This is a genomic window from Algoriphagus sp. (assembly GCF_030694375.1).
GTDB lineage: Bacteria > Bacteroidota > Bacteroidia > Cytophagales > Cyclobacteriaceae > Algoriphagus.
Genome location: NZ_JAUXYL010000007.1, coordinates 1 through 230,686 on the forward strand (window position 1 = coordinate 1; position 230,686 = coordinate 230,686).

The 230,686-nt window shown below is 43.4% G+C and carries 193 protein-coding genes and 3 tRNA genes (1 of these 196 cut by a window edge); 95 read left to right on the forward strand and 101 right to left on the reverse strand.

Annotated elements, in window-relative coordinates:
- A partial coding sequence (locus Q8M62_RS01255) for a MarR family winged helix-turn-helix transcriptional regulator (protein WP_305668001.1) occupies positions 1-790 on the forward strand: 790 nt, incomplete at its 5' end.
- Between the two features lie 43 nt (positions 791-833).
- Here the strand turns inward: Q8M62_RS01255 and Q8M62_RS01260 are convergent.
- Entirely contained in the window at positions 834-2,207 is a 1,374-nt protein-coding gene (locus Q8M62_RS01260; RefSeq protein WP_304899730.1) for a sulfatase, read from the reverse strand.
- 143 nt (positions 2,208-2,350) lie between these two features.
- On the opposite strand from Q8M62_RS01260, the gene Q8M62_RS01265 reads away from it, so the two are divergent.
- Both Q8M62_RS01265 and Q8M62_RS01270 read left to right on the forward strand, forming a co-directional pair.
- On the forward strand, positions 2,351-3,523 hold the full coding sequence (locus Q8M62_RS01265; RefSeq protein WP_304899731.1) for a sugar MFS transporter: 1,173 nt from the start codon (positions 2,351-2,353) through the stop codon (positions 3,521-3,523).
- A 23-nt stretch (positions 3,524-3,546) separates the two neighbouring features.
- Positions 3,547-3,993, forward strand: a complete 447-nt coding sequence (locus Q8M62_RS01270) for a nuclear transport factor 2 family protein (protein WP_304899732.1) — start codon at positions 3,547-3,549, stop codon at positions 3,991-3,993.
- Between the two features lie 223 nt (positions 3,994-4,216).
- Here Q8M62_RS01270 and Q8M62_RS01275 read toward each other — a convergent pair whose 3' ends face one another.
- From Q8M62_RS01275 to Q8M62_RS01300, 6 genes are all read right to left on the reverse strand, one after another.
- Complete coding sequence (locus tag Q8M62_RS01275) at positions 4,217-5,068, reverse strand: sugar phosphate isomerase/epimerase (protein WP_304899733.1); 852 nt, start codon at positions 5,066-5,068, stop codon at positions 4,217-4,219.
- 292 nt (positions 5,069-5,360) lie between these two features.
- Positions 5,361-6,377, reverse strand: a complete 1,017-nt coding sequence (locus Q8M62_RS01280) for a ThuA domain-containing protein (protein WP_304899734.1) — start codon at positions 6,375-6,377, stop codon at positions 5,361-5,363.
- Positions 6,378-6,478: 101 nt separating this feature from the next.
- On the reverse strand, positions 6,479-7,348 hold the full coding sequence (locus tag Q8M62_RS01285) for a DUF808 domain-containing protein (RefSeq protein WP_304899735.1): 870 nt from the start codon (positions 7,346-7,348) through the stop codon (positions 6,479-6,481).
- A gap of 165 nt (positions 7,349-7,513) precedes the next feature.
- Complete coding sequence (locus Q8M62_RS01290) at positions 7,514-8,395, reverse strand: phytanoyl-CoA dioxygenase family protein (protein WP_304899736.1); 882 nt, start codon at positions 8,393-8,395, stop codon at positions 7,514-7,516.
- A gap of 102 nt (positions 8,396-8,497) precedes the next feature.
- On the reverse strand, positions 8,498-9,019 hold the full coding sequence (locus Q8M62_RS01295) for a hypothetical protein (protein WP_304899737.1): 522 nt from the start codon (positions 9,017-9,019) through the stop codon (positions 8,498-8,500).
- Positions 9,009-10,160: a 6-bladed beta-propeller gene (locus tag Q8M62_RS01300; protein WP_304899738.1), complete on the reverse strand. Its 1,152-nt coding sequence runs from the start codon at positions 10,158-10,160 to the stop codon at positions 9,009-9,011. Before Q8M62_RS01300 ends, Q8M62_RS01295 begins: the two co-directional genes overlap by 11 nt.
- 734 nt (positions 10,161-10,894) lie before the next feature.
- Between Q8M62_RS01300 and Q8M62_RS01305 the strand changes: the two genes are divergently transcribed.
- Positions 10,895-12,319 carry a Gfo/Idh/MocA family oxidoreductase gene (locus Q8M62_RS01305; RefSeq protein WP_304899739.1) on the forward strand — a complete coding sequence of 475 codons (1,425 nt, stop codon included), beginning with the start codon at positions 10,895-10,897 and terminating at the stop codon, positions 12,317-12,319.
- A 169-nt stretch (positions 12,320-12,488) separates the two neighbouring features.
- On the opposite strand, the gene Q8M62_RS01310 is transcribed toward Q8M62_RS01305, so the two are convergent.
- Both Q8M62_RS01310 and Q8M62_RS01315 read right to left on the reverse strand, forming a co-directional pair.
- Positions 12,489-13,721 carry a M48 family metallopeptidase gene (locus Q8M62_RS01310; RefSeq protein WP_304899740.1) on the reverse strand — a complete coding sequence of 411 codons (1,233 nt, stop codon included), beginning with the start codon at positions 13,719-13,721 and terminating at the stop codon, positions 12,489-12,491.
- A 5-nt stretch (positions 13,722-13,726) separates the two neighbouring features.
- Positions 13,727-14,773: a type IX secretion system membrane protein PorP/SprF gene (locus Q8M62_RS01315; RefSeq protein ID WP_370690534.1), complete on the reverse strand. Its 1,047-nt coding sequence runs from the start codon at positions 14,771-14,773 to the stop codon at positions 13,727-13,729.
- An 82-nt stretch (positions 14,774-14,855) separates the two neighbouring features.
- On the opposite strand from Q8M62_RS01315, the gene Q8M62_RS01320 reads away from it, so the two are divergent.
- The 5 genes from Q8M62_RS01320 to Q8M62_RS01340 all read left to right on the forward strand — a co-directional run bounded on the left by Q8M62_RS01320 (position 14,856) and on the right by Q8M62_RS01340 (position 27,662).
- The gene (locus tag Q8M62_RS01320) at positions 14,856-20,369 is read left to right on the forward strand and encodes a gliding motility-associated C-terminal domain-containing protein (protein WP_304899741.1); all 5,514 of its coding nucleotides are present in this window, start codon (positions 14,856-14,858) and stop codon (positions 20,367-20,369) included.
- Between the two features lie 2 nt (positions 20,370-20,371).
- Entirely contained in the window at positions 20,372-21,124 is a 753-nt protein-coding gene (yaaA, locus tag Q8M62_RS01325) for a peroxide stress protein YaaA (RefSeq protein WP_304899742.1), read from the forward strand.
- 172 nt (positions 21,125-21,296) lie between these two features.
- Positions 21,297-24,719, forward strand: coding sequence for a gliding motility-associated C-terminal domain-containing protein (locus Q8M62_RS01330; RefSeq protein ID WP_304899743.1), 3,423 nt, complete (start codon positions 21,297-21,299; stop codon positions 24,717-24,719).
- Between the two features lie 300 nt (positions 24,720-25,019).
- Positions 25,020-26,246 carry a sugar MFS transporter gene (locus Q8M62_RS01335; RefSeq protein WP_304899744.1) on the forward strand — a complete coding sequence of 409 codons (1,227 nt, stop codon included), beginning with the start codon at positions 25,020-25,022 and terminating at the stop codon, positions 26,244-26,246.
- Between the two features lie 45 nt (positions 26,247-26,291).
- Complete coding sequence (locus tag Q8M62_RS01340; RefSeq protein ID WP_304899745.1) at positions 26,292-27,662, forward strand: glycoside hydrolase family 140 protein; 1,371 nt, start codon at positions 26,292-26,294, stop codon at positions 27,660-27,662.
- Here the strand turns inward: Q8M62_RS01340 and Q8M62_RS01345 are convergent.
- Positions 27,659-27,895, reverse strand: a complete 237-nt coding sequence (locus Q8M62_RS01345) for a DUF903 domain-containing protein (RefSeq protein ID WP_092731081.1) — start codon at positions 27,893-27,895, stop codon at positions 27,659-27,661. The genes Q8M62_RS01340 and Q8M62_RS01345 overlap by 4 nt on opposite strands.
- Positions 27,896-28,111: 216 nt before the next feature.
- Positions 28,112-28,185, reverse strand: a tRNA-Arg gene (locus Q8M62_RS01350).
- A 177-nt stretch (positions 28,186-28,362) separates the two neighbouring features.
- On the opposite strand from Q8M62_RS01350, the gene Q8M62_RS01355 reads away from it, so the two are divergent.
- A complete protein-coding gene (locus Q8M62_RS01355) occupies positions 28,363-29,109 on the forward strand; it encodes an outer membrane beta-barrel protein (RefSeq protein WP_304899746.1) in 747 nt (248 codons plus the stop codon).
- A 44-nt stretch (positions 29,110-29,153) separates the two neighbouring features.
- On the opposite strand, the gene Q8M62_RS01360 is transcribed toward Q8M62_RS01355, so the two are convergent.
- Positions 29,154-29,723 (reverse strand): phosphatase PAP2 family protein, encoded by a 570-nt coding sequence (locus Q8M62_RS01360; protein ID WP_304899747.1) that lies wholly within the window; start codon positions 29,721-29,723, stop codon positions 29,154-29,156.
- Between the two features lie 44 nt (positions 29,724-29,767).
- On the reverse strand, positions 29,768-31,228 hold the full coding sequence (rpoN, locus tag Q8M62_RS01365; protein ID WP_092731075.1) for an RNA polymerase factor sigma-54: 1,461 nt from the start codon (positions 31,226-31,228) through the stop codon (positions 29,768-29,770).
- Between the two features lie 177 nt (positions 31,229-31,405).
- Here rpoN and asnS point away from each other — a divergent pair, with 177 nt between their 5' ends.
- Positions 31,406-32,857, forward strand: a complete 1,452-nt coding sequence (gene asnS, locus Q8M62_RS01370; protein ID WP_305668002.1) for an asparagine--tRNA ligase — start codon at positions 31,406-31,408, stop codon at positions 32,855-32,857.
- Between the two features lie 37 nt (positions 32,858-32,894).
- On the opposite strand, the gene Q8M62_RS01375 is transcribed toward asnS, so the two are convergent.
- The 15 genes from Q8M62_RS01375 to Q8M62_RS01445 all read right to left on the reverse strand — a co-directional run bounded on the left by Q8M62_RS01375 (position 32,895) and on the right by Q8M62_RS01445 (position 46,130).
- Positions 32,895-34,082: an MFS transporter gene (locus tag Q8M62_RS01375; protein WP_304899749.1), complete on the reverse strand. Its 1,188-nt coding sequence runs from the start codon at positions 34,080-34,082 to the stop codon at positions 32,895-32,897.
- A 64-nt stretch (positions 34,083-34,146) separates the two neighbouring features.
- Entirely contained in the window at positions 34,147-35,616 is a 1,470-nt protein-coding gene (locus tag Q8M62_RS01380; RefSeq protein ID WP_304899750.1) for an NAD(P)H-hydrate dehydratase, read from the reverse strand.
- On the reverse strand, positions 35,616-36,932 hold the full coding sequence (locus Q8M62_RS01385; protein ID WP_304899751.1) for an MFS transporter: 1,317 nt from the start codon (positions 36,930-36,932) through the stop codon (positions 35,616-35,618). The genes Q8M62_RS01380 and Q8M62_RS01385 overlap by 1 nt, the downstream gene beginning before the upstream one ends.
- 60 nt (positions 36,933-36,992) lie before the next feature.
- Positions 36,993-37,454 carry a biopolymer transporter ExbD gene (locus Q8M62_RS01390; RefSeq protein ID WP_304899752.1) on the reverse strand — a complete coding sequence of 154 codons (462 nt, stop codon included), beginning with the start codon at positions 37,452-37,454 and terminating at the stop codon, positions 36,993-36,995.
- 1 nt (position 37,455) lies between these two features.
- Positions 37,456-38,091 carry a biopolymer transporter ExbD gene (locus tag Q8M62_RS01395; protein ID WP_304899753.1) on the reverse strand — a complete coding sequence of 212 codons (636 nt, stop codon included), beginning with the start codon at positions 38,089-38,091 and terminating at the stop codon, positions 37,456-37,458.
- A gap of 4 nt (positions 38,092-38,095) precedes the next feature.
- Positions 38,096-38,425, reverse strand: a complete 330-nt coding sequence (locus tag Q8M62_RS01400) for a hypothetical protein (RefSeq protein WP_304899754.1) — start codon at positions 38,423-38,425, stop codon at positions 38,096-38,098.
- Between the two features lie 57 nt (positions 38,426-38,482).
- Positions 38,483-39,280 (reverse strand): MotA/TolQ/ExbB proton channel family protein, encoded by a 798-nt coding sequence (locus Q8M62_RS01405; protein ID WP_304899755.1) that lies wholly within the window; start codon positions 39,278-39,280, stop codon positions 38,483-38,485.
- 502 nt (positions 39,281-39,782) lie between these two features.
- Positions 39,783-39,870, reverse strand: a tRNA-Ser gene (locus Q8M62_RS01410).
- A 90-nt stretch (positions 39,871-39,960) separates the two neighbouring features.
- Positions 39,961-41,028, reverse strand: a complete 1,068-nt coding sequence (locus Q8M62_RS01415; protein ID WP_092731059.1) for an asparaginase — start codon at positions 41,026-41,028, stop codon at positions 39,961-39,963.
- A complete protein-coding gene (locus tag Q8M62_RS01420) occupies positions 41,018-41,800 on the reverse strand; it encodes a TatD family hydrolase (RefSeq protein ID WP_304899756.1) in 783 nt (260 codons plus the stop codon). The genes Q8M62_RS01415 and Q8M62_RS01420 overlap by 11 nt, the downstream gene beginning before the upstream one ends.
- Positions 41,797-42,900 (reverse strand): glycosyltransferase, encoded by a 1,104-nt coding sequence (locus Q8M62_RS01425; protein ID WP_304899757.1) that lies wholly within the window; start codon positions 42,898-42,900, stop codon positions 41,797-41,799. Before Q8M62_RS01425 ends, Q8M62_RS01420 begins: the two co-directional genes overlap by 4 nt.
- Positions 42,900-43,526: a polysaccharide deacetylase family protein gene (locus Q8M62_RS01430; RefSeq protein WP_304899758.1), complete on the reverse strand. Its 627-nt coding sequence runs from the start codon at positions 43,524-43,526 to the stop codon at positions 42,900-42,902. The genes Q8M62_RS01425 and Q8M62_RS01430 overlap by 1 nt, the downstream gene beginning before the upstream one ends.
- Before the next feature lie 3 nt (positions 43,527-43,529).
- Positions 43,530-44,741, reverse strand: a complete 1,212-nt coding sequence (locus Q8M62_RS01435; RefSeq protein WP_304899759.1) for a PP2C family protein-serine/threonine phosphatase — start codon at positions 44,739-44,741, stop codon at positions 43,530-43,532.
- Between the two features lie 3 nt (positions 44,742-44,744).
- Complete coding sequence (locus tag Q8M62_RS01440) at positions 44,745-44,996, reverse strand: hypothetical protein (protein WP_092731051.1); 252 nt, start codon at positions 44,994-44,996, stop codon at positions 44,745-44,747.
- 33 nt (positions 44,997-45,029) lie between these two features.
- Positions 45,030-46,130: a glycosyltransferase gene (locus Q8M62_RS01445; protein ID WP_370690535.1), complete on the reverse strand. Its 1,101-nt coding sequence runs from the start codon at positions 46,128-46,130 to the stop codon at positions 45,030-45,032.
- Positions 46,131-46,151: 21 nt separating this feature from the next.
- Between Q8M62_RS01445 and ruvC the strand changes: the two genes are divergently transcribed.
- Positions 46,152-46,727 carry a crossover junction endodeoxyribonuclease RuvC gene (gene ruvC / locus Q8M62_RS01450; RefSeq protein ID WP_304899760.1) on the forward strand — a complete coding sequence of 192 codons (576 nt, stop codon included), beginning with the start codon at positions 46,152-46,154 and terminating at the stop codon, positions 46,725-46,727.
- Between the two features lie 134 nt (positions 46,728-46,861).
- Here the strand turns inward: ruvC and Q8M62_RS01455 are convergent, their stop codons facing one another.
- On the reverse strand, positions 46,862-47,425 hold the full coding sequence (locus tag Q8M62_RS01455; protein WP_304899761.1) for a porin family protein: 564 nt from the start codon (positions 47,423-47,425) through the stop codon (positions 46,862-46,864).
- An 81-nt stretch (positions 47,426-47,506) separates the two neighbouring features.
- Here Q8M62_RS01455 and Q8M62_RS01460 point away from each other — a divergent pair, with 81 nt between their 5' ends.
- The 3 genes from Q8M62_RS01460 to Q8M62_RS01470 all read left to right on the forward strand — a co-directional run bounded on the left by Q8M62_RS01460 (position 47,507) and on the right by Q8M62_RS01470 (position 50,578).
- Complete coding sequence (locus Q8M62_RS01460) at positions 47,507-48,070, forward strand: Crp/Fnr family transcriptional regulator (protein ID WP_092731043.1); 564 nt, start codon at positions 47,507-47,509, stop codon at positions 48,068-48,070.
- Positions 48,071-48,150: 80 nt separating this feature from the next.
- Positions 48,151-49,449, forward strand: a complete 1,299-nt coding sequence (locus Q8M62_RS01465) for a parallel beta-helix domain-containing protein (protein WP_304899762.1) — start codon at positions 48,151-48,153, stop codon at positions 49,447-49,449.
- 10 nt (positions 49,450-49,459) lie between these two features.
- Positions 49,460-50,578, forward strand: coding sequence for an SO2930 family diheme c-type cytochrome (locus tag Q8M62_RS01470; RefSeq protein WP_304899763.1), 1,119 nt, complete (start codon positions 49,460-49,462; stop codon positions 50,576-50,578).
- 41 nt (positions 50,579-50,619) lie between these two features.
- On the opposite strand, the gene Q8M62_RS01475 is transcribed toward Q8M62_RS01470, so the two are convergent.
- From Q8M62_RS01475 to Q8M62_RS01505, 7 genes are all read right to left on the reverse strand, one after another.
- Positions 50,620-51,198, reverse strand: a complete 579-nt coding sequence (locus tag Q8M62_RS01475) for a porin family protein (protein WP_304899764.1) — start codon at positions 51,196-51,198, stop codon at positions 50,620-50,622.
- A gap of 78 nt (positions 51,199-51,276) precedes the next feature.
- Positions 51,277-52,347 carry an alanine/ornithine racemase family PLP-dependent enzyme gene (locus Q8M62_RS01480; protein ID WP_304899765.1) on the reverse strand — a complete coding sequence of 357 codons (1,071 nt, stop codon included), beginning with the start codon at positions 52,345-52,347 and terminating at the stop codon, positions 51,277-51,279.
- A 1-nt stretch (position 52,348) separates the two neighbouring features.
- On the reverse strand, positions 52,349-52,792 hold the full coding sequence (locus tag Q8M62_RS01485) for a GNAT family N-acetyltransferase (protein WP_304899766.1): 444 nt from the start codon (positions 52,790-52,792) through the stop codon (positions 52,349-52,351).
- Between the two features lie 14 nt (positions 52,793-52,806).
- Positions 52,807-54,222 (reverse strand): sodium:solute symporter, encoded by a 1,416-nt coding sequence (locus tag Q8M62_RS01490; protein WP_304899767.1) that lies wholly within the window; start codon positions 54,220-54,222, stop codon positions 52,807-52,809.
- A gap of 186 nt (positions 54,223-54,408) precedes the next feature.
- On the reverse strand, positions 54,409-55,158 hold the full coding sequence (locus Q8M62_RS01495) for a succinate dehydrogenase/fumarate reductase iron-sulfur subunit (protein ID WP_304899768.1): 750 nt from the start codon (positions 55,156-55,158) through the stop codon (positions 54,409-54,411).
- 25 nt (positions 55,159-55,183) lie between these two features.
- Entirely contained in the window at positions 55,184-57,118 is a 1,935-nt protein-coding gene (locus Q8M62_RS01500) for a fumarate reductase/succinate dehydrogenase flavoprotein subunit (protein ID WP_304899769.1), read from the reverse strand.
- 13 nt (positions 57,119-57,131) lie between these two features.
- Entirely contained in the window at positions 57,132-57,812 is a 681-nt protein-coding gene (locus Q8M62_RS01505) for a succinate dehydrogenase cytochrome b subunit (protein ID WP_304899770.1), read from the reverse strand.
- A 320-nt stretch (positions 57,813-58,132) separates the two neighbouring features.
- On the opposite strand from Q8M62_RS01505, the gene Q8M62_RS01510 reads away from it, so the two are divergent.
- Positions 58,133-60,913 (forward strand): gliding motility-associated C-terminal domain-containing protein, encoded by a 2,781-nt coding sequence (locus Q8M62_RS01510; RefSeq protein WP_304899771.1) that lies wholly within the window; start codon positions 58,133-58,135, stop codon positions 60,911-60,913.
- Complete coding sequence (locus tag Q8M62_RS01515; RefSeq protein WP_304899772.1) at positions 60,910-61,314, forward strand: thiol-disulfide oxidoreductase DCC family protein; 405 nt, start codon at positions 60,910-60,912, stop codon at positions 61,312-61,314. The genes Q8M62_RS01510 and Q8M62_RS01515 overlap by 4 nt, the downstream gene beginning before the upstream one ends.
- Positions 61,315-61,327: 13 nt before the next feature.
- Here the strand turns inward: Q8M62_RS01515 and Q8M62_RS01520 are convergent, their stop codons facing one another.
- On the reverse strand, positions 61,328-62,287 hold the full coding sequence (locus tag Q8M62_RS01520) for a sodium-dependent bicarbonate transport family permease (RefSeq protein ID WP_304899773.1): 960 nt from the start codon (positions 62,285-62,287) through the stop codon (positions 61,328-61,330).
- A gap of 186 nt (positions 62,288-62,473) precedes the next feature.
- On the opposite strand from Q8M62_RS01520, the gene fabD reads away from it, so the two are divergent.
- Positions 62,474-63,349: an ACP S-malonyltransferase gene (gene fabD, locus Q8M62_RS01525; RefSeq protein WP_304899774.1), complete on the forward strand. Its 876-nt coding sequence runs from the start codon at positions 62,474-62,476 to the stop codon at positions 63,347-63,349.
- 54 nt (positions 63,350-63,403) lie between these two features.
- On the opposite strand, the gene folK is transcribed toward fabD, so the two are convergent.
- Positions 63,404-63,889, reverse strand: a complete 486-nt coding sequence (folK, locus tag Q8M62_RS01530) for a 2-amino-4-hydroxy-6-hydroxymethyldihydropteridine diphosphokinase (protein ID WP_304899775.1) — start codon at positions 63,887-63,889, stop codon at positions 63,404-63,406.
- Positions 63,890-63,957: 68 nt separating this feature from the next.
- On the opposite strand from folK, the gene sppA reads away from it, so the two are divergent.
- Positions 63,958-65,724 carry a signal peptide peptidase SppA gene (sppA, locus tag Q8M62_RS01535; RefSeq protein ID WP_304899776.1) on the forward strand — a complete coding sequence of 589 codons (1,767 nt, stop codon included), beginning with the start codon at positions 63,958-63,960 and terminating at the stop codon, positions 65,722-65,724.
- An 83-nt stretch (positions 65,725-65,807) separates the two neighbouring features.
- Here sppA and Q8M62_RS01540 read toward each other — a convergent pair whose 3' ends face one another.
- On the reverse strand, positions 65,808-66,701 hold the full coding sequence (locus Q8M62_RS01540; protein WP_304899777.1) for a flavin reductase family protein: 894 nt from the start codon (positions 66,699-66,701) through the stop codon (positions 65,808-65,810).
- Positions 66,702-66,764: 63 nt separating this feature from the next.
- On the opposite strand from Q8M62_RS01540, the gene Q8M62_RS01545 reads away from it, so the two are divergent.
- Positions 66,765-67,613, forward strand: coding sequence for an endonuclease/exonuclease/phosphatase family protein (locus tag Q8M62_RS01545; RefSeq protein WP_304899778.1), 849 nt, complete (start codon positions 66,765-66,767; stop codon positions 67,611-67,613).
- A 130-nt stretch (positions 67,614-67,743) separates the two neighbouring features.
- On the opposite strand, the gene pgk is transcribed toward Q8M62_RS01545, so the two are convergent.
- From pgk to Q8M62_RS01605, 12 genes are all read right to left on the reverse strand, one after another.
- Positions 67,744-68,943 carry a phosphoglycerate kinase gene (gene pgk, locus Q8M62_RS01550; RefSeq protein WP_304899779.1) on the reverse strand — a complete coding sequence of 400 codons (1,200 nt, stop codon included), beginning with the start codon at positions 68,941-68,943 and terminating at the stop codon, positions 67,744-67,746.
- 258 nt (positions 68,944-69,201) lie between these two features.
- Complete coding sequence (locus Q8M62_RS01555; RefSeq protein WP_304899780.1) at positions 69,202-70,164, reverse strand: L-threonylcarbamoyladenylate synthase; 963 nt, start codon at positions 70,162-70,164, stop codon at positions 69,202-69,204.
- Positions 70,165-70,872 (reverse strand): tetratricopeptide repeat protein, encoded by a 708-nt coding sequence (locus Q8M62_RS01560; RefSeq protein ID WP_304899781.1) that lies wholly within the window; start codon positions 70,870-70,872, stop codon positions 70,165-70,167.
- A 221-nt stretch (positions 70,873-71,093) separates the two neighbouring features.
- Positions 71,094-71,537, reverse strand: coding sequence for a thioesterase family protein (locus tag Q8M62_RS01565; RefSeq protein WP_304899782.1), 444 nt, complete (start codon positions 71,535-71,537; stop codon positions 71,094-71,096).
- Positions 71,537-72,088 (reverse strand): NUDIX hydrolase, encoded by a 552-nt coding sequence (locus Q8M62_RS01570; RefSeq protein ID WP_304899783.1) that lies wholly within the window; start codon positions 72,086-72,088, stop codon positions 71,537-71,539. The genes Q8M62_RS01565 and Q8M62_RS01570 overlap by 1 nt, the downstream gene beginning before the upstream one ends.
- Position 72,089: 1 nt before the next feature.
- Complete coding sequence (locus tag Q8M62_RS01575) at positions 72,090-72,683, reverse strand: hypothetical protein (protein ID WP_304899784.1); 594 nt, start codon at positions 72,681-72,683, stop codon at positions 72,090-72,092.
- A complete protein-coding gene (locus tag Q8M62_RS01580; RefSeq protein ID WP_304899785.1) occupies positions 72,676-74,598 on the reverse strand; it encodes an ATP-dependent DNA helicase RecQ in 1,923 nt (640 codons plus the stop codon). Before Q8M62_RS01580 ends, Q8M62_RS01575 begins: the two co-directional genes overlap by 8 nt.
- Positions 74,599-75,375 (reverse strand): enoyl-CoA hydratase/isomerase family protein, encoded by a 777-nt coding sequence (locus Q8M62_RS01585; RefSeq protein ID WP_304899786.1) that lies wholly within the window; start codon positions 75,373-75,375, stop codon positions 74,599-74,601.
- 62 nt (positions 75,376-75,437) lie between these two features.
- Positions 75,438-77,375 (reverse strand): ComEC/Rec2 family competence protein, encoded by a 1,938-nt coding sequence (locus Q8M62_RS01590; protein ID WP_304899787.1) that lies wholly within the window; start codon positions 77,373-77,375, stop codon positions 75,438-75,440.
- 86 nt (positions 77,376-77,461) lie between these two features.
- On the reverse strand, positions 77,462-78,034 hold the full coding sequence (locus tag Q8M62_RS01595) for a DUF3575 domain-containing protein (RefSeq protein WP_304899788.1): 573 nt from the start codon (positions 78,032-78,034) through the stop codon (positions 77,462-77,464).
- A gap of 35 nt (positions 78,035-78,069) precedes the next feature.
- Positions 78,070-78,504, reverse strand: coding sequence for a GNAT family N-acetyltransferase (locus tag Q8M62_RS01600; protein ID WP_304899789.1), 435 nt, complete (start codon positions 78,502-78,504; stop codon positions 78,070-78,072).
- Positions 78,473-79,462 (reverse strand): PhoH family protein, encoded by a 990-nt coding sequence (locus Q8M62_RS01605; RefSeq protein ID WP_304899790.1) that lies wholly within the window; start codon positions 79,460-79,462, stop codon positions 78,473-78,475. The genes Q8M62_RS01600 and Q8M62_RS01605 overlap by 32 nt, the downstream gene beginning before the upstream one ends.
- A gap of 102 nt (positions 79,463-79,564) precedes the next feature.
- On the opposite strand from Q8M62_RS01605, the gene Q8M62_RS01610 reads away from it, so the two are divergent.
- From Q8M62_RS01610 to Q8M62_RS01625, 4 genes are all read left to right on the forward strand, one after another.
- Positions 79,565-80,335 carry an S-adenosyl-l-methionine hydroxide adenosyltransferase family protein gene (locus Q8M62_RS01610; protein WP_304899791.1) on the forward strand — a complete coding sequence of 257 codons (771 nt, stop codon included), beginning with the start codon at positions 79,565-79,567 and terminating at the stop codon, positions 80,333-80,335.
- The gene (locus Q8M62_RS01615) at positions 80,335-80,634 is read left to right on the forward strand and encodes a putative quinol monooxygenase (RefSeq protein WP_304899792.1); all 300 of its coding nucleotides are present in this window, start codon (positions 80,335-80,337) and stop codon (positions 80,632-80,634) included. Before Q8M62_RS01610 ends, Q8M62_RS01615 begins: the two co-directional genes overlap by 1 nt.
- A gap of 68 nt (positions 80,635-80,702) precedes the next feature.
- Positions 80,703-80,786: transfer RNA gene (locus tag Q8M62_RS01620), tRNA-Leu, on the forward strand.
- A 351-nt stretch (positions 80,787-81,137) separates the two neighbouring features.
- Positions 81,138-82,328 carry an ATP-binding protein gene (locus Q8M62_RS01625; protein ID WP_304899793.1) on the forward strand — a complete coding sequence of 397 codons (1,191 nt, stop codon included), beginning with the start codon at positions 81,138-81,140 and terminating at the stop codon, positions 82,326-82,328.
- A 488-nt stretch (positions 82,329-82,816) separates the two neighbouring features.
- Here the strand turns inward: Q8M62_RS01625 and Q8M62_RS01630 are convergent, their stop codons facing one another.
- On the reverse strand, positions 82,817-84,433 hold the full coding sequence (locus Q8M62_RS01630) for a solute:sodium symporter family transporter (RefSeq protein ID WP_370690536.1): 1,617 nt from the start codon (positions 84,431-84,433) through the stop codon (positions 82,817-82,819).
- Between the two features lie 22 nt (positions 84,434-84,455).
- Positions 84,456-85,337 carry an inositol oxygenase family protein gene (locus Q8M62_RS01635; protein ID WP_304899794.1) on the reverse strand — a complete coding sequence of 294 codons (882 nt, stop codon included), beginning with the start codon at positions 85,335-85,337 and terminating at the stop codon, positions 84,456-84,458.
- A 146-nt stretch (positions 85,338-85,483) separates the two neighbouring features.
- On the opposite strand from Q8M62_RS01635, the gene Q8M62_RS01640 reads away from it, so the two are divergent.
- Complete coding sequence (locus tag Q8M62_RS01640; RefSeq protein ID WP_304899795.1) at positions 85,484-85,738, forward strand: type II toxin-antitoxin system Phd/YefM family antitoxin; 255 nt, start codon at positions 85,484-85,486, stop codon at positions 85,736-85,738.
- An 11-nt stretch (positions 85,739-85,749) separates the two neighbouring features.
- Positions 85,750-86,004, forward strand: a complete 255-nt coding sequence (locus Q8M62_RS01645; protein ID WP_304899796.1) for a Txe/YoeB family addiction module toxin — start codon at positions 85,750-85,752, stop codon at positions 86,002-86,004.
- A gap of 103 nt (positions 86,005-86,107) precedes the next feature.
- Here the strand turns inward: Q8M62_RS01645 and Q8M62_RS01650 are convergent, their stop codons facing one another.
- The 4 genes from Q8M62_RS01650 to Q8M62_RS01665 all read right to left on the reverse strand — a co-directional run bounded on the left by Q8M62_RS01650 (position 86,108) and on the right by Q8M62_RS01665 (position 89,967).
- Positions 86,108-86,425, reverse strand: coding sequence for a type II toxin-antitoxin system RelE/ParE family toxin (locus tag Q8M62_RS01650; RefSeq protein WP_304899797.1), 318 nt, complete (start codon positions 86,423-86,425; stop codon positions 86,108-86,110).
- Positions 86,415-86,651: a hypothetical protein gene (locus Q8M62_RS01655; protein ID WP_304899798.1), complete on the reverse strand. Its 237-nt coding sequence runs from the start codon at positions 86,649-86,651 to the stop codon at positions 86,415-86,417. The genes Q8M62_RS01650 and Q8M62_RS01655 overlap by 11 nt, the downstream gene beginning before the upstream one ends.
- 123 nt (positions 86,652-86,774) lie before the next feature.
- A complete protein-coding gene (locus Q8M62_RS01660; protein WP_304899799.1) occupies positions 86,775-89,297 on the reverse strand; it encodes an ABC transporter permease in 2,523 nt (840 codons plus the stop codon).
- Positions 89,290-89,967: an ABC transporter ATP-binding protein gene (locus tag Q8M62_RS01665; protein ID WP_304899800.1), complete on the reverse strand. Its 678-nt coding sequence runs from the start codon at positions 89,965-89,967 to the stop codon at positions 89,290-89,292. The genes Q8M62_RS01660 and Q8M62_RS01665 overlap by 8 nt, the downstream gene beginning before the upstream one ends.
- Before the next feature lie 247 nt (positions 89,968-90,214).
- Between Q8M62_RS01665 and Q8M62_RS01670 the strand changes: the two genes are divergently transcribed.
- The 13 genes from Q8M62_RS01670 to Q8M62_RS01730 all read left to right on the forward strand — a co-directional run bounded on the left by Q8M62_RS01670 (position 90,215) and on the right by Q8M62_RS01730 (position 104,050).
- The gene (locus Q8M62_RS01670) at positions 90,215-90,904 is read left to right on the forward strand and encodes an arylesterase (protein WP_304899801.1); all 690 of its coding nucleotides are present in this window, start codon (positions 90,215-90,217) and stop codon (positions 90,902-90,904) included.
- Positions 90,905-90,911: 7 nt separating this feature from the next.
- Complete coding sequence (locus tag Q8M62_RS01675; protein ID WP_304899802.1) at positions 90,912-91,079, forward strand: hypothetical protein; 168 nt, start codon at positions 90,912-90,914, stop codon at positions 91,077-91,079.
- Between the two features lie 136 nt (positions 91,080-91,215).
- Positions 91,216-91,440, forward strand: a complete 225-nt coding sequence (locus tag Q8M62_RS01680; RefSeq protein ID WP_304899854.1) for a PIN domain-containing protein — start codon at positions 91,216-91,218, stop codon at positions 91,438-91,440.
- Between the two features lie 109 nt (positions 91,441-91,549).
- Positions 91,550-93,292 (forward strand): GMC family oxidoreductase, encoded by a 1,743-nt coding sequence (locus Q8M62_RS01685; RefSeq protein WP_304899803.1) that lies wholly within the window; start codon positions 91,550-91,552, stop codon positions 93,290-93,292.
- Between the two features lie 3 nt (positions 93,293-93,295).
- The gene (locus Q8M62_RS01690; protein ID WP_304899804.1) at positions 93,296-94,000 is read left to right on the forward strand and encodes a gluconate 2-dehydrogenase subunit 3 family protein; all 705 of its coding nucleotides are present in this window, start codon (positions 93,296-93,298) and stop codon (positions 93,998-94,000) included.
- A 176-nt stretch (positions 94,001-94,176) separates the two neighbouring features.
- Positions 94,177-95,166, forward strand: a complete 990-nt coding sequence (locus Q8M62_RS01695; RefSeq protein ID WP_304899805.1) for a DUF6340 family protein — start codon at positions 94,177-94,179, stop codon at positions 95,164-95,166.
- Positions 95,167-95,227: 61 nt separating this feature from the next.
- The gene (locus tag Q8M62_RS01700) at positions 95,228-96,379 is read left to right on the forward strand and encodes a hypothetical protein (protein WP_304899806.1); all 1,152 of its coding nucleotides are present in this window, start codon (positions 95,228-95,230) and stop codon (positions 96,377-96,379) included.
- Positions 96,376-97,503 (forward strand): hypothetical protein, encoded by a 1,128-nt coding sequence (locus Q8M62_RS01705; protein ID WP_304899807.1) that lies wholly within the window; start codon positions 96,376-96,378, stop codon positions 97,501-97,503. Before Q8M62_RS01700 ends, Q8M62_RS01705 begins: the two co-directional genes overlap by 4 nt.
- Positions 97,500-98,666, forward strand: coding sequence for a hypothetical protein (locus tag Q8M62_RS01710; protein ID WP_304899808.1), 1,167 nt, complete (start codon positions 97,500-97,502; stop codon positions 98,664-98,666). The genes Q8M62_RS01705 and Q8M62_RS01710 overlap by 4 nt, the downstream gene beginning before the upstream one ends.
- A gap of 93 nt (positions 98,667-98,759) precedes the next feature.
- Entirely contained in the window at positions 98,760-101,270 is a 2,511-nt protein-coding gene (locus tag Q8M62_RS01715; RefSeq protein WP_304899809.1) for a glycosyl hydrolase, read from the forward strand.
- 220 nt (positions 101,271-101,490) lie between these two features.
- Complete coding sequence (locus tag Q8M62_RS01720) at positions 101,491-102,051, forward strand: pentapeptide repeat-containing protein (protein WP_304899810.1); 561 nt, start codon at positions 101,491-101,493, stop codon at positions 102,049-102,051.
- A 192-nt stretch (positions 102,052-102,243) separates the two neighbouring features.
- Positions 102,244-103,347, forward strand: coding sequence for an acyltransferase family protein (locus Q8M62_RS01725; RefSeq protein WP_304899811.1), 1,104 nt, complete (start codon positions 102,244-102,246; stop codon positions 103,345-103,347).
- A gap of 70 nt (positions 103,348-103,417) precedes the next feature.
- A complete protein-coding gene (locus tag Q8M62_RS01730; protein ID WP_304899812.1) occupies positions 103,418-104,050 on the forward strand; it encodes a hemolysin III family protein in 633 nt (210 codons plus the stop codon).
- A gap of 238 nt (positions 104,051-104,288) precedes the next feature.
- Here Q8M62_RS01730 and Q8M62_RS01735 read toward each other — a convergent pair whose 3' ends face one another.
- From Q8M62_RS01735 to Q8M62_RS01795, 13 genes are all read right to left on the reverse strand, one after another.
- Entirely contained in the window at positions 104,289-104,825 is a 537-nt protein-coding gene (locus tag Q8M62_RS01735; RefSeq protein WP_304899813.1) for a pyridoxamine 5'-phosphate oxidase family protein, read from the reverse strand.
- Positions 104,826-105,263: 438 nt separating this feature from the next.
- Positions 105,264-106,289 carry a proline iminopeptidase-family hydrolase gene (locus Q8M62_RS01740; RefSeq protein WP_304899814.1) on the reverse strand — a complete coding sequence of 342 codons (1,026 nt, stop codon included), beginning with the start codon at positions 106,287-106,289 and terminating at the stop codon, positions 105,264-105,266.
- A 147-nt stretch (positions 106,290-106,436) separates the two neighbouring features.
- On the reverse strand, positions 106,437-106,787 hold the full coding sequence (locus tag Q8M62_RS01745; RefSeq protein WP_304899815.1) for a hypothetical protein: 351 nt from the start codon (positions 106,785-106,787) through the stop codon (positions 106,437-106,439).
- Positions 106,775-108,019 (reverse strand): hypothetical protein, encoded by a 1,245-nt coding sequence (locus tag Q8M62_RS01750; protein ID WP_304899816.1) that lies wholly within the window; start codon positions 108,017-108,019, stop codon positions 106,775-106,777. Before Q8M62_RS01750 ends, Q8M62_RS01745 begins: the two co-directional genes overlap by 13 nt.
- A gap of 360 nt (positions 108,020-108,379) precedes the next feature.
- Positions 108,380-109,546: a Gfo/Idh/MocA family protein gene (locus Q8M62_RS01755; protein ID WP_304899817.1), complete on the reverse strand. Its 1,167-nt coding sequence runs from the start codon at positions 109,544-109,546 to the stop codon at positions 108,380-108,382.
- 146 nt (positions 109,547-109,692) lie between these two features.
- On the reverse strand, positions 109,693-110,715 hold the full coding sequence (locus Q8M62_RS01760; RefSeq protein WP_304899818.1) for a sugar phosphate isomerase/epimerase: 1,023 nt from the start codon (positions 110,713-110,715) through the stop codon (positions 109,693-109,695).
- 221 nt (positions 110,716-110,936) lie between these two features.
- On the reverse strand, positions 110,937-112,148 hold the full coding sequence (locus tag Q8M62_RS01765) for a hypothetical protein (RefSeq protein WP_304899819.1): 1,212 nt from the start codon (positions 112,146-112,148) through the stop codon (positions 110,937-110,939).
- 290 nt (positions 112,149-112,438) lie between these two features.
- On the reverse strand, positions 112,439-113,497 hold the full coding sequence (locus Q8M62_RS01770; protein WP_304899820.1) for an aldose 1-epimerase family protein: 1,059 nt from the start codon (positions 113,495-113,497) through the stop codon (positions 112,439-112,441).
- A 291-nt stretch (positions 113,498-113,788) separates the two neighbouring features.
- On the reverse strand, positions 113,789-115,192 hold the full coding sequence (locus tag Q8M62_RS01775) for a S8 family peptidase (RefSeq protein WP_304899821.1): 1,404 nt from the start codon (positions 115,190-115,192) through the stop codon (positions 113,789-113,791).
- 340 nt (positions 115,193-115,532) lie between these two features.
- On the reverse strand, positions 115,533-116,297 hold the full coding sequence (locus tag Q8M62_RS01780; protein ID WP_304899822.1) for a DUF1080 domain-containing protein: 765 nt from the start codon (positions 116,295-116,297) through the stop codon (positions 115,533-115,535).
- On the reverse strand, positions 116,294-118,978 hold the full coding sequence (locus tag Q8M62_RS01785; RefSeq protein ID WP_304899823.1) for a c-type cytochrome: 2,685 nt from the start codon (positions 118,976-118,978) through the stop codon (positions 116,294-116,296). The genes Q8M62_RS01780 and Q8M62_RS01785 overlap by 4 nt, the downstream gene beginning before the upstream one ends.
- A 303-nt stretch (positions 118,979-119,281) precedes the next feature.
- A complete protein-coding gene (locus Q8M62_RS01790; RefSeq protein WP_370690537.1) occupies positions 119,282-120,793 on the reverse strand; it encodes a RagB/SusD family nutrient uptake outer membrane protein in 1,512 nt (503 codons plus the stop codon).
- Between the two features lie 45 nt (positions 120,794-120,838).
- Positions 120,839-123,934 carry a TonB-dependent receptor gene (locus Q8M62_RS01795; protein ID WP_304899825.1) on the reverse strand — a complete coding sequence of 1,032 codons (3,096 nt, stop codon included), beginning with the start codon at positions 123,932-123,934 and terminating at the stop codon, positions 120,839-120,841.
- A 363-nt stretch (positions 123,935-124,297) separates the two neighbouring features.
- On the opposite strand from Q8M62_RS01795, the gene Q8M62_RS01800 reads away from it, so the two are divergent.
- The 5 genes from Q8M62_RS01800 to Q8M62_RS01820 all read left to right on the forward strand — a co-directional run bounded on the left by Q8M62_RS01800 (position 124,298) and on the right by Q8M62_RS01820 (position 131,308).
- Positions 124,298-127,453 (forward strand): PVC-type heme-binding CxxCH protein, encoded by a 3,156-nt coding sequence (locus tag Q8M62_RS01800; protein ID WP_304899826.1) that lies wholly within the window; start codon positions 124,298-124,300, stop codon positions 127,451-127,453.
- Positions 127,454-127,832: 379 nt separating this feature from the next.
- Positions 127,833-128,942: a VCBS repeat-containing protein gene (locus tag Q8M62_RS01805; RefSeq protein WP_304899827.1), complete on the forward strand. Its 1,110-nt coding sequence runs from the start codon at positions 127,833-127,835 to the stop codon at positions 128,940-128,942.
- Between the two features lie 118 nt (positions 128,943-129,060).
- Positions 129,061-129,312 carry a DUF6364 family protein gene (locus Q8M62_RS01810; RefSeq protein ID WP_304899828.1) on the forward strand — a complete coding sequence of 84 codons (252 nt, stop codon included), beginning with the start codon at positions 129,061-129,063 and terminating at the stop codon, positions 129,310-129,312.
- Complete coding sequence (locus tag Q8M62_RS01815) at positions 129,309-129,725, forward strand: PIN domain-containing protein (RefSeq protein WP_304899829.1); 417 nt, start codon at positions 129,309-129,311, stop codon at positions 129,723-129,725. Before Q8M62_RS01810 ends, Q8M62_RS01815 begins: the two co-directional genes overlap by 4 nt.
- A gap of 158 nt (positions 129,726-129,883) precedes the next feature.
- Complete coding sequence (locus Q8M62_RS01820) at positions 129,884-131,308, forward strand: PQQ-dependent sugar dehydrogenase (RefSeq protein WP_304899830.1); 1,425 nt, start codon at positions 129,884-129,886, stop codon at positions 131,306-131,308.
- Positions 131,309-131,428: 120 nt separating this feature from the next.
- Here Q8M62_RS01820 and Q8M62_RS01825 read toward each other — a convergent pair whose 3' ends face one another.
- Entirely contained in the window at positions 131,429-131,650 is a 222-nt protein-coding gene (locus Q8M62_RS01825; RefSeq protein WP_304899831.1) for a hypothetical protein, read from the reverse strand.
- A gap of 205 nt (positions 131,651-131,855) precedes the next feature.
- Between Q8M62_RS01825 and Q8M62_RS01830 the strand changes: the two genes are divergently transcribed.
- The 6 genes from Q8M62_RS01830 to Q8M62_RS01855 all read left to right on the forward strand — a co-directional run bounded on the left by Q8M62_RS01830 (position 131,856) and on the right by Q8M62_RS01855 (position 135,227).
- Positions 131,856-132,392, forward strand: a complete 537-nt coding sequence (locus Q8M62_RS01830; protein WP_304899832.1) for a DUF2975 domain-containing protein — start codon at positions 131,856-131,858, stop codon at positions 132,390-132,392.
- 12 nt (positions 132,393-132,404) lie between these two features.
- On the forward strand, positions 132,405-132,941 hold the full coding sequence (locus tag Q8M62_RS01835; RefSeq protein WP_304899833.1) for a DUF2975 domain-containing protein: 537 nt from the start codon (positions 132,405-132,407) through the stop codon (positions 132,939-132,941).
- Between the two features lie 3 nt (positions 132,942-132,944).
- The gene (locus Q8M62_RS01840; RefSeq protein ID WP_304899834.1) at positions 132,945-133,163 is read left to right on the forward strand and encodes a helix-turn-helix transcriptional regulator; all 219 of its coding nucleotides are present in this window, start codon (positions 132,945-132,947) and stop codon (positions 133,161-133,163) included.
- 81 nt (positions 133,164-133,244) lie between these two features.
- Complete coding sequence (locus Q8M62_RS01845; protein ID WP_304899835.1) at positions 133,245-133,886, forward strand: YdeI family protein; 642 nt, start codon at positions 133,245-133,247, stop codon at positions 133,884-133,886.
- Between the two features lie 154 nt (positions 133,887-134,040).
- Positions 134,041-134,379, forward strand: coding sequence for a HopJ type III effector protein (locus Q8M62_RS01850; RefSeq protein ID WP_304899836.1), 339 nt, complete (start codon positions 134,041-134,043; stop codon positions 134,377-134,379).
- An 11-nt stretch (positions 134,380-134,390) separates the two neighbouring features.
- Positions 134,391-135,227 (forward strand): maleylpyruvate isomerase family mycothiol-dependent enzyme, encoded by an 837-nt coding sequence (locus Q8M62_RS01855; protein ID WP_304899837.1) that lies wholly within the window; start codon positions 134,391-134,393, stop codon positions 135,225-135,227.
- 10 nt (positions 135,228-135,237) lie between these two features.
- Here Q8M62_RS01855 and Q8M62_RS01860 read toward each other — a convergent pair whose 3' ends face one another.
- On the reverse strand, positions 135,238-137,529 hold the full coding sequence (locus Q8M62_RS01860; RefSeq protein ID WP_304899838.1) for a BamA/TamA family outer membrane protein: 2,292 nt from the start codon (positions 137,527-137,529) through the stop codon (positions 135,238-135,240).
- Positions 137,519-142,525, reverse strand: a complete 5,007-nt coding sequence (locus Q8M62_RS01865) for a translocation/assembly module TamB domain-containing protein (protein WP_304899839.1) — start codon at positions 142,523-142,525, stop codon at positions 137,519-137,521. Before Q8M62_RS01865 ends, Q8M62_RS01860 begins: the two co-directional genes overlap by 11 nt.
- Positions 142,526-143,002: 477 nt before the next feature.
- Here Q8M62_RS01865 and Q8M62_RS01870 point away from each other — a divergent pair, with 477 nt between their 5' ends.
- From Q8M62_RS01870 to Q8M62_RS02040, 35 genes are all read left to right on the forward strand, one after another.
- On the forward strand, positions 143,003-144,031 hold the full coding sequence (locus Q8M62_RS01870) for a glycosyltransferase family 4 protein (RefSeq protein ID WP_304899840.1): 1,029 nt from the start codon (positions 143,003-143,005) through the stop codon (positions 144,029-144,031).
- Positions 144,032-144,198: 167 nt separating this feature from the next.
- Positions 144,199-144,852, forward strand: coding sequence for a peroxiredoxin (locus Q8M62_RS01875; protein WP_304899841.1), 654 nt, complete (start codon positions 144,199-144,201; stop codon positions 144,850-144,852).
- Positions 144,853-145,327: 475 nt separating this feature from the next.
- Positions 145,328-146,491 (forward strand): dipeptidase, encoded by a 1,164-nt coding sequence (locus Q8M62_RS01880; protein WP_304899842.1) that lies wholly within the window; start codon positions 145,328-145,330, stop codon positions 146,489-146,491.
- A 3-nt stretch (positions 146,492-146,494) separates the two neighbouring features.
- Complete coding sequence (locus Q8M62_RS01885) at positions 146,495-147,214, forward strand: VIT1/CCC1 transporter family protein (protein WP_304899843.1); 720 nt, start codon at positions 146,495-146,497, stop codon at positions 147,212-147,214.
- Positions 147,215-147,352: 138 nt separating this feature from the next.
- Positions 147,353-148,105: a DUF5995 family protein gene (locus tag Q8M62_RS01890; protein WP_304899844.1), complete on the forward strand. Its 753-nt coding sequence runs from the start codon at positions 147,353-147,355 to the stop codon at positions 148,103-148,105.
- Between the two features lie 110 nt (positions 148,106-148,215).
- Positions 148,216-148,740 (forward strand): GNAT family N-acetyltransferase, encoded by a 525-nt coding sequence (locus Q8M62_RS01895; RefSeq protein WP_304899845.1) that lies wholly within the window; start codon positions 148,216-148,218, stop codon positions 148,738-148,740.
- Positions 148,741-148,823: 83 nt separating this feature from the next.
- Positions 148,824-149,630, forward strand: a complete 807-nt coding sequence (locus Q8M62_RS01900) for a metallophosphoesterase (RefSeq protein ID WP_304899846.1) — start codon at positions 148,824-148,826, stop codon at positions 149,628-149,630.
- A gap of 273 nt (positions 149,631-149,903) precedes the next feature.
- Positions 149,904-150,836: an aldo/keto reductase gene (locus Q8M62_RS01905; protein WP_304899847.1), complete on the forward strand. Its 933-nt coding sequence runs from the start codon at positions 149,904-149,906 to the stop codon at positions 150,834-150,836.
- Between the two features lie 157 nt (positions 150,837-150,993).
- Positions 150,994-152,019 (forward strand): zinc-binding alcohol dehydrogenase family protein, encoded by a 1,026-nt coding sequence (locus tag Q8M62_RS01910; protein WP_304899848.1) that lies wholly within the window; start codon positions 150,994-150,996, stop codon positions 152,017-152,019.
- Entirely contained in the window at positions 152,020-152,838 is an 819-nt protein-coding gene (locus Q8M62_RS01915; protein ID WP_371134617.1) for a TIM barrel protein, read from the forward strand.
- A 241-nt stretch (positions 152,839-153,079) separates the two neighbouring features.
- On the forward strand, positions 153,080-153,421 hold the full coding sequence (locus Q8M62_RS01920; protein ID WP_304899850.1) for an L-rhamnose mutarotase: 342 nt from the start codon (positions 153,080-153,082) through the stop codon (positions 153,419-153,421).
- A 1,247-nt stretch (positions 153,422-154,668) separates the two neighbouring features.
- Complete coding sequence (locus Q8M62_RS01925) at positions 154,669-163,365, forward strand: GH36-type glycosyl hydrolase domain-containing protein (protein WP_304901380.1); 8,697 nt, start codon at positions 154,669-154,671, stop codon at positions 163,363-163,365.
- A 232-nt stretch (positions 163,366-163,597) separates the two neighbouring features.
- On the forward strand, positions 163,598-163,816 hold the full coding sequence (locus tag Q8M62_RS01930; protein ID WP_304901379.1) for a hypothetical protein: 219 nt from the start codon (positions 163,598-163,600) through the stop codon (positions 163,814-163,816).
- A gap of 590 nt (positions 163,817-164,406) precedes the next feature.
- Positions 164,407-165,960, forward strand: coding sequence for a class I SAM-dependent DNA methyltransferase (locus Q8M62_RS01935; RefSeq protein ID WP_304901378.1), 1,554 nt, complete (start codon positions 164,407-164,409; stop codon positions 165,958-165,960).
- Positions 165,953-166,825, forward strand: a complete 873-nt coding sequence (locus tag Q8M62_RS01940; RefSeq protein ID WP_304901377.1) for a virulence RhuM family protein — start codon at positions 165,953-165,955, stop codon at positions 166,823-166,825. Before Q8M62_RS01935 ends, Q8M62_RS01940 begins: the two co-directional genes overlap by 8 nt.
- On the forward strand, positions 166,818-167,366 hold the full coding sequence (locus tag Q8M62_RS01945) for a hypothetical protein (protein WP_304901376.1): 549 nt from the start codon (positions 166,818-166,820) through the stop codon (positions 167,364-167,366). The genes Q8M62_RS01940 and Q8M62_RS01945 overlap by 8 nt, the downstream gene beginning before the upstream one ends.
- The gene (locus Q8M62_RS01950; RefSeq protein WP_304901375.1) at positions 167,359-168,573 is read left to right on the forward strand and encodes a restriction endonuclease subunit S; all 1,215 of its coding nucleotides are present in this window, start codon (positions 167,359-167,361) and stop codon (positions 168,571-168,573) included. Before Q8M62_RS01945 ends, Q8M62_RS01950 begins: the two co-directional genes overlap by 8 nt.
- A 14-nt stretch (positions 168,574-168,587) precedes the next feature.
- Entirely contained in the window at positions 168,588-169,814 is a 1,227-nt protein-coding gene (locus Q8M62_RS01955; protein WP_304901374.1) for a DUF6361 family protein, read from the forward strand.
- A complete protein-coding gene (locus Q8M62_RS01960) occupies positions 169,807-171,627 on the forward strand; it encodes a phospholipase D family protein (RefSeq protein ID WP_304901373.1) in 1,821 nt (606 codons plus the stop codon). The genes Q8M62_RS01955 and Q8M62_RS01960 overlap by 8 nt, the downstream gene beginning before the upstream one ends.
- On the forward strand, positions 171,624-175,013 hold the full coding sequence (locus Q8M62_RS01965; protein WP_304901372.1) for a helicase-related protein: 3,390 nt from the start codon (positions 171,624-171,626) through the stop codon (positions 175,011-175,013). The genes Q8M62_RS01960 and Q8M62_RS01965 overlap by 4 nt, the downstream gene beginning before the upstream one ends.
- Positions 175,006-175,155, forward strand: a complete 150-nt coding sequence (locus Q8M62_RS01970; RefSeq protein ID WP_304901371.1) for a hypothetical protein — start codon at positions 175,006-175,008, stop codon at positions 175,153-175,155. Before Q8M62_RS01965 ends, Q8M62_RS01970 begins: the two co-directional genes overlap by 8 nt.
- A 131-nt stretch (positions 175,156-175,286) precedes the next feature.
- Positions 175,287-176,228, forward strand: a complete 942-nt coding sequence (locus Q8M62_RS01975) for a hypothetical protein (protein WP_304901370.1) — start codon at positions 175,287-175,289, stop codon at positions 176,226-176,228.
- A complete protein-coding gene (locus Q8M62_RS01980) occupies positions 176,225-176,683 on the forward strand; it encodes a type II toxin-antitoxin system VapC family toxin (protein WP_304901369.1) in 459 nt (152 codons plus the stop codon). Before Q8M62_RS01975 ends, Q8M62_RS01980 begins: the two co-directional genes overlap by 4 nt.
- A gap of 10 nt (positions 176,684-176,693) precedes the next feature.
- Complete coding sequence (locus Q8M62_RS01985) at positions 176,694-179,951, forward strand: type I restriction endonuclease subunit R (RefSeq protein ID WP_304901368.1); 3,258 nt, start codon at positions 176,694-176,696, stop codon at positions 179,949-179,951.
- Between the two features lie 423 nt (positions 179,952-180,374).
- On the forward strand, positions 180,375-180,716 hold the full coding sequence (locus tag Q8M62_RS01990; protein WP_304901367.1) for a type II toxin-antitoxin system RelE/ParE family toxin: 342 nt from the start codon (positions 180,375-180,377) through the stop codon (positions 180,714-180,716).
- 4 nt (positions 180,717-180,720) lie between these two features.
- Positions 180,721-181,047, forward strand: coding sequence for a helix-turn-helix domain-containing protein (locus Q8M62_RS01995; protein ID WP_304901366.1), 327 nt, complete (start codon positions 180,721-180,723; stop codon positions 181,045-181,047).
- Positions 181,048-181,253: 206 nt separating this feature from the next.
- Positions 181,254-181,667, forward strand: coding sequence for a hypothetical protein (locus tag Q8M62_RS02000; RefSeq protein ID WP_304901365.1), 414 nt, complete (start codon positions 181,254-181,256; stop codon positions 181,665-181,667).
- A 146-nt stretch (positions 181,668-181,813) separates the two neighbouring features.
- Complete coding sequence (locus Q8M62_RS02005; protein WP_305668003.1) at positions 181,814-183,253, forward strand: L-lactate permease; 1,440 nt, start codon at positions 181,814-181,816, stop codon at positions 183,251-183,253.
- A gap of 68 nt (positions 183,254-183,321) precedes the next feature.
- Positions 183,322-185,034, forward strand: coding sequence for a Na/Pi cotransporter family protein (locus Q8M62_RS02010; RefSeq protein WP_304901363.1), 1,713 nt, complete (start codon positions 183,322-183,324; stop codon positions 185,032-185,034).
- Between the two features lie 115 nt (positions 185,035-185,149).
- Complete coding sequence (locus Q8M62_RS02015) at positions 185,150-185,746, forward strand: sigma-70 family RNA polymerase sigma factor (RefSeq protein WP_304901362.1); 597 nt, start codon at positions 185,150-185,152, stop codon at positions 185,744-185,746.
- A gap of 59 nt (positions 185,747-185,805) precedes the next feature.
- Complete coding sequence (locus Q8M62_RS02020) at positions 185,806-186,315, forward strand: ArsI/CadI family heavy metal resistance metalloenzyme (protein ID WP_304901361.1); 510 nt, start codon at positions 185,806-185,808, stop codon at positions 186,313-186,315.
- Positions 186,316-186,578: 263 nt separating this feature from the next.
- The gene (locus tag Q8M62_RS02025; RefSeq protein ID WP_304901360.1) at positions 186,579-187,259 is read left to right on the forward strand and encodes a hypothetical protein; all 681 of its coding nucleotides are present in this window, start codon (positions 186,579-186,581) and stop codon (positions 187,257-187,259) included.
- A 122-nt stretch (positions 187,260-187,381) separates the two neighbouring features.
- Positions 187,382-188,317, forward strand: a complete 936-nt coding sequence (locus Q8M62_RS02030) for a class I SAM-dependent methyltransferase (RefSeq protein ID WP_304901359.1) — start codon at positions 187,382-187,384, stop codon at positions 188,315-188,317.
- 270 nt (positions 188,318-188,587) lie between these two features.
- On the forward strand, positions 188,588-189,217 hold the full coding sequence (locus tag Q8M62_RS02035; protein ID WP_304901358.1) for a spheroidene monooxygenase: 630 nt from the start codon (positions 188,588-188,590) through the stop codon (positions 189,215-189,217).
- 161 nt (positions 189,218-189,378) lie between these two features.
- The gene (locus Q8M62_RS02040; protein ID WP_304901357.1) at positions 189,379-190,281 is read left to right on the forward strand and encodes an NAD(P)-dependent oxidoreductase; all 903 of its coding nucleotides are present in this window, start codon (positions 189,379-189,381) and stop codon (positions 190,279-190,281) included.
- 58 nt (positions 190,282-190,339) lie between these two features.
- Here Q8M62_RS02040 and Q8M62_RS02045 read toward each other — a convergent pair whose 3' ends face one another.
- Positions 190,340-190,888: a C40 family peptidase gene (locus Q8M62_RS02045; RefSeq protein ID WP_304901356.1), complete on the reverse strand. Its 549-nt coding sequence runs from the start codon at positions 190,886-190,888 to the stop codon at positions 190,340-190,342.
- Positions 190,889-191,193: 305 nt separating this feature from the next.
- On the opposite strand from Q8M62_RS02045, the gene Q8M62_RS02050 reads away from it, so the two are divergent.
- Positions 191,194-192,711 carry a M20/M25/M40 family metallo-hydrolase gene (locus Q8M62_RS02050; RefSeq protein ID WP_304901355.1) on the forward strand — a complete coding sequence of 506 codons (1,518 nt, stop codon included), beginning with the start codon at positions 191,194-191,196 and terminating at the stop codon, positions 192,709-192,711.
- An 84-nt stretch (positions 192,712-192,795) separates the two neighbouring features.
- Here Q8M62_RS02050 and Q8M62_RS02055 read toward each other — a convergent pair whose 3' ends face one another.
- Positions 192,796-193,518, reverse strand: coding sequence for a DUF502 domain-containing protein (locus Q8M62_RS02055; protein WP_304901354.1), 723 nt, complete (start codon positions 193,516-193,518; stop codon positions 192,796-192,798).
- 129 nt (positions 193,519-193,647) lie between these two features.
- Entirely contained in the window at positions 193,648-195,918 is a 2,271-nt protein-coding gene (locus Q8M62_RS02060) for a helix-turn-helix domain-containing protein (protein ID WP_304901353.1), read from the reverse strand.
- Between the two features lie 110 nt (positions 195,919-196,028).
- On the opposite strand from Q8M62_RS02060, the gene Q8M62_RS02065 reads away from it, so the two are divergent.
- On the forward strand, positions 196,029-196,649 hold the full coding sequence (locus Q8M62_RS02065; protein WP_304901352.1) for an FMN-binding negative transcriptional regulator: 621 nt from the start codon (positions 196,029-196,031) through the stop codon (positions 196,647-196,649).
- Positions 196,650-196,772: 123 nt separating this feature from the next.
- Here Q8M62_RS02065 and Q8M62_RS02070 read toward each other — a convergent pair whose 3' ends face one another.
- Complete coding sequence (locus tag Q8M62_RS02070) at positions 196,773-198,377, reverse strand: DUF748 domain-containing protein (protein ID WP_304901351.1); 1,605 nt, start codon at positions 198,375-198,377, stop codon at positions 196,773-196,775.
- Between the two features lie 222 nt (positions 198,378-198,599).
- On the opposite strand from Q8M62_RS02070, the gene Q8M62_RS02075 reads away from it, so the two are divergent.
- On the forward strand, positions 198,600-199,397 hold the full coding sequence (locus tag Q8M62_RS02075) for an endonuclease/exonuclease/phosphatase family protein (RefSeq protein ID WP_304901350.1): 798 nt from the start codon (positions 198,600-198,602) through the stop codon (positions 199,395-199,397).
- Positions 199,394-200,239 carry a DUF1080 domain-containing protein gene (locus Q8M62_RS02080; RefSeq protein WP_304901349.1) on the forward strand — a complete coding sequence of 282 codons (846 nt, stop codon included), beginning with the start codon at positions 199,394-199,396 and terminating at the stop codon, positions 200,237-200,239. Before Q8M62_RS02075 ends, Q8M62_RS02080 begins: the two co-directional genes overlap by 4 nt.
- Before the next feature lie 243 nt (positions 200,240-200,482).
- Here the strand turns inward: Q8M62_RS02080 and Q8M62_RS02085 are convergent, their stop codons facing one another.
- The 17 genes from Q8M62_RS02085 to Q8M62_RS02165 all read right to left on the reverse strand — a co-directional run bounded on the left by Q8M62_RS02085 (position 200,483) and on the right by Q8M62_RS02165 (position 217,014).
- Positions 200,483-201,889: a Gfo/Idh/MocA family protein gene (locus tag Q8M62_RS02085; RefSeq protein ID WP_304901348.1), complete on the reverse strand. Its 1,407-nt coding sequence runs from the start codon at positions 201,887-201,889 to the stop codon at positions 200,483-200,485.
- Positions 201,890-202,111: 222 nt separating this feature from the next.
- Positions 202,112-202,321, reverse strand: coding sequence for a DUF2892 domain-containing protein (locus tag Q8M62_RS02090; protein ID WP_304901347.1), 210 nt, complete (start codon positions 202,319-202,321; stop codon positions 202,112-202,114).
- Positions 202,322-202,477: 156 nt separating this feature from the next.
- Positions 202,478-203,515, reverse strand: a complete 1,038-nt coding sequence (locus Q8M62_RS02095; RefSeq protein WP_304901346.1) for a hypothetical protein — start codon at positions 203,513-203,515, stop codon at positions 202,478-202,480.
- Between the two features lie 22 nt (positions 203,516-203,537).
- Positions 203,538-204,290 (reverse strand): DUF6503 family protein, encoded by a 753-nt coding sequence (locus Q8M62_RS02100; RefSeq protein WP_304901345.1) that lies wholly within the window; start codon positions 204,288-204,290, stop codon positions 203,538-203,540.
- A 159-nt stretch (positions 204,291-204,449) separates the two neighbouring features.
- The gene (locus Q8M62_RS02105; RefSeq protein ID WP_304901344.1) at positions 204,450-205,178 is read right to left on the reverse strand and encodes a hypothetical protein; all 729 of its coding nucleotides are present in this window, start codon (positions 205,176-205,178) and stop codon (positions 204,450-204,452) included.
- Positions 205,179-205,182: 4 nt separating this feature from the next.
- Positions 205,183-206,508 (reverse strand): glycosyltransferase family 87 protein, encoded by a 1,326-nt coding sequence (locus Q8M62_RS02110; protein WP_305668004.1) that lies wholly within the window; start codon positions 206,506-206,508, stop codon positions 205,183-205,185.
- Positions 206,505-207,389 carry a hypothetical protein gene (locus Q8M62_RS02115; protein WP_304901342.1) on the reverse strand — a complete coding sequence of 295 codons (885 nt, stop codon included), beginning with the start codon at positions 207,387-207,389 and terminating at the stop codon, positions 206,505-206,507. The genes Q8M62_RS02110 and Q8M62_RS02115 overlap by 4 nt, the downstream gene beginning before the upstream one ends.
- Positions 207,390-207,427: 38 nt before the next feature.
- Positions 207,428-208,258 (reverse strand): KilA-N domain-containing protein, encoded by an 831-nt coding sequence (locus tag Q8M62_RS02120; RefSeq protein WP_370690567.1) that lies wholly within the window; start codon positions 208,256-208,258, stop codon positions 207,428-207,430.
- Between the two features lie 154 nt (positions 208,259-208,412).
- The gene (locus Q8M62_RS02125) at positions 208,413-209,105 is read right to left on the reverse strand and encodes a glycosyltransferase family 2 protein (protein ID WP_304901340.1); all 693 of its coding nucleotides are present in this window, start codon (positions 209,103-209,105) and stop codon (positions 208,413-208,415) included.
- A 9-nt stretch (positions 209,106-209,114) separates the two neighbouring features.
- The gene (locus Q8M62_RS02130; RefSeq protein WP_304901339.1) at positions 209,115-210,584 is read right to left on the reverse strand and encodes a cellulose synthase family protein; all 1,470 of its coding nucleotides are present in this window, start codon (positions 210,582-210,584) and stop codon (positions 209,115-209,117) included.
- Positions 210,585-212,129 (reverse strand): 4Fe-4S binding protein, encoded by a 1,545-nt coding sequence (locus Q8M62_RS02135; RefSeq protein ID WP_304901338.1) that lies wholly within the window; start codon positions 212,127-212,129, stop codon positions 210,585-210,587.
- Positions 212,126-213,481, reverse strand: coding sequence for an NAD(P)/FAD-dependent oxidoreductase (locus Q8M62_RS02140; protein WP_304901337.1), 1,356 nt, complete (start codon positions 213,479-213,481; stop codon positions 212,126-212,128). Before Q8M62_RS02140 ends, Q8M62_RS02135 begins: the two co-directional genes overlap by 4 nt.
- 42 nt (positions 213,482-213,523) lie before the next feature.
- Entirely contained in the window at positions 213,524-214,288 is a 765-nt protein-coding gene (locus tag Q8M62_RS02145) for a DUF547 domain-containing protein (RefSeq protein ID WP_304901336.1), read from the reverse strand.
- A gap of 203 nt (positions 214,289-214,491) precedes the next feature.
- The gene (locus Q8M62_RS02150; RefSeq protein WP_304901335.1) at positions 214,492-215,010 is read right to left on the reverse strand and encodes a rhodanese-like domain-containing protein; all 519 of its coding nucleotides are present in this window, start codon (positions 215,008-215,010) and stop codon (positions 214,492-214,494) included.
- Positions 215,011-215,046: 36 nt separating this feature from the next.
- Positions 215,047-215,760, reverse strand: coding sequence for a Crp/Fnr family transcriptional regulator (locus Q8M62_RS02155; RefSeq protein WP_092729192.1), 714 nt, complete (start codon positions 215,758-215,760; stop codon positions 215,047-215,049).
- Between the two features lie 72 nt (positions 215,761-215,832).
- Positions 215,833-216,309, reverse strand: coding sequence for a type I restriction enzyme HsdR N-terminal domain-containing protein (locus Q8M62_RS02160; protein ID WP_304901334.1), 477 nt, complete (start codon positions 216,307-216,309; stop codon positions 215,833-215,835).
- 21 nt (positions 216,310-216,330) lie between these two features.
- On the reverse strand, positions 216,331-217,014 hold the full coding sequence (locus Q8M62_RS02165; protein WP_304901333.1) for a helix-hairpin-helix domain-containing protein: 684 nt from the start codon (positions 217,012-217,014) through the stop codon (positions 216,331-216,333).
- Positions 217,015-217,312: 298 nt separating this feature from the next.
- Here Q8M62_RS02165 and hemA point away from each other — a divergent pair, with 298 nt between their 5' ends.
- The gene (gene hemA, locus Q8M62_RS02170) at positions 217,313-218,581 is read left to right on the forward strand and encodes a glutamyl-tRNA reductase (RefSeq protein WP_304901332.1); all 1,269 of its coding nucleotides are present in this window, start codon (positions 217,313-217,315) and stop codon (positions 218,579-218,581) included.
- Positions 218,582-218,672: 91 nt separating this feature from the next.
- Positions 218,673-220,241, forward strand: a complete 1,569-nt coding sequence (locus tag Q8M62_RS02175; protein WP_304901331.1) for a WG repeat-containing protein — start codon at positions 218,673-218,675, stop codon at positions 220,239-220,241.
- Between the two features lie 15 nt (positions 220,242-220,256).
- On the opposite strand, the gene floA is transcribed toward Q8M62_RS02175, so the two are convergent.
- From floA to proS, 3 genes are all read right to left on the reverse strand, one after another.
- Entirely contained in the window at positions 220,257-221,261 is a 1,005-nt protein-coding gene (gene floA, locus Q8M62_RS02180; protein WP_304901330.1) for a flotillin-like protein FloA, read from the reverse strand.
- 6 nt (positions 221,262-221,267) lie between these two features.
- A complete protein-coding gene (locus tag Q8M62_RS02185) occupies positions 221,268-221,726 on the reverse strand; it encodes an NfeD family protein (RefSeq protein WP_304901329.1) in 459 nt (152 codons plus the stop codon).
- A 107-nt stretch (positions 221,727-221,833) separates the two neighbouring features.
- A complete protein-coding gene (gene proS, locus Q8M62_RS02190; protein WP_304901328.1) occupies positions 221,834-223,315 on the reverse strand; it encodes a proline--tRNA ligase in 1,482 nt (493 codons plus the stop codon).
- A 121-nt stretch (positions 223,316-223,436) separates the two neighbouring features.
- On the opposite strand from proS, the gene Q8M62_RS02195 reads away from it, so the two are divergent.
- Positions 223,437-224,828, forward strand: a complete 1,392-nt coding sequence (locus Q8M62_RS02195; protein ID WP_304901327.1) for a hypothetical protein — start codon at positions 223,437-223,439, stop codon at positions 224,826-224,828.
- A gap of 78 nt (positions 224,829-224,906) precedes the next feature.
- Positions 224,907-226,421 carry an OmpP1/FadL family transporter gene (locus tag Q8M62_RS02200; RefSeq protein WP_304901326.1) on the forward strand — a complete coding sequence of 505 codons (1,515 nt, stop codon included), beginning with the start codon at positions 224,907-224,909 and terminating at the stop codon, positions 226,419-226,421.
- On the opposite strand, the gene Q8M62_RS02205 is transcribed toward Q8M62_RS02200, so the two are convergent.
- The 3 genes from Q8M62_RS02205 to Q8M62_RS02215 all read right to left on the reverse strand — a co-directional run bounded on the left by Q8M62_RS02205 (position 226,411) and on the right by Q8M62_RS02215 (position 228,718).
- On the reverse strand, positions 226,411-226,941 hold the full coding sequence (locus tag Q8M62_RS02205; RefSeq protein ID WP_304901325.1) for a shikimate kinase: 531 nt from the start codon (positions 226,939-226,941) through the stop codon (positions 226,411-226,413). The two genes, Q8M62_RS02200 and Q8M62_RS02205, sit on opposite strands and share 11 nt — an antisense overlap.
- A complete protein-coding gene (locus tag Q8M62_RS02210) occupies positions 226,938-228,035 on the reverse strand; it encodes a BT_3928 family protein (protein ID WP_304901324.1) in 1,098 nt (365 codons plus the stop codon). Before Q8M62_RS02210 ends, Q8M62_RS02205 begins: the two co-directional genes overlap by 4 nt.
- Before the next feature lie 125 nt (positions 228,036-228,160).
- A complete protein-coding gene (locus Q8M62_RS02215; protein WP_304901323.1) occupies positions 228,161-228,718 on the reverse strand; it encodes a DUF1599 domain-containing protein in 558 nt (185 codons plus the stop codon).
- Between the two features lie 14 nt (positions 228,719-228,732).
- Here Q8M62_RS02215 and folP point away from each other — a divergent pair, with 14 nt between their 5' ends.
- Positions 228,733-229,617: a dihydropteroate synthase gene (gene folP / locus Q8M62_RS02220; protein WP_304901322.1), complete on the forward strand. Its 885-nt coding sequence runs from the start codon at positions 228,733-228,735 to the stop codon at positions 229,615-229,617.
- Positions 229,614-230,489 carry a diadenylate cyclase CdaA gene (cdaA, locus tag Q8M62_RS02225; protein WP_304901321.1) on the forward strand — a complete coding sequence of 292 codons (876 nt, stop codon included), beginning with the start codon at positions 229,614-229,616 and terminating at the stop codon, positions 230,487-230,489. Before folP ends, cdaA begins: the two co-directional genes overlap by 4 nt.
- Positions 230,490-230,582: 93 nt before the next feature.
- Here cdaA and kbl read toward each other — a convergent pair whose 3' ends face one another.
- Positions 230,583-230,686, reverse strand: partial view of a glycine C-acetyltransferase gene (gene kbl / locus Q8M62_RS02230; protein ID WP_304901320.1) — the end only. 1,093 nt of this gene lie beyond the right edge of the window; 104 of the gene's 1,197 nt are visible here — the last part of the coding sequence; its start codon lies beyond the right edge, outside the window; it ends in the stop codon at positions 230,583-230,585.

Sequence of the window (230,686 nt, forward strand, 5' to 3'; positions counted from 1 at the left end):
CTTCGAAACACCACTATTCCATTCCCAAAAAATATTCCTCCAAGGGGGTCAATTTACTCCGGCTAGCGGGGGTCAATTTGCTCCGGCCAGAAGGGGTCAGTTTCCTTCGGCTAGCGGGGGTCAATTTGACCGGATTTTGCAATATAGGGCATTCCATCTGACAATTGAAAAAAATTATAAACAGATGAAATCGCCATTTTCCCTAGACAGGCAAAACCAAAAAGTTGAAAGCAAAATTGTCGTGGCTTTGGAACGTATCGCAGAAGCTTTTCGTGTTTTGCTTTGGCTCGAAAGCAAAGAGAATGCTTTAAGTCCAATACAAATTCAGATTTTGATTTTCCTGCTTTTCCATTCGGACGAAAAGTGCAAAGTGAGCTATTTGTCTCAGGAGTTCAATATGACCAAATCCACTATCAGCGATAGCGTTAAGCTGTTACTTCAAAAAGGACTTATTCAAAAATTTAATGACCTAACAGATACACGTAGCTACATTATTGGTTTGACCCCTACAGGTAAACAGACAGCCGAGAAATCGGCAAACTTTGCCTTTGCGATTGAAAAACCTTTGTTTATGCTTTCAAATGAACAAAAAGAAATCATCCTTTCGAGCTTGCTCAACCTTATACACGAACTACACAAGGCAAATATCATAACCATTCAACGAATGTGCTTTACCTGTGTCAACTATCAACACGATGAAGGACAGCATTATTGTAAGCTCTTGCAATCTCAACTACAAAACACCGAATTAAGAATTGATTGTGCGGAACACGAGTTGATTCCTGCTTGAAAAAGCCGGTTTATGGTGTATTCATCTATTGAGAAAAGCAGATTTAGCGAACCACTACCCTACTACTCTCATATTCCCCGATTTTTTTACTTAGTTTTTTCTGTAGTTGGATGATAAGTTCTCGGTGCTTTGGGTCAGCGATGAGGTTATTTATTTCCATGGGATCCACGCTCAAATCATACAGTTCCTCATGCCCGGGATCATTGATATAGCGAAGGTATTTCCAACGCTCAGTTCGGATGGCTTCACTTGGAGGAATGATCGGAGTCTGCCATAGATGCTCAAAAAGCATTTCCTTGCGCTTGCTGAGTAGCTTAGAATTCAAGGAAAGTCCCTGCCAAATCTGCGGTTGAGAAATTCCTGCCAAATCCAAAATCGTGGCCGGCACATCGATATTCAGTGCGAAAGACTGATCTCGTTTTCCTCCTTTTTCCCTCGGATCAAATACAATCAAGGGTACTCTCAGCGAATTGTCATACATCAACCACTTGCCCGCCAACTGTCTTTCGCCTAGGAAATAGCCATTGTCTCCCATCAGAATAATCACTGTGTTTTCTGCTAAGCCTTTCGCTTCAAGTGTTTTCCGGATTTTACCGATTTCCGCATCCACTTCAGAGATCATGCGGTAGTAGCCTTTGACACTATGCTGGTACTTTTCGGGGGTATCGTATCGCCAATGCCAGCGAGTGCGGTTTTCTCCGGTTCGTACGTATTCGGGTTGGGCTTGGAAATAGGAATCCTCCTTCAACAATGGATCGGGAATCGTGATGTTTTGATACATCGTGTCATACTCCGGTGACCAAAAATATTGGAGTTTGGCCGGATCATGGGCATGAGGTGCGCTGAAACTCAGGGAAAGCATAAAGGGCTTTTCACTGGGGGCATCCTGAATAAAATCAATCGCCTGCTGTCCGGTATAGCGGGTCAGGTGGACGGTATCTTCTCCCAAAGACTTGAAGAAATACCCCCTCCGATCGTCAAACTTTCCATTCCGATCGTAATTATCTCCTTGATCAAAAAGCCCATCAAACCCTGCGTAATTCACCCCAAATTTTCCAAAAAACCCGGTTACATACCCTGCCTTTCGCAGTTCGACAGGGTACGATTGGTTGATGTAGGGTGCTTTAATATCCCCCTGCCCAAAAGTATAGCCATGCGTTCGCTCATACATTCCCGTCAAAATACTGGCCCGGCTCGCTGCGCAAATTGGAGTAGTAACAAAGGCATTTTCGTAGTAAGTCCCTTCTGCAGCCAACAGATCCATCTCGGGAGTCTGGATTATCGGATTCCCCGCAAAACCCAAGGCATCCCAGCGTTGGTCATCGGTGAGGATGAAGATGATGTTGGGACGGTTTTGTTGCGCGAAAGCCTGAAAACTTAGGCTCAAAAGCAAGGCAAGGAATAGGAGGTTTCGCATGAATGATAGTTTCGGACTATCCAAGAGACAAAGTCTTTTCCAGGTAACTATCCTGCTCAAAGAAAAAATTGAAGAACTGTCCAACTTTTTTAATTTTAGCTAAAACCATTTCTAATATTCTCAGCAGCCAATCCCCTTCACTTTTGAAAAAACTCCTTCTCCTGCTCATCATCTACCTGGCCTTTATCAGCTTGGGACTTCCGGATTCGCTGTTGGGATCGGCATGGCCGGCGATGTTTGAAGGTTTGGGTGTCCCCCTGGATTATGCCGGAATCATCGCTATGATCGTAGCGTCTGGCACGGTGATTTCCAGCCTTTTTAGCGGAAAACTGATCGATAGATTTGGCGTTACGGCGGTGACCACTTGCAGCGTGGGAATGACAGCTTTGGCCTTGATGGGTTTTGCCTATTCAGATCACTTTCTCTTCCTGTGCCTCTTGGCGATTCCCCTCGGACTTGACGCAGGAAGTGTAGATTCCGCGCTAAATAACTACGTCGCACTGCACTTCCAGGCCAAACACATGAATTGGCTACATTCCTTTTGGGGTGTAGGAGCAGCGATCGGACCGCTGATCATGGCAGGTTATTTGGCCAAAGGTGATTCCTGGAACAGCGGCTATCAAACTGTCGCTTGGATTCAAATTGGCCTGGTGGTGATTTTGCTCCTTTCATTTCCCCTTTGGGTAAAAAACCAAAAGACATCGGCATCAACTCCAGAATCAAGGCCATCAAACTTCTTAAAACTTTTAACAAGGGTTCCCGGATTGAAACAAGCCCTTGCGGTGTTTTTCTGCTATTGCACGATTGAGGCGACTTTTGGGCTGTGGGGTGCGAGTTTCCTGGTTTTCGAAAGGGGATTTGAAGTCGATCAGGCGGCAAGGCTTACTTCCTTGTATTATTTGGGAATCACAATCGGACGATTTTTTTCCGGTTTTTTGACCCTTCACTTGACCAATCGCCAATTGGTTAAACTTGGACTTGGAGTGATTGCCTTGGGTCTGGTGTTACTTTTCCTTCCATTTTCGGGAACGATTTTACCCGGGTTTCTACTGATTGGCTTGGGTTGCGCACCGATATTCCCGAGTCTGCTGCATGAGACTCCTGTTAATTTCGGAGAAAAGCACTCTCAAACCATCATGGGTATGCAGATGGCGAGTGCCTATATGGGAATTACGCTGATGCCTTTTCTCTTTGGAAAAATTGCAAGCTTAACCGGATATTCCTTCCTTTTGGGCTTTTTAGGGATTTTCTTGGTGTTGATTTTCGCAATGACCAACTTGATGAATAGAAAAGTTAAACCCGAAAAAATCTTGTAATTTCTTTTAAAATCACCTAAAAAATGAAAACACTTCTTACCACCTCGTTCCTTATCCTTTCGATCCATTGGTTTGCTGTGGGTCAAACCCAAAATGAACAACTTCTCCAAGTCGATCTGGGTTGGGAAAAAGCACTTTTGGAATCTGATGTTGCTTTTTTGGAAAATCTGCTTGCGGATAAATTTGTTTGGGTGCACAATCATGCCGGCCAAATTGACGGAAAAGAGGCTGCTGTTGGCAGAGCAAAACGAATCAAAGCAGGACAGGCAGACGATACAAAAAATCGTACTTCTCGGGATCAGCAGGTGGTGATTGTAGGAACCACCGGAGTGGTCAGCGGCTACACCGTGGTGGACCGAGGTCCAAGTCCGACGACTTATCATTTTATGCGGACCTATGCGCTCGTTGATGGGCAGTGGAAACTTTTAGCGAATCATACGATGGCCATTCCGGAGGAAGAGATTAAATGATCAGTGGTCAATTCTCAATGACCAATTCTCAATGGTCAATTCTCAATGATCAGGGATTTTTCAACCGGAGAATTGAATAATGAATTTGACAATTATTATTTCCTCCCTTTATGGGAGCAGTTAGTAGGTCTTACTTGAAAATTGAATTTGATAATTGGTAATTGATTATTGCCAATAAGTATTAACTATTTTATTCTAATAATCTAGCTTCTTGCTTCTCCACTCACATCCCATACCTCTCCCCCATTTCCCGGATCAACTTGTAGCCATTTTCGGCCATATCCCAAGGTTCGGAAAAGTTTCGCCAAACTCCAATGGCATTGGCAAAAGCCGGATCGTTGCGGGTGAAGCCCTCGATGGTCAGCCAACCGGAATAACCGACTTTCTTCAATGCTTCAAAAGTTTCGTCAAAGTTGACATGCCCCGAACCCGGAGTGCCTCGGTCGTTTTCTGAAATGTGGAAATGTCCCAGTCGTGGAGCGATGAATTCTATGGCTGCCCCAAGTTTTTTCTCCTCCATATTCGCATGGTGGGTGTCAAACATGGCCTGAACGTTTGGATGATTGACCTTAGCCAGTAAGTAGTCCAGTTGCTCCATAGTATTCGCCAAGTAGCATTCGAAGCGATTGAGGGCTTCGGGAGTCATCAAAATTCCCAGCTTTTTTCCGTAATCTCCAACTTCATGCAGGACCTCAGCGGACCAGTTGTACTCGTCCTCGATCGGGGCGCGGGATGCAAAAGTCGCAAAAGCAGAATGGAAAGGCCCGCAAAGGACTTGGGAATTCAGATCAGCAGCACGGTCAAGAACCCACTTGAGTTTTTCGACGGACTTTTCGCGGACTTTAGCGTCAGGTGAAATCGGGTTTTCCTCCGGACTCAATACCGTCACCGTAGTGACTTCGAGTCCGATGTTTTTGCAATGGTCTCCGACTAGGCGGCATGCTTTTTCATCAGTACCGCCTACAAAAAACTCTGCTCCATCGTAGCCGATAGCTTTCAATCGGTCCAAAATCGGTAATAAGCTTTCCGAAATCTCCGCTGACCAAGCCAGCACGTTGAATCCTATTTTGTTCATGGTTTATTGGTTTCAATCATCTGATATTTTCAAAAATCTTCATCATTCGATGTTCAACATTCGATGTTCGATATTTAAAATTTTGTAAAATAATGAATGTCGAATGATGAATTATGAATGTCGAAGTTCTTCACACTTAGCTGTTAGTGAAGACACTAACAGCGGCTTAAATCGTCTTTATTCGATGTTCAACATTCGATGTTCGATATTTAAAATTTTGTAAAATAATGAACATCAAACACTGAATATCGAATGTCGAAGTTCTTGATACTTAATTCTAGCTACTTGCTGCCTACCTAAAATCCTCCACTTTCATCCCTTTCCGAAAGGTATCAAAGCCAAAGTTGGTCGGATTGTACTCCCCCACGTACTCCACGTTCAAATCGGGAGTGATCGTATCCGACATACCCAAGAGCCAAAAGGAAGCATTCACCACCAACCTTCTAAGGTCCGCACTTTGGAAACCGAGTGATGAACCCATCGTAGAGGCAAAGGCCATACCCGGCTTTCCTCCCTCGATTTGATAGGGTTTGGTCCAGGCAATGGGCATGACCGATTTCTCCCACATCAGCGGTGCCTGATCATCCATTCCGGCAGTGGATTGTCCATAGATCAGGACTTCCGCTTCTTTGGGAAGGCCTTGTATTCCATACACATCTTCGGGCACCCAGATGTCTTTAACACCCCGAAGCACCGGATGATCATTCATTTGTTGAACTCCGTCGATCAGCGATCGGGAACCTTCCTTTGCATGGACCCCGTGGTGATTGACCCAGGTTTCTCCGAAAATCCGTTTTCCAAATCCCTTTTCCCAACCTGCTTCTTTCCCGTTCCAAGTCCACTTGGCAAACTTTGATTCCTTGTTTTTCTGATAGGCAAACCCATGTGTCGAGGTGCGCAAACCGATGATGGGTTTACCCGCTTTGAGGAAATTTTCAATGTATAGACTTTGCTCGTCGGGAAGTTCGCGGAATCGGATCAGCATGATCATCAGATCTGCTGATTCGAGATGCTCCAATCCGGGGATATTGTTTTGGTAGTTGGGTACCACATTCCCAGTACCGGGTTCGATCGGGAACAGTACAGTGGTTTTAAATCCGTATCGGGTGGAAAGGATTTTTGCCAGCATGGGCATGGATTCTTCCGAGCGATATTCGTCATCTCCTGCCACCAGGACGATGTGTTTATCCTTCCCAGGACCGGTTTTTCCTTCAAACTGAAGAAATGTTTGTCCATTTTGAGCACAAGCAAAACTTGCGAAAAATGTAAACAGGATAGTAAAGAGAAGGCTTTTTCGAGGGAAGAGCATGGTATTTTGGGTTTAGGGAAAATGCAAAAGCACACAATCCTGAATCTTGCTCTCAAAATAGAATTTTTTGAATGAATACAAGTCCTGCCCGATCAGGTTGTTCAGGATTTTTTTCGGATTTTTTTGAAAGCCAAAACCGGAATCAACACCAATACACCCACGGCCAAGCCTATCAGAAACTCTTTGATTATCGGCGGCCAAGATTCCAGTAAATGGTGAAAGAAATCGATATTATGTGCAAAAATACCTCCTGCAACCAATAACAATGCAATTGTACCTACAAAGGCGAGCATCCTGATTACTATTGGCAAGGCGCCGACCAATAGCTTTCCCACTTTATCGGAAAAGCTATCCGTCCTTTCGTTCATTGCAATCAGTTTTAATCCAAATTCATCCATGCGCACGATGAGGCCGACGATTCCATAAACGCCCACCGTCGCAATTAAGGCTATCACCGAAACGACTGCAATTTGAGTAATTAGGGGTTTGTCCATTACTGTACTCAATGCAATTATTACTATTTCTACAGAAAGAATAAAGTCCGTAGTGATAGCCGATTTGATCTTACCTTTTTCCAAAGCTAAAATCTGTACTTCGGTTAAATCTAAGTCCAATCGGGATTGGGCTTCTTCCCGATGAGGCACGAGGTATTCATGGATTTTTTCGGCACCCTCGTAGGCTAAGTACAGGCCCCCGATCACCAAAATCACGGTAACAGCTATCGGTAAAAAGGCACTTAGGAGGAAGACTACAGGAAGAATAATTACTTTGTTGAGCAGGGATCCTTTCATAATCGCCCAAAGAACAGGAAGCTCCCTGTCTGTGACGAAACCCGATGCTTTTTCAGCATTTACAGCCAGATCATCCCCTAAAATTCCGGCAGTTTTCTTTGCTGCCACTTTACTCATGACTGCCACATCGTCCATCAAGGCGGCGATATCGTCTAATAATGCAAATAAGCCTGAAGCCATATAGAAGTACGATTTTCGAAATACGAATTACGAGGATCTGAGAAGATTTTAAGCTCAAGGAGGAAATAAAAGTCTAAATTTTCTATTCCAGCTCCATTTCCAATTCAGAAAATAAAGCGCTGACCTAAAAGACCTAGATTCTTAATTTTCCAATCTTCAAATTTTTCAGTTTTTCAATTCTCTATCAAATATCAATGGAAAGAACTTCCCTTCCATCTTTTCGCCTTTTGGAATCACCGGTACACCCTCGAGAAGTGGTTCGTTGGTATCAGAGACCGTGCCATCCGCAAAAACATTCAGAACAAAAGCTTTTCGGGACCGGTCGGAATAATTGGCAAAGCTCCCATGCACGAGTAGCGGATGATGAAATGCCGCGTGACCGGCTTTCAGCGGAATGGCCACAGGCTTGAATTCGGCTTTTTGCACCTCCGTCATCATTGCCATCAAGCCATCCATTTCTCCTGCAAGAGCAGGCTTTTCGAGCAGTCCCCATCGGTGAGAACCAGGCACATATTGCAGGCAGCCGTTTTCGGCTGTCGCATCGTCTAATCCGCACCAGCAGGTCAGGTGCTGCATCTCGATTGTGCGCGTCCAATAACTGTAATCTTGGTGCCAAGCGACATTTCCTCCATGATGTGCAGGTTTGCAGAAGAGCTGATCGTGCCAAAATCTTACCGCTCGATCTCCTAAAAGCTGGCTAGCGACCATTCGAAAAGCCGGATTCCAGATCACATCGTGAAAAGCTTCGGCAATGCGCCAATGACCTAGGGAATGAAACAGCACTTTGTTGGGATCACCGGATTCATTGCTGTGAAACTCATGGAAAAGATGATGCATTGGGTGCTGCGGATCCATCACCTCGTCCAATGCTTTTTTTAAGGCCTCGATTTGGGTTTCATCCAAAAGCTTGATACCCGCCAAATAGCCATTTTCATGAAAAAACTCAAGCTGCTCCCTGCTAAGTCGGTATTGGTCCCAATCCGAGGCAGATTTGGGTTGGGGAAAAAGATCAGTGATCGGTTGGTGAAAGTCGGCTAGGTCGCGCATGGGTGTGAGGTAAATTAAGCAAGGAAAAGATAGAGAAAAATGGTAAGAAACTATAACTGAAGATATTCCTTCCCATACAACAAAGTAAAACTTAAAAAAGATCTAATCCCTAAACCTCAGATAATTAAAATAATTACTAAGCTTCTCTTGATTTCCTTGCTCAAATACTTCCAAACAGCAAACTTTCCCGTTATTGAAATATCCAAGCTTAGGAAAAAACTCATGTTGAGTTAGAATAGACAATTGTCCTATTTCATAAATATAAACCTCATCAAGTGAAATAACCTTTTGCAAGGAAAACCTTATTTCCCTCTCTTTAATCTTATTGTTTCTAACAACCAATAATTTTATTTCAGGATTTTCTGAAAAATATCCTTTTAAAAACAAATTCAAATCTTCGAAACAATTAAAACAAGAGCTTCCAGGTAATATCAGGACCAAGCCCTCTCCTTTTTCTTTTATTTCAGGAAGATCTTTTATGTAGTAAAATCGATCAGTACTCAATCCTTCATTTACAAGTTCTCTCAAAGACCTGATTTCAGTCATCTCAAAGTTTTGATTTTTTTCTTGAGGTGAAGAACATCCTAAAGCTAAACTAAAAAGCACAAAGAGTTTATTTTTCATCAAAAAATAAAATTATAGGATTGTCTCCGTCTTTCACCTGAAAAAGCACTTGGTATTCTCGTAAAATACTGGCTTCAGAAGGTATTACCAAATAGGCCCTATTATTACCTAAAGTTCCAAAAGAAATTTCTTCATCCAATTCAAGTACTACATCTTGTCCCAAATAATCAAATGAAATCTTCCTTCCTGATTTAAGAATTTTTTCACTTTTATCATAAACAGAAACAAATGGAAGACCTTGATTAAAAAATTTATATAACAGGTATCTTTCAAATTCTACCACATTCCCAACGTTGTAGGATTTATCAGAAGAATTGATATATTGGAATACATCAACTATAGAAGAATAATCCCTACCAATCAATTCATTCTCGTTCACCTTGTTTGAACCAAAATCAACATAATATTTTGGAAGTACTTCCATATTTTCACTCACATAATAAATAGTATCATTAAAAGAATTTACAAAATTGTACCCAACTGGTCCTTTGGAAAAAAAGTCGTGTCTGTACACATGAAGATACCTAGCTTTTTCAGGGTTAAATTTCAAATGGTTTTTGCTTAGCGCAAATCCAGTTGCTAAATTTTCCCCTACAAACGAGTATAATGAAGAAAATTTATCTAATACTTCTAAATACCCCGAAGTACCAATTAATCCCTTTTCTAATTTTTCAACCCCAAACAAAGGATAATTTAAGGAATAATCAACTTCCATTTCAAGATCATAGTTAATTTGAAATATGGATCTTTGATTCGAGTCATATAACCAAAGCCTATCCTGCTCTGGCAAAATAAGCACATCTGTAAGGTTAACATATTCATCCGGCCCGCCAATTCCTTTGGAGAGTTTTTTTTGAAAATCTCCATTTAATTTAAATTTAAAAAGGGAACTACCTCCTTTTATAAACACCAAATCATCATCAACCAATACCTTATTGATATAATCAATGATCGAGGAATCGTTAGATTGAAGTTTTATCAACCTATCAAATGTATAGAATTCAGACAAATTCAAGATTGATGCTTGACTTGGCAAGTCTTGACTAATAATATTTAGACTGACATTTTCAGCGTGATTAGAAGGACTTGAGCACGATAAAAACAAGAAAAATAATGCTAATACCTGTAACTTAATTTTCATAGTTTGAAATTAAATAAAATCCTAAAAAAAAGTGCTATTCATCTTCGAGAGAAAAATAGCACCTATACCAAAACCATAATTTAAGAATGTGAACCTCCACATCCAGCTGCATAACAACAAGAAGAATCAGTGTTTGCGCAACAATATCTACTTCCTGAAGAATTTCCCATTAATGGTCCACAGCTTGGAGCTGGTGGATCGCACATTGTTTGTGAGTATCCATTTGGAATTACACTCGAAAGAAGGAGGCTTTTCTCTCCACCTGGACTTGAAAGATCTAGGGAAAACAACCCTAAAAAACACAGGGCAAAAATGCCCGTCAACTGAATTAATCGTTTTTTCATGATAATATGATTTTAAAAGTGGAACATAAACTAATTGAAACCAGTAAAATTAAATATCAAACTTTTCTTAATTCCGCATATCCATTTAACTAAACCCAAAATATTGAATTTTTATTTATTTCAGAATAAAATTTTACCCCCCCCCCAATTTCACTTTTAATTATTCAAAAGAAAATTTCTTTCGAAATCGATTCCGTAAATTATAATTTTAATTTCAAAATTCAGGAAAAATTCCTTTTACAACATTCTATCGCAATCCTTTCCGTTGATTTTCAAATCAATAACCCCAAGTCATCATTCTGATTCTTAAATTTAGGAAATCCTAACTACTAAAATTTAAACATTTTTTATATTCATATTCAATAGTTTCAACCCAAAAATACCCCCATCATGTCAACCAATAGACGAACCTTTCTCAAATCCGGAGCGACAGCTGCACTTGGGCTTTCGGGATTGACCATCCTATCCCCCAATGTCTTCGGAAAGTCCATGGGCTACGTGGCACCCAGTGATAAAGTCAACCTTGCCTGCATCGGCATCGGAAATCGTGGCAATGAAATTATCAAGGCCTTGGATAAAACCGGACTCTGCAATATCGTCGCCCTCTGCGATGTGGACATGGGTGCCAAACAGACTTTGGAGGTGATGGGGATGTTTCCCAAAGCCAAAAAATATCAGGACTTCCGCAAGATGTTTAAAGAGATCGGAAAGGAGTTTGACGCAGTCAGTATTGCCACACCTGATTTTTCACACTTCCCGGTGACGATGATGGCATTGGCAGAAGGAAAGCATGTCTATGTGGAGAAGCCCATGGCGCGTACTTTTCAAGAGGTGGACTTGATGATGGCTGCCGCCAAAAAATATCCAAAACTGGCCACCCAAATGGGAAACCAAGGGCACTCAGAAGGCAACTATTTCCAGTTCAAGGCATGGAAAGAGGCCGGCATCATCAAAGATGTCACCGCGATGACCGCGCACATGAACAGCCGTAGAAGATGGCACGATTGGGATCCCAAAATCACGAGATTTCCGGCCGCTGAGCCTGTTCCATCTACTTTAGATTGGGATACATGGACAAGTCAAGCTCGAACGCATCCTTACAATAAGGACTATCACAACGGACAGTGGAGATGCTGGTACGACTTCGGCATGGGAGCCTTGGGAGATTGGGGAGCGCACATTATGGATACAGCGCACGAGTTTTTGGATTTGGGACTGCCTTACGAGATCAACCCCACCAAACTGAGTGGACACAACATGTTCTTTTTCCCGATGTCCACCACGCTTGAATTCAAGTTTCCCGCACGGGGAGCCATGCCTCCCATGACGATCACTTGGCAGGATGGATTGGACAATATCCCTTCTGTCCCTGATGGCTATGGCGTATCCGAACTCGATCCAAACATCCCGCCACCAAGCAACGGACAGATCCAGCCGGCAAAGTTGAATCCCGGAAAGATCATCTACAGTAAGGAGCTGACTTTCAAGGGAGGCTCGCACGGAAGTACGCTTTCGATCATTCCTGAGCAAAAGGCCAAAGAATGGGAATCCAAACTTCCTGTAGTACCCGAAAGCCCTTCCAACCATTTTGCCAATTTCCTGAAAGCCTGCAAAGGGGAGGAAAAGACCCGATCACCGTTTGAAATCGCAGGGCCACTCAGTCAGGTATTCTGCCTCGGCGTGATGGCGCAGCAAATGGGTGTAAAACTGGAATTTGATCGGGAGACTAGGCAGATCACCAATAATCCGCTTGCCAATCAGGTCTTGGCTGGCATGCCGCCAAGAAAGGGATGGGAGGAGTTTTATAGAGTTTAGACTTAAGACGCTAGATAAAAGACTAAAGACCGTCAGATTTGATCTGGCGGTCTTTTGATTTATAAAAAAAAACGAAAGGAGCCTCAGCACAAGACTTTGAAAGCAAAAACTAGAAACTTTTCCTAAATCGAATGGAATCTAAAATTTTTCAATTTTCCAATTCTTCAATTCATTTTTCCAATTTTTCCAATCGCTCCAAAAGCGGAGGATGTGAATAATTGACAAACACATACCAGGGATGCGGATTGATATTGCTGAGCGTCTTGACAGACAGTGTTTTTAATGCTTCGGCTAAAGGTTCCCCGGCAAACGTCTGCTTTGCAAATTCATCAGCCTCAAATTCATTTTTCCGACTCAGCCAATTCATCCCAATTCCCAAAATCAGTGAAATAGGTGTGAAGAGCATCGTAAACCCAATAATATTCAATTCCGCTGACCATGCCTGACCTCCAAGCGCAATACTCATGTTTTCTGAAAAAATGAATTGGGCAAGCAAAAAAAGCATCAGTCCGACCTGAAGTATCGCAGTGACCATACTCCAAATGATGTGCTTTTTTTTGTAATGCCCTACCTCATGCGCCAGTACAGCCACTAGTTCATCCGGTGGATGTTGATCCAGAAGCGTATCATAAAGCACTACTTTTTTCCGCTTCCCAAACCCTGAAAAAAAAGCATTGGCCTTGGAGGATCGCTTGCTTCCGTCGATTACAAAAATATTGTCCAATGGAAAATCTACCGATTTGGCATACTGAAGGATTTTGTCCTTCAGCTCTCCGTCTTCAAGGGGAGTAAGTTTATTGAAAAGTGGGAGGATCCATGCGATATAAAACAAATTGACCAAAACCATGAAAACTGCCGCGATAATCCAGAACTGCCACCAGAAATTTTTACCCATCTGATGAATCAGCCAAAAGAAAACCAGCAACAATCCTCCACCCACAAGAATCGAAAGCACATAGGCTTTTAATTTATCAGAAAAGAAGGTGCTGACAGTGGTTTTGTTGAAGCCGAATTTCTCTTCGATTACGAATGTATTATAGTAATCAAAAGGCAGGCTAAGAATATCCGATCCTATAAAAATCACTCCAAAGAACACCAGGGACTTAACCAATGGAGCGAATCCAAATCCTGCTACCCAAGTATCAATTGTTCCGAACCAACCTAGAGCGATAAATAAAAAAGTCACGACAAATGAAAAAACGCCCGTTAAGAATTGAAAGCTAAAATTTTCTAGTTGATAAGCTTTTGATTCTTGGAGTTTTGCGGGATTGAGGTATTCCGAAAGCGTACCCGGAATTTTGGGGATTGGATTCTTTACATTTAAATAGGCAAGTATTTTTTTTGCCAAAAATCCAAACACTAAAACCCCGACTAGCAGGTACTTCAAATTTTCGGGATTCATGAGGATTAGAATTTAGGACAAGGTAAAATAGTGTCCCGTCGCAGGGGCTTACCTTGATAGCTGTTGGGTAAGGTCCAGGACAAACTCAATTCATGAGCTCCACCAGACTGAATTCCCAACTGAGAAACGGTGTAATCAAAGCTGTAGCCGATATTCAGCCCGCTGAGTAAGTTGACACCAACCATCATCACGATGGCATCTCGATTACTTTGATTTTCTACAGGCTTGTATGGCAAACCTCTATACCAAAGCCCAAAAACAAGCGGTTCTACATAAAAATATGCACCTATATCCAATTGCTCAAATGGTCCTTGCCGCTTGTAATTGATTGTTGGAGTAAAGTAACGTTGTCTCCTCATGTGTGTGAAATCACTCCGCATACTTCCTTCACCCAGCGGTATCCGATAACCTGCATGAAAGGAAAACTTTGCCGGTAAAGGACTAATGCCATCGATAAAGGATTGGTTAGGCTCATTAACATGGTGAGCTGTAGCCCCGATCCAAAGATTTTCCGTAAATAGAAGTCCTCCAAAAGAAAGCGAGAGCATCCCCACCGGATCCCCAAGACCAGGAATATCCGTCCCGGGAAATGTGGGCCCAAATGGATCAGCTGGATTAATCTGATTGGCAAAAACTAAATTTTCATAAAAGCCGATTTCTCTACGAATGTAACTCGCTTGAAATCCCGGACGGAAATAAACATTATCGGCGATTTTCAATTCATAAGAATAAATAGCTGAAATCGTAGTCGATCGAAGCTTAGCCGCTCCTTCTGTATCCTGCATCAGATGAATGCCGATTCCACTGTTATAGTCAGGAAGATAGGTGTCGTAGTAGGCAGAAAATGTGGTGAATTGCGCATCGATGGAAGGCCATTGATTTCGGTAGTTGAAACCGACCCGACCTGTTAACTCACCGCCGGCCATTGCAGGATTCAAATAAAGCGGTGCCGCATAATACTGGCTATATTGCGGATCCTGAGCAAATGATTTCACGGACAGGCCCAGCCCACATCCGATGAAAAAAACAATACTTAGCAGAGACCGTAACAAGGATTTGTTCGTTTATTTGAATATTCAGTTAGCTTCTAAACGGAACAACCCTTTGGTTGTTTTAGTAAGCAGTTCGAAAAATATGAAAAGAAGCCCTATTTCCATAAGGTTCATTTTAATTTTTACAAGCATCATTTCCCTGAGCATTTTCGGAAATAGTAGTTTCGGCTATTCCCAAGGCTTCAATGATAATGAGTGGATTTTTGGAAATTGTGGCAGCGGTACTCCCAACAGCTATTTATCCTTTGGAAAAGGAGGAACAGCAAATGTTCAAACTTTGCCGGGCTCGGTAATTATCGGTGAAAAAAATAATGCCATCGCCATTGATCCGATCACGGGTCAGCCGCTTTTCTACACAAATGGCGAGTTGGTCTATGATTTCAGTGCAAGACCAATTCAGGGAGTTGGCTCAGGCCTTAACGGTAATATTGACGGCAGACAAAAAGTAGCCACGGGAATTTTAGAATATGATCCCGAGGGAAATAAACTTTTTTATATTTTCTACATTTCTCCCGGAGGTCAGCTGCAATATTCAGTAGTAGATATGAATGCCCCAGGTCAGGCCACCGGAAATGAACGACCCTTAGGAGAAGTCACAGTGAAGGATCAGGTTATCGGCCCTGCATCCGGAGCACTTTTGGTAGTGAAAACGCCATCTTCTCCCTCCTATCTGATCAGTTTTTCGGGTGGAAATTTGATTTCCAGAAGAATAGGGAATACACAGGGGAGTTTTACCCAAACAGACACGGAAGGCATCCCATTTACTCCAAAGGCTATCATTTTTGATGAAGAAAACAGTAGACTCATTGTCATTCCTGAAAATCCTGGAGATGATATTTTGGTTATCCCATTTAACACCGGCAACGGGAATTTCGGTACTCCTGTGCCTATTACAGGATCAGGTGGCACAGGTGATATCGGAGGTGCGGACTTTTCACCGGATGGTTCATTTATTTATTTTTCCCGGGGAAATCAGCTATTCAGGGTTCCCGCTAATAACCTCTCAGCAACGCCTGAAGAAATTCCTCTTACAGCTGGGCTGAATCAGGTCTATGATGTCAAAACGGGACCGGATGGTCAGTTATATTACATTTATGAAGAGGTGCCCGGAGGACCTCAATTGATCGGGAGAGTCACCAATCCGGATGAGGCCGATCAGGCATCTCTCGTAATCGAAGAAGATCCATTTGCCGGAACCGACTTCTGCGGGACGATTTTCCCAATATTTGCTCCGAATGCGGATATAGTTCCCACACTTGATTTCACCTGGAGTCCCGAAGCCCCCTGCTCCAATAACCCAGTCCAACTGACCAGTGTAATTACCCCTGAAAATTATCAGCCGATCTCTTTTAATTGGGAATTCACTCCCCCATTGACTGATTCGGATGGAAATCCTCTTCCGGCAGATTTCAACCAGGAGCATTTTCTAATTCCTCAGGATGCAGCGCAGGGCACCAGTATCTCGGTGACACTTACTGTAGAATTTGCTGATGGGACAAGACTAAGTGTCCCCAAGACAATCCCACTTACTGAAAACAACCTTGAGGCGGACTTCACGCCGGCAGACACCACCATTTGTTTAAGCTGCATTGATCTTGAGCCTTTACTTCAGGCACAGGCAGCAAATGCAGGAGGAGAAGCCCCACCCCCGGGAGGAACTAATTATGAATACTTCTGGTCCAACAAAAGAGACCGCGGGTGGATAGGAAAAGAGCCAAATGAAGTTTGTCTGCCGGGGTTGTACTGGGCACTGGTCAGAGAGCCTGGTTCCGAATGCTATGCTTTTGCTGAGATCCGCGTGAAAATCTGGGACCTCCCTGACCAATCAAACAATATATGGTACTTTGGAGATGGGGCAGGTTTGGACTTCAATCCTGATCCTAATGATCCGAATGCGCCTACCCCCAGACCAATAGCACAACGGCATCCGCAGAATATTCCCGCAGGGACCACAACCATTTCAGACCAAGCTGGTCAGGTTCTATTCTTTACTGACGGCAATTCCGTATGGGATCTGAATGGGAATCTAATGGAAAATGGAGCTGACATTGGCGGAGACAATTCGTCCAGCCAATCTGTCATCGCTGTTGCAGTACCGCAACAACAGACGCTTTATTACCTATTTACTACCCAAGCCACCGCTGGTGGTACTAATACGGTAAGTTTTTCACTGGTCGACATTAAAGCTGAAAATCAAACCGGTGTTGGGAATGTAGTCACCAAAAACAATTTTCTCTTCAGTCCATCTACCGAACATTCAGCCGCATTTTCGGGAGGGGATACCACTTGGGTGATGTTTCATGAATTGGGAAACAACACATTTAGGGCATACCCGGTATCCAGCCAAGGCATCGGACAGCCGGTACTCAGTTCCGTAGGAAGTAATCATGGATTCAACTCCGGAGTGGGCGCGATGAAATTCAGCCCTGATGGGACAAAACTTGCCGTGACTATTTCTGAGGGAGGCTGTAACAAAGTCGAAATTTTTGAATTTGACCAGCAAACCGGAGAACTGTCCGAATATGCCCGGATTGACTTAGGTTGTAGTGGTGATGTATATGGACTGGAATTTTCACAAGACTCGGATCGGGTGCTGGTTTCCTACAGAAACGGTGGCCCGGGAATCGAAGAGTTCATCATTAAACCAGTCGAAAACAATACTCCCGGCGCTGCTACCTGCCCATCTTGCTTTGACTCTGCCACCACCCGAGCCCAACGGGAAGCCTGCATTCTTTCCACAAGAAAACAAGTTGGAGGTACAGCGGGCTTAAATCTGGGAGCCTTGCAAATTGCCTCTGACGGTCAAATCTATGTCGCCGTAGTTGGAGACAATCGTATCGGACAGGTGCAGGTCGGTACAGGCTGTACCGCTTCCAGTACATTTAATCAAAATGCTGTTCAACCGATGCCCGGCACAGCAAATCTTGGACTTCCTTCGTTTGTGCAAAACAGCGGAAGTTCGATTCCTGAACCTGCTTTGGCTTTTCCACCAAGACTTTGTCTGGATCCTGTGGATGGTGCAAGTGCCTTACTCGAAGGCGGTGGAGAACCTGATATTGATTCTTATTTCTGGACCATTACGCATGAAGACGGAACTGTAATCCGAAATAATTTCGGGGGACCAGGAGAAGAATTCCAGACACTTGATCAAATCTTTACCACTCCGGGAATCTATACTATTGCGCTAAGAGTGGATCGTTGTGGGGATCCTACTTATTTTGAGGCTGAAGGTGAAATCGAAGTAGTAGCACCTCCTACACTGACTTTAGTTGATGACATCACCCTTTGTGCTGGCGATCCTGTCACCCTTACAGCTATTGATGGTTATGATCCTACGGATGGTATATATGATTTTCAATGGACCAATGCTGCAGGAGTAGTTTTCGGAGATGAGAATTCAAATTCAATTACAGTTAATGAAGAAAGTATTTACACAGTACGGGTAAGCTATAGATTACCTGATGATCTTTCACCTGATGAAGCAGCACTATTCGAAACCTGTCCTTCAATTGCGGAAGTTTTTGTTGGGCCCGCTTTTCAATTTGAATTGACACAAACTGCGACTGAGGTTTGTTTTGAAGAGACCACCGTGGTATTTGCTCCCGATACTCCTATTACCGGAGATTGGTTCTATGAGTTGAATCAAGATGGAAATCGAGTGAGTTTGGGTGAATTTTTCGAACTCGAGCTTTTCATCAATACACTGCCCGGCCCCGGTCAATATGAGATTTTCTTCGTAACCGAGGATCCGATCTTGGCCGGGTGTACGATTGAAAAGAAATTGGATCTGTTGGTAAACGAGTTACCACTCTTTGTCGCCGTTCAAACCACACCTGCTACTGATTGCGCTACCGCAGATGGATCTTTTGAAATTACCATGCAATCCAATGCTTCTGAGCTGAGGATACCTGACCTCAATCTGACCTTCTCCAATGTATCGGCAGGAGATCTAATACCCGTCACTAGCCTTCTGCCTGGATTATATGCTATCGAGGCCGAAAATAGCACAGGTTGCTTTTATTCTGCCACAGTGACGGTCGAAAACCTAAATCCTCCATCTTTAATGGAATTTACGGTGACAACCACAGATGAAACTTGTAACGCAACCGGTGTTGAGCCAGGACTAATTAACATTTCATTCAATAGTGGCGTAGCGCAGGTAGGTCTTTACCGCATTGTAAGGCAGGGGGACGGGCAAGAATTCACCGGACCTCTTCCGGGTCAGATTGATTTTGATGTTCAAGTGCCCTATGGAGATTACCAGGTTGAGGTTCAGGATCAATTTGGATGTTCCATTACCGATCCCATGGTCTACACCATTGCTCAAAAATTTGAAGTTGTATTCTCAGTTCCTACCAATGTAACCGCTTGCGAAAGCTTTATTTTCGCTCCGGTCGGACCAAATCCATTAAACTATACCGCAAGGAATTCCGGCGGGACTGCTATTCTTCCTGATAATCAAGGGAATTTCACCTTTACTCAATCAGGCCTTTACACCATTCGCGGTGAAGATCCAGCCGGATTTGATTGTCCGCGTGAAATTGAAATGAATGTCACTGTCACTACACCCATTGATTTTCAACTCGGAGGACCTGTTATAGACTGCCAAACAGGCATCCGATATGAGGCAATTTTGAACAATGCAATTCCAGCCGATGTGATTTTCATCTGGAGAGATGACCTAGGTGTTATCGTGGGAAGAAGACAGACTTTTACTCCATCCAGAGCTGGTGATTACACCTTGGAAGTCCAACCCTTATCTGGCGGATTATGTCCCGTCAATAAGATTCCCTTTACGGCGGTAATTTTGGATCCAAGGATAGATGTCAGCTTGGACATCGTTCCATTCTGCATAGATCAAACGAGGACAACAATCACTGTTGATGCAGATTTGACCAATGTCACAGCCATTGAATGGTTTTTTGTGGTAGGCGGTACAAAAACAAGAATTCCCGCATTTGATGGCAGTCCAATTATTGATGTGGATCAAGAGGGTATATATGAGGTATTGTTGAGAAATGCTGCCGGCTGTGAATTGGGCAGAGCCAGTGATGCTGTGATCAAATCAACCATTATCGCGCCTGTAGTGCCACAAGGAGAAATCATCATCTGTGCTATTGAAGGAGTGACCACAAGCATTGCCCCCGGCATCTATGACAATTACAGTTGGATTTTGAATGGTGAGGAAGTTTCACAGGATGCCATATTCACCCCTACGCTGCCTGGCAATTACGAGCTTCGGGTTTCAGACAACCTAGGCTGCGAATATGTAGCGACTTTCGTTGTGACGGAAGATTGTCGACTTAGAATCTCCTATCCAAATGGCGTAGTGTTAAATGATCCCAATCGGGGATTTATTCTATATGCCAATGAATTCATTGATGAGGTTGAGGTTTTTATTTTCAACCGATGGGGCGAATTGATTTTCTATTGTGATCATCAAAACGTGGAACCTCGTCAACCTTTCTGTCCTTGGGACGGAATTGTCAATGGAAAATTTGTCCCCAATGGAACATATGCGGTAGTGGTGCGGTTTACCTCAAACGCGCAAAACATTACCCAATCCGAAACTAAAGCCATTACGATTATTCAATAACCATGTTGATTCTGATTTCCCCTGCCAAAACATTAGATTATTCCACTCCGAATTTCAAAGAATACAGCCACCCGGATTTCGCCTCAGATATAAAATCCTTGGTCAGCGTAATGAAAAAAAAGTCCGCAGCTGAAATCGCGCAACTCATGCACGTGAGTGAGAACCTGGCGGAATTAAACGAGGAACGTTATAAGACCTTTCAAAGCGAATTTAATCCTGAAAATTCGAAGCAGGCACTTTTGGCGTTCAAAGGTGATGTTTACACCAAAATCGATGTGGATAGCTATACTAATGCAGATTTTGATTTTGCACAGCAGCATCTACGGATTTTATCTGGGTTATATGGACTTTTAAAACCCTTAGACTTGATTCAGCCCTATCGCCTGGAGATGGGTACACGACTGGAAACAAAAAAAGGAAAAAACCTTTACGAATATTGGGGAACAAAAATTGCAAAAAAAATCGCTGAAGCATCAGCGGGTAAACCCATCGTCAACCTTGCTTCTCAGGAATATTTCAAAGCGGTAGATCTTAAAGTTTTAAAATCCTCTGTTATCACTATCCATTTCAAGGAATTTAAAAATGAAGACTATCAGACCATTGGTTTTTTTGCAAAACAAGCAAGAGGAATGATGACTAACTTTGCGATAAAAAATAAGATCACTGACCCGGAAGCTCTGAAAGTTTTCAATGAAGAAAGGTATGAGTTTTCAGAGGTATTGAGTGATAACTTGAATTGGATTTTCATTAGATAAACTACAAAAAACTTATTATAAGCCGTAAAATCACAATTCGGCTATTTTTTGCAGGATGTAAATAGTGTACCTTAGAGAATTAAATCAAAGCGCATTCCCCTACTAAAAAGTATCCTTGATCTCTAATATTTTAAAATTCACTTTAATCACCAGCTGTTTAATATTGGTGTTTTTGTTTGCCGACGGAGCCAAAGGGTTTCTTGGGGAGGGAATGTTGATGTCTTCGAAATCGCCTTTAGAATTATACAGTACGGGAATAATTGGGCCAGACAGACTTTGTATCCAGTTCGGGAGTGTTATTGGTGAGTTTTCGGGAGGCGCAAACGCTTTGACTGATGTATATGATTGGAAAATTTTTGACACATCGGGAAAAGAAATTTTTAACAAACAGCCTGGAGGATTTCAAACTATATCTTTCACATTTAAAGACCCGGGGATTTACCGAGTCGAATTGATTGTAAGTAGAGCAGCTATTCCTTTTCCAAAACAGATCAAGGAAATAACTGTACAACCCTCACCGGAAGTAATTCTTAACTCAAGCTACCAGCAATGCGGCACTGATCCACTGGCAATCAGAGCAATAAATCCCTCCGACCCTTCGGAATCACTTTTTAAGTTTGAGTGGAAAAACGGATCCGGTACGGTCGTGGGAAATAATAACCTATTAAACGTAACTGCACCCGGGACATACACTGTTAGTTTTTTTATCCCCTCAGGAGGTGGGCTTCAGGATTGTTTGCGATCGGTAAGTACCACCATAACAGGCTCTCCTGTATTTGAAATAAAAGCCCCCAGCGATATCATCTGCCCCAATCAGTCGTTGACTTTCTTGACCGAACCAACCATTTCCGGAAATTGGTATGTCCAAAAACAGGGAGAGTCCACCCGGAACTTCCTCAGCACCGGGAGTTCGGTGATTGTATCACCTTCAGTACTTCCCTCCTTGGGAAATTATGAGGTCATTTTTGAAATGATTAATCCGGATGTCTCGGGCTGTACTATTGAAAAGTCAAAGTCCCTGACCTATTTCCCCTTACCGGATTTTGAAATCCTCGACCCTATTGAATCCAGTGGATGCAACATTGCAGATGGTGGGATCAGAATCCGGGCACTGACACCAATCGATAATATTTTTGTAGAAGAGACCAAATATTCTTCGGGACCTATTGCTTCAGGTCAAACTTTCGTGATTCCAAACATGGAATCCGGAGCCTATAATCTAAATTCCTCATTAGGCAATTGCACAAATTCTTATGCTGCCGCAGTTCCCATAGGCACGGTTCCTCCAGAGTTAAAATATGAGCTTATTGATATCATCGGAGAATCCTGTTCAGATGTAGGAAAAAATTTAGGCGGGTTTACCATTCAGCTTCCGGGACCTGTTGACGGACATTACCGCGTCCTCAATGAAAAAGGAGGAGTTGCCACTTCAGGAAGTTTTTTAGGCCAAAGCAAAATTCCAGTTTCCATCGCAGGGGGTATTTTTGTTTTTGAACTGCTTGATTTAGACAGCTGTACTGTTCCCAAAAAAGAATTAATTGAAATTCCGGGCAAAGGCCAGGTTCAATTTACCGTTGCTGAGGATTTGGCGATATGTCAATCCTTCGGTTTAATTCCTGAAACCAAGGAAAATTTAGAATTCACGCTTTTCTCACCGGACGGTAGAGAAGAGACAAAAAAGGCAGGCGAATCTCTTCTGGTGGATCAGGCAGGTCTGCACAAGATTGTTGGAAGACTTTCAACACCGAATGATCTATGTCCGACATTGATTGAGTTTAATGTCACCCTAGTAGATCCGGTTGAATTTGAACCTGTACTTATTCAGGAGGATTGTTTTGGAAATCGAACTTTTGAAGCAGAATTATTCGGGCGAAATCCAAATGATCTTATATTCAAATGGTTCAATGAAAAAGATGAACTTGTCAGTGAAGGAGTTCAATTGGTTCCCGTTTCCACCGGATTATTTAAGTTGGATGTCCAGCCAAAAAACAGTGAGGCATGTCCAATCCCACCAAAGGAGTTCCTGATCAAAGCACCAGTCCTGGAAGTGGATGTAAGCCTTCTTTCAACCAAACTTTGCGAATTGCGCCCCTCATCGATTATCACACTTACAACTACATTTCAGGATGAAGTAACTGATATCATTTGGAGGAAATTTGATGATGCCGGTAACATCATCCCATTACCACAGTTTACAAACAAAACTGAAATAACTGTAGACATAGAAGGTATTTATGAAGCTACTGTCTACAGTATAATTCCATCAATCGGGAAGGATTGTGAATTGGGCAGAAATTCCATTGAAGTAGACGTGACCCCGGAGCGGGTGACTTTTGAAATTCCTGATGCTATTTCTATCTGTGAAAGCTTTAATTTTTCTCCGGTAACTAATCAAAGTCTCAATTTCACTGTGACTTACCCCAGTGGAGAAATGGTAACGAAAGCCTCAACTCAAACTTTCCTGTTAAACCAACAAGGTACCTATACTTTCTTTGGCTTTGATCCAAATGCAAACTCTATCCTCTGTCCTGACGAACAAACAATGGTGGTCACGGTAAATCGGAAAATTGAATTTGAGGCTGTTTTGATCAGCGAATCGTGTGAAGGGGTAAAAACTTATCAGGCAGTTCTTACAGGGGCAAATCCTGCAGATGCTGAATTTTCTTGGATGGATGATCAAGGCAATGAAATTGGTAACGAAGAATTTTTGATTCTCAACAATTTTGGAAATTTCTCCCTCGACGTTCAACCTTTAGGAAGTATTCCATGTGATCAGGATATATTTAAATTTGAAGTAGCCCAACCTATATTAAATGTTGACATTGACCTGAAAGCAGAGACTTTGTGCCCGGATTCAAGTTCAGCGGCACTTACTGCTATAGCTGATTTCGACAGAATCAACAGACTGGAATGGTGGTTTACAAATGCATCTGGTGTAGAATTTCAACTGACAAATCAGACTGACAAGCCGGAAATACTTGCAATTGAGGAGGGAACTTACGAAGCAAGAGCCTTCAACGCATTTGATTGCCTGATAGGCCTCGACAGAGTGTTGATTCTGAGAAGTACGGATGAAATCAGACCCGAAGTAGAAGAAATGTATACGGTTTGTCCCCGTTATGAAATAGCCGAAACAATTAATCCCGGCCGATTTGCAAGCTATGAATGGTACCATGAAGGGCAATTGGTTTCGACAGCTCCAACCTATAAACCATTGCTGATCGGAAATTTTGAGCTTATCGTAATGAGCTCAGAAGGTTGTGCTTATCAGACTACATTTATTACAGAAGAAGAATGTGAATTACGGGTGATGCATCCCACTGCGATCCAAATTGGAAATCCTGATAAACAGTTTCTCATTTACACCAATTACCTAATCGACGAGTTGGAGGTTTATATTTTTAATAAATGGGGAGAAATTATCTTTCAATGCGCCAATACGAATCTCATTTCCGAAGTTTCTACCTGCGATTGGGACGGAACTTTTAATGGAAAGGCTATTCCAAATGGTTCTTACACCATCCGGGTAAATTTCCGGAATAATGAAAAAAACATACAAAAACACTATCTGGGATCAATCTTGGTCATAGAATAATAGTTATAAACTGCTCATTTGACCAAAGTGAATTTCCTGCCTAATAAAAGATAGGCGATATAACCAATTTCTTAGAGCATCACTCTAGATTTTCAGTGTGAGCTCAAGCCCTTTGCTCCAAGATTTCCAAAAAGAGGAGTTTCACTTTTTGAAGAAAACAATTTTCCCTTCTCCATTACCAAAGATGACTTCCATTCAAGGAATAATTTTTGCCACGGGAAAGCTAAATCCCTTTTTTTTTCTATTTTGAACCGTTTTAAGTGAATGTTTTACTCAACCCAAAAACCAAAGCACTCTTCCATGACTCAAACCATCAATCGTGGCGCCCTATTCAACGCAAGCTGTCTGGCGCTCATCACCACCGCCTTTTCATTTTCCATTCGTGCGGGAATCCTTCCACAATTGGGGGATTCATTCGGCCTAACTGCTGAGCAGCTAGGCTTTATCAACTCCATGTGGTTTCTCGGATTCCCTATTTCCATGATTCTTGGAGGGCTATTCTACCATATTGTAGGGCCTGCCAATATTATGAGAATCGCATTTGTGACTCATACCCTTGGTATTTTGATGACCATTTTTGCGGATGGTTATACGACGCTTCTGATTTCAACACTATTTATCGGATTTGGTAATGGTTGTACCGAAGCTGCATGTAACCCGCTTATCGCCGATATGTACTCCGGCACCACGCTTAATAAGATGTTGAATAGGTTTCACATGTGGTTCCCGGGCGGAATTGTATTGGGCAGCTTGGTCTCCAAGTTTATGACAGACGGAGGATTTGCATGGCAATCCCAAGTTTGGGTGATGATGATTCCTACAGTGGCCTATGCCGTCCTTTTCTTTGGAAAAGCATTCCCAAAGCCAAAGGTCGAAGGAGTTACGTCTGTAAGTTCCAACTTCAAAGCAATGCTCAGTCCAGTATTTATATTCCTATTCATTTGCATGGCGCTGACGGCGATTTCTGAATTCGGACCACAACAGTGGGTAGGATTAATTATGGGATCCAGCGGTGCCAGCCCAATGTTGATTTTAGCACTTACTACCGGAGTGATGGCAGTAGGCAGATTCTTTGCAGGTCCGGTTGTAAAAGCGCTTGGTCAAACTGGTGTATTGCTTGGCGGGGCTATCTTTGCCTCTATTGGCATCTTCTTATTTAGCACTGTCACAGGACCTATGGCCTATGTTGCTGCGGTGATTTTTGCAATAGGTGTGTGTTACTTCTGGCCCGTAATGGTAGGAGCAGTTGCCCAGCGAGTACCACTTTCCGGAGCATTGGGAATGTCTATCATAGGGGGCATAGGAATGTTCTCTACCGCGATCTTCCAGCCAATTATTGGAGGTTGGATTGATGCATCAAGAGCATCTCAAAGTGCCGCTGGATTGGCAGGAGACGCCCTTGAATTAGCTGCCGGACAGGAAACCTTGCAGAAAATGCTCTTATTCCCGGGAATCCTGATCGTATTATTTATCATCTTCTTCATTTGGCAAAAGGGCTCCAAACCAGCCGTAGCGGCCGCACATTAATTTGACTCAAAAGCAGCCTACGGGCTGCTTTTTTTTGCTACTTCCATGAAAAAAACTATTCTCTTTTTTATCGCACTCTTGACAACTTGGGTAATCCAAGCTCAAGAAATTAAGGGACCTATTCAGGTTCATTCAGCAAATCGATATCTCATGACTTCAGATGGACACCCATTTTTTTGGATGGCTGATACGGCTTGGGAATTGTTTCATCGACTTGACGAGACAGAAGCAGTCTATTATCTGGATACCCGAAAAGAACAAGGCTTTAATGTCGTGCAGGCCGTAGTACTCGCCGAACTCGATGGTATTCATACTCCAAATGCTAATGGTGACACCCCATTTTTGAATTTGGAAAATTGGGAATACAACGAGGCCTACTTCCGCCACGTCGACAAGATTTTAGATTTAGCTTTAGAGCGGGATATTCATATCGCTTTACTCCCAACTTGGGGTGACAAGCTATTCAAAAATACTTGGGGAACCGGTCCGGAAATTTTTACACCAGCAGCAGCATATTCTTATGGAAAGTGGATTGGTAAAAGATATCGAGATCGCAAAAATCTAGTCTGGGTACTGGGTGGAGATCGAAATCCGCGCGAAGACTCCCATGACATCGAGGTCTGGAATCAAATGGCAAAAGGAATTAAAGAAACTCAAAACCCTAAAAACCCGATTCTTATCACTTTTCACCCACAGCCCACCGATCCGGGAGGCAGCTCCAATTGGTTTCATCAAGCGGATTGGCTAGACTTCAACATGCATCAAACGGGGCATTGCCCCAATCAGCCCACCTACCAGAAAATCGCATACGATCTAAATCTTTCTCCCCAAAAACCAACCATCGATGGGGAACCTATGTATGAGGAGCATCCCAAATGCTTCAATGCGAAAGAACTGGGATACAGTGAAGCTACCGACATCCGACGAATCATGTATTGGAACGTTTTTGCGGGAGCAGCAGGTCAGACATACGGTTGTCATGCCGTCTGGCAGATGTATGATTTGGATAAAAGCCCAATCAATGCACCACTAAAGCCATGGAAATTATCACTGGATTTGGAGGTCGCCAATCAGGTAAAGCACATAAAAAAATTAATGCTTAGCCGACCCTATTTTGATCGACTTCCGGACCAGAGTTTAATTGCTTCAGCGCAATTGGATGATGAATTTTACATTACGGCTACCAGAGGGAATGATGGCAGCTTTGCCTTTATTTATTTCCCAAATGGGAAAAGCATCCAACTTAATCTCACACTAATGACCGGAGAGTCTTTTAAAACCACATGGTTTGATCCACGAACTGGAGCCGAAATCAAATCGACAAATAATCTGGTGAAAGGAAATAAGGTTTCAGTTTCCCCTCCCAGTTCGGGAAGAGGAAACGACTGGGTACTTATCCTTGACGCGATAGATTAATTCCCGCAGGAATAGGTCAGGTATTCATCCGCAGGAATAGACCAAAGCTTGCCATCCTCGTCCCGATAAGTGATTGTGCCAGTAGCCTTGAGAATCTCTATAGCTTCCTGAGTAGTAATCGTCCCCCCCTTAACAAGTTGGATGGTGCAGGGCCCTTCAATCCGCTTCACATCGACCAATTCCTCACAAGCTGCAAAAAGAATAAAAGCAAAAAAGAAATAGAGTTTTCGCATGATCAGTAAACTAGCTTCAAAAATAGCCTAAAAAAGGGTTAGGAAAAATTCAATTCAACCAATAAAAAAGCCCAGCTTTTAGCAAGCTGAGCTCTTGTGACCTCGTCAGGAATAAAACCTGAAACCTTCCCGACTGTGGTCGGGATGCCTTAATCAATTGAGCTTCTTAGTTTTTAACAATAAAAAAAGCCCAGCTTTTAGCAAGCTGAGCTCTTGTGACCTCGTCAGGATTCAAACCTGAAACCTCCTGAGCCGTAATCAGGTGCTCTATTCAATTGAGCTACGAAGCCGTTACGATCTGCAAAGGTACCTTTATTTATTTTTTATGCAAATTCCCTACTCGAAGAAAATATACTCAAGCGAGAATATATCTCACTTTACCTTAAGAATAATTAAGACCGTCAAGAGGGTAAATCCTTTGGGATTTTATATTTTTGCCCACATTCACTGATAAGAAACCTCTTTTGATGAAAAAATTATTTACACTGTCGCTCGCTTTCTTTTTATTTCAATTTGTGCAGGCACAGGAATCCGAGACAAAAGCAAAATCCCCAATTGGGGGTCGTCCAAATATCCCGAATGACTTGAATATAGAGTTTGGCTTTAACCTATTGACTAATAGACCGGCAGATATCGAAACAAATTTTATTGGATCCAGGACTTTCAACGTTTCTTACCAATTCCCTATCAATATCTTAGGTGATAAATCAGGCTTCACACTCAATCCGGGTTTCGGTATTGGCACAGATAAGTACCAATTTGGCAAAGATCAAAACCTGTTCATCAATCCTACCCTGGGAGCTGAGTCTTCCAGACTTTTGGGTGTCACTGAGGTCTATGGTAATACTATCAGCATCAACAAGAATAATTTGGCTGTAAATTATTTGGAAATACCTTTGGACTTGAGGTACCATGTCAATAAAAACAACTACAGCAAAAGCTTCAGATTTAGTATTGGAGGAAAAGTAGGTTATCTCTACAATGCCCACACTAAAATCAGCTATGAATCCGATGCCATGGGTACGCGAAAGATCAAAGATTCGCAAAATTTTGGATTGGAGAAACTACGCTATGCAGTGTCTATCAAGGCAGGATCACCGGGTTTTTATGTTTGGGGCAACTTTTACCTCAACGACGTTTGGCAAGCTGGAAGAGGACCTTTTGCTACGGAAGCCAGTCAAATTAACTTCGGATTGGCCGTCTCAGTTTTCTAAACTAGCCGCAACAGAAATTAAACCCGGATTGTATTCGGGTTTTTTTATGTCCAAATCCAATTAAACCCTAGCCAACAGACAATAAAACCTGTGGCCAGTCCAACATAAACTTCCAGAGGTCGGTGGGCCTGCAACAACAGACGAGAAGTGGCCACTACTCCACAAAGGACTAATGCCCCCAAAAGCGGGTAAAGAACCTCAAAATTTGGAAATTTATTTCCTAAAACTAAAACCACCGCAAGAAGCCCACCGGTACCTGTCATGTGGGCTGACATTTTCCAAAAAAAACTAATCCCCGTCAAAATCACGACCGAAGTGCAGATCACCGCCATTCCAAGCCACAGCACCGGATCTAAGTCTGTCTTTTGGTATAAAAACCAGGTGGTCAGCAGAAAATATGCTGTGGTAATCAAAAATGGAATCCTACGATCTTTGACCTCCGGCATGTGAAGACTTTTGACTGTCCCACTTAGCCTCAAGCCGATGATGCTGATCATCGGAATAACTAGGGTTGAGAGTATGATTAAAAAGAAAATTCTTTCCTTAAATTCCTCGGGAATACTGGTGGCCTCCGGTACTGCAAAAAGAATCATCCCATAAACTAATGTTGGCATCAACAGCGGTTGAAAAACCACTGAAATTACTAATGCAATCAATCTCACAATAGCTCTTTTCTTAGCCTTGCCACAGGAATCTGAAGCTGTTCACGGTATTTTGCAACCGTACGTCTAGCGATATTATATCCTAATTTATTTAGCATTTTTACAAGTTTATCATCAGAAAGCGGTCTCTTTTTATCCTCGGCATCGACCATGGTCTGTAGTACTGACTTCACCTCACGGTTGCTGACATCCTCACCGCTGTCGGTAGCGATACCTTCAGAGAAAAAGTACTTCAGCGGATATACTCCAAACTCAGTCTGAATTGCCTTGCTGTTTGCCACCCTAGAAACGGTTGAAATATCCATCCCAATTCGTTCGGCAATATCCTTTAAGATCATTGGACGGAGATTTGTTTCGTCTCCATCGATAAAAAATTCTTTTTGATAGTTCAGTATAGCTTCCATAGTTCTCAGAAGCGTATTTTGCCGTTGCTTGATCGCATCAATAAACCATTTGGCGGAATCCAGCTTTTGCTTCACAAACGTGACCGTTTCTTTCAGCTTTTTATCCTTTTTGTCACTTTTATCATAGGCATCAAACATCTCAGAATAGGATCTCGAGATACGAAGCTCAGGTGCGTTCCGGGAATTTAGACTGATTTCCATTTTTCCACCGATGTTGGACAGGATAAAATCGGGGATAATATACTGTGTGCGAATTAGTCCATCCGATGTACCACCCGGTTTCGGATTAAGTTTGGTGATTAGATTGATCGAATCTTTGATTTGATCCTCATCAAGATCGAGGCGCTTCTGAATCTTGGAATAATGTTTTTTGGTAAACTCCTCAAAACAATCCTGAAGTATAAGCAAAGCATTCATAACAATGGGATCATCGGGATGCTCTTTTCGCTCCAACTGAATGATCAAACATTCCTGAAGATTTCTGGCGGCAATACCGGCCGGATCAAAGTTTTGAATTTTCCGGAGGATCTCCTCCATTTCATCGATATCGGTTTCAATATTCTGACTGAAAGCCAGGTCGTTGATGATCGCTTCGAGATCGCGTCTGATATAGCCGTCATTCTCAATACTTCCAATTAATTGCTGACCAATGATCTTCTGCCGCTCATCAAGTTTTAGAAAATTGAGCTGTGTGATCAACTGCTCATGCAAAGAAGCTTGAGATGAAATGGGTATTTCCCGGTCATCGTCGTCAGCATTATAGTTGCCATCTCCCTGCATTTTGTACCCACTATATTCATCGTCGAGGTAATCGTCAAGATTTAATTCATGATCATCCCGTCCGGTGTCATCGTCAAAGGAGTCTTCAAAGTCATCCTCCTGCGTTTGCTCTGGCTCTTCATCCTTTCCCTCTTCGAGCGCAGGATTGATTTCCAATTCCTCTTCTATTCTCGTATCCAGCTCAGCTGTAGGTACTTGAAGCAGCTTAATAAACTGAATTTGCTGGGGTGATAGCTTCTGAGAAAGAGATTGATTAAGATTAAGCTTTTGCATTTAGTTCAATTGAAACCTTCTAGTTGGGTTTAAAAAAAGCTTTTCCATCTGAAAAAGCTTCACAATCAAATTTAGGAAAAAGAGCCAAATTTTTGATAAAAAGGTGATTTAATCGTTTTTTTGCATTCCACTAAAAAATGGCCGGAAAAGAACTTTTTCCGATAAAAAAAATCTCCAATGGCATTTAACAAACGGGTCAAAATCAAGACCATCCTCGATCAAAATCCAATCGGGAAAGAAGTCACGCTCATGGGTTGGGTTCGCACCAAAAGAAGCAATAAAAATGTTTCTTTCATCGCGCTCAATGATGGTTCCATCATTACCAACTATCAGGTAGTGGCCGATCCTAATCTGATTTCTGAGGAAGTCCTTAAAAAATGCACCACAGGTTCCTGTCTTAAAATCACAGGAACGGTGGTAGAATCTCAGGGATCCGGTCAGGCCTCCGAACTGAATGCCAAAACCATTGAAGTCCTCGGTGAAGCAGACCCTGAAAAGTATCCACTGCAGCCCAAAAAGCACTCACTAGAGTTTCTAAGAGAAATCGCTCACTTAAGAATGAGGACCAATACCTTTGGGGCGGTATTTAGAGTGAGGCATGCACTTGCGTTTGCTGTTCACAAGTACTTCAATGATAAGGGATTCTTTTATATCCACACCCCAATCATCACGGCATCAGATGCTGAGGGAGCTGGTGAGCCTTTCAAGGTCACCACTTTTGACATCGGTAATCCTCCAAAAAAGGAGGATGGATCCATCGATTTTAAGAAGGATTTCTTCGAAAGAGAAGCAAATCTCACCGTCTCCGGTCAATTAGAAGGCGAATTGGCAGCCATGGCCCTTTCCGAGATTTATACCTTCGGCCCTACTTTCCGGGCCGAAAACTCCAACACTACCCGTCACTTGGCGGAATTCTGGATGATCGAGCCTGAAATGGCTTTCTATGACGCAGAAGACAATGCGGATCTGGCAGAGGATTTCCTGAAGTATCTCATCCAATATGCTCTGGAAAACTGTCAGGAAGATCTTAAGTTTTTGGAATCCAGACTTTTGGAAGAAGAAAGCTCCAAACCAACCGATCAGCGAAGCGAACTGAATTTATTGGATAAACTCAAATTTGTGGTGGATAATGAATTCGTAAGAATCACCTATACGGAGGCCATAGATATCCTGCGAAATTCTAATCCAAACAAGAAAAAGAAATTTCAATACCTCATTGAAAGTTGGGGGGCAGATCTTCAGTCTGAGCACGAGCGGTATCTGGTAGAAAAACACTTCAAAAAACCGGTCATCCTCACTGACTATCCCAAGGAAATCAAGTCTTTCTACATGCGTCAAAATGAAGACGGAAAGACAGTGGCGGCCATGGATATCCTTTTCCCTGGCATCGGAGAAATTATAGGTGGATCCCAGCGAGAGGAAAGACTGGATGTGCTTACCGCCAGAATGGATGAAATGAATATTCCAAAGGAAGAAATGTGGTGGTTCCTTGACACCCGCAGATTTGGATCTACACCGCATGCAGGCTTTGGATTGGGCTTTGAGCGAATGGTGCAGTTTGTCACCGGCATGGGAAATATCCGGGATGTAATTGCCTTTCCAAGGACACCAGGAAACGCAGAATTTTAAAAAAAAGTGAAATCCCGATGAGAGTCGGGATTTTTTTTTAACTCACCACCTTCACCCTTCTCGCCAATGGAATGCATAGTACACTGAAGAAGATGGCCAGATAGCCGACGATATGGAAGTTGGTCAATTGGCCCGATTCATTTTCCCCGATAATCAGACCTGCCGCCAATGTCGCCAGTCCTGCTGCAATTTGCTGGACGGCTGAATTGAAGCTCAGGAAACTTCCCCGATTTTCAGGCTTGGCAGTACCAGTAATAATTGCCGCAGCAGGCACGTAGCGCCCATTGGAAGTCACAAAAAACATCGTCGTGATCATCAACACAAACGGGATCGGAGTGACGCCTAAATGGGTAATGATTCCAATTGGGATCAAATTGAGTAACATGAAAATGGTGAAGATTTTTAGTTTCCCGTGCTTATCTGACAACTTCCCGACCCATGGAGAGGTAAAAATAGTGAAAGCTCCCCCTGCCATATAGATATAGGTCAGCTCCAATTCTGAAAATCCCACATTAGCGACATTGTATGGACTCAGAAACGGAATGATCATAAACTGTCCGAACATCATCATGATTGAGAGCGAGATTGCTCGCATCTGATTGCCGTTACTGGTCACCCGGGAGATCACCTGCAAAGGATGCGGACGCTTGATTTCTTTACCCAAATGCTCCCGTATTGGCGGAATGAATTTGTAAATCATTCCAAAACTCATCACCGACAGGCCTGTAAGAATAAAAAATGGTGTGTGCCAGCTTGAGAGACTTGCAAGAAACAAACCCATAGGAACTCCCATGACCGAGGCCACGGAAAATGCTGCCATTACCAAACCCATCGCCCGCCCCCTTCTTTCGTCAGGTATCACATCACCTATTATCGCCAAAATCAAGGCAGAAGTAAGCCCTCCAAATACACCTGAAAGCACTCTTGCTACTAAAAGCACCGCATAAGTCGGGGAAAGTGCACATCCCAATGTGGCGATAGTAAATCCCACATAGACCCAAATCAATATCTTTTTCCGATCAAATCGATCCAGAAAAAAAGCTCCAAAAAAGCTGGAAATTCCGGCACTGAAGGTATAGGAGGAAACCAGGAGACTAAACTCACTGGGTCCGATATCGAAGATTCTCATCAGCTGCGGCCCCAGCGGCATGAGAATCATAAAATCTACAATATGAATGAAATTGATGGCGGCGAGCGTCCAAAGAATCGCTTTTTCTTTTTGCATGACAAAAATCTATGGTTTGAAAACCTTGAAGTGAAAAATTAAGTTTGCTGCATTCTGAATTATTTCAGGAAATATCCAATCGAACAAAGGTCTCGGGAATTGCATCGATTATATCAGAAGCAATCGTCCCTCTCCGCTTCCCCTTTCCGGCGATTTCTCCTGCCAACCCATGCTGATACACCCCGCAAATCATAGCAGCCTCCGGACTGTATCCCTGCCCGAGAAAGGAAGTAATCATCCCGGTCAGTACATCACCCGAACCTCCAGTTGCCATATAGGATGTACCCGAACTATTGAAAATCTGTCTTCCATCAGCCAAACAGATTACTGAGTTGGCACCTTTGATCAGAAGATTAAGATTCCATTTTTTACAAAAATCAGCCGCTTTCTGAAGCCGTACTTTATGGTTAACCGTTTTCCCCAAAATCCGGTCAAATTCCTTCAGATGTGGAGTCAGAATACTTCCTTTGGGGATGAGCGAAAGCAATTCAGGATGCTCTCCCAGCAAGGTGATCGCATCAGCATCCAGGATCATGGGCTTCCTATACCCTTCAAAAAGGGACTTTAGCAATTCAGCTTTTTTTTCAAACCCTATTCCGGGACCGATACCAATTGCATCAAAACCTGTTAAATCCTTGGGGAGACCAAAAAGGCACATGACTTCTGGTACCGAAATTTGAATAATATGTCGCTCGGATTCAGGAATTAAAGCATTCACCAACCCGGAGCCTGTTCGGAGGGCGGACTTGGCAGAAAGGATTGCCGCACCCATTTTGCCAACGCTCCCCGCGGCTATCAAAACTTTCCCAAAATCTCCTTTGTGTGAGAACCGACTATATTTTCGGTGAAACCCAGAAATATCCTTGTTACGAAGAAAGAAATATGGGCTTTCAAATGGCAAATACTCCTCTTCCCCTATCCCAATATCTACTAAAACCAAGTCGCCTGTATAGTGTCCATGCTCAGGGAATAGCAGGGAAAGTTTGGGAAAAGCAAAAGTAACGGTGTAATCTGCCTTGACAGAGACTCCTTTCAACATATCGTCTGAGGGTAATCCACTGGGAGTGTCAACAGAAATTACCTTTCCCTGAAATGAATTAATGCTGCTGATGATCTCCTGAGCCTCCGTTCGCAACGCTCCCTGAAACCCCACTCCTATAAAGCAATCAATCAAAATCCCCTCGTTCGGAAAATCAAACTCCTGCCAAGACTTTAGCCTGATTTCCTCGGGAAGAAGTTTGAAATTGATGGATGCATCCGGACTCAGTCGTGTAGCATCCCCAAAACATTTATAAACTTGAATATGGAACCCGGATTGATACAATAATCTCGCAATAGCAAATCCGTCGCCACCATTGTTTCCGGCACCACAAAACACATAGATCGGACTGTTTTTATCAAAATTTTTACTTTTCCACCAATCTATAAAACCGACGGCAGCGCACTCCATAAGGTTTAAGCTGGAAATCCTTTTCAATTTCACATGAGCGGCATCGAGTGCCTTGACCTGATTACCTGAAAGGATTTTTAGCATCATTGGATAGCTTGGGGCGTAAATGACTTTTTAGGAATACTTACAAGTAAAAGAAAGCCCAATCCTACCAAAAAGAAGAATCCCAAAGAAACAGCGCTATTTCTCATACTACCAGTCAACTGCTCAATAGCGCCGTAAGTGAAGGTGCCGATGACAATGGCGAGCTTTTCAGTCACATCATAAAAACTGAAAAAAGAGGCATGCTCGGTGGTTTCCTCAGGAATTAACTTAGAGAAAGTAGATCGCGATAGCGATTGAATTCCACCCATCACCATTCCCACCACAAAGGCCAAAGCATAAAATTCATATACTGAATACACGTAATAGGCTGCCCCACAGATCCCGATCCAAATAAAGACCATGATCATCAAACTAATTTTATTGCCGAAGATTTTGGAAATGAATGCAAAGAGATAACTTCCTCCAATCGCCACAAACTGAATAATGAGAACAGTAAGGATCAATTGATCTCCCGGCAATCCCAATTCCTTATCCCCAAAAGAAGCGGCCAGATACATAACGGTCTGTACCCCCATGGAATAAAAAAAGAAGGACGCCAGAAATCGCTTCATGACAGGTATTTTTCTGACCTGAGCAAACACCTTACTTATTTCTTCATATCCCTTAAGGAGGAATTTACTTTCAATTTTCTTTTTGTAGGGATTTTTAGGGAGTATCCGAAAAGGAATCTGGGAAAATCCTGCCCACCAAATACCGGTAATCAAAAACGAAAAACGAGCTGCAAAACTTCCTTCAGGCACCCCAAACCATTCTGGAAATTGAATCATCAAGAGGTTAAAAACCAACAAAATCACGCTCCCAATATATCCCAAGGCAAAGCCTCGGGCGCTTAGAAAATCGTATTCGTGCTCTTCCGCTATTTCAGGAAGGTACGCATTGTAAAACACTATACTTCCGGCATAGCCTATACTTGCCAAAACACTGCACATAATTCCAAACTCCAAATTATTTCCATCAAAGAAGAATAATCCAATACAAGAAATTGAACCCAAATAGGCAAAGAATTTCATGAAGGACAGCTTTTTCCCCGAAGCATCAGCTATCCCTGAAAGTAAGGGAGATAAAATGGCGATGATCAAAAAGGAAAATGAAATAGAATAAGAGTACAAAACAGTGTTGACCACTTCCCAACCAAAAAATTTGACCCGATCGGAGCCATCAATTCCCTTGGTTACACTGTTGTAATAAACTGGGAAAATCGTTGAGGTAATAACCAAACTATAAACAGAATTGGCCCAATCGTACATAGCCCATGCACCTTGAACCTTATTTTTGTTGGAGAGCGTTAGTTTCATTTTTTTTAAACAAAAAAGCCATTCGCTAAGCGAATGGCTTTAAATATAAAGGTTGAAAACTTAATTCGGAACTTTGCCTGTGGAGGCATAAAGTACCCTTCGAGCGTCTGCATTTCTTAATTCGGTCTGAACATCAGAAATAGGACCCATTTTCACCTCTTTATCAATTTTCATGGAAATGGTAATCAATCCACGATCTGATTCAGGAAGCATATCCCGCTCTTGGTTGACCCATTGAACAATTTCAGGCGCACTTATTAAGACATCATTGGCCTGAATTCTAGGCTCAGATCCGTATAATCCCGTATTTTTCGGCTTTCCTATGAATAGGTAAGAAATTAACGTTTTCTTTTGAAGCTTCTGTAGCTGAGTGGCCTGTGGAATCTTTTGTTCAACCAAAAGATCCTGCTCTCTAAGTACAGTAGTCACCATGAAGAAGAACAGAAGCATGAAGATAATATCCGGCAACGCTGAGGTTGGAATATTGGTAGATGTATTAGTCTTTTTCTTAAACTTTGACATATCAATTCCCTCCTATTTTATTTGGTTCTGCAATTGAAATAGCCATAGGAATTCCCTCTTTGCCGCGATCTTGGAGAAGTTTTGAAGCTTCATCATTACCGGTCAAGGTTCTATATTCATCTGCACCAAGACCAACGCGCTCACCATAAATTTCGAAATAAGCCTTTTTTGCAAGGTCAAATACCTCCAAATAAAGTTCGTAACTGGTACCACGGTCTGTTTTAATAGAAACAACCGCTTCTTTCGGGTGATCGGAGGACTCAGGTCTACGTTGTGCCTGAGCCTGAAGAGACGCAGGTAACGAATTAAATAACACTAAAGCCTCTTCGTCAGGTGCTCCAAAGTTTAGGATAAAGTCTTTGATTTCACTATCCAATCCCTCTGGGGTCCTCCTGTATTCACCTTCCACAAGAAGATCATCATTCGCGTTAATCAGGATATTGAAGATGTTACGCTCATTCTTCTTGATATCTGGTGGCGGAATATTCGGATCAAGCTTTGGAGGCAGAATATTTAAAATTCCTTTATCCGAAGCGATCGTGGTGGTGACGAGGAAAAAGATCAACAGCAGAAATGCGATGTCAGCCATCGAGCCTGCGTTAACCTCAGTAACCTCTCTGCTTTTCTTTCTTGCCATTTTATTAGTTGATAGCTTTGTTGAATTCTGTGACAACGATGCCAACGAGGGCAACAATGGTCAACACATAAGTAGTGATCATAAGACCACCGACCATTTGAGACATGGCTGGCGTCAAATTGAAGGGATCACTTTCAAATTTTGGTAATACTTCGTTGCCGGATATGCTATAGCAGACAAAGAAAAGAACCAAGATGGCTACAACACCAAGGCCTGTTTTCAGGAGGCTTTTCGGATCATCTAGCGATTTGAAAAGAGGCATCAGAATGGAAACTACAGCTCCAATTCCAACTAGTGCATAGCTCACATAGAGCATGATATCATAAGTATCCATAGTATCGATTCTTAGTTAATTGGATTGATTTGATTTAGTCAAAATTGACTGATCGGATTATTTACCGGTCAATTTGTGCTTTACCAACACGTCTACCAAGGAGATGGAAGCATCTTCCATATCGTTAACCAGAGAATCAATTTTCGATACAAGGTAATTGTAGAACAATTGAAGGATAATCGCAACGATCAAACCAGCAACTGTAGTCAAAAGGGCGATTTTAATACCACCTGCTACCAATGAAGGAGAGATATCACCGGCTGCTTCAATTGCATCAAATGCTCCGATCATACCGATTACCGTACCCATGAAACCCAACATCGGTGCAAGGGAAATAAATAGGGAAATCCATACCAAACCTTTTTCCAAACGACCCATTTCAACAGAGCCATAAGCAATGATGGACTTTTCTACCATTTCAATTCCTTCAGAGTATCTCATCAGGCCTTGGGTGAAAATTGATGCTACAGGACCTTTGGTGTTTCTAGTCACATCTTTAGCAGCTTCGATTCCACCAGTTGAAAGTGCGTCCTCTACTTTCAAGATTAATTTTTTGGTGTTAGTAGTTGCCAAGTTAAGAGAGATGATTCTCTCAAGAGCAATAGCAAGACCCAAGATCAAACAGATCAATACAGGAGTCATGTAAAGTGGATCTCCTTCGATAAACTTTTCTTTGATCACCTGATGGAAGCTTTGTTCCTCGGCGACAATTTCGTCGTCAACGATAGTTGGAGATGCAGCTGGAGCTGCTTGGGTTACTGCTGCAGCAGTATCTGCTGATGCATCTTGTGCGTTAGCAAAGACAGGAACGAACATGATACCTGCAAGCATGAACAAAGCGATTAACTTTCTCATAATGTGTTTTGAATTAGACTTTTGATAAAGGTTAAATGGTTTCTAGATTAAAATCGAACTTTAAAGTTATGATTTTTTAAATTCAAAAAACAATGGGCTCTTTTAACTTTTTTGAAAGAATCCCCTGTTTAAATCGAAATTAAGGCAATTTTTACATGAATGGATTAATGAAAACCTCTTTTTGATTTTCATAAAACCAATTCTCATTGTATACCAAAGGAATTTTCAAGCAATTACATTTAAATAACTTTATTAAGATTCAAGCTTATCCATTTTTTATCAAATTACCCAACTCTTTTCTGCTTTTAATTAAAAAGAAAAATCTCATGCAGATTCATTGGCGGAATTTTTACCAAAAAAGATCTTAATTAGGCATTCCAGAATAGAAATATTAATCGAACGCTCTTTCCTTATTTTTTCAGGTCGATTTGCTTGAAGCAATCGGGTGTCACTTTTTTAAAAATTAAAAAAAAAGCCAGCCTTTTTGGGGGCTGACTTTCCGCAGAGAGAGAGGGATTCGAACCCTCGATACCCTTGAGGGGTATACACACTTTCCAGGCGTGCTCCTTCAGCCACTCGGACACCTCTCTGTGCTGATTCGTCGCTGATTTGCGAATCGGAGTGCAAAGAAAATTATTATTCCCGCCGATTCCAAACCCATTTCCAAAATTCCGGTAAAATCACGCAGTAATCTCTCCTGCTATAGACTGGGTTAATTTTTTACATATTTCTTCCCGAGTGTAATTCTGCCCCAATAAATACATCATTTTGGTCACAGCGGCTTCAGTAGTCATATCGGCACCACTGACTACACCTACAGCCAATAACTCCTTGCTAGTCTCATATCTTCCATGGATCACTCGACCACCATTACACTGGGACACATTCAGGATGATCACTCCTTTTTTGATCGCTCGATCAAGAGATCTCATAAACCAAGCTTCCGAAGGACTGTTTCCTGACCCATAAGTCTCCAATACCACCCCTCGAAGCCCATCAATATTGAAGCAAGCATCCATAATTTTGTCTGTGATTCCCGGGAAAAGCTTCAAAATCATCACGCGATTATCCAGGTGATTCATTTTAATCAGCTTCCTTTTGGGTTCAAAGGGACGAATGGCATTCATATTATAATCTATCACTATACCTGCCTCCGCGAGTGAGGGATAGTTTTCTGACTCGAAGGCATCGAAATGAATACTTTGCACTTTTTTGGATCGATTGCCACGGAGCAACATATGATTGAAAAAAATACAGACTTCCGGTACGATAGGGCGATCACTGATTTTTGCCGTAGCGATCTCCAGTGCTGTCATCAAATTCTCTCGGGCATCCGACCGCATAGCTGAAATAGGCAACTGAGCGCCAGTAAAGATTACAGGCTTATTTAAGCCCTGAAGCATGTAGCTCAACATTGAAGCCGAGTAAGCCATCGTATCCGTTCCATGCAATACGACAAAGCCATCATAGCTGTCATAGTTCTCATAAATGATATAGGACATATCAATCCAATGTCTCATCGTCACATTGGAAGAGTCGATAGGTTCGGGAAATGAAATTACAGTAATCGCAATATCCATATTGGAAAGGATCGGGATCTTTTCCAGAATCTGTCCAAAATTGAAAGGAACTAGCGCACCTGAGTCGTCATAGGCCATTCCAAGCGTGCCTCCGGTATAAATAATTAAAACAGAAGCTGTTTTTGCAGTTTTTAGACCAGTGTTAAGGCGAACAATTTTATAATTCATGATTTATTTCCTTAAATAATTTCAACGCATTGGATTTGGTAACTTTAGCAACTTCGTCCGAAGAAACCATTAGAAAATCCCCTACGCGCTGTGCAATAGCCGGTAAATAGGCCGGCGTATTTCTTCTCCCTCTATATGGAACCGGTGCCAAATAGGGCGCATCGGTTTCCAATACCAAATTTTGAATCCCAATAAAAGGAATAACCTGATCAAGACCTCCATTTTTATAAGTTGCCACTCCGCCAATCCCCAGCAAAAATCCGAGTTTTATAATCTTTTTGGCTTGGTCCAAATTCCCGGTAAAACAATGGAAAATTCCTTTTAACGTACCATCCTGCGCTTTTTCGATGATCTCAATAGTCTCATCGATAGACTCCCGACAATGCAACACGACGGGTAGATTCCGATCCTTAGCCCAAGCAATCTGAATATTAAGCGCTTCCTTTTGTCGCTCAAAGGCACTCTTATCCCAATACAAATCTGTTCCAATCTCTCCTACTGCTGCAAAAGACCGCTTGTTGAGCCAATCTTCCATGATGTAAAGCTGCTGTTCAAAATCCTCCTTGACATCACAGGGATGAAGCCCCATCATCGGAATACACAGGTCACCGTATTTAGACTCGCATTCGAGCATGCTGTCGATCGTTTCCACATCCACATTGGGCATATAGATCCGTTCTATGCCAGCCTGCCTGATTTCCGCAATGACCTCATCCCGGTCCGAGTCAAACTTGGAAGAATATATATGTGCGTGGGTATCGATTAAGTTCATGCGTATTTGCGGGATTTCCATTCTACTTGACCGGGCCAAAAGTAATAAAGAATCGTCAGGCTAAGGTTCCATATCTGGTAAAAATCAAACAAGAGTAATGGTATTGTTCCGATTTTTTGACCGCCCTTTTTAGAAAAAAAAGCAAGAAACAGACTTTGAATAATGATTTTGGATCCAAATAAAATTAGCCCGAGTGACCAATGCAGTGCTACTAATACCAATACTGCCGGGAAGAACAAAAATTGAAGTCCCAGTAAAGTTTTCCAAGCCCAGGAAAGTGTCATGGCACCTGCCATCCATCGTTTTCGTTGTTGAAGTAGCGCGTTCAAGCCCTTTTCGGCTTTGGTTTTGACAAGGAAATTTTCGCTGACTTGATGTCTGATGCTATACCCAACCTTTCTGATCGCTTTGGAAATTTCCAGATCTTCCGTAAGCGAAAATGGAATTTTTTCAAATCCTCCACTAGCCAAATAAGCAGGACGGCTGATCACCATATTGTTTCCCAAACCCGTGGTGGGAAGTTTTAAATCAGTTACAATTTTGACAATACCCAAGGTATTCCACCAATCGATTTCCTGCATTTTTTCAAACCAACCCTTGCTTTTGACTTGGGTAATGCCCAACACCAGGCCTACTTCTTGACCAAAACAATTGATGCCTTCCAGAATCCAATTTTGAGGAACTTCGCAGTCGGCATCTGTGAAAAAGAAAAAATCTCCGGAAGCCTTTTCGCATAAAACGGCAAGCGCGTTTGCTTTTCCGTTTCTTTGAATTTCATCTTTTGGTTCAGCTTGGATGGATATCAGGTTTCGATTCGCTCCTTTTTTGGCCCATGCCGCAATTAACAGTGCCGTCTGATCAAGGCTCTGATCGTCTGCAATCAAGATCTCAAGTTTTTCAATGGGGTAATTCAATCCCTCCAAACTCCTCAATAGATTTGGAAGGTCTTTTTCTTCATTTCTCGCGGCAATCAAAACAGAGACTTTGGGAAGCTCATCGGTTTTTATAAAGTGATCCTTCCAACCCGTTTTTAAAAAAAACAGAAGCAGCAAGTATTGGATGATCAGTAGTCCAACAATCCCCACAAGCCAGATCATCATCACAAAAGACTGGTTTTAAATCCATTGCTACCTAAGAAATCTAGAAAATCGGGCAGCAATTTTCGCAAAACCTCTTTGGTTTTTTGTTGATCATGGAATAGAATTATACTTCCTGAACGGGTATTCTGAATGCTTTTGGTTAAAACCCGAGAAGGTTCAATAGACAAATCATAGTCTCCTGACAGCACATTCCACATCACTACATCTTTCGATTGCAACACTGCTTTCGCTTGCGAATTCCTCATGAGCCCATAGGGTGGACGAAACAGCTGAGTCTTAACTCCCAAGGTAGTGTCTAACACCTGATCAAATGCCTGAATGTTTTTGAGGTAATCAGCATCATTGGTTTTCCATCCATTGAGGTGATTGTGGGTATGATTGCCGATCCGATGCCCTTGTTCCAAAACTTCATTCCCCAATTTTGGGAATTTTTGGAGATTGTCCCCTACCATGAAAAATGTTGCCTTTTGATCCCGAATGGCCAATTCATTCAATACAAAATCTGTGACACCGGGTACAGGGCCATCGTCAAAGGTCAGATAAACACGCTTATCCGAGGAATCACCTTTCCAAACCCGTTTTGGAAAAAGCAACTGAACAGCCCGTGGAAGAGTGTGCCAAACCATAGTCTAACTGAATCTCAAACTCAGCAAAGTCAAATCATCCCGTAATGCGACCTTCTTGGTGAAGGATTGCATTTGGCCAAAAAACTCCTGGTGAAAATCTTCGGGATTCATGCCCAGATGCAAGTCCACAAAGCTTTGAAAGCGCTCCTCTCCAAATTCTTCTTCTTCAGGGTTCATCGCCTCTGTGAGTCCATCGGTATACAAATGGATAGTGAAATTGGTCAGGTTTTCTCGCTCCCCTATTTCAAGAAATGGAAGTTCTTCAAAAGCTCCCAAAATTGTTGTTCCAGCCTCTAAAATTTCACTTTTCAATAATTTTTCCCAACAGAGAATCGGCGGATTATGACCGGCATTCACATACCTGAGTTTTTTTGTTTTGCGATTATATTCTCCAAGAAAAAAAGTGATAAATCGTTCACCCTTGGTGTTTTCAATCAGTGTGTAATTCAACTGCTGGATTATCACCCTGAAGTCTGCATCACTGCGAAGCAACGTCCGTAATGCGGCTTGGAAATTAGACATCAGGAGTGCGGCGGAAATTCCTTTTCCGGAAACATCCGCAATGCAGAAATAGACGATATCTTCCGACTTCTCAATCAAGTCATAATAATCCCCGCCCACCATACTGTGTGGATAGTAGGTGACCTTGGCTTTGAGTGCTTTAGTGTTGGGAAGGGAAGCCGGAAAAAGCATCTGTTGAACCTGGGAGGCGATGGCAACCTCACGGTTGAGAACTTCTTGTTCAAGCTGTTTTCTGGCGAAGCGTTTATTTTCCAAAGCAACCACAAGAATATTGGCCAGGGCTTGCGTGAAATTCAGATCCAACTCTTGTTCCGCCGACTTTCTTTTCAGAAAAAGAATTGCCAGCATGTGATCTTTATGATAGACAGGCAGATAGGTCTCAAGCTCCTCAAAAGTGTATTCTTCGCTCAGTTGAATTTGAAGTTGTCCACTTTCCTTTTTGTCTATAACATCTGAAGAATGAAGAGTCTGGGGAATTTTTCTTTTGACGCCATGCGAAATTTTTCTTTCAAAAACCTCACTTTTTGCCACGTATAAGATCAGCGACTTGATATCGAGATGGACAAGGCAGGTAAATTTAAAAATATTGATAAGCGTCGCCTCAGACTGATTCTCATTGATCGCCTGCGTGATCTCCAGCAGCGCCTTCAGCTCCAGCTCTTTTCTTTGGTATTTATAGGTCTCGTCGATCAAGGATTATAGCGTGTTGTGGGCCATGAGACCCTTTTTGGTTGCGAGATAGAAGAGATTTTTTCCTTCTTTAAAGAGATCCACCTGATCAAACCGCTCCGTATCCGGTGCACTCAGACATTTTATCATTCCCGATTGATATAGGGAATTCAGTGTCTCCAGCAGTAGTTCATCTTCCCATTTCAGGGATTCTTTAATAAAGTCGTAGGTCTGTACAAAATAAAGCTCATCGAGCAAGTCAAATTCCGTGTCGCTCATAATTTTCAATTCAAAAGCTAAATTAAGGATTCTTCAATTGGCACGGCCTTTCCACGTAAATTTTCCCCAAATCGCACCAAAAGCGACAAGAATAACATAGAACGGATGGGCTATTGCGGTTTTGACAAAGTCAACAAATGAAAATCTGAGTGATAAAGTATTCAAAACCATTCCCAATGCCATCCTTTCTGAGAGAATCTTTCCTATCCAAACCAGTAGAAAAACCATGAATCCTACTTTGCCTAGTCCAAGTAAAAGCAGACTTAAAAGCCAAGTAAGTTGGGTTAAAAAGGAAAGCAACGCTGAAAAAGCATGAACAAAACTCCGATGCGCCTTCCATTTTCCAGCCCATCTTATGCGTTGGTTTAGCAAGTTGGATAAACTTTTCTGAGGCTGGGTACAAACCAGGCTCCCAATAAAGGGGAGGTACATGCAGCTCTCTTTACCATATCGTGCTGCTATTTTCTTCAGCAGAAACTCATCATCTCCAGACAAATACTGCAAGTTTTGACCATAGGCATTGACGGATTGAAAAGCTTGTCTCCGATAGGCAAGGTTTGCTCCGCTACACATCAATGGCCGCTTGTGACTGAAAAAGAACTGCGTTAGCAGCAAAATACTCGACCACTCAATCTGTTGAAACCTCTGAAAAAAATTGTGCTGACCAGCACTGATGACCGGTCCGGCTACCAACTGAATTTCCGGATCCATAAAAGGCCCCACCATTCGCTCTACCCAATTATTTGGATAGCGACAATCTGCATCCGAACAAAGAATCAAATCTCCTTCGGCGGCTTGAACACCAATTTCAAGTGCTCTTTTTTTACCGATTCCGGTACTTTGAATGACATGGATCCGGCTGTCTGTCTCAAACTTCTCCTTAAAAAGCAAAAAGGAACCGTCTTCGCTTTGATCATCCACCAAGAGAATGCGTAAATCAGGATAGGTCAATTTGGATAGCTCCTCTGCCAGATTCCCGAGATTTTCCAGTTCATTTCTGAAAGGAATCAATAAAGTTACTTTGGGAAAAAAATTATCAGAATCGTCACTGGATTGTTTTTTGGGCCATCTCATTCCAAGCAAGCAAAGCAAAACAAAATAGCACCCTGTCCAAAGGAGGTAAAAACTGATCATCTTTTCGGCTAACTTGCGGCAGTGAGTAAAGAAGAGAAAAAAGAGCCAAACGAAAAAATAATCCTAGGTATCGATCCGGGTACCAATGTGATGGGTTACGCACTGGTCACGACTGAGGGTAAAAAGTATAAAATACTTCAATATGGCGTCATTCACCTTAAGAAGTACGAGACCCATGAGCTGAAACTGAAGAAGATTTTTGAGCGGGTCACAGGAATTATTGATGAATTTTTGCCCGACACAATGGCTTTGGAAGCTCCATTTTATGGGGCGAATGTGCAGTCCATGCTGAAGTTGGGAAGAGCTCAAGGAGTAGCTATGGCGGCCGCTTTGGCGCGTGAGATTCCTATTACCGAATATTCTCCAAAAAAAGTAAAGCAATCCGTCACAGGGAACGGAAACGCGTCAAAAGAACAGGTGGCTGCAATGCTACAAACTTTGTTCAATCTGACTGAATTGCCAAAAATGCTAGATGCTACCGATGCATTGGCTGTGGCACTTTGCCATCATTTCCACGAGGGAAGAGTCCAAACCCGAGGCAGAAATGAAGGGTGGAAATCATTTATTGAAGACAACCCAAACCGAATTAAAAAATGAAGAGGCTGTCTCAAAAGGACTGAAGGTGTCAGCCTGAGCGGAGTCGAAGGCCATTTACAGCGAATGCAACAACATTTCGACTTCGCTCAATGTGACAAACAGCAGTTTTGAGCTAGGCTCTTAAGATTTAGTAGTTATTCATTATTACTTCCAAAAGAATACCCTAAGGAGATTTTGAATACCTGATTTTTGACATCTGTATTGTAGTAATTGAGAGAACTGAGCCCAAAATCGTAGCTTGCCTGTGCATTAAGACCCATTGGCAACTTTACCTGGGCACCGACTACTCCACCGAGGTCATATCCTCTTATGGCTGCCGAACTGTCAAAAGTATCATCACCCAATTTGTAAACGCTTGATGCTAACAAAGAAGCCTGAGGACCAGCGAAAATATTGACGGACGGAATCAAATTCAACCGCACAAGCACCGGTATATCAATATAACCTAACTTCTCGTCGACTGATCTACCGGTACCAGCCTCTGTTCCTTGATACCCTTTTTGGGAATATTGGATTCCAGGCTCAAACGAAATAAAATCTGTCCCAATCGAATAATATGCTCCTAAATGAAATCCGGCTTTTGCTTCAAAATTGGTATTTGAGAAGTTAGCTGAATTAAAACCTGCCCTTACTCCAAATTGTGCCTGTGCTGTGGCCGCTATTCCGACCAGAAAGAATGCCATCAAAACTTTTCTCATGATTCAAATATTTATAATTTCCGTAAAACTAACGTTTGATAACCCAATTAGTAATTATCCTTGACTTTTTTAAAAAAACAGATGAAGAATAACATTAACATGTTTGACCAGTTTCCGGGCCTTGGCGAGGAAGCTAAAATTGCCTTTGAAAAGGAACTGGATTCACTTTTGGTGGATAAAGGGGGATTGCTTGAGCAAGAAGGGAAAGTTTGTGACCACTTGTATTTTATTATAGAAGGCTCGGCTAGAAGTTTTTACAGAAAAGAAAACAAGGATATAACCGTCTCATTTTCGCTGGAGGGAGAGTTTTTGACAGCGATGCATTCCTTTATTTCCAGAAAACCTTCCTATGAGAATATCGAGGCAATGGAAAAGACAAAGGTGGCACGGATAAAATATGAATCACTTTTAAAACTATTCGAGAAACATCATGACCTCGAACGAACCTACAGGCTGATTCTCGAGCGGTATTATGTTTCACTTGAGGAGCAGTTGATATTTTCAAAATTCAAATCTGCCCGAGATCGGTACCTGGATCTGATGGATTACCGCCCAAAAATTATCCAACGAGCATCCGTCGGACAGATTGCCACCTATTTGGACATGAGCATTGAAACGCTAAGCCGGATCCGGGGAAAAATCTGATTATTTGACTTTTCTCAAAAGATTATTTTATGGCTATGCGGTAGATTTAATTATTATTAACCCAAAGCCTAGAAATCACGATGAGAAACTTTCTGAATTCAATCCTCCTTTTGATCGCGGGACTGGTCTATTTTTCCTGTGGTAGCAGTACTACCGAGCAGACCTTTGACTCATCTAAGTTGACACGAGTGTCCCGAGAAGATATTGATAAAATCGTTGAAGCCTTCATCATGGCCGAAGATTCCTCCACCATTGAAATCCCTGCGGGATTCTATGAAATGAATACCCAATTGATCCTGGACAACAAAACTGCTGTGAAAATAAAGGGAGCAGGGATGGACCAAACAGTCCTCTCATTCCGTAATCTGAAATCCGGGGGAGAAGGCGTAAAAATTGTCGGAAACAATATCAGCATAGCCGATTTAAGCATTGCAGATGCACCGGGCGATGGCATCAAAGCACAGCATACCGACGGAATGATTTTCCGAAGGATCAACGTCACTTGGACGAACGGTGATAAATCCAAAAATGGAACTTACGCCATCTATCCTGTACAGTGTAAAAATGTGGTGATCGATGAATGTATCGCCTCTCACTCCAAAGATGCCGGAATCTATGTCGGCCAATCCGAAAATATAGTGGTCAAAAACTCCCTTGCTTTTGGAAATGTGGCAGGTATTGAAATCGAAAACTGCGATAACGCAGAGGTTTTCGGCAATACGGCGAGGAATAATTCGGGAGGAATCTTGGTGTTTAACCTTCCCGGACTTCCAAAATCTGACGGTAAGGGCACTAAAATCTACGATAACGACATCATTGACAACAACCATGAAAATTTTGCGACTCCCATGGGCGAAGATCCAAATGGAAATACCGTAACGATGGTTCCTCCAGGATCCGGAGTAATACTCCTGGCAGCTAAAGAAGTAGAGATCTATGGGAACAGAATATTGAGAAATAAGACTTCAGGAGTATCCATTGCGAGTTATCAAATCACCGGATTTCCGGCTGAAGCTCCAAATTGGTCTCCTTATACAACCGATATCTTCCTTCATGACAATAAATACGAGCGCAATTGGTATCGATTCCCGGATTTTTCCAGAGAGCTCGGCAAATTGGTTTTAGTGTATAACGCCTATGGATTTGGCAAAACTCAGGACATTATATACGATGGAATTTGGGATGAAAATATCAGCGCTACTATTAACTCCAATCCCATGAGAATCTGTATCCAGGAACCCGACATCGAAAACCTTCGATTTACAAGGTTCTTTTTATTGGATGGCGAAAAAAATATTGATGCCTTCAAAGACTATCAATTATTCCAGAATTGTAAAGTGGCGGTAAAAACAGATATCACCGGTCTTGCAGGACTATAATTTGGCAGCCATGAAGATTAGTCAAAAAGTTACGCAAAACGGAGTTTTCACGATCAGTGTCATCTTATTATTCTTTATTTATTTGATTTCCTGTCAAAAGTCACCCGATAAAATAAATCCCCAACCTTTAGCACCGGAAGAAGTGCTGGCTAAGGAAGTGGCAGATGGCAATTATCCCTACCGCAGACTTTCGACTTATGGATTTTTTACCGGAGAAATAAAACAATTGATACCTGCTTCAACAGTAATATTTTACCAACCAGCTTCATCCCTTTTTACAGACTATGCACTGAAAAGCAGATTCTTATTTATTCCTACCGGAGAAAAAGCAAAAATTGACGGTGAAGATCTCTACCTTCCACATGGATCGGTTTTAATAAAAAACTTCTATTATCCCGCAGACTTTAGAAAACCTGAGGAAGAGCGAAGAATAATCGAAACCCGCCTGATGATTCATGAGAAAAAAGGCTGGCAGGCTTATCCTTACATCTGGAACGAAAGCCAAACCGAGGCAGTGCTTAAAGTAGTCGGTGGTGAAATCAATGTCCGCTTTATCGACAACCAAGGAAAGGAGCAACTGATCAATTACTTGGTCCCCAACAAAAATCAGTGCAAAAGCTGCCATAACAAAGATGAAATACTGTCACCGATAGGGATGCAAGTCAAGCATTTGAACAATGAAATAGCATACGGAACCACCAAGGCCAACCAGTTGGCACATTGGACAGAATTGGGCGTTTTGGAGGGCTTTAATGAACCTGCTGCCCATCCAGCTATGGTAAATTACCAAGATACAAGTCAAGCCTTGGATGATCGGGCAATGGCTTACCTAGACATCAATTGTGCACACTGCCACCGAGCCGAGGGCCCGGCAAGTACATCAGGCTTGTTTCTCACCTATGATCAAAGAGATCGGATGAAATTGGGAATTAACAAAACTCCAATCGCTGCAGGTAGTGGCGCAGGAAGTTTCAAGTTTGATATTGTTCCCGGCAAACCGGATGAATCGATAGTGATTCACCGCATGAGTTCAACAAAAGTAGGTGTAGCCATGCCGGAAATAGGGCGAACTACTGTAGATCAGGAAGGAGTGGAACTTATCCGAAATTGGATTGCAGAGATAAAATAAGAAAGGGCTGCTTTCGCAACCCTTTCAAACCAACGCTCATATTAAAAAGTATAGCCTAAAGAGACTTTAAAGCCCCTGTTATATACATCTGCATTACTGTTTTTGAATATTGGAGTCAATCCGTAATCATACGAACCTTGGACATTTACTCCCTTGGGAAGGTTATATCCGATACCAAAGACAAATCCGACATCGGTATCTTTAATGTTATTTGTGTTTATAGAAACCGTAGAATTTCCAAAATCACCTTCAAACTTGGACTTGACAAGGAAGGAAACCTGAGGTCCTCCGAAGAAATTAAAGCCTTCTCCAACTTTCAATCTTAAAAGAAGTGGAACGTCAACATAGTCCAAAACCGATCGGGTATTGGCAGCATCTTTATTTTGGGTTCCTTTGATCGAATAGTAAACTCCAGGCTCCAGAGAGATGGCACTGCCGCCCAGGATGCTTGCGTAAATTCCTGCATGGAATCCGGTTCGATTGGTATAATCATTATCCGCAACATCATCTCCTCCAAAATTAAAGAAATTGGCTCCTCCTCTTATTCCAATCCCCGATTGTGCACTTGCACTCGTAGCGATTAAAATTGTCAGGGAAAATATTAAAAGAACTTTTTTCATGGGTTTCTGGATTTATTCTGAGACATAAAAACCCAAAACAATGCCAATACCCAATTCCCGAATGTCAGGAGGTTTAGTTTAAACGACTGCCTTCTCGATATAATTGGAGTTCATCAAAGCCAGCGCACCCATATATTTTAGGCTAAAAATCACTGTATCACCTACTTTAAGGCCTTTTTGATTCGCTCCAAGGTTAATGATCAACATATCCGAACTGGCTCCCAAAATTTCAATTTCCGGGTCATTAATGATCAAATATTTCGGATCTACGTCAAGCAATCCGATGTCTAAAATTCCCCGAATTGAGGTCTTCCCGTAGAGAGACTCATCAATATCGGCAAATTCCCCCTGTGGGTTGGCGCCCAAAACGCCCGATGGCAAAAGCGGCTTTTCCTGAAGCTCAATAATCTCAGCCTCCAGTTCAAAAACATCCCCCTGCATTCCTTCTATTACTTTTTCGCCTACCAAATCAACTCCAAAATATAAGGTCTCCCCTACCCGGAAATGGTTGATCCCCTTTGGTAATTGGTGGGAAAATATCAGCGGGATCGTCACTGAGGTACCAGCCGAAACCCATGGGATTTTTCGTCCAAATTTCAGCTCGATAATCTGCTTGTAGAGCGAAAGTTGAATCAGCTTGTCTGTACTTGGCATGACTCCATTCAGACAATTAAGGTTGGTTCCCAGTCCAATCACGTCGATTTTCGGTAATTCAAAAATCTCCTCGTAAAAATCTACCAAATTTTCCCCCATCACTCCTTCCCGAAGGTCGCCAGTTTCCACCATAATGATGATTTTGTGGAGTTTGTCCTGTCTTACAGCCTCTTCGCTGATCATTCGGATCGTCTCCAATTCACTGTTCAGACTCACATCGGCAAATTCCACCATCTGAGAGACATTCTTCTTGGAAACAGGCTTGATGTAGACTGTCTGAATGGATCGATTCAGGCGCTTGACCATAGCTAGATTTGAAATCCGGCTATCGTGAATTTCCCGGATCCCCAGATTAATCAATTCCTGTAGAAAAAGTTTATTCCCGCAAAGCAACTTGGATACTACACCCCATGTCACCTCTTTTTCTTCAAAGAGGTTTTTCAAAAACTCATAGTTAATCTTAAGCTTTTCTAGATTTAATGTCAGACTTGCCATTTTATTTCCGGTTTAGTCTCATTTCCAAATATTTATTGGTAAAGCCCAATCGCTCATAAAGTTTACGCGCAGGATTGTCCGCTTCGACATGAAGTGCGACAGCACCATTGGCCATTTTGATCGCAATGTCCATTATTTTCCCACCGATTCCCTTACCTCGCTGACTTGCATCCACAGCGATATAGACTAGGATATTTTCCGGAATGTAACCGGACATTCCTGTTTTGTTCATGACGAGCGCTCCGACGATTTTTGCATTTTCTTTGGCCAAGACTACGAATCCTCCTGCCTGAAGGCCGGAATCCAAGGCGTAATCCAAGCATTTCATAATGTCTGCTTTTGGATCTCCAAATTTCCCCAAATGCTCAACAAGAAAATCAGCGATTTCATTTTTTTGGAGAAAAGTCGCATTATCGATAGCTGAAAGTGTTTCTAAAGTATTCATATCAGTAGAGTTTATCATTTTTTGTTTGAAATTTTATTTACTGCCAAAAAGGCCACAAGTGAACTTAATATCCCGAAGAAATTCGGATCCAGCCCGAAAGGCAATTGAGCTTCCAAAATGGTAAGTCCTGCAGTCACCGTTCCTCCGCAAATCATAGAAGTTACGGCAGCCTTGGGATTTCGTTGATTGAAAAAGAGTCCGGCAACCACCGGTACCAGCAGCCCCGAAACCATAAAAGCATAGGAATATAACATGAGACTGAGTACTTCTGTCATTTGCCAAGCAAGAAAAACCGCCAAAATCCCTATTCCCAAAGTCAAAACCTGACTGATCCGGACTTCCTGTTTGTGCGATTTATTTTTTAAATATTTTCCTAACAAATCTGTAGAAAGATTGCCTGAGGCAGCCATCAGGCAGGAATCTGCAGTCGAAAGCACCGCTGAAAAATAGGAGGACATCATCAAACCCAAAATCCCAGCCGGCAAAATCTGACTGAGTAACACAGGTAGGCCCATTTCAGGATCCATCTGTGCGGTGAAGCCTTCCAGCACCCCTTGATCTACGGCCACACGGGAAAGCAAGCCTAATGAAACACCCAGAAACGCCATGATTGGCCATTCAAAAAGTCCGGCGATAAACCATGCTTTTTTGGCGGATTTTTCATCTTTCGCCGCAAAGATTCGCTGATAAAGCGTCATTCCCACAAACCAAATCGGGATGATCGTTATTCCCCAATTGACAAGATCCTGCCATCTGAGATTATTGAAAGCAAAGAATTCCGGAGGTAAAGTCTGCGTGATCCCTTCCCATCCTCCCACAAATGAAAAAGCCATTGGGATACCAATAAACATCAATCCAAGCATCAAAATAATCCACTGAATAGTGTCTGTGTAAATCACAGCTTTGAGTCCACCCATTACGGTGTAGACCACAGCGATTATACCCATGATGAGCAGTGCCGAATGAAGTTCAATTCCCTGAAAAGTCCCTGAAGCAAGTTTGGCACCGGCAAGGAGTTGAGAGGATGTGAAACCGAGGTATCCCAAAAAGCAAATTACCGCAGCGACTTTGGCCGCTCGTGAATCAAAAAGGTGCCCGATGATCTGTGGAAAAGTGAAAAAATGAGAAAAAGCAGGGTCTGATTTTACCCTGGGAATCAAAATAACTGCCGCCAGCCAAGCACCGATTAATCCGGTAAAAAGCATCCATGAACCTGAAAGCCCCATCACAAAACCCAATCCTCCAAGTCCAATGGAAAATCCCCCTCCTACATCCGTAGCTACCACAGACAGGCCTATATGCCAACTACCTATCGAACGCCCTCCTACATAATAATCTTCCTGATTGGAGTTCTTTTTCATGAAATAATATCCTACTCCAAGCATGGCGAGCATGTAGGCTATGAAGATCCCCAGATCTATGAGATGCATTACTAGTTTGGTTTTGACTCAAATTGATTTTAGAATATAATTTTTCAAAGGTAGCTAAATTGAGCCATTTACCCAATTTTATTGGGTTTTTAAGTAAAAAATGATATAATAATTCAATTTAGTCTTGAAATAGTGAAACAAAAAAAGCCAGACCCGAGGCCTGGCTTTCTTCTTAATTTTTTAAAATTAAAGGTTTTCGCTACTTACTACTGCTGAGAAATATTCTCTGTTCATCCGCGCAATATTGGTGATAGAAATACCTTTTGGGCATTCTGCTTCGCATGCACCTGTATTGGTACAAGCACCGAAACCTTCTGCATCCATTTGAGCCACCATTTTTTCTGCTCTTGTTTTTCGTTCCACTTGACCCTGCGGAAGCAAAGCCAGTTGGGAAACTTTGGCAGAGGTGAAGAGCATTGCAGAGGCATTTTTGCAGGCTGCTACGCAAGCACCACATCCGATACACTGGGCCGCATCCATTGCGAGGTCAGCGATAGTTTTTGGAACAGGAATTTCGTTGGCATCAGGTACTCCTCCCGTTCCGACAGAAACATAACCGCCGGCTTGAATGATTCGGTCAAATGCAGATCTATCTACCACCAAATCTTTCAGAACAGGAAAAGCTTTTGCCCTCCAAGGCTCAATAGTAACTGTTTCTCCATCATTGAAAGACCTCATATGAAGCTGACAAGTGGTAGTTTGAAGTGGTCCGTGAGGCTTGCCATTGATGTACAGTGAACAACTTCCGCAGATACCCTCCCGGCAATCGTGATCAAAATGTACAGGATCTTGCCCTTTTTCAGTTAGTTCTTCATTCAACACGTCCAACATTTCTAAGAAAGACATGTCTTTGGAGACATGATCCACCGGATAAGTGGCAAATCCACCTTTGTCCGATGCGTTTTTTTGTCTCCAGATTTTTAAAGTCAATTGCATATTACTATGAATTTTGGTCTTGAAGTTATTTGTAAGAGCGCTGGGTAAGCTTCACATTTTCGAAAACCAAAGGCTCTTTGTGAAGCTCTTCTTCTTGATTTTCACCCATATACTTCCATGCTGCGACATAAGCAAAGTTTTCGTCATCGCGTAGTGCTTCACCTTCCGGAGTTTGATATTCTTCACGGAAGTGTCCTCCGCAGGACTCCTCTCTGCTGAGTGCGTCATCAATCATCAATTCACCGAGTTCAATGAAATCAGCCACACGATGAGCCTTCTCCAAGGTGAGATTTAATTCTTCATTGGTTCCCAGCACTTTTACATCAGCCCAAAAATCTCTTTTCAATTCTTTGATCTCGGCTTTTGCTTTCTTTAATCCTTCAGCTGATCGAGCCATTCCACATTCATTCCACATAATTTTACCAAGTTTCTTGTGGAAGTAGTCGACAGATTTTTTACCATTTATTTTCAGCAATTGGCTGATTCTGTTTTTTACTTCTTCAGCTGCCTTGATGAATTCAGGATGATTTGCATCGATTGACTTAGGAAGGGTCTGAGCCAAATAATCTCCTATAGTATATGGAATCACAAAATATCCATCCGCCAATCCCTGCATCAAAGCAGATGCACCAAGTCGGTTTGCTCCGTGATCGGAGAAATTCGCCTCACCCAAAGCATATAATCCCGGGATTGTTGTCATCAAATTGTAATCTACCCAAAGACCACCCATCGTGTAGTGAACCGCAGGATAGATCATCATTGGTACTTGATAAGGATCCTCTCCGGTAATCTGCTTGTACATGTCAAAGAGGTTACCATATTTAGAGGCGATGATGGCCTTGGTGTCACGCTTGATTGCGTCACGGAAATCAAGGAATACAGCTTCGCCAGTTTCATTTACACCTCGACCTTCGTCGCAGACATATTTTGCATTTCGGGAAGCAACATCTCGAGGGACAAGGTTACCAAAGGAAGGGTACTTTCTTTCCAAGAAGTAATCCCGATCTTCTTCCTTGATGTCGTTCACCTTAATTTCTCCTTTTCTGAGTTTTTCAGCGGTCTCTTTTGTAGCCGGAACCCATACTCGTCCGTCGTTTCTCAAGGATTCGGACATCAAGGTCAACTTGGACTGATGATCACCGGATACAGGTATACAGGTCGGGTGAATTTGAGTAAAGCAAGGGTTCGCAAAGTAAGCACCGCGCTTATGAGCTCTCCAAGCCGCCGTTACATTGGAACCCATTGCATTTGTTGAGAGATAAAATACGTTACCGTATCCACCGGTACACAGCAAAACCGCATGGGCGGTGTGAGTCTCTACTGCGCCTGTAATCAAATTTCTTGTGACAATACCTCTGGCTTGGCCATCAATCATGACCACATCCATCATCTCAGAGCGAGGATAGAGTTTCACTTTACCATTGGCTACTTGTCTGCTCAGTGCTGAATATGCGCCTAAAAGCAACTGCTGTCCTGTTTGTCCACGGGCGTAAAAAGTTCGGGAAACCTGAGCTCCTCCGAAAGAGCGATTAGACAACAATCCACCGTATTCGCGCGCAAAAGGAACACCCTGGGCTACACATTGATCAATGATTTTAACCGAAACTTCTGCAAGGCGGTAGACATTGGCTTCACGAGCACGGTAGTCACCTCCCTTTACAGTATCGTAGAAAAGTCTGAATACAGAGTCACCGTCATTCTGATAGTTTTTGGCAGCGTTTATTCCACCCTGAGCGGCAATTGAGTGCGCTCTTCGTGGACTGTCATGGAAAGTAAAGGCTTTGACATTATACCCCAACTCCGCCAGGGAAGCAGCCGCCGAAGCACCTGCCAGGCCTGTCCCCACAACAATGACTTCGTACTTTCTTTTATTTGCCGGATTGACCAGCTTGCTGTTAAACTTGTGCTTAGTCCATTTTTCTGCCAAAGGACCAGCAGGTATTTTGGAATCTAGTATCATACGGGACTGTTAATTAGCTCGTGAAATAAATATAAAGCGGCATACTGGCGAAAAGAACTGGCACCAGAACGCAATAAATGCTGCCCAATGTTTTGATAGCAGGAGAATATTTTTTGTGATTTAAGCCTAAAGTCTGAAAGGCAGAAGCAAATCCATGAGATAAGTGAAAACCCAGAAATATCATCGCAACGACATAGAGTGCTACCATCCAAACTTGCTGGAAAGCTACCTGAACCACACTGAATAGGTCTTTGTACTCTTCTCCGGAATAAGTCACAGTAGGCACATCTCCCCAATGCATTTGAAACCAAAAACTATACATGTGGCCTGCTAAAAAGACCAATATGATCGTGCCTAGAATCCCCATGTTGCGTGATGACCAAGTACTGTTGGTGGATGCCCCAGACTCCGCATAGCCAATAGGCCTTGCCGATTTGTTAAGTCTATTTAGTGTAATGGAATAAATGACATGTCCGATTACTGAAATGTAAGTCAAGTAAGAAAGTAGCTTTACCGCAGGATTGGTGGTCATAAATTTGGCATACATATTAAATGCCTCTCCTCCATCTCCTTTAAATAACAGTAAGTTTCCTGATACGTGGCCAGTCAAAAACAGAATCAGAAAAAGACCAGTCAAGGCCATGATCAACTTTCTACCGAGGGTGCTTTTCAAGGTTTTTGTAACCCAACTCATACAAATTTGTGATTAGTTTAGAACGAAAGTCTTTAATTATTTGTGCTGCCAAATTTACATGCGGAACAGGTAGCAAACAATGTAATCAAATCCCATTCTCTTATTTTAAAAGGTTCTAAATAGCCTTTAAAACGGATTAACTTTTATTACTTAATCGAGCTTTTAACACCCTGATTAATTTTATTGTTTGAATTTCCGGTGAAATTCTCCTTACTTCCTGTTATTTCGTATAGGATAAAAATCTAAACTGAAGAAAAAGGGATTAACATTTAGAATTCCTTAGACGTTTTCAGTTAAAGTATTAGCAAAGTCGACCAAATATGAAATTTAAATTTTCCATAGGACTCTTTTTTATTTACCTGATCACAGGTGTTTCTGCAGCTTTTGCCACACACATCCGAGCAGGTGAAATTATCGCCGAGCGAATTTCCGTTCAAACACTCACTTATCGAATCACAGTGGTAGGATATACTGACACCCGCTCAAGTGTCATATTTGGCCCGGGAACTATAAACTTTGGAGATGGGAGAGTTGTAGAAGGGCTAAATACCCAGAGTGATTTTTCTTTGGTTGAAAATCTTGGAGATCAAATCGAAAAAAACACATTCGTGATCACCCATACCTTCCAGGGTCCGGGGAAATATAAAATTCGCTTTCAGGAATTTAATCGAAATGACCTGACATTGAATATGGATAATTCGGTGGACACTCCTTTCTACGTGGAAACTGAAATCAATATTGATCCTTTTTTTGGTGTAAATAATTCACCGGTTTTGACTATTCCTCCGGTGGACAATGGAGCAGTAAACGTAAGATACATTCACAATCCGGGGGCATACGATCCGGATGGTGACAGTCTTTCCTATGCGATGGACATACCTAAGCAGCAATTTGAAAGACCGGTAAATAATTACAGAAGTCCTGCCAGCCCTGAATTCAGCAGAAATCAAGAGGATGGATCGACTCCTGCCTTTTTGAGAATTGATCCGATTTTCGGTGATTTGATTTGGGACGCTCCCGGCACCGCCGGCCAGTTCAATGTTGCCTTTCGAATCATCGAATGGAGAAAGATCGATGGTAAATTCATTGAAATCGGGTATGTGGTCCGGGACATGCAGATCATCATCGAAAACTCCAATAATCGACGTCCTGTTCTAATTTTACCTCCCGATCTCTGCGTGGAAGCCGGTACACTCATCCAAGACATCATCCAAGGATCTGACCCGGACGGCGATCCCATAAAAATTGAAGTTTTTGGAGAACCAATTGAGATCACTACCTCTCCGGCAACTTATGATCCAAAGAGTAAATTTCAACCTCAGCCTGGTATAGTAAATTTCAAATGGCAAACAGTCTGTAACCACGTCAGAGCCCGGGAATATGAGGTTCGAGTACGAATCACAGATCAACCTCGGTCGGGACCAAAATTAGTAGATATTAAAACTTGGCGAATCAAAATCGTCGGCCCCCCGCCTGTCTGGAACGAAATCGAACAAATGCCGGGAAGAAATGCGAAATTAAAGTGGGATCCCTATGTCTGTGCCAACTCAGCCAGCGAAATGCAAATTTGGAGAAGAATCAATTCCGATCCCTACCAACCTGACAGTTGTGAGACAGGCATTCGTGCAGGATATGAATTGATCGGAATCACCGATATGGCCACCTTCTCTTTCAATGATTTGAACGGCGGAGAAGGACTTGCTCCGGGCAATACCTATTGTTACCGATTAGTGGCTGGATTCCCTCAGCCTAGATCAGGAGAAAGTATCGTGTCGCAAGAAATCTGTATTACCATTGATGTGGACGTACCGATCATCACCAATGTCAGCATTGAAGAAACTGATCCTGCCACTGGAGAAATCTTCATCAAGTGGACTCCGCCATATGACATTAACAAAATACAATTTCCCGGGCCTTACACTTATGAGCTATTAAGAAGTGAAGGGTTCACTGGAAACACCAACAGGACCTCCTTGGGAGTCACCTCAGATACGCTTTTCACCGATAGAGGATTGAATACTGAAAACTTGGTTTACAATTATCGGGTAGTCTTACTTGATAATACTGTCAAAATCGACACCTCCTCATCCGCTTCATCAGTGCGACTGGAGCCAACCATCATCAATGAAGCAATTGAACTCAAATGGACGTTCAATGTACCTTGGAACAACCAAATTACAGAATTCAAGCATGAGGTATATCGAAATAGGACTGATCCTGATGCCGCAGATGCCGATACATTTGTGAAAATTGCAGAAGTAGACGTAACCAAAGATGGTTTTAAGTACCTCGATAACGGAAGTTTTAACGGCAAACCTTTAATCAAGGAATTGGAGTATTGCTACTATGTGATTACCAAAGGAGCATACAACGTCGCAGGGCTGGTTTATCCATTGGAAAACAAATCTCAAATCACCTGTGCTTTGCCGGATGATAACAGACTGCCTTGTCCTCCTGTCCTGACATTTGAAGGTCCCGAGTGCTCTGCCTATGTAGCCGAACAGCCCTGCAACAGTAACTCCTTTGTTCATAATCTGAGTTGGAAACCAAATTTCACTGGAGATTGCGACGACGAATTGAGCGGATACAAACTTTATTTCACCCCAGACGGGGAAGAAGGAACCTTTAATTTGGTAGGGCAATATTCTTCGTTGAGTTTGAGTGCAAGGCTGAATAATCTTCCTAATTATCGTGGGTGCTATTACATCACTGCTGTGGACCGTTCGGGCAATGAAAGTGCAGCCAGTAACGTGGTCTGCGTGGATAATTGTCCTGTGTATAATCTTCCAAATGCATTTACGCCAAATGGTGACGGGAACAACGATACCTTTATAGCTTTCGACAATCCTTTTTCACAATGCCCACGATTCGTATTGGGGGTTGAAATATTTATTGTCAATCGATGGGGGGTGGAAGTATTCAGCTACAACAGTCTAACCTCCAATGAAAATGACGTACTCATTCGATGGGATGGCCGAGACAAAAACGGAAATGAATTGCCTGCAAGCACCTACTTCTATTCCGGAAAAGTCACCTTTGATGTTCTTGATCCGACACAGCGAGAACGCAGCTTGAAAGGCACTATCCAAATCCTGAGATGACCTCAGAAAAATCTGTCATCCTTTTTGACGGAGTCTGTAACCTCTGCAATGCTTCCATTGATTTTATCCTAAAACGGGATACTAAGAATCAGTTTTTAGTGGGAGCATTGCAAGAGGATTCGGGCAAAAAACTACTTTCCCGATATGAGGTCAATCCAGAATATCTGGATTCGTTGGTTCTAATCGAAGATGAAAAAATCTATTTCCGAAGCACTGCTGCATTAAGGATAGCCAAAAAACTTCCGGGATTGTGGCCTCTTTTCTACGCACTTATCATTTTGCCCTCACCGATAAGAGATGGGGCTTACAACTGGATAGGCAGAAATCGCTACCGATGGTTTGGAAAGAAGAACACTTGCAGACTTCCATCACCTGAAGAAAAGATGAAGTTTCTTTCCTAAACAACTTCTCAGCTCAAAATAACTGGATAATCATCCAATAGATCGGCATGCCGAAAGTCAGATTGAAAGGGAAAGTGATGGCCAAAGCCATAGGCACATAGAGCCCTTCGTCCGCTTTGGGATTGGCCAATTTCATCGCTGCAGGCACTGCGATATAAGATGCGGAAGCTGCTAAAATCGCAAAAATTAGCCGGTCTCCCGCTTCAGGCGCTATCCAATGAGTAAGGAAGGCAACCATACTGCCATTGACTAGGGGCATCAAAATGGCGAAAACCGTAGAAAAATAACCGTATTTGAAAAAAGCCTTAAGCTTTCTGCCACTGTTAATCCCCATATCAAGGAGGAAAACCGCCAAAAATCCTTTAAATATATCTGTCACAAAGGGTTTGATTCCTTCAGCTTGCTTTTCATCTGCTATTAATCCTATCACTAAACTCCCCAAGATCAGAAGCACGGAACCATTGGTAAACGCATGAAAAACTATTTTTCGGATTCCGCCTTTTTCTTTCTTTTCAGAATATTTCTGAAGCAAAATTACCGCAGAAATAATTGCCGGAGCTTCCATCAAAGCCATCACTGCCACCATATGCCCTCCAAAAGTCACACCTTGCATATCCAAAAATGCTACGGCAGCGACAAAGGTCACAGCAGAAATTGAACCATAAGCGGCTGAAATAGCCGAGGCATTGGCCACTCCCAATCGCTTCTTGAGGAGAAAAAAGGTATAAAAGGGGACTGTTGCAGACAGAATTACACCAAAGATCAATGCGTAAACTATCTCAGAACTAAAGTCACTATGGGAAAGCTCCTGCCCTCCTTTAAACCCAATCGAAAGCATCAAATAAAGTGCAATAAACTTTGCACTGGTACCTGGTATTTCTAGATCACTCTTCAGTTTGACCGCAAGAATCCCAAGGATGAAAAACAGCAAACTGGGATTGGTTAAATTGTTAATCAGAATTTGAAAATCCATGCCGCAAAAGTCCGATGCAGATTTTTATAATTTTTATTTATAATTTATCTGTTAATCATTAATTATTTTTATGAAATAAATTGAAATCAACTTGAAATAATTTCTTGGTTTGAAGCTCCCTGAATAACTCAAGAAAAAGTGAAAAGTAGAAAAGACTTATATTTGCCACGAACCAAAAATTAACGAATGAAAGCATTTGTTTTTCCGGGCCAAGGCGCCCAATTCCCAGGCATGGGGAAGTCACTTTATGAAGAAAACCCTGATGCAAAAGCCCTTTTTGAAAAAGCCAATGAGATTCTGGGGTTTAGGATCACAGACATCATGTTTGAAGGAACAGATGAAGCGCTCAAGCAAACCAAAGTAACGCAACCGGCTATTTTTCTTCATTCGGTAATCCTCGCTAAAACCACCCCGGGTTTTGCACCGGATATGGTGGCAGGACATTCATTGGGTGAATTTTCAGCACTGGTGGCCAATGGTACCCTTGCATTTGAAGACGGACTTAGACTTGTCTACCAGCGTGCCCTGGCGATGCAGGAAGCCTGTGAAATCAACCCCTCAACTATGGCTGCTATCCTCGGACTGCCTGATGAAAAAGTGGAAGAAATCTGTTCGGAATTCAAGGATGAAATTGTCGTTCCCGCCAATTACAATTGTCCGGGACAGTTGGTGATTTCAGGCTCAATAAAAGGAATTGAAATCGCCTGCGAAAAAATGAAAGCTGCAGGAGCTAAGCGTGCCTTACCACTACCGGTGGGAGGGGCATTTCACTCCCCACTGATGGAACCTGCCCGAGAAAAACTTCAGAAAGCAATCGAGGAAACCCAGTTTTCCACCCCAATCTGTCCCGTCTATCAAAATGTCAGCACTACAGCGGTGTCTGATGTGAATGAAATTAAGAAAAATCTAATCATGCAATTGACCGCCCCAGTCAAATGGACGCAGTCGGTTCAAAATATGGTCAATGACGGCGCAACACAGTTTGTCGAATGTGGTCCGGGTAAAGTTCTTCAGGGTTTGGTGAAAAAAATCCATTCCGAAGCAGAGGTTTCAAGTATCTAAGAACAGTGAATCCCGCCTAAGTGGCGGGATTTTTTTTGAATAAAAAAAAGGATGCTATTTTTTCCAGATTTTCACCTTGCTCAAATCATTACATTCTTCGAGCATCCTCAAGGTATTTTTTCCTGAAATCGGATGTTCTTTCTTAGGTAACACCTCAGCCAAAGGAACCAATACAAATCTGCGATCTTCAATAAATGGATGTGGGATTACCAGCTTTCCGGTATTAATAACTTTCTCACCAAAATATAAAATATCAATATCCATCGTCCGATCACCCCAAGGCTCCTCTCGGGTTCGACCAAGATCAGTTTCAATTTCCTGAATAATTTCAAGCACTTCTTCAGGCTGCAATTCAGTGGAAATTACTGCGATTTGATTTAAAAAATCTCCTTTGGCAACTCCACCCCAAGCTGAGGTTTCAAAGATTTTGGAAACTTTCAGCAATTGAAAATGATCATTTAATCCCTCAATGGCACGAAAAAGCAACTTTTCCCGATCACCTTTGTTTCCTCCTAAACTTAACACAACCTCAGTTTGCATCGCTTGTCACTTTTACAATTGTAAAGGTGAATTAAAATGGGCAATTTTCGAGTTCAAATAATACATGTATGAAATTTCTAGGCAATGTACTGGCCGTGATCGTCGGCCTTTTCATTTTTACCATCCTAAGTACACTCATTTTCTTTGGAATCATCGGAATGATTGCAGCCTCTTCGGATCAAAAAGTGACTGTAAAAGAAAATTCCATTCTTCATTTGAATTTGAATGGGAGGACCCTCGTAGAAAGAACCGCTGAAGATAAGCTCGATTTGGGCGCATTTGGAAATCCTTTTGGCCGCGATATGAGCGCCGGTTTGATCAATTTAAAAAGGGCTATTTCTGAAGCTAAAACCAACGAAAGTATCAAAGGAATATACTTGAATGTTGGTCTTATTATGGCAGGTCAGGCAAATTTATTGGAACTCAGAGAAGCATTTCTTGACTTCAAAGAATCCGGAAAATTCATCGTCGCCTATGACGAAGCCTACAGCGAAGGGGGTTATTTTTTGGCTTCCGTTGCAGACGAAATTTACCTGAATCCGCTGGGAGCCATTGATTTCAACGGTTTTTCATCCGAAGGAATATTTCTCAAAGGGCTTTTCGAAAAAGTCGGAATCAAGCCGGAAGTTTTCCGTGTCGGTGAATTTAAAAGTGCCGTTGAGCCTTTTATTCTGACTAAAATGAGCGAAGAAAACAGACTCCAAACGCAATATTTCCTCGACGATATGAACAATTTGGCAGTTGCACAAATTGCTGAATCCCGTGGAATTGCCTTGGACAGTCTGCAAAAGATCAACAAGGAAATGCTTATTCGTAAGCCTCAGGATGCGGTGACTTATAAGCTGGCCACTGCCTTGGCGTATGAAGATCAAGTACATGCCAAGTTGCGTGAAAGATTAGGACTGGAAGAAGACGATGACATTTCTACAATAAACGCCACAGATCTCGGGTCTGTAGTGAAATCCAAAAATATCACTTCCAAAAACCGCATTGCAGTAATCATAGCCGAAGGCGACATCGTCGGCGGAAATGCGGAAGGAGTCATCAGTTCTGAAAAGTTTGCAAAGGAAATCCGAAAGGCCAGAAAAGATGATGATATCAAAGCCATTGTCCTTCGGGTGAATTCCCCAGGAGGCTCCATTGTAGCTTCAGATGTGATCTGGAGAGAGATGACTGAGGCGAAAAAAGCCAAACCCCTGATCGTCTCTATGGGAGAAGTGGCAGCTTCGGGAGGATATTACATCTCCGCTCCTGCCGACACCATTGTGGCACAGCCTAATACTATTACAGGTTCAATCGGGATTTTCGGCTTGTGGTTCAATGTCAAAGGATTACTGAACGAAAAACTGGGTGTGACCACGGATGTAGTTAAAACAGGTCAGTTGTCTGATTTCATGAATCCTACGCGTGAACTTATGGAAGTCGAAAAGACCATCATTCAGTCAAGCATCGAAGATGGCTATGAGACCTTCATTTCAAGAGTGGCTGAAGGTCGCGGAATGCATCCTGATTCAGTGAAGAAAGTGGCTTCAGGGCGTGTTTGGACCGGCACTCAGGCGAAAGAAAGAGGTTTGGTTGATGTACTCGGTGGATTGAATACCGCCATTGAGATTGCCGCCGGAAAAATTGATGCAGGAGACGACTATCGCGTAGTGTACTACCCTGCAAAAAAAACATGGTTTGAGGAATTGTTTAGCTCCTTTGGCGATAAAGTCCAGACCAGAATTTTACAGGCTCAATTGGGAGAAAATTACCAACTGATCGAGAAAGTTAAGCAGCTTCAAAACTACCAGGGTGTTCAAGTGAGAATGACTCAGGATATTGTAATTAAGTAAACGAGAACTCTCCAAGGGTCTAGACCCTTGGAGAGTTCTCTATCTATCGCCCTCGAAAGGACTCAATTCTCCTGAAGGTTTTTTTATTGCTTTTGAAGTAAAATCTTCCAGGCCAAATTCACATTGCCGGCCTCCAACTCTTCTTTTGCACGGAGGTGAAGGTGGTCAATCCAAGACTCCGGATCATTTTTAAACCGAATTCGCATTTCCCGGATTTCTTCTGAACTCGAAAACTCACTGACTTCATCTTCGGTCGGTAATTCCATCACATTGCCCAGTCTGCCCAAGTTGTTCCCGGTCAAAATAGGACTGTTTCGGATCTCTCCCGGAATCTGATCTACCCCAATCCCGAGATTTGTAAGCGGTTTGGGGATCTGAAAAAGCGAATCCGGAGTGATTCTTGAATACCAACTTCCGCCCAACCTTGCCACAGGACTTAACTTGAACGGGTCGATGGCTCCTTTTTCATCCAAAATAGATTCATTGATGTGAATGGCAATGACCTCACAGATGACAAGATTTCCTGCACCGCCACAAGAACCTAAGGACTTCACTTCATTCACTTTGCATTCCAAGGCAACCGCCGCTTCTTTTACTCGTGGGGGAGCAATTAAATTCGACTTGACTGGAGTAAGTCCTGCTTTTTCAAATTCATTCACCCCTTTTGGATATTCGGTACTGGCCAATGACATCTGCTCTACCCGATCGAAACCGACGATATGAATCACCACTTCGGGAACTTCCAGGACATTTTCGAGCGTGTGCTTGGTCGAATTATCCCGCACTCTTCGGGAGGGCGAAAAAATCAGAATCGGAGGATTGGCACTGAACATGTTGAAAAAACTAAACGGGCTCAGATTCACGTTTCCAGCTTTGTCCACTGTACTTGCGAAAGCTATTGGTCGGGGTGTCACTGCACCCTGAAGTAAATTCTGGACTTCGGCAGTACTCAGGTCTTTTGGATAAAAGGTTTTCATATATTCAATTTACCATGCAACTTTAAACAGTTAAGTCATTTTCCACGAAATAGTTCCTGATTTATGTTTCAAAAGTCATTTTCCACCCTGTTGTTGACAATCACCCTGATTTTTGGTTTTTCAGAAAATATGCTGGCACAAAGTCACCGGATCGCCACATTCAACATTCGCTGGGATAATCCCGGAGATGAGGGAAATCTCTGGAAAGACCGATTGCCTCATGTGGTAGGCCTGATCCAATTCCACCAAATCAGCCTGTTTGGGACGCAGGAAACGCTTGTCAATCAATTAAAACAAATCAATGAGGGATTGGGCTACTTATCAATCGGAGTCGGACGGGATGATGGGAAGGAAAAAGGAGAATTCTCCCCCATTCACTATGATCCCAAACAGTATCAGCTGGAAGATTCGGGTACTTTTTGGCTTTCTCCCACCCCTGACAGTCCGAGCAAAGGATGGGATGCCGCCCTCAACAGAATCTGTACCTGGGGCAGATTCAAAGATAAGAAGGGTAAAAAATTCTACGTCTTCAATGTCCACTACGATCATATCGGTCAGCAGGCTCGGGAAGAAAGCAGCAAACTTCTTGTCGCCAAAGTCAAAGAAATCAACACCAAAAATCTTCCTGTCATCCTGATGGGGGATTTTAATGTCACACCGGAGAATCCGGCTTATGCTACTATCACCTCAGATCCAAGCTGGGAAGATGCCCGATTGGTTTCGAAACTTCCCTCCTACGGTCCAAAAGGGACTTTCAATAGCTTTGATTGGAACAAAATGCCTGATGGGATCATCGATCATATCTTTATTCAGGGAAAAATACAGGTCATCAGGCATGGGATTCTGACAGACAATTATGGAAAAAAATACCCTTCGGATCACTTTCCGGTGATGGCCGAAGTGGTTTTTTAAACTATCCCGGAATTATAAACTTTTCCAAAGTTCAAAACTTTGGAAAAGTTTTATAAGCTAAAAACAAAAAAGTCCCGCCCGAAAGCGAGACTTTTTTTATTCCAGACCTGACAGGTCTATTGGTGACAAATCACTCCGCCAAAGCCGCAACACCAGGAAGCACTTTGCCTTCCATATGTTCAAGCAATGCGCCACCGCCTGTAGAGACATAGGAAACCTGATCGGTGTAACCGAATTTATTCACTGCAGCAGCCGAATCACCACCACCGATCAACGAGAAAGCTCCATTTCGGGTAGCTTCAGCCACATACTCTGCGATTGCTTTGGTTCCCTTGTCAAAAGACTCCATTTCAAAAACACCCATCGGACCGTTCCAAAGTACAGTTTTGGACTCCAAAATTGTTTTTCCGAAGAGTTCACGGGTTTTTGGCCCGATATCCAAACCCATCCATCCATCAGGAATTTCACCGCTGTTGGCCATACCCTGATTGGCTGTATTTGAAAAGTCATCGGCAATCACCGTATCCAAAGGAAGAATCAGATTCACTCCTTTAGCCTTTGCTTTTTCCATCAACTCCAATACAAAATCCATCTTATCAGCTTCCAAAAGGGAATTACCGATTGATCCGCCTTGCGCTTTTGCAAACGTATAAGACATGCCGCCTCCGATGATCAAATTATCCACCACGTCCAACAGACGCTCAATGATCAGAATCTTATCGGCGATTTTGGCCCCGCCCATAATAGCAGTGTAAGGTCGCTCCGGATTGCCCAAAACTTTATCAGCATTCGTCAATTCCGATTCCATCAGGTATCCAGCCACTTTGTCTTTGAAAAACTCCGCAATCACCGCTGTGGAAGCATGCGCTCTATGAGCAGTTCCGAAGGCGTCATTCACATAGACATCGCCCAGTTTCGCCAACTTCCCAGCAAAATCTTTATCACCCTTTTCTTCCTCTTTGTAGAATCGAAGATTTTCCAGCAACAATACTTCTCCTGCCTTCAAAGCTGCGGCTTTACTTTCCGCCTCTGCTCCGATACAATCAGACGAAAACTGAACCGGAGTTCCCAATGCCGCTTCAACAGCTGAAATGATGTGTTTTAAGGAATATTTTTCCTCAGGACCTCCTTTGGGGCGACCCAAGTGAGACATCAGAATGGCTGAGCCTCCATCGTTCAGGATTTTTTTGATACTGGGCACTGCTGCCTGAATTCTGGTATCATCAGAAACGGTGAAATCTTCATTCAAAGGGACATTGAAGTCCACTCGGACAAGGGCTTTTTTACCTGCAAAACTCAGGCTATCGACATTTTTTACGGTAGAACTCATAGGATTTGTTTAATGGGTTTTGAAAGATTCCTCTTAAAAAGAGCCTGAATTTAAGCCAATTTCGGGCAAAATCCGGCCATTTCTAATGATCAATTTGGGAATTCTTTGAATTTGGATTTCGTAATCGATTGTTTTGATTGAAATATTGAAAAATTCAAAAATTGAAAAATTGCAAATTGAAAACTGAGACAGCAAACTTCACTAGGCTTCGACTTTTTTCACACTGAGCGAAGTCGAAGTGTCAGCCTGACAAACTGATCACTTAACAGCCGCTCTTCTCAGCCGGTCATTGATCGCCCTACCAAGCCCAACCTCAGGCAGCAATTCAGCCAAAATCACAGCTGAATTTCCTTCATCCAGCTTTCGCATGGCTGCAAAAAGGTTTTGCGCAGCTTCGTGAAGGTTTTTATTTGGGCTTAAGGCAATCTGATTTCCTGGTAAGATCCCGGGGAAATAATCAGAATAGCTCAGGACGGCGAAATTGCTTTTTGCCTCTATATTTTCAGCTATCAATTGCCTCAGATCCCCTAAAATAAAAGGTTTTCTAGGCGCGTAATGACTTTCCAGAAGTCCGGGAGCCTGAGGGTTGCTTGAACTATGATCCTTTATTTTGACCGGGCCGACGAGCTTTTCGATTGCTGCTATTTCCAAACCACCCAATCGATAGACTGCAATTTCATCTTCCTCCAAGCCCACAATCGTGCTTTCCAAACCCACTTCACAAACACCCCCGTCGAGAATATAAGGAATCTTTTCACCCAACTGAGCGGCCACATGTGAGGGAGAAGTGGGACTGATGTATCCAAATGGATTGGCGCTCGGAGCAGCCAGAGGGAAATCAAGTGATTCCAGCAGAGCCAATGTCAGCGGATGCTTCGGTACCCGAACAGCCACCCGATCCAAACCCGATGTCACCAAATCGGGCACAATCGGCTTCCGGGGCAAAAGCAAAGTCAATGGCCCGGGCCAAAAATTTTCTGCCAGCATTTTAAGCTTTTCAGGAAAGGATGCCACAAAATCCTCTACACGCTCAATCGAGGAAGTATGCAGGATCAATGGGTCAAATGAGGGGCGGTTTTTGGTTTCAAAAATCAAGGCCACAGCTTCCGAATCCAGTGCATTTCCGGCCAGTCCATAGACCGTTTCCGTTGGAATTGCCACCAGCTTTCCTTTCTGAAGCAGAAGTTTTGCCTTTACGATATCTTTCCCGATTTCAGCCATTTAATCACAAAAATCTGTAATCCAAGTCTGTGCCTCGGCATAGCCCAGCGAAAGCGCCATTTTCAAATCTGCACAGCCTTCATTTTTTTGACCCAAAGCACTCATTCGGGTCACCCCAAGCAGGTAGTAGGCTTCTGCATTTTTAGGGTCGAGATTTACGGTATTGGTAAGGGATTCCAAACCATGTATCGGATCGTTCATTCCCAATTCGGCTTTCGCTTTTCTGAATTGAGCCTCTGCTTGGTTTGGATTGTTTTGAAGTACGGTCTGAAAATCCAATAGCGCATCTTCGTACTCTTCCATATTCAGGAGTGCTGTCCCCCGATTGAAATAAATATCTGTTTGCGTTGCATCCAATGCCGTGGCAATATTGAAATCTGCGAGCGCGGCTTTGTAGTTTTCCTGCTCCATTTTGGCATTTCCGCGATTAAACCAAGCCTTGTAACTGGTGGAATCGGCCCGAATCGCCAAATCAAAAACAGGAATTGCTTCCTGAATTTTCCCTTGCTGAAAAAGTGCGACGCCTTTTGCATTTAAGGCGGTAGCATTGGTTGGATTTTTCTCCAAAAGCTGATCAAAATAAGTCACCGCCTCTGGCCAAGCTTGCGTATCCATTTTTTCCAGTCCCACTTTCAGCAATTCTTCCTCAGTAGGGCTACAGGCGAAAAGGCTCACACAAAGTAAACCCAAAATCCAAAGTCGTTTCACAGTATAAATTTTCGGCAAAGATAGGGGAAATGGATTTAGGAGAAGATTTACTTAAGGTACTATTCCTTTTATGATGAACTTTCCTGTGAGTGGAGACACTCACAGGGGCAAAAAAGATAGGGGAAATGGATTTAGGAGAAAGGTAACTTCAAGCGCTTTTCCTTTTGGACACCGGTATATTTCCAGTGATTGAACCTAACTTTACCAGTGAGTGAAAACACTCACTGAGGCGAAGAGACAGCTAACTTCAATCGGTATTCTTCCGGGACAGAAACCGGCTTCATCGTTTTCATATCCACGGAAACCATGACGCATTTGCATTTCGCAAAAACCCGGGATTCGCCTTTGCTGTCTGTCCCTATCAGGTATTGCTCCAGATCAAAAGATGAATTTCCGATTCGGGTGCACTTGACCAGGGCTTCGACCTTATCCTCCAAGTGGATCGGGCGGATGTAATCGATCTCGATTCTACCCACGACCGTCCCGATGGCCATCACATTCCAGTCACACACTGTGTACAAAAAAACTGCTCTGGCATGCTCAAAATAGCTGAAATAAATACTATTGTTTACATGAAGATAGCCATCGATATCCGAAAACCGGATCTGAATCGGGGTTGAAAAAGAAAATTGAGATTTGAGTTTGGCCGGATCTAGCACTTCCATCAAAGCAGAATTTCTGATTTACTGGTTTTTTCAAGCATCCGAAGTATGGACGGATTGTACCCGATCATGTCCACCACTGAGTCAAATGTAATCCAAGCCAGGGAGACGCTTTCATCGCTGATGACTAGGGGTTCATTGATATCCGCTTCGAAGAGATAGCGCACATCAAAATGAAAATGCTCCTTCACATGAGGTCTTTCGGGGATAATGTGCTTGTCTAAGTCAAAAATTGTAGAATCTACAAGTTCCAACGAAGTCAGACCACTCTCCTCCTCAGCCTCCTTCAGGGCAACCTCGATGAGGTTTTCATTTCCATCGGCATGTCCGCCAAGCTGAAGCCACCTGCCCAATTTACGGTGCAGGGTCAGCAGGGTGTGGGTTCTGCTTTTGTTCACAATCCAAGCAGAGGCGGTGAAGTGACCATCTAATTGCTCCCGCTTGTAGCCTAATGGATCATGGGTCAATAAAGTAAAATCTGCAATAAAGGCAGATTCTTCCTCAAAGGGGGTTCTGTAAAATTCAAGTTGTTTTCTTAATGCTATTCTATCCATTTCAATATTTTTCAAATATGCCATCCATCAATTGATCAAATGATTTGGCATCCTGATAAAGACGATCGGAATATACCGTCGCCAGTAATTTGATATAACTGGGTTCATTATCAATAGTAACTTTCTCCAAGGAGACATTTCCGTATAACTGAGAGATCAATTCTCCTTCAGCCGGAAGCTGAATCGGAGGCTTGAAATAGAACTTCTCAGTCACCTTCACCTGATCGTTGATTTCTTCAAACTTTCGATCGAGGCTGACTTGCTCATAACCCAAAGCTAGAAGCCTTTGGCTAAAAGCCAAGAAAAGCCTGGAAAATGATTTCGCATTAAAAGGATTTTCATAGGTCACAGCAAACCCATTGGCATAGGGTGAATCGAATATATGGACTTGAGGCCGGCCATTGATCCCTGTTCGCTTAAAATGGTAATTTTTGTAAACCAATGTAAAAAGCTGCGCTGATTCCTCAGATTCTATCCATAAATCGAGGTCTGTTTGTTCTATTTCCTTTATCACAAAGTTTTCCTTCAGCCTCATCGGGGATTTATCCGAGGGCTTAAATACTTTTTTGAAAAGATCATCAAGGAAACTACTCATGGGATTTTAAAGAAAGAATGTCATCGGCAGATCTGCTCACTTGATCCTGATCAATCAATTGTCGGATCAGACGTAAGTTGGCGTCCGAAGCGGGTTTTTTTAATTTTTCAAACAAAACCCGTTCAGATAACTCGCCCGATTCCGCTAAAGTTTCAAGTATTTTCAGCTTCATTCGGTCTTCTTGGGTCTCCGAAGATTGACTTTTCTTCAATTCTATGCATACATCACAGATCCCACATACGGAATCCGTCTTTTCTCCAAAATATTCCTGAATGAATTGTGTCCGGCAAATCCGAACCTGATTTACGTATTCTACCATGCTTTTGGCTTTTTCCATGGTCAGTTCTTTTCTCGCCTGAATCCTGGAATGGTTGAAGGGAAGTTTGCCTGCATCATAGCGATGAGTCAGAAAAGTAAGCTGCGGCTTATCTTTACGCTGATCATAATCCATCACCTCGAGTTTTTGGATATCCAAAAGGGCCTTGATTAACTCAGACTCCCGCATCTCGAGGGATTTGGCAAGTTTGCTTTCCTGTATCTTGATGTATTCCGAGAAAAGATTTCCTCCATACGTTCTGAGCATCATTTTGATGATCGGGTCAAGCTTTGCATAGGCGATCTGCACTTCATATAAGCGACTAGGGTCCACACGAAAGTGTACCCGGGAGGGAGCAAAGAAACTCTCATTGATCGCCAAGAAACCTTCCTCTCCCAATACTTTGAGCGCGTAGAATGTCTCCAAAACAGGCAGCTCATAGGTATGGCAAAAGTCTGAAAGATCAAAGTCAAAACTGCTGAGCATGTTACTGCCTACGGCGAGTTGAAAGTAATTAGCCAAACATTGGTACACTCGTTTCAAAAAATCAATGGGCGGATATACCAAGGCCGATCGATTCAACACCTGCTCAAAATCCTGTTCATTCGCCAGTAAAACAGCAAAGGCCTTTTCCCCATCCCTTCCGGCACGACCGGCTTCCTGATAATAATTTTCAAGATTTTCCGGTAGGTCATGGTGAATGACAACCCGCACATCAGGTTTGTCAATTCCCATTCCGAAGGCATTGGTACTGACCATCACCCGAACTTTATTGGCTTTCCAAGCTTCCTGCCGATCACCCCGATCTGCATTGGAAAGTCCGGCATGATATGCCGCCGCCGAGATTCCCAATTGGGTGAGCGCTTTGGCAATCTGATGGGTCGCCTGTCGGTTTCGCACATACCAAATGGCAGTTCCGGGGATTCGCTTAAGTATTTCGATTCCTTTTTCAAGCTTATTTTCAACCAGCCTTACACTGTAGCTGAGATTTTTCCGCGAAAAGCTCTGATGAAACTCCCGATAAGATTTCATTTCCAGCTTTTCTATAATATCCACACAAACCTGAGGCGTTGCAGAGGCGGTCAAAGCAAGGATATTTACTTTGGGGTGAAAAACCCGGATGGCGGCAATCTCAAGATAAGGCGGACGAAAATCGTAGCCCCACTGAGAAATGCAATGTGCTTCATCCACCGCGATCAGATTGATATTCATCTGCCGAAAGCGCTCGATGAACAACTCCTGCTTGAGTCGCTCCGGGGAAACGTAAAGAAACTTGAAATCCCCATAAATACAATTGTCCAAAGTCGTGTCGATTTCACGATAACTCATCCCAGAGTAGATCGCCGAAGCCTTGATTCCCTTGGCTCTCAGATTATCAACCTGATCTTTCATCAATGCGATCAAGGGTGAAATCACCAGACAGATCCCCTCCTTGGCTAATCCGGGAATTTGATAACAAAGACTCTTTCCTCCTCCCGTCGGCAAAAGGGCTAGCGTGTCTTTCCCCTCCATCACCGAGTCGATGACCTGCTTTTGTACAGGGCGGAAATCTTCCAGCCCAAATACATTCCTCAGTATAAGATGGAGGTTCGTTTCCAATTACCAGCTCGGTTTGGTTTTGCTTAAAAATGCGGCAACTCCCTTGATACAATCGGAATGGCCACGGGCTTTTGCATTGGCCTCTGCCGCGAGGTCCAATGCCTGATGCCGGACACTTTCATTCAAGCTTCGGAGCAATCTTTTGGTTTCCTTCATGGAAAAAGCAGAATTTTCAGCAACCAGTTTTGCAGCGAATTCACGCGTTCTTTTTTCCAAAAACTCACCCTCTACTACTTCTGTAATCAATCCCAAAGCCACAGATTTGGAGGAAGGGATCAATTCACCGGAAAGCAAGAGTTCGGTTGTTTTAGCCTGACCAATCTGCTCAGTGAGAAAGACCGAAACCAAGGCGGGAATAAAGCCGATTTTCACTTCAGTATATCCGAAAAGTGCTTCCGGCGCTGCAAATGCAAAGTCACACACGCTCACCAAGCCACAGCCTCCGGCCAAGGCATGACCCTGGACTTGAGCGATGACGACTTTTGGGAACTCGTAAATTTTTGAAAAAAGGGCTTTCAGCCGATTGCTGTCTGCCAAATTTTCTTCATGGGAAAAATACTGCATTTGCTGAATATAATCCAGGTCAGCACCGGCACAAAAGGCCTTTCCGGCAGCCTGCAAAATGACCACTTTTACCTCATCATCCTGCTCGAAGGCTGAGAATGCTTTATCCAATTCAATGATTAGATCGGGACTTAGTGCATTTCGCTTTTCTGGCCGATTGAGTGTGATAAATCCGATGCCTTGATTGATTTTGGTAAGTACAGAATTCTCCATGCGTTGATTTGGGCTTTGGGAGTATAAATTACAGGCATAATCTGCCACTGCCAAGTAGCCGGTCAGAAAACTATCTGAAATGCGCCACTTTTTGCATACAGCGAATCCGAAATAGGCAATTCTTTGAATTTAGAAAATGAGAATTCTCTCACAGATTTCGGCTTTACGCTGCCCCAGTGAATTTTTTGGGAGGTGGGATTATAGCTGAAATCCCAAATGGGAAAATTAAGCACTGAAACGGTTTTGTAGGCCACTGTGGACTCCGGGCGCTGCGGACGCTGAAATGCGATCCGATTTGGGTCAATAGAAAAGCTAATCTGTTCTGTTGGGAAATTTTCGTTCCAAGAAAAATTCTTGCTCCCAATTTTGAGATCCATCAGCGTTCCTTTTCCATCGGAAAATAGCAACATTTCTTGAGCAGATTTATTCCATTCCCTGACCAATCGATCCCCAGACCAAATCAAAAAGAGGCAAATTGAGCTATAGACAAGCTTTCTCCTGTTGCCCAACTCCCAATTAGCCCAGATGATCAAAATGCCCCAAACCAGAAGCATCCCGGCAAATGTAATGGTCAGACGCTCCAAATTGCCGCCAGGAAAAAGCTGAATTGCACGGGTAATCCAGTTTTGAACCCCGATCAGGCCGCTCACAACCCAACCTAAAAAGGCCCCAAGAAACGGAACCCAACTGAACACCAAAAAAGGAATCCCAAACTGCATCACCAGAAATGAAAGTGGAATAATGACCAGATTAGCTATCAAAAAGTAGCTGGGGAAAATATGGAAATAGTAAACCGAAAGCGGAAAAGTCGCCAACTGAGCAGCAATACTTACTGCTGTTAGTTGCCAAAAATATTCCAAAACCATATTGGGAGGAATCCAGAACCGCGCGATCAGTGGCTGAATCAGCAAAATTCCCGCAACTGCTACATAGGATAGCTGAAAGCCAACCTCAAAAATCACATCGGGATTGATTACGATCATGATCATAGCCGAAAATGCCAAAATATTGAATGAGGAGGGTTTCCGCTCCCGCATTTGCCCGGCAGTAAATAGTGAAAACATCGTGGCTGCCCGCACTACAGAAGGAGAAAAACCCGTGAGAACTGCATAAGTCCAAATCAGAACTATGACTGCAAACAGATAGCCTTTCTTTTGTTTTAATCTAAGCCGAAGTCCTCTGAGCGGGAAAAGCAAAATCGCATAAATTATCCCTACATGAAGCCCTGAAACAGCCAGAATATGCATGGTTCCGGTCTCGGCATAGGCGTTTTTGATTTCCTTGTCCAAGTTCTCCTTCTGACCCAAAAGCAAGGCAGCTGCAATCTGCTGTGATTCAGGATCAGGAACTTTAGTCTGGACTATACCAACCAATTCCTTTCGGAAATTACTGAGCCAATATTTGGGATGATCCACTTCTGAGGAATCAATAAGGACGAATTTCTCACCGATAAACTGGCGAAAATGAATTCCCTTTCTGGCTAAGAAACCACTGTAATCAAACTCGTTGGGGAAAATCGGAGGAGGGATTTTCTCGGGAGATTTTTCAACCAGAATTACCTGACCGGGTACAAAAGGCAGCTTGCCTTTGTGATAAATCAAAACCTTACCCTTGGATTTTTTCCAACCCAAGCTGTCACTTACCGCGATGACCTCTAGCAGATTTTCGAAGGAATTCGGCTTTTCCAGATCGTATTTTTCCACGCGGGCGAGATAGGATTGAGCATTCTCAAGATTATGATTTACTACATTATAGGGGCCTTTTTTTTGAATTTCCGAAAACAATAAACCTGCCGTGAATAGCATCAAATAGCCTAAAAAGGCGGGAATCAATTGTCCGGAACTTTCCTTTTGCGAAGCCAAAATCAAATAAGCAATCCACAATACCGTGATTAAAGTAGATGGAATCCAAAGTGGGATATCCGTTTTCGCTTGCGAAAAAAGAACTCCGGCGATCAAAAATGGCAGATACCTCAAAAATGGAAAGTCAGCGAATCTCATTTTTTGAAAAAATTATACTTAAGGTAAAAAAATATAGGCAAAAAAAAGAGCCTCGAAAGGCTCTGAATAATTAATTTTTTTAGGAATTAGAATCGATAACCAAGGCTAAATCCACCATTCAGCTCAACTCCTGTAAACTTGCTAGACACAGCATCACTAAAATTCCGCGCGACACTGAGATAAGGGCCAAATGCGAAATGTTGAGAAACTTCCCACTTATAACCCGCGCCTGCACCCAAAATAAATGCTGCCATATCAGTGGTAGAAATTCCTCCGGGTGCTGATTCTTCATAATCCCCAAACCTGAATTTCACAAAAGGGTACACATGAAATCTCCCATTGGGGTTGTTGCCAAAATAGAAATTCATCCCCGATTGGATGGAATTGGTTTTGAATGTTTTGCCATTACCTTCCGCGTTATAGCCAAAGCGATCATTAATATGAAGCTGAATATCAAGGGAGTGACTTTCGCTAAGAAATCGCTCATAGCCCACCTCAAATGCCCCAAGGACAATCAGGTTAAGGAAATTGAATTTTACTTCATTTTCAAAATTTCCCAGATTGGGATTTGAAATGCCTGATGATGAAATGACTTGTTGGGAAAACGCTGAAACAGCGAGTACCATGACAAAAAAAGCGGATAGCGTAATTTTTTTCATAATAAACTAGTTGGTTTATGATTTCTAGACAAGGATTAGGCCAATTCCATTTTGTAATGTTGAATGTTACATTCCTCAAATAAGTCGCCTTTTTTTTCAAAACCAAATTTGGAGTACAAGGGCATCGCGGTCAGCTGGGCATGAAGGTATTTGGTTTTACCCTCAGCTTCCGGCGTAGATTTCAAATCCTCCAAGACAGCAGCAACCAGCGCCTGTCCCACTCCTTTTCCACGAGCTTCTTTCAAAACAGCAAAACGCTCCAATTTCACGCCATTCTTGGTAAATCTCCAACGGGCAGTTCCGACAGGTTTTCCATCTATTTTGGCCAGAAAATGCCGGGACACCTTTTCAAATTCATCATACTCCTCTGAAGCCGGCACTTTTTGCTCAACAACAAAAACTTGTCTGCGGATTTGAAAGGCCTGCTGAAGCGAACTTTCATCCGTTATTTTTTCTGCTATTAGCTTCATGTCGTCTTTGTTCCTCCAATTCCTGATTCACCTCGTAGGCCTCGATGATTGCCTTCACAAGTTTGTGTCGGATTACATCTTTTCCACTCAGGCTTACCACGCCGATGCCTTTTACATCTTTCAGGATTCGGAGAGCTTCAGACAGTCCTGATTTTTGTCTGACTGGCAAATCCACCTGAGTCTGATCACCGGTGATGATCACTTTGGAATTAGGACCCATTCGGGTTAAAAACATCTTGATTTGCTCACTTGTGGTATTCTGAGCCTCATCCAAAAGCACAAAAGCATCGTGAAGGGTACGCCCTCTCATGTAGGCTAGCGGAGCGATTTCAATTACGCGAGTTTCCTGGTAATATTTCAGCTTCTCCGGCGGCACCATGTCCTGAAGGGCATCGTAGATTGGGCGCAGATAGGGATCAAGCTTTTCCTGAAGGTCACCGGGAAGGAATCCAAGATTCTCTCCGGCTTCTACGGCAGGGCGCGTGATGATGATCCGCTTAACCTCCCGGTTTTTCAAAGCCCGAACTGCCAAAGCCACAGCGATGTAGGTTTTACCCGTTCCCGCAGGCCCAAGGGCAAAAACCAAATCATTTTTCATGGCAGCATCTACCAGTTTGCGCTGATTCGGTGACTTTGGTTTGATCACCAGCCCTTTGTTACCAAAGACTATGACTTGATCCCGGTTGGCCTCCTCAAAGGGAACCCCTTCGATATCGAGGTAATCCTTGACATTTTCGGGAGTGAGATGTCCAAACCTGTCAAAATGCTCCAACAGGAGATTGATCAGGTCATTGATCCGCAAAATCTCCGGTGCACCACCTTGGATTCGGATTTCATTGCCACGGGACACAATTTTGCTTTGGGGAAAAGCTTGGGAAATTTGCCGTATATTTTCATTGGCAGTGCCCAAAAACTCAGCCAACGGGACATTCTCTAAAGTGATTACTTTTTCGACCAATCTTTTTTATGATTTAGGTTTACCTTAAGGCAAAAGAATAAAATTTCTATTTTTGTTCGCTCCCCTCAAACAAAATTACACAATTTTAATAGACTTGCTTGTATGGCTTTAGTGACATTCCTCTCTGACTTTGGGGATAAAGATTACTACGTTCCGGCCGTGAAGGCCAAAATGCTCTCGATCAATCCTCAGTTGAATATTATAGACATTTCTCACAGTATCGCACCTTACGATATCGAGCATGCTGCGTTTGTGCTTCGGTCGACCTTTCGGGAATTCCCCAAAGGAACTGTGCATCTGGTAGGGATCAATACTATCGGCACCATGACTCAGGGGTATATCGGCGTCAAACTGGAGGAACATATTTTTGTTGGTCCAAACAATGGGATATTAAGCCTTTTGGCAGATCAGGATCCCGGTATTCTGGTGCAGTTTGCTGATATCCACCTGAAAGATTCCACCTTTCCGACCCGGGATATTTTAGCACCGATTGCGGCAAAAGTCGCCAGCGGAGCAGCCATCCACGATTTTGGAGGTCCTTTGACTGGTTTTCGCAAATTGATGTCCAGGCAGGCCAAAGCCACCAGGGAGCATATCATCGGTCATGTGATCCGAATCGATCGCTACGGAAATCTGCTGACCAACATCCGAAAAGAAGTTTTTGAAAAGCTGAATCCGGGTAAGTTCACTATTCAGTTTGGAAGGGAATCTGTGGACCGCCTTCAAAACGGATACGATCAGGTGGAAGCCGGTGATCCTTTTGCTTTTTTCAACAGCTTGGATGTATTGGAAATCGGGATCAATCACGGTCATGGCGGAAATTTGCTAGGCTTAAAGCAAGACAGTGTGGTTTACATCAACTTTGGGTCCTGATGCTGATACGAATTGTTCGCATGAAATTTACACCCGAAGCGGTTCCTACTTTTCTGGAAAACTTTGAGGCAAATAAGCAGTCCATTCGAAATTTTCCGGGTTGCATGCATTTGGAATTATGGCAGGATCATGCTTCGGAAAATATTTTCATGACTTACAGTCACTGGGAAAGCGAAGAGGCCCTCAATCAGTATCGTGATTCTGAGCTATTTAAATCAGTCTGGAGCTTTACCAAGGCGCTTTTTTCGGAAAAACCGCAGGCCTTCAGTTCAAAAAAAATGCAGGAAGTCGGGAAATGAGTTTGTAGGAAATCAATTTTGTTTTCATATTTGCAGCCCGTTCAGCAAGGATCGGGAATAATTGAAATGCCCAGATGGCGGAATTGGTAGACGCGTTGGTCTCAAACACCAATGAGGTTACACTCGTGCCGGTTCGACTCCGGCTCTGGGTACATAGGCTCACAGAAATGTGGGCCTTTTTTTTTTGGAATGGGCTAAAGCCACATTCCTATTCATGGCAATGAATTCCAATGGATTGACAAGATCAATCAATATCTTATCTGCAAGGAACGTTGCATTCCTAATCCTATAAAATGACATTTTGAAGTTTCATCTATGAATACACTCCAAATCAGTTGGAGGTCTAAAAAATCACAAAATGGTTTATCGACTTTAGCCGAATCCATTTAAACTTTCAGATTACATTAAAACGATCCAAAAACCATGTAATTTGAAAGTTAAACTTTCAAATTACATGGTTTTTATTTATTTTTCATGCAAATTGAAAGTCATTTAAGATTTATATGATTCATCGTACACTAGAAGACAAGCTAATTCAAGGACTAAAATCCATGCCTGTGGTGGTTATTTTAGGACCTCGGCAGGTGGGAAAAACTACCTTGGCACTGGAATTTGCCAAACCACTTTTGGATAAGCCAGTTCATTATCTCGATTTGGAGCTGGATTCTGATCTTGCAAAGCTGGACGATGCGGAAAGTTACCTTCGGAGATTTGAAAACCAACTTTTGGTCATCGACGAGGTGCAGCGAAAGCCCGATTTATTTCGGATTATTCGGGGATTGGTCGATATCCGAAAGCGTGCTGGAGAACGGGCAGGCCATTTCCTTCTTTTAGGTTCTGCTTCCAAAGAATTGCTTCAACAATCCTCAGAAACACTAGCAGGAAGGATACGCTATTTGGAATTGACTCCATTCACCGTTTCAGAATTACATCAAAATGACCCGCTAGGTTTCGGTATCGAAAAACATTGGTTTAGAGGAGGCTTTCCAGACAGTTATTTGGCTGATTCGGAAGAAGAAAGCTGGAATTGGAGGCAGGATTTTATCTCCACTTACGTGGAAAAGGACATTCCGCTCTTTGGACTCCAAGTCTCTGCCACGCGCATGAAGCGTTTTTGGACGATGCTGGCACACTACCATGGGCAGCAGGCAAACCTAAGTACCATAGCAAAAAGTCTGGATGTGAGCCATACCACGATCAAAACGTACTTGGATATTCTTCAGGATTTCTTTATGGTTAGGCAGGTGCAACCTTGGTCTGGAAACACTAAAAAACGGCTTGTCAAAGCTCCAAAAATCTATTTGAGAGATTCCGGCTTGCTTCATAATCTGTTGAATATCAACACCTTTGATCATTTGCTTGGTCATCCGGTAGTAGGAGCGAGTTGGGAAGGTTTTGTGGTTGAGAATATCTTAAACAATCTTTCTTCTTCCTGGACGGCCAGTTACTACCGCTCCAGCAATCAAGCAGAGATTGATTTGGTATTAGAAAGAAACAATCAGGAAGTTTGGGCAATTGAGATAAAACGATCAATCGCTCCTTCGCTCTCAGCAGGATTTCACAATGCCTGTGAAGACATTGGAGCGACGAAAAAAATTGTAGTTTACTCAGGAAAGGATCGTTTTCCGATAAAAGGGGAAGTTGAGGTGATAGGATTGATTGAGTTTTTGCAACTACTCAAAAATGAAAATTAGAAGTGACATTATACCCCCTCCCAATGTTTTAAGCATGGACAATACGCTTGAAATTCACATCCCTTGGGATTTCCTGTACAAAAGTCCATTCCAAAAAACCCATGCTTCATGATTGGCATGGATCTTTTCAAAAGTCCAACTGCCAATCTATAACCAAATTCAGCTGGAAGGTTTTCAGGTAAGTCAACCATTATATTCCAAGATTCATACATTTTTACTAAGGATTTCGTGAGCGATCGGAGATCATCTTCAACCAATTTTTCACTGGGAGGAAAATCTTCAAGCTTTAGCCCACAATAATTACCAAAGGCGGGGGCTTCAAAATAATTTAAGAAATTATCCGCCTCCTCTAGTTTGTCTTCAATTATATCGCGAGGTTGATTCTTCTTTTTCCTTAGGAAAAAATCCTTTGGCCTAAATGCCTTTTGAATATCATCTAAAAGATGCTTGGTGTAGGGGTGCATCGTTTTGAGGTTTTGGTGAAAAAATCAATTTAAAAAATAATAAATCATCACCGTCACCACACAAAGCACAATTGACAGCGGCTTTGCAAACTTCCATTCCTGAAGATTAAGTGGTCCTAGGGGGATAACTGATACCGTTTTGGGTGGGAATTTCAGACTAACGAGATACATCACGCCAAGATTCAGCAGAAACTCAATCCCCCAAATATGAATGAAATGGAGGTTGACTTCCATCACAAAAGTGGTCAAGATGTAAAATGAAAAACCGACCAACAGCCCTGCTTTTGCTCCTGCTGCGGAGATTTTAGGCATAAAAAATCCTGCAATCAAGACCGAGGCGATTGGTATGAAAAATATCCCGTTGAGTTGCTGCATCAGTTGGTAGAGTCCATCAGGAGCATTGGCGACCATTGGGGCAATCAGGATGGAAATTACCGCAAGGATTAGCGAACTCAGCTTCCCTACTCTGACGAGTTTGGAGTCCAAAGCACCAGGCTGAATGATCTTTTTGTAAATGTCCAGGCTGAAAATCGTCGCTGCAGAGTTTAAGACCGAGTTGAACGTGCTCAAAACAGCTCCCAAAACCACTGCGGCAAAAAAGCCGATCAGACTCAGCGGGAGGACTTTTTTAACCAAAACGGGGTAAATCACATCCTGATCACCAAAATACTGTTCTCCATAATAATAGAAAGCAATGACTCCGGGGAGCACAATGATCAGAGGAATCAAAATCTTGAAAATCCCGGTGAACAGCAATCCTTTTTGAGCTTCAGCCATATTTTTAGCTCCTAAAGCCCGCTGAATGATCGTCTGATTCATTCCCCAGAAGTAAAGCTGATTGATCATCAATCCCGTAAACAGTGTGCTAAATGGAAGCACTGAGTCCTTTGCCCCGATTACATTGAATTTTTCAGGAACTGTCTCATAGACCAAAGACATTCCCTCGACAACGTTACCACCTCCGATATCCCAAAGTGCAAAAACCGGAACCATCAAGCCGCCGATTACTAATCCAACTGCATTGATCGAATCTGAGTAAGCTACCGCTTTTAGTCCACCCAAAATCGCATAGATTGATCCAATGACTCCAATTGTGACTACTGATATCCATATTCCTTCTGATTTGCTGATCTGAAAGACTTCGGAAACATTGAAGATGCTTTCCAGATTTATAGCTCCTGTGTAAAGCACAATGGGTAAAAGCGTAAACACAAAAGACAGCATCAACAGCAGGGAAACAATAGTTTTGGTTGTGTCATCGTAGCGGACAGCCAGATATTGGGGAATGGTGGCCAATCCCATTCTGAGGTAAATCGGCAAGAAATAAAGGGCAGCAATGACTAAGGCAATGGCAGAAGTTACTTCCCAAGCGATGATGATCATGCCATTTTTGTAGGCCGATCCGTTCATCCCAATTAGATGCTCAGTAGAGATATTGGTCAAAATCATCGACCCTGCAATCACTCCGCCGGTGAGACTTCTGCCTCCCAAAAAGTACCCATCCTTCGATCGGAGATTCTCTTTTCTCAACTTATACCAAGAAAAAAAAGCAACAAACAGTGTGAATCCCACAAAGGAAATGACAGTCAGCATGATTTTATTTTGGGTGAATTGAATCAAAAAAGAAGGGGACTTATTCATCCCCTCTCGAGTAATCTTGAGTTTAAAATTTTAGCGTGGCAGGCAGATATTTGGCTACCAAGTCCTCATAATAAGGCCTCAAAGCCTTGGAATTCGGCGGAACCGGAACTTTTGAATACAGATCGTAGGGGTTGAATTTATCCACCCATTTGAACATCTCGCGATCGTGATCATTGAGCAGGTGATCGTAGGCATTTTCCCGGTGCTGCGCATAAAAAGAATGGTAACGGATCATGTAAAGTGCTGGCTCGGGCATGTAATCTTTGACCATTTGATAGAGATATTCATCATGTCCCCAAGACATTTTGACTTGATCCAACCCACACTGATGGGAATAAACACCATATTTTGTATTGAATCGCCCGTCTTTTGAGTCCGGGTTTCGGTCAAAATACTCGGGATAAACAATTCGATCGGAGTGCTTGCAACCTACGGGAAAAGTATCCCCAACCACAGCCCATTGAGGTTCGCCGAAAAGACACAGCACTTTTCCCAAGTCATGAATAAACCCGGTCAGCACAAACCAATCCGGATGTCCGTCAGCACGGATAGCTTCCGAAGTCTGAAGTAAATGCTGCAATTGATCCAAGTTCGTATCGGGATCTGAGTCATCAATCAACGTATTGAGGTAATTCACTGCATCCCAAAAAGGCATTTCCTTTTTTTCAAACTTCAAAAATTCCTTTTCCTTTTCTAGTACAAAATCATAGGTCTGATAGGTATGATTGAGCTTGTAAAACTCACGCACAGTATCCACACGCTCAGAATCATGGTAATTCCGATAGTCATCCTTGGCCTTAGCTTGCTTGTCCTTAGGTTCAGGATAGCGAGTCAGGAGATCATCCTCCCAATCTTCGATGGATTGAAGGGGAGCTATTTCCGATGCAGAGAGCTTGGTTGTCATGGGTTTGGAGTTTAGAAATGAAATATAAAGACAATATCCAAAACTTCATCTCCTGATTAGCTACGTTTTAAATCTCTTGGAACAAAAACGTACAAATAATTGTACAATAGGAATTGAAATCTCATCTTTAACAAAAAACAGAAATCATGGAAGTCACTAGCTACTCTAAGTTTCGCGAGAACATGAAGTCTTATTTGGATAATGTAGTCAATGATTCAAGACCATTGTATGTCACCAGAACAAATGGTGAAGATGTCGTCGTTTTATCCAAATCCGACTATGAAAGCATGCAAGAAACCTACTACTTGATGAGCAGCCCAAAAAATGCTGAGCGTTTGTTGGAGGCTATAAAAGATTTGGATGAAGGAAAAGGCGTTAAAAGAGACTTGATCGAAGAATAAAATTTTCCAACATGAATATCATTTTTTCAAATCAAGCTTGGGATGATTATCTCTATTGGAATGCTACCGATAAGAAGATTTTCAAAAAAATAAACACACTTATCAAGGAATGCCAGCGAACGCCTTTTTCTGGAACTGGAAAGCCCGAACCTCTAAAACATGAATTAGCCGGTTTCTGGTCTCGAAGAATCGACAAGGAGCATCGGCTTGTGTATCGAGTCAAAAATGGCGCTTTGGAAATCGCACAATTCAGGCATCATTATTAATGAAAAATGGGCCCACAAGGAGCCCATTTTTTTATTTCTATTTTAATAAACACCAAGTTCGGATCAAATTTGGGGTACTTTAGGTCAACTTTTACTTGGACTATTAAAGTGAACGCTTTAATCTTTTAGGACTTTGTCTTGTATCAAACACATCGGAAATAATTACCATCCCATCTCTAAGAAAATAAAGGATTTTAAAATTCCCTTCGACCAAATACCTTACTTGTTCTTTTCGATTCAACAATGCCTGCTCAATTTGACCAACCTCTGGTTGGAGCTCAAGTACTTTTGTTGCAATAATTAATTTTTGCACTAATTTTTGGGCTGGATCAAATCCCGAAACAGCTAAAAAATATTCAAAAATATCGTCCAATTGGTTTTCAGCAAATTCAGTCCAAACAACAGGAAAGCTACCCTCCATATTTTTTCAACAGTTCTTCTGATCTTTTATATCTTCCAGAATCTACATCGCTAACAGCCTTATCCAACCTACCTTCTAGTTCTTCGACAGAAATTGGAGCAAAATAGTCCTTATGGGAAACAAATCTTCTCTGCTTGAGCAATTGTTCCAATTCGGTCAACAAATCCTCATCCTCAAGTTTAAGTATATCCTGTACGAGCTTTATTTTTTTTGCTTCTATTTCCATAATCTAAACTATCTGAAGTTCAATTTACAAATTATCTAAATCTAATGAAGCTAGGTTTATGATTAATTAAAAAGTTCCACAGAAGAAGCCCATTTTAGATTTTTCAATCACACTTCAGCCTTCTCAAGTTCCTCTCAAAATCTCCATAGGAGGTTGATTGATGATTTTTCGGCCATTCAGCCATCCAAGCACAATCGTTAGTCCGGTGATGGCCAAATACAAAACCAACCCTTCTTTCCAAGCCACACTGAAGTTCATTTGAAAGACAAATTTCCCCAAAAGAAATGTTGCCATAAATGATAATAGTATCCCTGAAAGCGAAGCCAAACTACCCAAAAAGAAATATTCCAGCGTGTTGATTTTAGTCACAATTGCTGAACTGGCACCAAGAGTCCTCAAGAGAATACTCTCTCGCATCCGCTGATATTTGCTGATGATCAGCGAACTGATCAGCACCAAAATCCCCGTTGCAATGGAGAAAAAAGCCATGAACTGAATCACAAAGCTGATTTTACCCAGAATCTCTTCCAGCGTTTCAACGATCGTCCCGAGATTGATAATCGAAATATTTGGAAAGGTTCTGACGATCTCCGATTGAACATCGGCTGCTTCCCGGTCGTTTTTGGTTTTGGTGATCAGCACGTGGAATTTTGGAGCTTGCTCCAATACCCCTTCCGGAAAAAGCACCAGAAAATTGGTCGAAACCTGATTGAATTTCACATCTCTAAAACTTCCAACATAGGTCTTAATGGGCCTACCCTGCACATTAAACTCCACTTCGTCGCCGATTTTGAATCCGTTTCCTTCTCCAAATCCTTTTTCCAGCGAGACAAAAATACTATCCCCCCTAGCTCCAAGCGGTACCAATTCGCCAGCTTTCAAAGTCTCCGAGGCAATCAGCGTATCACGATAGGTTACTCTGAATTCCCGATTGTAAAGCCAGCGGGAGTAATTCTCCTCCTTGGATAGCTCTTCGTTTTTCTTTTTGTCTATCCCGTTTATGGAGTTCAGCTGCATCGTCACAATCGCCACATCCTGCAGAATTTTCAGTCCTCTTCCGGTTACTTTTGAGCGAACCGAATCCAGTTGAGCCGGTTGAATGTCAAACATCAACATATTAGGCTGATCTTCCTTGTCTGCAAACTTGGCTTCCTCAAGCAGCTGATTTTGGAGGAAAAACAGGGTGGCTATCATCGCAGTGCCCAATCCAATCGTGGCAATCAGCGAGATCGTCTGATTATTGGGTCGATAAAGGTTTGCCAAGGCCTGTCTCATGGTGTACTCCAGCGAAATCGGCAGAAATTTTCTAACCGACCACATGATCAGTTGTCCCACACCCCAAAGTATTCCAAATGCGCCCAACACGAATCCGGTGAAGCCAAGCGACAGTTTCCAGTCTTTTAATAGATAAAAGCTAAATCCCCAAATAAACAGCAGAATTCCCCCGATCACCAACCAACGAAGTGGATCTTTCATCAAAGTTGAATCTGCTGTCTCCGGTCTCAGCGTGGCCATCGGCGATACGTTTCGCACCTTAAGCAAAGGAAGTAGCGCAAAAAGAATTGACACAAAAAGACCGGTAATAATTCCAAAACCTACTGAGAGCCAAGACACGCCCACATTCACTTCCACCGGTAAGAAGTCGGAGAAAACAGCCGGCAATACATATTGAAGCACTGTGCCCAGTCCGGCTCCGATCAAGGCTCCGACCAAGCCCATGACCATAATTTCGACCAAGTAGATCAGTAATACATCCAGCGATGCGACTCCAAGACAGCGTAAAACAGCCACCGAAGCCAATTTTTCTTTCACAAAAACATTAACCGCTGAGGCCACACCAACGCAGCCCAATAGCAAAGCAATAAAAGCCACCAAGCTTAGAAAATTGGAAAGATTGGCAAAAGACCTACCTGTAGAGCGCTTTCTGTCTTCGACTGTATCGGCATCCAAGCGGTCGATTTCCCATTGCTCCTCGTAGGGCTTAATCAAAGCCTCCACATCTGTACCCGGCTCAAACTGCAAATACCGATTGTATTCCACTCGGCTTCCCAATTGCACCAGACCGGTTTCCTGCAAATAAGCCATCGGGATATACACCGCCGGCGCGACTGTAGCCGTAATTCCGGTTTGGCCTGGGACTTTTTGAAGTTCACCTACGATTAGAAAAGTTACAATTCCGACTTTGATCGAATCTCCAACTTCGGCATTAAACTGAGCCATCAGCGTTTTTTCAACCAATGCTTTTTTTCCTCCACTTCTAAAATCAGACTCTGCGTCCGCAGGAATGGTTTCTAATTTGCCATAGAATGGAAAATCCCCCTCTAAGGCTCTGACCTGTGTCAATCTGCTATCGCCGGAACTTGGAAATGCTACCATCGACGCAAAATTGATCTCAGCAGCAGTTTTTATAGCCATTGAATCCACTTCCTGTGCTCCGATAGGCTTATTATTTTCCAATACTAAGTCTGCCCCCAAAAGCTCCTGTGCTTGGTTATCGATATCCTTGGTGAGGTTTTCACCAAAGCTGCTGATTGCTACCAAGGCCGCTATCCCCACTACGATGGAGGAGACAAAGAGCAGCAAACGGGAGAGGTTCTTCCGGACATCCCGTAGCGCCATTTTTATAATCCAACCAAAATCAGGCATGAACGTCCTCCTGTATTTTACCGCCCTTGATATGTATGATGCGTTGAGTTTTGGCAGCCAATTCCAAGTCGTGTGTCACCAGTACAAGCGTAGTTCCCTTTTCTTTATTCAGGTCAAAAATAAGTTTCTCGATCATCTCACCGGTTTCGGTATCGAGATTTCCCGTCGGCTCATCTGCAAAAAGAATTTTCGGCTCGTTGGCAAATGCTCTGGCTATAGAAACCCGCTGCTGTTCTCCGCCCGAAAGCTGAGTTGGGTAGTGGGTAGCACGGTCACCTAATCCGACTTTTTCAAGTAATTCCTGTGCTTTTTGACGTGCATCTTTTCGCTTCTTCAACTCCAAAGGCACCATCACATTTTCCAATGCTGTAAGGGTTGGAAGGAGTTGGAAATTCTGAAAAATGAAACCCACATCTTTGTTCCGGACGAAGGCGCGCTGGTCTTCGCTCATTTTCTCCAAAGACTGGCCATTGAGGACTACACTGCCCGTGGATCCGGAGTCAAGTCCTGCACAGAGCCCAAGCAGGGTAGTTTTCCCACTTCCGGATGGGCCGACGATTGCCAAGGTTTCCCCTGCCTGAATGTCAAAATTCACCTCATCCAAGACGGTAAGCTTTCGGCTTCCGCTCTGATAGGTTTTGCTCAAGTTCTTAATTGATAATATGCTCATGAAAAAGCTGTGGGTTAATTTTAAAGGTCAAACGACAGGGCTTGCGCTTTGTTAGCAATCCCGTTTTGACACAGGACAGTAAGGTAAATAAAAGAAAAAACGTTCGACTAATTCCAAGACTCTCGACCAACGGGCAGAATTGCTCGACCAACGCAGAAAAAGCTATTTTTGTGTCTTAGACCGAGGAGCTCACGGATCAATCTGAACCTTTTATCCGTAAATCCTTTTTAGATTAAAACGAAAAAAAATGTTCACCTCCCGAAATTCATCTACACTATTAATCAGCCTTTTTCTTGGTGCAGTCTTGCTGAGTTCCTGTGGATCTTCCACTGAACAAAAACAAACTGAAGCAATCGCGGCTGATTCCTCCGAAATCAAGACTGAGCAAAAGACTATTTTATTCTTTGGCAACAGCCTCACTGCCGCTTATGGAATCGATCAGGAGGATGGATTTGCCGGATTGACTCAAGCAAGAATGGATAGCCTGGGACTCAACTACCGGGTAATTAACGGTGGATTGAGTGGGGAAACTACAGCAGGCGGTTTGAGCCGATTGGATTGGTTTTTGGAAGATGAGCCGACCATTTTCGTATTGGAACTTGGAGGCAATGACGGCCTGAGAGGAATCCTTCCTGCCGAAAGCAAGCGGAATCTGAACGGAATCATCGATAAGGTACGGGCAAAATACCCTGAGACCAAAATCATCCTAGCGGGGATGCAAATCCCACCAAACATGGGTCAGGAATACACGGAAGAGTTCAAATCCATTTATCCGGAGGTAGCTGCCGAAAAAAACGTGACCTTGATTCCATTCCTGCTGGAAAATGTAGGCGGCATTCCCAAACTCAACCTGCCTGACGGAATTCACCCAACTGAGGAAGGTCACAAGATTGTCTTTGAGACGATTTGGCCTTATATTGAATCCTTAATCAACTGATTTGCATATGACAACTATCTTGAAAAAAGGAATGACTAAGTTGGAGATGAATAAGGAAATCCAACAGATTACCAAACGCAAAAAAGTCAAGAGCATTGAACACCTTGCTGGTAAATTACAGGCAGATATAGATCCTCTAGAGGTGCAAAAACGCTTAAGGAATGAATGGGAATAGGGTTTTTGTAGACACAAATATCCTGCTTTACTTCTTGAAAGGAGAAAAGCCTATAGTGGACTTTTTATTAGAGAAGCAACTCTTGATTTCTTTTATAGTTGAATAAGAATTACTAAGCTTTTCGAAATTAGAACCAATTGATTTAAAATTGATCAAAGAATTATTAAGTCATTGCCAAATCATTGATATTGATCCCACTATTAAGGAAAAAACTATTTCGATCAAGCAAAAATCCTCTTTAAAATTACCTGATGCAATTGTCTTGGCAACCTCTATTCGATTTTCTATTCCCTTAATCACAGCAGACAAAGATTTTTTAAGATCCAATGAAAAATTAGTGGTTTGGATGGATCTTTCATGATCAGTTTTTCACAAATTTTTTATTTTCTAAATTCTCAAAAAACCAATTAAAGCTGTTCCCTTCCAGAAATTTTTAAGCTATATTTTCAACTTCATTAAAATTTTTGAAAATGAGTTTTCAAATCAAACAATCCGGTGAACCCTACGACGTCATCATTGTAGGTTCCGGAGCTGGTGGAGGCATGGCTTCCAAGATTCTTTCCGAAGCTGGACTTTCGGTAGCAGTAGTGGAAGCAGGCGGAGATTTCGATCCTGCCAAAGAAGAGGACAGAACCCAACTCCGTCCACCCTGGGAATCCCCCAGAAGAGGAGCAGGGACTAAAATCCGTCCCTTTGGAGACTTCGATCAGGCGATCGGCGGATGGGATATCGAGGGTGAACCCTATACCCGAAAAAACGGGACTCAGTTTGACTGGTTCCGGTCCAGAATGGTCGGTGGCCGTACCAACCACTGGGGAAGAATTTCGCTCCGTTTTGGCCCGAATGATTTCAAACGGGCCAGTATCGATGGTCTCGGTCACGATTGGCCCATCGGATATGAAGATGTAAAACCCTACTACGATAAAGTCGACAAACTCATCGGCGTGTTTGGGTCTAAAGAAGGCATTTACAACGAGCCGGACGGATTTTTCCTCCCTCCTCCCAAGCCAAGACTCCACGAGCTTTTCATCAAAAAAGGAGCTGATAAAGCATCCATCCCGATGATTCCCTCGCGATTGTCCATGCTGACCCGACCGATCAACAACGAGCGGGGCGTTTGCTTTTTCTGTGCGCAGTGTAACCGTGCCTGTCAGGTGTATGCGGATTTTTCAGCAGGAACTTGTCTCGTACATCCGGCGATGAAAAAGGGGAAAGTTGACCTCTACACCCACTCCATGGTACGAAAAGTGACCACGGATGAAAGCGGAAAAGCCACGGGTGTCTCCTTCATTAGCAAAGTGGACATGAAAGAATACAAGCTCAAGTCCAGAGTCGTGGTACTTGGGGCATCATCTTGCGAGACCACCCGAATCATGATGAACTCCAAGTCCAAATCCCATCCAAACGGAATCGGGGCGGACTCGGGCGTTTTGGGAAGATACCTGCATGATTCTACCGGGGCCAGCCGATCAGCCATCATGCCTGACATGATGGATCGGGAACGCTACAACGAAGACGGGGTAGGCGGCATGCACATGTACACGCCATGGTGGCTGGACAATAAAAAACTTGACTTTGCCCGCGGCTACCACATCGAATATTGGGGTGGCATGGGTCAGCCTTCCTACGGTGCCGGAGGAGGTATGGACGCCATGCGGAAATACATCAAAGATGAATTTGGAAATCCAAGTCCGAATGGAGGTTATGGAGAGGGCTTGAAAAAAGACATCCGGAAAATCTACGGCTCCACGTTTGGGATGTCCGGCAGAGGCGAAAGTGTGCCGATGTATGACAACTACTGTGAGATCGATCCCAATGTGGTGGACAAATACGGCATTCCGGTACTTCGATTCCATTACAACTGGACCGATCAGGAAATCAAACAGGCCAAGCACATGCAGGACACCTTTGAGGAGATCCTGACCGGGGCAGGCGCTACCCTTTTGGGCGAAAAGCCGGGAGCTGACACACTATACGGACTTGCGGCACCGGGTAGAATCATCCATGAAGTAGGGACAGCGAGAATGGGCAATGACCCGAAATCTTCCGTGGTCAATTCCAACTGCCAAGTGCATGATTGCAAAAACCTTTTTGTGGTGGATGCAGCTCCTTTTGTCTCTCAGGCGGATAAAAACCCGACTTGGACGATCCTTGCGCTCTCCTGGAGAACTTCTGACTACATCGTCTCCGAACTAACCAAGAAAAATATCTAAGCCATGAACAGACGGGACAATCTCAAACTCCTCTTCACAGGCTCTCTTGGAGCCGGAATACTCATGACCGGTTGCGATCCGGTGGACAAAAGCGTGCAAAGTCAGGTTTTCACCGGAGGCACTCCCGGTGGACGAACCGAGGAAGAAAACCTTCGCGATCAAAAACTGATGGAGGGAACCTTCTTCACCGATGAGGAACGAAAAAAGCTGGATACACTGGTAGATATAATCATACCTGCAGATGCTGAATCTCCGGCTGCGACCGAACTTAAAGTAACAGACTTCATTGACTTCATGATGCGGGATCAGCCCAACTCCCAAACCCCGATGCGTGGTGGTTTGATGTGGCTGGACTTTGAGGCAGATGAAAAATTCGGGAAGACCTTCAATGAACTTTCCAAAGATCAAGTCTTGGCTATCGTGGACGAAGTGGCTTGGCCGGACAAAGCCAAGTCTGAATACATCGGCGGGGTTCGCTGGTTTAATATGCTGCGGAACCTCACTTGCTCGGGCTATTTCTCCACCGAAGCGGGCTGGAAATACATGGGCTACAAAGGGAATCAGCCGAACGTTTGGGACGGTGTTCCACAAAACGTTTTGGACAAACATGGGCTTTCCAATCCTGAGAAATATCTAAGTCTTTTTCTGAAACCTGAAGACCGGGGCACCGTGGCTGTCTGGGATGATGAAGGAAATCTGATCGGATAGTTCGATAACCCAATTTAAAATCCACGGTTCGGCAACCGTGGATTTTTTGATTCGTAGTAAAATGGATTTTATACCTAATCCACACAATGAAATTTATAGCTTTTCAAAGAATCCAGCCTTTATTGTTAGTGACAGTTTTCTGCTTTCTGGGTAGCTCCTGCTCTAAAAATGTCACCATGACCCGGCTTGTCCCTGCTCCTGTGACTGTTCCTACTCATGTTCAAAAAATTGTTTTGGTGGACCGCACCAAGCCCCAAAGTGAAGGGCTTGCCTTTATTGAAGGTTTGATCACAGGCGAACTTCCATTTGAAGTACGCAATGCAGTGCAGGCCACACTTTCTTCCCTCCAACTATCACTCAACAGCTCTCCCCGATACCAAATCGTCCGGGCTACGGAACGGCTAACCGGTGGGATTTTTGGACAGATGTTCCCAAATCCCTTGGACTGGAACACTGTGGAGCAACTCGCCAATCGCTATCAGGCAGATGCGGTACTGACTTTAGAAAATTTCAGTTCGGACTTCATCATCACGGATCAGCAGCGATTGATCAAAAAGACGGTGACCGAAGGTAATACAAGCAGGCAAGTCGAGGTGCAAGGAATCTATGTAGAAGGAGTAGCAACAGTCAGTGCGGGTTTTAGATTATATGATCCAAAAGGAAAGAATATCATCGATCAGCAGCGATTCGAAAAGCGAAATCTATGGTCTGCCGAAGGAGAGACAAGAACTCTGGCAATGGCGCTTTTGATCTCCAAAGCTGACGCCGCCCGGGTGGTCGGCGAAATGGCAGGCGCTGGATACGCTACCAAAATAGCTCCCATGTACGCGGAGATCAACCGGGGCTTTTTCCCAAAATCCAAAACCGACCCTGCTGTAGCTCAAGGCGCAAGACTTGCCGAAGTGGACCAATGGGAGCAGGCAATTGAAACATGGCAGGCTGCACTCTATGATGCTGATGAGGAAAACAGCGGAATGCTGGCCTATAACATTGCCGTCGGCTATGAAGTATTGGGATCTTTGGAACTTGCAAAACAATGGGCAGGAAAGGCTTACACAGATTTTGGATTAAAAAAGGGGCGCACTTATGTCAAAACCCTGAATGGATTAATCAACCAACAAGCCCTGCTCAATCAACAGATGAATTCAGCTCCGAAATATGAATAATTATTAGTCAATTTCTTGAATCTTAAAATCTGATTTAGTTTCTTAAGGAAAAAATCAGGCTATGCAAAAACTTTTGTCAGGTGCGGTTTTGATGACCGCATTTTTTGTTTGGGGTTGTGGTGCTAGCGAAGAAAAAAGAATTGGAGATTCTCTGGATTATGAATTGGTAATCGTGGATTCGGTGCAGATTCAAACTTTGGAAGATCTTGAATTGATGGCTATCCATTTCGAGAAGGATATTTTTCTGTACAGTGTATCCGGGCAAAATACGCCTTTGATTTTAGCAAGCAGCAATGGAGAAATCCTCCATCGATTGGACGTTCCCAAAGATGCCCCGACAGGTTTTGGAGGAATTACTTCCGGAGGAATTTTTATGGGCGATACGATTGTGATCCAAGGGCCACGTGGAGTCTATTTCTATGACTTGGAATTCAATTTTTTAAAAGGACTAAAGCGAACCTATCCGCCCAAGGGGATGATCTATTCAGGCTTTGACCATGTGCGGTTTGTGGAGTCTTTCGCAGGTCCTTCCTTGATTTCTTTCTCGGGAAATCCCCAAACTGATTTTCCTCCCAACCGAAAGGAATACTATGAAGAATACAATGCTTTTGACCTTATCCCTTTGTCCACTGAAGAATTCAAGCCTATTGCACCCTTGCATCCCGATAGTCGATATCGCAACTCAGGCGAGGCATTCAATTTTATTTCTGTGACCTTCTCCACCAAGGGACCAAAACTAACCTTTGCCCATCAATATGACACCTTGCTATATGACGTGGACCTTTTTGATCCTGAATTAACCCAAAAGCCCGTGGGGATTCCTTTTGATAATTTTGTGATGAAAAAAGGTTTCCCTTATGGCAGTCAGGAAGACTACTCCGGACCATCAGACTATGCAGGTCAAATCTCAAATTTATATAAGGTTGAGAATCTTGATATCATCACTTATTCTTCCGGTATCAAAAAAGAGGATCTTCCTCCCACTACCTTGAGTCGTGCGGAGTTCCGAAAAGAAACCAACCGGATGAATCCTCAAAAATGGATCATCAGAAATGAGAAAAACCAATTCAGCAAACCCAAACTTTTACCCACCAGCTATCGAATCGCCCGAGTAGATTCCCAAAATCGAATTTGGGCCATGCAAAACGTCAATGAACTAGACGAAGAACCCGAGGTAGTCACAGTCTACCAACTTAAACTAGTCCAAAAATGAAAATCCAACTAGTACCCTTTCTCGCGTTTTGCCTTCTTGGTTTCTCCTGTTCTGAAAAAACCGACTCAAGTTCTAACTCCAACGAATGGGAACTGGTGATCGAAGATTCGATTCAGGTGGATTTTATGGGAGAGATTTGGATGGGTACTTTCGAAAATGGAAAAGGGATAGTCAAGGATATTACCACTCAGGCGGTTTTACAATTTGATTCAACTGGGAAATTATTGGTCAACAAAGTTTTTCCCAAAGATGGGCCAGGAAAAGTAGATTGGTTTGAATCCATTGTCATTGATGAAAAAGGGGAAGTTTATGCCTCAACTTCATTCAACAACATTTACCACTTTGATCCAAATCTCAATCTGTTAGAAACTTTAAAAATGCCATTTGCCGGAGAGGCTAGAGGAGGTCTTAGAAATGCCCGGAATCTGGCCAAATGGAATAATAAGCTTTTACTTTGGTATCCGGGCCGGGAAGGGATTAGTCCATACATTGATAATTTTTACCGGGACTATCCCCTGCTGGAACTTTTTGATATCAACACTCAAACTTCCATACCACTGATCAATACCCCGCCTACTTCCAAGTTTAGTACAGCTGAATTTTTCAACCGTCCTTACATGCAGTTTACCATCGAATCAGATTCGCTCTATCTGACATTCACGAATGAAGAACAAGTTCATGTCTATACACTTCCTGAAGGAAAATGGATCAGAAGTATGGGTTTTGCTCCTACTGACTTTAAGCTTTATCCAGGGCAGAAAGCACCTGTCACTTATGAGCAAATGATGACCATGTCTGAGGCAATGATCATGGGAATCTATTCAGATCCCAAGCACCTCATATTGACTTACAAGGGTGGAATTGACAGCGAAACCTTTATACAAAACGAATTAAAAAACCGGGAAAACTTTCACCGTTATCCGGAATTCAATAGGAGCTATCTAAAAGTCTATTCCTTAAACCATGCAAAATGGTCAACTGAAATAGAAATCCCTGCCAAAATTGATTTTATCCTAAATATCGAATCCACCGATCAATCCTTCTACGCCCTTCGAAACGATGACTTTATCGGCGAAGAGCAGGAGTATTTGACGTTCTATAAACTTAGACTTAGACAGAAATGAAAAACAATTTTATCTTACCCATTTTGAGCATTCTCTTCATTTTTGCCTGTTCATCTAAGCAAGAAGAAGTTCAAAAACCCCTCGCCGAGCAGCAGTTTGAATTTGAAATCTACGATTCCTTGGTGGTGGATTATTTGGGGAATCTATACCTAGCAGACATTAGCAAGGACGGAGAGACTTTTCTTTTAATTGATCATCAGAAAGATTCAATTTTTGTTACTGATCAGAAAGGGAAAATAGTATCACGCTTCTGTAAAAAAGGGGATGGTCCAGGCAATTACCGTGACACGAGATATAATCTTCCTCAATTCCTCAATTCTGATGAAATCTTAATTCCTGCATGGAAGGGATTTTACATTTATTCTAAGAATGGGGAATTTATAAGATCCTATGAATTAGGATACTTTCCCACTTCCTCGCTGATAAACATCTACACTGATAATTTGGCAATTCTGGAAAATCAGGTTCTTTTTCCTTGGGAAGGTCGAATCGCAGAAGAATTTGGTGTAGATGGTAAAAAATTTCAGATAGAAACTAAAAGAATAGAAGTTTTAAATTTAGAATCAGGCCAATTTTCACCGAGCCTACCATTTCCCAAGGAGTCAAAGTTTAAAACAGGAGAAAAATCCTTTTTAAACGTCAATTATAAAACTGGCTTATCCCAATTCTCGGATACTATTTATGTGTTTTTTCGGAATGAACCGCGAATTTATGCCTACCATTGGTCCATGTTGGATGCACCATCCAAAATCTATCAAGTTCCTTTTGACGAATTTGTTGAGAAAGCTCCAATAGATGCAGATAATTTCGGCTCTTACGAAATGAAAGACATCTATGTGGGTTCATTGAATCAAATCCAACCACTAGGCGACAATCAATTTTTGATAAACTATGCTCGCGGAGTAACAGACTCGGAGTATGATCAAATTAAAACACAAGCAGGTGGTGATAATTCTAAATTCTTTCCTGAATTAAGTAAGATCAATAGTTATGGTTGGTTACTATTTGATGGCAAGTCGGTATCCAAATTGATCGAAAATTCTCCTGAAATTGGAAACTTAGGCAAATTCATTTCTGAGGACGAAATCTGGTTTACACCAAATTATTCTGAGTTTGAAAAAGATTACGTTGTCCTCTACAAAACCCGCCTCGTCTCCAAATAATCACCACTCAAAAAGACCTTTTCCCGTCCAAAAGCTGAATAAGCTGAGTTTGGGTACGATTGCTTATATTCCGTTCGGAACAAAGAAAACCACATGCAAAAATCTACATCGCTCATCTTGCTGGCAGCGGGACTGATTTCATTCGGCTCGCTACAAGCACAGGATATCAAACCCACTACCGAGAAAGCCCTTCAGGAATCTGTCGACAAGCACAAAGCCATGCTTGCCTCCACCCCACTCCATGACTTCAAAGCACGAAACGTCGGCCCCACCAATATGTCAGGCCGAATTGTGGACATCGAAGTGGCCAATGACCGCAACACGTTTTATGTCGCAGCGGCTTCTGGAGGAGTCTGGAAAACGGAAGACAATGGACAGTCGTTCAACCCGATTTTTGACCATCAGGGTGCTTTGGGCATCGGTGCCATGGCACTTGCTCCTTCAGACAACAATATACTTTGGGTTGGAACCGGCGAAGACAACTCCAGCCGATCTACCTACGCCGGCAACGGTATCCACAAATCCACCGACGGCGGTAAAACCTGGGAACACATCGGACTTGTCCACTCCCAGCACATCGGACAGATCCTCATTCACCCCACCAATCCAGATATTGTTTGGGTTGGATCCATGGGTGGACTCTATTCCAAAAACAAGGAAAGAGGCCTCTACAAAACCACAGACGGAGGCAAGACTTGGAAAAAAACACTTTACATCGACGACAACACGGGTATCATCGACATTCAGATTCACCCGACTAACCCGGACTTACTGCTTGCTGCGAGTTGGGAGCGATTCCGTCAGGCGCATGACTTTGTAGGCAATGGAAAAGGTTCTGCGATCTGGAGATCTGAGGATGGAGGAAATACTTGGAAAAAAGCGGTAGATGGCTTTCCACAGGATGAATTTGTCGGACGAATAGGTTTCGACTTCAGCCTTTCCAATCCAAACGTAGCTTATGCGTTACTGGACAATCAGGGCAAATCTGAAAAACCGGCCGACCCACCTCGTCAGCGGGGAAATCAGCAGCAGGAAGAAAATCCTTTGAAACTGGATGACTTCAAGGATATGACTTTGGATCAAGCCTTGGCTTTGGATGACAAAAAACTGGAGTCCCTGACCCGAAGAAGTCAATTTTCCTCCAAATACACCCCGGCAGAAATCAAGCGTCTGCTAAAAACCGGAAAAATCACCCCCGCCCAAATCGCCAATTACAATGGTGGTGCTGTAGATGCAAATGCCGCGATGTTTGGCCAGCCGATCAAAGGTGCAGAAGTCTATCGATCAGAGGATACCGGAAAATCCTGGAAGAAAGTATCTGAATCTGACATCAGCCAATTGTATAATTCTTACGGGTACTATTTCGGGGAAATTAGGGTAAGTACATCAGATGAAAATGAAGTTTTTGTCTTGGGTGTACCGCTTTTGGTTTCCAGAGATGGGGGAAAGAATTTCTCCAGAACAGATTCTATAGGTAGACCTCACTCCGACCATCAGGCGATGTGGATCAATCCCCAAGACAGCAAGCATATTCTACTTGGAAATGACGGCGGATTGTATCGAAGTTATGGTGGAGGAGCACGTTGGGATCACATGAATACCCAAATGCCGATATCACAGTTTTACTCCGTAATGGTAGATCAGGCCACGCCTTACCATATCTATGGAGGAATGCAGGACAATGGCGTATGGTTTGGCAAGTCCACCAATAAGCCGGAAGATCTCTGGGAACCACTTTTCGGTGGAGACGGAATGGTCGTGGCAGTGGATACCCGAAATAACGACATCGTCTACACCGGATCACAGTTTGGAAACTACGCCAGAATCAACAAAAAGACTGGCGAGAGAAAGCGAATCACTCCGGGTCATGACATCGGAAACGCACCCAACCGCTGGAATTGGAGAACTCCTGCCGAGCTCAGCTACCACAATCAGGACATCGTGTACATGGGTTCGCAGTATGTATATCAATCCCTTGACCAGGGAAATACCTGGACAACCATCTCGCCGGACTTGACCAAAAATAAAAAGAGCGGAAATGTACCTTTTGCCTCATTGACGGTTGTGGAGGAATCTCCATTGGAATTTGGAACCTTGTATGCAGGATCGGATGATGGCAATGTCTGGGTCACCCGAAACAACGGCGGCAACTGGACCAGTCTAAATGCAGGCCTTCCTCAGGATCGTTGGGTAAGCAGTATTTCTCCTTCCCGATACAAAGAAGGAAGAGTCTACATCACACTCAATGGCTACCGCTACGATGAATTCAACACCTACGTGTACAAAAGCGAAGACTACGGCAAAACCTGGAAGTCCATTAAAGCAAATCTGCCTGAGGAGTCGACGAATATCATCATCGAAGATCCCAAAATGCCAAACATCCTGTATTTGGGTACCGACCACGGTTTGTATGTGAGCATGGACGAAGGAAACAACTGGAATCTTTTCCAGGGAGAAATCCCTAATGTGGCAATTTATGACATGGTGATTCAGGAGCGTGAAAACCACCTGATCGTGGGTTCACACGGACGAAGTGTGTATGTCGTGGACTTGAAGCAAATTCACGACCTAGCCCAGCCGGGGCCAATGGTGATGGAGAAATAGATTTGAGATTCGAGATTTCAAATTTGAGATTCACCCGTTGATCTTCGACAGATGAATTAAATGATGCAATCGCGATTATATTACGACTAAAACTAATACAGTGAAATCAGGCTCCGAACGGCCTGATTTCCTGTTCATACAGTCACACTCAGACATTTTTCGGGACAGGCGCTAATGAAACCTAAAACATCGTACAGATAAAATATCTGTTGAATCCAAAATGACCTACCATTCCGAACGAACGTTTCAAAAAATCCAATCCTCTGATTTTGAAAAAGGGGAATATGATTCCTGTGTATTTGTGGATTGCAATTTCAACAATCTAAATTTTGATGGATCAAGTTTTGAAAAATGCATTTTCAAAACCTGTGACTTGAGCAATGCAAAAGTCTCCGGCGTAACGTTTCAAAACGTGACGTTTGATACCTGCAAAATCCTGGGCGTACATTTCAATTCATCCAATCCTTTTCTGCTGGAGTTTAATTTCCAAAAATGCCAATTAGACTATTGTAATTTTTTCAATCTGAAGCTTAAGAAATCCATTTTCCAAAACTCCAGATTATTGGAGGTGGATTTTTCGCAGGCGGATTTAAGTGGGGCAAGTTTTCTGGGTTCGGAACTCAGCGGGGCCGTCTTTGATCAGACGAATTTGGAGAAAGCTGACTTTCGTGAAGCTGAAAATTACCGGATTGATCCTGAGATCAATAGAATCAAAAGTGCACGGTTTGATTTGGAGGGAATACCGGGATTGTTGGGAAAATACGGGATAAAGATCGGGTAAAGGCCAAATCAGAAAATGATCGGACTTTTTTTTAAGTATAATTTGAATTTTATTGGAAACAGTCGCCTCAAGCAGGCCTTCCTGAGGAAGACAGGCTCTGTTTGATTACCTCGCTTTTTCACCCCTTCATCATATTTTTTCAAGCATTCAGACAGGGATTTTATATTTTAGAAAGACCCAAAACCCCAACCTATGAACTCAATTGCACCCAATCCAACCAACAGGTTGGTATCCCTGGATGTGTACCGTGGATTGACCATGTTTCTATTGGTAGCCGAGGCTGCTTTGGTCTATGATACCTTGCTGGAGATTTTCCCTGAAGGAGATGCCCTCCATGGTTTTTTCATTCAATTCACACATCACAAGTGGAATGGATTGATGTTTTGGGACTTGATTCAGCCATTCTTCATGTTTATTGTGGGTGTGGCGATGCCTTTTTCACTCAATAAAAGATTAGCCATTTCTGAAAATAGGAGTCAGGTGACACTTCACATTTTGAAGAGATGTCTTCTACTTTTTCTTTTCGGCACCGGCCTGCATTGCATCTATTCAGGCAAACTAGTGTTTGAACTTTGGAATGTCCTAACACAACTATCATTCACCATTTTAGTAACCTACTTCCTTTTGACAAAAGGTTGGAAAGTGCAACTAGGCGTATCTCTTGGACTTTTGGCTCTGACAGAAATTCTCTATCGGGTATATAATCCAGAAGTACCTTTCGAGCATGGAACCAACTTTGGCAATTTTACCGATCAGATCCTGATGGGAAAAATCAATAATGGAGGTTGGGTTGCCATCAATGCTATCCCTACCGCGGCGCATACTATTTGGGGAGCGATCTGCGGAAATTTACTGCTTTCTAAAAAACCGGATTCCGAGAAAGTCAAAACCTTTATAATTGCAGGATTAGTAGGATTGGTGATCGGATTTGGACTTGATTTGGCGGGAATCACACCGATTGTAAAGCGAATCAGCACCACGGCATTTGTGTTTGCCTCCGGAGGCTGGGCATTGCTGGCATTGGCTTTTTTCTATTGGTTGGTCGATATCAAAAAACAAAAGGGTTGGGTTTTCCCTTTTTTGATTGTGGGGATGAATTCCATTTTCATTTACCTCTTCGCAGAGATTTTGGGAAGATGGCTATTCAAAACAATCGGAATTTTCAGTACAGGATTTCTTAGCTGGACAGGACTGGGAGAACATGGTTTGGCGTTGATCACATCATTGTTTACTCTTACTGCACTTTGGGGTTTGTGCTATTTCCTGTATCGCAAAGGGATATTTTTCAGGATATGAGCTGAAGAATCTAATTTAGCTAAGAAATTTCATTCTCAAATTTTCTTAGATTCGACCAAAAGCTAAGTCAATGCCCAAGCGTCCCCAAACTCCAAAAGAAGAACTAGCGAACGCAGCTTCACATGGCTTTGGTCTTTTGCTTGGTCTAATAGCTATTCCATTTTTGATTCAAAAAGTATTGGAAAATGGAGAGGCGAAAGCATGGATTGGAGGAATCGCTTTCAGTATTGGAATCTTGATGGTTTACACTTTTTCCACGTTTTATCACGCTGCGAAAAACCCAAGTTGGAAAAGCAAACTTCAGGTTCTAGATCATATTGCAATCTATTTCCTGATTGCGGGTTCGTACACGCCGATGGTATTGGCTGTCCTCAAGCAGGACAAAGCTATAATCTTCCTTTCCATTCTTTGGGCTTCTGTATTAGTTGGGACCTTTTTCAAACTATTCTACACGGGACGATTTAAAATCCTTTCGATCATCATTTATTTGACAATGGGTTGGCTAGCCGTGTTTTTCTTTCAGGATATCGTAGAAAGGATCTCTCTTGAGACCCTGGTCTGGATAGGCGTGGGCGGCATGGCTTACACGATAGGAGTTTACTTTTACATCCAAAGCAATAAACTTTACTTTCATGCCATTTGGCATTTATTCGTTCTTTTAGGAACGATCGCGCACTTTGTGGCCGTTTTTCAGGTGATATAGAATTTGGATGGATACATTTTTTCCAATAAATAAATGTGGATCAAAACACTTTTTCATTGGAATAAATGTAAATGACAACACTTTTTCAAATGAAAGTAGATCTGATCCGTCAATCTGACAAGGAGTGAATAAGAGGATGTATTTTTTATAAAAAATGGCTCTTATTTGGCTGAACTCAAAAAACACAAAAAAAGTGTATCACTGCGAGCGATACACTTTTAATATAGGAATTATCAGCTTAGAGGGTTAAATCTCCTTCAACTGAATCATCCATGGTTTTACCGGAAATCATACTCAAGAGAATTTTAAATCCTGCAATCGCATTTCCGTGTTTGTTGTCCCAATAATAGCCTGATTTCGGGATAAACTTGATCACTGAAATCCTGGGATCGTCCACGCCTTCGGTAAACCATGTCTTGATGGTAGGATCCCAAAGTTCTTTGATTCTTTCCTTATCGTAGCTGACTTCCGCATGCCCATTCAGTTCCAAGAAATCAGAGTAGGAGGAGCCTTGAAAATAGAGCGTCACATTTTTATTTTGCTCCAACTCCATATTTTTCACACTGTCTTTGGCGCTGAGAAACCAAACATTCCCCGCATCGTCAGTTTTTTGAACAGCCATGGGTCTTGATTTGTGCGAACCGTTAAGATTTGCCTGGGTTACAAAAAAGCAAGAACCTGATTTGTCGATGAGTGAGCGAAGTTTCTTAACAGCCTCAGTGCCTGTCAGATCATGTATGGGGTTTTCTTCCTGATTTTCGTGAATTGAGCTCATGAGTAAGACGTTTGATTTGAAAATAATTTATGAGAAAAATAAAGCGATAGCATCTACCTTTTTAATCCTAACACTTGGTCCAAAAGTCAATCCATAGTCCAATTAAAAAATAAACTGCTAATTGAGAAAATCATCCAAATCACGCAAAACAAAATTATCTACCAAACTAAGATATAGAAACAGGGATAATCAAAATTTAATACGGTATAATCAGCCTGTCTCACCTTATATTCTGTCAAATGAAATTGAAGTTCTTTTCTTGTCAATTAAAATTTAAGGTTTCGAAAGCCAATTCAACCACAAGTGCAAAACGAGATTCCACACAGTGTGGAATAATCCACTCAACTAAGGAGAATTGTATTGGAGTAGTAGAAAGAATTTATTGAAAGTTTCTTTAAGGAGATTTCGTTAAGCTCTGTTGACTCCCAATTCACCAGCTCAAAAACTTCCCGAGTCCACATCCTTGATAAACTGAATCAATCCCGGAAAAAAATGCTCCGGATCATCGTATTGACTTAAGTGACTGCCATTCGGGCAAAGCAGAAAGCGACCATTTTTCACTTCTTTGGACATCCATTCCATGTGTTTGGGATCCATCGTATCATGGGTACCACCGATAACCAAAGTAGGAACGGTGATATTTTTCAATTGATCCTTCACATCCCAACCTTCAAGACTTGCTCCCGGAGTGATGCCAAACTCGCTGTATCCCTGCATATAGACATATACATTCGGGTTCACCTGTCCCATCATTCGGTTGATTTCTTCCGGCCATTCGTTTGGAGGCATCCGAAGTACATGCTGCGGGTAATGATGGGCTCCCAGTAATTCCATGTAGCGGGGATTTTCGAAGTCATTGTTCTTTTCGATTTCCATCAGTTCGGCAAAAACAGCCGGAGGCATCTGCGGTCCGAGGACTTCCTTGGCATATTTCTCATAGTCATCCAAACTTGCCATCATATTGGAAATGATTAGTCCTTTTAGTTTGTCTTGGTGCTTAAAAGCATATTCCATCCCCAACATACCACCCCAAGATTGACCATAGAGGTAGAAGTTGTCCTTGTTCAGACCCAAGGCAATTCTCACCTGCTCGACTTCATCTACAAATCGCTCAATTGTCCACAAGGTAGAATCATCGGGTTGATCCGAGTTTGCCGAACCCAATTGGTCATACCAGATAAACTCAATGTCTTCCTGAGGTAAATGATCCTTGAAATTTGCGTATTGCTCGTGTGTCATCCCCGGTCCACCATGAAGCAGGAGGACTTTCATGGTCGGATTATCTCCCACTCTTTTGGTCCAAACTTTAAATTCTCCTTTGGGAGTTTGGATTGGAATCAGTTGAACTCCTTCTTCTAACGCCACCTCAGTTGAGTCAGACTGTATAGTTTCGGTTTGAGTGGATGATTGGCAGGAGAAAAGAGCAGTTGCTGCTGCGATAAATAAGTAATACATTTTGCTCATGGTGTATAAGTTTTTTTGGATCAGGTTAAATTAAGGGAAAGAATTCAGGGATTCAAGCTTCTTCATTTGCGGATTTACTTTATAAAATAGAAAGGATCCAAACCTTTTGGTCTGGACCCTTCATTATTTAAGATTAGATATTTTATTTTATCTTGGACTATATGCAAAACCAACACAAATATCCAAATCAACTTTTCCTCCAGATTCATTTTCAACTTCATAGAAAAATGTCGTACCGTATTGATCTCGATTTGAAATCAATGTATCCACCGAACCAGCAAGAAAGGTAAACTCATTGATTCGAATATCATTCTCAACATCGCCGTTTAACTTAATCCAAACGGAGTAAATCCCATCATTTTCCGATAAACCACTTGCAATCGAATCTTGAAAGTAAACCTCTGAAATAGCTATCGATTTACATTTTTCATTAGTACTCCGAAGACAAGACGACAAAAACAATACTATGAGTACTAGTAAAACACTTAATTTTGACATGATGAAGAACTTATAAGTGTAGAATTCAAAGTAACCCTACCACTCTCATGAAGATTACTTATTATTTTCAAATCCCCATTTAAAAGAGATGCCATTATTTGATTTGCAAGTTCAGTGTTATTCATGTTTATGTTATTCATTGCAACATCTCTACCAATCGAATTATTATGTAAATCCATATTATTTTCCAGATTTGGTTGTCCACTTACACATTCATGAGCTGTGCCAAAAAGTGTTGCACTTAATACCCCATTTGATTTCGTCATCAAGGCATTCCAATAAGCATGTCTAAATGCATCAGAACAATCATTCCAACCATTACCCCCGAAAATTTGAAACACCATTTCTTCAGCTGTTTTACTATTCAAATATACACTTATTGCTTGTGAAGCATAAGTAATATCTGATAAGATTAAATTTCTCTCACATTGATTTAGTCTTATTCCAAGTTGATTTTCGATATAGGAAATAATCTCTTCTGGATTGATTTCTTCCTCATCACAATCCACTGTAACTCCTACTAGGTTACCTTCCGGAACTTCACATTCTTCAGTAGGTGGTGGTGTGGGATCTCCCCCTCCTCCACCACCTCCAGTATCACCCGGAGACGGAGGAGCAATTACTAGTTCACATTCATATCCTGTTATGTCGGTACCATCTTCTACTGGAGTAGTACACCCAAAACCTTCCCAACAGGTAGATTTATACCACGTTGTCACCAACTGATAGCATACAAGAGTACCACTAGATATTCTCGAATTTTTATTCTTTCCAATATTTTCTTTTTCCTTGATCCGGTGAGTTTTCACTCCATCCTTTATTCGCCATCCGCTGATGAAATTACCATTCCATCTGTAAAATCGATACACTCCTGAGAAATCTGATGGAATTTTTTGGTAACCACCATCGATAAAATCTTTCATTTTGAATTTCTTATCCGGGCTGTCTGGATAAATATTCAAAAAATAAGGTAAATAACTTCCGTCAGGCTTTGGAAATAGGATCAAGGTTTGGAGTACTGATGCTTTTTCCAGCTTAGCAGTTTTCAAATGCTCTGGAATGGCAATTTCCTCATAATCAAACTGAACTTCGATGACCTTCTTTCCATCCGACTGATGGTACACCTTGGATTTTGACCAGTCGGGCTTTCCTTTTCCGTTCTTTACCTTTCTTGCATTTTCTTGCCCTTGACTTTGATTCTCGAAAGCATCATACCAAGATTTTGCTGCCACTATATCTGAGTTTTCCAACTCAGAAACTTGCTCAATTTCCTCCTCGATACAGGAAGACGCTAGCAGTCCAATAAAGACTGCAATTAAAATTCCAACTAACCTAAATTTTGGTTTGGTTTGGTTTGGTTTGGTTTGGTTTGGTTTGGTTTGGTTTGGTTTGGTTTATATATCATAATATTAAAAGTTTAACGCTCCTAAAGAATTATTTAATTTCTTATTATCCAAGAAAAAATTGAAAGAATATTTAGATAAAAAACTAACTGCATATTTTTAGTTTCAAGTGGAATGAAATCAGGTATAAAAAAAATCCAAGCCTTTCGACTTGGACTTTTTAGACTTCAGACTTTATACTTATGATTTTTAAACTTTCTCCACCCACTCCACTCCCGTGTCTTTCCAAGATCTGGAATTGGCAGATTCGATGACGGCTTCGCAGACTTTCTGAGTTTCAAAGGCATCCCGGAAAGTCGGATGGCAGGGTTCGCCCGTCTGCAAACTCAGGAAGAAATCGGACACTTGGTGGATAAAGGAATGCTCGTATCCGATGGAGGTGCCGGGAATCCACCATCTGTTCATGTAAGGATGATCCCCGTCTGTCACGTGGATGGATCTCCATCCCCGTACTTTCCCCTCATCGCCATGGTCAAAATATTCCAAACGGGTCAAATCATGCAAATCCCATCGGATCGAAGCATGCTCCCCATTGATCTCAAACGTATATAGTGCCTTGTGTCCACGGGCATAGCGAGTCGCCTCAAACAGTCCCAAGGAACCATTGGAAAAGTGGCAATGGAAAATACAGGCATCGTCTATTCCCACTTTTTTCTTTTCTCCGGAACCCACATGAACGCGCTCCTTGACAAAGGTCTCCGTCACCGCTGAGACATCGGTAATGCCTCCATTCAACCACATCGCCGTATCGATGCAATGCGCCAAGAGGTCTCCTGTCACGCCGGAACCTGCGGCATCCACATCCAATCTCCAGAGCCCGTCACCACCTTGAGGTAATTCGGGATTGATCGTCCAGTCCTGCAGGAAATTGGCTCGGTAATGAAAAATCTTACCGAGTTTCCCTGAGGCAACGATATTTTTGGCCAGAGTCACAGCGGGAACACGACGGTAATTGTACCACACCGTATTTTTCACTCCGGAGGCTTCCACTGCTTTGACCATTTCTTCAGCCTCAGCCACTGTTCTCGCCAAGGGCTTTTCGCAAAGGATCATCTTTCCAGCTTTCGCTGCTGCAATTGCGATTTCTGCATGGGAATCATTTGGAGTACAGATGTCCACCGCGTCGATATCGTCACGCTCAATTACTTTTCTCCAGTCCGTTTCGATGGATTTATAGCCCCACTGATCCGCAAATGCCTGTGCACGTTCTGCTTTTCTGGAACAGCAAGCCTGAAGTACAGGGACGTATTCGTATTCGGGAAAAAAGTCAGCTAAACGCTTGTAACCATTGGTATGTATTCGGCCCATCAGCCCCGTGCCGATCAATCCGATTCTTATTTGTTTTTTATTTGACATGATTGGAAAATTTTAAGATTGGAATATTGGAAAATTGAGTTGGAAAGTGGTAAAGTTGGAAGGTTGCAAAGTTATAGTTCCTCAAACGTCAACTTTCAAAACTAACATCAACATTAGCTTGAAGCCCGTATTTCGTACTTCATAAATCACCCTTTCCAACCGTGTGCGTCTCGCACCTTCACCATCGCAGCCAGGATATCATTCCAGGTTTGCTGATTTTCCATCACTGCATTTGGGAACATGCATCCATCCCAGCAGATATGCTGGAAAGCTTTGGTCAACTGTCCATTTTCATCTCTTAGCCAATAGCCTGCATCATGAGCAATATCCAACAGACCGTTTGGATCGGTAGCTTGACAGTGACGTCCGGTTTTGTCATGCGAACCCGAACCGAAAACTGACCCATCGTTTTGAGCGACGTGGAAGTCGATGGTCCAAGGACGCAGCGCATCAGTTACTGTTTTCAATGCAGCCTTAATCGTTTCACGATCCTTGAGGTCTGCATCGGCAGGCAAGATTCTGTTTTCAGGAGCATTATAGCCCATCGTGTAGAGAAATGTGTGGGACATGTCTGCCTGGAAACCCATGTTTGGACGATCTACCATTTCGAGCAACGCCACCATATGTTTCCAGCTGTGCATGGCTCCCCAGCAGATTTCGCCTTCGGCTGCTAATTTTTCTCCAAAACCTGCAGCAACATCACAGGCTTCACGGAAAGTCTCAGCAATCTGCTTGGTGTTTCCCACAGGATCTTTTGCCCAATCCGTAACTCCAGCTGCAGAATCAATCCGCACCACTCCATAATGCCTCACCCCAAGATCTTTCAGCTTTTGGCCAAACTCACAGGATTTCCGGACCATTTCCACAAATGTTTTGCGCTGATCGGCGGTGCCCATGGCTGAACCTGCCCAGATTGGAGCGACGAGCGAACCAACATTCAGTCCGTATTTGGAAACTTTGTCTGCCAGCTTTTTAGCTTCATCAGGATTGTTGAGATCAAAATGCGGTTCGAGCAAGCCCACATCGATTCCATCAAATTTCACTCCCTTGACTTCTGCTGCGGCTGTCATGGACAGAAGTGTATCAAAAGGAATGACAGGTTCGGAGTCCGGGCCTTTGCCCACGAGTCCCGGCCAAGTGGCGTTGTGGAGTTTAGGGAAATTGTTCATGGTTATGTTTGGATTATTGTTATTTAGTTATTGGTTATTGGTTATTGGTTAAAAGACCGATGTCCGATGTCGGATGACCGATGGAACGGGAGGGAAGACCGGAGAAATTTTAGACTGATTCATTACGTTCCCAATTTTCAGCTTTCTGACTTCATCTTTTATACTTCCAATCTTGTGTCTTTTGCCTAGCTTCTTGTGTCTAATGTCTTATATCTTATATCTCACTTCACAACCACCAAATCAGGATTTCTTGGCCCGAAGTGCTTCAGCATCACGATAGGGTCTGTTTTGGAGTGATTGGTAATCTTCACTCCGGCCTGCGCAGCTTTCTCTGTTACAAAATACTCATCATGAGTCAATTGACCAAAGCGGATCAAGGCTGGAGTTTCAATATCCCAAACGCCCATTTTTCCATAGCCCTGCATCATGATAAATCCATAAGCTGCTGCATCTTTGATTACAACAGTCTGTCCAGGAAGGACAGTCAGCTCTTTGGCACTGTAATCATGTGATCGGTAGCAAATCCAGTTTTCCTGATATCCGGCTGCCCGCATTTCGCTTAGATGGTGAACAGGCCTTGGCTCCATGTAGTGATTGTCCATCAAGTTAGGATTCACATTGAGATCCCAGTCAATCATTTCCACCAGCAATTCATAGTCTCCCCATCGGTCTTTTGGAATCGCATTCCAAAGCAATTCCTCCGGAATAATTGCCTCATTCACCAAGGACTGATACATGGCGAAAATGTCAGAGGCTTTCTGTGGCTCGTAGGTACACAAGCTGCCCGGAGCATGGAGCATTCCCGGAGGCACATCCCAACCTGTACCCGGCTGAAGACGGAAAGCCTGAGAATAATTCGTGATCTTGTTGTCGCCTTTTTTGAAATCTTTCAAGCACTGCAGAATCGTCTCTTTGCTCGTTCCCGGCGCAATTCCGAAGAAAGTATAGGGAAAATCTCCACCATGATTATTCACCTGAGGAGGGAAATAATAGGCTTCAGGTTTTCCGTTTTGATTGGTCAGCTTTCCAAATTCATCCGAGGGGTGAATGTGATGGGGAAGCGGTCCCATATTGTCAAAAAACTTGGAATACATCGGCCAGGATTTATACTGACCCCAAAGTCTGGAACCAACGATCTGCGCACCCAATTCATCAATGGCATCTTTCAGGAGAAAAAGCTCCGTCTTACCTCCTTCTTCAAAAGCAATATGGCTCAAACCCTCATTTTTGGAAGTCAGTGGTCCGTTTTCGGCGGGTGTGGTCGAAGCAAACCAACGTTCATCAATCCCTCCGCGCATTCCTCCAAAGGAATAATAATCGTCGGGATGAAGTTTGATTCTTCGACCGGGTACGCAAAAGGACCGCGGCACCCAAGTTGGGGTTAATCTCAGTATTCCTTCGCCTTGTTCAAGGGCTTTTTTTGCTAGGCTCATTTTATTGGTTATTAGGTTATTGAGTTATTGACTGTTCATTATTCGAAATTCAATATTCGATATTTTGAAGCTTGAGAATAGTTATTGGTTGTTGAGGATTAGGATTGGAAAATTGAAAGATTTCAAAATTGAAAAATTAGTTTTCCCGGTCCTTTACTTTTTTAAATTCAATTTTTATCCGAAATAAATTCTGATTAAATGGCTTATTGTTCAAGGTTGACGTGGTAATTCATAAATGGTATTTTTTTTAAGTCTGTAATCGTTAATGCCCAAATTTCAAATTTCAAATCTCAAACCTTAAATCCTCTCGCTTTTTCTCCGGTCAGCACCTCCAACTCCAAGTCATACGTTTTGCTAGCTCCGGGATCAAGTAAAATCAAAGTTCCATTCTCTCTTGCTGCAGCTTGGCCGATTGGTGGATGTGTCGCAGGTTCCAATGCTGTTACATACTCATTTTTGCCCCAATGCTGCCAGTTGATCAGCCAAGGCATTTGGGTTTTTGAAAAGGAAATTTTAAGGGCCAATTCCAAGTTGTCATTCGCATAGCCACAAATGACTTGATTTTCATCATCTGCGGTTGGATTGATAAATGCTACATCTTCTCCGAATCCTGTATGAGCATCCATTGGTGGAGCGCATTGGGTAAATTCATATCTCCGGTTGAAATCAGTATTATTTATGTCTGTGGCTTTATGTTTTTTTTCTCCCTGCCAAACGATCCGCGTGCCATCATCGATTAATGGCCAACCGCAATTGATGTGATAAAGCAACATGTGGGGTGCCGGAGCATTTCCACGGTTGGTCACCTGATCTTTAATACGAATTTTGGCCGAACCGACCTTTCCTGAAATCGTGCGAAGCATTTCCAAACTCGGACCAAACGTGGTCGTTTCCCTGACTTTGGCCACAATCTCAAAGCTCAAATCTTCTGAGAAAATGTCCGGTTGCTTGATGGAGACGAGCTCGGCCGGAGAATTCGAATAGTTGCCATGAAGTCCTCTGCTACCACTTTCATCGGTATTTGGCGGACCTGCATTGGAAAGCCCGCAAGTAGTCAACAAGCCTCCTCCAAAGGTGCGAAGCCAGTCAATTCCCTGATTGGAAAAGGGCTGTGGAGCAGTCAGCCCGGCATGGGAAATCCAAGCAAGACTATATTCATTGAAAAAGGCATCCAGAATATCCATTCCTCGATCCAGCACCAGTTTGTACCGAAGCCCGGTGCCGGTATTTATCCAGGCGATTCGTACTCCACGACCGGCTCCGTTGTCGACGACCGAGGTTTCGATGCCGCCGATTTGGTGAGAATTGGAGAGTTTATCTTTCCAGTTACTGGGATTTCCGAGGTTCATTTTGGGTTTGATGGACTAGAATTAAACCTATAAAAAAGGCTTCCCGAGACTATCCTGCTGTATGTGGGTAGCCCGGAAAAGTATAGCATTAAGATAGGTAAAATGGGAAAGCGAATTTTGCCGTCAGTCAAAAAATGAACTGAATTAGTACTAAAAATCCATCAAAGCTTCGAGGGTCTTTCGGTATTATCTTTCTCATAAGCTCCAATCCATCAGACCTGCAAAGGAAAAGGATTTAAAAAAAAAGCCCCAATTGGGGCTTTTAACTACTTTTTATTGGATAAGAATTAATTAGAAGCCTGACACATTCAATCTTGCACCGGTTAGAGTTTTTCCAGCTAATGAGCTGGTTGGTGTACCTGCATTGAGTATTGCGGCTTTGATTTGAGTAGCAGTGGCTCCCGGATTATGGGATGCATACAAAGCTGCGGCACCCGCTACATGAGGAGTGGCCATTGAGGTCCCATTATAACTGGCATATCCTGATGCAATTGTGGCATTTTTGCCCTTTCCTGAAGCAACCGGTACAGTAGACCAAATCCCACTACCCGGAGCACCAATGTCTACCGAAGTAGCGCCAAAGTTTGAAAAACTGGAAATTGCTCCTGTGTTAGTAATAGATGCTACAGCTATGATATTGGCATTTGTGTAAGATGCAGGATAAGAAGGTGAAGTATCGTTGTTGTTAGTGCTGTTTCCAGCCGCAGCGATAAAGAGAATTCCGGCTGCATTGGCACGTTCGATTGCATCAAACAATGCCTGAGAATATCCTCCTCCTCCCCAGCTGTTGTTGGTCGCTACGATATTAATCCCATGTCTCGTCTTGAGATCGGTGAAGTAATCCACTGATTTGATGGCGTTAGCTGAAGTACCACCTCTGGAACCCAAGAACTTTGCATTCATCATTTTCACATTCCATACAACACCTGCCACACCTTTGCCATTTCCTCCAACAGCACCGATGGTACCCGCCACGTGTGTACCATGATCATCACCCACACCGTCAAATACCGTGTTGTTGTTGCCATCGAAATCCCAGCCGTATACGTCATCTATTAAGCCATTTCCGTCATCGTCAATCCCATTTCCCGGAATTTCTCCAGGATTTGTACCCGCATTAGCGGCTAGATCTTCATGGGTATACATATAACCCTCATCGATAATACCGATATAAACGGTATTACTACCAGTTTTTCCAGCGGCCCAAGCTGTACCCGCTCCACTGCCAAATTGATTTGCAGGAGTAGTGCTTGATCCATACATGCCCCAAAGTGATCCATTGGTATAGTAGGTGTCATTGGAAGTGGCAAAATGCTGGTAAATCCAGTTTGGCTCGGCATACTCAATTTCGGGCATATTTCTCAGCTTTTCGATTGCCGCTTCAGTCCCCAATTTGGAATCCACCAGAATCAAATCCCCGGTTTTGACACCTTTTCTGGCATTCGCCATTTCCATTGCACCGGTACTAATCCCCTCCACAATAGTCCCCTGAATCATGGCTAGGACATCTGAAGAAAGTCTAGAGCCTTGACTTGCTGTTCTGTACTTGATCAAAAGCTGACCGGGTACATATTGTTCCTGAATCATCAATTCAGTCACATTGGTGTTGTTGACGTCATTCTCAATCACGTCGGAACAAGACGCTGCCAAGCCCATAAGAGCCGAAAAAGACAGCAAAGAATAAAGTTTTCTCATAAGGTGTTTTTGGTTAATATTTAAGCTGAATGTATACTTTACTCCAAACATTCACAATACATCGAGAAACAATTCCAAATCTTTATTTTCAACCTCAATAAATTGTTTTGTATCCCCACTTTTTTGGTATTTCAACTATTCTACGCCTAATTATTTCTTTATAAGGAAGAGAAAATAGCCATCCCTTTTTTATGGCTCCGGATTTTTAATCAATTGATCCTGTTAAGGATTAAGGAAAGAAATACTTTTTGGATCAAGTCTGCCCAGTAAAAATCTCAGGCTTTTGCCAAAAAAAAGCGCGAATTTCTCCGCGCCTTTGAACTTATGTAGTTTCAAATTCTTACATCTTTTTCAAAAGAATGTTCTTAAACATCACTTTCATTGGAGGTCCTACGTGCACCTGAAATCCCATCAAGCCTTTCAGCATCCTGTTTTTTGCATCGTCATCGGTGACTTCACTCATTAGGGTGCCATTGACATAATGCTGCATCACGTTTCCTTTAGCTACAATATGAATCGTATTCCAGTCACCTTTTTTGATCAAAGCACCAAGCTCGTCCCGATTTCCAAGTTCGGAGACCAAGTTCAGGCCTTTCCAGGCGTTTCGCTCCACAAAACCACGGGGTTCAGTTATACTGTCCGGTTGCGAAGTAATACGTGTTTTTTGCCCCCGATAAGCTAGGGTGGTTCGCTTTCGTTCTTCGTAATTCTGCCCTGTGTAGCGATTGCCTCCATCTATATCCGCTTGATACCCCCGAAGCGCAAAAGGGACCTCGGTAAATCGATCACTTCGATATTGCACGCCGGAATTACCGGCTTCCGAAATCCAGTAGTCTACTTTTAACTCGAAATCTCCGAGCTCTCCGCCTTTCCATATGATGAAAGTATTGCTTTTCAAAACTGTTTCAGGAGTGATTTCACCCACCATCAAACCATCTTTTACACTCCAGTAGACAGGATCAAATTCCCATCCATCGAGCGTTTTCCCATCAAATATGGACTCGAATTCCGCATGATCAACTTTGGAAGAAATACATCCCACAGTGAATATGGCCGCCAGAATAAAGCTCGATATTTTTACGGTTTTGGAGGTTGAGCTAATCATCTTTGTGCAGTTGGTTGTTTGTAAACTGCATGGTCAGCATTGCCACCGGAGATCAAATACGCCATCAAGTCTTTCAATTCTTCCTCATTGAGTCGATTGATTAAGCCAGGCATCATGATGGAGACCTCCGCGTTCTTTTTCAACACGACCGTGTTTTTCGCAACAGTTTTGATATCATTTGGAGCGAATGGGTTTTGCGAGATATAATAATTCTTCCCGTCTTCGTCATTCAGTTTTCCTACAATGGATCCTCCTGCTTTCAGTTCAAGAACAGTCGCATGATATTGATCCGAGATAGTTTCGCTTGGGTTGATGGTAGCTACCAAGATATCTTTAGGAGAAAATCTTGTACCCAACTGTGTCAAATCCGGTCCAATAGCCCCTCCTTCACCCTGCATCGTGTGGCAAGACAAGCAAAGTGTAGCTGCATACATCGCTTTTCCCTTGACCAAGTCACGTCCTACAAGATCAGCGACTAAAGGCTCTGCCAGTTCAACAGTCCACCTTCTACCCGGACCTTCAGGTTGAACCCCTGTTTCGATGATGTCATTTCCACTGGCTGTGAGGAGTTTTCCACCAGACATTTCATCATATTTTTCAAAGTCCGCCTTATCTACGCTAGCAAGGGCCATCTTTCTTGCTCTATCTATAAACCCGACATAACTCCTTCCACCTTTATAGGCAGTCAGTGCATGGTTTATCCATTTGAAATATTCCTCCCGTTGCGCAGCCGTCCAGCCTTTGTCAGCTCCACCCAATACCGTCGCATAGAAAGTCGCCTGTGCAGGTGGCACATTGGCAAGCATGTTGGCGATGTCCAATCCGTATTGTGGGTTTCGGAAGACCAAATCTGATGAGGCAGTAAATGTCTTTTGATAATTTTCGTCGTCTTTGGCAGATTTAAGCAAAGCCAATGTTTTTTCCACCGCACTCGGGGCATCCAAATGCACCATCAAAATGCTGAGCGAACGATCAAGCATGTTGTCATTTGCAGGGAAATTTGGATCGAGGTAGGAAATCAATTGAGGCTTCACTGATGCAGCCCCTTTGTCATAACGATAAAGGATCACTTCCATCGTTCTCAGGATATCCTGCTTGTCCTTGGCAGAAAGCCCCTTGAAATCCACCTGCATCAGACTGTTCAACATGGGCGCTGCATCAGCATCGGTGGCGTGACGCGCCAAAGCGAGAATGGCATGGATCTTTTTTGTGGGATCAGATTCTGCAATTGCTTTTGCTTTCCAGGTTGCTACAGACTGGTGTTCAAGGACGATTCTGGCAGCATATTGGACATATCTGTCTTTGTGTCCGAGTTGAGCCCAAGCTTTTTCCAATCCTTCCGCAGGAGCCCCTGCCTGATGATATTGCTCCAATTCTCTTCTGAGTTTGGCTTCCTGAGGCAGGTCAGCTTCAGTCAGAGGCTTATGTGTATCCAATTCCCCTTTGTACGTCACCCGATAAAGGTCCGAGTCCAATCTTCGTCCTCCGGTGGCAAAGTAGAATGCCCCGTCAGGGCCAATGGTCCCATCAGTAAGAGGAAGCGGAGAACCGGAAATAAATTCCTCGGCCGTAGCGTCATAAGTCGCTCCGTTAGGAGTAAGGTGAATGGCATAGATGATTCCAAAACTCCAGTCAAAAGCATACAATGCTTTTTTGTATTTGCTTGGGAAGTTGGCTTTGAAGCCGAACATGGCATTGGTAGGTGAACCTTGACCAAGGTTTATCACTGCGGGGAGATTGTCAGGATAGACAGGTGACCACTTGGAGTTGCCTGTTCTCCAACCAAATTCCGACCCGCTGGTGGCATGATTTATCCGTGTTGGGCGATACCAAGGCATTCCAAAATCCCATTCCATATCCGCATCATAGGCGAAAATATCACCGACCTCATTGTAATCGAAATCGAAGGCATTTCTGAATCCTGCACTGATCAATTCCCAATTTTTTCCTTCGGGATCAATTTTGGCGATCCATCCACCCGGAGCCATTCGGTTATTGGCATGACCTCGTGGGTCTTTGATTAAGGGAAAAAGGTTGTCTTCCTGCCAAACATTAGGCAGGCGGTAAGAATTCATCTCAGGCACATCGACATGATTCCCTGCGATCAGGTAAATTGATTTACCATCCGGAGTGACGCGCATGCTGTGGGGACCATGTTCGCCTTGTTGCCCCTTCAATTCACGAATCTGAGTGATGGTCTCATACTGATCATCCCCGTCCAAATCCTGGATCCGGTATAATCCTGTAGGTTGGCTGAAGGTCTCATTGGGGTTGTGATTTACCATCACATAAAGCGAGTTGAATGCATATAGCAATCCCTGTGCATAGCCCATTCCTACCTGAGGTTCGGAGACATTTCCCACGATCAGTTTCTCGACTTTGGGTTTTACTGTGGAATCGGAGCCGATTGGAGGGAGCTCAAGTCGATATAAATACCCATACTGATCGGAGGTAATCATTCTACCCTTATCATCAAAGGTCATCGCCACCCAACTGCCCTGCTCATTATCACCGGGACTGTAGAGATGCTCTGCCACGAATCCGTCAGGAAGTTTAAGCTTGTCAATTTTAGGGTTACCGGTAAGCTGCCGGCCTGTTTCTTCTTTTTTGGAGCAGGCAACCGAAATTGCAAGGACTCCAAAAAGAAGGAAAAGATTCTTAATCGTGCTTCTATGGAACATATAGTATTGGGATTATTGGATTGCAGGGAGATAAAATTTCATATGATTATAATTGATTTTTAAAGGCCATATGGAATGCCCCGGATAATCATTCCCCTGTGTGAGACATTTTCTCATGGGCATTTCTTATTGTTCAAGTTGAGAATAATTTAATCAGGCTAAAAGCCGTTCGTGAAAGCTATTTACTTCCTGTCAAGAATTTAACTGTCCTGCTTACTCCTGCCGGGAAGAAAATAACCCAACAACTTTCAGATTTTGAAAATCCTACCGATTGTCGGGCTATTTGAATTAAAGAAAACCAACTTAGAAATAAGGACTCAAATCGGATTCAGCTGCAGGATATGCATAGAACTTTTTAAGATTTGTAAAGACGTTGTTTCTTGGAACAGCCCCGGCAATCGGAGGATAGTAATAAGCCTGAGGATTGGCCACAATTCGCTGTCCGAGAGGAATGATAATTTCCTCGATGCGGCCTGTACGCTGAATATCAAACCAGCGTTTATTTTCGAAGGCTAGCTCTACTCTTCGCTCCTTGAAAATGGCCTCTCGGACATCTGCTTGACTGGCAGCGGTGGTGGCAGCAAGTCCTGCCCGAGTACGTATTTGATTTAACAGAGGAATCGCTGCAGCTGTTTTTCCTTGCTCGTTGAGCGCCTCTGCCATAAATAGCAGCACTTCAGCATAGCGGAAAATTGGCCAGTTGGTGCCGTGATTGTTATGCTGCGCATGAGGTTTTGCAAACTTCTTGATGTAAGGCAAGGTTTTAGGCACCTGAAAAGCTCCTGACAAAAACACATACCCTATAGAAATATCCCTACGCAAATCCCCCGCTTCATAAGCAGCAATTATATCCGGAGTAGGGACGTTATTCCCCTCGCCGTCTAAGGGCTGTGCATTGCTAGTTCCGGTGATTTCTCGAAGTTCGGCGGCGCTGATTGGTCTAGGCATAAACTGATAAATAAAGTTGCCCTGCAGACCCGCAGCCCCTTCCAAAAACTGGACTTCGAAGACCGACTCTACATTGTTTTTATTTGCAGCATTATCAGAGAATGCCATAGCATAAGAAGCCATCAGTCTGTATTGACCACCGGTGATCACAGGATTTAATACCTGTTCTGCCTCAGCCCATTTCTTCTGATGGATATACACGTTTGCTAGGAGGGTTCGAGCAGCACCGGATGTCACCCGTCCTGGCTGTTGGGTTGCTTTGTCAAGCAAAAGCGGAATCGCAGCTGTCAGATCGGCTTCAATCTGCTTGTAGATATCCGCCTCCGGCGATAGAGGAAGAGCCGCCTCTGCTCTAACTGCCACAGGAGTCAAATGTAAGGGAACACTTCCAAAGTATCTGGCAAGCTCAAAGTAAGCGTATGCTCTTAAAAACAAAGCCTGACCTCTTATATTCCCCTTGGCTGTGGCATCAAAATTCACCCCATCAATTAAGGCCAGAATTTGATTGGCTCTTGCGATGATCAGGTAATCCTGTCTCCATTGGTTCAGGACGTGCACATTGGCAGTGGTTCCGTTAGACTCAGGCACGGAGAAATCCGCTAAGTCCTCCTGATTATCGACCGCGCCAAACAGTACATTTCGCACATAATAGGTATTGTCGGAGTGCATCTCTGACAATAACCAAGTCCGATCATTGGTGATGGTCCGAAGCGGAGCGTATGCCGCATTAACCGCCTGCTCAAAATCATTTTGGTTTTTGAAGAAAGTGGCCGAACTCAACTGAGTCTCCGGTACCACGGTAAGAAAGTCTTCACAGCTGGTCAGAAACAAACTCGCTGCAAGTAGTCCTATGATATATTTTTTCATTTTCATGTCGTTTGTAGGTGGATTAAACTGTCTGGAATCAGCAGATTAAAATTTGACATTTACCCCGAAGGTAATAGTACGTGGTACGGGATATCCTGCCAGGTCGATTCCAGGGCTTAGGTTTCCACCATCACCCTGTCCATTGTCTTGCATACTAACCTCAGGATTGGATCCTCCCCAGTAAGGTGTGAAAACCCATAAATTCTGACCTGATGCATATACTCGGGCAGAATTCATTGACTTTGGAAGTTTTTTGAAAGTATAGCCCAAAGTAATATTTCGGATAGTAAAATAGGACGCATCCCATACAAAGTTGCTATTTGGCCAGTCACGCTCGATACCGGTGACATTGCCTCCGCCTACTGTGGTTCCAAAGATTCCAGCTCCGGGATTCTCAGGCGATCTGAATCTGTCTCCTGCTCTTCTCACCATATTAAATACGCCATCGAGATTCGCCGTAGAGAAAAGGTGTCTCATGTAAAGCTCATTGCCTTCCGATCCGGAGGCTGTGATGCTGGCATCCCAATTTTTAAATGTGAAATTGTTTACAATGCCATAGACAAAATCAGGGAATGGGTTCCCGATGATTGTCCGATCATCATTGTCCCCACCAAAAGTGATCACTCCATCACCATTCACATCCTGCAATTTGATACTTCCCACCGTAGATCTTCCGGGGATCTTAGGGGAATTGGCCAAATCCTCAGCATTGGCATAATTTCCTAATTTATTTAGACCGTAAAACTGGCCAAATGGCTTTCCTACTTGTGTGATGTGAAATTGCCCATACACTCTGTCAATCCCATCTGCCAAAGCGACCACTTCATTCCTGTTGAAGGATATATTCGCATTGATATTCCATCGGAAATTTGAGGTATTGACAGGAATCGCATTTATTGAAAATTCATGTCCCCAAAACTTAATCTCACCGATGTTGTCATTGAAGTTGGTAAATCCTGATTCTTGAGGAATCTGAACTGCATAGAGGAGGTTGGTGGTATTTTTTGTGTAGAAATCATACACAAAGGATACCCTGTCATCCCAAAGGCCCAAGTCCAATCCGAAGTCGAACTGTGCGGTAGTCTCCCATCCCAAATTATTATTTTGAAGTGAGGTGATGCCTGCACCGGGTACTAATGTGTTTCCAAACGCAGCATTGATCGTATTATTTACCAGCGCATAAGAGGTGTAATTACCGATGTTATTATTACCGGTGATACCGTAACTTGCTCTTAGTTTGGTGAAAGAAATCGTTTGGTTATCTGCTAAGAATCCTTCGTCAGACAAGACCCAACCGATGGAAGTTGATGGGAAAATACCCCACCTATTATCCGCACCAAATCGGGATGATCCATCTCCTCTGACAGAGGCAGTAAAGAGGTATTTGCTTTTGAAATTATAAGTCAATCTGGAAAATATGGAAGTCAGAGTCCATTCCTCCACACCACTGATAGTTCCGCCACGGTTGATATTCAAGGCACCTTGGATGGTAGGAAGACGATCATCAGCATAGGTATCGGCCTGCACACGGGTCCGGTCTCTTCTGAATTGTTGATTGGCAAATCCCCCCAATACCTGAAAGGAATGATCTCCGATTTTCTTGTCATAGGTGGCAATATTCTCATTCAACCAAGAAAAGTCTTCAATATCATCCCGAACGGAAACTGCTACAGTAGGAATTGCTACGTTGATCGCTGAAGTGGCAGTAGAAGGGTTAAAAGAGAAAAACCGCGAATTCCTGATTTCCGCATTAAAAGTAGATTTTACCGACAACCCTTTTATTGGCTTCCATTCCGCATAGGTATTTGCCAAGACACTCACTACCAACGTCTCATTGGTGATTTCATCAGCAGATCTCAACCAGTTTGGATAAGCGAAGATATTCCCGGTATTGGCAGGGAATCGGTTGAAAAAAGTTAATTCTCCGGCTTCATCATAAATAGGCATTACAGGCCAGGTATGCAGGGCATTGAATAAGATACCTGTACCGCGCGAACCGTCTGTTCGTGGTGTATTGTCCTTGACATAGTTCGGCGCCACATTCACCCCGATATTTACCTTATTAGATACCGCATAATCCGTGTTCATTCTCAAGGAATAGCGCTGGTAATCCGTATTTCGTACGACCCCTTTTTGATCAAAAACTCCTGCTATAATTGCTGTATTTACTTTTTCTTTATTTGAGGTTACAGTGAGATTGTAGCTGGTAATCGGTGCGGTTTCAAGCATTGCGCCATACCAGTCATTAGTTTTACCGCGATATTGGGCTGGATTTTGAAACACCTCAGGAACAGGTTGCTTTGCGTCCTCGTAGTATTCTTTCTTAAACTGAGCAAATTCTTCTGCATTCATCATTTCAAGTCTACCCCTTTCCGGTACTTGTTGAAAACCGGTAAACACATTGAAATCGACATTGGTCACACCTACTTTACCTTTTTTGGTAGTGATCAATACTACACCGTTGGCAGCTCTGGAACCATATAGGGAAGTTGAAGCCGCATCTTTCAATACTGAAATATCCTCTATTTCATCCGGGTTGATGGCATTGATATCACCTGTGATCGGAAAACCATCCACTACATAAAGTGGCGCACTTCCTCCTGAAACGGACAATTGTCCCCTGATACGAACATTCATACCCTGACCAGGCCGGCCAGTTGTCTGATTGATCTGCACACCTGCAAGTCGCCCTTGGAGTTTTTGCGCCAAAGAAGAAACCGGTAAATCAGCCAATTCTTTTCCATTGACAGATTGAATTGCTCCGGTTACCTCCTTTTTGATTTGACTACCGTAGCCGACCACCACTACTTCCGACAGATCAGAGGTTGAAAGATCAAGGGACACATTGTAAACCGTCTGGCCACCGACCACAGCTACTTCTTTGGAAGTATAGCCTACAAAGCTTATTACCAATGTCTCGCCTGCTGCCGCTTCAATGGAAAAACTCCCATCAATATCAGTGACCGTACCTCGCTGTGTGCCCTTCACGATTACTAAAGCACCTGGCACAGGCTCACCGACAGATGAGATTACTCCCCGGACAGACTGCGTCTGCCCAAAACTCGTTACGCTTATGCAAAACATAAGCAACAAAAATCCGAATAGCCGGATTTTCATCTTAGATAGATAATGGTTATTCATACAGGTGGGTTTTATTGAATAGAAAATATTTCCATCTAATAACCGCATATAAATAAAAGCCCCTATCCTGCCCTATCATGTAAAAACCTCTAAAAATCAGCATTTTAATACAGGACAGTACAGGATACCTTACCCTAAAAAATCCTCAGCCAAAAACAATCCAAAACTAAAAATAACCAGTACTATTACATCCACTACAAGCAGGATAGCACAGGATAGTATCAGCCTTTATTATAGATATAAGAATACTTGAACCAACATTAATTTGATCTTTATTTATACTATTTAAGTGTTAGGATACTTTATACTTATTGAAATTCCCCGTCTTTCTGCTTATACTTAACACCAAATGCAATCCTACCTATGATCAACCCAAAAATCACCCAAGCCTCCGTTCTTTTTTTAATTTTTCTGCTGATTTTTTCCTCTTGTTCCCAGGATAAAACCCTCGAGCTCCGCAAAAATTCACGAATCACCCTGCTAGGAAACAACCTTGGCTCTCGGATGATGGACTATGGGCTTTTCGAGACCGAAATGCACCTCCGATATCCTGACAGTACACTATTCATCCGGAATCTAAGTGACCCGGGTGACACACCGGGATTCAGGCCTCGATCAGGAACAAATGACCCTTGGGCTTTTCCAGGAGCCGAAGATTTTCAGACAGAATATGCCACCAAATCAGGAAGTGAAGGATTTTTGGAAAAGCCCGACCAATGGCTTACCAGGTTACAAGCTGATATTGTGATAGGATTTTTTGGTTTTAATGAGTCTTTTCAGGGTAAAGAAGGACTTGAGAATTTCAAAGCAGAATTGGAAGCCTGGATTCTTCATTCAAAAGCCCAACAATACAATGGCAAAACAACTCCTCAACTCGCCTTGGTTTCCCCCATTGCTTTTGAAGATATCTCAGCGATAAAGGACGTCCCTAACGGAAAAAAAGAGAACGAAAATCTGAAGCTTTATACTGAGGCAATGAAAGACGTGGCGACAAAGCATGAATTGCTTTTCGTCGATGCCTTTAGCCCAAGTCAGAAATGGTACAAGGAATCGGAAGCGCCCCTGACCATAGATGGCTCACAACTAAACGAGAGAGGCTATGCAAAATTGGCTGTCTTATTGGCTGACAAACTTTTCGGAAAGGAAAACCACAAAGCCGAAGCAAATCGGGAACTGATCCATCAGGCCGTGATGGAAAAAAATTGGATGTGGACCAATGACTACAAAATCCCGAACGGAGTCCATGTCTTTGGGCGTCGATACGATCCCTTTGGTCCTGATAATTATCCTTTTGAGTTGGAAAAAATCCGTCAGATGACTGCCATTCGGGATACGGCTATTTGGGAAGCCTCAATTGGTAAAGTGAAGGATTTAGTCGCCGCAGATGCCAATACACGAAGCCTACCGGATGTCAAAACCAATTACAATCCCCAAGCCAATGGTAGCCTGGATTACAAATACGGAGAAGATGCGCTGAAAACACTCAAAGTCCCAGATGGCTACAAAATCGAACTTTTCGCCTCTGAGGATGAATTCCCTGATCTTGCCAATCCCGTTCAGCTCTCCTTTGACAATAAAGGGAGGCTTTGGGTGGCCACCATGCCAAGTTATCCGCACTACAAACCTGGAGACCCGAGACCAAAGGATAAGCTGATTATTCTTGAAGATACTGATGGCGATGGAAAAGCCGACAAGCAAACCACTTTCGCAGACAACCTGCACATCCCCGTAGGCTTCGAGATCGCACCGGAAGGGGTTTACGTTTCGCAGGGAAACAATCTGATCATCCTGATTGATGAAAACGGAGACGACAAGGCTGATCGAAAAGAAATCCTGCTCAGCGGATTTGATGACCATGACACCCACCACGCGATTTCGGCATTCACTACGGACGAATCCGGAGCGATTTACATGGCAGAAGGCGTTTTCCTCCACACTAATGTGGAAACTTCCTATGGGCCTGTTCGGGCTTCCAATGGGGGATTTTACCGATTTGAACCCAAACGGCACAAGCTGGAACGAGTGAATCAAGTGAACATCCCCAATCCTTGGGGGATTGCTTTTGATGCATGGGGGCAAAACTTCTACGCCGAAACCTCCGGCCCCAATGTCAACTGGATGCTTCCAGGCTCGACCTTGCCACGATACGGAAACGGCAACTTCAAGGGACCAAACCTCATCGAAAAAGATCACATGGTTCGCCCTACTTCCGGACTGGAATTTATCTCCAGCCGCCACTTTCCGGAGGATATCCAAGGTGACCTGATCATCAATAATACCATCGGTTTCCTCGGCACCAAGCAACACCAAGTTTTTGAAGACACTGTCGGATTTAAAACAAAGTGGAGACAGGATCTGGTGGTATCCACTGACCGAAATTTCCGTCCTGTGGATATGGAGATCGCTCCTGACGGATCACTCTACATCGTGGACTGGCACAATATCCTGATCGGGCACATGCAGCACAATGCCCGCGATCCGCTGAGAGATCATGTGCATGGCAGGATCTATCGGGTGACCTATCCTTCCAGACCTTTGGTTACACCTGCCAAAATCGACGGAGCAAGTATCTCCGAATTGCTGGAAAATCTGAAACTCCCCGAATACCGCAGCCGCTATCGCAGCCGACGGGAACTCCGAGGCAGAGATGCAGGGGAAGTGACTGCCGCTGTGGAAAAATGGGTGGCTAGTCTCGATAAAAGTGATCCAAATTACGAGCATCACCAACTCGAAGCACTATGGGTCTCCTGGGGAGCAAATAAAGTCAATCAACCCTTGCTGAGAGAACTCTTAAAATCCTCTGACCACCGGGTACGGGCTGCGTCCACCCGAGTGCTTCGCTATACCGGACATCAGGTGAAGGATCAGACAGAACTGCTGATGGCATCAGCCAAGGATCCGCACGGAAGAGTAAGAATGGAGGCTATTGCCGCTGCCTCTTGGTTGCCAAGAGAGACTGGATTACCGATTTTGGCGGAAGCCGAAAAACAACCCAAAGACAAAACTTGGATCCCCGGCACCCTGGAAACTGCCGTGGCACATTTGAACGGACTTTCAGTCACACAGAAAAAGGAAGAAGATATCAAGTCCTCGCTGACCGGTTCGGACCGTGAGTTATTTGTGTTGGGAAAAGAAATCTATGGGCGTGAAGGTTTCTGCAGCACTTGTCATCAGGCTGACGGTGGGGGCTTGACCGCATCGCAATTCCCTCCACTTCGTGGCACGCCTTGGGTGACGGGAAGTCCCGAGCGACTGATCAAAATCGTCCTGAAAGGAATCATGGGGCCGATCGAAGTAGCGGGACGTGAATACCCCGGACAAGTGCCCATGACTCCTTATGAAGGCATGCTAAACGATTCTGAAATCGCGGCGGTTTTGACTTATGTCCGAAATTCCTTTGGAAATAAAGCCAGTCCCATCTCCCCCGAATTGGTCAGACAGGTACGTGAAGAGGTCAAGGACAAGGATGGCTTCTGGAGTCCGGAGGAGCTGTTGAAGGTGCATCCGATGGAAAGGTAGGATTTCGGATTTCGGATTTGTGATTTCGGATGTTCCGAGAACTTCATCATTCAGGATTCAGCATTCGATGTTCAATATTTATTAAGTTATCGGTTATTGAGTTATTGGTGGGGTTGTCCGATGACCGATGTCAGAAGTCCGGTGATCGTTTTCCGGCTATCTTCGCTATTCAGTATTCTACATTCAGCGTTCATTATTGGTTATTAAGTCATTGGTTATTAAGTTGATTCAATACCCAAACCGAAATTTCAAATTAGATGGTAAGCTATTTGTCTGCAAAGTAATCAGCATAAATGAGCTTACTCTTTGTTCATAGGATTGAGGTTCATTTTGGCCTCGTACTTCGTATCTCGTACTTCGTAAATTTTACAAATTATTAATGAAAACCCGCCTCACACTTCTAGCCTTAGCCTTACCTGTCCTTTCCTTTTCCCAATCCAAAAACCTCAGTTTTGAAAAGCAGATGATCGCCTACGAAAGCTATGAATCTGTTGGGATCATGGACGTGGACAAGGACGGCATTCCCGACTTGGTCTCGGGAAGCTATTGGTACAAAGGGCCGAAATTTCTCGAACGACAGTTGATCGGTCAAGTGAAGCGGTTTGGGGAGTATTACGAGGATTTCTCCACCATCCCCATGGATGTCAACGGTGACGGTCGAGTAGATTTTATCACCGGGGGCTGGTTTGAGGGCAAACTGATCTGGAAGGAGAATCCGGGCAAGGCCTCCGAATGGAAAGAACATCTTATTGCCGAAACGGGCAATATCGAAACCATCCGGGCTTGGGATATCGATGGAGACGGCACCTTGGAAATCGTCCCCAACACGCCCCGAAAGCCTCTGGCATTTTACAAATGGGTAGCGCCAAATCAATTTGAAAAGTATGAAGTATTCGAAACCCAGGGTCATGGTTTGGGCTTTGGGGATATCAACGGAGACGGCTGGGGGGACTTGGTGAGTTCGTTTGGATGGTATGAGGCTCCGCCCGATTTGCGGTATGGGGAATGGATTTTTCACCCGACGTTCAATTTGGGAGACACCAGCATTCCCATTATCGTCACTGATCTCAACGGAGATGGAATGAATGACCTCATCGCAGGCAATGGCCACAACTATGGCCTGTATTGGATGGAACAGGTGAGAAAGGACGGGGAAATTTCATTTGTCAAACATGATATCGATCCCTACCACGCCCAATACCATGCCTTGGAATGGGTGGATCTGGACGGTGACGGCAAAAACGAGCTGATCACAGGCAAGCGTTATCGCGCTCATAACGGAAAAGACCCGGGAGAACTGGACGATATTGGCTTGTACTACTTCAGATGGAACGGAAAGACATTTGTCAAAAATGTGATCAGCTATGGACCATTTGGAGAAGGAAAGGGTACAGGTCTTTACTTTTCCACTGGAGATCTAAATGCAGATGGCAAAATCGATATTGCTGTGGCTGGGAAAGATGGTTTGGCTGTGTTTTTTCAGAAATAGGAAAAACGAAATGTGATAAAAACTCATTGTAATTTCTTGATTTTTTAAAAATATTTCCAAAAGGAACTATTTATACGTTCATTTTTTTCTATTTTTATACGTACAATATTTTCATTCCATGGATACTAAACTCACATTAAAACTGGATAAAGGAATTATCGAGCGAGCAAAAATGTATGCATCAGATCAAAAGGTTAGCCTTTCCAATCTGGTGGAAAACTACCTGAATTCTTTGAACACTAATCTCCCTTCACAAAAGGAAATTACAATTTCTCCCTTTGTTAAAAGTCTGACAAATGGCCCTACTGTTCCTGCCAATTACGATTACAAAAAAAATTATCAAGATTATTTGGAGGAGAAATATAGATGAAGGTTATTTTTCTGGACACCAATGTAATTATTGATTTATTGGGTGAGAGATTCCCGTTTTACGAGTCCATTGCCAAGGTAGTAACCCTAGCAGATCGCAAAAAACTTTTATTAATGACTTCACCTATTTCTTTTACTACAGCGGAATATGTATTGACTAAGTTTGAGCCCAGGGAATCAGTATTAATCAAACTTCAAAAGTTTGCAATCCTGTGCAAAGTTGCTCAGGCTAATCAGGAAACAATTGACAAGAGCCTTTTCTCACTTTTCAAGGATTTTGAAGATGCTGTGCAATACCATTGTGCATTACAAGCTGGATGTGAAATAATTATCACAAGGAATAAGCCTGACTTTAAAAAGGCCTTCCTTCCAGTCATGACTGCAGAAGAATTCTTATTGACTTTGATCGTCTAGGGATTTTTCAACATAAAACACTTCTTCTTTTTAGTTTTCACAGAATACTCCGAATTTACCAAATGTTTAAAAACTAAGATTAAGATAAATCTGCTGACTTCGGCCTCACTGAATGAATTCCGTATCTTCATGTATTAAACCATTCAGGAAATCTCACCATGAAGACATTTCATTCACTCATCTTTTTCACATTTTTTCTCTTGTCCACCTTCACTGCTTCAGCCCAAAATGGAGAGAAGGTTTACAAAATGTACTGTACGGGCTGTCATGGTGCTGACCTCAAAGGAACACCGGCTGGCACTTCACTTTTGGTAGAAAACTTAAAGTATGGAAATGAACCTGCCGATATCAGCAAAGTCATTAGCAATGGAATACCCAATACAACGATGATTAAGTGGGGTAGTGCCTTGCCCACACACGAAATCGGAGAGCTTACCGACTACATTTTAGGAATTAGAAAAAAACAACCAACCCAAGAAAAATCGGAAGAAATCCTGACTTTCAGCACTGAAGATTATACCCTCAAGGTGGAGAAGCTAGTCACCGAAGGACTGGTTTTCCCTTGGGGAATTGAGTTTGTAGATGAAAAGCGAGCCTTAATCTCTGGAAACAAAGGGGAGCTTTATTGGGTGGTCGATGGCAAACTCGATCCCAAACGGGTAACAGGAATACCATTTATCTACGGAACAGACTTAGTCGGTGGGATGATGGATTTGGCTTTGGATCCTAACTATGCGGAAAATGGATGGATCTATTTCGCTTACAGTCATAATCCAAAGAATACAGCTGATAAGACTTCACCTGCTATGACCAAATTGGTCCGCGGAAAAATAAAGGATTACCAATGGGTGGAGCAAGAGACACTTTTTGAAGCTCCGGATTCGATCTTAGTCAGCGGGGGAACACGTTGGGGAAGCCGGCTTCTCTTTGACACAGATGGATTCCTGTATTTCACCACCGGAGACATGCAGCAAAGCATCGCAGAAGGGCTTAATCCTCAGTTGCCATCTCGGGCGGAAGGAAAAATTTTTCGGATTTATCCAGATGGTAGCATCCCTAAAGACAATCCCTACTACGGACAAGAAGGAACCCTGCAAGGAATCTACGCGGTTGGCACCCGAAATGTACAAGGACTTGCTCAGCATCCAATCACCGGAAAAATCTACTTTACCGATCACGGACCCAAAGGCGGGGACGAGGTGAACTTGCTTAAAAATGGCGGTAATTACGGCTGGCCGGTAATCACCTATGGAGTGAATTACAATGACAGTCCCATTACCAGTCAAAGGTCCAAAGAAGGAATGGAACAACCCCTGACCTACTATGATCCTTCCATTGCGATCTGTGCGGCTGAATTTATCTATGGGAATATGTTTCCAAAATGGACCAATAACCTATTGATCACCGCGCTGAAAGATCAGGAAATCCGAAGATTGGTCATTGAAGGTGACAAAGTTTTGAGCCAAGAAGTCATCATCAAAGGAATTGGTCGAGTGCGGGATGTCAAAATTGGGCCTGACGGAGCAATGTATGTGCTGACAAATTCTCCTGACGCGCTGCTTCGGGTGAATCCGATGAAGTAAGGAGTTCACAATTTAATTTGGGACTTTTTTTTATATCCTCGACTACAGGACAAAGAGTGATTTGAATTTATTGAATTTCAGGGGTTGAAAAAGGAAGCAATTTTGAAACGACCAACTAACTTAAATAGGTAAACTAAGGTATTCATAGGCGGGAATCATCTCCACCACCTTACCGTTCTCTTCAAATCGATCTCGCTGATTTTCAGTCACAATTACTCCATACTCAAGATTGAAAAAATCCATAGCATGGATTAGACCTGCATATTCCCTTGCAAAATTTTCATCGGAAACATGACAACATACTTGGATGGCATGGGATACTTCTCCTTTTTGTGAAACCACAAAACCACATTCACTCTTTTCATTACTAATGTAAGATGTCTTTCATTAGCAATGAAAGACTTTGAATTTACTAGCTCCTAGAACTCTCTTTTCTGTGAAAAGCTAAAATTGATTTTTAAAATAAATTTCTTTTTTCGATTATTATTTATTGTTTATCAATAAATAATTACTGTTATTTGAGGCATCAACTTTAAACTATTTAGCGATGTCATCAAGAACAGATATCCTCATCAAATTCCTGCAGGTGATTTCCTGGATCACTTTCATCGGCCTCTGTGTCCAAACTGGCGCCTTGATTTTCAACTTTATCTTTACACAATTCAATCCCGTCGCAGCCAAAGATTTATATCTTGGCCTGGATCTTTCTTCATTGTTTGGACAAAACGAGATTTACTTTGGCTTCCTGTTCAGTTTCACCATTGTGGTGACTGCGATAAAAGCCTACTTGTTCTTTTTGATTACTCAGATTTTCAGCAGCCTGAACCTAGTCAAACCGTTTAGCGAGGAGATCTCCAAGTTGATAGCACAAATCAGCTATTATACTTTTTCAATCGGTTTGATTGGTGCAATCGCTCATCGATTTACCCAAACTCTGGTGAAGAGTGGTTATGATGTCGATTCCGTTGGACAGTTTTGGAATGACTATACTGCTTTTTTGATGATGGCTGCGATAATTTTTGTGATCGCACAGATCTTTAAAAAAGGACTGGAATTACAATCTGAAAATGATCTTACTGTATAAATCATGTACTATATGTCACCTAAAGCCAATACGATCATCTCAATATTCAATGGAATTTCTGCTCTTATTTTTTTAATCCTCTGTACCCAGGCAGGTGGATTGATTTTCAATTCCATTTACCTTCTTTTAAAGCCAGATGGCGCGAAAGACATGTATTTGGGGAATGACATTGAACAGCTATTTAGCTTAAGCCAACTTAATTTTTCAATTCTATTCCTCCTAACTGTCGCTGTAATTGTTTTAAAAGCCTATACGTTTGCATTGACTATGTTGATCTTTAGCACGCTCAATTTAGTCAAGCCGTTTAGCGAAGAAATTGCATTACTGATTTTACGAATAAGCTATTTGACCTTAGCAGTAGGAATACTTGGATTCATTGCTTTCTACTATTCTGAGTGGCTAGAATCCAAGGGATTCGAACTTAGCTCTCTTCAATTCTGGTGGGATGACAATCTTGCTTACTTAATGATGGGAACTATCGTCTTTGTCTTAGCCCAGATTTTCAAAAAAGGGCTTGAACTGCAAGCCGAGAACGATCTAACCATATAAATCATGCCTATAATTGTCAATTTAGATGTCATGATGGCCAAGCGGAAAATGTCCCTCAACGAGCTTTCCGAAAAAGTGGATATCACGCTTTCCAATCTTTCTATTCTCAAAACCGGAAAAGCCAAAGCGATCCGCTTCAGTACGCTTGAATCCATTTGTGCGGCTTTGGACTGTCAGCCAGGAGATATTTTGGAGTTTAGAGAGGATGATAGTATCAAGTAGCTGGTATCAAGTATCAAGAACTTCGGTGTTCGATATTCAGAATTTTTTAAATTTCGAATGTAGAACATCGAATATCGAATATTGAAGAATTCCATCCTCCAGACCAACCCCCAAGTTGACCGCTTCCTTCTCGAAGGCTGCATGCGCTGCGAAAAGGGCGCAACACCAGCCTGCAAAGTTCACCGCTGGACACCGATTCTTGAGCAGTTGCGGCAGGTTCTTCTGGATACAGAACTTATTGAGGAGCGCAAGTGGGGAGTGCCTGTTTACACTTTGAATGGGAAAAATGTGATTCTCCTAGGCGTCTTCAATGATTCCTGTGTGATTAGCTTTATCAAAGGAAGTCTGATGAAAGATCGGGAAGGAATTTTCGAACTTCCCGGTCCCAATTCACATGAAGGTCGAATCATTAGATTTACCCAAATGGAAGATCTGGAAAGGGTAAATTCAGTCTTAACTCAGTATATCCAAGAAGCCATCGAAGTTGAGAAATCAGGTAAAAAACCAGAGATTCCCATTCGTGGTGGAATGGAAATTCCCGAGGAACTAACTCAAAAATTCAAGGAGCATGAAGGACTTGAAAAAGCATTTTTTGCCCTTTCTCCCGGGAGGCAGCGAGGCTATTTGATTCACTTCACCGGAGCCAAACAAGTTGAAACGCGACTGAGTAGAATTGAAAAATGTGTGGAGAAGATTATGGTAGGAAAAGGGATGATGGAATGATCAATTTTCAATGGACAATGATCAATGAGCAATGGACAATGAGCAATGGACAATGAGCAATTATTAAAAAAAGCACAAGGATCAGTTGCCTTGAACATTGAGTTTGATCATTGATCATTTTATCGTTTATATCTTGCACAAAATTTAAAGTAACATGACCCTTTTGGACAAAATCCACAATTCACCTGAATCCATTTCTTTCTCGGAAGTCATTGCACACATCGATGCCAATTTCGACTTCAGCCCTACCCGGTTCACCAACGGTAACACCGTCAATGAAGCCGGACAAAACAACGGTAGCTGCAAAGTTTTCTCTTTTGCGCAGCTGAATAATCTTACTCAGACGCAAACTTTGGCTCTTTTTGGTGACTATTATCGGATCGATGTCTTAGGCAATACCGAAGGTACGGACCATCAAAATATCCGAAATTATATGAAATCAGGCTGGCAGGGAATTCAATTCGAAGGAACTGCTTTGATCCCAAAATACTAGATTTCCGAGCTATGCAGGCTTTCGTTCCCATTCCTACCCTCCACCTCTTTCCCATCCTGGATCAAAAACTACTGGAATTGCTTCGCTCCTTAAGTCCTGAGGACTGGGAGGTACAAACCGTGGCTAAACTCTGGAAAGTAAAAGATGTGGCAGCCCATCTTTTGGATGTGAACCTGAGAACGATCTCTATGTTACGTGATGGCTTTTTTGGAGAAAAACCCGATCACATTCAATCCTATCAGGACTTGGTCAACTATCTGAATGAACTGAACCGAACCTGGGTTCAGGCAATGAAGCGAGTCAGCCCGGCGATTTTGATCGATTTCCTGGAATCCAGCGGAAAGAAATACATCGAGCAACTTGAGTCCTTGCCTCCTTTCGAAAACGCCATTTTTTCAGTAGCCTGGGCAGGACATGAAACCTCGCCGAATTGGTTTCACATCGCCCGTGAATACACCGAAAAATTCCTCCATCAGCAGCAAATCAGGGATGCGGTGAATAAGCCGGGAATTATGACTGCTGAGCTATTTCAGCCTTTTTTGGAAATAGTCATGAAGGCATTCCCATATACCTTCAAGGAGGTGGAGGCCGAAATCGGAACTCTTGTTGCTCTGGAAATAACCACAGAAATCGGAGGAACTTGGAGTATTATTAAAACCGAAAAAACTTGGGAACTAAGCCAAAATCCCTCCGCCAGTCCCCTCGCAAAAGTGATAATGGATCCCGAAACAGCATGGAAGCTTATCTCCAAAAGCTGGAAATCAAATGAGGTTTTGGATCTGGTAAAGATTTATGGTGATCAGAAATTGGGAAGAAAAGCACTGGATATTACAGGATTTATGGCCTGAAGAAATTGGATTAAAATGGAAATCCGATGGCAAAGTTGAAGATCAGGTTATCTCTCCTCCAGGATTTACTCCCCACCTCAAATCCGCTAACCCAGCGTTCATTTTCAGGCAGATAAGGAATACGAAGCGGTGTGGCCAAATCAAACCGGATCACAAAAAACTCAATATCGACTCGCAAACCAACCCCTGTCCCCACTGCCAACTCATCCCACCAGGAGGAGGAGAATTTTCCACCCGGCAAGGCTTCATTTTCATTCATGAGCCAGAGATTACCTGCATCCAGAAATGCGGCACCTTTTAACACCGAAATGATCGGAAATCTATACTCCAAATTTCCTTCCAGCCGAATGTCACCAGCCTGATCAAAGAAAGATGCCTGATTGAACACCTCCGGTCGATAGGTTCCGGGGCCAAGGGATCTGATTCTAAAGGCACGGATGCTGTTAGGCCCACCGGCAAAAAACTGTTTGACGTAAGGCAAAGACACCGAGTTGCCCAGAGGCTTGCCAACACCTGCCAAAAATCGGGTGGCAATGGTGTGCTGGGTGTTCAGTCTGAGGTAATAGCGAAGATCCAGATCAGCCTTGGCATAATGGGCATACGGCATCCCCAAAAACTCCCCTTCCGCTGAGCCTATAATTTTACTTGCCGCCTTGAGCCCACTGCCCGCCAAATCAATCCCAACGCCCACAAAAACCCCATGTGTTCTAAATCGATCTACAAGTTTGTTGAAATTGAAGGTGTAATTCATCCCTGCAATAAACTGTCGCTGGAAACTGTTTCGCAGGAACGGATTGGCGTCCAATATGGCTTCAAACTCATTCGAGGTTTTGGTCAGATTGACCACATTGATGCTGACCGGATTTATTTCATGATACACATACCGATTGGCATTCCAGAAATACCCATAGTTTCCCGAAAAAGTATTCAATCGGTACAAGCCTCCCCGATCGAGCAAAGCCGTACCGAGACTCATTTTGGTTTTCGGGACAGAATAGCTAAACCGCTCTTTGATTGGGATGAAAAATATGACCCTTGGGTATATCAAATCAGCATTCAACCCGAGTTCCACCGAATTCAACCCTTCTACTGCTCCCCTTCCAACCTGAAATTCATAGGCGAATTTTCCGCTGATATTGAGTGTTTCACCCCCATAAAACAAGTTTCGGTTTCTGTAAATCAGGTTTAAAGCCGGGCCTGCAAAGTTGTTTGATTTTGAAATTCCCTGCAGCTCTGCACGCAAGGACCGTTTGTTCATCGGAGAGAGGTAAATGTTCGCTCTCAGATGTCCAAGGCTGTCATCAGCCTCCATCTCCTCATATCGGAGATTGACAAATCGGTAATTTCCGATGGAGCTTAATCGATTACTGGAGAGTTTGGATTTGCCGGGATGATAAAGTCCATCTTTTTCGATAAGAATATAATCGTCCAATAATTCGGGTCTGAAAACGAGCTGACCCTGAATGAAATTTTTACCGTTGATGGTCACCGTATCAATAAGCTCGGCCTTCTCATCTATGGAATAATTTGGGAAAACATTGATTTGATCTACTCTGTAAGGAATAATTCCTGATTTTGGTACTGAATTTTTAAATCTCAGATACAGATTAAATGTACGCGTGGAATCTCCTTGATTGGTATCGGCTTCGAAGATCAGATATTCATCATTGAAATTGTAATAGCCTTTATTCTTCAGCGCATCTTCTATTCGTACCCGCTCACTGTTGAGTTTTGATAGGTCAAACCGGGTTCCACGTGTTAATTTGGTGTCTTTTAACAATTCGATGATTTCCCTGTCTACTTCCATCGAATCCCGATCCACGATGAGACTGTCCATTAAATAAGGGCTGGATAGCTGAACAGAATAGGCTACCGATGCAAATTTACCCCTACGGCTTACCTCAGCATTGGTGATGCTGTAGAAAAACCCTCTGTTTTCCAATCGGTTGAGAATGAGTTCTTCTGTGCCCCGCAGGTTTACACCACTGAAATAAACAGGCTCTTCCCCTATTTTTTTATTTATAAAACGGTTGATAAAACCGGGTTTTTCCTTTGCTCCCTTGTAGTGTGCCCACAGGCCTATATACATCCCAAGGATCTTCTTGTTTGGCTTTGGCCTCAGTAAGTCTTCTACCTCTTCGGTCACTTCCTTGATATCGCTGATTTTTGATTCCGACTTCAGCGTTAACGCTGCCCCGGTATAGAGAAATTCATCCTCGGGAATGAATCGCTTTACACTGCAGGCAAATCCCAAAAGGAGCAGAAAAGCGAATCCGACAAATGCGGTGGGTTTAGTATTCATTTCGCTCCGTTTTGGTTTGATCTTCCTTTTCACCTGACTTCTCTTCTTTTTTTATTCCGTTTTTCTTCTCGAGTTCATCGATTGGATTGACCCGGTTTTTATTTTCTTCCGATTGCCTCCACAGCTCCAAGAAGGTGTTGAATTCTCTGTTGAAAATCACACCAAAACCAGTCACCGTCAATTGTCCGTCTATGATGCTTTGAAATTCATTCCGCTGAAATCCCCGGAGACGGTATCGCCCATTTTTTGTCAACAAATATTCGATGCTGATATTTCCCAACAGGGCATTGCCCTGCTGTTGATTTTGAGAGCTTCCTTCCACATCCACTTGGCTGCCTACTTGGACTACGAGTCGATCATCGAACAATTGCTTTTTTGCACTGACATTCAGCTGGGTTCGCTCTTGCGGGGAGCTCCCCTGATAATCAGTAAAACTATCCAAGTCAAAATCCAACTCAAACCCGCTTTTGCCCAGAAGATTGCTGGAAAGGGCGTTCAATTGCCCGGATAGCACCTGACTTACGCTGCTTCTCGCAATGGCTTCTGTGCCGCCACCCGATCCGTCGCTTCCGGTTGAAGGAAAAAATCGATTTAATACCAGTAGGGAAAACACCTGTTTGTTCAGCTCATCCGCCTGTTCATTGACCTGCAATACTCTGGAATAAACATTCCCTCCCAAGGCACCTCTTTGAGCCTCCGGCATATCGAGTCGAAATGAAATTTCTGGTCTTAGCAACTCACCGTTTACATTGAGATAGACCAAAAAGGGAAGCTCCTGGAAATATTGATTTTTTGAATCGCCTGTCGAGCCCGTCAACTGAGAAGCCATGAGTTCCGATGATGCGGTCCTGATTTGGTAGATCGCGCTGATCGCAAGTGTCGCATCCATCGGGTCACCGTTCCAGGTAATCCGACTTCCTTGGCCAATTGTAAATTTCCTGCTGACAAGATTGTAGAGGGACATTTCATAATGCCCTTCTCTGATCTCATAGTTGCCACTCAGCGTAATGCGTCCGTTCGGGTTGATTTCCAAGTTGAGATCTGCACTACCTGACACCAACAGATTATCTCCGGATCGCTCATCTATCACCAAACGAAACGAAGCCTTAGGGTCTACCTGAAGAATCGCACGGATATCATATCCCATGAAGGCACTCGCCGTCTCCTCTGTTTTTCTGGTGAGGATATCATAAGGATCACTTCGGTTTACAAAAACGACCACCCCATCCCGCGCAACCAAGTCAAGTTGTGATTCAGGAATGATCACTGTCAAGGCTGTATTTTCCTTTACAGTCAGGTTGGCGGAAACTTTAGGCAAGAAAAGGTCACCGGTGACCCTCACATCTGCATCGATGATCCCTCTCCCATAAAACAAGTCATTGTCGCCTTTGGTAGAATTAACCACAGAAAAGTTTTTTGCGATCAGATTCAAGTCAAATGTGGGATTGATGAGACTTTCTGTGAAGATCGAACCGTCAATTTGAAAGCTGTTTTTGCCTTCATCCTGAATGGTGAATTTCTTGAAATAGAGTCCTGAATTATCCAAAGCTATGGTTTCATCAGCCAATAGGTAATTTGCCTTGAGCTGCGAAACGACAAAAGCCGCATTATTAAATTTAATTTCTCCGGAATAGTTGGGCTCCAAGGTTGTTCCGCTCGCTTCAATCAGACCTGAAAGGAAACCGGTACCATCTGAGAGCTCATCTCCGGAAAGTCCCGCTACAACTTCCATATCGATCTGATTGAGGTTCAACCGCACATCAAAGCTTCCTCCGGCTTCATCGGCCTGAAATTTTCCTGCTAAATCGAGATCCATTCCCCCATCTTTCAGGCGCATGGCAAGCACATAGTCACCCAAGGTCTCAGAGGTAGCCTCCACGCTCAATTTGCCCAATGGAACCTGAAGCACATTCAAGCTATCCACCTTCAAATCGCCCAGTAAACCCGTGGCTCCAAAAGGGTTTTCCAGCACAAGCCTGCCATTGACAAAGCCCGAAGCAATCAAGTCGTTTGGATTGAGCAAACTGGTAAAAGTCTCCAGTCTGAAATTTTCAAATTGGATAGCAAGATGTTCATCATTGATATCCTCCAAGTCATTTCGAAGGGATAATACCTGTTGGTTTCTCGAAAATCTGAAGTCCTCAAAGTTCACATGCTGTGCGGCAATCTGTATGAGATTTGTTTCAGGAATACTCCATTCATTGGAGTTTACAAGGAGGTTTTCGGGTGAAACATGAATACTCAGCGTATCCCCGGAATAACCGATATCCGTGGCTATGTGAACCAGCTTTTCTTTGCCAGCAAAGGAGTTGAAATCAAAGTAAAGCCGAGACTGCTTGAGTTCACCTGTAAAATAGGTTCGATCCATCGCCAATGGACCTGAATTAAGTGCCAAAAAGCCAAGCGCGAGGTCCAGATTATCATTAGTGGAATCGATCCTGATTCCCAGACTGTCCACTTCCGTGTCACCGTACTTGACATAAGGAAAGTCAACACTGCCAATAAACTTGTCTTCAGCCTGATTAAAATTCACCTTGATTCTGGCGCTGTCCAATTGATCCAAACCTTGGAGTAGCACTTGGTTCAAAATCGGAGCTTGGTTGATGGCAAGATCCATTTCCATGGTTATTTTTCCCAATGACTCCCCGATGGAGTCCAACTTATCCAAGTGCTGTCTGAAATGCGTCGTAACAGCCGCAATCAAGCTGTCGGGAGAAGTGTTCGAGCGAATGAACCCATTCAGCAAAAGGCTTTGAATCGAAACACTGGTTGAATCTTCACGGATTCGGGCATCCAGATTCAGAGCCCCAAGCGGGTAGGTCCGCTGATCATAGACCACAATGGCATCATTCAAGCTGGTAGTCAAATCAAAATTGGCCGGATTACCTTCAAAATTAGCCAGTAACTGAAATTTGGCCCGGGTACTTTGCCCTGCAAATCCCAACTCATACAGATCAATCCCTTTCAGGTCCAAATTCAAATCAACCCTGGAATTGATCGAATCCAATGTGAGCTTGGTAAGCAAATCGAATTTCAAAAATTCATCATCCAACCACATGTGAACATCCCCTTCGCCGTTTATCAATTGCCCCTCAAGTGCCAAGCCTGAAAAGTCGTTACCGTTGATTCTTAGTCTTTCAAATGAGGAAGAGAGTTCGGCACTGAGATCATTCAGGCTTCTTCCGGATCCAATGCCCGATAAACTGAACGAAAGCGTATCCATTCCCGGATTACCCAAAATAGCTCCTAATTGGAGTCTGTCCACATCCAAATCCGCTTTGAATGCGAGAATTGAGTTGTTCTGAAAACTTCCGTCCAGCAGCAGATTTCCCAGATCTGTTTCAAGATTAACCTTTGCCAGTATATCATCGAGTTTACCCGAAGCATTCGCCTTGATGCTGATCAGATTCGGTAGCTTCACTCCCAGTTGGGATTCATCCACAAATTTGAGCAGGGTCTCCCGGTTGGTTCGAAATTCCAGTTTTGGAAAATCGAAAGCCAACAAGTCCGCGTCCATCAGATTGGCTGCCTGACCATTGCCGCTGAAATAAGTTTCACCCCAGCTCAAATCGAAAAGCGGGATCACTACCGCATTCAGATCACCTTTTGCCTTCAGCCGCAGGGCTATCGGGGCAGAGGCCAATTCCCGAATGAGGGTGTCGTAGGCAAGTTCGGGAGCAAAGAAATAACTGTCTCTAAGGTCCAGACGGGTTTCGGCCAAGGAAATATCAAACTTGGTTTTTTCCGGATTTTTGATCAAATCCTGTATGGACTGAAAGCCAAAATTGGCAATTCCTTTCAGCTGACTTCTGTTGGTTTCGATCCAAAGCTTCTCGATTTTAGAGTCAGCCGCTGAGATCGAAAAATCAAACCGGAGGTTTTTCAACTCAAATCCTCCCGCCTCTACAAATCCCGCCTCGCTAAGCTTAAGACCTGCTTGCTTATTTTCCAGAAAAATATCCCCTGCCTCAAGGCGCAGGGCTTTGATCGCTAACACCTCCGGATTAAAATACCCCTGCCTGATTTCTTGGTCTTCGGAAGTTTTGAACTCCACCGAATTTTTGGCAAGTGACAAACTGCCTATCTGAACGTCCCAATCGGGCCATGCGAAGGGAATTGATTCGATAACTTCCTCAACCGCTTCAGCCACACTAAAATCATAAAAGAGGATGTCCGAATCTCTCAGCGCGATGGAATTGACCTTAATCTGCTGATTTTGAAGGTTAATTTCAGGTGCTTGGACATTAAAATCGCCAATCTTCAACCCTGCCTGCTGCCTGTCCACTATATTGTTATAGGCAATGGAGACATTGGAAAGTTGGAAATTATCCAAGATCAAAAAGGGCAAAACCGAGGCGATAGAATCCTCTTCACTAGGTTCAAAAGCTTTGGTTTGGGAGTAGGATAGCTGTGAATTTTGGAGGGTAAAGTTAGAAATCCGGAATTCAGACTTTTCTAAATTCAGAACCGGGACTTCGATTTTCAAGGATTCGAGCTTTAAAAAAGCATCAATTCCCATGCGCTCATCGAGGTATTTCAGGTCAAAATCCTTCAGCGAAACTGGAGATAATTTAATGGAAAGCATTTGGGAATTTTGCTGATTTGCCGGATCGACTTCGACGGCCACTTCCCCATTCTGTGTATCAAATGCCTCAATCAAAAAGTCGAAATTGAATTTCCTGGACACTTCAGTTCTGGAAATGTTGGCTTTAAGTCCTTCCCATTCCAGTTTGGTGATGTTAATGGCACCGGTTCTTATCAAAGGAAGAATCTCAACTCCTGCTTCCAACTTTCGGGAGTAAATCAAAGTATCTCCGGCAGTATCCTCGAGGTAAAGCCCTTCCAAAAATAAATTTCCGGAGAAAGTAATGTAGAGCTTGTCAATGGAAACCGCTGTCTTGGTTTTATTGGAGACAAATTGGGTTGCCTTGTCCACAACGATGCCCTGACCCCAAGGGCTGCGGATAAAAAGCACTAAAAGAATCGCGATTACCAAAAGTGAGGCTATCGTAATCCCTAAAACCTTTAAGAATGTCCTGATAAATCTTTTGATAGAATTTATTTTAACTAGTTGGACTTTAAGAGCATCACACTCTCCCTTGCCTAATGGTCAAGAAATAAGCCAAATGGGTTCAAAAAACGGTCAATTATATAATCGGGAATTGATCGATATGTTTACAAAACTAAGAATTTTGACGGGAAATTCAGTTTTAGACAAATTCATACGTATTAAAGGGTCCTCATCAAGCAACTTCGCCCTAACAAAATTCGATAGTACCATTTCAGCTACCAGTTCTGCTTCGACGACAATATTGACCGCTTTGACAAAAGATCAATTCGAGAAAAAACAGAGAATTTATTGACCCCATCATTTAAGCTTTAAGCTTTTGGCACCAATCATTGCGATGGGTTCAAATGCATAATCCAGCCTAAACTTTTTACTTTGCAGCAAACGTACCGCCTTCGCTAATTCATGATCATTTACACCTTCCCTGTCCGAACTGCTTTTATCGACCGAGATTTGGAGATGATCGGGCCTGTTTCGCCCATCAAGTCCTTGGAATTCACTCAAAGTCCCCTAAAGCTCCCCTTCTTTTTTGTCCTTCAGTTTTTTCAGCTGCTTTGGTACCTGCCCAAAACGAGTCAGTACCTCTGCTTTTTCGGGGGCTATCACAGTGTATTACCGGCTTGGTTTGGGAGGGTTTTTGGGAAAAAATGTACGATTCAGGCCGGGGGAACCGATTGCATCAATATGCCGGAAATCGGGTATGGTAATTTCAGAAAGAAATGGCTGCGGAAAGCTACCGTCTATTCCTTCAAAAATTGCAGTCTGATTCTTCCTGTAGCCGAGGCTTTGGTCAAACAGGATTATCGATATGATCCAAAAATCTCTCCGAAGCAGGGCTTATTGAATTTGATTCCGGATTTAAAAACTCCCATTCAGGTCATCCCCAATGGATTTGACACGGAATACTGGAGGGACTTGGGAAAGGAAAGAAAACCATTCAGCTTTATCTCCGTCGCTACCGGCACCTCCCATCCGGCTCGTGCCATTGTCAAAGGCTATGACTTAATTGAAAAACTGGCCGAAAATCATCCCGATTGGACCTTCACTTTGGTGGGAGATTCAGCTTACGTTTCGCCGAATTCAAATGTCTTAGTCTTGGGAAAAATGAATCCTGCTGAACTGCTAAACAGCTACAATTCACACCAATTCTATCTTCAACTTTCCACTTCAGAAGGTTTCCCGAATGCCTTGGGCGAAGCCATGGCTTGTGGCTGCGTGCCGATTGGTTCGGCCGTAGGAGCAATTCCTGAGATTATTGGAGAGACCGGCTTGATCCTATTTCAAAAAGATCCAAAAATGTTAAATTCTTTGATTTTTACACTTTTTAATGAAAGCTCCAAAGTTTCCCCACAAGTAGCCCGCTTAAGAATCCTGACTCATTTTTCGTTTAAAAATAGAAGGGACGCTCTTTTGAAAGCATTGAATCTATACTAGTTTCATTTGGGCAGCATGCCTTTTTCTACGCTATTTTTTTAGACAATAGAGCTCCATAAAAGGAATCCCCAACCTTTTAAAGTTGAGGTGACCAATGTTACAATCCTGTAAATATGAATCTGGTAGGTTTGGTCTATCCAATTAAAAAAACGATAATCAAATATATTATGGAAGACCAACAGATAACTATGCCAAGAATCGGAGATATGGCTCCTGATTTTGCAGCGATGACGACAACCGGGAAAATGCAGTTTTCCGAGTACATCAAAGGAAAATGGACGATTCTATTCTCACATCCTGCGGATTTCACACCGGTGTGTACCACTGAGATGAGTGGATTTGCTTTAGAGCAAAAGTTCTTTGACGCGCTTGACACCAAACTGGTCGGCTTGAGTATCGATAGCATTCACTCGCACATTGCTTGGGTGAATAATGTGAAGAAAAATACCGGAGTGCTGTTTGAGTTTCCGATCATCGCAGATATCGACATGAAAGTGTCCAAACTTTATGGAATGCTTCAACCGGGTGAAAGTGAAACTGCTGCCGTTCGCGCAGTATTCTTCATCGATCCCACAGGGAAAATCCGATTGATCATGTACTATCCACTGAATGTGGGACGAAATATGGAAGAGATCAAGCGGGTATTGCTAGCCTTGCAAGCTGCTGATAAATATAAAGTAGCGATGCCACTGAACTGGAAGCCGGGAGAAAAAGTAATCGTGCCGCCACCAAAAACAGTGGAAGAAATGCTGGAACGGGAAGCGAGTGATTATGAGATGGTAGATTTCTATTTAGCTAAAAAAGAACTGCCCTTAGCCTAGATTTTAGATTAAAGGATTAATTAAAGGGGAAAGCCTTTTCGAAATTTTCGGGAAGGTTTTTCTGTTTTTGCCTTCGAATTCAGAATCTTCTGGAAATCGATTTCATTGAATCGCCGAAACCGGTTTTTAGGATTCTCACACTTTTTTTACCCGAAAGTGAATTTTTTTAAACCGTTTTTTCAATTTTTGACATAAATCAAAAAGTGAAGGGCAAAAAATAAGGGAGCCTTTTTAAAATCAGGCTCCCTATCAGGGTTTATTGTCAATGGATTAAAACCATATAAACTTTGGCAAAGCGCTGGGTTGAGCAACTATTCTGTTTGCAAAAGTTTCCTAAACGTATTAAAACCAAACAAACAATCAAAATTTCAGATGAAAATTTTTGATTTATTTTTCTTAATCCTCTGTTCGATTCTACATGCGATATATCGGAGCTATTCAAAATTCCTTTTAACTTGAAACCAAACCACAGCCGATGAAAAAATTCATCCTATTTCTTGTCATCCTTTTTGTCGTTTACTTAATCGGCATCAACACCGTCCCACAATACATTGAGGCCGAACGAAATCCGGTCAAAGCCGCAGGACCCTATCAGGTATCTCCGGAAGCCCAAGCCATCTATGCCCGGCTCGATTTCATTTCAGACTTGCATTGCGACGCCCTCCTCTGGGGCAGGAATCTGAATAAAAGAGGGAATCAGGGACACGTGGATTTCCCAAGAATGAGGGAAGCCAATGTTGCCCTGGAGATGTTCACAATTGTCTCCAAATCTCCTGCAGGCCAAAATATGCAGAGTAACAGCGAAGACGCTTTTGACAACATCACCCCACTGACCATCGCAAAAGGCGAAAGCCCCTGGAATTGGTTTAGCCTGATCAACCGAACTTTGTCCCAATCAGAGGCTCTTAAAAATTTTGTGGAAAATGAAGGTGAAAAAGCCATTTTCGTCCGGTCAAAAGCTGATCTTGAAAAGCTCATCGAAGCCCGGAAAAAAGACAAAGAAGTCATCGGCGCCATGTTGGGCATTGAAGGGGGGCACGCACTGGAGGGGACGCTGGAGAACCTGGACAAAGTCTACGCTGCCGGCGTGCGAATGGTCGGGCCGACTCACTTTTTTGACAATGAATTCGGCGGTTCTGCCCATGGTCAAAGCGGTGAAGGGTTGACAGACTTCGGGAAAAAGGTGATCGCCCGAATGAATGAACTGGGGATTTTCATCGATTTAGCCCATGCCTCTCCCGCTATTGTCGAAGATATACTTAGACTTAGCTCCAAGCCCGTGATTGTGTCTCATACCGGTGTGCGGGCGGTATTGGATTCTCAACGAAATCTCAGCGACGAACAGATCCAAAAAATCGCGGCAAACGGTGGGATCATCGGAATCGCCTTTTTTGACATGGCAGTGGGTATGCCCGAACTGCCAAACATCATTGCATCAATCAAGCATGTGCGTGATTTAGTAGGAGTCGAATTTGTGGCTTTGGGCTCAGATTATGACGGGTCGGTGGCTGTTCCTTTTGACATTACCGGACTTCCCCTGATTGTCGAAGGACTTTTAAATGCTGGATTTACGGAAGAAGAAATCAAAGCAGTGATGGGCGAAAATGTGAAGCGCTTTTTGCTTGAAAACTTAAACTGATCCATGGAAAAAGCTATCCATCAGGAGAATGCCAATTTCGGTAAACTTCAGGAGTACCTCCGCGAATTTGTCTATGGGGGAATTGACGGGGCGGTGACCACCTTCGCTGTGGTAGCAGGTGGGTTTGGAGCCAACCTTGACGCCGGAATCCTGATTATTCTCGGCTTGGCCAATCTCCTGGCTGACGGATTCTCGATGTCGGTGGGGGCCTATCTTTCGGCTAAAAGCGAGCGGGATAATTACGACAAGCACCAGAAAATAGAGTATTGGGAAATCGAAAACCTTCCGGAAATCGAACGGGAAGAAATCGTCGAAATCTACCGTGAAAAAGGCTTCAAAGGGGAGCTCCTGGACAAAATCGTCAACCACATTTGTGATGACAAAGATCTTTGGGTAGCGGAGATGATGAAGGACGAACTGGGGATGATGCGCGACAGCAAAAGCCCCTTCAAAATCGGTGTGGCAACCCTGATATCCTTTATTCTGGTTGGGTTTATCCCCCTGATGGTCTACCTCTGGGATTTCTTTTTCCCTACTGATCTTGACACCTTCCTTTGGACCAGTATTTTAACCGGACTTGCATTTATGATCGTGGGGTGGCTGAAGGGAATCGTCAATCAAACCTCCAAGCTGCGCAGCGTCTCGGAGACTTTGGCCCTGGGACTTTTGGCAGCGATCGTTGCCTATTATGTCGGTGATATTTTAAAAAGCTTTTTCATTTAGATTTTATTACTCAGTTGGAATTTTGACACAGATTAAACCAGCTCTTGAAAATCTGCTTGAAGACCGAAGAGCGCCTCAATTCATAAGTTGAATCTTAGATAGGGTTATGATACTCCCACAGGTATAAAAAAATCAACAATGAAAACAATCGAAGATGTCCTGACCCGAATGGATCAAATCGTAGCCGAGTGCAAAGCCCAACAATCCCGGATCGGGTATTTTGCAATTTTATACCGACAGGTCACCCGGAGGGTTCGGGATGGAATTTTGGCCCGAGAATTTGAGGACAATGCCCGCATGGAGGTGCTGGACGTGCTTTTTGCAAAGCGATTTATAGATGCCTACGATAGCTGGAAACACGGGATCAAGCCAAGCGAAAGCTGGAGATTGGCTTTTGAGGCAAGCAAAAATTCCGGAAACCTAGTGCTACAGCATCTATTTCTTGGGATCAATGCCCACATTAACCTCGACTTGGGAATCGCTGCCTCAGAGACAATGCTCGGAAAAGACCTCGGGGGGATCCAAGGCGATTTTAACAAGATCAATTCCCTTCTTGCCGAATTAGTCGACGGCGTAAAAGCAAATATCAGCACCGTTTCACCGATTTTTGGTTGGCTGATACCGCTGGCAAAAGGACGGGACGAAATGCTTCTCAACTTTTCGATCCAACTCGCACGGGATGGGGCCTGGAAATACGCCGGAGAATACCATGCTGATTTGGACAAGGACTTTCAGATCCAAGACCGGGACCGTAACATTTCCAAACTGGCTCAAAAGCTAATCAGTCCGGGAAAATTCCTGGCCTTTATTGTGAAAATTGTAGCTTTTGCCGAATGGAAATCAGTCAGTCGGACAATGGATCAACTAGATATCCTAGCTAGCCACAGCTGATTGGTCCCTTTTCTGAAAACGAAAAAATAACTTGGAATTCAAATTTTGAATCAAACATTTTTCACCTTACCTTTTAATTATTCGAAGCCCAATCTAAACCACAATCGACCTTGCTGAAGGAAAATTTTTTAATCAGAAATGCCCAACCGAGTGAATTTGAGGAGACCGGTCAATTGATGGTCGAGGTCTACTCCGAGCTGAAAGGTTTTCCGAAACAAGCTGATTTTCCGGAATACTATGACTTGCTGCTTCATATCGGTAAGCTCACCGAAAAACCCGAGGTCACCCTTCTGGTCGCTTTGGGCCCCGAAGAAGAAGTTTCGGGCGCGGTGGTTTATTTTGGAGACATGAGTCAATATGGCTCCAAGGGAATCGCACCAAATGAATCAAATGCTGCTGGAATCCGATTTTTGGCTGTTTCCAACAGCGCAAGGGGTCAGGGAATCGGAAAGGCATTGACGCTGGCATGCATCCAAAAAGCCAAAGAATCCGGACTCGAACAGGTGATTCTTCATACTACTCACACGATGATGACCGCTTGGAAGATGTACGAGGGAATGGGATTTCAGCGAGCTGAGGAACTGGATTTTTTTCAGGGGGATTTACATGTCTATGGCTTTCGGTATTTTCTTTGATCCGGAACTTAAGCTTGGTTCTGCCCTACAATCTTTCCCGTCCAATCCCTGATTTTTCTTTTAGAATCTCCTAATTTAATGGAATGCAAAGACGTCCTTTCCTCCACAAAATCAGTTTAATCAGCAGCTCCCTGATGTCCATACCATTCATTTCCTTCGGAAAAGCAGATTTCCCCAAAGCCACGCGTCTCAAATTCATCACTGCTTCGGACGGACATTTCGGGCAACCCGACACAGACTATGAAACCTCCCACCGCAACTTGATCGAAGCAATTCATCGGGAGGAAAATGTGGATTTTGTGGTTTTCAACGGGGATTTGATCCACGACGAACCCAAATGGATGCCGGAAGTCAGAAAGGTCTACGACACACTCCAAGTGCCCTACTATGTATGCAAGGGCAACCACGACCGAATTTCGGAAAACAGTTGGCTTCAAATCTGGAACCAACCCGCAGACTTCGCTTTCACCAAAAAGGATAACTACGGTTTCCTATTGCTCAACTGCTCCAACGAAGCAGGGGACTACCTATGCGCAAATATTGACTTTGCCAGAGCTATTCTTGACGAATACAGCAAGCTTTCCCATGTCTTTCTTTTTGTCCACATTTCCCAAAATGACTGGACCCGACATGGGGTGGCTTGTGAGGATCTGCTCAAACTGATCGCAAGCTACCCAAATGTCAAAGCGAGCTTTCATGGACATGACCACGACGTGGACGGGATCATGATCAACCGCAAAAAGCCTTACCTCTGGTCAGGACACTTTGGCGGCAGTTGGGGTAATCCTTTTCCAAGCTATCGGGTTTGTGAAGTGGGTGAAGACGGCAAGACGATCACTTACCTCAAGTCAGTCAAAGACGGGATGATCCTGAATGGACACAACCTTTGATTTTTCAAACCACTAACGTAAAGGATTTTTACCACAGAGAAAATTGGAGATTGGGAGTTGATTTAACGATGAAAAATCTGCGAAGATCCGCGAATTTTTTCTGCGGAATTCTGTGGGAAACAGTTCATCCCCTATTTCAAAAATCTTAGCGTCTTAGCTCCTTTGTGGCAAAAAAACCCATTCCTAAAATCCCAACTCAGGACTCCCCCCTTCAAAAAATCTACTATCTTGTTTTCCCAAGCTTTAAAGCTAATCAAACCTAGCCCATCACCTATGCAATACCGCACCTTAGGAAAAACAGGTCTGGAAGTTTCCATTCTGGGATTTGGAGCCTCTCCCCTGGGAAATGTTTTTGACCCGGTAGATGAAAAAGAAGGGATTTCCGCCGTCCACTATGCCTTGGATCAGGGGGTCAATTTCTTCGACGTTTCCCCATTTTACGGTCTCACTTTGGCCGAAAGCCGACTTGGAAAAGCATTGGAAGGGTCTCGGAAGGACATCATTCTCGCCAGCAAATGCGGCCGCTACGACTTGCAGCATTTTGACTTTTCCCGAAAAAAAATCCTCCAAAGCATCGACGAGTCCCTAGTCCGATTGAAAACTGACTACCTCGATCTTTTCCAAATGCACGATATTGAGTTTGTAGACAAACAAATCATCCTAGAAGAAGCAGTTCCTGCCATGCAGGAGGTGGTCGCTTCCGGCAAAGCCCGCTTTTGGGGAATCACAGGTCTGCCGGTCCGCTACCTCGCACAAATCGCCCGGGAGACGAATCCTGACACCGTCCTCTCTTGGGGACACTACAACCTGCTGGAAGACGAAATCAACGAGGAACTCGTGCCCCTTTCACTGGAAATGGAATTCGGCTTGATGAATGCTGCACCGCTGATGCAGCGCATCCTTTCAGACGGAACTTTGCCCCCTTGGCATCGCTCCCCTCCTGAGGTCAAAGCCATGCAACCTATTCTGCTGGAGCTCTGCAAAAGCTACGGCGTACGGCTGAGTGATGTGGCTTTGCGCTATGCCATGGATCATCCCTATATCGCCACGACCATTATTGGCATGTGCGAACTCGAGGTCGTCAAACAGAATGTGGCGGCTTTGGACTTTGAAATACCCGAAGTATTGCTTGAAAAAATCGAAACACTGCTCGCCCCGGTGAAGAACAGGATGTGGTTTGAGGGGAAGGAGGAGAATAATATTTAGTATCAAGATGTTAGACTTAAGTATCAAGAGTTTAGAATCAAAGACAAATTTGGATTGTCAGGCTGAGCGGAGTCGAAGCCATTACTTAATTATTAATCAAAAATAAATTAACAAATCAGCTATGGACTATGGTCTGTCGACTGTTGACTAAAAACCTATGAAAGCCCTTTTTCTTACCGAAGTCGGAAAATCTGAAGTCCGCGAAATCGAAAAGCCCGTTCCAAAACCCAATGAAGTCCTCCTCAAAGTAGAAATGGTCGGGTTTTGTGGGGGAGATATGAATGGGTTCAAAGGCCTTTTCCCCCTTCAGGAATATCCCAACATCCTCGGACATGAAGTGGGTGCGCTTATCGAAGAATTGGGCGGAGATGTACCGCAGCAGTTTCGAATCGGCTCCAAAGTCACCCTCTACCCCTATCTCGCTTGCGGCACCTGCGTGGCTTGTCGCAAAGGCCGGCCCAATGCCTGCAAAACCAACAAAACCATGGGAGTGCGTCGTCCCGGCGCAATGACGCGCTATGTCTGTGCTCCCTGGCAGGATCTTTTCCCCTCCGATAAACTCAGCTTCCGTGAGCTTGCCCTTGCCGAACCACTGACTGTAGGCTTTCATGCTGTGGCTCGAGGAAGAGTAAGTGCGGAAGATTGCGTGGCGGTCTTGGGTTGTGGAATCGTAGGCCTCGGGGCTGTAGCCTCTGCAGTCAACCGAAATGCAACAGTCATCGCTATCGACTTGGACGATTCGAAGCTTGAAATCGCCCGCAAGATCGGCGTCGCCCATACCATCAATCCATCCAAAGAAGACCTGCATGCGAGACTTCAGGAGATCACAACTGGCGATGGTCCGGATGTGATCATCGAAGCCGTCGGAAGCCCTACGACCTACCAGGCTGCGGTGGAAGAAGTGGCCTTTTTGGGAAGGGTGGTCTGCATTGGCTATGCCAAAGCACCCGTGGAGTTCAATACCTCGCTTTTTGTCCAAAAGGAAATCGAAATCCTCGGCTCGAGAAACTGTGTGGGCCGAACTGATTTTCCTGAGGTGATCGCTTATCTGGAAGCCGGAAAATTCCCTGTGGACGAAGTGATCTCCAAAGTGATCTCCATCGACGAGGGCCCTGAAACTTTAAAATCCTGGGCCGAAAATCCCCAGGGAATTGTCAAAATTATGATTGACTTTGACCGATAAATGATGATACAATCTGCTGTGACGATTGCTTTGGTGCCACAAATCAAATCCGGCCCCTGGATATTTTGGGAAGACTTGGAGCAAAGCATGAAAAAAGCCGCTGCCTTGGGATTTGATGGTATTGAACTTTTTACCTCTTCAGCCGATGCCATTGATCCAGACCATCTGGGTGAATTATTGGAAAAATACCAACTTCAGCTTGCGGCGGTGGGTACCGGTGCCGGAAAAGTCATCCATGGCTTGACCCTCACTGATCCTGATCCGGAAATCCGAAAAAAGGCCATTTCCTTCATCTCAGACATGATTTCTTTCGGAGCAAAGTTTGGGGCACCGGCAATTATTGGATCCATGCAAGGCAATGTGCTTCCAACCGGAGACCGAGAAGAAACCCTTACTTGGCTCGCTGAAGGTTTGGAAATTCTCGGAAAACAAGCCGAATCAGAAAGAGCATTTCTGATCTATGAACCGCTAAATCGCTATGAAACCAACTTGATGAATACACTCGCAGCCGGAGGCAGTTTTATTGAAAAACACCGGCTGAACAAGGTCAAACTTCTGGCAGACCTCTTTCACATGAATATCGAGGAGGAAAACCTCGCCCAGTCTATTCTGGATTTTGGAAAGCACATTGGTCACGTCCATTTCGCTGATTCCAACCGCAAACCGATGGGCTTGGGCCATACCGATATGGGACCAATTGCGGAAGCTATGAAAGAAATCGGATATGAAGGTTATGTCTCTGCGGAGGCTTTCCCCTCTCCCAATCCGGATACCGCAGCGGAGCAGACGATTCAGGAGTTTAGGAAATGGTTCAGGTAAATAGGAAGTACGAGATACGAAGTACGAAATACGAAATACGAAGTACGAGGCTCTGGAAAGTGTGAAGTTTTTGATAAATGGATACCTTTCTAGTTTTGGAAATTAACCCCTAAAATAAAATTGAGTACATAACATCAAAGGAAATTTAAGACCAATAAGACCGCTGCGATCCTACCTACTTCGCGATGACGAAGAAAACCTTAACACCTTAAAACACAATTTCCCAACCTCCTAACCTCCCATGAAACGCTTCTGCCTCACCCTCGACCTGATCGACGATCCCGAATCTATCCGAATCTATGAAGCGCATCACGCTCCCGGTGCCGCTTGGCCCGAAGTCACACAGCATGACATCGACTGTGGAGTGTTGAATATCGAGATCTTCCGAACGGGGAATCGGATGTTTATGATTCTGGAGACAGGCGATGACTTTACCTTTGAGAAAAAGGCCGAAATGGATGCCTCAAACCCGTTCATCGCTAAATGGGAAGCCCTGATGTGGGGTTTCCAACAGCCCATCCCTTGGGCAAAACCGGGTGAAAAATGGGTAGTGATGGATCGGATTTTCAAGTCAGGGCTTTAAGGAAACCTTTGAGTGCGCCGCGGCGTACTCGAAGGTTTTTGATTTTGACCTTAAAGGAATCGAAGGAACGCGATTTTTTTACCACAGAGAAAAAAGAGAGTTTGATTTAAAGGATTCTTGACCTTCATCTAAACTCCAATCTTCCTATCTCTCTTTGATCTTTTTTGAGAGAACGGAGGTATGCGCTTCGCTTTTTGGTCGTTTTTGCCATGCTTCGGAAGGCCGGAAAGGAGACGGACTCCAACAAAGACTTTTCTTTAAGCGAAGCATTCCATACATCTTTGCGATTTTTGCGCCTCTGCGGTGAATGATTTTTTACCACAGAGAAAAATGAGAGTTTGATTTAAAGGATTCTTGACCTTCATCTGAACTTCAACCTTCCCATTCTCTCCCTATCCTTTCTTGAGTGCACAGAGGTACGCGCTTCGCTTTTTGATCGTTTTTGCCATGTTTCGGTAGGTGGGAAAGGAGACGCATTCCAACAAAGACTTTTCTTTAAGCGAAGCAATCCATACTCTTTGCGATTTTTGCGCCTCTGCGGTGAATGATTTTTTTACCACAGAGAAAAAAGAGAGTTTGATTTAAAGGATTCTTGACCTTCATCTAAACTCCAATCTTCCTATCTCTCTTTGACCTTTTTTGAGAGCACAGCGATATGCGCTTCGCTTAAATAACTTGGTAATTCCATCTCTTCATTCTGGAAAAAATCTGCGTTTGTCTGTGACTTTTTCCCAACAATTCCCGGATCTGAGCTCTATTTTGAAAATTATTTTTTTCTTTTTCGGGCTGCTTCCAGATCTCTCAAATTGCTCAGAAAACAAAAAACCGGAGGGCTTTTTTGCGTGATAATTGCAAAACCAATCCCTTTTTCCCGCTTGTAAATCAGAACTCAATCCTCAATAAGGAAATCCATTTCTGGCTTGCCTTACTTTATCAGTTTTCAAAATAATTTTAGTTTAACCTTATTCTTCAGTCAATTAGCTTAACTGAAACCAGTCATTTTAGTGTATATTTAAAATAATTGAGGGAGGAGGACTGACACCGGACCATTTTTTATTTCATGAAAGCGCCTTAATTCTGAATTGATGCAGGGCTCATGGAAATTATTCATTTGTCGGTGATTATCATTTTCAAATTCCTCAGAAGCACTATCAGTCCAAGGGCTCAGGCCTAAGGTATTTCCGAATCAAGTGGCCGGGGATTTTTCCTGCACGTTAGCAAAAGTGTAGGGGCATAATTTACTATCTATGAAGGAACAACTGACAGTCTCATTTAACATCAACTTTTTGAAGGAGAGCGCCATTAGTTTGGCCAAAATTCACAAGGTCTCCCCCTCCTCCAACAGATCGATCCCGATTAAGCCGATTCTGGAAGACTCCAAAGAGATACTTACCGAGACCTATCGGGCCCTTTCGAAATATGTGAAATCAGAAAAAGAGATTTCGCCGGCTTCAGAATGGCTCATGGACAACTTTTACATCATTCAGGAACAGATCGTACAGATTGCGATTGACTTCCCAAAAGCCTATCAAAAAAACATCCCCATCCTGACCATTGGGGAGCACAAGGGCTTCCCTAGGGTATATGAGATCGTGCTCAATATGCTCACACACACAGATAATGTGTTGAACAATGAAGTCACGGTAGAATACATCCGCAGTTATCAGGAAGAGAAAAAGCTTTTGCTGGGAGAACTCTGGGCGATTCCCATTATGATTCGCTTGTTTCTTATCCAAGTATTGGCAGAGAAAGCCTCGCGGATTTTGGAGCAGAAAAACATCAAAAGTGAGGTTGAGAAGTTTGTAAGAAAAATTGAAAAGGAGGATTTAAAAGAGCCGGGATCCTTCGCGCATGCGATTAGCGGCTGGGCAAAAGAACATTCCGAAAAGTCAGGGCTCCTGTATCTTTTGGAGTTGTTCAATCAGCTTCAGTCCATCGGTCTGATGCACGAGGAACAAAAACGCTGGTTCAATTATCACATCAACCAATACGATATTACCCTGGAAGACGCCATGCGTTTGGAGGCACAAAAGCAGTCCAGACTTCAGGTGAATATTCAAAATGCCATTATTTCATTACGGGAAATTACCGAAACAGACTGGTCGGATTTTGTGGAGGATTGCTCCGTCATCCACAGGATTCTCAAAGAAGATCCTGCCGGGTACTATTCGGAAATGGATTTTCAGACCCGGGACAGCTACCGCAGGACTGTGGAAAAAATCAGCAGACATTCGGATCTCGAAGAATATCAGGTATCCTACCGCGCTTTGGACTTGGCAAAGGCACAAGCATTGAACAGCAATGGATCCGAAGGAACCTTGCTATTTGATTCCACGCAGGTAAAAAAACACATCGGCTATTACCTCGTCGGGGATGGATCTCCTGAGCTTAAAGAGATTGTCGGGTACTCAGCCCCACTCAGAGAGCGATTTTACAGGGCTTATGAGTCAGATTTTCGCCTTTACCTCTACACCATTTTTCTATTTGCCCTTTCCTTTGTGGGAGTCTTGTGGTTTTCCACCGGCACGATGAGTTATTCTCCTCTGCTAATCATTTCTGTAATTCTTGTTGCTCTTTTTCCGGCACTCGAACTGTCCATCATTGCGGTAAACCGGTTTTTTTCTTTTTTCCTTCCCCCTCGGGTCCTTCCCAAGATGGATTACAAGGAGAATATTCCCGACGCTTCCCGCACACTTGTCGTTGTCCCCACCCTCTTGGCATCACCGGAAGATGCATTGCTTCAGATTGAAAACATGGAAATCCATGCTTTTGCCAACCCGGACACGGGACTTCAATTTGCTTTACTTTCCGACTTCAGGGATGCGGACAGCCAGAATTTAGCAGGCGATGAAGCCATCCTCATCACCGCCAAAAATGCAATCGACGCGCTCAATGCGAAGTATTCCTCCCGGTATGGCAACAAATTTTTTATGCTCCATCGGGAACGTCAGTGGAATAAATCTGAAAACGCATGGATGGGATGGGAAAGAAAACGGGGGAAACTCGAAGAATTAAACAACTTAATCTGTGATCCCGGCGCAGCGACCTCCTACCGGTTTTTCGCCGGGGAATTCCTAGACACGCTCAATTCCACGCCGATACACTATGTCATCACCCTCGATGCAGACACAAAACTGCCGCCCGGATCAGCCACAAAACTAGTCAGCACCATCGCGCATCCGCTCAACAAAGCCCAATATAACGCGGATAAAAAAAGAATATGCAAGGGCTATGCGATCATTCAGCCCCGCATTTCATTTTTTCCCGAATCCGCCAAAAAAACCTGGTTTTCAAGAATTTTCTCCGGAAATGTGGGAATAGACCCCTATTCCGCAGCCGTCTCCGACATTTATCAGGACCTGATCGGTGAAGCCATTTTTACGGGCAAGGGTATCTATGATGTCCAAGCCTTTCACTTGGTTTTAAACAACAAGTTTCCCGAAAACAGAATCCTCTCCCATGACCTCATCGAAAGCGCCTATTTGAGAACGGGGCTGGCCACTGATATTGAATTGTTTGACGACTACCCAAGCACTTACCTGAGTTTCGTCAAACGGAATCACCGATGGACCCGGGGCGATTGGCAGATTGCTGCTTGGCTATTTCAATATGTACCGGGGCCAATGGGGAAAATCCAGAATGAGCTCAGCCTTTTATCGAAATGGAAAATCTTTGATAACCTTCGCCGTTCCCTGAATTTTTTGTTTCTGACCATTTTCTTCATCGCCGGCCTGTTTTGGCTGCCCGGATCAGGTTGGATCTGGACAGCCGCAGCTTTGGGGATTTTGGCATTCCCTACCTATGTGAGTTTTTCGAGCGACCTGCTCAACAGGCCGGCACGGGTCCGATGGAAGCTCTACCTGGAAAAAGTGCGGGATAACCTGAGAATAAATACCGTTCAGGCCATTTCTACCATCATCATCGTCCCACATCAGACCGCCATTCAACTGGATGCAGCTTTCCGGACTTTGCACCGCCTATTCTTTTCCAAAAAGTGGCTGCTCGAATGGACCACGGCTTCCCATGCCGAGAAAGTCAGCCCCAATTCCCTGGGGGTCTACTTTCGATTAATGCTTATTCCCGTTTTACTGGGGATTTTTATCCTGATCACGGCCATAGTCCTTGCTCCGCCCTATTTGTGGATTGTGATTCCGGTCTTTCTACTTTGGTCCGGCTCTCCGCTTTACATGTGGTACATCAGTCAGCCCCCTAAAAAAAGCCCCGAAATTATCTCGGAAGAGGAGCAGTTGAAGCTCCGCATGTATGCCAGACGCACTTGGTTCTATTTTGAGCGATTTGTGAATGACGAGCATTATTGGCTGCCTCCTGACAATTATCAGGAAGACCCCCCACTCCCCGCCGCAGAGCGAACCTCTCCGACCAATATTGGATTGGCACTGGTATCCAACCAAGTGGCCTACAATATGGGCTACATCACCCTCGGCACCTTACTCGAGCGACAGCAGAAATCATTACAGGCAGTTCTTAATCTGGAAAAATACGCCGGCCATCTCTTTAATTGGTATGAAACCCGACTGGGAGGAGTCCTGAATCCCAAATACATCTCTACCGTCGATTCCGGAAACCTCGCCGCCAGCTTAATTGTGACCAAAGAAGCCATCATTCAAGTAATGGGATCCCGCGGGATCAACAAAAATTTCATCATCGGACTGCGAGACACTTTGTTGACGATTGAGGAAATTTTTAACGAATACTCAGATAAGGAGTCCTTTTCCAAATCATCATTTGATCAAATTCTCCATCACGCAGATTTGATGCTCAGCAAGCTCGGTACTGCATCCGCGCAGAATCAAAGTCTCAACCTGGAATTGCTGAAGGCATTAAAAGAGGACGCCGTCAATCTGAGCGCGGTCGACTTGATGTCACTCGGAAGCAATATGGATGACCGGAACAGGGAAAATCTGCTCTTTTGGATAGAAAGTCCACTCAAGCATGTCGAGCGGGCGATAGATGAATACAAATGCCTGACCCTGCCGGATCAGCTGGACATCAACGCCTATTCACCCGATGAATTGAATGTCATGCTCAAGGACAATTACCGTGATCACTCCTGCAATCTCCTACTGGAAAAATGGTTGAACCAAGCAGATGAAATCGTCGTGCTGGCCGAAAAAATGATCGACGAGATGGATTTCTCTTTTCTCTATCAGAAAAAAAGAGGCCTGTTCAGTATTGGATATAATTTGGATTCGGCACAGTTTGACAACAGCACCTATGACCTCCTGGCAAGTGAGGCACGGATTGCCTCCTACGTCGCCATCGCAAAAGGAGATGTGCCCGTCGAACACTGGTTTAGGCTGAGTAGAAGGCTCACCCGCATCAACCGGGACGAGATGCTGCTTTCATGGGGCGGTACCATGTTTGAGTACTTGATGCCTTTGCTCTTTTTTAAATCTTATCCCGACACCATGATGACTCACACCTTTCACAATGTGATCAACTGGCAAAAACACTACGGGGATGACCGGGATCTTCCCTGGGGTTTTTCTGAAAGTGCCTATTACTTTCTCAATATCGACTTACACTACCAATACCGGACTTTTGGTGTGCCGGGGCTTGGTTTGAAGCGCGGTTTGGCGGACGAATATGTCGTTGCCCCCTATGCAAGCATGCTCGCCCTGATGGTCAAATCGAAAGTTTCGATTCAAAACCTGAATGACATCGAAAAGATCGGAGGCTTCGGCCTATTTGGATTCTACGATGCGATCGATTTCACCCAATCCCACTTCACCGAGGATGTGCCCTTCAAACTAGTGAAAACCTATATGGTTCACCATCACGGGATGAGTCTGATCGCTTTGGATAATATATTGAATGGCTGCTCCATCATTGAAAACTTCCACGCGGACCGCCGTGTCAAAAGTTGTGAGCTCCTCCTGCAGGAACGCATTCCGCGTGGGGCACCGATCAAAGAACCCCATCCGATTGATGCCGAACTCGAACCTGCAATCAAATCATCTGCTAACTATGTGGCAGACCACTCCGGAATCAACGAACTCGACGCAAGTCCCCCAAGGCTGCATACGCTCTCCAATGGGAATTTCTCAGCGATGATCACGCATTCAGGCACCGGCTATTCCGGCCATAACGGGATTGTGATGAACGCCTGGAAACCGGATTCCACCATTGATCCGCTGGGATTGTTCTTTTACATCAAAGACACCGAAAGTGGAAAGTTCTGGTCGGCCATGCATCAGCCGGTCAGGAGCAAGCCCGACAGATATGACACCTGGTTTCACAACGGAAAAGTGGTCTGCTCCCGGGTGGACGACTGGATCGAGACCACCACGGAAATCTGCGTTTCTCCCGATCATCAAATCGAACTCCGGAAACTTACCCTGACCAACTATGCCGACCGAAAGCGCACGCTGGAGGTATCGAGCTATGCGGAAGTCGTCCTAAACAGGCTGGTGGACCACAATGCCCACCCTGCATTTTCCAAACTCTTTATCGAGACCGAATACCTCGAGATGCACCATTCCATCATTGCCAAGCGCAGGCCACGCAGTGAAAATGAAAAACCCATCTGGCTGGTCCACACCTTTGCCGGCAACAATCAGGACAATCTGAATACCCCGCTTTATTTTGAAACCGAGCGGTCCAATTTCATCGGCAAAGGCAGATCCCTGAGCAATCCCGAAGCCATGGATCAAGGAAACATCCTCAAGGGATTCCAGGGGAATGTATCAGATCCGATTGTCAGCTTCAGAAAACAAATCTCGCTCAACCCCGGAGAAAAAATCCAGGTCACTTTTGGGCTGGGCTTTGCCGATTCGAGAGAGGCCGCCATCCAACTGGCAGACCTGTACGACAGCCAACTTGCCGTAAACAGGGCTTTTGACCTTGCCTCGATTTACGGCTTGGTTGAGCTTAACCACCTCGCGATCAAAACCAGGCAGGCACATTATTTCCAAAAACTCGCCTCCTACCTGTACTATGCAGATCCTTCCTATCGGGCGGATAAAAAGCGCCTCCTGCTCAACCATAAAAAGCAGCAGGACCTCTGGGCCTATGGCATTTCGGGGGATTTCCCGCTGGTCATCTTCCGCATCAATGAAGCCAGCCAACTCAAGCAGCTGAAGATTTTAATCAAAGCCCATACTTTTTGGCGTCTGCGGGGCATTGAATCCGAATTGCTCATCATCAACGAACATGCACCCGGATATATCGACGAAATTCAGGAGGCCATTCAGGTGGCGATAGAGTCCTCCCTCGAGCGGGACATCATGAACCGAAGAGGCGGGATCTTCCTCTGTAGATCTGATAAAATCCAACAAGATGATCTGACCCTCCTGCTGACGGTAGCTCATGCTATTTTCGACAAGCAGCTGCCCGATTTATCCAGAATCATCCCGCCCGCGGAGACTAGCTCCTGGAACAAAGGGGATGAACCGACGAACTACCTGCCCCTAAAAGATCCCGTCTATGATATCGATGAGTTGTATGAACAAAGTCAGTCGGGACTACAATTCTTCAATGGCTATGGCGGATTCTCGGCAGATGGACGGGAGTATCATATATTGATCAAAAGAGATGTGGAAACCGGCTACCCGGTATTTCCGCCTGCACCCTGGATCAATGTGATTGCCAATGCCAAATTCGGATTTACGGTCTCCGAGCGGGGTGCCGGCTATACCTGGAGTGAAAACAGCCGTGAAAACAAGCTCAGCTCCTGGTCAAATGACCCGATCCAGGACACCCACTCCGAGGCTTTCTACATCCGGGATGAAGTCAAACGAAAGTACTGGTCTCCTACCCCCGGGCCGGTAAACAGCTCGGGATTTTATCGGGTGATTCACGGCTTTGGCTTTACCCGCTTTGAGCATTTCTCAAATAGTCTGGACCAAACGCTCATTCAGTTTGTCCCACAACATGAGCCGGTAAAAATCTCCAAGCTGATCCTGAAAAATCAGAGTGGCGAAACCCAAAGGCTCTCTGTATTCCGATATTTGGAGCGGGTCTTGGGTGTAGAGCGGACGAGCGCTTCCCGATTTGTCAATCAGGAAATCTCCGCGGATGGAAGTACCCTGTATGCCAAAAACAATTACAACAATGAGTTTGCCGGACGAACTGTCTTCTCGGCGGTCATCAATCCGATGGACACGGCGCAATTCCGCCACAGCACCGACCGGAGGACCTTTATCGGGCGAAATCGCTCCCTGAGCAAACCCCTCGCGGTCGCCACCGATCGACTGTTGGACAACCGCATCATCCTGGGCGGAGACCCCTGTTCGGTGATCCAGACCAGTTTTGATCTGGCACCGGGTCAGAGCATATCCCTCCTCTTTTTGGAAGGCGAATGTGCCAACAGAAATGAAGCCGATGCACTGATCCAGCGCTTTTCGGACAGCCTCCATACCGATGCCGAACTGGAGGCCATTCAGGAGTTTTGGAGAAAAACGCTGACAAAAGTCGTGATCACCACACCCGATCGATCCTTGGACATCATGGTAAACGGCTGGCTGATGTACCAAAATTTATCCAGCCGAATGTGGGCCCGCACGGCCTTTTATCAGGCTGGGGGTGCCTTTGGATTCCGGGATCAGTTACAGGATTCCACTGCTGCCCTCTATGTGGATCCGAAGCTTTGCCGAAATCAGATTTTGATCCATGCCGAAAAGCAATTCAAAGAAGGTGACGTCCTGCATTGGTGGCACATGCCCACCGGGCGAGGCATCCGTTCCAAAATCACCGACGACCGGCTCTGGCTTCCCTATGTGGTGGAGTTTTACTGCCAATCTACCGGGGACGAGTCCATACTGACCGAATATGCGCCATACATTTCCTCGCGGAAACTCGAAGCCTTTGAGCACGAAGCCTACCTGCACCCGCATAGCCTGGATGAAAAGGGGACGATCTACGAGCACTGCTGCAAGGCAATCGATATCTCCCTCAAATTCGGTGTCCATGGACTGCCGCTGATCGGCGGAGGAGACTGGAACGACGGCATGAACCGCGTGGGAGAAAACGGAAAAGGGGAAAGTGTCTGGCTGGGCTTTTTCATCTACCATGTGCTGACCCGCTTTGAAAAAATCTGCAGAAAAATGAATGACCCGACACGTGCGGAGCATTACCTCGCTGTAGCGAAAAAACTGAATGAGGTGCTGAATACGGAGGGCTGGGATGGAAAATGGTACCTGCGGGCATTCTACGACGACGGCACTCCGCTCGGCTCTTCCCAAAATGAAGAATGCAGGATCGATGCCATCTCTCAGGCTTGGTCGATTTTCTCGGGTGTGGCTTCCGAGGAGCGAAGCAGGCAGGTCCTGGCCGCACTCGAAGAACACCTGGTATCGGAAAAGGACAGAATCATCCGGCTGCTTGCCCCGCCTTTTGACAAGACGCCCAAGGATCCGGGCTACATCAAGGGCTACATTCCCGGTGTTCGGGAAAATGGCGGGCAATACACCCATGCCGCGCTTTGGACGGTGAAAGCCTTTGCAGAGACGGGAATGGGAGAAAAAGCCCTGCACTACCTTCACATGATCAACCCCATCAACCATGCGCTCGACCGGCAGTCGGCCAACACCTACAAGGTGGAGCCCTTTGTCGTGGTCGCGGATATCTATGGAGAAAAAGCCCTCACAGGACAGGGTGGCTGGTCCTGGTACACCGGTTCGGCCGGATGGATGTATCGGGTGGCCCTGGAGTCAGTGCTCGGCCTGCGATTGAATGGGGACTCCATTCTGCTGAAGCCCGCGATTTCGGCAAGCTGGAAAGGATTCAGCATCGACCTGAGGCTGGAGGATGAGGAGACGAGCTATCACATTCAAGTCGACAATCCACAGGGACTGCAATCCGGCCGGCTGACGGGCAGCATCGATGGGGAAGCCGTGCATTTTGAAGAAGCTGCCGCCAAGCTCCCGCTCAAGCGGGACAGGCAACACCATGAGATTTTATTGAAAATCATCAGTAAAATCTGAGGCACGGAATAGGATAGAAGGAGTCGCGCTGAAAGGGATGGGATCTGAGCTCATCCTTTTCTGTGGCTGCGGATAGGGTAGAGATCAAAGAAAGGTCTGATTATCCGCAGCTTAGGCTTGATCAGTTTTCCTTCGGGTATCGAACTTAAGTGCTTATGCTGCAAACTTTTAGCTAAACAAGCTGTTAACCTTGCCCGGAGCCGGAATTCCGGAAAATTGTTTCTTCGTTCACATGCTTGATTACATTCTTTCTCAGCCGCTGTACATCCCCTTTATCATCTTCAATATATACCTCATCTATAAGGTGATAAGGTATGTCTTGGAAAATGATCAGGACAATAATGAGGATGATGAAAACGGAGGCGAGTTAAAAAATGACAACCCCGTATTGGATTTGCCTCCGGGGGTCACGCTTCCTGTATCGGACAAGGAATCCATTCTCAAGGACTAAGAGGGGATTTCCCACACAGACGTGGGGAATCAGTTCAAACCCATTCCTTCAGTACGGGATTTTTTAAACCCAAAGCCTTGCTTGGCAGAAAGCGAATTTTACTTTTTAAATAGTGTCGCATTGCTGTGTGCTTCGCTTGATCTCGAACTGAAAATCAGGGGAGCTGGATCGGGATAAAAATTTCGTGGGGAGAAATTTGGAAACTTTGCTTAAAAATTATAACATTAGTACAAATTACTCGGCGATTTTCGATCAGGGGTAATCAAGGCGGTAACCCTATTTTTTCGATTCGAAACAAGAGCAAACCGGAACCTGAACTGATTGAGCAGCCGAAGCAAAGGGTATTTATTTCCAAAATGTGATAATCAAGAGCTCCAAGACTGTATAATCCTTCAGCTCCTCAAAATCTGTTTTAGAATTGTTTTTTTGTAGCAGAGTCCGAATATCGCTAAAGAATCAGACCGAAGGAAAAAGAAAGCCCCATTATTTGCCAATGCACCAAATGACAGTAGTGGGAATTAAAAACTTAAATTAGAATACCTGTCTGACGACAGTCAGACTTTAAATGAATTAATACTTAAGAGAATATAATGGCCAAACAAACCAAAGCCACCAACGAAGAACCTTTAGAAAAACAACTCTGGAAAACAGCGGACAAGCTCCGCAAAAATATAGATGCTGCAGAGTACAAACACATCGTCTTGGGCTTGATTTTTCTCAAATATATTTCTGATGCTTTTGAAGAACTCTTTGCCAAGCTGAAAGCAGAGGAAGAAAACGGGGCCGATCCCGAAGACAAAGACGAATACAAAGCAGAAAATGTATTTTTTGTTCCTCAGGATGCCCGGTGGAATTACCTCCAATCCAAAGCCAAACAACCTGAAATCGGGAAGTTTGTGGACGAGGCCATGGATGCCATTGAAAAAGAAAACGCTTCCCTGAAAGGCGTATTGCCCAAAGTATTTGCCCGACAAAATCTCGACCCGACCAGTTTGGGAGAATTGATTGACTTGGTAGGAAATATTGCTTTAGGAGATGCCAAAGCCCGAAGCGCCGATGTCTTGGGACATGTGTTTGAGTATTTTCTGGGAGAGTTTGCCCTTGCTGAAGGCAAGAAAGGCGGACAGTTTTATACCCCAAGAAGTGTAGTGGAATTATTGGTGGAAATGCTGGAGCCTTACAAAGGACGTGTCTTTGACCCTTGCTGTGGTTCAGGTGGGATGTTTGTCCAAAGTCTGAAATTTGTGGACAGCCATGCAGGACGGGTAAATGACCTATCCATCTATGGACAGGAAAGCAACCAAACCACTTGGCGTCTAGCAAAAATGAACCTCGCCATCCGTGGTATCGACAGTTCTCAGGTCAAATGGAACAATGAAGGTTCCTTCCTGAATGATGCCCACAAAGACCTCAAAGCCGATTATATAATTGCCAATCCGCCCTTCAATGTCAGCGATTGGGGCGGTGACCTGATGCGTACTGATGGCAGGTGGCAATATGGTGTGCCGCCAACCGGCAATGCCAATTTTGCCTGGATGCAGCATTTTATCTACCACCTTGCGCCCACAGGTCAGGCAGGGGTGGTCTTGGCCAAAGGTGCCCTGACTTCCAAAACCTCCGGGGAAGGTGAAATCAGAAAATCATTGGTAGAAAATGGGCTTATCGATTGTATTGTCAATCTCCCTGCAAAGCTTTTTCTGAATACCCAGATTCCAGCTTCCCTATGGTTTATGAGCCGTGATAGGTCCAACCATCAGTTTCGCGATAGAAGAGGTGAAATCCTCTTTATCGATGCCCGAAACCTCGGGGTACTGATTAACCGCCGGACAAAGGAACTCAGGCCAGAGGATATACAGCAGATCGCGGATACATACCATCGGTGGAGGGCCAAGATGGGTATTGCTGCCCCGTATGAAGACATTCCCGGATTCTGTGCAGCAGCTTCTATCGAGAAGGTTAAGTCTCTGGATTATGTCCTGACGCCCGGACGATATGTTGGACTTCCCGATGATGAGGATGATTTTGATTTTAAGGAGCGGTTCGAGGCTTTAAAAGCTGAACTTGAAACCCAACTCAATGAAGAAGCCCAACTAAATAGGATAATTGCTGAAAACCTCTCAAAAATTTGGTTACCAAATGAGTAGTATTAACGAAATAGTATTGTATCAACCCGATGAGCTCAGCACGCGTATTGAAGTACGAATTGAGGATGAAACCATTTGGTTGACACAACAACAGATTGTTGAGCTATTTGACAGCAGCAAAGCCAATATCAGTGAGCACATCAAACATATTTTTGAATCCGGTGAATTAAAAGAAGGGGCAACTGTTCGGAATTTCCGAACGGTTCGAAAGGAAGGTAATCGGGAAGTTAGCAGAGACCTATTGCACTTTAGTTTGGATGTGATTATTTCTGTGGGCTATAGAGTCAATTCCATAAGGGGTACGCAATTCCGTATTTGGGCAAATCAAGTGCTAAAATCTTATTTATTAAAGGGGTATGCCGTAAATACGCGCATGGACAAATTGGAAGAAAGTGTACACGCTGTAATGGGGCGAATGGAACAGATAGAATTGCAGATCAATTCAAATCTTCCCCCAAAGCAAGGTATTTTTTTTGAAGGACAGGTTTTTGATGCTTACACATTTGCTTCTTCTTTGATTCGAGAAGCCAAAAAATCAATTCTTCTGATTGATAACTATGTGGACGATTCTGTTCTCATGTTGCTTAGCAAGCGAAACAAGAATGTAACCGCCTCTATTTACACCAAAACTATCAGCAAGCAGTTTCAGCTTGACCTAACCAAACACAACAGCCAATATCCTCCAATACAAGTGGTAGAATTTAGCCAAGCCCATGACCGATTTTTGATTATTGACCAAAAGGAACTCTATCATATTGGCGCATCTCTCAAGGACCTAGGCAAAAAGTGGTTTGCATTCTCAAGAATGGATTCTTTTGTCAAGGATGTATTGCTAAAATTAAATAAAGGAGGTAATAATGGGTAACCAGAAAAATTATTCCTGCATCGAGTTCAGTGGCTTGGCACTGCATCCCACCTTTTCCATCTACCTTTTTGAAATAGAAAAAGGGAAAGAAAAATTCTTCTATGTCGGCATGACAGGAGACGGCCATTATCCTTCTGCAAGGTCTATTCTCCACCGCTTGGCGGGGCATATAGACCTTGGGAAAAAGAGCACCCAAAGCCAGTTTATGAAAGGATTAAAGGATAAAGTCTTCAAAGGAAAGAAGAATCTGACAGCGGAAGATTGGGAGACCCTTCATATCAAACTGCACCAATGGCCGATTCCCGGATTTGAGCCTTGGGAAGGGGACTTAAAAAATCTTAAAAAAGAATCAGCTCCTTACCAAAAGTATAAAGCCACCCAAACAGAAGTGTTGAATTTAGAAAAAAGACTCATTGAAGCATTGAAAGAAAAATACCCGGAAAAAATCCTTAACGAGAAGAGAGGCAAGGCTAATCTGAAATCGGAAAATAAGTATCCGTCTATTTATAATGACATTAAAGATATTGTAGGATATGAGTGATTGGAGAGAAATTGAACTACAAGAATTAGCAGAGGTACAGACAGGTCCTTTTGGGAGTCAGCTTAAAAATGAGCAATATATTACCGGTGGAACTCCTGTAATAACTGTAGAACATCTTAAGGATTTTAAAATTATTGATTTTGATTACCCCTCTGTAACAGAAGAAGATAAAAATAGACTATCAAAATATTTGCTTAAAGCTGGTGATATAGTTTTTACTCGTGTTGGATCTGTTGATTTAAGTGCATATATAAAACAACATCAAGAAGGGTGGATGTTTTCTTCTAGAATGTTGAGAGTTCGCCCAAATTTGGATATAATTAACGCAAGATTTCTGAGTTATTATTTTCAACAACAAAATTTCAGAGATTATATTCTAAACATTTCTGTAGGAGCAACAATGCCTTCAATAAACACAGGAATATTAAAGGGAATACCAATATCTTTTCCCGATTTGCCACAACAACAAGCCATCGCTTCTATCCTTAGCAGCTTGGACGACAAGATAGACCTGCTTCACCGCCAAAACGCTACCTTAGAAAAAATGGCCGAAACGCTGTTTAGGCAGTGGTTTGTGGAAGAGGCGAAGGAGGAGTGGGAGGAAGTAGATTTGGAATATGTTACAAAAAGAATCACTGACGGAGCACATAATAGTCCACCTACGACAGAAGATGGCTTTCCAATGGCATCTGTGAAAGATATGCATGATTGGGGAATTCATATTAATTCTTGTCGGAAAATTTGTAAAGATGCCTATGATGAATTGGTCCGAAATGATTGTCGACCATTAAAGCATGATATAATTATTGCAAAAGATGGAAGTTATCTAAAGCATGTTTTTGTAGCTCCTAATGATATGGATATGGTTGTACTTTCATCAATTGCAATTCTAAGACCTAATGGTAAATATAATCCGATGTTACTTGCTACGTATTTAAAAATGGAGTCAACCATCGAACGATTGAAGAATATAGTCACCGGAGCAGTTATTCCGAGAATAGTTCTAAAGGATTTTAGAAAATTTAAGATCCAGCTTCCTCCGATTGAAATTCAAATCGAAGCACTAAAATTTATTGAACCGATTTATCAAAAGTGTTGGCAAAATATTAATCAAATTCACACCCTTACCCAAATACGGGATACGTTGTTGCCGAAGTTGATGAGTGGGGAGGTGAGCGTGTCGAACTTTGGGGAGGTGGAAAGTTGAAATGAATTAAAACGATGGCAGAAATAGGATGGATAGACTTTAGCAGGAAAGACAGAAATCGGGTAAACAACATCCTCGATTTGCTTCGTCCTGAAGGGCAAGTGGATGAGCTTGGCATTGGCACCCTTAGGGATGGCTTGGCAGATCGTTTATTCCCCGGTATTTCTACCATCCAAACCCGTGCAAAGTACTTTTTTATTGTGCCATATATCCTTTGGGATTTTTTAAAAATGAATCCATCTGAAAGAAAAAAAAGAAAACCCACCGTATTTCTTGAAGAACAGGAATATGAAGTAATGTGGGACTTGGCAGATGAATATAAACGTCAAGAAGGACACGGAGTTATCGGCATCAGTAAGCGCAGGGAGTTTCGTGAAAAAATTGCCAGACGACCATCCGAAATCTATTGGAACGGACTAAATGTAATGAAATGCATAGACTCAAGAGGTCTGTCTGCCAATGCATTTCTAAACAGAGCCAACCGGGTAAATGCTGAAACTCTGGTACACGCTATTGCAGAAGAAGGTCACGGTGATGACCACGATGCCGGGTTTGAAAATTACTTTAACATCAAAGTGCCTTACCCTCCAAATTGGCGCGAAGGGCTTCGGCTTGAACTTACTGCCGAAGAAGCGGCTTTTTTAAAAGACAGCCTGATAGACCAGCAAAGCACCGTTTTAGCATTGGTTATGCAAGATGAGGATGTCTTTGAGCTTTTTTCAAGCGCAAACTCGTTTGTTGATTTTACCCGCCTTTGCCTTGAAAAACCAATGCCTGAAGAACTTAAAAAAGCTTTAATACACGCACACGATTTTGCTGTTCTAATGGAAGGTGCCCATATAGCGTATAACCAAGAACTGCAATCACAGTTTTTTCTTGAAGATCCTTTCGTGGAAGACTGGAATACCTGGTACGAAGCACTGGATCAAACAATGATTAATCTTAGCGGCTTTAAAACGGAAGAATTATTTCTTTACTCGACCACCACTCGCCCACAAACTAAGTATTTCGTTACTGAGTGGGTAAAACTGATGCAGGCAGAGGTATTTGATGAGGATAAAAAAAAGCAACTGATACGCGATCAGGAATATTATGCCAAAGGTAAAAAAGCACGCCTTCGTTTCAATCGCAAAGATGATGTACAAAGCGGCAAACGAATTGGTTTAACCAAGTTAGAGTATCGTTATCGCAATGCGAAAATTATAGTTCAGGACATTAAAAACGGATTGCAAAATGCTTGATGCCAAAAACAATAGGTTGTATTACGATGCTTTATTAAAAGCTCCTGTTGGTTATACTTTTAACCATGCTGTTACCACCACCTATAGTTTGGATTTAGAAGCGATTCTTCTTGTTCCTATTGCTCTTTTTTTTTCAGCAGATTTTGATTTCAATGCACAGCAAAACCGAGATGATTTAATTGAATCATTAACAAAAGCTTCGGACCATATTTCCATTTTTTGTCAACGTGGCAAAATCAAAGTGCCCACTCCATACAATAAGCTTATTGCCTTTTGGGAAAAGGGAATCCATCAGGTACAAATGCCTCAATACGACCAGTCTTTTCATCCCAAAATCTGGATCATCCGTTACCTTCCCGATGAGAAAAAAGCACCTGCTTTTTATCGTTTTTTGTGTACCAGTCGCAATCTAACCGCTTCACGCGATTGGGATTTGGCTGTAAGTGCTGAGGGATATGTAGAGTCGGAAAATAATGGAGAAAACTCAGGCATTACAGAAATGCTGAGTTGGTTGGATAAACAAAAGGGTAAAGTAATTCCTGTTGATTTTTTCAAGGAAATTCCCAAAGTAAAATTTGATGTTCCATCCCCATTCATTGATATAGATTTTCATCCGATTGGTATTTCTCCTAAGAGAGAAAACCCTATGATTAAAGAGCAAATTAAGCAAGACGAGCGGCTGGTAGTTTCGCCTTTTTTAAAAGAAGGTACGCTAAACAGTTTATTAGAAAAAAGCCATCATCTCTATCTCTTTAGTACCCATTATGAACTCTCACAAATTAGCAGTTCGTTTTTGCAGCGTATTGCACCTGTATTTCAATTCTCGCCATTTATAGAAGATGCTGAAAAGCTCGAGTCTATGAGCGAATCTGATGAGATACCTATGGGACAAAACCTGCATGCTAAGCTTTTTATTGACAGAAAAGGTAGAAATATTACCTGGTATTTAGGTTCTGCAAATGCTACTACGCCTGCCTCACGCGGAAATATTGAATTTATGGTACAGCTCAAAACAACAAATAGAGCGATGGGGCCTACGCCAATAAAAGAGCAATTTACAGAAAGCATGCAAAGTGGTATTTCCCTTTTTGAAAAATACGAAGGTGAAAGCACAGAAACAGATCAATCCGAAATAATTAGAGAACAGGAAATACGAAAGCTAATCCATTCACTTTCAGGAATTGAGTTTAAAGGAAAGGCAGAGCAAAACATAGAGAAACTATATGATTTAACCATTTTCATCCCACAATCAGATATAACCCTACCCCAAGGCATTGAGATAAAAATAAAGCCGCTACCTGAAAAGCACAGAGCATCCGTGAAATTCGATTCCAATTCATCCCAGGAGATAAAAGATTTTACAGGATATGAAGAAGTTGAATTGAGTCCTTATCTCATTATTGAAATTTGGGAAAAGAATAAACTTCAGCACCAATTTGTGTTGGATATGAAAATTGAATTAGACAGTAACCGCCTCAACCGAATCTTCACCTCTATTATTAACAGTAAATCAAGATTTCTCAATTATCTATTTTTCTTGATGTCCGAAGAGACACCTGATATGCCTGATGATGAACGAGAAGCATCAAGAAAAAAAGGGGGAAGTTATGGTGATGAAATAGCCTTTTTTGCGAATACACCAGTGTATGAAAAGCTGATGTATACCGCCAGCCGAAACAGCAAGAAACTAGGTTCAATCAATAAATTGGTAGAACGCTTAACAAATGAAGAAGACGAGCATGGAGAACAAATAATCACTAAAGAATTCTTAACCATGTGGGAGGTATTCCACAGTTTTTCAAAGCAAAAATGAAGCAGGCACAAGACTACATAAATGAAGCACTTTCTGGCTTAAAGGATTTTCAGCTGGAGACTGTTAATCATGTCATGCGTCAGTTTTTTGAGGTTGGAAAAAACAAGATTTTAATTGCTGACGAAGTAGGCTTAGGCAAAACAATTGTATCAAGAGGTGTGGTGGCTAAAATGTACGAAAAGCATGTATCAGCAAAGGGAATAAAGAAACCTTTTACAGTCATCTATATTTGTTCTAATCAAGCCATAGCAGGTCAGAATATAAGTAAACTCAACTTTTTGTATGGTGATGATGCAGTAGGTGTTGTAGATAATTCAACAGGTGATGATCGTCTCACCGCACTTGCCTACGAGCCACTAGAAATAAAAAGCACATTCAATATCCGTATAAAAGCTTTTACCCCGGCTACATCTTTTGATGACAACACTCGGGCAGGTCGTTCAGATGAAAGGGCATTGTTGTTTCGTTTATTATATGATCATCCTCAACTAAATGATAAAACCAACAGCCTAAAGTGGTTTCTTAAAGGCGATGGAAGAATGCGTGATGATAATTGGGAGAAAGTAATAGAGGATGCGTTACGAGTTGAGAAAGGGAAAGGTCAAAAGTTTTATCATATTGGTAGTTATCGTAAAATCAGAATTGGTATTAAGGATAAATTCTTTAAAAAACTGAATACGAAGTTACCATTCGAAATATATAAGTCAATATATGAATTTATCGAAAGAGATAAGGCAGATAGCACCATAAATGTACTTGTGGCACTCTGTTCTATCAGAATTCAAAAAAACAACTATAGAAATTGGACTCGGATTTTTCGACTGTTTCTAAGTCATCTCAGGCTTAAACTTTCCGAATGTTGCAAAGATTATTTGAAAGCGGATTTATTTATTTTAGATGAATTTCAGCGTTACAGTCAACTACTTAGTGTATCTGAAACGGACAGTCCCGGTGTTGAGTTAGCAAGACAAGTGTTAAATACCAAAGATTCCCGAGTCTTATTATTATCTGCGACTCCATTTAAACCTTATACCAACGATTTTGACGAATTAAATGGCGAGTCTCATTTTAAGGAATTTGATAAAGTATTAAAATTTTTGCTACAAGGTGAAGACACTGAATTTTGGTCTAGTCTTGAAAGAAATAGAAAGCAGTTTTTCAACTACGTCAGACATCCCGAAAAAATAAAAGCCTCTTATGAGGATCTATTGAAGACAAAGGAATTTATTGAAGATGCGTACTTTTCTGTAATTGCAAGAACAGAACGTATGTTGGTATCAAAAAATAAAGATGCTATGGTCAAACCTACCGTAAAGGTAATGGAAATTAAAAAAGAAGACGTTCAGGATTTTGTAGCATTTGATACGATTATTAATCACTTAAACGAGGCGCATAATTGCAGACTACCCATTCCTATTGAATACGCTAAATCAAGTCCATACCCATTATCTTTTTTAACCAACTACCAACATAAGAAGAAACTGGAACAATTCTATCCCGATGACAAAGCATTGCAACGCATTGTAAATAAAACCAGAGATTCGTGGATGGATATGGGCTTAATTAAAGATTACAAACCTCTTTTTAATAAAAGAAATAAGGCTATACCCAACCCTAAAATACGTTTATTGATTCAAGAAACTATAGGGGAATCTGGGTGGAAATACTTGTGGATACCACCTAGTATACCGTATTATGAATCTGTCGGCATTTTTAAAAACTCATCGGGTTTTACAAAATCACTTATTTTCTCATCTTGGAAGATGGTGCCAAGAATGATTGCATCAGTAGTTTCCTATGAAGCCGAAAGAGAATCAGTTGGAAATTATGTTTCAAAAATACCGGGGCGAAAGCCGAATTACTTTGAGAAAAAGAGGTATCCTTTCCCACTCCTTACTTTTAAAGCGGCTAAAGAAGATGAGTCATTGCTGAGTATGAATAATTTCTTGCTTAACTATCCGTCTGTTTATTTGAGCAGTCTTTACGACCCTCAAAAAAACATCAATGAAAACAAATCATTAACTGATATAAAAATAAAACTAAAGCAAGACATTAAAAACCGTCTTTTGGATCTTAATATTTTTGATTTGGGAACAGCGGAAGGTGATTGGCAAAAATGGTCTTGGTATAGCATAATACTTCTAGACGTAAATCATGGGGAAATTGAAAAGTTAAAATACTGGTTAAGAAATTCCCGTGAACTCGAGGATGTATCTTCAGATTCAGAAAATGTAACAGATTCAGAAAGCAAAACAGCTAAAGCGCTATATTTAGAAGAAATTAAAAGAATTGTTTTTGAAGACTATGTTCCAAATATTAGCAAAATAACAGAGAGTCAATTGAATGATCTTTCTGATTTTATAACTGAGTTATGTCTCGGCTCTCCAGCAATTTCAGCAAAGAGAAGTCTTGAAAAAGTATTTATAGATTCTGACTACAATGCACTTTCTGATAGTTATTTAATAGCAGCAGGCTTTATCTCATTATTTAATAAAGCTGAATCGATATCAATTATACAGTCATATACAGAAGGAAAGGATTACTACAGAAAGGTTTTGCAATATTGTATTGATGGGAATATACAATCTATGCTCGATGAGTATTTCTATTTACTAAAAGACAGCAATAGCATAAGCTCCCCGAAAGATTTGGCATCTGTAGTATCTGAAATATTGGCAATTCGGCCTAGTATGTTGGATATATCCACAATTAGTAATTTGAAAAATGTCAATAAAAGTAAAAGCAGATTACGCACTCATTATGCCCTTGATTTTGGAGAACAAAAACTATCCTCTGCAAAAGCAAATAGACAAATCAATATTAGAGAGGCATTTAACTCGCCTTTTAGACCATTTGTATTGGCTTCAACTTCTATTGGTCAAGAGGGCTTAGATTTTCATTTTTATTGCAAGAAAATAGTTCATTGGAATTTACCTGGCAATCCAATTGATTTTGAGCAAAGAGAAGGAAGAATACATAGATACAAGGGGCATGTTATCCGCCTCAATGTGGTGCACAAGTATTGTTCTGAACTAAAAAGCTTGAATATAAATGGGTTTTCCATGTGGGACAAATTATTTGAGATTGCTGCACATCATGAAAAAGGAACCTCTGATTTTGAATGTGATTTAGTGCCTTGTTGGCATATAGAACCTAAAGTTGATGAACCCAAACTTTCTATTGATAGAATTGTACCTTTATATCCATTTAGCAAGGACATTGATAAGTACTATTCAATGCTTAAAGTTTTGGCCTACTACCGCTTCACGTTTGGTCAACCAAGGCAAGAAGAACTCATTCAAATATTAGCTGATAGTAACAACTCCACAATTTTAAACAAATTGATGATTCAGTTGAGTCCAATTAAAAAGAAAAAACATGAATAAATTAATAGAAGATCATATAGAAAAACTTGCTATTGCAGAGCTCGACAAACTAGGTTATGCTTTTTTCTATGCGCCAGACATTGCCCCTGATGCGGATCGACCTGAGCGGGAGAGTTTTGGGCAGGTGCTGTTGGAAAGATAGATTGACGAATTGTTTTACATCGCGGGGAAAAAGTATGATGTTCAATTTTTAAGTTTAAATGGAGACAAAGGAAAAAGAATAGTTTATTTTTGAAAAAACCACGATCGGAAACTTTAAACACAAAACTCAAAATGAATTACGATATAAAAATATTGGGTGAAGACGAAGACAGTGGGCTAATTGAATTTGACCGTTTGGCTAAATTGACCCAATCCACAAAGGATATTGCCTGTAAAGCATTGATGCTTGACCTAAGAGGTTACAGCGATATCACTCCAGACAAGCATTTGAAAAAAGCCTTGAACATGTATTTGCAGGAAGTGTCAGGCAACGAACAGGAGGGAACAACTTTGACGATTGATTGCAAAGATTTTTCAGAAACCATTAGAGGTCTTCAGTTTGATTTGTTTAAACCAAAAGAATCAATTTTGAAATTAACTCCGATGGCCTTGGTGATCCGGTCATTCCAACATGCTTTAGAAGTCGACTCAATGGTGTCAGATCTTGATAAGCCCCTGCTACGGTCCCTGATGAACTTCAAACGGAATTTTATCAGTGGCAATGAAATCTTCTATTTGTCAAATAGAGGATCAATAGCAGAGGTTAAACTTACAAAAGATGATTTCCAAAAGATTGAAATATTGGAAGAAAGTATTCCTGAACCTCAAAATGTGATAGTCAATGGACAACTTGATGAAATAAAAATCTCAAAAGGAAGGTTGGGATTGATGACAGAGGAAGGCATGGTCAATCTGGTAGTGAAAGATAATGCCTCGATTCAAGAATTATTAAGATTTATGGGAAAGGAAATTACCATCAAAGGGAAATCCCATTTTAAACCGAATGGAGCACTAAGTTTTGTTGAAATTGTGGAGTTTGGAGAAGCAAATGAAAATGATAAATATTTTTCTACCATTCCCAATGCAGCTATTTCCAATCAACAGGTTTTATTTCATTTAAAAGAATCAAAGCGAGGCAATTCATTCGATGCTTTGAAAGATCTCTCAGGGTTGATGACAGAGGATATTGATGAAAATAAGTTTCAGGAGATGCTTAAAGATATCCATAGATGATAAATGTAGTCATAGACACCTGCGTCATCATCCACATAGTAAGAGATAGTCCAACAGGCAAAAATTGTTTAGTTCAGTTGGCATCAATTGATCCCAATCCAAATATTATTATTTCTGTTGTTACAAAAGCTGAACTAGAATCTTTTAGCAGGCAAAATAACTGGGGTGAAAACAAGTTGGCTAAGCTGAATACCTTTTTTCAAATAGCAACAGTAATTGATATAAAATCAGCAGATAATAAATTGATGGAAGGATATGCCTTTGTTGACAGCTATTCAAAAGGGAGGCTTCCCGACCCATCAGGTAATTTATTGTCAGGATCATCCAAGAAAATGGGCAAGAATGATTTATGGATTGCAGCTACAGCATTTGCCTTAGGTGTATCCCTTATGACAACTGATGGAGACTTTGATCATTTGAATGGAAAGTTGCTTAATGTTATAAAAGTGAAGTAGGAAAGAGCCAATGACCCGTATCACCGAAAATATCATTGAGGCCTTTGCCATTGACTTGCTGACCAAGCTTGGTTATGCTTATGTCTATGCGCCTGAGATAGCCCCGGATGCGGATCGACCGGAGCGGGATACTTTTGGGCAGGTGCTGTTGGTGGGCAGGTTGCAAGCTGTGGTCAGAAGAATCAATCCCGGCATTCCTGCTGATGCACAGGCCGAGGCCATCAAAGAAATACAACGCATCGCTTCCCCTGAGCTACTTGCCAATAATGAGGTATTTCACCGATTTCTGACCGAGGGCATTCCTGTTTCCAAGCGGGTAGACGGAGACGACAGGGGAGACAGAGTGTGGCTGATCGATTTCAAGAATGCCCACAACAATGACTTTGTCGTCGCCAATCAGTTTACCATCATCGAAAACGGCAACAACAAACGTCCCGATGTACTTCTTTTTGTGAATGGCATTCCCCTAGTAGTCATCGAACTCAAAAACGCAGCAGACGAGAAGACCACGCTCCATTCGGCTTTCAGACAGGTCGAAACCTACAAGGCCATCATCCCAAGCCTTTTTACTTATAATGGATTTGTGGTGGTATCTGATGGCTTGGAAGCCAAAGCCGGTTCGATCTCAGCAGGTTTGAGCCGTTTTATGAGTTGGAAAACCGCCGATGGCAAAGCAGAGGCATCACACCTTGTCAGTCAGTTGGAAACCCTCATTCAGGGCATGTTGAATAAGGAAACCCTGATTGACCTGATCAGGCATTTCATTGTTTTTGAAAAATCCAAGAGTTTGGATGCGGAGACAGGAATCACCACCATCACCACAGTAAAAAAGTTAGCGGCTTACCACCAATACTATGCGGTCAACAGGGCAGTTGAATCCACTTTGAGAGCAACAGGTTACGATGGTTTCGACTCCGCTCAACCACCTGTCACCCGCTACCTGAGCGAAGTCGAAAGGAGCATGGTTGCCGAACCTCCGGAAAGTTATGGATTTCAAGGAGTAAAAACCCAGCCTTCAGGTGACAGAAAAGGCGGGGTTGTCTGGCACACGCAGGGAAGCGGTAAGTCATTGTCCATGGTATTCTATACAGGTAAAATCGTATTGGCTTTGGACAATCCAACCATTTTGGTCATTACCGACCGCAATGATCTGGACGATCAATTGTTTGACACCTTTGCGGCATCCAAACAACTCCTTAGACAAGAACCTGTACAGGCAGACGATAGAAACCAGTTAAAGGACTTACTGAAAGTGGCTTCAGGTGGTGTGATATTTACCACCATCCAAAAATTCCAGCCCGAGGAAGGGAATGTTTATGAAACCCTTTCCGAGAGAAAGAACATCGTCGTAGTTGCCGATGAAGCACACCGTACACAATACGGCTTTAGGGCAAAAACCATTGATGCCAAAGATGGCCAAGGAAATGTAGTGGGAAAGAAGATTGTCTATGGCTTTGCCAAATATATGCGGGATGCTTTGCCCAATGCCACCTATTTGGGTTTTACTGGAACACCGATTGAAAATACAGATGTCAACACACCAGCCGTTTTCGGCAACTATGTGGACATTTACGATATAGCCCAAGCGGTCGAAGATGGTGCAACGGTTCGCATTTATTACGAAAGCCGTCTTGCAAAAGTCAATCTAAGCGAAGAAGGCAGACAATTGGTGGACGACTTGGATGATGAACTGGAACAGGAAGATCTCACCAATACCCAAAAGGCAAAAGCCAAATGGACCCAGTTGGAAGCATTGGTTGGCAGCGAAAACCGAGTTAAAAATATAGCCAAAGATATTGTTACCCACTTTAGCCAACGACAGGAAGTATTTGAAGGCAAGGGAATGATTGTTTCCATGAGTCGGCGGATTGCAGCGGATCTGTATGCAGCCATTATTGCCTTAAAACCCGAATGGCATTCAGACGATTTGAACAAGGGGGTGATTAAAGTGGTCATGACTTCGGCATCTGCCGACGGTCCGAAAATCTCAAAACACCATACCACCAAAGATCAAAGAAGGACCTTGGCCGAACGAATGAAAAATCCCGATGATGAATTGCAATTGGTCATTGTTCGGGATATGTGGTTGACGGGTTTTGATGCACCAAGCATGCACACCCTTTACATTGACAAGCCCATGAAGGGGCATAATTTGATGCAGGCCATTGCCCGGGTCAACCGGGTTTACAAAGACAAGCCGGGAGGTTTGATTGTGGATTATTTGGGTATTGCTGCTGATTTGAAAAAGGCTTTGGCATTTTATTCAGATGCAGGAGGTAAAGGCGACCCAACCATTTTGCAGGAACAAGCTGTTCAATTGATGTTGGAGAAATTGGAAGTTGTTTCTCAAATGTATCATGACTTTGAATACGAAACCTATTTTGAAGCCGACACCTCAAAAAAACTATCCATGATTCTGGCCGCAGAAGAACATATCCTAGGTTTAGAGGATGGAAAGAAGCGATACATCAACGAAGTAACAGCATTATCAAAATCCTTTGCCATTGCCATTCCACACGACCAAGCAATGGATGCAAAAGACGAAGTTTCGTTTTTTCAAGCTGTGAAAGCAAGGTTGGCAAAGTTTGACGGAACAGGTTCAGGTAAGACAGACGAAGAAATTGAAACCACCATCCGCCAAGTCATTGACAAGGCTTTGGTTTCAGAAAAGGTGATTGACGTGTTTGATGCAGCGGGTATAAAAAGACCTGACATATCCATTCTTTCAGAAGAGTTCTTGATGGAACTGAAAGGAATGGAACATAAGAATATTGCCTTGGAAGTGTTAAAAAAACTCCTGAATGACGAAATAAAATCAAGGGCCAAAAAGAATCTGGTGAAAAGCAGGTCATTTTTAGAAATGCTTGAAAACTCCATAAAGAAATACCATAATAAAATTTTGACCGCTGCTGAAGTAATCGAAGAATTGATCAACCTCAGCAAGGACATTGTAGAAATGGACAATGAGGCCAAGCATATGGGTTTGACGGATTTTGAATATGCTTTTTACACAGCAGTTGCCAATAACGACAGCGCAAAAGAGTTGATGCAGCAAGAAAAATTAAGAGAACTTGCCGTTGTGCTGACAGAAACCATCAGACAAAACGCATCCATTGACTGGACGATCAAGGAAAGTGTCAAGGCAAAGCTGAAAGTGGCAGTCAAGCGGATTTTGAGAAAATTCGGTTATCCCCCCGATATGCAGATGCTCGCCACCGATACGGTCTTGAAGCAGGCTGAAATGATTGCGAATGAGTTGACGTCATAGAAAGCTAACACACAGATAGAAGCGCATTTGCAATTCGCACGACCTGTCCCGCCTTTGCGGGAAGCCAACACATAGACCCAAAATTGCAAGAGAATATATTTGCCCCGACGCACACCGAAAACGATCGAAAAACAAAGGAACGAAAATGAACAGCTAAGTGATGACAGCACCTACCCAAAAGTGGAGGTTCAGTGCCCGCCCGTACCGAACGGGTACGTTCGGGCGGGGTTAAATCAAGCTTTGTTCTTCGTATCAAGTTCAGTGATAGCAGATAGTTTTCGTCTCCGAAATCGCCAACTTCTTGTGGCTCCAAAACGTTGTGCGTCAGCTTAAAAAATCAACACTTAACAAATTCATGAAAAACTTTGTTTCTATTTATGGAAACAATTGCTATTTTTATGACGTTTAATAAGACAGTATTGAATGAGATTTTTCGAGACAAAATTTTTAGAAGAAGCGGACGAGTTCATTTCACAGCTTGACCCTAAGACAATAAAGAAAATCCTTTACAATATTGACCTTGCTGAACAGACCAATGACCCAAAGCTTTTTAAGAAACTTCAAAATGACATTTGGGAGTTTCGGACAAAGTTTGCAGGACTTCAAATCCGACTTCTTGCATTTTGGGACAAGACAGATAACAAAGAGACTTTGGTAATCGCGACCCACGGTTTCGTAAAGAAAGTTGACAAAGTTCCGGCAAACGAGATTGACCGAGCAGTAAGACTCAGAGACAAATATTTTAACAACAAACAAAAAAAGTAATCATATGGCAACTAAAGAAATAAAGACTTACTCACTTGCCGAGATGAAAGACAAGTATATCGGCAAAGTTGGGACACAAGAGCGAGACGAATACGAATACGAACTTCGAATGGACGTTTTGGGAAAAATGATTAAAGCCGCAAGACAAGAAAGAAATTTGACTCAAGAAGAACTTGGACGACTTGTTGGAGTTCAGAAAGCTCAAATCTCTAAACTTGAAAGTAGTGCTAACAGTGCGACAATTGACACCATTATCAAAGTGTTTAGAGCATTAAAAGCAGAAATCAATTTTAACGTAAAACTTGAAGACAACTTTGTCAAACTCGCTTGACAGAAATGAAAGCCGAATACAACACACTTTTGGCGTCATGCGGGGTGCAGTGGTTAAATTCAAGTTCAGTTTTTCAATTGGAGTTTTGTGGTAGGTTGACAGTTTTGTGCTCCGAAATCCCGTACGAACGCCAAGCGTGGAAACTGTTATCATCATTTACAAGCCAGTACAAACTAGTTCATAAGAAATAACAAAACCATAAAAACATGCTTGGGACCCTAAAAAATGCAAAGATTACCAAAGGATTTGTTCTGGCTGGATTATTCAATATGACAGTATTGGTTTTTTCAAGATTCTTTACCAATCCTGTTATTCCTGAATCTGATCCGGTGGTGATGTCAAATTTCGGATTGGTAATGATTGTGGTTTGGGGACTGGCCTATATTTCCGTCGCAAAAAATTATCATGCTGTAAAATGGCTGGTGGCCGTCTTTGCAGTTGAGAAATTAATCTATGGTATCGTCTGGACTAAATGGATCCTTAAGCACGAGCTCTCGGCAGTCTATGCCAAAGACACCATGGCCGGAATTTTCTATACCATCTATGGCCTCAATGACTGGGTATTTTTTATCTTCTTCTCCTATGTGTTTTTACGACTGTTGCTGGATAAGAATTCATAAGAGCTGCGCAGAATGGCACGAACTCAAACCCGGCCGTACCCTGAGAAGGTAAGCGTAATTTGTGCCTGCACCCCATCACCAACCGGAATCTACGCCCCTCCTAGTGATAATCTAGCCCAAAGGATGCAACTTGGTCCTGCGGAAAATTGATTGCATTGCTTTTGGAAAACTGGACTGTCCTTATCTCATTTCTTATTCTGCTCCTTGGGGTATTTGCTTTGAGAAAACTCTGGCTCGGGGCCTTACTCGCCCTGCTTTTTGTCCTTGTTTCCAAGGCTATTGTCCTGCAAGATCTTGCCTTTGCCCTGCTCCCCTTCGGTTCGGGTTTTGTCATCTCCATCGAATTGGCCCTGCTGCTCTTTGGAGCTTACCTCTTCTACCATACCCTATACCACAGCGGGCATTTCACAAAATTTATCGAAGTCAACGCCTCCTTCTCTTCCAAGCTTTTTGTCATTCTTATCCTCTGCCTATTTATGGGGAGTTTTATGGAAGGGATAGCCGGATTTGGAATCCCTGCCATGCTGATCGCTCCTCTCCTGCTGAGCTTGGGATTTAAGCCGCTGACGAGTATCGTCTTGCCTTTGGCCGCCAACACGACGGCCGTGACTTTTGGGGCTTTGGGAACGCCCTTTAAGGTCGGTTTGGGAATCTATGAATCTGATTCCACGGTGCTCCATACCCTGATCTTAAACAGCCTGCCGGCATTGGTGCTGCCCTTTCTCTTGGCCTACATCTTCAGCCAAACCGAACAGACTGAAACCAATTGGAAAAAGGACTGGAAAATGCTTGCCGGGGCGGGTTTTTCCTTCACCCTTCCCTACTTCCTCACCGGCTTGGTAAGTGTGGAGTATCCTGCGGTACTTGCCGGATTTGTGGGCTTGGTGCTCTTTGTATCGCTCTTTGTCGCCAAAAGCGAACGGCCAAGCGCGGCTTTTTGGCTGGACACCTTTTATCCATACCTGATTTTGGTTCTGCTCTTGATTTTGGCCAAGTATTTCCTCTCTGATTATAGCTGGAAAATCAAGGACAGCATCCGTCCCCTGTCCCTGTATCAGCCCGGGCTGATATTTATCCTTAGCAGCTTGGTGTATCTTATCCTCATCCAAAAAAACAGGCTCTGGGCCCAACTTTTCAGTCAGGGCAAAGATACCCTCCTGAAAACCGGGAAGTCCATGGCCACGATCTTCTTGCTGGTTTGCTTTGCGCAGCTGATTCAGGGAGACCTGCTGCAGCTCATCAATGCCCATTACATGGGATTGCGGGAGACCACTAAGCTCCTGCTCAATCCACTGATCGGAGTCACGGGTAGCTTTGTCAGCGGAAGCGCGACGATGAGCAATCTGCTCCTTGGCAATGCGATACAAGCGGATGTGACGCTTGGGAGAAATCTGCCCCTGCTCCTGGCCTTGCTGGCTACGGGGAGTGCCATCGGCAATGCGATATCCCTGCAGAATATCATCATGGTGAAGTCGGTGGTGAATCAGCCTCTGATCGGATATGCCAAGCTGATGAAATACAATCTACTGGTTGTGGGCTTTTATGTGGTGTTGGTGATCGTCTTGGCCCTGCTGATCCGGGGCTGAAGCCGCTGAGATGTGAATTCTGGGTAGTGATCGATTGAAAAAAATTATAAATTCCGCTTCTGGAAATTATGGATACAGTTGATTTTGAAATATGGATGTTCATCGCCGGATTAGGAATTTTCCTATTCGGCATGTTTCACCTCGAGACCGGGCTGAAGGGCCTGGCGGGCAATTCATTCAAGAAATTGCTGCAACGCTTCACCGACAAACGCTGGAAAGGGATTCTGACGGGCTCTTTTGTGACGGCCATTCTGCAAAGCAGTTCCCTAGTTACACTGCTGGTGCTGGCCTTTTTAGGCGCGGGCATGATCAGCCTGCAGAATTCACTTGGGGTGGTCTTTGGGGCAAATTTGGGCACCACCGTGACCGCCTGGATCGTAGCCACCGTGGGATTCAAACTGGACATCGCAGATCTTTCATACCCCTTTTTGGCCATAGGTTCCTTAAGCTACCTGCTGCTTGACAGTCGCCCGGTATTAAAAAACTGGGGAAGTTTTCTGATCGGATTCGGCTTGCTTTTCCTCGGGCTTGATTTTATGAAAACCTCCATCGAGGATGTGGCCGGGCAAGTCGACCTGAGCCTGTATGCCAATGTGGGCTTGTGGATATTTCTATTGATCGGCCTGGTCACCACGGTATTGATCCAGTCGAGTTCGGCCATGATCGTGATCGTCCTGAGCGCGCTAAATGCCGAACTGATCAGCATCCACCAATCCGTGGCCATGATCATCGGTGCGAATATCGGGACAACCTCCACGCTGATCATTGCTTCCTTCAATGGCACCGCGGATAAAAAACGTCTGGCTGCCGCAAATGTGATCTTCAACCTCGTCGCCGGGGCGGTGAGCTTTTTGCTGCTGAGGCAAATGGTTTATTTCACCATTCAATACCTCGGCATCAGGGAACCCCTGCTGGAGTTGGTATTTCTGAATACCCTGATCAACCTGATCGGCATCGTTCTGTTTTTTCCCTTTATCCCCGCTTTTGCGCGATTTATGAACCGGCGGTTTGTTAAATCCGAGCCCTCCGGAACCTGTCGTTTCATCAAAAATGTGGATCCCGAGGTCTCCGATGTAGCACTGCAGGCATTGGACAATGAAATCTCGAGAGTCTACACCCTGGTTGAGGAATTTATCCTGGACTGCCTGCTCATCGACAAGAATGGAAACCATCGCTCTTCCGGGATAAAAAATATTTTCAGGGCAGAAAAAAACCTGCTGGAAACCTACGCCCAACTTAAGTCCATCGAAGATGAAATCACTGACTATTACACACAGATCCAGCGCTTTAAGCTGACCCAATCCGAAGCCGATCTTACTGCCAATTACCTGATCCGTGTGAGATCGATGATCATAGCCGCCAAAAACATCAAAGATGTCATTCCAAACATCAAAGAAATGTCGGATAGCGAGGACCCTGTGGCAGTTGAAATTCTGGGTAGACTGCAGGACTTTGCGGTAAAGAATCTGAATAAACTGAGCAGCCAAGCGCCGGAGGGAATGGGCAGGGAAGAAATCTCCAAGCTGCAGCGTGAGTACGAGGATTTCTACATTCTGACAGTTAATTATCTTTATAAAAATATTCCACCCAAGGCGCAGTTGAGCGTTTCGGTGTCCTCAATCACCAATGCGATCAGGAAGATCGTCTCCGCCCTGGAGGAATTAATAACCTCAGTCAATCATCCGGAGTCCACGAATAACAAGGGGACGGAGCCTGCCGCGACAGATGCGGGAACTTTGCCTGCCGAGAGCCCAGTGCGACCTTTGCAGGGCAAAGACTGATATTCTCCCCGAGGCAGTATCGGACCTGACAGCATTGGATACTCCGGGTTTAACTTTCAGGGAAGACAGGACGCAATGTGGCTAATCCTGTTTAATTTTATTGAACCACATCATTATGGAAAAGCAAGCCGAGATCAGCACAAACTGTGACGTTCCTGCGCTCTGGTTGGAGCATAAGGCGGAATTGAGAAACTTCATTCTCAAGCGGGTACATGACCCCGACTTGACCAATGATATTTTGCAGGAAGTGCTTTTGAAGGTGTACAGTTTCTGTATCTCAAAATCCGGGGTAAAAAATGTACGCAGCTGGCTTTTTCAAATCGCCCAAAACACCCTGATTGACAATTACCGCAAGCAGTCCAAACTTTCGTATCAGGAGAATTTGCCTGAGCTCATCGAAGAGGATGAAACGCTCGCTTTTAAAGAGGCCCTCGATTACATCCAGCCGCTGCTTGGTTTTTTGCCGGTTGAATATTCGGAACCCCTGAAACTGGCCGACATCGACAACCTAAAACAAGCCGATATTGCCGAGCGGCTTAACCTTTCGCTTTCCGCAACGAAGTCACGGATACAACGGGCGAGGCAGTTGCTCAAAGCGGAGTTTATTACCTGCTGTCATTTTGAAACCGATGGCAAGGGGAACATTATTTCATTCGACATCAAAGCCGAGTGTAAGCCCCTGCAAAAAATTAAAGCGGAGCTGCAAAAATAATTTGCGTCTTTTTTGACTCCTCCCCGTCTTGAGGTCGTAACCATTTAAATCCCAAAAAAATGAAACGATTTCATGTTCACGCAAGAGTGAAAAATCTGGAGGAGAGCATTCAATTTTACAATGCTTTGTTTGACACCAAGCCCACCGTGGTGAAGCCTGACTACGCCAAGTGGATGTTGGACGATCCCCGAATCAACTACGCCATCTCCACGGGGCACAGCGAAAATGGCATTGAGCATTTGGGGCTGCAGGTAGAAACCGAAGCGGAGCTAAACGAAGTGTTTGCCAATATGCAAAATGCGAAAGGAACTGTGCGGGAAGAGGGGGAATGCACTTGCTGCTATTCAAAATCCCAGAAAAGCTGGATCACCGATCCTCAGGGCATTGACTGGGAGGCCTTCTACACCCATGGCACTGCTACGGTGTATGGAGAAGGAATCAACGCAAGACCTTCCCCGGAGGTCATGGACCAATGGACTGACAACGACAGCAAAAATGCACAGCCCGAAAAGCCTGAATCTGCTTCACTGATCAAAAAATCCTGTGGCAGCGACAGCTGTACAGTTTAAGAAAATGAAGGTCGGGGATCGGGAGCTGCTTCGGCAAATCACCCCAGGCTACTGAGGGCTGCTGAAAAATTTTACTGGCTTGACCCTAAGGCTCCTACTCCGACTTCATTTTTCAGCGGAATAATTCCCGGCTTCGGAAGGCTGAATCCCGTTAAGCCTAGGGAAGCTCGAAACCATCGCCTACAACAGGGAGGAGCAGGCCTATCAAAAGGAGCATCCGCCGAAAAGCTTTGGGAGTAGGCAAATAAGCAAAACACAAACACATGAACTTTACGATCACAATCACCAACGTTTCAACAGTTGAAGAACTTCCCGGCTATTGGAAGGATCAGGATTACATCAACTTGTTGGAAGCCTTCAATTTTCCGGATGCCAACACGGTAAAGCCGGAAAACCTGAGGGAAATGCTCCATATGGCAATCACCGATTTTGAACCCAATGAAGCTGCGGAGATTGTATTGACCTACAAACTTTCCGAGCGCTTAAACGAAGGGCAAATCGCTCAAATTTCCAATGACATGCTGCTGGACAAGATCTCCGAAGAGTATCCTGAAATCGACCTGCATCATGATTTGTTCAGCATCAACCAATTGCTGTTCAAGGCTTTCAACGGGAAATTCCCGAATGCAAAAGCAACCCTGGCAGACTTCGCTATGGTTTCCAAGGATGGCTTTGCGGGGGAAATCACCAAGGAAATGGTTTTAAAATCCCTGAATAATGGGATCTCGGACAGGAATCTCATCAAAAGATTATTCACCGAGCAGATGACTACCGCCAAGAAATTTGAAGAGGCGGATGGGGTATTGTGGGAATTGAACAAGAAAGATGCGACAAACTTTAATCTGGTAACTTCAGAATACTGGTTGAAAAAGGAGGAGTTTGAGCAGTCTGAATTTGAAGGGCATTGCTTGCTGACGGAAGATGAGGAAAGCGAAAATTCCTAAGCAGGCTCCGTTTGAGTGTAGTTTGACGCTTGCCCATTTAGCTAGATCTGCTGACTTTAGTCTATTTTCATGGGTCAGTGGGAATGAATACCGAAGAATTCCCACTGCCCAAGAAAATACCTATGGATCGAACTGAAACAGTCTTTTGCCCGGTGTGTGACAGTGTCGATCATCAGCATTTCATCTCCACCAATGCCCTGATGCATGCGGCCAATGCGGAGTGCTATGTATTCCACAAGTGCTCAGCTTGCGAGTCGGTGTTTTTGACCAATGGCGTCAGGGAATATGAATTAGCCGCCTATTATACCCGGGATTACCTCCCCTACAAAGGGGCAGCGGCATGGGGCAGATACAATTCCTTTGTGGCAGGAAGTCAGCGGAAATTGGACCGCAAGCGCGTGCAGGTGGTGGCAGGAGTGACCCAGGACAAAAAAGGTTTTTTCAGCATCCTCGATGTGGGTTGTGGGCAGCCCAGCTTCTTGGAGTTGGTGCAGGCGAAATTAAATGCAGACTGCATCGGCATCGATTTCTCGGACAATGGGTGGAAGCATCAGGCCTATCCCAGTCTAACGCTCATCAAAACCTCACTTGCGGACTTCGTCCCAAGCCAGTCCTTTGATGTGATTACGCTTTGGCATTACCTCGAGCACGATTTTCACCTGCACGAGACCGTCGAAAAACTACATGCCTGCTTAAATCCCGGGGGTAAATTGATCATAGAGGTGCCGGATTATCAGAGTGTCAGTGCGCGGAGGCAAAAACAATTCTGGCAGGGATGGCATAGCCCGAGACACCTTACCCTATTTTCCGAAAAGGGCTTCCAAGCCCTGTTTGCAGCGGACAAATGGACCATAAGCAAGCATCTGAGGTATGGCACATTGGATGCCTTCACGCTGTATTGGCTGGGCAAAATGGAACAAAAACACATCAACTGGTTTGATTCCATGGAAAGGGAGTTTTGGCCTTTGGTGTTCTTCAAAGTACTCAGCTTTCCATTTTTTGCTTTTGAAAGGGTTTTTTCAATGGGTTTGCAGCTGATCGTCGTTCAAAAGAAGTAAAAACTTGTCATCTCCATTTGAGCGATGCTTAGCTGTTTTTGGAAACTGAATTTCGAAGGCTTCGGCTGTCAATTGCCTTCGGTACGTAAATTAACACCGCAGCCCTACCCTTTTCGGACAAGAAGTTCGATTCCGGATGAACAGAACCCTTAAACATTTTTTTTAGAATAATTATCCGATTAAAATGAATTAGTCACTATGAATCAAATCACCACATGTAGCTTTTTCAAGGTTGAGGGCTTTTCAAATAAATGGTGGGCCTTCAAACAAATGCAGCTTGGCCTCGACGCACTGAAAGAGATCAGCGGACTGACTTTTTCCAAATTATTGGGTTCGGGCGGGAAAAATGGATTTAGCGCCCTGCCAAATTTTGGGACCTATGTGCTCTTTTGTGTCTGGGAGTCTGAAAGGCATGCCTTGAATTTTTTCTCAGAAAATCCTTTTTTCAAAACCTATCAGAAAAAAAGCCAGGAGCAGTTTACCGCATTCCTGTATGCAGCAGAGTCCCATGGTACTTGGGACGGGATACAGCCATTTGTAAAAAGCGCCACATTGGACATGACCAAGCCTGTGGTCGTATTGACGCGGGCAAGAATTCATTTCGGGAAATTGTGGTCATTCTGGACCAAGGTGGGTAAAGTAAGCCGGAGTTCAGAAGGGTATGCGGGCTTGGCCTTATCGATTGGTGTGGGCGAATGGCCCCTAATTCAACAGGCGACCTTGAGCATCTGGCAAAGTCAATCCGAAATGCTTGATTTTGCCTACAAAAACCAGAAGCACAAGGAGGTTCTCCAGCTTACCCGGAAACTGAAGTGGTACAAGGAAGAAATGTTTGCGCGCTTTGTTCCCTACAAGTTTGAGGGAATTTGGGAGGGTAAAAATGTGGCGGATTTGGTTTGAAATAAAATTGCCTGAATTCTTCCAAAATTACTTTTAAGCCGGTTTCGCTACAGTATTGCCATCCTTTGGTCTAGTTTTGCCTTGATTTGGATTGCAGCGCTTGGTAAATTCCCGCCACAAGCCATACTTCAGCTAAAAATCAGACCTAAGCAAAACCCCCCATGTCCAAAAAACGCATATTCTTCACCGGAGGATCAGGAAAAGCAGGAAAGCACGTGATCCCTTACCTACTCGAACAAGGATATCGGGTAATGAATGTTGACCTCGTGCCATTGAAAATTCCCGGCGTGGATAATCTGACAGCGGATATCACAGACTCCGGACAGATGTTTAATGCTATGAGTTCGTATGCCGGCTTGGATGAATTGGAAGCAGGAAATGGGGTACCGAAGTTTGATGCGGTGGTTCATTTTGCCGCTGTGCCCCGAATCCTGATCAACCCGGACAATGAAACTTTTCGGGTCAATACCCTGGGCACCTATAATGTGATTGAGGCTGCAGTCAAGCTTGGGATAAAGAAGGTCATCATCGCCTCCTCCGAGACGACCTATGGCATCTGCTTCTCCGACGGCAAAACCGACCCCAATTCACTGCCTTTGGAGGAGGACTATGATGTGGATCCCATGGATAGCTATGGCTTATCCAAGGTGGTAAATGAGCAAACTGCCCGTGCCTTCCAGCGCCGATCGGGGATTGATATCTATGCCCTTCGGATCGGAAATGTAATTGAGCCCCACGAATACGCCGAATTGTTTCCTAATTATTTCAAAAACCCGGAAGTACGTCGGCGGAATGCATTCTGTTACATCGACGCCCGGGACTTGGGCCAGATTGTGGACTTGTGCTTGAAAAAGGATGAGCTTGGCTTTCAGGTTTTCAATGCCGGAAATGACCACAATGGCGCTATTATCCCGAGCAAGGTCTTGGCTGAACAGTTTTTCCCCGGCGTGCCACTTACCCGGGAATTGGGAGAGCATGAGGCCCTGTTTTCCAATCGAAAAATCCGTGAAGTGTTGGGATTTAAGGAAAAGCACAACTGGCGAAACTATGTGAAAGCGGAATAGCCCTGAATGCCCAGGGCCTTGAGGCTTGGCTGAGCAATCACCGAATTAATCCCTTATCTCAAATCACACGGATCGCTTTCACAAAGCGGCGGGTATAGCTTGGCTTAGACAGGTCGGTAAAGATGACTCTCATCTCAGGTCCTGAGGAGGCATGAATGAATTGACTTTCCCGGCCATTTTCACTGGTGACAATTCCGATATGACCAACCACATTTCGGGTTGGGCTCAGAAACAGCAATAAATCTCCCTTTTGGACATGCTCAATCGGGATTTCTTGACCGAAATTCTGGAAATCCGCTGTAGTACGCGGCACTTTAATATTGAAATGCCGGAAAACATAGTGGACAAATCCGGAGCAGTCAAACCCATCTCTTCCGGAGCCCGCAGTGACATAGGGCGTTCCCAGAAATTCAATTCCATAGTCCACGATGCTATTTTTCAAGGAGTCATCCTTTTGCACTGCAACTAGTGGGCTTACCGTTTCGGGCAATTGGACTGGAGTATTTACTGCATCAGACTTTTCGTAGAATACAAAGCCCAGCGAGAAAATAATCAGCAACATAAATGCGAATTTTCCAATAAACGGGAGTTGGCGTCTCTTTATCATAAGGGGTGAATTGCGTAAATCTACTGTTTTAGCCGTCAAAGTCAAGCTTTAAGCGATTCCACACACCTCAGTCAATGGAATGCAAAGGACATGTGGTGGGGTAGCTCTCCGCCGATTTACGGGCTAGCACGGGGTAATAACCAAGAAAATTAAATTTGGATTCCAAAAGCGGTACAAGTTCCCGATTATTTAGGGGCCTGGCCCATTGGCAGCCAAACGTTCAGCTTTGGAAATATCCGTTGCATGGCCACCTGCTTTTGACTATTTTTCTTGCGTTTACACTTGTTGATTAATTGCCACCTACCATGAGAATTACAGCCCTTATCTGTTTCCTGCTTTTATCCCTGTCACTTCAGGCTCAAAAAACTGAACGCGCACAGCTCGAAGCGCTCACCGTAAAGCAGTGGCAAGCTGCCATAAAACTGCTCAATGACCTCGTTTCGATGCCGAATGACGCGGTGTTTCCGGAGCAGATCGAAGAAAATATAGTCTGGTGTGAAAATGTCTTCACTGCCAGAGGCTGGACGCAGGAGCGACTGGAAACAGGAGGAATCCCCTTGCTTTTGGTGGAAAAAAAGCGGCCGAACTCGAAAAAAACTGCGCTCTTCTACTTCCATGTCGATGGTCAGGCCGTAGATCGAAGCCGTTGGTTTCAGCCGGATCCATATATCCCTGTCTTAAAAGAGCAAAAAGCGGACGGAACTTGGGAGATCATTCCAATGGATCGACTGAATAAAGAATACAATGCAGATTGGCGGATTTTTGCCCGGTCCAGCTCGGATGACAAAGGACCTTTGGCCATGTTTATCAGTGCTTGGGATGCTTTGACCCAAGCGGGAATTTCTCCTGATTATTCGATCAAGATTATTTTGGACTTTGAGGAAGAGCAAGGTTCGCCGAGACTTCCTGCAGCCGTGATTCAATACAAGGAAAAACTGACCGCTGATCTGATGCTGATCATGGATGGCCCCCAGCACACCAGCAATAAACCTACCCTCAGCTACGGCGCAAGAGGAATCTCTGAATTGTTTCTGACGACCTATGGCCCAAAGCTTTCTCAACATAGCGGACACTATGGGAATTATGCGCCCAATCCTGCCCTGTTGCTTTCTCAGCTTTTGGCTTCGATGAAAGATGAAAACGGCAGAGTCATAATACCGGGATTCTATGAGGGAATTACCCTGAGCGAATCGGAAAAAGCCGTCCTCAATGCTGTACCTGATGATGAAGTCGCCATCAAAAAACGCCTTGGAATCTCCCGAACTGATCAGGTGGGACAGAGCTATCAGGAGAGCATCCAATATCCTTCGCTGAACATCCGAGGAATGCGTTCGGCTTGGGTAGGTCCTGAGGCTCGGACCATCATCCCTGAAGTGGCCGTGGCCGAGCTCGATATGCGACTGGTGCCGGAGTCCGATCCGAAACGGCTGTTTGGACTGATCGAAAACCACATTCGGGAGCAGGGTTTTTACATTGTAGAAAAAGATCCTACCGATGAAGAGCGCATGAAGTATCCCAAGATCGTCCGAGTCAACAAATCTATTTCGTATCAGGCATTTCGAACCCCGATGGATTCCGAGGCAGGCGCTTGGCTGAGAAAGAGCATGAATCGGGCATTTGGTACAGACCCGGTTCAAATCCGGATTTCCGGTGGGTCAATTCCCATTTCCCCTTTTGTCGATGCATTGGGGATTCCGGCAGTCACCATCCCCACGGTCAATGCCGACAACAATCAGCACAGCCCAAATGAAAATCTCAGATTGGGCAACTACAAAGACGGGATTGTGACCATTATGAGCGTGCTCACCGAACCGATGTATTGATTCGCTCGAATAAGCTGCATAAGGAATTGACTCTTTCAGCAAAAGAAACTAGGTGAATAGACAGTAAGAGCTGAGTTTCCTTTGCTACTCGTCATTCTCGGGATTGGTATCATTGACTATGGGAAATCGCTTGACTTCATCCAGTTCTTCGACTTCCTCTGTCTTTTCTCTTGCCGCAAACAAGACTGAAGAACCCGTCCCCATTCCCATTATCGTCCGCATGGCTTTTTCAGGCTCAATATCCAAAAACCTCATCTGGGTTGAAGGCACATGGTAAATATTCCCGTTCATCGGATTTGGTGCAGTAGGGACAAAAACGGTATAGATTCCATCACAGGCCTTTTCGGTAATAAATCCTGTCAAAAGCACTTCGGTGTTGTATGCATCAATAAGCACTACCTGACTGAAGGGCATTTTCTTAAGTCCTGAAAATTGCGCGATGGTCTCTTGAAGCGTAGAATAGAGTGGTATTCGAAGTAAGTATCTGCCTTCAAAAATTTTAAACGATTTTTTACTCCTGGCACTTCTCAGAATTAATCCTATCGTGAAAATAAATACCACCAGGATCAACAAGGCCAATAAGTTTATTAATAACGCATGCTTCTCGGCATTTTTGTCCAATAAGGCACTGATTGGAGATACAATATTAAAAACAAACTTAAAAATCAGGGAGAGTAAAAACAGGATAATGATTGTTGGTAAAACCAATAATAGCCCGTCCAAGAGGGTCTTGATAAAAAATGGTTTGGACCAAAATTTATCCAATGGGATATTTTTATTTGGGTTTGGATGCGTAGAATTTTCCATTGATTTATTTCTGTTTGTCAGCCTAAGAACCGAAGATTTAAGTCAGTTTTATGAGAAAAGTATGCCAAGCCCTCCAATACCGGTCAACATATCCATTGGACTTCCAGAAAAAGAAAAACTTCCTCCCCGCTAGTCCAGGGTATTTCGCTCTAAATTCAAGACCATCCTCAAGGTACCGTAATCATACTTCCCTCCGAAATGCTCGAAGTAATGCTTGAGCGAATCATATTTCCCCGCTTCAGCCTGAATTTCCCGGATGTCCTGTTCGGCTACCAATTGTTCCATTTTAAGCACTCCCGACTTCACTCCAAATGCCAAATGCCCCATGATCGTCGACAGGGCAAACTCCCGCTCTGTGGCGATTTCCTGTGGATTTTTACCCTCCAAAAACAGCCGGACGCTGATCGACTTGGAGTCTTCCTTCTTTTCCTTGGGAGCTTTGGTTTTTTTTTCTGTGGATTTCTTACGACCGGTTTTGGTACTCGATTTTGGTTTTTCGGGGAGGGTTTTTCGGATGGTTTCCACGATGGATTTTCTCAAAGCAGCAATTTGCTGATCCAAATCCGGCATCCTTCCGGTAATTTCTCCCTTCAAAATAGCCTGAATCAGGCGGCCGCTTCTGGCTATTCCCAAGTACTTCCCGAGCAGTTCCAACTCCAATTCTTCGAGTCCGTTTTGGTAGGATTTGATTCTGGAAAACTCCTCCACCTTCACCTCGTGAAGGATTAACTTTTCCAAAATCCCCCGGAGTAAATCCAGGTAGTAGCCCGTCCCCTTTTCGACTCTAGCCAACAGCTTTTCCTGATCGCCCTCCTGCAGCAAAAACAATAGCTGCGAACGGAATTTCCGGGTGTTTTCTCCTTCCGATTCCAGGGCTTGAAAAATCACAGACAGGTCTTTTCTCAGACTCTCATCTTCAAACTCCAAACCGCTTTCATGCTCCTTGGTAAATTGACTGAGGGATTTGAGTAAGCTTCCAAACTCAAACGTATCCTGAATCAGCTGAGTCAAATACTGACTTTGGCGGGCGGTAAGCAAGTCGCTCAGGCTCTCCTGAAGGCCGGTACCAAGCGTGAAATCCACCACTTTGGGATCAGAATAGATCATATCCGCCTGCACCCGGGTCCTCAAAACCAGACCGTCAAGGCTTCTCAGGCGGCTGAGCGCGACATAGACCTGCCCCGGAGCAAAGGCCTGCCCCACATCGATGATTGCCCGATCAAAAGTCAGTCCCTGACTTTTGTGCACTGTCACGGCCCAGGCGAGCTTGATGGGAAATTGAGAAAAGGTCCCGATCACTTCCTCTTCCAACTCTTTGGTGTCGGGGTTGATCCGGTATTTTTTGTTTTCCCAAAGTTCCTTTTTCAATACAAATTCCTCATGGGAGTCATCCATCTCCACTGTGATTTGCTCCTTGTCCAGCTTGATCACGGTGGCAAGTTTTCCATTGAAATAGGAAGAAAGCCCCGAGGTGTCATTTTTGATAAACATCACCCGCGCAGCCACTTTCAACTCGATGGTTTGGGGAAGCGGAAACAGGTTTTCGGGAAAGTCCCGCTCTACCTCAGCATCATAGAAAAATGACGGAGCGTCCAAGCTTCGCAACTCCCGCAGGTTGAGCTCATCGGCCTTGTAGTTGTGCGTGGTCAAGGTGATGCAAGGGGGCAGATCGCGGATTTGGTCCAAGGTCTTGAAATGTTGATTCAGTACGCGGACGTCTTCGGGAGTAGCCCGGTTGTCCCGGAGGTTGTTCAAAATGCGGATAAACACATCGTCCTGCTGCCTGAAAATCTTATCCAGCTCGAGGTAGATCATCCCGGAATTTTGCAGTGCCTTGGCCTCAAAAAAGTGCATGGAATTGTAAAACCGGCTCAAAACAGTCCATTCCTGATCTTTGACCACAGGGGGCAATTGATATAAATCTCCAATCAGCAATACCTGAACTCCTCCAAAAGGAACCTGATAGTTTCGCTTGACGCTGCGCAGTCGATAATCTATCGCGTCCAAAATATCCGCACGCAACATACTTACCTCGTCGATCACCAGCAGATCAATGCTCTTGAGGACATTTCTCCGAAACTGATTCAAGGGATGTCGCCTTGCGAGGGTCTGCTGGGTGAAGAAGCCATGATTATCCGTAAAGTTTCCCTCAGCCTCCCGCGTAGGAAGAAAAGATCCGAAAGGAAGCAGAAACTGGGAATGGATGGTCACACCCCGGGCATTCAGCGCAGCTATGCCTGTCGGTGCTACGATAACGAATCGCTTGTGCGTCAAAAGGCTAAGCTCCCTCAGGAAGGTGGTCTTGCCCGTTCCCGCCTTTCCTGTCAAAAAAATCGGGGCTCCGGTATTATTGACAAATTTTGCTGCCAACTGAAGCCTGTCAGTGGATTGGTTTTCCATCCAACTAAAGTAAATTTTTCAAATGAAAAAATCCCTATTTACATTCAAAAGGAAAGAAACTTTTGTCTGAATGCTTCGAATTCCACAATTTTAATCCACAATTCATCCCCATGTACATCCACCCGCTTAATTCCTGGAAAAACGACCCGGAAATCCATGATTTCCTTCGAAAAAACGCATTTGCCACCCTGGTGACTCAAGTGAATGGGCGGCCTTGGGCCACTCATCTGCCCTTCGTTTTGGATAAAAATTCAGCCGGAGAGGTCATTTTGAGCGGACATCTTGCCAAAGCAAATCCCCAATGGAAATCCCTGGCCGGGATGGAGGATGTTTTGGTGATTTTTCAGGGACCTCATGCCTACATTTCCTCCTCCTGGTACAATCATGAAAATGTGCCAACCTGGAACTACCTCGCTGTGCATGTCTATGGGAAAATCCGGATGATTGCCGGTGAAGAATTGATGGATCACCTCAAGAAGTTGGTTGACACATATGAAGCGGATAGGCCAAATCGCGTCCGGGTGGAGACGATGACCGAGTCCTATGTACAAAGTCAGGTGAGAGCATTGGTAGGATTTGAAGTGAAAATCGAGGAAGTGCAAGCCAGTGCAAAGCTGTCACAAAATCGGGACGAGGTGAATTATAAAAGCATCATCCAAAAGCTGGAAGAGAGCCCCTTTCCTTTAGAAAAGGAAATCGCTGAGGAAATGCGGAAAATCAGACCTCAGTAGCATCCGGGGGGCTTTTCTCAAAAATATTCTGAGAAAAATATGATTTATTCCCTCATGTCTCGGGGCAAAGGACCTATTTACCCAATTTCTCTGCGCTCTGAAAAAACGCCGGCATCCCGGCTTTTACTTTTCTGAATTACCCATTATCTCTTTTGCGACGCCACCGGGCACGATAGTCATCATGCCTTGTTTGGTGCTGGACCATACCAGGTGAAATGGGCCCCGATACCGGTTTCTTTGAGTGGTATAGTTGGCAGTCATGTATCTTTTGTCCCCGGGCATATTGTTGGAATTCAAGGCAATATTGGCAATGGTAGACATCAGTTTGCTTTTCTTTTGCGAGCCCTTCTGATACATCTCAATTTTCAGGTCCGAATAGTCAAATCTGAACAGGTTGGTGGACCGATAGACATCCGCATGAATCTTTATATTCATCCTCACCAGATTCCCTGACACGATCTCCCCATTCATTATCGGTTTCAGGATTTCATTGATTTTAGTCAGCCGAAATGAGGTAAAATCAACCACCATATCAAATTCGTCCTTGTCGTATGGAACACTGAGGTCTATGTTCAAATTTCCGCTTCCTTCAATTTTGGCAGTGAATTTCCCGTCAAAGTGCTTGAAGAGGGTTTGGAATTCCGGGATAGTGGTAATGTTGACAAAATTACCGTTGAGATTATCGAGGTGAAACTGCCAAGTTTGGTTTTTGCCGGGCACGGATTCTCCGTAGACAATCGCTCCATTTGAGACTTTCAGTGTGTCCAGTTTGAGGGGGAAATTGACTTTTTGCAACAAGCCCTGGAAAAGTGATTTCACTTCGTTGGGAGGTCTCGGCAATTCCTTATTTCTGAAATCTTCCAGAAAAAGCCCCAAAACCTCAAGTTTCTGCGCTCTGATATCCAAATTGGAATACAGATTACTGTTGGCTTCAATCCCTGACAGGATCAGGGAATCCAGGCTAAATTCGATCAGATCAACCTGAAGATCCATTTTGGAGGAAGCCTTTTGGATTCCTTCAGGATACTTGAGCGAAATCAAATTCATCTGAAGCTGTTGGTTTTTGGTATCAAAGCCAATTTTTCCCGTTTTGAATTTTTGACCATTTCCCATGATATAGTCCAGGCTGTCAATCGAAATCAAAATCCGCTCATAATCGAATGGAATCGGATAATTCCACTTTAAGGAATCGGTACTTAGCTCATTGGCTACAATATTCAGGTTATTCAAACTGCCAATCTGATCCTCCCCAAGCATCATCCTCGCGCTTGCCCTTCCCAATTGGAAATTCCGGATCATTCCTCTGGACAAAATATCTCCAAAAAGACTTTGCAAAGCCGTGGCGGGTTTTGCCTCTTTGTTATTTTCCAGCGGAATGTGAATAATAAAATCCGGCTGGGAAAAGGATAAGTTTTGGACTATCAAGTCCCTTTGCATGATAAGTTTGAGAACATCCACTTGACTCAGTAAAACCTGCACTACTTTACCTTCTACATAAACTCCCTCAAGCTCCCCAAAAGGAGTAATTTTCACCTCATTAATGAGAATCACCTTTCCAAAAAAATCCACATCAATTCTGTCAAATTTAAAATCGTATTTTCGATCGGGATTGGAGTTAACTATGGATTCCAGATTTTCATTAATCCAGGATTTCCCCCAGTAAACTCCTATTCCAAAAAGAACAAGAAGTACGACTACGAGTACTGCAAAAATCTTTAAAAACTTCATAGTTGGTATATTTGGACAAAATCAGCGAAGCAAGTTGACTATCAATCCCTTTCCTCTTAAAATTCAGGAAACTTAGCTTCGGAAAATTTTGACGGCTCTATCAGGAATATTAGTAGGATATAAGTTTAAGGATTCTTGAAAAGAATAAATAGCTTGGAAAAATTCTACCTCCCTTTATCAAATTTGGCTACTAGAGTAAATTACATTTTAATACATTTGAGAATGAAGCAATTTTTCTTCGCTTGGATTGCAAGTTTTATGCTAGCGTCCCCCCTTTCGGCCCAGGAAATTAAAATTTTAACCTACAATATTCTTCACGGAGAACGTGCTGATAAACCTACTACTCCAAATCTACCTGGTTTGGCAAACCTCCTGATTCAAATTCAGCCTGAAGTAATCGCACTTCAGGAGGTCGACAGCATGACCCTGAGATCCGCAAGCATCTATGGGGAACGTATGGATTTTATCAAAAACCTCTCCAGGGAAACCGGATACAAGGGCTATTTCGGCCGAGCCATGGAATATGACAGTGGGGCTTATGGAGAAGGTGTTTTGGTGAAAAAAGGATCAAATTACCATACGCTCAATCTGCCAAATCCGGCAGGAGGAGAACCTCGGGCTATAGCTTGGGTAAAAGCGGAACTCAAAACCCTGGAAGAATTTTATTTTGGGTCCACTCACCTCTGCCATGAATTTGAAGTCAACAGGATAGCTCAATTGGACTCTATTCTTTCTTATGCGGATTCGCTGGATAAGCCTGTGATCTGGGTCGGTGATCTTAATTTCACGCCCGATTCACCGGAATATAGCCGGATTCCAGCCCATTGGAAGGAGGCTGGTGCAGAAGCGGGAGACCTGCAAAACACCTATGGAACATATGATTCGGGGGCAAGAATAGACTACATCTGGTACGACTCCAGAAAATTTGAACTGGTGGAATACAAAGTATTGACTCACATCACTTTTTCTGATCACTATCCTGTATGGGCCGTGCTTCGGATGAAAAAACAAAAAGAATGAAACTAATCACACTTTACCGTTTTATCGCATTGGGAGGGGTGATCTTCCTTTGGAACTTCACGCTGCCCGAAAAGAAAAGTAAATGGCAGGAGCTATTTAACGGTAAAGACATCAACAACTGGGTGGTGAAAATCCGAACCCATGAGGTAGGAGAAAATTTTGCAAACACCTTTCGGGTGGAAGACGGAATGATGCAGGTCCGCTACGATGGTTACAGTCAATTTGACCGGCAATACGGCCATATTTTTTATAATAAACCCTTTTCGTACTATTTACTTCAAGTCGAATACAGGTTTGTGGGTGAGCAATGTCCCGGAGGCGAAGGATGGGCCCTGAGAAACAGCGGCGCGATGCTTCACTCTCAAGACCCAAAGACCATGCTCAAGGATCAGGACTTCCCGATCTCGATCGAAGCGCAGTTTCTCGGAGGAAACGGAAAAGATCCCCGTACGACCTGCAACCTGTGTACGCCCGGCACCAATGTGGTTTTGGCAGACACGCTCTTCACTCCGCATTGCATCAATTCCAGGTCCCAAACCTATCATGGTGACCAATGGGTTCAGGCTAATTTCATCGTCATGGGAGATGAGGAGGTTCACCATTTGGTCGGAACGGATACGGTTTTCAGCTATTTCAAACCTCAAATCGGCGGTGGAAATGTGAGTCCTGTAGACCCGGCTGTCAAGATTGACGGAAAACTATTGAAGGAAGGCTACATTTCCCTTCAAAGTGAAAGCCATCCGATTGATTTCAGAAGAGTGGCAGTGATCGACCTGACCAAGATCAAAGACAATCCCAAAAAACTCAGAAAAACGGTAAATCAAGCCTTAGGCAAGAATTAGAAAAACTGATTATCCGCTATTCTGCCATTTAAAATTTCTTCTTAGGTCGGGGAAAGGGAAAACCGGAGACCGAAAAGAGCCTGAAAATTAGAATTTAGGCCAAAGCCACGTCCTGATTTTACTTGACTCAATAGTTACAACTTAACCGAAATTGTTCATCCCTTTCAGGGTTGTTTATTTACCCAGGAAACCACAATCTTCTGTTTTCTTCTCCGGTCTTCCATCTCCAGTCTCCCGACTCCGCTACACCCGAACTTTCGTAGTCCCACCACCTTTCAGTGTAATGGGCACGGGAGGATTTGTTTTCCAGTTACCACCCGTAAAGTCAGGAACATCAATTGAATTGGATCGGTTGGCGACGGACCATTCACTCAGTGGCGTGATGCAGCTCCAAAGTGCCGCGTCATAAACATCCTGATCGAGCGGAAGTCCATTTCTCAGGCAATCGATCAGCCTCCAGTCCATCATGAAGTCCATTCCTCCATGACCTCCGATTTGCTTGGCCAATTCACCGACTTTTTGGACGATTTCAGGAGTGTATTTGGCTTGCAATTGTTTCATTTCATCCTCCTTCATCCAGCTATGCCCTTTGGAAACCTTCTGATCGGGGTACTTTTGCGCATAGCCTTCGGTGCCGCTGACTACATGAAGTCGGGAATAAGGTCGGGGTGAGGTCACGTCATGTTGGATCATGATGGTCTTTCCTTTTTTTGTTTTCACCACCGTAGTGTTCATGTTTCCACGGTAGTTTTTGGCCGCATAAGAATTCCAAAAAGAGTCCTCCATTGCAAGTTCCTGTGCTTTGGCTTTCATCTGAAAGTCATTGGAAGAAACTGAGGTCAGGTAATCCATCTGATCTCCCCTATTCACATTGAGAATCTGGCAAATGGGTCCGAGTCCATGGGTTGGGTAAAGGTTTCCGTTTCGGAAATTCTCTTCCAGTCTCCACATGCCCTGATATCCTTTGTCTTTGTCAAAATTCAGCCAAAGCAAATCGTGAATATAAGCTCCCTCCACATGCAATATCTCGCCAAAAAACCCTTCACGAGCCATCCTCAAAGTCATCATTTCAAAAAAGTCATAGCAGCAATTTTCCAGCTGCATGCAATGTTTTTTGGTTCGCTCAGAAGTTTCTACCAGTTGCCAACATTCGTCGAGTGTGCGGGCAGCAGGCACTTCTACAGCAGTGTGTTTGCCCGCTTCCATGGCGAAGACAGCCATTGGCACGTGCCATTCCCATGGGGTTGCGATATAGATCAAATCCAAATCCTTTCGCTCACACATTTTTTTCCATGCATAGGCACTTCCTGAGTAGAGCTCAGGACTATGGGGAGTTCCCGCAAGAGATTTTTTAACCTTTTCGGCACGCTCGGGAAGTAAATCACAAAGGGCTTTGATTTCCACTCCTTCGATTTTGCTGAGTCGGTCGACTGCACCGGGACCCCGCTGACCCAAGCCGATAATACCCACCCTGACAGTTTCAATTTTTGGGGCAGCAAAACCACACATATTGAAGGTTTGCATTCGAGACGCACCGTATTTTGCCTCGAGGGGTAAGGTATGTAGCTCTTCTGCAAGTGCACTTCCAGCGCCGAAGAGGCCCAAACCTGCCAATCCGGTGGATTTCAAAAATTCTCTTCTTTTATTCATGTGTTTATAATTTGATTTTTATTTGCCACATCTGCCTGCTCAAACCTACCCAGGCTGGAGCCGCGATTTTATGTGATAGATTTTTTTGCTATTTCCATAGGCTATTTAATAAAAAAATCAAAGAAGTCCGTACCGTAGATCAGAAAGCAAAAAAAACCGGAAGCAAACGCCTCCGGTCTTTCCCATAATTTGAAAGCACTATCAATTATCTTCACTCAACTTTTAAGCTGATTTGATTTTACAGGTATTCATTCCCAGCAGAGTATAAAGGGGACAGAAGCTTACCAAGCTCGTCAGTACAAACACTGCTGCAACCACAAGTCCTACTACTCCCCAAGTTCCAGTCACTGTTCCTGTGAAATAAAGTGCTACTAAGACAAGTGCCACGATTATCCGAATGGCCTTATCAACTCCTCCCATATTTTTTTTCATGAGTTCATCTGTTTAAGCAAAAACCTTTTTGCGAGATTGTATGCTAAAGCTAACTCAAGTTCTCAACCCTGAAAATGACAAAAGTCACAGAAGAAGGTGATTTTACGGTGTTTATAATTTGTCTTTGGGTGATCACACCTGCCTGCAGGCTCAATTTCAGTCAGTTGAAAAATACGCCCTCATGACCTCTTCCGCCATTTTTCCCTGTGGAGTGAAATCCGGCTCCCGACTGTGTCGCTCAGGATACCACTTCCAAAAAAATACCCCTGCCATCCAGGATTTCTTCCATGCAGTCTCAAAAAATGCTTCGTAGCAACGTGCCTGAACTTCTTCCGAAAACTGGATTTCCTTCCGCTCATTGGGCCAAACCCAGGGCTCAACAGCTGCATCCACGGTATTACAATATCCGATTTCAGTAAAAAGAACTGGCTTTTTATACTTTCTAATCACTTTTTCGATTCCCGGCAAGTGACTTTCCCAAGAAGCTTTTAATTCCTGGAGTGTAGGATTATGATCCTTAGCCAAAGGAAAATAAGCCTGAATTCCTATGTAATCCAGTGCATCCCAGAACTTCACTTTTTCAAATTCAGTAAAATTGGCAGCATAGGTGATTTTGCCTGAGTAAACTTTTCTCACTTCAGTGATGATCGCTCTCCACTCCTTTTCCCGCTGAGAAGTCTTTTCCAACTCGGTTCCCACACAGAGCATCGGCATGTTCAGTGTCTCTGCCAAGCGTGCATAATCCAGGATGAATGCCTGATAATTGGCAAACCAAATCTTCCAATCGGCCTCGTTGCCCATTTCGATTTCACCAACCCACCCTTCCCTGACCCACAGGTGAGGTTTCAGCATATTCATGATTCCCTTTGTGGCCGAAGAGTCAAAAGTGGTCTGAATCCCAACCGGAGTCTCTCCCCACCATCTCCGTTCATTGCTCATATCCCAGCGAATTTCCGGTGTGTTCTTTTGGCTTTGCCAGCCAAAAGGTGTCTGAGAGATGGCATTTGCACCTGTATTCACCAAGGCCTGAATTTCTCCACCCTGAAGGGGCTGACGACTCCCCACCCAACAGACGCCTTTCCACTTCTCCCCGGTAGAAATCAGGGTTTCGGCAGGGATAAAAAACCAAATTGAAAAACTCAATATGATCAAACCCACCGAACTGAAAAGGTACTTGCGGAACCAGAGCTTCATAAGGGTTTCAGTTGTGCTAAAATTATTTTGGTAGCGGTTTTACTACAATATTTTCCAAGATGATCTCTGAAAGTAATTCCAAGTTACCAGAAAGGTAGAGTTCTTGCATCTTTTCCACCGGAGTATTTTTGTCCTCAGGTTTGAGATTCAGGTAGTTTTGAAATCGGATCCCTCCAACTTCCATCACTTCACTAACCTCCCGCATACGGACTCCGCCGCCATCGGTATGATAGCTGTAAGCCATGAAATCTAGGGAATAATCTGCTACACCTATCCAATATAAAAACTCATCTTCGTAGTGCTCTCCGCCGCCCTCGGGTACAAAAGTGACTTTGATCAAATGATATTTTTTTTCATTGATTTCAGTTTCGCCCAAGTAGGTTTTCACTGCCGCCGCATCGTTAAGACCATATGGAAGGTATGCGAAATAGGCTACCGAGTTGATGGATCGTGAATAAGCGCCAATACGCTCCTCGGTAAGCGTATCAATCGGAGTACCGTCCAAGGTTCTTACAAAACCGGAATTATTGAGTACATCTCTGATGATTCCTGTTGAGTCGGAAAATTCCCGGATGTACTCAAAAGCAGTGGGAGTTTTGTAAATGGTATAGTGGATATTTCTAAAATCAAAATCAATGATGGAGCTTTCATAGAGCTCACCTCCATACGCCTCGATTGTAGCATCAACGATTTTTTCAGCCTCTGTTCGCTGGTTGCAGGAAAAGCCCAGAACACCGACGGCTAAAACAACTATTATGTAAATAATTTTTTTCATGAATTTTTAAATAACTGGAAATACTATGGAAACGAACTCCCCTGCGGGGAGTGAAATAAAATTGAAATATTTCGTATTCGATATTTCATTGAGCAACGCGAAATCTATTTCAATTGTATTTTTAATCTGGTATGTGAACTAGCATTGTTCTTTTAGAATCTACTTTAGAATCTGGTATTCCGAATATCGGTATTCTGCTCTTAGAAACAGCCTTTCATTTTTTTCGTTCACCCGCCAGCTTTCGCGCTTACCATGAAATTTGAACCCTTGTACTTCTTCCATGCTAAGGTTATTAACCAAGCTTCGGTGATCTTTCAACTGAACTTCATTGCCCACCATCAGCGAAGTCACTGGGTCAAAATAATACCACCATACATCTGAATCCAGGCCATAATCGACTCGAATCACCTCCACGACTTGCCCGCTTTCCAGCGATTTTTGACCTTCATAGAATAGCTTTGTTCCTTCATCAAGCAATTTCCAGGGTTGAGCGACCGTATAAAATGCCGCATCGAAATCTTTCCTTTTCGAGGCGAGAAAACTCGGATTCTGAACCTCATTTTCTCCCATCAAATACCGCATCCGTGTTCCATCCCAAGAGACAACATGAATAATACTATCCTTGGTCCAGGTAATTTTACCCTCAAAATAAGGTTTGAGCCTGAACTCATGCCATTGATCCAGTTCGCTTTCGATACTTCCATCCTCCTGGAGCAGCCTGGTCCATTTTCGGAACTTCAGACTGCTTATTTCGGACCATTTAGCTTCCCCACCGTGGGCCTCAATGGATTTTTTCAAAAGGCTTTTTGCCTGCTTTTCTGCATTTGGAGCACAAGAAAATTGAAGAAGAAAAACAAAGGCTAAGAGCAGCTGACAGCGAGTTCTCATCGGTTTAAATTAAGGTTTTTTTGGGGCGAAAGTAATCCAGGTAAGCCACCAGGAAAACGAGTAAATACTCGGCGAAAAGGAAAATCGGATTTTCCCTGAAGTCTGTATTTCCATAGGCATGATAAGAAAAAATTGCGGCAAAAGACCAAATCAAAAATGTGTTTTTATTGGTCAACAAGCTCAATCCAAAAGCCGGAATAATGTACCAGGGATGCACGATGGGTTGCAAAATCAGGTAGATGAGATAAATCAAAACCCATAAATCCACCAATTCAAGGGTCGAATTGGGTCTTCTTTTCCAAGAGAAAAAGACAATCCCGATAAGGGTCGCAAGCGAAAGGATTTTAGTCAACGTCTCGATAATGTTGTACCCCTGAATCCAAAAACCAACTTCCCGAAACAGGTAATAAAGGGAGGCATTGAACTCGAATTTTCCCTGATAGAGTCTGAGACTTTGAAAGAAATTCAGGTAAGATTGATCCACCCAAAGCCAGGCAAAACTCAGGATGACCGCGATTGAAACTCCTGACCAAAACGCGAGGTCTTTGCGGGTTTGGGAAGAAAATAAGAAGGACGGAGCAAGCATCAAGGGCAGAAGTTTCACCCCAATGGCAAGTCCCAAAAACCCACCGGAAAGGGCCATCTTATTGACTGTCATGCGATTAATACTCGCCAAAAGAAAAAGTAGCACCAAGCCCTCAAAGTGGAAATTTCCGATAATTTCCAAGATTACCAAAGGATTGAACCAATAGAGAATTAAGAGGCTTTCAGGCTTTCGGAATGTGCGCAAAAGTCTCACAAGCAGAAAAAACACGCCAATTTCGCCTAGAAGCAAAATCAATCTTAAACCTATAAACCCATTCCAGACAAAGCCATTTGAAGCTTTTGCCCCAATCCAAAAAATAACCTGATTCAGCGGAGGGTAGACTGAAAAGTAGTCTGGAGAATTGAGATTTTGAAAAAGCTGTTTCAGATAAGCATCATCCGGATTTTGGTTCTCCTCTTGCCATTCGCTTGGAATTTGTAGGTAGGGATTTTCGCCCATTTCCAATAATTCTCCATCCCAGAGGAATCGATAGACATCATCTGACCACTGTGGAGCAAAGCCAAAAACAGCCAGTCGAAATAGAATTCCGGACACAAAAATGCCTATCCAGTTTGTTTTCTCCCCGGTAATCAAAAAAGCCAATCCCATCCCTGCAAAGAGAAATGAGAAAATCAAAAAAGTAAGTGCGAATTCAGTTCGTGGGATTTGGGCTAAAATAAAAAGCAATCCAGCCATCAGCGGGACTACAAGATAGATCAGCCCTTGTTTTAGCTTCGGATTCAAAGCCCCAAATCCTTTCTCAAGGGCTCATAAACCTTCTCATTTTTATTCCAATAATCCATCATTTGCATCGTGGACCGAGTCGCTGTTGTCACTTCTTGTTGACCGTTGGTCTTGGTCCAAGTTTCGGTAAAACCGAGGATTTCATACGGGAAAAACTGCTGATATCGGATCGTGATTTTACGACCGATTTCATTGTAAACCACCTCAATCTCTGCCTGATTAGAGCCAAGCTCTTTTTTGGAAGTTGTAGCCTGCTCGGCCTTCAGAGGAATATGGGCAAAGCGCTGAAAAATCAGACTGGGGATTAATTTTTGATTTCCCATCGGGACCAAGTCGGGATTTAGCCGAATCAGGTTGAATAGCTCCTCCTCAGCCATTGCGTTGATTTTGGACTCGGTATCGCCTTCCGACTCGAAATAGGAAAACTGCTTCGCATGATAGTTTCCGTTTTTGAAATTGAGCTGGGTAAATGCCTGACCACACCATTCGGTCACAGAAGCTGTGAGTTTGGGTGAATGGACCTCGTCATATATTGGTGTAAAAACCGAGAGCATGGTGTTGTAGGGATAAACACCGGTCAGAAATTCCCGCGTCATATTGAGTTTGATCACTTTCTGGGCGTCAGCGCGATTGTCCTCCGGCTTATCCAATTTGACCTGTTTCTTCCTGGAAAAATCTTCTGTAACAAAAATCATCACTGCTTTTCCGCCCCTGACTTCGCCATATCTACTTTGCTGCAGGTCGAATACGTTGATTTCCGCTTTTCCCTGATACCAATAGTTGGCAAACTGGGTTTCATCCACGCCTTCACGGCTGGAAGAGCTGCAAGCCGAAAAGAGAGGAATCATTACTATAAAGAACCCAAATAGCTTATTTTTCATTATCTATTCAATGTTTTGACCAAGCAGGCCGATCCTATTTAGTTGATTTTTTTTAGACTCACACTATTGACCAAAGATGTCATTTGTGTTATAGCAATCTGGTTGAGTTGAAGCAAACGATCGGACGATTCCAAGCCCTGACGGATTAATACCGCGTTGATACTTTCCAGATTTGAAAGTACAACCAATTGCTCTAATGTGGCAAAATCCCGGATATTACCTTTCGCCTCAGGATTCTCAGTTCTCCATTCTGCGGCCGTCATACCAAAGAGTGCTAAGTTCAAAAAATCTGCTTCGGAAGCATAAACCATGGAAGGATTTGAAGTGATTCTTTTTGGGATGAGCTTTTCTTTAATGGCATCGGTATGGATTGTATAGTTGACTTTGGCAAGAGTCCGCTGGAGATTCCAGTCTAGTTTTTGGCGATTGTTTTCGTCTTCTTTTAGGCGCTGGAATTCTTTAATAAGATATAACTTGAACTCTGCACTGATCGCTGAGCCAAACTCAAATGCAATGTCCTTGTGGGCATAAGTACCCCCATATCGCCCTGCCTTTGAAAAAATTCCAATCGCATTGGTTTTTTCTACCCAATTCATCGGACTTAACACAAATGATGGTAAACCAGCCTGAGTTTTAAAGTGGTCAAATTCGACCACTTTAAAGTTTGGATTGTAAATTTTTTCCCATGAACCCAGAAACTCAAGTGTGTATCGAGTTCTTATCCAATTTTTGATCACATCCGCAGCCCGGCTTTCGTCAGTTTTGGCCTTAGCCATATCTGTTAGGCAGATATAATCTTGACCTTTGATATCAGTGATCGATACATTGATTTTCTGTACTTCTATAGCCTTACTACTTGCCATATTCATCAAATTTGGAAAAGTACACCTTCAATTCAAACATAAATTCAACTTAAAAGAATCTCGTCCAATTAAAATTGAGAAAAATTTCCCTCTAAAAACAAAAGAAAATTATTGAAAATGAATTTCCTCACCTATTCAAGTTTGAAGATCAAACCTTGATTCACCAGTACTTAAAGATCGTAAAAATAATCTTATACCCTGCGCCAAAGACCCCTTTCACAGTTCCACTGACTTTGGAAACACCGATTCGCTTGCGATAATTGACCGGCACTTCGGTGTATCGAAGGCCGACCTTGTGCGCTTTGATTTGCATTTCGATTGTCCATCCAAAGTTCTGATCAACCATATTCAGGTGGAGAAGCTTTTGCCAATCTATCGCGCGAAAAGGGCCCAAGTCCGAGAATTTAGCTCCTTGAATGTACTTCATCATTGTAGTCGCCAGCCAATTCCCGAAGACTTGAGGAAAGGTCATCGACCCAGCTTCCCGCTTTCCCAAAGCTCTTGAACCAATCACCATATCGGCTTTTCCGTCTAGAATCGGTTGTACCAATTCGAGCATCTCATGCGGGTAGTCACTGTAATCCCCATCCAAGAACACTACGATATCGGGTTGGATTTCCTGCGTTTTAATCCAATCCATTGCCGTGAGGCAGGCTTTACCGTAGCCTTTTTGAGCCTCAAATACGACCACTGCGCCGGCTGCATGAGCTGCATTTCCGGTTTGATCGGTGGAATTGTTATTTGCGACCACGATGTGCCGCACCATTTCAGGAATCTCTGCGATGACTTTTGGGATTGACTTTTCTTCGTTATAAGCAGGAATAATGACGTCAATGATCGGGGGATTTTGCATCAGCAGGAATTAGCGACCGAGGCCGTAAGATTTAAACGAGGTGATGAAAACAAGCGTGTAGCCAAACGCCAACATGCCATGAAAGGGAAGGAAAATAAAGTTGTTCTCCTTAAAAGCCAGCCACACCATTCCCCAAAAAACCAAAGCCAAGCCTCCTTCAAACCAAGTGGTGACCGGCATCCGGTGGAGGAGGTATCGATTGCTTGAAAGTTTCACTTTTCCCGACTCTAGATTGAATTTAGGTGTGCGGATAAATGGTGATTTTTTTCCTGACAATCCTTCCCATACGGCTTGAGCATTGTGCAAAGCCAGTCCCATAGAGACGGATAAGAACAGTGGCAACTGCCATATCACACCCAAAGCAGAGCTGACAAAAGATCGCTTCCCGTAGAAAAAAGATACCAGATAAACCGCAGCTATAATGACAAATCCTACGAGAAATATCCCGGAGATGCGTACCCAAACCTCTGGTAATAAGCCTTTTTGTCCTGCCCACCATACTCCAATGCTGCTCAAACTCGTCACCAGTACTGCGATGAAAATCGCTGAATTGAAAAGATGGGCGAATGAGTGGAATTTAACCCGAAAAGGAAGCTTTTCCTGACTCATTGCTGCTGCATGCTTCATGGCACATTCGGCACCACCTTTGGTCCAGCGGAATTGTTGGGACTTGATAGCGGACATGACAGGGGGTAATTCAGCGGGAGATTCGATTTCGGGGCGGTAGACAAACTCCCAGCCTTTTCGCTGGGCCCGGTAGCTAAGATCTAGATCTTCCGTCAACGTATCGTCATGCCAGTTGCCGGCATCATAAATGCAGCTTTTGCGCCAGATTCCTCCTGTCCCGTTGAAATTGATGAATGCGCCCTGATGATTCCTTCCCATTTGTTCGATGAAGAAATGAGCATCCAATGCAAAGGCCTGTAATCGGGTGAGAATCGAGTAATTTTGGTTGAGGTGCGTCCAGCGCGTCTGCACCATTCCTATTTTTTCGGAGGAAAAATAGGGAATGGTCTGCATCAGAAAGTCTCGATCCGGCACAAAATCAGCGTCAAAAATGGCGATAAATACTCCGGTTGCTTTTTCCAGGCCTTCCCGCAAGGCTCCGGCTTTGAAGCCTTTTCTGTCAATACGGTGAATGTATTGAAAGTTGATTTCGGGATAGTGTTTTAGCTTTTCCCTGATCAAATCCACTGTCTGATCTGTGCTGTCGTCCAGCAATTGGATCTGAAGCAATTCTTTGGGGTAATTAAGCTTTGCGACAGCATCTATCAATCGCTCCACGACATAAAGCTCGTTAAATACGGGAAGCTGAACGGTTACTTTTGGCCAAATTTCGGGAGATTTTTTTGGAACTTTGTCCCATTCTTTTCTGGCCTGAAGAAAATGAAAAAGCAAATGTCCCTGCGCCAAACTGTAAATCAGAATAAAAAGCATACCCAAGGCATACAGGCCGCACAGGAAATAAAGGAAAATCATTTATGCGTGGATCTTGATGGAGTCATTGCCGATAATAATCGGCAAGTCATTGATACGGTTTTCCTCTGGTCCATTTTCCAACTTCAGCACTCCACGCGGACAGACTGCAGAACAAACACCACATCCAACACAGGAAGAGCGCACAATGTTTTGGCCCCGCTGTGCATACCAACGCACGTCAATACCCATCTCACAATACGTGGAACAGTTGCCACATGAAATACATTGCCCCCCATTGGTGGTGATCCGAAAGCGGGATTTAAATCGCTGAACAATACCCAAATATGCTGCTAAAGGACATCCAAATCGGCACCAAACTCTGTTTCCCATAAAAGGATAAAAGCCCGTTCCCACCACACCTGCGAAAGCTGAACCTATTGCAAAACCGTAAAACGAATGTAGCTGGTTAGTTACATTTCCCAAAAAACTAAAGCCTGAAAAGTAATTGGCAATCGTCACCCCTGTCATCACCACTGCCAATACCAAAACGGAATGGACGATCCATCTTTCATATTTCCAAGCTTTAACGGACTTGTCAGAAAGCTGCCGAAAGGGATCTCCAACTGTCTCCGCCAGACCTCCACATCCGCAAACCCAGGAGCAATACCATCTTTTGCCAAAGAAGTAGGTGAAAACCGGAACTCCAATGATGATCAGCAAGATCCCCCAAATCAACATAAACATGCCTACTCCACCACTGGAGAGAAATGTGGCGATCTGGTAATCGTAGAAAAAATCGTAATCGAGTGGCCAGATATTTTTGAAATCGTAATAAGGCTGATTAAGCAAAACAAGAACCTCAGGAATCAGAAAAGCAAAAGCGGTCTGAAAAAACATCACCGAAGCTGTGCGAAGTTGTTGGTATTTATTGCCCCGATACTTTCGGAACATTCGTATTCCCATGACGATAATGGCCAGCGTGTAAATCAAGCCATAGAGAAACCATTGACTCGCCGGATTGCCTGAAATCATCTCCGAAATCGGATTGACCATCCAGACGAGATTGACCAAATAGGCGGGAAACCAGTACAACACCACGTAAAACAGAATCAGAAAGAAGCCTGTAATCATTCCGATCCAACCTCTATTTTTTAGCTTGGAATGGAAAATTCCATTGTTCTTGATTCCCTCGGGCTCGTCTGCATGTTGGCGGAAATTGTATAAAAAGCCACCTAAAACAGCCAAACCAATCGCCAGCGCAAAGAAAAGCCATGGACTGTCACGCACGGGACTTTTCAATCCGGCCTTTGCCAAGGCAAAACTGTAATCATCCCAAATGACTTCATCCCAAAGTTGCTGGGACTTCAAATCATCATTATATGCATTGAAATTTTCTCCGAAAGCGGAAAGAAAGGAAAAGTTGGAACTGTATTCCTGCCCATACATGGGCGCAAGGATTTCGGCCATTTTATCCTGATGAATAGCCTTGGTGTTTGCTTTTACCTGTTCTTCGGAAAGGCTGTAAGTTCCCAAAAACGGAATGACCAGAAAGGTGGTCAAACCAACCAAAAACAATCCCAAACCTATTTTTTCAATCCAAGTCATACTTTAGCTCCGAATAGTTTTTGAATGAATGTTTTTTTCGAAGGATGGAAATTTCCTCCAAATTCAGCTTTGAACGCTTCCTGAATTGAAATGTAATATGGTGCGAAAAACTCAGGGTCGAAATTCGCGTGCTTGAGTCGGGCCATGACTTTTCCACCGGACCACTTCTCACGGATTGCCCGATCCATCACTTCGTGACGAAGTCGGAACCCAAAATTATTTACTCCGAGGACTTTCCCTTCCAAATCCATCAACATGCGGAAACTCACTTTTCCGGAGGAATGCTCCCAATAGAAATTTTTCAATTGACCTTCTTCCCAAGTGGCCGGGACTGTACCGTAAGTTTGATATTCGATATCAAGGAATTTTGCAGAGTTGAACCAGACTCCCGGTCGATATGGAACAGGTTCATGGCAGAGATTATGCGCCAAAGTCTCTCCATGCATCCTGCCTGTGTACCAAACCTGCTCGATCGGGCGGCGATCCGGTGCAGGCGCTTTATCAAATTCCGCGCAATCGCCGATGGCATAGACATCAGGCACGTTAGTCCGGAAGTATTCATCCACTTTCACTCCCCGGTCGACTTCCAAGTCAGTATTTTTCAGAAACTCAATATTCGGGGTGACTCCGGCTGTAAGTCCCACAAACTGGCAATCGATCTTTTCGCCTTTGGATGTGATGACTGCGGAAACCCGTCCACTTGCATCGGAAAGAATCTCTTTCAATTCGCACTCCAGGCGCAGATCAACGTGATGCTCCAAGATATGTCTTCCGACGAGTTCAGACTCTTCCTTTGGCAAAATGTTATTCCAAAAACCGCTCTCACGAACCAGAAAGGTCACCGGGATCTTTTTATAAGCCAGCATTTCGGCCATTTCAATTCCAATCAAGCCTCCTCCCACGATGACGGCACGCTGGATACCGGACTGCGTATTTTCTTCCATTAGCTCCAGGTCTTGCTTTGAATACAATCCCTGAACCCCTTTTAATTCTTGGCCCGGCCAGCCAAATTTATTAGGCTTAGAACCTGTGGCTATCACCAAGGTGTCGTAAGGGAGCGTCTCTCCCGACTTGAACACCAAGGATTTTTTGGCGAAATCGACCGTTTCCACCCAAGCCTCTTTGAGCTCGATTCGGCTTTTGTCCCAAAAGTGGTTTTCATAAGGCTGCGTATGCTCGAATTTCATGTGCCCCATGAAGACATACATCAGAGCAGTTCTGGAAAAGAAGTATTTAGATTCCCCCGAAATCACTGTTATCCTGACACTGCTATCCATTTTCCGGAGATTTCGGGCACAGGTGACACCCGAGATTCCGTTACCGATAATGACTACATGAGGACTTTGAGGCATTGTTTTGAAAATAGTTGAGAAAAGTTACCGAAAAGGTTTTAGCTATTCGTTGAGATTCCAATTATAATCCTTGTGAGTAATTTTTGCAGTAGACTTGATTTTCACTTTAGCGTATGTGTTTAGAAAATCTATTAATGTCCCCTTTTTAGTAAAGTCTCCTTTAAACCATAAGAATATGGAAGAAATCTGTGCATTGTCAGGCGTTATTTTATTTTGATTTTGGTCATTAATGAAGTTGGTAGTCACTTTTTGTAGCTGTGATTCTATTTTTTCGGCCATGTAGGCCTCATTTAGTAGAGGCGGACAAGAAACAGAGGCACAGTTGACTGCAAAGTGGATTCTAGGTTCGTCAAATTCTTTCCTGAGAATGGAATGCTCGATCTCATCCAAACTGGAATCTACACCGCCAATTTTGAAAAACTTATAATGCCAAACATCTTTAAGCATGGGGATTTTAAATTTTGGCCCTAAATCACGAATGCTTTTGACAGGGTAATTATCCACGATCAGCTTCACTGTAAATGCATTGTACGCATTGATCCAATAGGCTAATTGTTGTTCTTTAGTCCAGGTTTTCCGGTCAGGGGCATTGTCACTCAGGAGTTTGGTGTATTGCTCCAGTTTTGCTTTGTCTTTGATAAATCCCTTATAATCCACCAATCCATTGGATTTGACATGGGATTTAAGCAAGCCGTCCCAAATCTCATGACTGGGTGGCTTAGTGCCAGCTAATCCCAAAGTCGAACTTTGACAGGAGAAGAGAAGCATTGAAACAGCAAAGAAGAAAATAGTTTTATTGAGTTTCATAAGGTTATATTTTGTCTTTCAGTTGTTGTATGGAATCTGTTTTGCCTGCCTAATGTCACCAGTTGAATTATAATCATCCCAGTAAGTAAGGCTAGAATCAGGCAGGCTCGATTTCATGGTTAGATTTCCATTAATTACGCAGTAAGCCAAATCTGGGATGAAGATGAAAATCAAAATGTCAGGGGACAGACAAAAGGTGGATTCTAGTAAACCTTTTCTCCTCTAGTCAACCAAATCCCCCAAGTCCTCGAATAGGTGTGTACTTTTTGGGTGGGTTTACCCGCCGCTTCCAGGCTTCTGCCTTCATTTGACCATTGAATGATCCCCCCATACAGGTTAACTACCTTTGTAAATCCGGCTTCTTGTAATTTTTTGCCGATTTCCTGGGATCTGGCACCTACAGTACAATAAATCAGGACGGGTTGGTTCTTTTCGAGCATTGCCACATTTTTCAAATCAAAGGTGTCATAACCTATCCATTTTGCACTGGGAAGATGGCTCACTTCGAATTCTTCCTTTTCGCGGGCATCAAGAATTTGATATTCGGAGATGTCAGTGACTTGATCTGACTTAACAACCGGAAAATCTTTGTCATATAGGGTGCTGAGCAAGGTCCTATAAGGCAGGGACTGCGAAAAACTTGGTGTCGCAAAAAGTATAATCCCCAAGAAGACTACAGGTAGACCCCAAACTGTTCTGCCAGAAAATAAAGAAATGCTCATGATGGGAAAACCCCTAAAAACCAGAAGAGGTTCTACTTAGGCATAGAAATCTGATAATCGAGCTAAGCCTTTCTTATCCTTGATGATGATTTTTTTACCTTCAAGGTCAATAAGGTTGTCCTTTTTGAATTCAGAAAGCAGACGAATCACCGATTCAGTAGCAGTCCCAACTATCCCTGCGATTTCCTCTCTACTTAATATGAGGTCGATTTTTTGATTTTCTCCACCTTCTACCCCATAGGTATTACCGAGTTGAAGTAAGACAAAGGCTAAACGCTCTCTAATACTTTTCTGAGTTGCATCCGTGAGTTTGTCTTCCATTACTCCAATCTCATTACTCAAGGATTTGGTAATTCTTCTCAAAAACGGAGTGTTGTGAAGAATTGAATTCATGAAAGCTTCCTTGGGGACAAAACAGATTTTAGCATCCTCCACAATCATGGAAGAGTTAGAGTAGTTTTCTTCGCCGAGCAAGGCGGCATATCCCAAAAAATCTCCTTCCTTGGCCAAGTGAATTATCTGTTCTTTCCCATTGGAGGCGGTTTTATAGACTTTGACTACGCCTGAATTAATGCAAAAAATTCCCAAAGGTTTTGTTCCTTCATTATACAAAATTTGGCCTTTTCGGTGAGAAATCAGGTTCTTATGCTCCGATATCACACAAATCTGAGCTTCGGGTAATTCTGAGAAGAGAGAGTACTTCCTACTTCTACAGAGCTCGCATGGGGTATTATGGGATTGATTGGTCATCGTATTGCTGAGGTATAATGATTACAGTTCTAATATAAAAAAAGGGTGACGTATATCATGTTTTTAGTCAGGTTATTTCGGGCATTCAGGCAAATGAGGCTTCTGCACAAATTTTTTTTCGCTTTCAGAATATTCCACATAGATGTGGTTTAGGCCATTTGACAATACCAGATTAGGACAGTTTAATGTTGAATTGTAGGTCATTATCTGACTCAACGACCCTTCATTGATTTTGATTCCCGGCGCCTTGCATTCCACCAGCAAATAGGGATTGCTCGCTCTGTCGAAGACCACCAAATCCGTCCTTTTACTCATTTGATTGTATTTCAATCCCTTTTCAAGAGAAAAAAGTCCTCTTGGAAAATTGTGATGATAAATCAAAAAATGGATCCAATGCTGACGAACCCATTCCTCCGGAGTCAAGACCAAAAACTTTTTTCGCAAAGAATCAAAAATCCAAAGTTTGCCATCCCGCTGCTGGAGTTCCGGCTCAAAGTGAGGGAGGTTTAATAGGGGGAGGTTAATTTTTTGATTCAATTCCAAACTCATGCCCAAAGATGACAATACCTTCTATTCAAAACTAAGGTAAGGCTTGATCTTTTGAACCCATTCCGTCTTAAATATTTTGATTTTCAGCAGATCGTCCGATGAATTGAATTTGCCATGCTGGGTTCTAAAGGCGATCAATACCTTCGCCTCTCCATAACTGATATAAGGGTGCGCAGCCAATTCCTCCAATGACGCAGCATTGATTTTCAGCTTTTTGAAGATGCGCGGATCAAACTCAAAGAAATCCCAGACCGCCTCGGCTGTTTCAGTCTTGACGCCAAAAACCTCTCCCAACTGACTCTTACTATGAAATCCGCCCAAGTTTTCGCGATACTTGATAATCCTGCCGGCTGTAGCTTGACCAATTCCGGGCACGATTTGAAGCATAACCGAATCAGCCTCGGAAAACGGAATCCGATTTAGATTATTGATTTGCTTTTGATTCCTTGTTGTTTTGGCGGTGTCATTTGGGTTAAATGTGGGTAGCGGAGAAGTTTTCAGCTGAACACCCAAGGTTTTCAGGCTGTCCAATTGGAGTTGATACCGGTCGAAAGCCTGCTCTGCCTGTTGATTTTTGAAAAATCCAATCCCTATGGGTACAAATCCAAACACTACTAAAAATGGGATCAGAAGTACAAATCCCTTTGATTCTTTTCTGGAAAACCCCAGGTAAGATTTCATCCAATAAAAAATGGTTTCCTTCATACGTTTATATTTTGATTTTTAAAGGCCACACCTGTCAGGAAGCGGGCTGGGAGAGCCGTAGATTATCATTCCCCGGTGTAAAAAGCTTTTCTCATGAGTGTTTCGTGGCTTTAAAAAGTTAGAGATAATAACAATAACTTATAAGTTAATATGATTGTGTTTAGAATCCAATTTGGACCCACATTGAATTGGAATCCAAATTCTTTATTTAGACGATTTCTAAATTACAGACCTATTACACGAAATAAACTTTTGGGGGGACTTAGTCTGTTAAATTTGTGTTGTCAAACTTGTAAAGATGCATACCAAGTTTAGAGCCTTAAGTTTATCCCACAAGACCGCGCCCGTTCAGATCAGAGAATTGATTTCTTTGGATGAAGGATCGATTCACAGTATCCTGCTGAAGCTCAAAGAGTTTTTTAGCTTGGGTGATGCGCTCATCCTATCTACCTGCAACAGGACTGAGGTTTATTATAGTCATGAACTTGACCTTAGTACTGAAATCATCAAATTGGTCGGACTTGAAAAAGGCCTGACTGATGTGGTGGATTACCTCGATTATTTTGTAGTGCACAATGAAGACCGCAAAGCCATCACCCATTTGTTTCGAGTATCGATGGGCTTGGAAGCGCAGGTAGTTGGTGACATTCAGATTTCAAATCAGGTGAAGAGAGCCTACCAAACTGCCGCAGATTTGGATATGGCAGGTCCTTTTTTGCACCGACTGATGCACACCATTTTTTTCACCAACAAAAGGATTGTACAGGAGACGGCGTTCAGAGACGGAGCTGCTTCACTTTCCTATGCCACCATCGAACTCATCGATAGTTTGACTTCCAACATCTATCAGCCAAGAATACTTTTGATAGGAGTAGGAGAAATCGGTGAAGATGTGGCCAAAAACATGGTTCATTTGCCTGAAGCAAAAGTAAAGATCACCAACAGAACCCAATCCAAGGCTGAAGAAATAGCCGGAGCAATGGGTTTCGAGGTGGTTCCTTTTGAAGATTGTCAGAAAGCCATGAAAGAAGCGGACGTAATTGTCTGCTCAATCATGAAAAATGAGCCCTTCATCACCAAAGAATTGGTAAAACAATTTGACATTCAGAGCTACAAGTTGTTGATAGATCTGTCTGTCCCAAGAAGTATCGAGACCTCAGTAGAAGATGTGCCCGGTGTTGTACTTTACAACGTGGATAATATCCGTAGCAAAGCCAGTGAGGTATTGGAGAAGCGACTTTCGGCAGTCCCTCAGGTAGAGCAGATCATCAATGAAAGTATTGAGGATTTTTACAATTGGAAAAAGGAAATGATGGTCTCTCCGACTATCAATAAGCTGAAGCAGTCACTGGAGCAAATCCGTCAGGAGGAGTTGGGCCGATTCCTTAAAAAAGTGGACCAAAAGGAATTTGATCTGATTGACAAGATTACCAAAAGCATGATGCAGAAAATTCTGAAAGTTCCTGTAGTTCAGCTTAGGGCGGCATGCAAGCGAGATGAAGCGGAAGAGATGATCGAAATAATTTCAGACATTTTTGATCTCGAAAAGATTAAGATCGAAAAATAATCAGTGTTTTTATTCACAGAAATGACCGAGGGATCAAATAGTATCCTTTGGTCATTTTATATTTAGGCCAATAAGAATTCAATTTCCCAAAATGGTTACCTCCCAAATTCGCTCCCTGCTGGCATTGCTGGCTTTTTCTTTTGTTTGCACCACCTTACCTGCCCAGACATGGGGGGTATATGACTTACAGGGGAATCTTAAATCTCTGGCGATATACGACCGGATCGAAGTCCTCAGCGAAACTGTGATCACAGGCAAGAATGAAAAAGGCCTTTCGATGCTCTCAAGAGATCTGAAGCCGGTAGTGGATCTCAAAGGTGATGAGGTCTATCAGTACCTTGCACCTTGGATCCTGGTCAAAGGGCCAAAGGGAATTGGTGCTTTTCATGAGTATGGCATGCTGGCGTTGCCGCTGGAATACGATGAAATCCAAACTTATTATAACTTTTTGCTGGGGCGAAAAGGGAAGGAATATTGGTTCTTTGAGAAGGGAAAAGAAAAAACAACCGCTATTGGAGCCTGGGAGAAAGCCAATTTTACCAAAAATGGAGTCCTAATCGGCCAAAAGGCAGGAAGCTATTTTTTACCTCTTTCGAAAGACCCCGAACGTCCATACAAGCTTATCCAAGAGAACGAAGGAAACTATCTCCTTGCGCAGGAAAATACAGGCTTTGGAATTCTAAATTTTGAAGGAGATTATGTGATGCAACCTACCTTAGCTCAACTCGAGCATACGAGAGGTGACTTCTTCTATGGTTATGATCAGAATCAGTATCTCCTGATCAAAGGCGATCACATCAAATCGGATGTATCCTACAATTCCTATCACAAAATCACCAGGGAAGGGGGGCTGATGCTTGAATACATTCACGGAAAGCTTCGACGGGTGATGGAAGAAGATGGGATTTTGCTCGATTCAGTGGGTATCGAATCAGTGAAGTTGGTTGGGGATAATTTATATAATGTCAATTTCAGAGGAAACAAAGTTGGACTTTTGGGCAAAAAAGGCTGGCAAGTGCTCCCGTCAACCGATTTGAACTGGATCAATCCGGGTGCCGAGGGATTATTTCCCGCTGGCAAAGGAGGTAAAACAGGTTTTGTAAATTCTTCGGGGAAATGGGTGATCGAACCCAGGTTTGCCGAGGCAGGTAATTTTTCCGAGAGAATCGCATCCTTCCGAAACTCTTCCAAATGGGGATTGATCGGAATGGATGGACACATCATCAGTGAACCCAAGTGGGATGAAATCAAAAACTTCTCCTCCGGAATAGCAATTGCACAAGACAACGGTCAGTTTTTTTTATTGGAAAAAACCGGCTCAATGCTAAATCAGGAAGGGTTTGATAAGGTCTGCAGACTGAAAGAAGGCTATTTCTTAGTGGAAAGAAATGGCAAAAGAGGCTTGTTGAGCAGCGTTGGAACAGAGATTCTTCCAACAGATTTTGATAATATTCAGGTGGAAAAGCTTGATTTTTTTATCGTGAGCAAAGGAGGACTGACCGGAGTTTTGAATGAAAAAGGCGATGCGATTTTCCCCATCAATTATCTGGAAATCGTGGCCGACTGGACAGGAAATCAAATCTTGGCCAAAGAACTTTATAAACCTGTGGTGATTCAGGTGGAAGAATCAACGAACGGGAAAAGAAAAAAGGGAGCTTAATGCTCCCTTTTTTCTTTATTTCTTTTCAGATTTTCCTGAATCCTTCAGGTCCTTATCCGAGCTGGCGATCGATTCTCTCATCGAGGTATCCGATTTGATATTTTCCATTCGGTAATAATCCATCACACCCAATTTTCCGGTTCGGAAAGCCTCAGCCAAAGCCTTAGGAACTTCTGCCTCAGCTTCGATTACTTTAGCGCGCATTTCCACGTTTCTGGCTTTCATTTCTTGTTCCAATGCTACTGCCATGGCACGTCTCTCCTCTGCTTTAGCTTCTGCTACTTTCAGATCCGCTGAGGCTTGATCGATTTGAAGTTTTGCACCGATGTTGGTTCCCACATCTATATCTGCGATATCAATCGACAGAATTTCGAATGCAGTCCCTGCATCCAAACCGCGCTGAAGTACCAATTTGGAAATTCGATCAGGGTTTTCAAGTACTGTTTTGTGATTGGCTGAAGAACCGATTGAGGTCACAATCCCCTCGCCTACTCTGGCAAGAATCGTTTCTTCGCCGGCACCACCGACGAGTTGCGCAATATTTGCACGAACAGTAACACGGGCTTTAGCTATAAGCTGAATCCCGTCCGCAGCAACTGCAGCTACATTGGGAGTATTGATCACTTTTGGATTTACCGAGATCTGAACTGCCTCGAAAACGTCCCTTCCTGCCAAGTCGATCGCTGTCGCCTGTTTGAAGGTCAGACTGATGTTTGCCTTATCTGCAGAGATCAAAGCTCTTATAACAGTCGGTACATTCCCCCCTGCCAAGTAGTGTGTTTCCAAATCATTGGTGGTCAGGTGGAGACCTGCCTTAGTAGCCGTAATCAAGGAATTGACAATCACGCTTGGCGGCACTTTTCTTATTCTCATACCGATGAGTTCCCCTATCCCTACCTTCACATTGGAAAACTGGGCCGTAATCCAAAGTCCAACCGGAACGAAATACAGAAAGATGAATAAAAGTACTATCCCTGCAAATGCAGCTATTAATACGAACAACGAACTTGATGGATCCATAAAGATTTATTTAACTATTATTTTATTGTTTTCAATTTTTATTATGCTCACTTCTCTACCCACTTCTATAAAACCATCTTCAGATTTTACCTCATAGCTCGTATCGCCGAATTCAGCTTTTCCGATCGGCTTAATGTCCGAGACTGCCTTGCCAATCATTCCAACGGACAAACCTAAAGTTCTGCCGTCAAAAGCCCCTCCCTGCATGGATGATTTCAGCGAAAAACGATTCCAGACGCCTGAACTGAAACCATACCAAACCGCAATCAGGTTTAAAATTGCCGCAGTTCCGATAATCCAGTAGGCCGTCTCCGAATCATAGGAAACAAAGGCATAAACAATACCTGCCAGGGTGATCCCCAAGCCCAAAATTCCAACGATGGTTGTTCCCGGGATAAACAAAACTTCGATGAGAAGTAAAATCAATCCAATAATCAGGAGACTGGATAATATCAGGATTGTCATTGGCCTATGAAGCGGTAAAATAGAATTAGGCCTAAAATACGAGTTTAGAAGGGTAAACCTATACGGAAAAAGAAAAAACCCGGAAGGAATATTTCCGGGTTTTGATTTTAGTAGGCCTTCGCGAAATATACGCGACCTGAAGAAGGATTTCCTGTGAGCACACAAGTTCCTGCTTCTTCCTTTCTGTCCAGTGGAATGCAGCGAATGGTTGCTTTGGTAAGCTCTTTAATTTTTTCTTCAGTTTCAGAGGTTCCATCCCAATGCGCAGATACAAATCCGCCCGTATCGTTAAGAACTTTCTTAAACTCTTCCCAGGAATTTACCTCGGTAGTAACAGATGCCCTGAAGTCGATTGCTTTTTTGAAAATCCCATCCTGGATTTGATCCAATAAATTCGAAATTTTAGTTGCGATGGGTTGAGAAGCAAGTTCAAAGGTCTCCTTGGTCAAATTATCCCTTCTGGCTATTTCAATGGTGCCATTCTCGAGATCCCTTGGCCCCAATCCTATTCTCACAGGTACGCCTTTGAGTTCGTATTCGGCAAATTTCCAACCCGGCTTCTGGGTATCCCGATCATCATATTTTACAGAAATACCGACTTTTCTTAAGTCAGCCATGATTTCTTTAGCTTTGACGGAGATCAATTCCAGTTCTGCTTCTCCTCTATAGATAGGAATTATCACCACTTGAATCGGTGCTAATTTTGGAGGAAGTACCAGACCATTGTCATCCGAGTGAGCCATGATCAGCGCACCCATCAGACGTGTACTGACTCCCCATGAAGTCCCCCAAACATATTCCAGTCCACCTTCCTTGGTTGCAAATTTGACATCAAAAGCTTTTGCAAAATTTTGACCCAAAAAGTGAGAGGTTCCTGCTTGAAGGGCTTTCCCATCCTGCATCATCGCTTCAATACAAAACGTCTCGTCTGCGCCTGCAAACCGCTCATTTTCTGTCTTTTTACCTTTGACAACAGGTACAGCCATGTATTCCTCAGCAAATTGGGCATATACATTCATCATTTGAATGGTCTCCTCCATAGCTTCCTTTGCTGTGGCATGAGCGGTATGCCCCTCTTGCCAAAGAAACTCAGTAGTCCTGAGGAAAAGCCGAGTTCTCATTTCCCATCTCACCACATTGGCCCACTGATTGACTAAAAGAGGGAGATCTCGATATGATTGAATCCAGTTTTTATAAGTACTCCAAATTACCGTCTCGGAAGTAGGCCTAACAATCAATTCCTCTTCGAGTTTTGCATCCGGGTCAACAATTATTCCTGAACCATCTTCTGCATTTTTTAGCCGATAATGGGTCACCACAGCACATTCTTTTGCAAAACCTTCCACATGACTTGCTTCTTTACTCAAAAAAGATTTTGGAATAAAAAGAGGAAAATATGCATTGGAATGGCCTGTTTCCTTAAACATCTTATCCAGCTGTGCCTGCATCTTTTCCCAGATCGAATAGCCATAGGGCTTGATCACCATGCAACCACGCACGGGAGAGTTTTCTGCTAAGTCCGCTTTTTTTACCAATTCATTATACCACAGGGAATAATCTTCGCTGCGTTTTGGAAGTCCTTTGCTCATTTGGTTGGTTAAAATGTTAAAATGTCTTTATTTTTGCTTAATTAGGGCTGGCAAATATAATCCAAAAAGTATAACCTCAGGATTGTCAGTTCGTATAACAAGACAACAATAAACTTCAACTATGAAGAAATTACCAATAATCGCCGCTTCATTTCTATTAGGATCATTTGTCGTTTCCTCTTGCAGTACCAATAAAATGGCTGCCAGTGCGACTGACGACAATTTGTACTTCATGGCTTCGGATGTGAAAATTGCTACGCAGTACGCAGTTGATAACAATAATCCTCAGTCTTTTAGAAACATCTCCCAAGAACCGGAATTAGCCGAGCAAAACTTCAGTGCGAGAAATGTCAACCCTGAATACATTTCAAGATATCAGGCGACGCAGAATACTTCTGAAGATGGGGTAGTTTATTTTGAGGAAGGAGTAGCTAATCAAAATCAAGTTGGAAATATCAACGCCTACGATAATTATTCCACTTCGGGAAATAGAAACAACGGCTTTAACTCACCGAATATCAATTTCAATTTTGGAATGGGAATGGGATTCGGAGGCATGATGAGTCCTTGGGGCTTCTATGATCCGTTTTGGGGTCCAGGCTTTGGGTTCAGACCAGGACTTAGCATCGGAATTGGTATAGGATGGGGAAGTCCATTCATGGGTTCCGGCTTTGGTTGGGGCAATCCGTGGAGAAATCCATACATGGGTTTTGGAGGTATGATGAGTCCTTGGGGCTTTTATGATCCGTTTTTTGGACCTGGTTTCGGAATGATGGGTTATGGAATGGGTTTTTCTCCTTGGGGTAGACCAATCTATGCAGGTAGACCAATTTTCATCCTTCCTGGTGCCGAAGGTGATCGAAGAACGGTTTATGGTGCTCGTCCTTCAAGAGGTGCTTCCCTAGCTAACTCAGGAATGAGATCTTCTCAAGCCGGTGTGATACCAAGCACTGCAAGAGCTCAGGCAAGAGGAAATGCTTCGGCCGTGGATAATTCCTCCGCCAGAAGATTAGTTTCTTCCGAAAACTCCAGAGTTGCATCAAGAGATTTCAGCAATTCTCAAAATGATTATTACAATTCCGGAAGAAGTAGAGTAGCTCCCACAACGAGAAATACCAGCTCTCCGGCAAGTGACAGAGGTGTAAGTACTAGGTCCAGAAGCACAATTCCTTCTGCCAGAACTCCAAACAACCTGAATCCGAGTAGCAACACCAGAAACTATTCCCCATCAGGAACTAGTTCTCCTGCATATAACAACAATAGATCTACAAGTCCTTCTTTTAACAGAAGCACGAGTCCTTCTTATAATAGGTCAACTGCACCTTCTTACAACAGAAGCACAAGTCCAACAAATAACAATAGAGTTGTGACTCCTAGCAGAACAAATTCAACTCCTACCTACAGCGCTCCAAGCAGATCAAGTGGAGGAGGAAGCATTAGTGCTCCGAGCAGAAGCTCAGGAGGGTCCTCAGGCGGTAGTGTCGGTGGATCCAGAGGAGGAAGGGGGAATTAATTTCCCCTTTTTTTTTGCTTAAATTCAGCACAAATATCTATCGCATCCGTTTATTCTTTTCAACCAAACTATTATTTAATGAGAATTCTGACAGTCTTTCTCACTCTCACTTCATTCACTATTGGAGGAGCCTTCGCTCAAAGTGGATATTTTGAAGATGCCTATCGCTTTAGCAGAACAATACCATCAGGATCGGCAAGAATTATAGGTATCGGAGGTACTCAATACTCATTAGGCGGCGATGTCTCCAATATTGCCGGAAACCCAGCAGGACTCGGTTTTTTCAGATCATCCGAGGCAAGCATCACTTTAGGCTATAATGATTGGGGAGTGAGCACTCAGTATTTGGGACAAAAAGGATCCTATAATACAACAAACTTCAGCCTGCCCAATATGAGTTATGTCATGGCCAACCCAAAAAACAGTCTGAAATCGGGTGCTTTTAAAGGTGGTGCTTTTGGAATTAGCTTTCAGCGAATTGCAAATTTCAATACCGAGTATGGGTATTTTTCTGATCTTCTTGGAGAGAGTTCCATCATTGATTTTTATCTGCAAGATGCCTTTGGAATTCCCGAAAGTCAGATTGAAAATTTTGGACTTACCGGACTTGCCTATAAAACTTATCAAATCAACCCAATTGCTTTTGACCAACAAGGAAATCCTATCCCGAATCCTAATTCTTACGATTCTTTTGTTTTGGGATTACCCTTTCAGGATGAAAATATAACTCAAGAGGGTAGCGCAAATCAGATTTCATTTTCTTATGGGGCAAATTTCAATCATAAAGTTTTTGTCGGTGGCGGAATAGGAATTAGATCACTCTCCTTTTCTTCATTCAAAAATTATAATGAGGAATTCATTGATCAGCCCTTAGCAAATTCAAACCTTAGAGAAAGCTTATTTATCAGTGGTGTTGGGTTGAATTTAAATTTAGGCTTGATCTACAAACCCATTGATAATTTGAATTTAGGCTTCAACTTTCAATCCCCAACTTGGTATGCATTGAACGAAGAATATGAAGCGGGAATGACCGCTAATTACAATAATTACTTTTTTGAACAGGAGAATGTGACTTTGGGCAGGGAAAATGCGGTTACAGATTTTGTGATCAGTAAATATGGACTGAACACTCCACTTAAAATCGGTGGAGGAGCTACCTACTTCATTGGGAAAAATGGGTTCATTTCTGCGGATATCGATTGGGTAGACTATAGCGCCGGAAGAATCAGCTCCAACGACTTTGATGAAGGTCCAGATAACCGAGTAATTCGCGATATCTATGCCAGTACAATCAATTATCGCATAGGTGGCGAAGCTCGGGTAAATAATTTCAGATTCAGAGCAGGATATGCCTTCTTTGGAGATCCCTATGCTAATTCCTTCGGATTTGATCAAAGTACCCAACAACTCAGTGGTGGCTTTGGTGTAAAAATCAATTCAATTTCAATCGACTTTGCCCTAGTCAATCAGAAATACAGGGGCCTTTACAGAAGCTACCAAGTATTGGATTCAAATGGCAACAACTTTGGTCCAGTCACCGAACTGGAGAACAACATAACTTCCGGTGTCCTTACTCTTGGGATTAATTTTTAAGCTGATTAATCAATTCATACATCAAAAGCTCAGCGGAGAAATCTTCACCGCTGAGCTTTATTTTTGACTGATTGTAAAAGTGTTCCCGCTGAGCTAACAGGCTCTTTAGCTTCAAAGTGATCTCTCCCTGATCCAAATTCAAAAACATGGGACGATTATGTGCTTTGGAAACTCTTAAGCGTTCGGAAATAGTATCTAATGGAACATCCAGGTAAACGGATATAGATTTCTCGTTGATCAGATCCATATTGTCATTAAAACACGGCGCTCCTCCTCCGGCCGCGAGGACAAACGAAGCATCCCGATGCAGTAATTCCGAAAGTGTTTCAGTTTCCCATTCTCTGAATTTCCCCTCTCCGTGAATGGCGAAAATTTCGGGAATTTTTAGCTGAAATTTCTCCTCGATTTGGTAATCCAAATCCAAATAGGGAAAGCGTAATTCATGAGCTAACTGCCGACCAAATGTGCTTTTGCCACATCCGGGTAACCCTACAAGAACCACTTTCAGCCACTTACTCATAGGAAGAAGTCCAAAACATCCGTAGCATCCGGAGTATTGTTATGGTGATACTTTTCCATCACCACTCCGTCTTTCAAGATCATAATCCCGGGATTGGCTCGCATGATTGTTTTTACAACCGTGGCATCAGCTTGCAAGCCCATCACACTCCAATTTTGTTTGGACAAAAAGCTGTCAATTTCTTCCTGACTCGCCGCAGCCATAAAAACCACATCCACGGGCGCACCTTCCATCGATTTCACCAAATCATTCAATTTAACCAGATTAGCCTCACTCATTTTAGCCATGTTGCTACTGAGGATAATCACCTTGTTGCCTGCAAAAAGAAACTCGGACTGATCACCTTCTGCATTCCAGGCTGCAAAATCTGAGATTTTCGGAAGCGCGTCGGGATTCTGCAATACCATCTCTACAAACTCATAGCCGTCTTCAGCCGGATATTGATCAAAAGTGAAGGTCTCTCCATCTTTTTTCATCACGTAGATGTATTGAAGCTGGGACGAAGGCTGCATATTAACGGGAATATTGACGCCGTTCTTATATGCTCTGAAGTCGATAAACGGCAAGTTTTGAATTGCCCAATACGCAATCCCCAAAGAAATTACCAAGGTGAAAATTGCAGTAATACTCGCCCATTTTGGCGTTTCTTCGGGAAGATCTTTTCTGTAAAAGAAAAGGAAAGAAATCATGATCAAGAGGATAATATCTTTGTAAAAAGATTCCCAAGGTGTCAATTTGATCGCATCGCCAAAGCATCCACAATCTGTGACTTTGTTGAAGTAAGCTGAGTAAAAAGTCAGAAACGTAAAAAACAGCACCATCAAACCCAAAGCCCAAACAGTCTTTTTCAACTTGACACCGATAATCAGCATGACTCCCAAAACCACTTCTGCTACCACCAACACCACACCGATATACAAAGCAAAAGGCTTGAAGTAGTAGAAGAACCCTGCGATGTCGTTAGAGAAAACATCAAAATATTCCTCCAACTTGATAGCAGTCCCTACCGGATCATTCACTTTGATTAACCCTGAGAAAATAAAAAGACCTCCTACCAAAAGGCGAAGAATCCAAAGTACTGTTTGCTTATTCATATGTTTTTATTTTTTTCAATAACCAAACCCGAAGGCTGGCTTTTGGACGCTCTCACTTACCTACAGCAGACAGGTGATTGCTATTATTTTCGACTGTTTCTCGTTTTTCGTCTTGCCGGTCTAAATCAGGCAGGTTCAATTTTATGGTATCCAAGTTTGATCAGACAGAAAACAGAATAGTTTATCATATCCTGATAGTTGGCCTCAATTCCTTCAGAAACGATGGTTTGCCCTTGATTGTCCTCGATTTGTTTTACTCTAAACAACTTCATCAGTATGATATCTGTCATCGAACTCACGCGCATATCTCGCCAAGCCTCGCCATAATCATGATTTTTATTTTCGAGCAAGCCCCTCGTCGATTCAGTCCAGTGATCATAAATGGGCTCGAGTTCGGCATATGGAATCTCCATCCGGTCATCATCTCTCAAGCTGATTTGAATTAAGGCAATCAGGCAATAGTTGATGATCCCAACAAATTCATCCAAGATTGGATCATTGACCTTTTGACTCCCTTTTTCCTGTATTGACCTAATTCGCTGTGCTTTGATGAAAATCTGATCCGTAATCGACGAAAGCCTCAAAATCCTCCAAGCTGTCCCATAATCAAGTGTTTTCTTACTGAATAAATCTTTACATCGGGCGATTACTTGCTTATATTCGTTGCTGGTATTAGTCTCCAAAATTCCTTTGTTTAATGCTATCCGGATCAAATCCGTCTTCTTCGACCGAAGATAAATTATTTCCACAAAAATATACACTCCAAATCAAAGGAAGGATCGTATGCTTGGATAAACCACAAGTGATGGGAATCTTGAATCTGACTCCGGATTCTTTTTTTACCGAAAGTCGCGTCAATAAAAATCGTGAAGCAATCCTCGAGAAAGCCGGGAAAATGATTTATGAAGGTGCCGACTTTTTGGATTTGGGTGGATATAGCTCAAGACCGGGTGCTGTTGATATTTCAATTCAGGAAGAAATCGATCGAGTGGTACCTGCTGTGGAAGTCATCCGAAAGGAATTTCCCGATATCTTACTGTCAATCGATACTTTCCGATCCAAGGTAGCTCAAGAAGCCGTATTTGCAGGTGCTGATATCGTCAATGATATTTCTGCCGGGAATCTGGATGAGGCCATGCTTCCCATGATTGCAAGTCTTGGAGTTCCCTACATAGCTATGCATATGAAAGGAAATCCACAAAACATGCTGTCCCAGTCAAATTATTCTGATATTCTGAGAGAAATACTGCATTATTTCGCGGAAAAAGTGGATCTTATTAGAAAACTTGGCATCAAAGATGTAATTATCGATCCTGGGATTGGATTTGCAAAGACGATTGAGCAGAATTTCTATTTGCTGAAAAATCTAAAAAGTTTTGAAACCTTGGGATTTCCACTTTTGGTTGGGGTATCGAGGAAATCAATGATTTACAAAACACTGCAAATTGATACTACAAATGCACTAAACGGGACAACAGCCCTGAATATGTTTGCTTTATTGCAAGGAGCAAACATACTCAGAGTTCACGACGTTAAGGAAGCAAAAGAGACTGTAAAACTATTTGAACGACTATACCCTTGAGCTTACTTTTCAAAATAGGTTTTTTGGACATCTCCATCGTCAATATGATCGATATTGCGTTGGTGGCTGCGCTATTGTACCAAGTTTACAAGCTTCTAAAAGGTAGCGTTGCAATCAAAATCTTTGTCGGTTTCCTTTCACTTTACCTGATTTATCTTTTGGTAAGGGCACTCCGAATGGAACTGCTTTCAGCAATTCTCGGCCAATTCATGGGAGTCGGAGTAATTGCTGCCCTCATTATTTTTGCTCCAGAGATCCGAAAGTTTCTGTTGATTGTCGGCCGTACTTCAATTTTCTCCGACGACAATATTTTAAAGGATATTCTTTTTTTCTGGAGAAAAAAAGAAAATTCGGCATTCAACATCAGTCCGATCATTGATGCATCCAAAGTTCTGGCAGGAAGCAACACGGGAGCTTTAATGGTCATTTCCAGTAATACCGAATTGAAATTCTATGCAGAAAGCGGTGACATTTTGGATGCCGAGCTTTCGAAGCGCTTGCTGATTTCGATTTTCAACAAATACAGCCCACTCCATGACGGTGCAGTAATCATTCACAAAGGCCGAATTAAGGCTGCGCGATGTATTTTGCCGGTTACAGAGCGAGAAGTGCCTGCTCAGTTTGGACTTCGCCACCGAGCTGGAATCGGCATGTCTGAGGCAACCGATTCATTGATCCTAGTCGTATCTGAGGAGACAGGTCAGATGTCCATGATGAAAAACGGTAAAGTGCTGCATAATCTTTCTTTTCAGGAAATAAGAGAAATCATCAACGACTATCTCAACAATGAGGACTTGGATGATAGATTCGAAAACCTCTCGGAATACGACCATTCGACAAAAAGCAGCTTAGCAATTTCAGGAAAATCCTGATTGGAAAAGAATAATTTCAATGGAATGAGGAAATAAAAAGCCTGTCAGTTTTATTTTGACAGGCTTTATTATTTCAATTAGGCATCAAAAAAATCATTTTAATACGCCAAGCTCTTTGCCCACTTCTATAAAGGCGCCAATCGCCTGATCCAAATGATGTCGCTCGTGACCTGCTGAAATCTGCACCCGGATTCGAG

Excerpts from the sequence above, each read along its gene's own strand:
- Q8M62_RS01995 (WP_304901366.1), top strand. The coding sequence starts at position 180,721 with ATGGCAACTAAAGAAATAAAGACTTACTCACTTGCCGAGATGAAAGAC.
- Q8M62_RS01590 (WP_304899787.1), bottom strand. The coding sequence starts at position 77,375 with ATGAGATTCGCTGACTTTCCATTTTTGAGGTATCTGCCATTTTTGATC.
- Q8M62_RS01960 (WP_304901373.1), top strand. The coding sequence starts at position 169,807 with ATGCTTGATGCCAAAAACAATAGGTTGTATTACGATGCTTTATTAAAA.
- Q8M62_RS01700 (WP_304899806.1), top strand. The coding sequence starts at position 95,228 with ATGCAAAAACTTTTGTCAGGTGCGGTTTTGATGACCGCATTTTTTGTT.
- Q8M62_RS01310 (WP_304899740.1), bottom strand. The coding sequence starts at position 13,721 with ATGAATCCCGAAAATTTGAAGTACCTGCTAGTCGGGGTTTTAGTGTTT.
- Q8M62_RS01685 (WP_304899803.1), top strand. The coding sequence starts at position 91,550 with ATGAGTTTTCAAATCAAACAATCCGGTGAACCCTACGACGTCATCATT.
- Q8M62_RS01950 (WP_304901375.1), top strand. The coding sequence starts at position 167,359 with ATGAGTGATTGGAGAGAAATTGAACTACAAGAATTAGCAGAGGTACAG.
- Q8M62_RS01625 (WP_304899793.1), top strand. The coding sequence starts at position 81,138 with ATGATTCATCGTACACTAGAAGACAAGCTAATTCAAGGACTAAAATCC.
- Q8M62_RS01305 (WP_304899739.1), top strand. The coding sequence starts at position 10,895 with ATGTCAACCAATAGACGAACCTTTCTCAAATCCGGAGCGACAGCTGCA.
- Q8M62_RS01570 (WP_304899783.1), bottom strand. The coding sequence starts at position 72,088 with ATGGATAGAATAGCATTAAGAAAACAACTTGAATTTTACAGAACCCCC.
- Q8M62_RS01575 (WP_304899784.1), bottom strand. The coding sequence starts at position 72,683 with ATGAGTAGTTTCCTTGATGATCTTTTCAAAAAAGTATTTAAGCCCTCG.
- Q8M62_RS01735 (WP_304899813.1), bottom strand. The coding sequence starts at position 104,825 with ATGAGCTCAATTCACGAAAATCAGGAAGAAAACCCCATACATGATCTG.
- Q8M62_RS02165 (WP_304901333.1), bottom strand. The coding sequence starts at position 217,014 with ATGAAGGAAACCATTTTTTATTGGATGAAATCTTACCTGGGGTTTTCC.
- Q8M62_RS01425 (WP_304899757.1), bottom strand. The coding sequence starts at position 42,900 with ATGATGATCTGGCTTGTGGGGATTGTTGGACTACTGATCATCCAATAC.
- Q8M62_RS01800 (WP_304899826.1), top strand. The coding sequence starts at position 124,298 with ATGATCAACCCAAAAATCACCCAAGCCTCCGTTCTTTTTTTAATTTTT.
- Q8M62_RS01920 (WP_304899850.1), top strand. The coding sequence starts at position 153,080 with ATGAAACGCTTCTGCCTCACCCTCGACCTGATCGACGATCCCGAATCT.
- Q8M62_RS01660 (WP_304899799.1), bottom strand. The coding sequence starts at position 89,297 with ATGCCTGATTTTGGTTGGATTATAAAAATGGCGCTACGGGATGTCCGG.
- Q8M62_RS02015 (WP_304901362.1), top strand. The coding sequence starts at position 185,150 with ATGGAAAAGCAAGCCGAGATCAGCACAAACTGTGACGTTCCTGCGCTC.
- Q8M62_RS01955 (WP_304901374.1), top strand. The coding sequence starts at position 168,588 with ATGGCAGAAATAGGATGGATAGACTTTAGCAGGAAAGACAGAAATCGG.
- Q8M62_RS01420 (WP_304899756.1), bottom strand. The coding sequence starts at position 41,800 with ATGAACTTAATCGATACCCACGCACATATATATTCTTCCAAGTTTGAC.
- Q8M62_RS02020 (WP_304901361.1), top strand. The coding sequence starts at position 185,806 with ATGAAACGATTTCATGTTCACGCAAGAGTGAAAAATCTGGAGGAGAGC.
- Q8M62_RS01640 (WP_304899795.1), top strand. The coding sequence starts at position 85,484 with ATGGAAGTCACTAGCTACTCTAAGTTTCGCGAGAACATGAAGTCTTAT.
- Q8M62_RS01360 (WP_304899747.1), bottom strand. The coding sequence starts at position 29,723 with ATGCCAACATTAGTTTATGGGATGATTCTTTTTGCAGTACCGGAGGCC.
- Q8M62_RS01790 (WP_370690537.1), bottom strand. The coding sequence starts at position 120,793 with ATGAAAAAATATATCATAGGACTACTTGCAGCGAGTTTGTTTCTGACC.
- Q8M62_RS02055 (WP_304901354.1), bottom strand. The coding sequence starts at position 193,518 with ATGGAAAATTCTACGCATCCAAACCCAAATAAAAATATCCCATTGGAT.
- Q8M62_RS01710 (WP_304899808.1), top strand. The coding sequence starts at position 97,500 with ATGAAAAACAATTTTATCTTACCCATTTTGAGCATTCTCTTCATTTTT.
- Q8M62_RS02175 (WP_304901331.1), top strand. The coding sequence starts at position 218,673 with ATGGTTACCTCCCAAATTCGCTCCCTGCTGGCATTGCTGGCTTTTTCT.
- Q8M62_RS02070 (WP_304901351.1), bottom strand. The coding sequence starts at position 198,377 with ATGAAGTTTTTAAAGATTTTTGCAGTACTCGTAGTCGTACTTCTTGTT.
- Q8M62_RS01730 (WP_304899812.1), top strand. The coding sequence starts at position 103,418 with ATGCCCAAGCGTCCCCAAACTCCAAAAGAAGAACTAGCGAACGCAGCT.
- Q8M62_RS01460 (WP_092731043.1), top strand. The coding sequence starts at position 47,507 with ATGAAGAATAACATTAACATGTTTGACCAGTTTCCGGGCCTTGGCGAG.
- Q8M62_RS01695 (WP_304899805.1), top strand. The coding sequence starts at position 94,177 with ATGACCCGGCTTGTCCCTGCTCCTGTGACTGTTCCTACTCATGTTCAA.
- Q8M62_RS01935 (WP_304901378.1), top strand. The coding sequence starts at position 164,407 with ATGGCCAAACAAACCAAAGCCACCAACGAAGAACCTTTAGAAAAACAA.
- Q8M62_RS01615 (WP_304899792.1), top strand. The coding sequence starts at position 80,335 with ATGCTGATACGAATTGTTCGCATGAAATTTACACCCGAAGCGGTTCCT.
- hemA (WP_304901332.1), top strand. The coding sequence starts at position 217,313 with ATGCATACCAAGTTTAGAGCCTTAAGTTTATCCCACAAGACCGCGCCC.
- Q8M62_RS01485 (WP_304899766.1), bottom strand. The coding sequence starts at position 52,792 with ATGAATACTTTAGAAACACTTTCAGCTATCGATAATGCGACTTTTCTC.
- Q8M62_RS01675 (WP_304899802.1), top strand. The coding sequence starts at position 90,912 with ATGACAACTATCTTGAAAAAAGGAATGACTAAGTTGGAGATGAATAAG.
- Q8M62_RS01925 (WP_304901380.1), top strand. The coding sequence starts at position 154,669 with ATGAAGGAACAACTGACAGTCTCATTTAACATCAACTTTTTGAAGGAG.
- Q8M62_RS01805 (WP_304899827.1), top strand. The coding sequence starts at position 127,833 with ATGAAAACCCGCCTCACACTTCTAGCCTTAGCCTTACCTGTCCTTTCC.
- folK (WP_304899775.1), bottom strand. The coding sequence starts at position 63,889 with ATGCAAACTGAGGTTGTGTTAAGTTTAGGAGGAAACAAAGGTGATCGG.
- Q8M62_RS02155 (WP_092729192.1), bottom strand. The coding sequence starts at position 215,760 with ATGACCAATCAATCCCATAATACCCCATGCGAGCTCTGTAGAAGTAGG.
- Q8M62_RS01775 (WP_304899821.1), bottom strand. The coding sequence starts at position 115,192 with ATGAGAAAACTTTATTCTTTGCTGTCTTTTTCGGCTCTTATGGGCTTG.
- Q8M62_RS01545 (WP_304899778.1), top strand. The coding sequence starts at position 66,765 with ATGTTTCAAAAGTCATTTTCCACCCTGTTGTTGACAATCACCCTGATT.
- Q8M62_RS02000 (WP_304901365.1), top strand. The coding sequence starts at position 181,254 with ATGCTTGGGACCCTAAAAAATGCAAAGATTACCAAAGGATTTGTTCTG.
- Q8M62_RS02135 (WP_304901338.1), bottom strand. The coding sequence starts at position 212,129 with ATGACTTGGATTGAAAAAATAGGTTTGGGATTGTTTTTGGTTGGTTTG.
- Q8M62_RS01335 (WP_304899744.1), top strand. The coding sequence starts at position 25,020 with ATGACTCAAACCATCAATCGTGGCGCCCTATTCAACGCAAGCTGTCTG.
- Q8M62_RS01945 (WP_304901376.1), top strand. The coding sequence starts at position 166,818 with ATGGGTAACCAGAAAAATTATTCCTGCATCGAGTTCAGTGGCTTGGCA.
- Q8M62_RS01940 (WP_304901377.1), top strand. The coding sequence starts at position 165,953 with ATGAGTAGTATTAACGAAATAGTATTGTATCAACCCGATGAGCTCAGC.
- Q8M62_RS01770 (WP_304899820.1), bottom strand. The coding sequence starts at position 113,497 with ATGAACCTCGGAAATCCCAGTAACTGGAAAGATAAACTCTCCAATTCT.
- Q8M62_RS01860 (WP_304899838.1), bottom strand. The coding sequence starts at position 137,529 with ATGAATACTAAACCCACCGCATTTGTCGGATTCGCTTTTCTGCTCCTT.
- Q8M62_RS01965 (WP_304901372.1), top strand. The coding sequence starts at position 171,624 with ATGAAGCAGGCACAAGACTACATAAATGAAGCACTTTCTGGCTTAAAG.
- Q8M62_RS01340 (WP_304899745.1), top strand. The coding sequence starts at position 26,292 with ATGAAAAAAACTATTCTCTTTTTTATCGCACTCTTGACAACTTGGGTA.
- Q8M62_RS01540 (WP_304899777.1), bottom strand. The coding sequence starts at position 66,701 with ATGAAAACCTTTTATCCAAAAGACCTGAGTACTGCCGAAGTCCAGAAT.
- Q8M62_RS02075 (WP_304901350.1), top strand. The coding sequence starts at position 198,600 with ATGAAGCAATTTTTCTTCGCTTGGATTGCAAGTTTTATGCTAGCGTCC.
- Q8M62_RS01705 (WP_304899807.1), top strand. The coding sequence starts at position 96,376 with ATGAAAATCCAACTAGTACCCTTTCTCGCGTTTTGCCTTCTTGGTTTC.
- Q8M62_RS01300 (WP_304899738.1), bottom strand. The coding sequence starts at position 10,160 with ATGAAAATTAAGTTACAGGTATTAGCATTATTTTTCTTGTTTTTATCG.
- Q8M62_RS02150 (WP_304901335.1), bottom strand. The coding sequence starts at position 215,010 with ATGAGCATTTCTTTATTTTCTGGCAGAACAGTTTGGGGTCTACCTGTA.
- Q8M62_RS02205 (WP_304901325.1), bottom strand. The coding sequence starts at position 226,941 with ATGAGTAAGTGGCTGAAAGTGGTTCTTGTAGGGTTACCCGGATGTGGC.
- Q8M62_RS01495 (WP_304899768.1), bottom strand. The coding sequence starts at position 55,158 with ATGCAATTGACTTTAAAAATCTGGAGACAAAAAAACGCATCGGACAAA.
- Q8M62_RS01345 (WP_092731081.1), bottom strand. The coding sequence starts at position 27,895 with ATGCGAAAACTCTATTTCTTTTTTGCTTTTATTCTTTTTGCAGCTTGT.
- Q8M62_RS01975 (WP_304901370.1), top strand. The coding sequence starts at position 175,287 with ATGAATTACGATATAAAAATATTGGGTGAAGACGAAGACAGTGGGCTA.
- Q8M62_RS01390 (WP_304899752.1), bottom strand. The coding sequence starts at position 37,454 with ATGTCAAAGTTTAAGAAAAAGACTAATACATCTACCAATATTCCAACC.
- Q8M62_RS01440 (WP_092731051.1), bottom strand. The coding sequence starts at position 44,996 with ATGAGCGACACGGAATTTGACTTGCTCGATGAGCTTTATTTTGTACAG.
- Q8M62_RS01465 (WP_304899762.1), top strand. The coding sequence starts at position 48,151 with ATGAGAAACTTTCTGAATTCAATCCTCCTTTTGATCGCGGGACTGGTC.
- Q8M62_RS01890 (WP_304899844.1), top strand. The coding sequence starts at position 147,353 with ATGAAAACAATCGAAGATGTCCTGACCCGAATGGATCAAATCGTAGCC.
- Q8M62_RS01500 (WP_304899769.1), bottom strand. The coding sequence starts at position 57,118 with ATGATACTAGATTCCAAAATACCTGCTGGTCCTTTGGCAGAAAAATGG.
- Q8M62_RS01670 (WP_304899801.1), top strand. The coding sequence starts at position 90,215 with ATGTTCACCTCCCGAAATTCATCTACACTATTAATCAGCCTTTTTCTT.
- Q8M62_RS02210 (WP_304901324.1), bottom strand. The coding sequence starts at position 228,035 with ATGAATAAGCAAACAGTACTTTGGATTCTTCGCCTTTTGGTAGGAGGT.
- Q8M62_RS01760 (WP_304899818.1), bottom strand. The coding sequence starts at position 110,715 with ATGAACAATTTCCCTAAACTCCACAACGCCACTTGGCCGGGACTCGTG.
- Q8M62_RS02140 (WP_304901337.1), bottom strand. The coding sequence starts at position 213,481 with ATGCCTCAAAGTCCTCATGTAGTCATTATCGGTAACGGAATCTCGGGT.
- Q8M62_RS02115 (WP_304901342.1), bottom strand. The coding sequence starts at position 207,389 with ATGAAAAATAAGCTATTTGGGTTCTTTATAGTAATGATTCCTCTCTTT.
- fabD (WP_304899774.1), top strand. The coding sequence starts at position 62,474 with ATGAAAGCATTTGTTTTTCCGGGCCAAGGCGCCCAATTCCCAGGCATG.
- Q8M62_RS01270 (WP_304899732.1), top strand. The coding sequence starts at position 3,547 with ATGAAAACACTTCTTACCACCTCGTTCCTTATCCTTTCGATCCATTGG.
- Q8M62_RS01585 (WP_304899786.1), bottom strand. The coding sequence starts at position 75,375 with ATGGAGAATTCTGTACTTACCAAAATCAATCAAGGCATCGGATTTATC.
- folP (WP_304901322.1), top strand. The coding sequence starts at position 228,733 with ATGCTATCCGGATCAAATCCGTCTTCTTCGACCGAAGATAAATTATTT.
- Q8M62_RS02065 (WP_304901352.1), top strand. The coding sequence starts at position 196,029 with ATGTACATCCACCCGCTTAATTCCTGGAAAAACGACCCGGAAATCCAT.
- Q8M62_RS01875 (WP_304899841.1), top strand. The coding sequence starts at position 144,199 with ATGGAAGACCAACAGATAACTATGCCAAGAATCGGAGATATGGCTCCT.
- Q8M62_RS01630 (WP_370690536.1), bottom strand. The coding sequence starts at position 84,433 with ATGAATAAGTCCCCTTCTTTTTTGATTCAATTCACCCAAAATAAAATC.
- Q8M62_RS02035 (WP_304901358.1), top strand. The coding sequence starts at position 188,588 with ATGCAGCTTGGCCTCGACGCACTGAAAGAGATCAGCGGACTGACTTTT.
- Q8M62_RS01980 (WP_304901369.1), top strand. The coding sequence starts at position 176,225 with ATGATAAATGTAGTCATAGACACCTGCGTCATCATCCACATAGTAAGA.
- Q8M62_RS01765 (WP_304899819.1), bottom strand. The coding sequence starts at position 112,148 with ATGAGCCTAGCAAAAAAAGCCCTTGAACAAGGCGAAGGAATACTGAGA.
- Q8M62_RS01510 (WP_304899771.1), top strand. The coding sequence starts at position 58,133 with ATGAAATTTAAATTTTCCATAGGACTCTTTTTTATTTACCTGATCACA.
- Q8M62_RS01475 (WP_304899764.1), bottom strand. The coding sequence starts at position 51,198 with ATGAAAAAAGTTCTTTTAATATTTTCCCTGACAATTTTAATCGCTACG.
- Q8M62_RS01840 (WP_304899834.1), top strand. The coding sequence starts at position 132,945 with ATGCCTATAATTGTCAATTTAGATGTCATGATGGCCAAGCGGAAAATG.
- Q8M62_RS01415 (WP_092731059.1), bottom strand. The coding sequence starts at position 41,028 with ATGAATTATAAAATTGTTCGCCTTAACACTGGTCTAAAAACTGCAAAA.
- Q8M62_RS01810 (WP_304899828.1), top strand. The coding sequence starts at position 129,061 with ATGGATACTAAACTCACATTAAAACTGGATAAAGGAATTATCGAGCGA.
- Q8M62_RS01505 (WP_304899770.1), bottom strand. The coding sequence starts at position 57,812 with ATGAGTTGGGTTACAAAAACCTTGAAAAGCACCCTCGGTAGAAAGTTG.
- Q8M62_RS02040 (WP_304901357.1), top strand. The coding sequence starts at position 189,379 with ATGTCCAAAAAACGCATATTCTTCACCGGAGGATCAGGAAAAGCAGGA.
- sppA (WP_304899776.1), top strand. The coding sequence starts at position 63,958 with ATGAAATTTCTAGGCAATGTACTGGCCGTGATCGTCGGCCTTTTCATT.
- Q8M62_RS02130 (WP_304901339.1), bottom strand. The coding sequence starts at position 210,584 with ATGATTTTCCTTTATTTCCTGTGCGGCCTGTATGCCTTGGGTATGCTT.
- Q8M62_RS02185 (WP_304901329.1), bottom strand. The coding sequence starts at position 221,726 with ATGACAATCCTGATATTATCCAGTCTCCTGATTATTGGATTGATTTTA.
- Q8M62_RS01445 (WP_370690535.1), bottom strand. The coding sequence starts at position 46,130 with ATGATCAGTTTTTACCTCCTTTGGACAGGGTGCTATTTTGTTTTGCTT.
- Q8M62_RS01870 (WP_304899840.1), top strand. The coding sequence starts at position 143,003 with ATGATCATTTACACCTTCCCTGTCCGAACTGCTTTTATCGACCGAGAT.
- Q8M62_RS02100 (WP_304901345.1), bottom strand. The coding sequence starts at position 204,290 with ATGAAAAAAATTATTTACATAATAGTTGTTTTAGCCGTCGGTGTTCTG.
- Q8M62_RS02200 (WP_304901326.1), top strand. The coding sequence starts at position 224,907 with ATGAGAATTCTGACAGTCTTTCTCACTCTCACTTCATTCACTATTGGA.
- Q8M62_RS01555 (WP_304899780.1), bottom strand. The coding sequence starts at position 70,164 with ATGGCTGAAATCGGGAAAGATATCGTAAAGGCAAAACTTCTGCTTCAG.
- pgk (WP_304899779.1), bottom strand. The coding sequence starts at position 68,943 with ATGAGTTCTACCGTAAAAAATGTCGATAGCCTGAGTTTTGCAGGTAAA.
- Q8M62_RS01395 (WP_304899753.1), bottom strand. The coding sequence starts at position 38,091 with ATGGCAAGAAAGAAAAGCAGAGAGGTTACTGAGGTTAACGCAGGCTCG.
- Q8M62_RS02095 (WP_304901346.1), bottom strand. The coding sequence starts at position 203,515 with ATGAAGCTCTGGTTCCGCAAGTACCTTTTCAGTTCGGTGGGTTTGATC.
- Q8M62_RS01665 (WP_304899800.1), bottom strand. The coding sequence starts at position 89,967 with ATGAGCATATTATCAATTAAGAACTTGAGCAAAACCTATCAGAGCGGA.
- Q8M62_RS01635 (WP_304899794.1), bottom strand. The coding sequence starts at position 85,337 with ATGACAACCAAGCTCTCTGCATCGGAAATAGCTCCCCTTCAATCCATC.
- Q8M62_RS01915 (WP_371134617.1), top strand. The coding sequence starts at position 152,020 with ATGATGATACAATCTGCTGTGACGATTGCTTTGGTGCCACAAATCAAA.
- Q8M62_RS01595 (WP_304899788.1), bottom strand. The coding sequence starts at position 78,034 with ATGAAAAAAATTACGCTATCCGCTTTTTTTGTCATGGTACTCGCTGTT.
- Q8M62_RS01855 (WP_304899837.1), top strand. The coding sequence starts at position 134,391 with ATGCAGGCTTTCGTTCCCATTCCTACCCTCCACCTCTTTCCCATCCTG.
- Q8M62_RS01565 (WP_304899782.1), bottom strand. The coding sequence starts at position 71,537 with ATGGAAGTGCTAGATCCGGCCAAACTCAAATCTCAATTTTCTTTTTCA.
- Q8M62_RS01830 (WP_304899832.1), top strand. The coding sequence starts at position 131,856 with ATGTCATCAAGAACAGATATCCTCATCAAATTCCTGCAGGTGATTTCC.
- Q8M62_RS01880 (WP_304899842.1), top strand. The coding sequence starts at position 145,328 with ATGAAAAAATTCATCCTATTTCTTGTCATCCTTTTTGTCGTTTACTTA.
- Q8M62_RS01430 (WP_304899758.1), bottom strand. The coding sequence starts at position 43,526 with ATGGTTTGGCACACTCTTCCACGGGCTGTTCAGTTGCTTTTTCCAAAA.
- Q8M62_RS01815 (WP_304899829.1), top strand. The coding sequence starts at position 129,309 with ATGAAGGTTATTTTTCTGGACACCAATGTAATTATTGATTTATTGGGT.
- Q8M62_RS01480 (WP_304899765.1), bottom strand. The coding sequence starts at position 52,347 with ATGGCAAGTCTGACATTAAATCTAGAAAAGCTTAAGATTAACTATGAG.
- Q8M62_RS01285 (WP_304899735.1), bottom strand. The coding sequence starts at position 7,348 with ATGGCTTCAGGCTTATTTGCATTATTAGACGATATCGCCGCCTTGATG.
- Q8M62_RS01900 (WP_304899846.1), top strand. The coding sequence starts at position 148,824 with ATGCAAAGACGTCCTTTCCTCCACAAAATCAGTTTAATCAGCAGCTCC.
- Q8M62_RS01740 (WP_304899814.1), bottom strand. The coding sequence starts at position 106,289 with ATGAGCAAAATGTATTACTTATTTATCGCAGCAGCAACTGCTCTTTTC.
- Q8M62_RS02085 (WP_304901348.1), bottom strand. The coding sequence starts at position 201,889 with ATGAATAAAAGAAGAGAATTTTTGAAATCCACCGGATTGGCAGGTTTG.
- Q8M62_RS01820 (WP_304899830.1), top strand. The coding sequence starts at position 129,884 with ATGAAGACATTTCATTCACTCATCTTTTTCACATTTTTTCTCTTGTCC.
- Q8M62_RS01755 (WP_304899817.1), bottom strand. The coding sequence starts at position 109,546 with ATGTCAAATAAAAAACAAATAAGAATCGGATTGATCGGCACGGGGCTG.
- Q8M62_RS01850 (WP_304899836.1), top strand. The coding sequence starts at position 134,041 with ATGACCCTTTTGGACAAAATCCACAATTCACCTGAATCCATTTCTTTC.
- Q8M62_RS01455 (WP_304899761.1), bottom strand. The coding sequence starts at position 47,425 with ATGAGAAAAGTTTTGATGGCATTCTTTCTGGTCGGAATAGCGGCCACA.
- Q8M62_RS01785 (WP_304899823.1), bottom strand. The coding sequence starts at position 118,978 with ATGTTCCATAGAAGCACGATTAAGAATCTTTTCCTTCTTTTTGGAGTC.
- Q8M62_RS01985 (WP_304901368.1), top strand. The coding sequence starts at position 176,694 with ATGACCCGTATCACCGAAAATATCATTGAGGCCTTTGCCATTGACTTG.
- Q8M62_RS01745 (WP_304899815.1), bottom strand. The coding sequence starts at position 106,787 with ATGTCAAAATTAAGTGTTTTACTAGTACTCATAGTATTGTTTTTGTCG.
- Q8M62_RS01650 (WP_304899797.1), bottom strand. The coding sequence starts at position 86,425 with ATGGAGGGTAGCTTTCCTGTTGTTTGGACTGAATTTGCTGAAAACCAA.
- Q8M62_RS01470 (WP_304899763.1), top strand. The coding sequence starts at position 49,460 with ATGAAGATTAGTCAAAAAGTTACGCAAAACGGAGTTTTCACGATCAGT.
- Q8M62_RS01400 (WP_304899754.1), bottom strand. The coding sequence starts at position 38,425 with ATGGATACTTATGATATCATGCTCTATGTGAGCTATGCACTAGTTGGA.
- Q8M62_RS02080 (WP_304901349.1), top strand. The coding sequence starts at position 199,394 with ATGAAACTAATCACACTTTACCGTTTTATCGCATTGGGAGGGGTGATC.
- Q8M62_RS01295 (WP_304899737.1), bottom strand. The coding sequence starts at position 9,019 with ATGAAAAATAAACTCTTTGTGCTTTTTAGTTTAGCTTTAGGATGTTCT.
- Q8M62_RS01835 (WP_304899833.1), top strand. The coding sequence starts at position 132,405 with ATGTCACCTAAAGCCAATACGATCATCTCAATATTCAATGGAATTTCT.
- Q8M62_RS01910 (WP_304899848.1), top strand. The coding sequence starts at position 150,994 with ATGAAAGCCCTTTTTCTTACCGAAGTCGGAAAATCTGAAGTCCGCGAA.
- Q8M62_RS01280 (WP_304899734.1), bottom strand. The coding sequence starts at position 6,377 with ATGCTCTTCCCTCGAAAAAGCCTTCTCTTTACTATCCTGTTTACATTT.
- Q8M62_RS01645 (WP_304899796.1), top strand. The coding sequence starts at position 85,750 with ATGAATATCATTTTTTCAAATCAAGCTTGGGATGATTATCTCTATTGG.
- Q8M62_RS01405 (WP_304899755.1), bottom strand. The coding sequence starts at position 39,280 with ATGAGAAAGTTAATCGCTTTGTTCATGCTTGCAGGTATCATGTTCGTT.
- Q8M62_RS01990 (WP_304901367.1), top strand. The coding sequence starts at position 180,375 with ATGAGATTTTTCGAGACAAAATTTTTAGAAGAAGCGGACGAGTTCATT.
- Q8M62_RS02090 (WP_304901347.1), bottom strand. The coding sequence starts at position 202,321 with ATGAAAAAAAATATGGGAGGAGTTGATAAGGCCATTCGGATAATCGTG.
- rpoN (WP_092731075.1), bottom strand. The coding sequence starts at position 31,228 with ATGCAAAAGCTTAATCTTAATCAATCTCTTTCTCAGAAGCTATCACCC.
- Q8M62_RS01970 (WP_304901371.1), top strand. The coding sequence starts at position 175,006 with ATGAATAAATTAATAGAAGATCATATAGAAAAACTTGCTATTGCAGAG.
- Q8M62_RS01885 (WP_304899843.1), top strand. The coding sequence starts at position 146,495 with ATGGAAAAAGCTATCCATCAGGAGAATGCCAATTTCGGTAAACTTCAG.
- Q8M62_RS02195 (WP_304901327.1), top strand. The coding sequence starts at position 223,437 with ATGAAGAAATTACCAATAATCGCCGCTTCATTTCTATTAGGATCATTT.
- asnS (WP_305668002.1), top strand. The coding sequence starts at position 31,406 with ATGGCATTTAACAAACGGGTCAAAATCAAGACCATCCTCGATCAAAAT.
- Q8M62_RS02060 (WP_304901353.1), bottom strand. The coding sequence starts at position 195,918 with ATGGAAAACCAATCCACTGACAGGCTTCAGTTGGCAGCAAAATTTGTC.
- Q8M62_RS01375 (WP_304899749.1), bottom strand. The coding sequence starts at position 34,082 with ATGCAAAAAGAAAAAGCGATTCTTTGGACGCTCGCCGCCATCAATTTC.
- Q8M62_RS01725 (WP_304899811.1), top strand. The coding sequence starts at position 102,244 with ATGAACTCAATTGCACCCAATCCAACCAACAGGTTGGTATCCCTGGAT.
- Q8M62_RS01515 (WP_304899772.1), top strand. The coding sequence starts at position 60,910 with ATGACCTCAGAAAAATCTGTCATCCTTTTTGACGGAGTCTGTAACCTC.
- proS (WP_304901328.1), bottom strand. The coding sequence starts at position 223,315 with ATGAGCAAAGGACTTCCAAAACGCAGCGAAGATTATTCCCTGTGGTAT.
- Q8M62_RS01780 (WP_304899822.1), bottom strand. The coding sequence starts at position 116,297 with ATGATTAGCTCAACCTCCAAAACCGTAAAAATATCGAGCTTTATTCTG.
- Q8M62_RS01290 (WP_304899736.1), bottom strand. The coding sequence starts at position 8,395 with ATGCGCGACCTAGCCGACTTTCACCAACCGATCACTGATCTTTTTCCC.
- Q8M62_RS01930 (WP_304901379.1), top strand. The coding sequence starts at position 163,598 with ATGCTTGATTACATTCTTTCTCAGCCGCTGTACATCCCCTTTATCATC.
- Q8M62_RS02160 (WP_304901334.1), bottom strand. The coding sequence starts at position 216,309 with ATGAGTTTGGAATTGAATCAAAAAATTAACCTCCCCCTATTAAACCTC.
- Q8M62_RS01720 (WP_304899810.1), top strand. The coding sequence starts at position 101,491 with ATGACCTACCATTCCGAACGAACGTTTCAAAAAATCCAATCCTCTGAT.
- Q8M62_RS01905 (WP_304899847.1), top strand. The coding sequence starts at position 149,904 with ATGCAATACCGCACCTTAGGAAAAACAGGTCTGGAAGTTTCCATTCTG.
- Q8M62_RS02045 (WP_304901356.1), bottom strand. The coding sequence starts at position 190,888 with ATGATAAAGAGACGCCAACTCCCGTTTATTGGAAAATTCGCATTTATG.
- Q8M62_RS01795 (WP_304899825.1), bottom strand. The coding sequence starts at position 123,934 with ATGAATAACCATTATCTATCTAAGATGAAAATCCGGCTATTCGGATTT.
- Q8M62_RS02125 (WP_304901340.1), bottom strand. The coding sequence starts at position 209,105 with ATGCAAAATCCCCCGATCATTGACGTCATTATTCCTGCTTATAACGAA.
- Q8M62_RS02145 (WP_304901336.1), bottom strand. The coding sequence starts at position 214,288 with ATGAAACTCAATAAAACTATTTTCTTCTTTGCTGTTTCAATGCTTCTC.
- Q8M62_RS01490 (WP_304899767.1), bottom strand. The coding sequence starts at position 54,222 with ATGCATCTCATAGATCTGGGGATCTTCATAGCCTACATGCTCGCCATG.
- yaaA (WP_304899742.1), top strand. The coding sequence starts at position 20,372 with ATGTTGATTCTGATTTCCCCTGCCAAAACATTAGATTATTCCACTCCG.
- Q8M62_RS01380 (WP_304899750.1), bottom strand. The coding sequence starts at position 35,616 with ATGCTAAAAATCCTTTCAGGTAATCAGGTCAAGGCACTCGATGCCGCT.
- Q8M62_RS01385 (WP_304899751.1), bottom strand. The coding sequence starts at position 36,932 with ATGAAACTAACGCTCTCCAACAAAAATAAGGTTCAAGGTGCATGGGCT.
- Q8M62_RS01690 (WP_304899804.1), top strand. The coding sequence starts at position 93,296 with ATGAACAGACGGGACAATCTCAAACTCCTCTTCACAGGCTCTCTTGGA.
- Q8M62_RS02105 (WP_304901344.1), bottom strand. The coding sequence starts at position 205,178 with ATGAGAACTCGCTGTCAGCTGCTCTTAGCCTTTGTTTTTCTTCTTCAA.
- Q8M62_RS01260 (WP_304899730.1), bottom strand. The coding sequence starts at position 2,207 with ATGCGAAACCTCCTATTCCTTGCCTTGCTTTTGAGCCTAAGTTTTCAG.
- Q8M62_RS01610 (WP_304899791.1), top strand. The coding sequence starts at position 79,565 with ATGGCTTTAGTGACATTCCTCTCTGACTTTGGGGATAAAGATTACTAC.
- Q8M62_RS02010 (WP_304901363.1), top strand. The coding sequence starts at position 183,322 with ATGGATACAGTTGATTTTGAAATATGGATGTTCATCGCCGGATTAGGA.
- Q8M62_RS01355 (WP_304899746.1), top strand. The coding sequence starts at position 28,363 with ATGAAAAAATTATTTACACTGTCGCTCGCTTTCTTTTTATTTCAATTT.
- Q8M62_RS02050 (WP_304901355.1), top strand. The coding sequence starts at position 191,194 with ATGAGAATTACAGCCCTTATCTGTTTCCTGCTTTTATCCCTGTCACTT.
- Q8M62_RS01715 (WP_304899809.1), top strand. The coding sequence starts at position 98,760 with ATGCAAAAATCTACATCGCTCATCTTGCTGGCAGCGGGACTGATTTCA.
- Q8M62_RS01520 (WP_304899773.1), bottom strand. The coding sequence starts at position 62,287 with ATGGATTTTCAAATTCTGATTAACAATTTAACCAATCCCAGTTTGCTG.
- Q8M62_RS01655 (WP_304899798.1), bottom strand. The coding sequence starts at position 86,651 with ATGGAAATAGAAGCAAAAAAAATAAAGCTCGTACAGGATATACTTAAA.
- Q8M62_RS01600 (WP_304899789.1), bottom strand. The coding sequence starts at position 78,504 with ATGAAGCTAATAGCAGAAAAAATAACGGATGAAAGTTCGCTTCAGCAG.
- Q8M62_RS02025 (WP_304901360.1), top strand. The coding sequence starts at position 186,579 with ATGAACTTTACGATCACAATCACCAACGTTTCAACAGTTGAAGAACTT.
- Q8M62_RS01275 (WP_304899733.1), bottom strand. The coding sequence starts at position 5,068 with ATGAACAAAATAGGATTCAACGTGCTGGCTTGGTCAGCGGAGATTTCG.
- Q8M62_RS01320 (WP_304899741.1), top strand. The coding sequence starts at position 14,856 with ATGAAAAGAAGCCCTATTTCCATAAGGTTCATTTTAATTTTTACAAGC.
- Q8M62_RS02120 (WP_370690567.1), bottom strand. The coding sequence starts at position 208,258 with ATGAATATGGCAAGTAGTAAGGCTATAGAAGTACAGAAAATCAATGTA.
- floA (WP_304901330.1), bottom strand. The coding sequence starts at position 221,261 with ATGGATCCATCAAGTTCGTTGTTCGTATTAATAGCTGCATTTGCAGGG.
- Q8M62_RS02030 (WP_304901359.1), top strand. The coding sequence starts at position 187,382 with ATGGATCGAACTGAAACAGTCTTTTGCCCGGTGTGTGACAGTGTCGAT.